This is a genomic window from Actinocatenispora thailandica (assembly GCF_016865425.1).
GTDB classification, from domain to species: Bacteria; Actinomycetota; Actinomycetes; order Mycobacteriales; family Micromonosporaceae; genus Actinocatenispora; species Actinocatenispora thailandica.
Genome location: NZ_AP023355.1, coordinates 2,646,780 through 2,877,465, shown reverse-complemented (window position 1 = coordinate 2,877,465; position 230,686 = coordinate 2,646,780). Strand labels below are relative to the sequence as shown.

The 230,686-nt window shown below is 73.0% G+C and carries 171 protein-coding genes, 1 tRNA gene and 17 pseudogenes (1 of these 189 running past the window's edge); 64 read left to right on the top strand and 125 right to left on the bottom strand.

The genetic code is table 11. The features are described 5' to 3' along the window. Positions 1 to 347 precede the first annotated feature (347 nt). Together Athai_RS12765 and Athai_RS12760 are read right to left on the bottom strand one after the other, a co-directional pair. Complete coding sequence (locus Athai_RS12765) at positions 348 to 653, bottom strand: hypothetical protein (RefSeq protein ID WP_239156896.1); 306 nt, start codon at positions 651 to 653, stop codon at positions 348 to 350. A 186-nt stretch (positions 654 to 839) separates the two neighbouring features. Then, on the bottom strand, positions 840 to 1,799 hold the full coding sequence (locus Athai_RS12760; protein ID WP_203961692.1) for a heme o synthase: 960 nt from the start codon (positions 1,797 to 1,799) through the stop codon (positions 840 to 842). A 441-nt stretch (positions 1,800 to 2,240) separates the two neighbouring features. Here Athai_RS12760 and tkt point away from each other — a divergent pair, with 441 nt between their 5' ends. From tkt to pgl, 5 genes and pseudogenes are all read left to right on the top strand, one after another. Beyond that, positions 2,241 to 4,334 carry a transketolase gene (gene tkt, locus Athai_RS12755; RefSeq protein ID WP_203961691.1) on the top strand — a complete coding sequence of 698 codons (2,094 nt, stop codon included), beginning with the start codon at positions 2,241 to 2,243 and terminating at the stop codon, positions 4,332 to 4,334. A 112-nt stretch (positions 4,335 to 4,446) separates the two neighbouring features. After that, complete coding sequence (gene tal, locus Athai_RS12750) at positions 4,447 to 5,553, top strand: transaldolase (protein ID WP_203961690.1); 1,107 nt, start codon at positions 4,447 to 4,449, stop codon at positions 5,551 to 5,553. Positions 5,554 to 5,624: 71 nt separating this feature from the next. Then, positions 5,625 to 7,175 (top strand): glucose-6-phosphate dehydrogenase, encoded by a 1,551-nt coding sequence (zwf, locus tag Athai_RS12745; protein WP_203961689.1) that lies wholly within the window; start codon positions 5,625 to 5,627, stop codon positions 7,173 to 7,175. Beyond that, complete coding sequence (locus Athai_RS12740; RefSeq protein ID WP_203961688.1) at positions 7,172 to 8,212, top strand: glucose-6-phosphate dehydrogenase assembly protein OpcA; 1,041 nt, start codon at positions 7,172 to 7,174, stop codon at positions 8,210 to 8,212. Before zwf ends, Athai_RS12740 begins: the two co-directional genes overlap by 4 nt. Positions 8,213 to 8,330: 118 nt before the next feature. Then, positions 8,331 to 9,112 (top strand): annotated as a pseudogene (gene pgl / locus Athai_RS12735) (6-phosphogluconolactonase). Positions 9,113 to 9,230: 118 nt separating this feature from the next. Here the strand turns inward: pgl and Athai_RS35475 are convergent. From Athai_RS35475 to Athai_RS12720, 3 genes are all read right to left on the bottom strand, one after another. After that, positions 9,231 to 9,440, bottom strand: a complete 210-nt coding sequence (locus tag Athai_RS35475) for an RNA polymerase-binding protein RbpA (protein WP_275422643.1) — start codon at positions 9,438 to 9,440, stop codon at positions 9,231 to 9,233. A gap of 296 nt (positions 9,441 to 9,736) precedes the next feature. Then, entirely contained in the window at positions 9,737 to 9,991 is a 255-nt protein-coding gene (gene secG, locus Athai_RS12725) for a preprotein translocase subunit SecG (protein ID WP_203961687.1), read from the bottom strand. Between the two features lie 193 nt (positions 9,992 to 10,184). After that, positions 10,185 to 11,864: an ABC transporter substrate-binding protein gene (locus Athai_RS12720; RefSeq protein ID WP_203961686.1), complete on the bottom strand. Its 1,680-nt coding sequence runs from the start codon at positions 11,862 to 11,864 to the stop codon at positions 10,185 to 10,187. A 125-nt stretch (positions 11,865 to 11,989) separates the two neighbouring features. Here Athai_RS12720 and Athai_RS12715 point away from each other — a divergent pair, with 125 nt between their 5' ends. After that, the gene (locus Athai_RS12715) at positions 11,990 to 12,805 is read left to right on the top strand and encodes a DUF6082 family protein (RefSeq protein ID WP_203961685.1); all 816 of its coding nucleotides are present in this window, start codon (positions 11,990 to 11,992) and stop codon (positions 12,803 to 12,805) included. Between the two features lie 20 nt (positions 12,806 to 12,825). On the opposite strand, the gene tpiA is transcribed toward Athai_RS12715, so the two are convergent. The 7 genes from tpiA to uvrC all read right to left on the bottom strand — a co-directional run bounded on the left by tpiA (position 12,826) and on the right by uvrC (position 21,349). Continuing rightward, positions 12,826 to 13,629, bottom strand: coding sequence for a triose-phosphate isomerase (gene tpiA, locus Athai_RS12710; RefSeq protein WP_203961684.1), 804 nt, complete (start codon positions 13,627 to 13,629; stop codon positions 12,826 to 12,828). A 4-nt stretch (positions 13,630 to 13,633) separates the two neighbouring features. After that, complete coding sequence (locus tag Athai_RS12705; protein ID WP_203961683.1) at positions 13,634 to 14,830, bottom strand: phosphoglycerate kinase; 1,197 nt, start codon at positions 14,828 to 14,830, stop codon at positions 13,634 to 13,636. A 7-nt stretch (positions 14,831 to 14,837) separates the two neighbouring features. After that, positions 14,838 to 15,848, bottom strand: a complete 1,011-nt coding sequence (gene gap, locus Athai_RS12700; RefSeq protein WP_203961682.1) for a type I glyceraldehyde-3-phosphate dehydrogenase — start codon at positions 15,846 to 15,848, stop codon at positions 14,838 to 14,840. Positions 15,849 to 16,132: 284 nt separating this feature from the next. Further along, positions 16,133 to 17,119 carry a DNA-binding protein WhiA gene (whiA, locus tag Athai_RS12695; RefSeq protein ID WP_030447543.1) on the bottom strand — a complete coding sequence of 329 codons (987 nt, stop codon included), beginning with the start codon at positions 17,117 to 17,119 and terminating at the stop codon, positions 16,133 to 16,135. A gap of 8 nt (positions 17,120 to 17,127) precedes the next feature. After that, a complete protein-coding gene (locus Athai_RS12690; protein ID WP_239156895.1) occupies positions 17,128 to 18,126 on the bottom strand; it encodes a gluconeogenesis factor YvcK family protein in 999 nt (332 codons plus the stop codon). A gap of 23 nt (positions 18,127 to 18,149) precedes the next feature. Continuing rightward, a complete protein-coding gene (gene rapZ, locus Athai_RS12685) occupies positions 18,150 to 19,004 on the bottom strand; it encodes an RNase adapter RapZ (RefSeq protein ID WP_203965599.1) in 855 nt (284 codons plus the stop codon). A gap of 80 nt (positions 19,005 to 19,084) precedes the next feature. Next, on the bottom strand, positions 19,085 to 21,349 hold the full coding sequence (gene uvrC / locus Athai_RS12680; RefSeq protein ID WP_203961680.1) for an excinuclease ABC subunit UvrC: 2,265 nt from the start codon (positions 21,347 to 21,349) through the stop codon (positions 19,085 to 19,087). 147 nt (positions 21,350 to 21,496) lie between these two features. Between uvrC and Athai_RS12675 the strand changes: the two genes are divergently transcribed. Next, complete coding sequence (locus Athai_RS12675) at positions 21,497 to 22,420, top strand: hypothetical protein (protein ID WP_203961679.1); 924 nt, start codon at positions 21,497 to 21,499, stop codon at positions 22,418 to 22,420. 280 nt (positions 22,421 to 22,700) lie between these two features. Here Athai_RS12675 and uvrA read toward each other — a convergent pair. Together uvrA and rsgA are read right to left on the bottom strand one after the other, a co-directional pair. Further along, positions 22,701 to 25,598, bottom strand: a pseudogene (uvrA, locus tag Athai_RS12670) (excinuclease ABC subunit UvrA); the annotation flags it as partial. Positions 25,599 to 26,051: 453 nt separating this feature from the next. Further along, positions 26,052 to 27,155, bottom strand: coding sequence for a ribosome small subunit-dependent GTPase A (rsgA, locus tag Athai_RS12665; RefSeq protein ID WP_203961677.1), 1,104 nt, complete (start codon positions 27,153 to 27,155; stop codon positions 26,052 to 26,054). A 242-nt stretch (positions 27,156 to 27,397) separates the two neighbouring features. Here rsgA and Athai_RS12660 point away from each other — a divergent pair, with 242 nt between their 5' ends. The 5 genes from Athai_RS12660 (at position 27,398) to Athai_RS12635 (ending at position 33,949) form a co-directional block, all read left to right on the top strand. Continuing rightward, on the top strand, positions 27,398 to 28,048 hold the full coding sequence (locus tag Athai_RS12660) for an MBL fold metallo-hydrolase (RefSeq protein ID WP_203961676.1): 651 nt from the start codon (positions 27,398 to 27,400) through the stop codon (positions 28,046 to 28,048). 258 nt (positions 28,049 to 28,306) lie between these two features. Then, complete coding sequence (locus Athai_RS12655) at positions 28,307 to 29,929, top strand: hypothetical protein (protein WP_203961675.1); 1,623 nt, start codon at positions 28,307 to 28,309, stop codon at positions 29,927 to 29,929. Positions 29,930 to 29,972: 43 nt separating this feature from the next. Continuing rightward, positions 29,973 to 30,887, top strand: coding sequence for a GNAT family N-acetyltransferase (locus tag Athai_RS34100; RefSeq protein ID WP_239156894.1), 915 nt, complete (start codon positions 29,973 to 29,975; stop codon positions 30,885 to 30,887). A gap of 72 nt (positions 30,888 to 30,959) precedes the next feature. Next, positions 30,960 to 32,882, top strand: a complete 1,923-nt coding sequence (gene typA / locus Athai_RS12640) for a translational GTPase TypA (RefSeq protein WP_203961674.1) — start codon at positions 30,960 to 30,962, stop codon at positions 32,880 to 32,882. Between the two features lie 230 nt (positions 32,883 to 33,112). Continuing rightward, positions 33,113 to 33,949, top strand: a complete 837-nt coding sequence (locus Athai_RS12635) for a serine hydrolase (RefSeq protein WP_203961673.1) — start codon at positions 33,113 to 33,115, stop codon at positions 33,947 to 33,949. Positions 33,950 to 33,980: 31 nt separating this feature from the next. On the opposite strand, the gene Athai_RS12630 is transcribed toward Athai_RS12635, so the two are convergent. Beyond that, complete coding sequence (locus Athai_RS12630) at positions 33,981 to 34,691, bottom strand: YqeB family protein (RefSeq protein ID WP_203961672.1); 711 nt, start codon at positions 34,689 to 34,691, stop codon at positions 33,981 to 33,983. Beyond that, a complete protein-coding gene (locus tag Athai_RS12625; protein WP_203961671.1) occupies positions 34,688 to 35,359 on the bottom strand; it encodes a TetR/AcrR family transcriptional regulator in 672 nt (223 codons plus the stop codon). Before Athai_RS12625 ends, Athai_RS12630 begins: the two co-directional genes overlap by 4 nt. Before the next feature lie 175 nt (positions 35,360 to 35,534). Between Athai_RS12625 and Athai_RS12620 the strand changes: the two genes are divergently transcribed. Continuing rightward, a complete protein-coding gene (locus Athai_RS12620) occupies positions 35,535 to 36,632 on the top strand; it encodes a mandelate racemase/muconate lactonizing enzyme family protein (protein WP_203961670.1) in 1,098 nt (365 codons plus the stop codon). 274 nt (positions 36,633 to 36,906) lie between these two features. Continuing rightward, entirely contained in the window at positions 36,907 to 37,773 is an 867-nt protein-coding gene (locus tag Athai_RS12615; protein ID WP_239156893.1) for a C40 family peptidase, read from the top strand. Between the two features lie 82 nt (positions 37,774 to 37,855). Here Athai_RS12615 and Athai_RS12610 read toward each other — a convergent pair whose 3' ends face one another. Continuing rightward, positions 37,856 to 38,848: a TerC family protein gene (locus Athai_RS12610; protein ID WP_420829777.1), complete on the bottom strand. Its 993-nt coding sequence runs from the start codon at positions 38,846 to 38,848 to the stop codon at positions 37,856 to 37,858. A 281-nt stretch (positions 38,849 to 39,129) separates the two neighbouring features. Between Athai_RS12610 and Athai_RS12605 the strand changes: the two genes are divergently transcribed. Continuing rightward, entirely contained in the window at positions 39,130 to 39,420 is a 291-nt protein-coding gene (locus Athai_RS12605) for an antibiotic biosynthesis monooxygenase family protein (protein WP_203961668.1), read from the top strand. A gap of 52 nt (positions 39,421 to 39,472) precedes the next feature. On the opposite strand, the gene Athai_RS12600 is transcribed toward Athai_RS12605, so the two are convergent. The 9 genes from Athai_RS12600 to Athai_RS12560 form a co-directional block, all read right to left on the bottom strand. Beyond that, positions 39,473 to 39,844 carry a hypothetical protein gene (locus Athai_RS12600; protein WP_203961667.1) on the bottom strand — a complete coding sequence of 124 codons (372 nt, stop codon included), beginning with the start codon at positions 39,842 to 39,844 and terminating at the stop codon, positions 39,473 to 39,475. A 12-nt stretch (positions 39,845 to 39,856) separates the two neighbouring features. Beyond that, entirely contained in the window at positions 39,857 to 41,968 is a 2,112-nt protein-coding gene (gene uvrB / locus Athai_RS12595) for an excinuclease ABC subunit UvrB (RefSeq protein ID WP_203961666.1), read from the bottom strand. Between the two features lie 407 nt (positions 41,969 to 42,375). Beyond that, positions 42,376 to 42,981 (bottom strand): response regulator transcription factor, encoded by a 606-nt coding sequence (locus Athai_RS12590; RefSeq protein ID WP_203961665.1) that lies wholly within the window; start codon positions 42,979 to 42,981, stop codon positions 42,376 to 42,378. Further along, on the bottom strand, positions 42,978 to 44,135 hold the full coding sequence (locus Athai_RS12585; protein ID WP_203961664.1) for a sensor histidine kinase: 1,158 nt from the start codon (positions 44,133 to 44,135) through the stop codon (positions 42,978 to 42,980). Before Athai_RS12585 ends, Athai_RS12590 begins: the two co-directional genes overlap by 4 nt. Before the next feature lie 101 nt (positions 44,136 to 44,236). Beyond that, on the bottom strand, positions 44,237 to 44,953 hold the full coding sequence (locus Athai_RS12580) for an ABC transporter permease (RefSeq protein ID WP_203961663.1): 717 nt from the start codon (positions 44,951 to 44,953) through the stop codon (positions 44,237 to 44,239). Then, complete coding sequence (locus Athai_RS12575; RefSeq protein ID WP_239156891.1) at positions 44,953 to 45,870, bottom strand: ABC transporter ATP-binding protein; 918 nt, start codon at positions 45,868 to 45,870, stop codon at positions 44,953 to 44,955. The genes Athai_RS12580 and Athai_RS12575 overlap by 1 nt, the downstream gene beginning before the upstream one ends. Before the next feature lie 108 nt (positions 45,871 to 45,978). Beyond that, positions 45,979 to 47,178: a dephospho-CoA kinase gene (gene coaE, locus Athai_RS12570; protein ID WP_203961661.1), complete on the bottom strand. Its 1,200-nt coding sequence runs from the start codon at positions 47,176 to 47,178 to the stop codon at positions 45,979 to 45,981. 108 nt (positions 47,179 to 47,286) lie between these two features. Beyond that, positions 47,287 to 48,816, bottom strand: a complete 1,530-nt coding sequence (gene rpsA, locus Athai_RS12565; protein WP_203961660.1) for a 30S ribosomal protein S1 — start codon at positions 48,814 to 48,816, stop codon at positions 47,287 to 47,289. Between the two features lie 308 nt (positions 48,817 to 49,124). Beyond that, the gene (locus Athai_RS12560) at positions 49,125 to 50,360 is read right to left on the bottom strand and encodes an SGNH/GDSL hydrolase family protein (RefSeq protein WP_203961659.1); all 1,236 of its coding nucleotides are present in this window, start codon (positions 50,358 to 50,360) and stop codon (positions 49,125 to 49,127) included. Between the two features lie 93 nt (positions 50,361 to 50,453). On the opposite strand from Athai_RS12560, the gene Athai_RS12555 reads away from it, so the two are divergent. The 4 genes from Athai_RS12555 (at position 50,454) to Athai_RS12545 (ending at position 54,331) form a co-directional block, all read left to right on the top strand. Then, positions 50,454 to 51,248: a class I SAM-dependent methyltransferase gene (locus Athai_RS12555; RefSeq protein WP_203961658.1), complete on the top strand. Its 795-nt coding sequence runs from the start codon at positions 50,454 to 50,456 to the stop codon at positions 51,246 to 51,248. A gap of 96 nt (positions 51,249 to 51,344) precedes the next feature. Further along, on the top strand, positions 51,345 to 52,067 hold the full coding sequence (locus Athai_RS34770; RefSeq protein WP_275422427.1) for an MFS transporter: 723 nt from the start codon (positions 51,345 to 51,347) through the stop codon (positions 52,065 to 52,067). After that, complete coding sequence (locus Athai_RS12550) at positions 51,983 to 53,344, top strand: MFS transporter (RefSeq protein WP_275422426.1); 1,362 nt, start codon at positions 51,983 to 51,985, stop codon at positions 53,342 to 53,344. The genes Athai_RS34770 and Athai_RS12550 overlap by 85 nt, the downstream gene beginning before the upstream one ends. A 159-nt stretch (positions 53,345 to 53,503) precedes the next feature. Further along, positions 53,504 to 54,331 (top strand): M55 family metallopeptidase, encoded by an 828-nt coding sequence (locus Athai_RS12545; RefSeq protein ID WP_203961657.1) that lies wholly within the window; start codon positions 53,504 to 53,506, stop codon positions 54,329 to 54,331. 106 nt (positions 54,332 to 54,437) lie between these two features. Here the strand turns inward: Athai_RS12545 and Athai_RS12540 are convergent, their stop codons facing one another. From Athai_RS12540 to Athai_RS12485, 11 genes and pseudogenes are all read right to left on the bottom strand, one after another. After that, positions 54,438 to 56,027, bottom strand: a complete 1,590-nt coding sequence (locus Athai_RS12540) for an APC family permease (protein ID WP_203961656.1) — start codon at positions 56,025 to 56,027, stop codon at positions 54,438 to 54,440. Positions 56,028 to 56,562: 535 nt separating this feature from the next. Beyond that, positions 56,563 to 59,327, bottom strand: a pseudogene (gene polA / locus Athai_RS35250) (DNA polymerase I). Positions 59,328 to 59,543: 216 nt separating this feature from the next. After that, a pseudogene (locus Athai_RS12525) lies at positions 59,544 to 60,295 on the bottom strand (amino acid ABC transporter ATP-binding protein). 59 nt (positions 60,296 to 60,354) lie between these two features. After that, positions 60,355 to 61,326: an amino acid ABC transporter permease gene (locus tag Athai_RS12520; RefSeq protein WP_203961655.1), complete on the bottom strand. Its 972-nt coding sequence runs from the start codon at positions 61,324 to 61,326 to the stop codon at positions 60,355 to 60,357. A gap of 6 nt (positions 61,327 to 61,332) precedes the next feature. Beyond that, positions 61,333 to 62,259 carry an ABC transporter substrate-binding protein gene (locus tag Athai_RS12515; RefSeq protein ID WP_203961654.1) on the bottom strand — a complete coding sequence of 309 codons (927 nt, stop codon included), beginning with the start codon at positions 62,257 to 62,259 and terminating at the stop codon, positions 61,333 to 61,335. Positions 62,260 to 62,305: 46 nt separating this feature from the next. After that, positions 62,306 to 63,016, bottom strand: a complete 711-nt coding sequence (locus Athai_RS12510) for an ABC transporter ATP-binding protein (protein ID WP_203961653.1) — start codon at positions 63,014 to 63,016, stop codon at positions 62,306 to 62,308. After that, positions 63,006 to 63,746 carry an ABC transporter ATP-binding protein gene (locus Athai_RS12505; RefSeq protein WP_239157390.1) on the bottom strand — a complete coding sequence of 247 codons (741 nt, stop codon included), beginning with the start codon at positions 63,744 to 63,746 and terminating at the stop codon, positions 63,006 to 63,008. Before Athai_RS12505 ends, Athai_RS12510 begins: the two co-directional genes overlap by 11 nt. A 109-nt stretch (positions 63,747 to 63,855) precedes the next feature. Beyond that, on the bottom strand, positions 63,856 to 64,902 hold the full coding sequence (locus Athai_RS12500; RefSeq protein WP_420829828.1) for a branched-chain amino acid ABC transporter permease: 1,047 nt from the start codon (positions 64,900 to 64,902) through the stop codon (positions 63,856 to 63,858). Between the two features lie 98 nt (positions 64,903 to 65,000). Beyond that, positions 65,001 to 65,951, bottom strand: coding sequence for a branched-chain amino acid ABC transporter permease (locus Athai_RS12495; RefSeq protein WP_203961651.1), 951 nt, complete (start codon positions 65,949 to 65,951; stop codon positions 65,001 to 65,003). A gap of 142 nt (positions 65,952 to 66,093) precedes the next feature. Beyond that, the gene (locus Athai_RS12490) at positions 66,094 to 67,251 is read right to left on the bottom strand and encodes a branched-chain amino acid ABC transporter substrate-binding protein (RefSeq protein WP_239156890.1); all 1,158 of its coding nucleotides are present in this window, start codon (positions 67,249 to 67,251) and stop codon (positions 66,094 to 66,096) included. Positions 67,252 to 67,822: 571 nt separating this feature from the next. Further along, positions 67,823 to 68,446 (bottom strand): ANTAR domain-containing response regulator, encoded by a 624-nt coding sequence (locus tag Athai_RS12485; protein WP_239156889.1) that lies wholly within the window; start codon positions 68,444 to 68,446, stop codon positions 67,823 to 67,825. A 153-nt stretch (positions 68,447 to 68,599) separates the two neighbouring features. Here Athai_RS12485 and Athai_RS12480 point away from each other — a divergent pair. The 4 genes from Athai_RS12480 (at position 68,600) to Athai_RS12465 (ending at position 71,411) form a co-directional block, all read left to right on the top strand. Continuing rightward, positions 68,600 to 68,682 (top strand) — tRNA-Leu (locus Athai_RS12480). Positions 68,683 to 68,734: 52 nt separating this feature from the next. After that, positions 68,735 to 69,499: a sigma factor-like helix-turn-helix DNA-binding protein gene (locus Athai_RS12475; protein WP_203961650.1), complete on the top strand. Its 765-nt coding sequence runs from the start codon at positions 68,735 to 68,737 to the stop codon at positions 69,497 to 69,499. 140 nt (positions 69,500 to 69,639) lie between these two features. Beyond that, positions 69,640 to 70,614 carry an ATP-binding cassette domain-containing protein gene (locus Athai_RS12470; RefSeq protein ID WP_203961649.1) on the top strand — a complete coding sequence of 325 codons (975 nt, stop codon included), beginning with the start codon at positions 69,640 to 69,642 and terminating at the stop codon, positions 70,612 to 70,614. After that, positions 70,614 to 71,411, top strand: coding sequence for an ABC transporter permease (locus Athai_RS12465; protein WP_203961648.1), 798 nt, complete (start codon positions 70,614 to 70,616; stop codon positions 71,409 to 71,411). The genes Athai_RS12470 and Athai_RS12465 overlap by 1 nt, the downstream gene beginning before the upstream one ends. A gap of 30 nt (positions 71,412 to 71,441) precedes the next feature. Here the strand turns inward: Athai_RS12465 and Athai_RS12460 are convergent. Then, a pseudogene (locus Athai_RS12460) lies at positions 71,442 to 74,731 on the bottom strand (ATP-binding protein); the annotation flags it as partial. Positions 74,732 to 75,042: 311 nt separating this feature from the next. On the opposite strand from Athai_RS12460, the gene Athai_RS12450 reads away from it, so the two are divergent. Further along, on the top strand, positions 75,043 to 77,007 hold the full coding sequence (locus Athai_RS12450) for a glycoside hydrolase family 84 protein (protein ID WP_203961646.1): 1,965 nt from the start codon (positions 75,043 to 75,045) through the stop codon (positions 77,005 to 77,007). Between the two features lie 233 nt (positions 77,008 to 77,240). Here Athai_RS12450 and Athai_RS12445 read toward each other — a convergent pair whose 3' ends face one another. Next, the gene (locus Athai_RS12445; protein ID WP_203961645.1) at positions 77,241 to 78,152 is read right to left on the bottom strand and encodes an acyl-CoA thioesterase; all 912 of its coding nucleotides are present in this window, start codon (positions 78,150 to 78,152) and stop codon (positions 77,241 to 77,243) included. A gap of 8 nt (positions 78,153 to 78,160) precedes the next feature. Then, positions 78,161 to 79,585, bottom strand: coding sequence for a pyruvate kinase (pyk, locus tag Athai_RS12440; RefSeq protein WP_203961644.1), 1,425 nt, complete (start codon positions 79,583 to 79,585; stop codon positions 78,161 to 78,163). A gap of 264 nt (positions 79,586 to 79,849) precedes the next feature. On the opposite strand from pyk, the gene Athai_RS12435 reads away from it, so the two are divergent. After that, positions 79,850 to 80,128 carry a CD225/dispanin family protein gene (locus Athai_RS12435; RefSeq protein ID WP_203961643.1) on the top strand — a complete coding sequence of 93 codons (279 nt, stop codon included), beginning with the start codon at positions 79,850 to 79,852 and terminating at the stop codon, positions 80,126 to 80,128. 16 nt (positions 80,129 to 80,144) lie between these two features. On the opposite strand, the gene Athai_RS12430 is transcribed toward Athai_RS12435, so the two are convergent. Further along, on the bottom strand, positions 80,145 to 80,792 hold the full coding sequence (locus Athai_RS12430; RefSeq protein WP_203961642.1) for a hypothetical protein: 648 nt from the start codon (positions 80,790 to 80,792) through the stop codon (positions 80,145 to 80,147). Positions 80,793 to 80,946: 154 nt separating this feature from the next. Between Athai_RS12430 and Athai_RS12425 the strand changes: the two genes are divergently transcribed. The 7 genes from Athai_RS12425 (at position 80,947) to Athai_RS12395 (ending at position 89,527) form a co-directional block, all read left to right on the top strand. Further along, positions 80,947 to 81,834 (top strand): helix-turn-helix domain-containing protein, encoded by an 888-nt coding sequence (locus Athai_RS12425; protein ID WP_203961641.1) that lies wholly within the window; start codon positions 80,947 to 80,949, stop codon positions 81,832 to 81,834. Beyond that, positions 81,831 to 82,097 (top strand): DUF397 domain-containing protein, encoded by a 267-nt coding sequence (locus Athai_RS12420; protein ID WP_203961640.1) that lies wholly within the window; start codon positions 81,831 to 81,833, stop codon positions 82,095 to 82,097. Before Athai_RS12425 ends, Athai_RS12420 begins: the two co-directional genes overlap by 4 nt. An 84-nt stretch (positions 82,098 to 82,181) precedes the next feature. Further along, complete coding sequence (locus Athai_RS12415; RefSeq protein ID WP_203961639.1) at positions 82,182 to 82,658, top strand: hypothetical protein; 477 nt, start codon at positions 82,182 to 82,184, stop codon at positions 82,656 to 82,658. Between the two features lie 9 nt (positions 82,659 to 82,667). Further along, on the top strand, positions 82,668 to 84,011 hold the full coding sequence (locus Athai_RS12410) for a hypothetical protein (RefSeq protein ID WP_203961638.1): 1,344 nt from the start codon (positions 82,668 to 82,670) through the stop codon (positions 84,009 to 84,011). Positions 84,012 to 84,074: 63 nt separating this feature from the next. Further along, complete coding sequence (gene mycP / locus Athai_RS12405; protein ID WP_203961637.1) at positions 84,075 to 85,238, top strand: type VII secretion-associated serine protease mycosin; 1,164 nt, start codon at positions 84,075 to 84,077, stop codon at positions 85,236 to 85,238. A 118-nt stretch (positions 85,239 to 85,356) separates the two neighbouring features. Next, positions 85,357 to 88,605 carry a WXG100-like domain-containing protein gene (locus Athai_RS12400; protein ID WP_203961636.1) on the top strand — a complete coding sequence of 1,083 codons (3,249 nt, stop codon included), beginning with the start codon at positions 85,357 to 85,359 and terminating at the stop codon, positions 88,603 to 88,605. Then, entirely contained in the window at positions 88,550 to 89,527 is a 978-nt protein-coding gene (locus tag Athai_RS12395; RefSeq protein WP_203961635.1) for a hypothetical protein, read from the top strand. Before Athai_RS12400 ends, Athai_RS12395 begins: the two co-directional genes overlap by 56 nt. 353 nt (positions 89,528 to 89,880) lie before the next feature. On the opposite strand, the gene Athai_RS12390 is transcribed toward Athai_RS12395, so the two are convergent. From Athai_RS12390 to gltB, 6 genes and pseudogenes are all read right to left on the bottom strand, one after another. Continuing rightward, positions 89,881 to 90,249 (bottom strand): hypothetical protein, encoded by a 369-nt coding sequence (locus Athai_RS12390; protein WP_203961634.1) that lies wholly within the window; start codon positions 90,247 to 90,249, stop codon positions 89,881 to 89,883. Between the two features lie 2 nt (positions 90,250 to 90,251). Next, complete coding sequence (locus Athai_RS12385; RefSeq protein ID WP_203961633.1) at positions 90,252 to 91,331, bottom strand: hypothetical protein; 1,080 nt, start codon at positions 91,329 to 91,331, stop codon at positions 90,252 to 90,254. Between the two features lie 10 nt (positions 91,332 to 91,341). Further along, complete coding sequence (locus tag Athai_RS12380) at positions 91,342 to 91,641, bottom strand: type VII secretion target (protein ID WP_203961632.1); 300 nt, start codon at positions 91,639 to 91,641, stop codon at positions 91,342 to 91,344. Further along, positions 91,638 to 92,033, bottom strand: coding sequence for a YbaB/EbfC family nucleoid-associated protein (locus tag Athai_RS12375; RefSeq protein WP_203961631.1), 396 nt, complete (start codon positions 92,031 to 92,033; stop codon positions 91,638 to 91,640). Before Athai_RS12375 ends, Athai_RS12380 begins: the two co-directional genes overlap by 4 nt. Positions 92,034 to 92,233: 200 nt before the next feature. Then, a pseudogene (locus Athai_RS12370) lies at positions 92,234 to 93,705 on the bottom strand (glutamate synthase subunit beta). Next, a complete protein-coding gene (gene gltB / locus Athai_RS12365; RefSeq protein ID WP_203961630.1) occupies positions 93,698 to 98,347 on the bottom strand; it encodes a glutamate synthase large subunit in 4,650 nt (1,549 codons plus the stop codon). Before gltB ends, Athai_RS12370 begins: the two are co-directional and overlap by 8 nt. A gap of 894 nt (positions 98,348 to 99,241) precedes the next feature. On the opposite strand from gltB, the gene Athai_RS35070 reads away from it, so the two are divergent. Together Athai_RS35070 and Athai_RS12355 are read left to right on the top strand one after the other, a co-directional pair. Next, positions 99,242 to 99,484 carry a GNAT family N-acetyltransferase gene (locus Athai_RS35070; protein WP_338028132.1) on the top strand — a complete coding sequence of 81 codons (243 nt, stop codon included), beginning with the start codon at positions 99,242 to 99,244 and terminating at the stop codon, positions 99,482 to 99,484. Positions 99,485 to 99,632: 148 nt separating this feature from the next. Next, on the top strand, positions 99,633 to 100,790 hold the full coding sequence (locus Athai_RS12355) for a phospholipase D-like domain-containing protein (RefSeq protein ID WP_203961629.1): 1,158 nt from the start codon (positions 99,633 to 99,635) through the stop codon (positions 100,788 to 100,790). Between the two features lie 54 nt (positions 100,791 to 100,844). Here the strand turns inward: Athai_RS12355 and Athai_RS12350 are convergent, their stop codons facing one another. Continuing rightward, positions 100,845 to 101,732 carry an LLM class flavin-dependent oxidoreductase gene (locus Athai_RS12350; protein ID WP_203961628.1) on the bottom strand — a complete coding sequence of 296 codons (888 nt, stop codon included), beginning with the start codon at positions 101,730 to 101,732 and terminating at the stop codon, positions 100,845 to 100,847. A 138-nt stretch (positions 101,733 to 101,870) separates the two neighbouring features. Here Athai_RS12350 and Athai_RS12345 point away from each other — a divergent pair, with 138 nt between their 5' ends. Further along, positions 101,871 to 102,653: an SCO4651 family lipoprotein gene (locus tag Athai_RS12345; RefSeq protein ID WP_203961627.1), complete on the top strand. Its 783-nt coding sequence runs from the start codon at positions 101,871 to 101,873 to the stop codon at positions 102,651 to 102,653. Between the two features lie 4 nt (positions 102,654 to 102,657). Here the strand turns inward: Athai_RS12345 and lgt are convergent, their stop codons facing one another. Beyond that, a complete protein-coding gene (gene lgt, locus Athai_RS12340) occupies positions 102,658 to 103,929 on the bottom strand; it encodes a prolipoprotein diacylglyceryl transferase (protein ID WP_203961626.1) in 1,272 nt (423 codons plus the stop codon). Between the two features lie 114 nt (positions 103,930 to 104,043). Between lgt and Athai_RS12335 the strand changes: the two genes are divergently transcribed. Then, entirely contained in the window at positions 104,044 to 104,520 is a 477-nt protein-coding gene (locus Athai_RS12335) for an NUDIX hydrolase (protein WP_203961625.1), read from the top strand. 117 nt (positions 104,521 to 104,637) lie between these two features. On the opposite strand, the gene trpA is transcribed toward Athai_RS12335, so the two are convergent. The 7 genes and pseudogenes from trpA to Athai_RS12300 form a co-directional block, all read right to left on the bottom strand. Next, the gene (gene trpA / locus Athai_RS12330) at positions 104,638 to 105,468 is read right to left on the bottom strand and encodes a tryptophan synthase subunit alpha (protein WP_239156888.1); all 831 of its coding nucleotides are present in this window, start codon (positions 105,466 to 105,468) and stop codon (positions 104,638 to 104,640) included. Next, positions 105,465 to 106,630 (bottom strand): annotated as a pseudogene (gene trpB / locus Athai_RS12325) (tryptophan synthase subunit beta). Before trpB ends, trpA begins: the two are co-directional and overlap by 4 nt. A gap of 170 nt (positions 106,631 to 106,800) precedes the next feature. Next, a complete protein-coding gene (gene trpC, locus Athai_RS12320) occupies positions 106,801 to 107,604 on the bottom strand; it encodes an indole-3-glycerol phosphate synthase TrpC (RefSeq protein WP_203965584.1) in 804 nt (267 codons plus the stop codon). 265 nt (positions 107,605 to 107,869) lie between these two features. Further along, positions 107,870 to 109,042, bottom strand: coding sequence for a Trp biosynthesis-associated membrane protein (locus Athai_RS12315; protein WP_203961624.1), 1,173 nt, complete (start codon positions 109,040 to 109,042; stop codon positions 107,870 to 107,872). After that, positions 109,042 to 110,583 (bottom strand): anthranilate synthase component I, encoded by a 1,542-nt coding sequence (locus tag Athai_RS12310; RefSeq protein ID WP_203961623.1) that lies wholly within the window; start codon positions 110,581 to 110,583, stop codon positions 109,042 to 109,044. Before Athai_RS12310 ends, Athai_RS12315 begins: the two co-directional genes overlap by 1 nt. Before the next feature lie 176 nt (positions 110,584 to 110,759). After that, positions 110,760 to 111,167 (bottom strand): annotated as a pseudogene (hisI, locus tag Athai_RS12305) (phosphoribosyl-AMP cyclohydrolase); the annotation flags it as partial. After that, positions 111,122 to 111,985, bottom strand: coding sequence for a DNA translocase FtsK 4TM domain-containing protein (locus Athai_RS12300; protein ID WP_203961622.1), 864 nt, complete (start codon positions 111,983 to 111,985; stop codon positions 111,122 to 111,124). The gene Athai_RS12300 and the pseudogene hisI, both read right to left, overlap by 46 nt. Before the next feature lie 90 nt (positions 111,986 to 112,075). Here Athai_RS12300 and Athai_RS12295 point away from each other — a divergent pair, with 90 nt between their 5' ends. Continuing rightward, positions 112,076 to 112,705: a TIGR03085 family metal-binding protein gene (locus Athai_RS12295; protein WP_239156887.1), complete on the top strand. Its 630-nt coding sequence runs from the start codon at positions 112,076 to 112,078 to the stop codon at positions 112,703 to 112,705. Positions 112,706 to 112,827: 122 nt separating this feature from the next. Here the strand turns inward: Athai_RS12295 and Athai_RS12290 are convergent, their stop codons facing one another. The 3 genes from Athai_RS12290 to yczR all read right to left on the bottom strand — a co-directional run bounded on the left by Athai_RS12290 (position 112,828) and on the right by yczR (position 118,047). Further along, entirely contained in the window at positions 112,828 to 114,657 is a 1,830-nt protein-coding gene (locus Athai_RS12290; RefSeq protein ID WP_203961621.1) for an ABC transporter ATP-binding protein, read from the bottom strand. Beyond that, complete coding sequence (locus Athai_RS12285; protein WP_203965581.1) at positions 114,654 to 116,345, bottom strand: ABC transporter ATP-binding protein; 1,692 nt, start codon at positions 116,343 to 116,345, stop codon at positions 114,654 to 114,656. The genes Athai_RS12290 and Athai_RS12285 overlap by 4 nt, the downstream gene beginning before the upstream one ends. A gap of 259 nt (positions 116,346 to 116,604) precedes the next feature. Beyond that, positions 116,605 to 118,047: a MocR-like transcription factor YczR gene (gene yczR / locus Athai_RS12280; protein WP_203961620.1), complete on the bottom strand. Its 1,443-nt coding sequence runs from the start codon at positions 118,045 to 118,047 to the stop codon at positions 116,605 to 116,607. A 137-nt stretch (positions 118,048 to 118,184) separates the two neighbouring features. On the opposite strand from yczR, the gene yczE reads away from it, so the two are divergent. Next, on the top strand, positions 118,185 to 118,841 hold the full coding sequence (gene yczE, locus Athai_RS12275; RefSeq protein ID WP_203965580.1) for a membrane protein YczE: 657 nt from the start codon (positions 118,185 to 118,187) through the stop codon (positions 118,839 to 118,841). Here the strand turns inward: yczE and hisF are convergent. The 7 genes and pseudogenes from hisF to hisD all read right to left on the bottom strand — a co-directional run bounded on the left by hisF (position 118,826) and on the right by hisD (position 124,599). Continuing rightward, complete coding sequence (hisF, locus tag Athai_RS12270; protein WP_203961619.1) at positions 118,826 to 119,587, bottom strand: imidazole glycerol phosphate synthase subunit HisF; 762 nt, start codon at positions 119,585 to 119,587, stop codon at positions 118,826 to 118,828. The two genes, yczE and hisF, sit on opposite strands and share 16 nt — an antisense overlap. A 51-nt stretch (positions 119,588 to 119,638) precedes the next feature. Next, positions 119,639 to 120,370, bottom strand: coding sequence for a bifunctional 1-(5-phosphoribosyl)-5-((5-phosphoribosylamino)methylideneamino)imidazole-4-carboxamide isomerase/phosphoribosylanthranilate isomerase PriA (priA, locus tag Athai_RS12265; RefSeq protein WP_203965579.1), 732 nt, complete (start codon positions 120,368 to 120,370; stop codon positions 119,639 to 119,641). A 40-nt stretch (positions 120,371 to 120,410) separates the two neighbouring features. Then, positions 120,411 to 121,034 (bottom strand): imidazole glycerol phosphate synthase subunit HisH, encoded by a 624-nt coding sequence (gene hisH / locus Athai_RS12260; RefSeq protein WP_203961618.1) that lies wholly within the window; start codon positions 121,032 to 121,034, stop codon positions 120,411 to 120,413. 32 nt (positions 121,035 to 121,066) lie between these two features. Further along, positions 121,067 to 121,240 (bottom strand): hypothetical protein, encoded by a 174-nt coding sequence (locus tag Athai_RS12255; RefSeq protein WP_203961617.1) that lies wholly within the window; start codon positions 121,238 to 121,240, stop codon positions 121,067 to 121,069. A gap of 197 nt (positions 121,241 to 121,437) precedes the next feature. Further along, a pseudogene (gene hisB / locus Athai_RS12250) lies at positions 121,438 to 122,048 on the bottom strand (imidazoleglycerol-phosphate dehydratase HisB). Between the two features lie 53 nt (positions 122,049 to 122,101). Beyond that, on the bottom strand, positions 122,102 to 123,217 hold the full coding sequence (locus Athai_RS12245) for a histidinol-phosphate transaminase (RefSeq protein WP_203965578.1): 1,116 nt from the start codon (positions 123,215 to 123,217) through the stop codon (positions 122,102 to 122,104). A 5-nt stretch (positions 123,218 to 123,222) separates the two neighbouring features. Then, the gene (gene hisD, locus Athai_RS12240; protein WP_203961616.1) at positions 123,223 to 124,599 is read right to left on the bottom strand and encodes a histidinol dehydrogenase; all 1,377 of its coding nucleotides are present in this window, start codon (positions 124,597 to 124,599) and stop codon (positions 123,223 to 123,225) included. Positions 124,600 to 124,794: 195 nt separating this feature from the next. On the opposite strand from hisD, the gene Athai_RS12235 reads away from it, so the two are divergent. Next, entirely contained in the window at positions 124,795 to 125,496 is a 702-nt protein-coding gene (locus tag Athai_RS12235; RefSeq protein WP_203961615.1) for an LON peptidase substrate-binding domain-containing protein, read from the top strand. A 30-nt stretch (positions 125,497 to 125,526) separates the two neighbouring features. Here Athai_RS12235 and Athai_RS12230 read toward each other — a convergent pair whose 3' ends face one another. The 25 genes and pseudogenes from Athai_RS12230 to mraZ all read right to left on the bottom strand — a co-directional run bounded on the left by Athai_RS12230 (position 125,527) and on the right by mraZ (position 156,011). Beyond that, a complete protein-coding gene (locus Athai_RS12230) occupies positions 125,527 to 126,795 on the bottom strand; it encodes a DUF2567 domain-containing protein (protein ID WP_203961614.1) in 1,269 nt (422 codons plus the stop codon). 54 nt (positions 126,796 to 126,849) lie between these two features. Beyond that, entirely contained in the window at positions 126,850 to 130,392 is a 3,543-nt protein-coding gene (gene dnaE / locus Athai_RS12225) for a DNA polymerase III subunit alpha (RefSeq protein WP_203961613.1), read from the bottom strand. Between the two features lie 226 nt (positions 130,393 to 130,618). Next, a pseudogene (locus tag Athai_RS12220) lies at positions 130,619 to 131,599 on the bottom strand (MinD/ParA family ATP-binding protein); the annotation flags it as partial. Between the two features lie 226 nt (positions 131,600 to 131,825). After that, positions 131,826 to 132,797 carry an RluA family pseudouridine synthase gene (locus tag Athai_RS12215; protein ID WP_203961612.1) on the bottom strand — a complete coding sequence of 324 codons (972 nt, stop codon included), beginning with the start codon at positions 132,795 to 132,797 and terminating at the stop codon, positions 131,826 to 131,828. Between the two features lie 224 nt (positions 132,798 to 133,021). Further along, positions 133,022 to 133,648: pseudogene (gene lspA, locus Athai_RS12210) on the bottom strand (signal peptidase II); the annotation flags it as partial. Beyond that, positions 133,621 to 134,049, bottom strand: a pseudogene (locus tag Athai_RS34090) (TraR/DksA family transcriptional regulator); the annotation flags it as partial. The pseudogenes lspA and Athai_RS34090, both read right to left, overlap by 28 nt. Before the next feature lie 659 nt (positions 134,050 to 134,708). Beyond that, positions 134,709 to 135,392 (bottom strand): hypothetical protein, encoded by a 684-nt coding sequence (locus tag Athai_RS12200; protein ID WP_203961610.1) that lies wholly within the window; start codon positions 135,390 to 135,392, stop codon positions 134,709 to 134,711. A 46-nt stretch (positions 135,393 to 135,438) separates the two neighbouring features. Then, complete coding sequence (locus Athai_RS12195) at positions 135,439 to 136,317, bottom strand: DivIVA domain-containing protein (RefSeq protein WP_203961609.1); 879 nt, start codon at positions 136,315 to 136,317, stop codon at positions 135,439 to 135,441. Positions 136,318 to 136,447: 130 nt separating this feature from the next. Continuing rightward, positions 136,448 to 136,744 (bottom strand): YggT family protein, encoded by a 297-nt coding sequence (locus tag Athai_RS12190; protein ID WP_275422424.1) that lies wholly within the window; start codon positions 136,742 to 136,744, stop codon positions 136,448 to 136,450. Between the two features lie 18 nt (positions 136,745 to 136,762). After that, positions 136,763 to 137,455 (bottom strand): cell division protein SepF, encoded by a 693-nt coding sequence (locus Athai_RS12185; protein ID WP_203961608.1) that lies wholly within the window; start codon positions 137,453 to 137,455, stop codon positions 136,763 to 136,765. 140 nt (positions 137,456 to 137,595) lie between these two features. Continuing rightward, positions 137,596 to 138,321 (bottom strand): YggS family pyridoxal phosphate-dependent enzyme, encoded by a 726-nt coding sequence (locus Athai_RS12180; protein WP_203961607.1) that lies wholly within the window; start codon positions 138,319 to 138,321, stop codon positions 137,596 to 137,598. Then, a pseudogene (gene ftsZ, locus Athai_RS12170) lies at positions 138,318 to 139,474 on the bottom strand (cell division protein FtsZ). Before ftsZ ends, Athai_RS12180 begins: the two are co-directional and overlap by 4 nt. Before the next feature lie 220 nt (positions 139,475 to 139,694). Beyond that, positions 139,695 to 140,198, bottom strand: coding sequence for a DinB family protein (locus Athai_RS12165; protein ID WP_203961605.1), 504 nt, complete (start codon positions 140,196 to 140,198; stop codon positions 139,695 to 139,697). A gap of 74 nt (positions 140,199 to 140,272) precedes the next feature. Further along, positions 140,273 to 141,055 carry a cell division protein FtsQ/DivIB gene (locus Athai_RS12160; RefSeq protein ID WP_203961604.1) on the bottom strand — a complete coding sequence of 261 codons (783 nt, stop codon included), beginning with the start codon at positions 141,053 to 141,055 and terminating at the stop codon, positions 140,273 to 140,275. Then, positions 141,055 to 142,473 (bottom strand): UDP-N-acetylmuramate--L-alanine ligase, encoded by a 1,419-nt coding sequence (murC, locus tag Athai_RS12155; RefSeq protein WP_239157388.1) that lies wholly within the window; start codon positions 142,471 to 142,473, stop codon positions 141,055 to 141,057. The genes Athai_RS12160 and murC overlap by 1 nt, the downstream gene beginning before the upstream one ends. A gap of 98 nt (positions 142,474 to 142,571) precedes the next feature. Continuing rightward, positions 142,572 to 143,690: an undecaprenyldiphospho-muramoylpentapeptide beta-N-acetylglucosaminyltransferase gene (gene murG, locus Athai_RS12150; protein ID WP_203961603.1), complete on the bottom strand. Its 1,119-nt coding sequence runs from the start codon at positions 143,688 to 143,690 to the stop codon at positions 142,572 to 142,574. Next, positions 143,687 to 145,099, bottom strand: a complete 1,413-nt coding sequence (gene ftsW / locus Athai_RS12145; protein WP_239157387.1) for a putative lipid II flippase FtsW — start codon at positions 145,097 to 145,099, stop codon at positions 143,687 to 143,689. Before ftsW ends, murG begins: the two co-directional genes overlap by 4 nt. 102 nt (positions 145,100 to 145,201) lie before the next feature. Next, positions 145,202 to 146,611: a UDP-N-acetylmuramoyl-L-alanine--D-glutamate ligase gene (gene murD, locus Athai_RS12140; protein WP_203961602.1), complete on the bottom strand. Its 1,410-nt coding sequence runs from the start codon at positions 146,609 to 146,611 to the stop codon at positions 145,202 to 145,204. Further along, positions 146,608 to 147,729: a phospho-N-acetylmuramoyl-pentapeptide-transferase gene (gene mraY / locus Athai_RS12135; RefSeq protein ID WP_203961601.1), complete on the bottom strand. Its 1,122-nt coding sequence runs from the start codon at positions 147,727 to 147,729 to the stop codon at positions 146,608 to 146,610. Before mraY ends, murD begins: the two co-directional genes overlap by 4 nt. Continuing rightward, on the bottom strand, positions 147,726 to 149,147 hold the full coding sequence (locus Athai_RS12130; protein ID WP_203961600.1) for a UDP-N-acetylmuramoyl-tripeptide--D-alanyl-D-alanine ligase: 1,422 nt from the start codon (positions 149,145 to 149,147) through the stop codon (positions 147,726 to 147,728). The genes mraY and Athai_RS12130 overlap by 4 nt, the downstream gene beginning before the upstream one ends. Continuing rightward, positions 149,144 to 150,688, bottom strand: a complete 1,545-nt coding sequence (locus Athai_RS12125; RefSeq protein WP_239156885.1) for a UDP-N-acetylmuramoyl-L-alanyl-D-glutamate--2,6-diaminopimelate ligase — start codon at positions 150,686 to 150,688, stop codon at positions 149,144 to 149,146. Before Athai_RS12125 ends, Athai_RS12130 begins: the two co-directional genes overlap by 4 nt. 194 nt (positions 150,689 to 150,882) lie before the next feature. Then, on the bottom strand, positions 150,883 to 153,387 hold the full coding sequence (locus Athai_RS12120) for a peptidoglycan D,D-transpeptidase FtsI family protein (RefSeq protein WP_203961599.1): 2,505 nt from the start codon (positions 153,385 to 153,387) through the stop codon (positions 150,883 to 150,885). Positions 153,388 to 153,440: 53 nt separating this feature from the next. Further along, entirely contained in the window at positions 153,441 to 154,277 is an 837-nt protein-coding gene (gene ftsL / locus Athai_RS12115; RefSeq protein WP_203961598.1) for a cell division protein FtsL, read from the bottom strand. Next, positions 154,274 to 155,320, bottom strand: a complete 1,047-nt coding sequence (gene rsmH, locus Athai_RS12110; RefSeq protein WP_203961597.1) for a 16S rRNA (cytosine(1402)-N(4))-methyltransferase RsmH — start codon at positions 155,318 to 155,320, stop codon at positions 154,274 to 154,276. Before rsmH ends, ftsL begins: the two co-directional genes overlap by 4 nt. A gap of 262 nt (positions 155,321 to 155,582) precedes the next feature. Further along, on the bottom strand, positions 155,583 to 156,011 hold the full coding sequence (mraZ, locus tag Athai_RS12105; RefSeq protein ID WP_203961596.1) for a division/cell wall cluster transcriptional repressor MraZ: 429 nt from the start codon (positions 156,009 to 156,011) through the stop codon (positions 155,583 to 155,585). Positions 156,012 to 156,630: 619 nt separating this feature from the next. On the opposite strand from mraZ, the gene Athai_RS12100 reads away from it, so the two are divergent. Further along, positions 156,631 to 157,845: a MurT ligase domain-containing protein gene (locus tag Athai_RS12100; protein ID WP_239157386.1), complete on the top strand. Its 1,215-nt coding sequence runs from the start codon at positions 156,631 to 156,633 to the stop codon at positions 157,843 to 157,845. Further along, positions 157,835 to 158,605 (top strand): type 1 glutamine amidotransferase, encoded by a 771-nt coding sequence (locus Athai_RS12095; RefSeq protein ID WP_420829776.1) that lies wholly within the window; start codon positions 157,835 to 157,837, stop codon positions 158,603 to 158,605. The genes Athai_RS12100 and Athai_RS12095 overlap by 11 nt, the downstream gene beginning before the upstream one ends. Positions 158,606 to 158,628: 23 nt before the next feature. Here Athai_RS12095 and Athai_RS12090 read toward each other — a convergent pair whose 3' ends face one another. After that, positions 158,629 to 159,465, bottom strand: a complete 837-nt coding sequence (locus Athai_RS12090) for a trypsin-like serine peptidase (RefSeq protein WP_203961594.1) — start codon at positions 159,463 to 159,465, stop codon at positions 158,629 to 158,631. 131 nt (positions 159,466 to 159,596) lie between these two features. After that, positions 159,597 to 162,500 carry a leucine--tRNA ligase gene (gene leuS, locus Athai_RS12085; protein WP_203961593.1) on the bottom strand — a complete coding sequence of 968 codons (2,904 nt, stop codon included), beginning with the start codon at positions 162,498 to 162,500 and terminating at the stop codon, positions 159,597 to 159,599. A gap of 543 nt (positions 162,501 to 163,043) precedes the next feature. Here leuS and Athai_RS12080 point away from each other — a divergent pair. From Athai_RS12080 to Athai_RS12070, 3 genes and pseudogenes are all read left to right on the top strand, one after another. Continuing rightward, positions 163,044 to 164,020, top strand: a pseudogene (locus tag Athai_RS12080) (AAA family ATPase). A 15-nt stretch (positions 164,021 to 164,035) separates the two neighbouring features. Then, positions 164,036 to 165,343, top strand: coding sequence for a DUF58 domain-containing protein (locus tag Athai_RS12075; RefSeq protein ID WP_203961592.1), 1,308 nt, complete (start codon positions 164,036 to 164,038; stop codon positions 165,341 to 165,343). A gap of 104 nt (positions 165,344 to 165,447) precedes the next feature. Then, positions 165,448 to 167,919 (top strand): transglutaminase TgpA family protein, encoded by a 2,472-nt coding sequence (locus tag Athai_RS12070; RefSeq protein ID WP_203961591.1) that lies wholly within the window; start codon positions 165,448 to 165,450, stop codon positions 167,917 to 167,919. Between the two features lie 289 nt (positions 167,920 to 168,208). On the opposite strand, the gene Athai_RS12065 is transcribed toward Athai_RS12070, so the two are convergent. The 4 genes and pseudogenes from Athai_RS12065 to Athai_RS12050 form a co-directional block, all read right to left on the bottom strand. After that, the gene (locus tag Athai_RS12065) at positions 168,209 to 168,613 is read right to left on the bottom strand and encodes a DUF3040 domain-containing protein (RefSeq protein WP_203961590.1); all 405 of its coding nucleotides are present in this window, start codon (positions 168,611 to 168,613) and stop codon (positions 168,209 to 168,211) included. A 243-nt stretch (positions 168,614 to 168,856) separates the two neighbouring features. After that, a pseudogene (locus tag Athai_RS12060) lies at positions 168,857 to 170,196 on the bottom strand (DNA polymerase IV). Between the two features lie 98 nt (positions 170,197 to 170,294). Continuing rightward, positions 170,295 to 171,491 (bottom strand): alkaline phosphatase family protein, encoded by a 1,197-nt coding sequence (locus tag Athai_RS12055; RefSeq protein ID WP_203961589.1) that lies wholly within the window; start codon positions 171,489 to 171,491, stop codon positions 170,295 to 170,297. Then, a complete protein-coding gene (locus Athai_RS12050) occupies positions 171,475 to 172,242 on the bottom strand; it encodes a methyltransferase domain-containing protein (protein WP_420829775.1) in 768 nt (255 codons plus the stop codon). Before Athai_RS12050 ends, Athai_RS12055 begins: the two co-directional genes overlap by 17 nt. 212 nt (positions 172,243 to 172,454) lie before the next feature. Here Athai_RS12050 and Athai_RS12045 point away from each other — a divergent pair. Then, positions 172,455 to 174,694 (top strand): annotated as a pseudogene (locus Athai_RS12045) (alpha-N-acetylglucosaminidase). Between the two features lie 78 nt (positions 174,695 to 174,772). Here the strand turns inward: Athai_RS12045 and Athai_RS12040 are convergent. Further along, positions 174,773 to 175,843 carry an NAD(P)-binding domain-containing protein gene (locus Athai_RS12040; RefSeq protein ID WP_203961587.1) on the bottom strand — a complete coding sequence of 357 codons (1,071 nt, stop codon included), beginning with the start codon at positions 175,841 to 175,843 and terminating at the stop codon, positions 174,773 to 174,775. Between the two features lie 289 nt (positions 175,844 to 176,132). On the opposite strand from Athai_RS12040, the gene Athai_RS12035 reads away from it, so the two are divergent. Then, positions 176,133 to 177,437: a cytochrome P450 gene (locus Athai_RS12035; protein ID WP_203961586.1), complete on the top strand. Its 1,305-nt coding sequence runs from the start codon at positions 176,133 to 176,135 to the stop codon at positions 177,435 to 177,437. 30 nt (positions 177,438 to 177,467) lie between these two features. Here Athai_RS12035 and Athai_RS12030 read toward each other — a convergent pair. The 4 genes and pseudogenes from Athai_RS12030 to Athai_RS12015 form a co-directional block, all read right to left on the bottom strand. Beyond that, a pseudogene (locus Athai_RS12030) lies at positions 177,468 to 180,901 on the bottom strand (error-prone DNA polymerase). A 321-nt stretch (positions 180,902 to 181,222) separates the two neighbouring features. Continuing rightward, positions 181,223 to 182,761, bottom strand: a complete 1,539-nt coding sequence (locus tag Athai_RS12025; RefSeq protein WP_203961585.1) for a DNA polymerase Y family protein — start codon at positions 182,759 to 182,761, stop codon at positions 181,223 to 181,225. 1 nt (position 182,762) lies between these two features. After that, positions 182,763 to 183,719 carry a hypothetical protein gene (locus Athai_RS12020; protein ID WP_203961584.1) on the bottom strand — a complete coding sequence of 319 codons (957 nt, stop codon included), beginning with the start codon at positions 183,717 to 183,719 and terminating at the stop codon, positions 182,763 to 182,765. Between the two features lie 320 nt (positions 183,720 to 184,039). Continuing rightward, the gene (locus tag Athai_RS12015; protein ID WP_420829774.1) at positions 184,040 to 184,531 is read right to left on the bottom strand and encodes an SAV_6107 family HEPN domain-containing protein; all 492 of its coding nucleotides are present in this window, start codon (positions 184,529 to 184,531) and stop codon (positions 184,040 to 184,042) included. A gap of 505 nt (positions 184,532 to 185,036) precedes the next feature. Between Athai_RS12015 and Athai_RS12010 the strand changes: the two genes are divergently transcribed. Continuing rightward, positions 185,037 to 186,365 carry a cytochrome P450 gene (locus tag Athai_RS12010; protein WP_203961583.1) on the top strand — a complete coding sequence of 443 codons (1,329 nt, stop codon included), beginning with the start codon at positions 185,037 to 185,039 and terminating at the stop codon, positions 186,363 to 186,365. Between the two features lie 148 nt (positions 186,366 to 186,513). On the opposite strand, the gene Athai_RS12005 is transcribed toward Athai_RS12010, so the two are convergent. Continuing rightward, on the bottom strand, positions 186,514 to 188,457 hold the full coding sequence (locus tag Athai_RS12005; RefSeq protein ID WP_203961582.1) for a M3 family metallopeptidase: 1,944 nt from the start codon (positions 188,455 to 188,457) through the stop codon (positions 186,514 to 186,516). Positions 188,458 to 188,582: 125 nt separating this feature from the next. Here Athai_RS12005 and Athai_RS12000 point away from each other — a divergent pair, with 125 nt between their 5' ends. The 3 genes from Athai_RS12000 to Athai_RS11990 all read left to right on the top strand — a co-directional run bounded on the left by Athai_RS12000 (position 188,583) and on the right by Athai_RS11990 (position 190,592). Beyond that, positions 188,583 to 188,978 carry a GntR family transcriptional regulator gene (locus Athai_RS12000; RefSeq protein WP_203961581.1) on the top strand — a complete coding sequence of 132 codons (396 nt, stop codon included), beginning with the start codon at positions 188,583 to 188,585 and terminating at the stop codon, positions 188,976 to 188,978. A 111-nt stretch (positions 188,979 to 189,089) separates the two neighbouring features. Further along, positions 189,090 to 189,638 carry a GNAT family N-acetyltransferase gene (locus Athai_RS11995; protein ID WP_203961580.1) on the top strand — a complete coding sequence of 183 codons (549 nt, stop codon included), beginning with the start codon at positions 189,090 to 189,092 and terminating at the stop codon, positions 189,636 to 189,638. Positions 189,639 to 189,740: 102 nt separating this feature from the next. Beyond that, the gene (locus Athai_RS11990; protein WP_203961579.1) at positions 189,741 to 190,592 is read left to right on the top strand and encodes a hypothetical protein; all 852 of its coding nucleotides are present in this window, start codon (positions 189,741 to 189,743) and stop codon (positions 190,590 to 190,592) included. Positions 190,593 to 190,634: 42 nt separating this feature from the next. On the opposite strand, the gene Athai_RS11985 is transcribed toward Athai_RS11990, so the two are convergent. Continuing rightward, the gene (locus Athai_RS11985; RefSeq protein WP_203961578.1) at positions 190,635 to 191,324 is read right to left on the bottom strand and encodes a CDP-alcohol phosphatidyltransferase family protein; all 690 of its coding nucleotides are present in this window, start codon (positions 191,322 to 191,324) and stop codon (positions 190,635 to 190,637) included. Between the two features lie 20 nt (positions 191,325 to 191,344). Next, the gene (gene metF / locus Athai_RS11980) at positions 191,345 to 192,274 is read right to left on the bottom strand and encodes a methylenetetrahydrofolate reductase [NAD(P)H] (protein ID WP_203961577.1); all 930 of its coding nucleotides are present in this window, start codon (positions 192,272 to 192,274) and stop codon (positions 191,345 to 191,347) included. Positions 192,275 to 192,506: 232 nt separating this feature from the next. On the opposite strand from metF, the gene Athai_RS11975 reads away from it, so the two are divergent. Next, a complete protein-coding gene (locus tag Athai_RS11975; protein ID WP_239157384.1) occupies positions 192,507 to 193,580 on the top strand; it encodes a polyprenyl synthetase family protein in 1,074 nt (357 codons plus the stop codon). Positions 193,581 to 193,659: 79 nt separating this feature from the next. Here the strand turns inward: Athai_RS11975 and miaB are convergent, their stop codons facing one another. Beyond that, entirely contained in the window at positions 193,660 to 195,123 is a 1,464-nt protein-coding gene (gene miaB, locus Athai_RS11970) for a tRNA (N6-isopentenyl adenosine(37)-C2)-methylthiotransferase MiaB (protein ID WP_203961575.1), read from the bottom strand. 362 nt (positions 195,124 to 195,485) lie between these two features. On the opposite strand from miaB, the gene Athai_RS11965 reads away from it, so the two are divergent. The 4 genes from Athai_RS11965 (at position 195,486) to Athai_RS11950 (ending at position 199,103) form a co-directional block, all read left to right on the top strand. Further along, on the top strand, positions 195,486 to 196,214 hold the full coding sequence (locus Athai_RS11965; RefSeq protein ID WP_203965560.1) for an amino acid ABC transporter ATP-binding protein: 729 nt from the start codon (positions 195,486 to 195,488) through the stop codon (positions 196,212 to 196,214). 102 nt (positions 196,215 to 196,316) lie between these two features. Continuing rightward, entirely contained in the window at positions 196,317 to 197,234 is a 918-nt protein-coding gene (locus Athai_RS11960) for a glutamate ABC transporter substrate-binding protein (protein ID WP_203961574.1), read from the top strand. 221 nt (positions 197,235 to 197,455) lie between these two features. Then, positions 197,456 to 198,109, top strand: coding sequence for an amino acid ABC transporter permease (locus Athai_RS11955; protein ID WP_239156883.1), 654 nt, complete (start codon positions 197,456 to 197,458; stop codon positions 198,107 to 198,109). Between the two features lie 55 nt (positions 198,110 to 198,164). Then, positions 198,165 to 199,103 carry an amino acid ABC transporter permease gene (locus Athai_RS11950; RefSeq protein WP_203961573.1) on the top strand — a complete coding sequence of 313 codons (939 nt, stop codon included), beginning with the start codon at positions 198,165 to 198,167 and terminating at the stop codon, positions 199,101 to 199,103. A 196-nt stretch (positions 199,104 to 199,299) separates the two neighbouring features. Here the strand turns inward: Athai_RS11950 and Athai_RS11945 are convergent, their stop codons facing one another. From Athai_RS11945 to Athai_RS11910, 8 genes are all read right to left on the bottom strand, one after another. Next, complete coding sequence (locus Athai_RS11945; RefSeq protein ID WP_203961572.1) at positions 199,300 to 201,354, bottom strand: glycosyltransferase; 2,055 nt, start codon at positions 201,352 to 201,354, stop codon at positions 199,300 to 199,302. 32 nt (positions 201,355 to 201,386) lie between these two features. After that, complete coding sequence (locus tag Athai_RS11940) at positions 201,387 to 201,545, bottom strand: hypothetical protein (protein ID WP_203961571.1); 159 nt, start codon at positions 201,543 to 201,545, stop codon at positions 201,387 to 201,389. Continuing rightward, positions 201,542 to 202,234 carry a DUF998 domain-containing protein gene (locus Athai_RS11935; protein WP_203961570.1) on the bottom strand — a complete coding sequence of 231 codons (693 nt, stop codon included), beginning with the start codon at positions 202,232 to 202,234 and terminating at the stop codon, positions 201,542 to 201,544. Before Athai_RS11935 ends, Athai_RS11940 begins: the two co-directional genes overlap by 4 nt. Before the next feature lie 577 nt (positions 202,235 to 202,811). After that, entirely contained in the window at positions 202,812 to 204,551 is a 1,740-nt protein-coding gene (gene rny / locus Athai_RS11930) for a ribonuclease Y (protein ID WP_203961569.1), read from the bottom strand. 554 nt (positions 204,552 to 205,105) lie between these two features. After that, positions 205,106 to 205,795, bottom strand: a complete 690-nt coding sequence (locus Athai_RS11925; RefSeq protein WP_203961568.1) for a regulatory protein RecX — start codon at positions 205,793 to 205,795, stop codon at positions 205,106 to 205,108. Between the two features lie 4 nt (positions 205,796 to 205,799). Beyond that, entirely contained in the window at positions 205,800 to 206,858 is a 1,059-nt protein-coding gene (recA, locus tag Athai_RS11920) for a recombinase RecA (RefSeq protein WP_203961567.1), read from the bottom strand. Positions 206,859 to 207,028: 170 nt separating this feature from the next. After that, the gene (locus Athai_RS11915) at positions 207,029 to 207,229 is read right to left on the bottom strand and encodes a DUF3046 domain-containing protein (protein WP_203961566.1); all 201 of its coding nucleotides are present in this window, start codon (positions 207,227 to 207,229) and stop codon (positions 207,029 to 207,031) included. Between the two features lie 252 nt (positions 207,230 to 207,481). Then, a complete protein-coding gene (locus tag Athai_RS11910) occupies positions 207,482 to 208,828 on the bottom strand; it encodes an aminotransferase class I/II-fold pyridoxal phosphate-dependent enzyme (protein WP_203961565.1) in 1,347 nt (448 codons plus the stop codon). A gap of 101 nt (positions 208,829 to 208,929) precedes the next feature. On the opposite strand from Athai_RS11910, the gene Athai_RS11905 reads away from it, so the two are divergent. From Athai_RS11905 to Athai_RS11895, 3 genes are all read left to right on the top strand, one after another. Beyond that, positions 208,930 to 210,126 carry a bifunctional pyridoxamine 5'-phosphate oxidase family protein/GNAT family N-acetyltransferase gene (locus Athai_RS11905; RefSeq protein ID WP_203961564.1) on the top strand — a complete coding sequence of 399 codons (1,197 nt, stop codon included), beginning with the start codon at positions 208,930 to 208,932 and terminating at the stop codon, positions 210,124 to 210,126. A gap of 137 nt (positions 210,127 to 210,263) precedes the next feature. Next, complete coding sequence (locus Athai_RS11900) at positions 210,264 to 214,886, top strand: ATP-dependent helicase (RefSeq protein ID WP_203961563.1); 4,623 nt, start codon at positions 210,264 to 210,266, stop codon at positions 214,884 to 214,886. Positions 214,887 to 215,057: 171 nt separating this feature from the next. After that, positions 215,058 to 215,426, top strand: a complete 369-nt coding sequence (locus Athai_RS11895; protein ID WP_203961562.1) for a VOC family protein — start codon at positions 215,058 to 215,060, stop codon at positions 215,424 to 215,426. Between the two features lie 169 nt (positions 215,427 to 215,595). Here the strand turns inward: Athai_RS11895 and Athai_RS11890 are convergent, their stop codons facing one another. Beyond that, positions 215,596 to 216,534 (bottom strand): LLM class F420-dependent oxidoreductase, encoded by a 939-nt coding sequence (locus tag Athai_RS11890; RefSeq protein WP_203961561.1) that lies wholly within the window; start codon positions 216,532 to 216,534, stop codon positions 215,596 to 215,598. Between the two features lie 270 nt (positions 216,535 to 216,804). Here Athai_RS11890 and Athai_RS11885 point away from each other — a divergent pair, with 270 nt between their 5' ends. Both Athai_RS11885 and Athai_RS11880 read left to right on the top strand, forming a co-directional pair. After that, positions 216,805 to 217,320 (top strand): GNAT family N-acetyltransferase, encoded by a 516-nt coding sequence (locus Athai_RS11885; protein WP_203961560.1) that lies wholly within the window; start codon positions 216,805 to 216,807, stop codon positions 217,318 to 217,320. 10 nt (positions 217,321 to 217,330) lie between these two features. Continuing rightward, positions 217,331 to 218,143, top strand: a complete 813-nt coding sequence (locus Athai_RS11880) for an SAM hydrolase/SAM-dependent halogenase family protein (RefSeq protein WP_203961559.1) — start codon at positions 217,331 to 217,333, stop codon at positions 218,141 to 218,143. Here Athai_RS11880 and Athai_RS11875 read toward each other — a convergent pair. The 7 genes from Athai_RS11875 to rimO all read right to left on the bottom strand — a co-directional run bounded on the left by Athai_RS11875 (position 218,038) and on the right by rimO (position 224,417). Next, positions 218,038 to 218,898, bottom strand: a complete 861-nt coding sequence (locus Athai_RS11875; RefSeq protein WP_203961558.1) for a rhomboid-like protein — start codon at positions 218,896 to 218,898, stop codon at positions 218,038 to 218,040. The genes Athai_RS11880 and Athai_RS11875 overlap by 106 nt on opposite strands. Before the next feature lie 306 nt (positions 218,899 to 219,204). Beyond that, positions 219,205 to 219,966 (bottom strand): phage shock envelope stress response protein PspM, encoded by a 762-nt coding sequence (pspM, locus tag Athai_RS11870; protein ID WP_203961557.1) that lies wholly within the window; start codon positions 219,964 to 219,966, stop codon positions 219,205 to 219,207. 92 nt (positions 219,967 to 220,058) lie between these two features. After that, complete coding sequence (locus Athai_RS11865; protein WP_203961556.1) at positions 220,059 to 220,928, bottom strand: PspA/IM30 family protein; 870 nt, start codon at positions 220,926 to 220,928, stop codon at positions 220,059 to 220,061. Positions 220,929 to 221,244: 316 nt separating this feature from the next. Further along, positions 221,245 to 221,712 (bottom strand): helix-turn-helix domain-containing protein, encoded by a 468-nt coding sequence (locus Athai_RS11860; RefSeq protein WP_203961555.1) that lies wholly within the window; start codon positions 221,710 to 221,712, stop codon positions 221,245 to 221,247. Between the two features lie 179 nt (positions 221,713 to 221,891). Further along, entirely contained in the window at positions 221,892 to 222,362 is a 471-nt protein-coding gene (locus Athai_RS11855; protein ID WP_203961554.1) for a CinA family protein, read from the bottom strand. Beyond that, a complete protein-coding gene (gene pgsA, locus Athai_RS11850) occupies positions 222,359 to 222,910 on the bottom strand; it encodes a CDP-diacylglycerol--glycerol-3-phosphate 3-phosphatidyltransferase (protein ID WP_203965559.1) in 552 nt (183 codons plus the stop codon). Before pgsA ends, Athai_RS11855 begins: the two co-directional genes overlap by 4 nt. 70 nt (positions 222,911 to 222,980) lie before the next feature. Then, positions 222,981 to 224,417, bottom strand: coding sequence for a 30S ribosomal protein S12 methylthiotransferase RimO (gene rimO, locus Athai_RS11845; RefSeq protein ID WP_203961553.1), 1,437 nt, complete (start codon positions 224,415 to 224,417; stop codon positions 222,981 to 222,983). 229 nt (positions 224,418 to 224,646) lie between these two features. On the opposite strand from rimO, the gene Athai_RS11840 reads away from it, so the two are divergent. Then, complete coding sequence (locus Athai_RS11840; protein WP_203961552.1) at positions 224,647 to 224,934, top strand: CBU_0592 family membrane protein; 288 nt, start codon at positions 224,647 to 224,649, stop codon at positions 224,932 to 224,934. A gap of 75 nt (positions 224,935 to 225,009) precedes the next feature. On the opposite strand, the gene Athai_RS11835 is transcribed toward Athai_RS11840, so the two are convergent. Together Athai_RS11835 and Athai_RS11830 are read right to left on the bottom strand one after the other, a co-directional pair. Next, positions 225,010 to 227,466 carry a DNA translocase FtsK gene (locus Athai_RS11835; RefSeq protein ID WP_203961551.1) on the bottom strand — a complete coding sequence of 819 codons (2,457 nt, stop codon included), beginning with the start codon at positions 227,464 to 227,466 and terminating at the stop codon, positions 225,010 to 225,012. Positions 227,467 to 227,553: 87 nt separating this feature from the next. Further along, positions 227,554 to 227,937: a DUF2784 domain-containing protein gene (locus Athai_RS11830; protein WP_203961550.1), complete on the bottom strand. Its 384-nt coding sequence runs from the start codon at positions 227,935 to 227,937 to the stop codon at positions 227,554 to 227,556. Positions 227,938 to 228,012: 75 nt separating this feature from the next. Here Athai_RS11830 and Athai_RS11825 point away from each other — a divergent pair, with 75 nt between their 5' ends. The 3 genes from Athai_RS11825 (at position 228,013) to Athai_RS11815 (ending at position 230,193) form a co-directional block, all read left to right on the top strand. After that, positions 228,013 to 229,035, top strand: coding sequence for an aspartate-semialdehyde dehydrogenase (locus Athai_RS11825; protein ID WP_203961549.1), 1,023 nt, complete (start codon positions 228,013 to 228,015; stop codon positions 229,033 to 229,035). A 140-nt stretch (positions 229,036 to 229,175) separates the two neighbouring features. Further along, positions 229,176 to 229,439, top strand: a complete 264-nt coding sequence (locus Athai_RS11820; RefSeq protein WP_203961548.1) for a hypothetical protein — start codon at positions 229,176 to 229,178, stop codon at positions 229,437 to 229,439. Positions 229,440 to 229,521: 82 nt separating this feature from the next. Continuing rightward, positions 229,522 to 230,193, top strand: coding sequence for a TetR/AcrR family transcriptional regulator C-terminal domain-containing protein (locus Athai_RS11815; RefSeq protein WP_203961547.1), 672 nt, complete (start codon positions 229,522 to 229,524; stop codon positions 230,191 to 230,193). Positions 230,194 to 230,361: 168 nt separating this feature from the next. Here Athai_RS11815 and Athai_RS11810 read toward each other — a convergent pair whose 3' ends face one another. After that, positions 230,362 to 230,686: the end of a DUF1275 family protein gene (locus Athai_RS11810; protein WP_203961546.1), read on the bottom strand. Its footprint extends 368 nt past the window's final position; only the last 325 of its 693 coding nucleotides appear in the window; its start codon lies off the right edge, out of view; it ends in the stop codon at positions 230,362 to 230,364.

Genomic DNA, 230,686 nt, shown 5'->3' with positions numbered 1-230,686 from the left:
GATGGCGGGTACGACATGACCGGGTTCCCGGCTGCCGATGACGATGCGCACCAGCCGCGACGAGCGGGAGGGGACGTTCGACTTCGTCCTGGACGTGACCAGTGGCGGCCGGCACCGAGCCCGACGGGTGCCTCGCAGCCGGCCGGCAGCTGAACCGAGGGCGCCAGCTGTCAGGTCGGCGACGTGGCCGGCCATGCCGGCCTGCGGTACCGGTGCGGCAGGCACACCACCGCGTTCGCCGGCGGGAGCCGCCGCCGGTGCCCGCCGTGGGAGCGGAGCGCCGGTACGGTCCCGTCGGCGCGAGGCCGCCGGGACCGCCTGGTCCTGCGGTCGGTCAGGTCCGCGGCTCAGCGAGCCAACGCGGTGCGGCCCATCGAGCGCCACAGCGAGGGGCCGCCGTGCATGTTCTCGGTCAGTTCGCGCTCCCAGCCGTTCTCGATCGGCACGCCGGCCTCGCGGCAGGCGGCCCGGGCGACGTCGGTGGCGGGGGCGAGCTGGTCGCCCCAGGCGCCGTCCTCGCCGACCAGCACGATGCGCGCACCGCGCCGGCCGACGTACTCGATCACTGCGGTCGCACCATCGTGCGCACTGGTGAACGCCTTGAGTCCCGCCACGATCCCGGAGGGGACCTGTTCGGACTCCGTTGAAGCCATGGGGGTTTCTGGCATGACAGTGAGGCTAGGCAGTCGATGCGCGCCGCACGGCGGAACTTGTCAAAAGCTGTGATGCGACTTACGGTTCACCGGCCCGTTACCGCCGGTTTCGTCCGGTCCGCGAGCGCGTCGGGGACCACCCGACGCGACGGCATGACATCACTCACCTGGTGGATGCCCGCACCGCTACAGGAAGGCGTCGACCGCCAGCGCGATGAACAGCAGCGTCAGGTAGGTGATCGACCAGTGGAACAGGTACATCGGCTTGATCTTCTGGCCGCGCTTCTCGCGGTGCAGCAGCCGGTGCACCTCGAACAGGAACAGCGCGCCGAGCACCACCGCGACCGCGCCGTAGACCCAGGTGGTCGCGAGCGGCCACAGCGCGATCGAGCAGGCGACCATCAACCACGAGTAGATCGCCGACTCGACCAGCACCCGGCGCAGCGAAGCCACCACCGGCAGCATCGGCACCCCGGCCGCCGCGTAGTCCTTCTTGAACTTGATCGCGAGCGCCCAGAAGTGCGGCGGCTGCCAGAAGAACACCACCGCGAACACCAGCCACGGCGTGATGCCCAGGCCGCCGGTGACCGCCGCCCAGCCGATCAGTACCGGTGCGCTGCCGCAGGCGCCGCCCCAGAACGTGTTCGCCGCGGTGCGCCGCTTCAGCAGCAGCGTGTAGACCACGTCGTAGTAGAGGATCGCGGCGAGGGTCAGGCCGCCGGCGAGCCAGTTGGTGGTCAGCCCGATCAGCAGCACCGAGACGACCCCGATGACCAGCCCGAACACCAGCGCCGAGCGTGGCGAGACGGTGTGCCGCACCAGCGGGCGGGTGGAGGTGCGCCGCATCACCTGGTCGATGTCGCGGTCGATGTAGCAGTTGAGCGCGTTGGCGCTGCCCGCGGCGAGCGCGCCGCCCAGCACCACGACCACCATCGTCACGATGCTCGGCAGCCCGTGCGCGGCGAGCAGCATCGCCGGCACCGTGGTGATCAGCAGCAGCTCGATGATGCGCGGCTTGGTCAGCGCGAGGTAGGCCGCGAACACGGCCTTCGCGTGCGCGGCGCGCGTCGGCGTCGGGGCGAGCGCCGGGGAGGCCTCCGTGGGCTGCTGCGCGCCGGAGGCTTCGCGGTCGGCGACCGTACTCACGCGGATCCAGCCACCTTCCGGCGTCGGGACGAGGAGTGCTCCTGCGAACTGCACCGGAGCCGTACTACGGGTCGTAGAACAGACTAGTGCGGCACGGTGCGCCGGCTGCGGCAGGGTGCCGGATTCGGTGCACCGGGCCGCCACCCGGCGGCGGTGCCGGGCCGATCACCCGCCGTGTCGACCGACCCCCCGCCCCACGCCGGGAAGTCATCATGGGAAACGATGGACAAACGATTGCCGAACAACGGCATCGGATGCCGGCAGGGTGCGTTTCCCCTGACTACAGGTTGGCACAGGGGTCCAGCAGGTGGCACGCCAGGGATCCAACCACGCTGCGTGCGCGGCGTGGGTAGGGTCGACCTGGTGGGTTTCTGGCGGGCACGAGCACGCACGCCGCACACCACCGGTTCGAAGCAACGTTGAGGACAGGAGAGCCATCCCGTGACGGACACCCCATTCGAATGGTCTGAGCTCGACCGGCGCACGGTGGACACGGTCCGGGTCCTCGCCGCGGACGCGGTCGAGCAGGCGGGCAGCGGTCACCCCGGTACCGCGATGAGCCTCGCGCCGGCCGCGTACCTGCTGTTCCAGCGGGTCATGCGGCACGACCCGGCCAACCCGAACTGGGCCGGCCGGGATCGGTTCGTGCTGTCCGCCGGGCACTCCAGCCTCACCCTGTACATCCAGCTCTACCTGGCCGGATACGGCCTGGAGCTGGAGGACCTCAAGCAGCTTCGGCAGTGGCAGTCGCGCACCCCGGGGCATCCGGAGCACGGGCACACCGCCGGCGTCGAGACCACCACCGGCCCGCTCGGCCAGGGGCTCGGCAACGCGGTCGGGATGGCGATGGCGGCCCGCCGCGAACGCGGCCTGTTCGACCCGGACGCGGCGCCCGGGCGCAGCCCGTTCGACCACTTCGTGTACGCGATCTGCTCCGACGGCGACATCGAAGAGGGCATCACGCACGAGGTCAGCGCGCTGGCCGGGCACCAGCAGCTGGGCAACCTGGTCGTGCTCTACGACGACAACTACATCTCGATCGAGGACGACACCAACGTCGCCAAGTCCGAGGACGTGCTGGCCCGCTACGAGGCCTACGGCTGGCACGTGCAGAAAGTGGACTGGACCACAGGTGGCGATTATCACGAGGACCCGGAGGCGCTGTACCGGGCGATCGAGGCGGCCAAGGCGGTGACCGACAAGCCGTCGTTCATCGCGCTGCGCACCATCATCGGCTGGCCGGCGCCGAACAAGCAGAACACCGGCAAGATCCACGGCTCGGCGCTGGGCGCGGACGAGCTCGCCGCCACCAAGAAGGTGCTCGGATTCGACCCGGAAGAGCACTTCGTGGTCGCCGACGACGTGCTCGCGTACGCGCGCCGGGCGCTGACCCGCGGTGCGGCCGCGCAGGCCGAGTGGGCCACCGGCTTCGACGCCTGGACCAAGGCCAACCCGGAGCGACACGCGCTGTACGAGCGGCTGTCCCGGCGGGCACTGCCGGACGGCTGGCACACCGCGCTGCCGGAGTTCCCGGCCGATCCGAAGGGCATGGCCAGCCGGAAGGCGTCCAGCAAGGTGATCAACTCGATCGCCGAGGTGCTGCCGGAGTTGTGGGGCGGCTCGGCCGACCTGGCCGAGAGCAACAACACCACCATCGAGGGCGCCGAGTCGTTCCTGCCCACCCAGCACGCGACGAAGATGTTCCCGGGCGACCCGTACGGCCGGGTGCTGCACTTCGGCATCCGCGAGCACGGCATGGGATCGATCCTCAACGGCATCGTGCTGCACGGCGGTACCCGCCCGTTCGGCGGCACGTTCCTGGTGTTCAGCGACTACATGCGGCCGGCGGTACGGCTCGCGGCGCTGATGCAACTGCCGGTGATCTACGTGTGGACGCACGACTCGATCGGGCTGGGTGGCGACGGCCCGACCCACCAGCCGATCGAGCACCTGACCGCGCTGCGCGCCATTCCCGGCCTCGACGTGGTCCGGCCGGCCGACGCGAACGAGACGGCGTGGGCGTGGCGGGGTGCCCTGGAGCACACCGACCGGCCGACCGCGCTGGTGCTGTCCCGGCAGAACCTGCCGACCGTCGACCGGTCCACCCACGGCGCCGCCGAGGGCACCGCGAAGGGCGGCTACGTGCTGGCCGAGGCCGAGGGCGGGGCGCCCGAGGTGATCCTGGTGGCCACCGGCAGCGAGGTGCAGCTCGCGCTGCGCTCGCGCGACTCCCTGCAGGCCGAGGGCGTACCGACTCGGGTCGTGTCGATGCCGTGCACCGAGTGGTTCGAGGCGCAGCCCCAGTCGTACCGCGACGAGGTGCTGCCGCCGTCGGTGAAGGCGCGCGTCTCGGTCGAGGCCGGCATCGCGCTGTACTGGCGGGGCATCGTCGGCGATCTGGGCGAATCCGTGAGCATCGAGCACTACGGCGCCAGCGCACCGGACACCGTTCTGTTCGAGGAGTTCGGCTTCACCGTGGACAAGGTCGTCGCGGCGGCGCACCGGACCCGCGAGCGGGTGGCCGCCATCGGCTGACCGGGAACGTTTGACGGCGGATTTCCCGTTGAACCCATAGAGGGACCAGACACGAACGCAGCCGCGCGCCCGGCCGGCGGGCATGGCGAGCGGCAGGAGGTGGAAGCTCATCATGACCGACCGACTCGCCGAACTGTCCGCCGCCGGAGTGGCGGTGTGGCTCGACGACATCTCCCGGCAGCGGCTCGTCTCGGGCAACCTGGACGAGCTGCGCCGGGACAAGCACGTCGTCGGCGTCACCAGCAACCCGACGATCTTCGCCAAGGCGCTGGCGGGTGCCGACGCGTACGCGGACCAGGTCGCCGACCTGAGCCGGCGTGGCGTCTCGCTGGACGAGGCCACCCGGATGATCACCACGTACGACGTGCGCTGGGCCTGCGACGTGCTGCGCCCGGTGTACGACGAGACCGACGGGGTGGACGGCCGGGTCTCGCTGGAGGTCGACCCGCGGCTCGCGCACGAGACCGACAAGACCATCGCCGAGGCCGCCGCGCTGTGGTGGCTGGTGGACCGGCCGAACCTGTTCATCAAGATCCCGGCGACCCGCGAGGGGCTGCCGGCGATCACCGCCGCACTTGCCGAGGGCATCAGCGTGAACGTGACGCTGATCTTCAGCCTGCAGCGGTACGACGAGGTGATCGACGCCTTCTTCGCCGGGCTGGAGCAGGCCAAGGCGAACGGGCACGACCTGTCCCGGCTGGCCAGCGTCGCGTCGTTCTTCGTCTCCCGGGTCGACACCGAGACGGACAAGCGCCTCGACGCGATCGGCGGCCCGGACGCCGACAAGCTGCGCGGCACCGCAGCGATCGCCAACGCCCGACTGGCCTACCAGCTGTACGAGCAGAGGTTCGGCTCCGAGCGGTGGCAGGCACTGGCCGCGGCCGGTGCGCACCCGCAGCGGCCGCTGTGGGCCTCCACCAGCACCAAGGACCCGAACCTGCGGGACACCCTGTACGTCGAGGAGCTGGTGGCCCCGGGCGTGGTGAACACCGCGCCGGAGAAGACCATCTTCGCCTACGCCGACCACGGGGAGACCCGCGGTGACACCATCACCGGCAACTACGCCGACGCGCAGCAGGTGATGGAGGCGCTCAAGGCGGTCGGCGTCGACTTCGACGACGTGACCGAGGTGCTCGAACGCGAGGGCGTGGAGAAGTTCGAGAAGAGCTGGTTGGAGCTGCTGGACACGGTGTCCGACCAGCTCGGCCAGGCGAAGTGACCGCATCCGCGGACGAACCCGCGGCCGCCGGGCCGGGACGCCCGGCGGCCACCGATGCAGGGAGGACACCAGTGAGGCGGTCCGCCGCCACCGAGCCGGTCAAGGCTCGCAACCCGCTCCGCGATCCGCAGGACCGCCGGCTGCCGCGGGTACCGGAGCCGTGTGCCTTGGTGATCTTCGGGGTCACCGGCGACCTGGCTCGCAAGAAGCTGATTCCGGCCGTCTACGACCTCGCGAACCGGGGGCTGCTGCCGCCCGGGTTCGTCATGCTGGGCTTCGCCCGGCGTGACTGGGGGCACGGCGACTTCGAGTCCATCGCCCGGGACGCCGCCCAGCAGCACGCGCGTACCCCGTGGCGGGAGCAGGTGTGGGCCCGGCTGTCGGGCAGCATCAAGTTCGTGCCGGGCTCGTTCGACGACGACGAGGCGTTCGACACGCTCGCCGCCACCCTGGACAAGCTGCGCGAGACGCACGGCATCCCGGGCAACGCGGCGTTCTACCTGTCCATCCCGCCGCCGGCGTTCCCGACCGTGCTCAAGCAGCTGGAGCGCACCGGGATGGCCGACAACCAGCGTTCCGGCGGCTGGCGGCGGGTGGTGGTGGAGAAGCCGTTCGGGCACGACCTCGACTCGGCGCGGGAGCTCAACAGCCTGGTGGACAACGTGTTCACCCCGCACGACGTGTTCCGCATCGACCACTACCTCGGCAAGGAGACGGTGCAGAACATCCTGGCACTGCGCTTCGCGAACACGCTGTTCGAGCCGGTCTGGAACTCGCACTACGTCGACTCGGTGCAGATCACGATGGCCGAGGACGTCGGCATCGGTACCCGCGCCGGCTTCTACGACGCGGCCGGTGCGGCCCGCGACGTGCTGCAGAACCACCTGCTGCAGCTGTTGACGATGGTGGCGCTGGAGGAGCCGGTCAGCTTCGACTCCGAGTCGCTGCGGGTGGAGAAGCTGAAGGTGCTGCGGGCGATCACGCTGCCCGACGACCGCAAGCGTTACGCCATCCGCGGCCAGTACAGCCAGGGTTGGGTCGCCGGCGAGCGGGCCATCGGCTACCACCAGGAGAAGGACGTCCCGGAGGACTCGACCACCGAGACCTACGTGGCGGTCCGGCTCGGCGTGCAGAACCGCCGGTGGGCCGGGGTGCCGTTCTACATCCGGGCCGGCAAGCGGCTGCCGCGGCGGGTCACCGAGATCGCGGTGTCGTTCAAGACCGCGCCACACCTGCCGTTCGCCAAGACCGACACCGAGGAGCTGGGCCACAACCAGCTGGTGATCCGGGTGCAGCCGGACGAGGGCGTCACGCTCAAGTTCGGTTCCAAGGTGCCCGGCAGCGCCATGGAGGTCCGCGACATCGCGATGGACTTCCTGTACGGCGAGGCGTTCACCGAGTCCAGCCCGGAGGCGTACGAGCGGCTCATCCTGGACGTGCTGATCGGCGACAAGACGCTGTTCCCGAACTCCCAGGAGGTCGAGGAAAGCTGGAAGATCGTCGATCCCCTGGAGGACTACTGGGCGGGCACCACGCCCTACCACTACCGGGCCGGTGAGTGGGGCCCGCGCGAGGCAGACGAGATGCTGGCCCGCGATGGTCGGACCTGGAGGCGACCGTGATCGCACTGTGGGACACCACCGGTCAAGAGGTGGTCAAGGCGCTGGCCGCGGAGCGGCGCAGCGCGGGCGGCGTGACCAGCGGCCTGGCGTTGACGCTGATCGCGGTGGTCGACGAGCGGCACGTCCGGGACACCGAGCAGGCGGCGATGATCGCCGCCCAGCAGCACCCGTGCCGGCTGATCATCGTGGTCCGGCGCAACGTGCTCGACCAGGACTCCCGGCTGGACGCCGAGATCATGGTCGGCGGCCGGCTCGGCCCGTGCGAGGCGGTCATCATGCGGATGCACGGCCGGCTGGCGTTGCACGCCGAGTCGGTGGCGCTGCCGTTGCTGGCTCCGGACGTCCCGGTGGTCACCTGGTGGCACGGCGACCCGCCGGAGAAGATCGCGTACGACCCGCTGGGGGTGGTCGCCGACCGCCGGATCACCGACGCGGCGCAGGCCGCCGACCCGGAGGTCGCGTTGAAGTGGCGGGCCGAGGACTACGCGCCCGGTGACACCGACCTGGCCTGGACCCGGCTCACACCGTGGCGCACCACGCTGGCGGGAGCGTACGACACCGCCGACGGGGTGGCCGCCGACAAGGTGACGGTCAAGGGTGATCGGCACGACCCGAGCGCCCGGCTGCTGGCCGGCTGGTTGCAGGCCCGGCTGGGGGTCAAGCCGACGTTCGCCGCCGCGGGCGGCAACGCGATCGCCGCGGTCGAGGTCGCCATGGCCACCGGCGGAACGCTGAGCGTCACCGCCGACGACGGGATGGCCGTGCTCAGCCGTACCGGCTTCCCGGACCGGACGATGCCGCTGCTGCGCCAGCCACTCGGCGAGGAACTGGCCGAGGAGCTGCGCCGGCTCGACCCGGACGAGCCGTACGCGGCGGCCCTGTCCGCGACGACCGGGATCAAGGGCCTCAACGACCGGGACAGCAAGCGGGTGCACATCTGGCACGACCCGGCGCTGGCGGAGAAGCCGGAGCCGGACGACCCGGAAACGCCGGCACCGGCGGCGCGGAAGCGGCCGGCGAAGTCCGCCGGCAAGTGAGCTCAGGACCCGGGGTGCGCCGGCACGCGCCCCGGGTCCTCGCGCGGCGCCGGACCGGGACCTGTCGGGACGACGCCGCACCGGGCGGCGACATCCAGCGACAGGAACGGAGACATCGGTGAGTTCAAGGGTGATCGTGCATGCCGACGCCGAGTTGCTGGCGGAAGCGGTCGCGGCCCGGCTGACCACCCGGCTGATCGACGCGCAGGCGGCCCGCGGGGTGGCCAGCGTGGTGCTGACCGGCGGGCGGATCGCGGATGCGGTGCACCGGGCGGTGGCCGCCTCCCGCGCCCGGGACGCGGTCGACTGGTCCCGGGTCGACGTGTGGTGGGGCGACGAGCGGTTCCTGCCGGCCGGCGACCCGCAGCGCAACGAGACCCAGGCGCGCGACGCGCTGCTGTCGGCGGTACCGCTGGACCCGGCGCGGGTGCACCCGATGCCGGCGAGCGACGGCCCGGACGGCGACGACGCCCAGGCCGCCGCGGAGCGGTACGCGCGGGCCCTCGCCTCGGCGTCCGGCCCCGGTCACCAGACCATCCCGTACCTCGACGTGCTGATGCTCGGTGTCGGCGAGGACGGGCACGTGGCGTCGTTGTTCCCGGAGCACCCGGCGGCGCACCCGGACTCGTACGGCGAGGCGACGGTGATCCCGGTGTACAACGCGCCGAAGCCGCCGCCGACCCGGCTGAGCCTGACTCCCCGGTGATCGACTCCGCCGAGGAGGTGTGGCTGGTGGCTTCCGGCGCCGGCAAGGCCCGGGCGGTCGAGCTGGCGCTGGCCGGGCCGGGACCGGTGCAGCTGCCGGCCGGCGGGGTGCGCGGCACCCAGGACACCGTGTGGCTGCTCGACCAGGCCGCCGCCGCGGGCGTACCGGCCCGGTTCCGCTCCCCGCTTCGGTAGTCGCGGTTTCGCCGCGCGGGTGCCGGCAGGCCGGCCTAGGCCGCATGTCGCACCAGCTCTCGGCGACCACGCGGCGTCGGCCGGCGCCCCGCCCGGGGTGCCGGCCGACGCGTGTCAGCTAGCCGCGCTCGTTGCGCAGGCGCGCGAGCGCCTCGGCGAGGATCGCCTCACCGTCGCTGTCGCTGCGACGCTCCTTCACGTACGCGAGGTGGGTCTTGTACGGCTCGGTGCGCGGTCGCTCGGGCGGGTTGTCCCGGTCGCGGCCGGCCGGCAGGCCGCACCGCGGGCAGTCCCAGCTGTCGGGCGCCGCAGCACCCGCCGAGAACAGCGGCCGGGCCTCATGTCCGTTCGCACACCAGTAGCTGACGTGCTGCCGGGGGCCGGCTCGGCATGGTCGGCCCAGCGAGCCGGGCCGGCGCCGACTCGTGTTCCGCGAATGGCGCTGTTGCCAGTGGCCACGGTTCCTCGCTCCTGTCTTCGCGCTGGGGGTGCAGAACGCAAGACACCGCGCGAGTCCGTCGCGACGGGCCGGGACGGACTCAGCGCGCGGCCGCAGTTGCGGGCCGCGCGCTGAGTTTATGACGAATCCCCTGTTCAGGCACCTGCCCGAGGGCGATTTTCACATTACGACTTAGCTTGGAGCACTTTCAGCAACAATCCGAGGCCGACAATGCAGGCGAACCACAGCACGCCGCAGATGACGGTGAACCGGTCCAGGTTCTTCTCCGCGACCGACGAACCGGACAGGCTCGACGACACACCGCCCCCGAACATGCTGGACAGCCCGCCACCCTTGCCGCGGTGCAGCAGGATCAGCAGCACCATCACGCCGCTGGTGGCGAACAGCAGGCCGGTCAGGACGTACACCAACCAGTTCATGCGGGGCGAATCCTCTCGGGTGCATCGGGCGGTCCGGTCGGCGCCGGGTCGACACGCCGTGGGGGTCTCGCTCGCGAGGGCAAGACGCCGCACACCGTGACCGGTGTCCCAGCATAACCGGCCATCGACGTACGACCACGGGCAGACCCGTACCGAAGATCAGCCGACCGGCGGGCTCGACGGTACCCGCCGGTCACGTTCGGCGCAGGCCCAGGCCGAGCACGTCCGGCTCGCCGTACACCGGCTGCATCACGGCACCGCCGATGGCGCCGCCGTACATGGCGAGGCCCCGCTCGTAGAGGATCGGCACCACGGCGCCGCGGGCCCGCACCGCGGCGTCCACGGCCGCCCAGTCGACGTCCTGCCGGTGGCGGCTGGTCGCCGCCTCGGCGACGTCGATCATGCCGTCCACGGCGGGATCGGCCAGCTGGGACAGGTTGTAGTTGCCGCCGGTCGCGTTCTGCCGCAACAGCCGGCCGTCGAACAGGGTCGGCAGGTACGAGGATCCGTTCGGCCAGTCGGGCACCCACGCCGCCAGGACCAGGTCGTGCTCGGCCCGTGGATCGCCGACCACGTCGTAGAACCGGGACTTCGGGATCGGGTTGGTGTGCACCTGGACGCCGATGCGCTGCAGCGAGTCGACGATCGTCTGCGCCGCCCACCGGAAGCTCGACACGTCCTGGTAATCGAGGGTCAGCTGGTCCGGGCACCGGCCGGTACGACCGATCTGCGACACCGCCGCGGACAGGTCACCGGCCGGGTCGGCCACCGCGCGATGGTCGACGGTCGGCGCGATGTCCGGCGGCAGCATGGTGCTCGCGTAGTCGCCGGCCACGAACCCGCCGACCGCCATCCGGTACGACTGCTTGTCCAGCACGTTCCCGATCGCCCGCCGGCAGCGCAGATCGGTCACCCGCCGGGTGTTCACGGCGAGGTAGCGGATCGCGCCGGTCGGCCCGGACACGGTGCGGGCATTCTGCTCCGGATCGTTGATGACCTGCTGGACGAAGTTCGCCGGCACGTTGTAGTCGAGCTGGATGGAGGCCCGTGCGGCGCCACGGTCGGTGACCAGCGCGTCGGTGGACCAGCCCGGGTCGGCACCGAACCGCACCACGAACCGGTCCGGGTACGCCGGCCGGATCGGATCGCTCGCCGCCCGCCAGTACCGGTTGCGGGTCAGCACCAGCTCGCGGTCGGTGCGCCGGGCGATCCGGTACGGGCCGTCGGAGGCCGGCCGGAGGTCGTAGCCGCCGCGGGCATCCAGGTCCGGGCGCACCGGCGCGAACACCGGCAGCGCCACCACGTCACCGAAGTCGCCGCACGGCCGCCGCAGCCGGAACGTGATCGTCCGTCCGTCGCAGCGCACCGACGACAGGCCCGGCGAGGAGGCGTCGCCCGGCGCCGGTCCGTGGTAGCCGGCGGTGTCGGCGAGCAGCTGCCGCGGGTAGCTCGGGCCGCCGGCCGCGGCCGGCGCGAAGCTGCGCTGCACACCGTACTTGACCGCCGCGCAGGTGACCGGCTCGCCGTCGGCCCAGCGGACGCCGGTACGCAGGGTGAATCGCCAGGTGCGGTTGCCGTCGGACGCCCGGCCCAGGTCGGTGGCGAGGTCCGGGTGCAGGGTCACGCCGGTGCCGTTCGGGTTGGTACGAAACGCGGTCAGCGTGCGGTAGATCAGCCGGCTGACGTTGAGCGCCGCCGTGGTGAAGGTGCGCTGCGGGTCCAGGTGCGCGAAACCGTTGGACTCGGCGAGCAGGTAGACGGTGCCGCCGCGGCGCAACCCGCCGGGTGGTTCGGCGTGGCCGGCCGGGCCGGAACAGCCGGCGACGACGGTCAGCAGCGCCGTCCCGGCGGCAACGACCCTCGCTATCTGCACCCTACGTAGCCATACGCGTACACCTCGCACATTGAGAAGATAGCCTCGGCCGGCCCGCAACCACCGGGCAGGGCACGCCTCGCGCGACCGGTACGACGTGGCGCAGAACCGGAAAGGACGGCACCGTGGCGATCGGCGCGACCGGCACCGCCCGCACCGTGCTGCGAACCGTGCTGGCCATCGCACTCGGCGTGGCCACAATCGCCCTCGTCGTGCTCTCCCCGCTGCTGATGCGGCCGATGCTGCACGGCGGCACCGACTGGCAGCGACTGGGCTGGGTCGGCGACACGTACGGCGGGGTCGCCGCGATCGCCTCCGGGATCGCGCTGGTCGGCGTGGCCGGATCGCTCGTCCTGCAACGCCGGCAGAGCCGGGTCGAGCGCGAGTACGCGTTCCGCGAGTACCACCGCGAGATGCTGCGGATGTCGATGGACGACCCGGCGCTCGCCGCCTGCTGGGGGCCGCGGCGCGACACCGGCCTCGCCACCGACGTCGACCTCTACGTGACCCTGATGATCGGCTACTGGCACGCCGGCTGGCAGGTCGGTGCGTTCAACGAGCAGCGGTTGCGGCTGAGCCTGCGGAGGTTCTTCGCCGGTGAGGTCGGCCGGCGCTGCTGGCGGGAACAGGACGAGGAGCGGATGATCGGCCGCTCCCGGCGCAGCCGCCGCTTCTTCCGGATGGTCGAGGCCGACTACCGCGCGGCGGTGACCGCCGGACCCGCCGGCACCGTTCGCCGCGACGGCCCGCAGCCGCGCACCACGCCGAGCGGCCCCGGCGTCGCCGCACGGGCGAGTACCGGTGGTGTCGCCGCGGCGGCGATGCCACGCCGCGGCCCGGCCGGCCGGCGCCTCGCCGGCACCGTCGGTGCGCTCGCGATCGGCGTCGCGATCGGATGGTGGGTACGCGAAAGGGGCGGGCGCCGCAGCACCCGCCCCTGAACCGCCTCGCCCGGCCAGCCTCAGCCGAACAGGTCCCGGTACCGGCAGATCAGCACGAACTCCTCGACGTCCAGGCTGGCACCGCCCACCAGGGCGCCGTCGATGTCCGACTGGGCCATGATGCCGGCGATGTTCTTCGACTTCACCGAGCCGCCGTAGAGAATCCGGGTCTGCTCGGCGAGCTCCACGGAGTACAGCTCGGCCAGCTTCGCCCGCAGCGCGCCGATGACCTCCTGCGCGTCCTCCGGCGTCGCCGTCTTGCCGGTGCCGATCGCCCAGACCGGCTCGTACGCCAGCACCAGCGACGCGGCCTGCTCGGCCTTGACGCCCTTCAGCGCCGCGACCAGCTGCGCCGTGCAGTGCGCGACGTGCTCGCCGTCCTCGCGGACCGCCAGCCCCTCACCGACGCACAGCAGCGGCGCGATCTCGTGCTTGATCGCCGCCTTCAGCTTGGCGTTGACGACCGCGTCGTCCTCGCCGTGCTGCTCCCGTCGCTCCGAATGCCCGACCAGCACGTACGAGCAGCCGAGCTTGGCGAGCATCGCGCCGGAGATGTCCCCGGTGTGCGCGCCGGAGTCGTACGGCGAGAGGTCCTGGGCGCCGTAGCCCAGCAACAGCTTGTCGCCGGCGACCAGGGTCTGCACGCTGCGGATGTCGGTGAACGGCGGCAGCACCACCGTCTCCACCTCCGACAGCTGCCTCTCGTTCAGCGAGAACGCGAGCTTCTGGGTCAGCGCGATGGCCTCGAGGTGGTTGAGGTTCATCTTCCAGTTGCCCGCCATCAGCGGCCGGCGCCCCGGCGCCGAACCGGACTTCTTCGCCATCGGTTCAGGCCTCCAACGCCGCGACACCGGGCAGGGTCTTGCCCTCCAGGTACTCCAGCGAGGCGCCACCGCCGGTGGAGATGTGCGAGAAGCTCGCCTCGTCGACGTCGAGGGCCCGGACCGCGGCGGCCGAGTCGCCACCACCGACCACGCTGAAGCCCGCGCCGGCGACCGCCTCGGCGACCGCCTTCGTGCCGGCCGCGAACGGCTCGTACTCGAAGACGCCCATCGGGCCGTTCCAGAACACCGTGGCCGCGTCGGCCAACCTCGCGGCGAACGCGCGCGCCGTCTGCGGGCCGATGTCGAGCCCCTTGTCGCCGGCGTCGATCGCGTCGACCCCGACCACCCGGGTGGCCGCGGTGGCCGACAGCTCGGCCGCCACCACCACGTCGGTGGGCAGCACGATCTTGTCGCCCGCCTCCGCCAGCAGCTGCTTGCAGGTGTCGATCTGGTCGGCCTCCAGCAGCGAGTCGCCGACCCCGTACCCCTGCGCGGCCAGCAGCGTGAAGCACATCCCGCCGCCGATCAGCAGCGCGTCGACCTTGGGCAGCAGGTTGTTGATCACGCCGAGCTTGTCGGAGACCTTCGCGCCGCCGAGGACCACCACGTACGGCCGCTTCGGGTCGCTGGTCAACGCCGACAGCGTGTCCAGCTCCCGCACCACCAGGCCGCCGGCGAAATGCGGCAGCAGCTTCGGCACGTCGTACACGCTGGCGTGCTTGCGGTGCACCGCGCCGAACGCGTCGTCCACGTACGCCTCGCCGTACCCGGCGAGCTTGGCCGCGAACGCGGCACGCTCGGCGTCGTCCTTGCTGGTCTCACCGGCGTTGAAGCGCAGGTTCTCCAGCAGCGCGACCTCGCCGGCGGCCAGCGAGCCGGTGACCGTGTCGGCCGACTCCCCCACCGTGTCGGTCGCGAACGCCACCGGAGCGCCCAACAGCTCGGAGAACCGGGCCGCGACCGGAGCCAGCGAGTACTTCGGCTCCGGCGCGCCCTTCGGGCGGCCCAGGTGCGAGCAGACCACCACGTGCGCACCGGCCTCGGCCAGCGCCCGGATGGTCGGCAGCACCGCCCGGATCCGGCCGTCGTCGGTCACCGTGACCGACTCCTCGGTGTGCCGCAGCGGGACGTTCAGGTCGGCGCGCACCAGCACCCGCCGGCCCGAGACGCCCTCCGCGAGCAGATCGTCCAGGGTTCGCATGATGTCCTTACAGGTCGGCGCCGACGAGCTTGACCAGGTCCACCAGCCGGTTGGAGTAGCCCCACTCGTTGTCGTACCAGCCGATGACCTTGACCTGGTTGCCGATCACCTGGGTCAGCGGCGCGTCGTAGATGCACGACGCCGGGTCGGTGACGATGTCGCTGGACACGATCGGATCGTCGTTGTACCGCAGGTAACCGGACAGCGGGCCGGACTCGGCGGCCGCCTTGTACGCCGCGTTCACCGCCTCCACCGACGGCGCCTCGCGCAGCAGCACGGTCAGGTCGGTCGCCGAACCGGTCGGCACCGGCACCCGCAGCGCGGCGCCGGTGAGCTTGCCGTTCAGCTCCGGCAGCACCAGACCGATCGCCTTGGCCGCCCCCGAGGTGGCCGGCACCACGTTGATCGCCGCCGCGCGGGCCCGGCGCAGGTCCTTGTGCGGCCCGTCCTGCAGGTTCTGGTCCTGCGTGTAGGCGTGGATCGTGGTCATCAGACCACTCTCGATGCCGAACGCGTCGTTCAGCACCTTCGCCAGCGGGGCCAGGCAGTTCGTGGTGCACGACGCGTTCGAGATGACGTGGTGCTTGGCCGCGTCGTACTGGTCGTCGTTGACGCCCAGCACCACGGTCAGGTCCTCGCCCTTGGCCGGGGCGGAGATCACGACCTTCTTCGCGCCCGCGTCCAGGTGGCCGCGCGCGTCCTCGGCCTTGGTGAACCGGCCGGTGGACTCGACGACCACGTCGGCGCCCAGGTCCTTCCACGGCAGGCCGGCCGGGGCGACCTTCTCCGCCAGCGCCACGATGCGCTTGCCGTTCACCGTGATCGACTTGTCGTCGTGGCTGATCTCCGCGGGCAGCCGGCCCAGCACCGAGTCGTACTTGAGCAACTGCGCAATCGTGGCGGTGTCGCCCAGATCGTTGTAGCCCACGACCTCCACGTCGGCGCCCTGTTCGAGCGCGGCACGGAAGAAGTTGCGGCCGATCCGGCCGAAGCCGTTGATGCCAACCCGGATGGTCACGCGACCCATCTCCTCACCAGAATGTCCGCCGGCCGAAGCCGGCCCGTCGTTGTCACAGGTGTGGGGCCGCCTCGCCGCCGGTCGACGGGCCCCCGACACGCCGCCACCGTCGGCAGCGACGCTCGGACGCCACCACCGGGGCGGGGAGCGAGCCGTCGGCCTCGTCGCCGAACACACCCGACCCTATCGTTGCGATCCGCGCCGGCCGTGAGGGGCCGGTACCACGGCCAGCTCACACCGAACCGGACCATCGTGCGGCCCGAACCCCGAACCGGTGACGCTGCTCATGCCTCGCTGGCGAGCATCTCGGCGGTCACCGCCGACTCGGTGTCCGGAATCGACCGGTCGTGCGCCTGCTTGTCCGCCAACGCCAGCAGCCGCCGGATCCGTCCCGCTATCGCATCCTTGGTCAGCGGCGGGTTGGCCAACGCGCCCAGCTCCTCCAGCGACGCCTGCCGGTGCTCCAGCCGCAGCCGGCCGGCGACCACCAGATGATCCGGCGCCTCGGCACCGAGGATCTCCAGCGCCCGGGTGACCCGGGCCGCCGCCGCCACCGCGGCCCGCGCCGACCGGCGCAGGTTCGCGTCGTCGAAGTTGGCCAACCGGTTCGCGGTCGCCCGCACCTCCCGGCGCACCCGCCGCTCCTCCCACGCCAGCACGCTGGCATGGGCGCCGAGCCGCGTCAGCATCGCGCCGATCGCGTCACCGTCCTTGACCACCACCCGGTCGATGCCGCGCACCTCCCGGGCCTTGGCCATGATCCCGATCCGGCGCGCCGCGCCCACCAACGCCAGCGCCGCCTCCGGCCCCGGACAGCTGACCTCCAGCGAGCACGAGCGCCCCGGCTCGGTGAGCGACCCGTGGGCCAGGAAGGCACCCCGCCAGGCCGCGACCGCGCAGCACACGCTCGCCGAGACCACGTGCGGCGGCAGCCCGCGCGCCGGGCGGCCGCGCAGGTCGAGCAGGCCGGTCTGGCGCGCCAGCGCCTCACCGTCGCGCACCACCCGGACGATGTAGTGGCTCGCCTTGCGCAGCCCACCGGAGGCGAGCACGTGGATCTCACTCGGGTAGCCGTACACCTCGGCGATCTCGCGGCGCAGCCGGCGGGCGGCGGCGCCGGTGTCCAGCTCCGCCTCGACCACCACGTGGCCGCCCATGATGTGCAGGCCGTCGGCGAAGCGCAGCATCGCCGCCATCTCCGCCTTGCGGCAGCACGGCTTGGTGACATCCACCCGGCTCAGCTCGTCCTTCACGGCCCCCGTCATGGCCATCGTGTTGCTCACCTCACGTCCACTCGGTCCACCTGGGAACCGAGGATCGGCTTGTTCGAACCGAGAATGCCCTCGAGTGCCACGGCCAGCGCCGCCGGATCGTGCCGCGGCGCCGAATCGGCGGCGGCCACCCGTGCCGTGACCAACCGGGCACCCAGTGATTCTGCCGCAACCCGTAGCGGCGCCTGCTCGCCCATCACCCGTTCGTCCGCGAGGACCACGTCCGCGCGCAGCCGCGGCAGGTAACGGGTCAGCTCGGCCAGGTGGTCGGCGGCCGACAGCCCGCTCGTCTCCGACTCGGTGGCCAGGTTGAGGGTGACCAGCCGCCGGGCCGGGCTCGCCACGATCGCGGCCCGCAGCTCGGGCACCAGCAGATGCGGAATCACGCTGGTGTACCAGGAGCCTGGCCCGAGCAGCAGCCAGTCGGCGGCGCCGATCGCGGCCACCGCCTCGGCGCAGGCATCGGGCGAGCCCGGCACCAGCCGTACCTCGCGGACCTCGCCGGTGCTCACCGCCAGCTCGTGCTGCCCACGCACCACGACGGTGTCGTTCGGGCGGGTCGGGTCGGCGCCGCGCACGCTCGCCTCGATCGACAGCGGCGTGCGGGACATCGGCAGCACCCGGCCGGTGGCCCGGACCAGCTCCGCGGCGTGGTCCAGCGCCGCCACCGGATCGTCGAACACCTCGAACAACCCGAGCAGCAGCAGGTTTCCCACCGCGTGACCGGCCAGCTCGTCGGTACCGGCGAAGCGGTGCTGCATCAGCCGGGCATTGGTCGCGCTGGTGTCGTCGTCGGCGGCCAGCGCGGCCAGCGCCTGGCGCAGATCGCCCGGCGGCAGGATCGGCCGGGAGCGACGCAGCCGGCCACTCGACCCGCCGTTGTCGGCGACGGTCACCACCGCCGTCGGCGCGCAACCCAGCCGGCGCAGTGCCCGCAACGTCGCGGACAGGCCGTGCCCACCGCCGAAGGCGACCACGTTGCCGATCGACGGGTACCGCTCCCCCATCGGGACGGGACGATCCGCCGCCGTCATTCGCGCCCCAGGTCGCGATGTTGCGCATGGGCGGCGAGGCCGGCGTCCCGGAGCCGGCCGGCCAGCGCCTCCCCGATCGCCACGCTGCGGTGCTTGCCGCCGGTGCACCCCACCGCCACCGTCAGGTAGCGCTTGCCCTCCCGTTCGAAGCCGGCCGCGGACGCCCCGATCAGCTCGGCGTAGCCGGACACGAAGGTCTGGGCGCCGGGCTGGCCCAGCACGTAGGCGCTGACGTCGGGTTGCAGCCCGGTGTGGTCCCGCAGCTCCGGCACCCAGAACGGGTTCGGCAAGAAGCGCGCGTCGACCACGAAGTCGGCGTCCGGCGGCAGGCCGTACTTGAAGCCGAACGACAGCACGGTGATCCGCAGGGTGCGCACGTCCGGCGTGCCGAACAGCTCCTCCACCCGGGCCCGCAACTGGTTGACGTTGAGCTGGCTGGTGTCGATGAGCACGTCGGACTCCGCGCGGGCCCCCGCGAGCAGCGACCGCTCGGCCGCGATGCCGTCCGCGAGCCGGCCCTCGCCCTGCAGCGGATGCGAGCGCCGGACCGACTCGAACCGGCGGATCAGCACCTCGTCGTCGGCGTCCACGAACACCACGTGTGGCCGGAACCCGCGCTCACGCAGGGCGCGCACCGCGCCGGCCAGGTCGGTGGAGAACGCGCGACTGCGCACGTCCAGCACCATCGCGGTGCGCCGGGTCGCGCCGCCCGAGCGGTAAGCCAGCTCGGCCATGGTGACCATCAGCGCCTGCGGCAGGTTGTCCACGACGTAGTAGCCGACGTTCTCCAGCGCGCGGGCGACGGTGGACCGGCCGCCTCCGGAGACGCCGGTGACGACCACCAGCTCCATCTCGGCATGCCGCGGTCCGTCCCGTTCGCCGTCCCCGGTCGCGCCGTCGGCGCGGTCGGCCGTGACGGCCTGCTGGTTGTTCACTCGCCCCCCTCGCGACCGGCACGCCGGTCACCGGTCTCCTCCGCGCCGGCCGCTGCGGTCCCCCCGGCCGCCGGCGCGGCTGCCACACCGGAGGCTACGTCGCCGGTGGCCGGATCGGGGCCGGTGTCGCCGGTCAGTCCGGCGGCCGTGTCACCCGCGCCCGTCGCGAGCCGCCGCGGCGCCGGGCCGGCCGGAGCCGCGCGATCGTCCCGGGACACCGCATTGCCCGGGTCCGCCGCGTCCGTCGGTGCCGCCGCACCGCCGCCAGCGGTCCCGGCGTCCGGGTGCAGGGCGGCGAACACCAGCGCGGCGGTGCGCGGGCCGATGCCGGACACCTCCGCGATCTCCTCCACCCGCGCCGAGCGCAACCGTTTCACCGAACCGAACTGGCGCAGCAGCGCCTTGCGCCGCACCTCACCCAGCCCGGGTACCTCGTCCAACGCCGAGGTCGTCATCCGCTTCGAACGACGCTGCCGGTGGTAGGTGATGGCGAACCGGTGCGCCTCGTCCCGCACCCGCTGCAGCAGGTAGAGCCCCTCGCTGGTGCGCGGCAGGATCACCGGGTACTCGTCGACGGTGCTCGGCAGCCAGACCTCCTCCAGGCGCTTGGCGAGCCCGCACACCGCCACGTCGTCGATGCCCAGCTCGGCCAGCACCCCGGCCGCCGCGTCCGCCTGCGGCTGCGCGCCGTCGACCACCACCAGCTGGGGCGGATAGGCGAACCGGCGGGGCCGCCCGGTCGTCGGGTCGATGCCCGGCAGCGGCCCCGCGGTGGCATCCCCGGTCGCGGCGTCCGCCGCCTCGTCGCCGACGTCGTCGCCGCCGATCGGGTCACCGGACTCGGCCCGCGCCTCCAGGTAGCGGGAAAACCGGCGGCGCAGCACCTCGGCCATCGCGGACACGTCGTCGGTACCGGTGCCGTCCGGGTTGCCGCGCACCGCGAAGCGGCGGTACTCGCTCTTGCGGGCCAGCCCGTCCTCGAACACCACCATGCTCGCCACCACGTCGGTGCCCTGGATGTGCGAGATGTCGTAGCACTCGATCCGCAGCGGCGCGGTGTCCATGCCCAGCGCATCGGCGATCTCCTGCAGCGCCTTGCTGCGGGCGGTCAGGTCGCTGGAGCGGCGCAGCTTGTGCTGGGTCAGCGACTGCGCCGCGTTGCGCTCGACGGTCTCGAACAGGGCGCGCTTGTCGCCACGCTGCGGCACCCGCAGCCGCACCCGCGACCCGCGCCGCCCGGACAGCCACTCGGCGAGCGTCTCGGCGTCCGCGGGCAGCTCCGGTACCAGCACCTCGCGCGGGATGTTGGCCGACTCCGGCGAGTCGGTCGCGCCGTACACCTGGGTGCAGAACTGCTCGACCAGGTCGGCGGTGGTCAGGTCCTCGACCTTCTCCACCACCCAGCCGCGCTGGCCGCGCACCCGCCCGCCGCGCACGTGGAACACCTGGACCGCGGCCTCCAGCGGGTCCTGCGCGAACGCCACCACGTCGGCGTCCGTCCCGTCCGGGAGCACCACGGCCTGCTTCTCCACCGCGCGCCGCAGTGCGGCCAGGTCGTCCCGGATCCGCGCCGCCCGCTCGAACTCCAGTTGCTCGGAGGCCTCGGCCATCTCGCGCTGCAGCCGGCGGTCCATCTTGTCGGTGTGGCCGGCCATGAAGTCGCAGAAGTCGTCGACGATCGCGCGGTGCTCCTCGGCGCTGACCCGGCCGACGCACGGCGCCGAGCACTTGCCGATGTAGCCGAGCAGGCACGGTCGGCCGATCTGCCCGGACCGCTTGAACACCCCGGCCGAGCAGGTGCGGGCCGGGAACACCCGCAGCAGCAGGTCGAGGGTCTCCCGGATGGCCCAGGCGTGCGAGTACGGCCCGAAGTAGCGCACGCCCTTGCGCTTGGCGCCGCGCATCACCTGCAGCCGCGGGTACTCCTCGTTGAGGGTGACGGCGAGGTAGGGATAGCTCTTGTCGTCGCGGTACTTGACGTTGAACCGCGGGTCGAACTCCTTGATCCAGTTGTACTCCAGCTGGAGCGCCTCGACCTCGCTGGACACCACCGTCCAGTCGACCCGGGCCGCGGTGGTGACCATCTGGAACGTGCGCGGGTGCAGCCCGGCCGGATCCGCGAAGTACGAGTTGAGGCGGTTGCGCAGGCTCTTCGCCTTCCCGACGTAGATCACCCGGCCGCTCGGGTCACGAAACCGGTACACCCCGGGCGCATCGGGAATCGTGCCCGGTGCTGGGCGGTAGCTCGACGGATCCGGCACCTGACAAGCCTATCCACCGGGACCGACAGCTCCACAGCTGCACGCCGGCCGCCGCGGCTCGCCCGCGCGTTGCCGACCCTCGTTAGGGTCGTGACTCGAAGCGTTCGACGATCGCGGCCGCCGAGCGGACCCGGGTGAGGAGGAGCCGTGAGCGTGCCACCGGCCGGGCCGACACCGCCCGGGTACGACCCGACCGGCGCGGCGCCGCCGTCGTCGAGGCCCGACCCGGCGGGGCGCGACCTGGCGAGGCGCGACTCGGCGGGGCGCGACTCGGCACCCTCGGATCCGGTCGAGCCGTGGCAGCCGACCCCACCCACCGGCGAGCCCGGGGCCGGCCCGGACCGCCCCGCGGTGGACCGACCGGCGCCGGACGACCACGGGGCGGCACCGGCCTGGAACCCGTACGCGTCGCGTAGCCAATGGGCCGACGGCCGGGTCGCCGAGGGTGACGCTCCGCCGCCGAGCTGGCAGCCGGCGCCCCGTGCCCCGCGGCGGGGCTGGCCGGTCCTGCTCGGCGTCGGCGCGACCTGCATGCTGTTCGTGCTGGCCGGCCTGGTGATCGCCGGGCTGCTCGTCACCCGGGCCGGCAGGAAGCCGGGCGCCACCGGTCACGACGTCGACCACGGGCCGCTACGGCAGTCGAACTACCACGACTGGCACTTCCGGCTCGACCAGGTGAAGCTCGACGCCACCAAGACCGGCGGTCGCAACCTCGACAGCTGCGCACCGGTCGAGCACGACCGGGCGCTCAGCGCACAGGGCTGCCGGTCGGGCATCGAGCTGGACTACCGCACGGCCGGCGACCGGGTCCGAATGGAGCAGCTGGTGCTGATGTTCGACACCGCCGCGCACGCCAAGCGGGCCGGCCGGGGCCTGGCCGGCAGCCAGCTCGCGCTGCGGCGCTCGAAGTTGCATCCGCACGTGGAAGGCGCCATGGTGCAGCAGGTCACCGATCAGTACCTGGTGATCACCGTCGGCACCGCCGCGAAGGCCACGGACGACGATCGTCGGGACACCTTCGTCCACTACGCCAACGCCGACATGGCCGCCGCGATGCTCTGGCGCGACTGACCAGTCCCGCTCAGCGGCTCCGGGCGGCCGACGTCGCCCGGCCGGTGCGGCCCGCGCCGGCGGACGGCTTCACCGCACCGGTCTTCGCCGCAGACTTCGCACCGGTCTTCGCCGCCGACTTCGCATTGGTGGACTTCGCTCCGTTCGACGACGCCGACTTCGACGACGCCGACTTCGCCGGCGCGGACTTCGACGGCGCGGACTTCGCGCCGGTCGAGCCGGCGCCACCGGACTTCGCGCGGGCGGACTTCGCTGCGGTGGCACGGGCAGTCGCGCCAGCGGCGCCCCGCGTCGAGCTGGCCGCGACGGTGCGCTTGGCCGCACCCGACCCGCCCGCGCCCGCCAGGATCGGCTGCAGGAATCGCCCGGTATGGCTCTGCTCGTCCGCCGCGACCTGTTCCGGAGTCCCGGTGACGACGACCGTACCGCCCTTGTTGCCGCCCTCCGGCCCCATGTCGATCAGCCAGTCGGACGTCTTGATGATGTCCAGGTTGTGCTCGATCACCACCACCGTGTTGCCCTTGTCGACGAGGCTCTGCAGCACGTGCAGCAGCTTGCGGATGTCCTCGAAGTGCAGCCCGGTGGTCGGCTCGTCCAACACGTACACGGTGCGCCCGGTGGAACGCTTCTGCAGCTCGCTGGCGAGCTTGACCCGCTGTGCCTCGCCGCCGGACAGGGTCGGCGCCGGCTGGCCGAGCCGCACGTACCCGAGCCCGACCTCGACGAGCGTCTTGAGGTGCCGGTGGATCGAGGTGATCGGCTCGAAGAATCCGGCCGCCTCCTCGATCGGCATGTCCAGCACCTCGGCGATGGTCTTGCCCTTGTAGTGCACCTCCAGCGTCTCCCGGTTGTACCGGGCGCCGTGGCACACCTCGCAGGGCACGTACACGTCGGGCAGGAACTGCATCTCGATCCGGATGGTGCCGTCGCCGGCGCACGCCTCACAGCGCCCGCCCTTGACGTTGAACGAGAACCGCCCCGGCGTGTATCCACGCACCTTCGCCTCGGTGGTCTCGGCGAACAGCTTGCGAATGTTGTCGAACACCCCGGTGTACGTCGCCGGGTTGGAGCGCGGGGTGCGCCCGATCGGCGACTGGTCGACGCCGACCACCTTGTCGACCTTGTCGATGCCGGTGATGCGGGTGTGCCGGCCGGGCACCAGCCGCGCGCCGTTGACCTGGTTGGCGAGCACCGCGTAGAAGATGTCGTTGATCAGCGTCGACTTGCCGGAGCCGGACACCCCGGTCACCGTCACCAGGCAACCGAGCGGGATGGTGACGTCGATGTTGCGCAGGTTGTGTTCGCGGGCACCCTTGATGACCAGCTCGTGGCCCTTGGCCGGGGGCCGGCGCAGCGCCGGCAGCTCGATCGCGGTGCGCCCGGACAGGTAGGCACCGGTCAGCGAGTCGGCGTTGGTCAGCAGCCCCGACACCGAGCCGGAGTGCACGATGTGGCCGCCCCGCTCGCCGGCGCCGGGCCCGATGTCGACCACCCAGTCGGCGGACCGGATGGTGTCCTCGTCGTGCTCCACCACGATCAGCGTGTTGCCCAGGTCCCGCAACCGGGTGAGCGTCTCGATCAGCCGGTTGTTGTCCCGCTGGTGCAGCCCGATCGAGGGCTCGTCGAGCACGTAGAGCACACCGACCAGGCCGGAGCCGATCTGGGTCGCCAGCCGGATCCGCTGCGCCTCACCGCCGGACAGGGTCGCCGACGGCCGGTCCAGCGACAGGTAGTCGAGGCCGACGTCGAGCAGGAACCGCAGCCGCGCCTGGATCTCCTTCAGCACCGCCTCGGCGATCAGCTTCTGCCGCTTGGTCAGGCTCAGCTCGCCGATCAGCGCCGCGCACTCGTCGATCGGCAGCGCGCACACCTCGGCGATGTTGTGGCCGGAGATCGTGACCGCCAGGATCTCGGGCTTGAGCCGGGTGCCGCCGCAGGCCGGGCAGGGGATGTCGCGCATGTATCCCTCGTACCGGTCGCGGCTCCACTCGCTCTCGGTCTCCGCGCGACGCCGCTCCAGGAACGGGATCACGCCCTCGAACGCCGCGTAGTAGGACCGCTGTCGCCCGTACCGGTTGCGGTACTTGACGTGCACCTGCGCGTCGGAGCCGTGCAGGACCGCCTTCTGCGCCCGGGCCGGCAGCTTGCGCCACGGTGCGTCCAGGTCGAAGCCGAGCTGGTCGGCCAGCCCCTGCAGCAGGCGCTGGAAGTACTCCATGTTGTGGCCGGTCGACCAGGGCTGGATGGCACCCTCGGCCAGCGACTTCTCCTGGTCCGGCACCACCAGCTCGGGGTCGACCTCCTTGCGGGTGCCGATGCCGGTGCAGGTCGGGCAGGCGCCGTACGGCGCGTTGAAGGAGAACGACCGCGGCTCCAGCTCCTCGATGCTGAGCGGGTGGTCGTTCGGGCAGGCGAAGTGCTCGGAGAAGCGACGCTCCCGGCCCTCGTCGTCGGCCGGCAGGTCGACGAAGTCGAACACCACCCGGCCGTCGGCGAGCCCCAGCGCCGTCTCCACCGAGTCGGTCAGCCGCTGCTTGCTGGCCGGTTTGACGGCCAGCCGGTCCACCACGACCTCGATGCTGTGCTTCTCCTGCTTCTTCAGCGTCGGCGGATCGGTGAGCTGGTGCACCGATCCGTCCACCCGGGCCCGCGCGTAGCCCTTGGACTGCAGCTCGGCGAACAGGTCGACGTACTCGCCCTTGCGGCCCCGCACCACCGGCGCGAGCACCTGGAACCGGGTGCCGGCCGGGTAGCCGAGGATCCGGTCGACGATCTGCTGCGGGGTCTGCCGGCTGATCGCCTCACCGCAGATCGGGCAGTGCGGGGCGCCGATGCGAGCGAACAGCAGCCGCAGGTAGTCGTAGATCTCGGTGATGGTCCCGACGGTCGACCGCGGGTTGCGGGAGGTGGACTTCTGGTCGATCGAGACCGCCGGGGACAGCCCCTCGATGAAGTCGACGTCCGGCTTGTCCATCTGACCGAGGAACTGCCGCGCATACGCCGACAGGCTCTCCACGTAACGCCGCTGCCCCTCGGCGAAGATCGTGTCGAACGCCAGGCTCGACTTGCCCGAACCGGACAGCCCGGTGAACACCACCAGGGCGTCCCGGGGCAGGTCGAGGCTGACGTCTCGCAGGTTGTGCTCGCGCGCACCGCTGATGATCAGGCGATCGGCCACTGTCTCCCGCTTCCGCTCTGTCGGGCCTGCTGCACGGCCCACCCCCACGACATCCGCGCCTCGACCAACGAGACACCGGCGAGAACGGTGTCTCGCCGCGAGTCGGTGTCGGAGCCGCCGCCGGGCGGTCGCCCACCCGGGCCCGCCGGCCACGCCCGAGCCCGCCGACCACGCCGGCGCCGGCCCTGCCGCCGACGACCGGCCACCGGCGCCAGACGCACACGGCAACTCTAACCGCGGCCTCCGACATTCCCGGCGCGACGACGGTCACGCCGACCCATCGCCGATCGCGCACCCGGCGCCACCGACTCCACCCGCTCGACCGACCCCGACACGCCGCCACCAATCGGTGTCGATGGGACGACCGCGGGCCGGGTCACGGCGCAAATTCAAACACATGTACGACGGCATTGCCAGTGTCGGTCCCCACCGTCCGGGTGGCGACCGCCGTCGTCAGGACGGCTCGTGCCGGCCGCGACGCCGGTCGGTGGCGCGGGCCCGGCGCGCGGCGGCCCGCCGGGCGGCCGCGACCCGGGCACCCCGCCGTTCGTCCTGCCAGGCCAGTTCGGCGGCGAGCTTGCGCCAGCTGGCCAGCCGCCGGGCCGGCAGGCTGCCGTCCTCCACCGCGGCGAGCACCGCACAGCCCGGCTCGTCCTGGTGCCGGCAGTCCCGGAACCGGCACTCCGCGGCGAGCATGGCCACGTCGGCGAACGCGGCACGCAGGCCGTCCTCGGTGTCGTCCAGGCCGACCGACCGGACGCCCGGGGTGTCGAGCACGGCGCCACCGCCGGGCAGCGGCACCAGGGCGCGGAAGGTGGTCGTGTGCCGGCCGCGGCCGTCGGCGCGCAACGCCCGGGTGACCAGTACGCTCGTCCCGACCAGGGCATTGACCAGGCTGGACTTGCCCACGCCGGAGGCGCCGAACAGGCCCAGGGTCCGACCGTGCCCGACCCGTCGGGCCAGGTCGGCCACCCCGGCCGGGTCCCGCGAGCTGATCGGCAGCACCTCGATGCCCGGCGCCGAGCGCGCCAGCTGCGCCACCAGGCCCGCCGGGTCGGGCACCCGGTCGGCCTTGGTGAGCAGCACCAGCGGCGCCGCGCCGGACTGCAGGACCAGGGCGACCAGCCGCTCGATCCGGCCCGCGTCGGGATCCGGGTCGAGCGCCTCGACCACGGCGGCCACATCGACGTTGGCCGCAAGGATCTGGCCGAGCGAGTCACGCCCGGCGCTGTTGCGCACCACCGAACTGCGCCGCGGCAGTACCGTCTCCACGGTGGTGTGGCCGTCCGGCCAGTCGCGCAGCGCGACCCAGTCGCCGGCCACCGGAAGGGTGGACAGGTCGGCCGCCGCGGCGGCGAGCAGCCGCCCGGCCGCGGTGGTTCGCACCGCGCCCTCGGCGGTGAGCACCGCATAGACGCCACGGTCGACGCGGCTGACCCGGGCCGGCCGGCAGCCGGAACGGGCGTAGGAGGTGAAGGAACGGGCCCGCTCGGCGTCCCAGCCCAGCGACGCGAGGTCGACCGGAGCGGGATGCGCGGCAGCGAGGTTGCTCGGCATGAACGACGACACCCTTGGCTCGAAGCGGGCGCCGCGCGGTCAACCGCGGACGGACACCCGGGACACGACGGTCGGACGGCGAGCCCGACCCCAGTGACTGCTGCGCACCGTCACCTCCCCGAGATTCCGTCGAACCGCATCTGATCTGGCCCCGACCGTACGGCCCGGCGAGACGCACCCGCCACCCAATATCCCGACCGCCACGGCCCGATGCCGGCACGGCGGGCAGTAACCTGCCCGGCATGACCTACACCGGACATGTCCGGCCGGGCGGCCCGGCCGCCACCCGTTCGCTGGACCGGCTGTCGATCACCAAGGTCTCCGTCGGGCCGATGGACAACAACGCGTACCTGCTGCGCTGCCGGGCGACCGGAACGCAGGCGCTGATCGACGCCGCGGCCGACCCGGACGTGCTGCTCGACCTGGTCGACGACCACGGCCTGGGCACCGTGGTCACCACGCACCGGCACGCCGACCACTGGCAGGCGTTGGCCGCCGTGGTGTCCGCGACCGGCGCCCGTTCGGTGGCCGGGGCGCGCGACGCCGCCGCCCTGCCGGTACCCACCGACGGCCTCGCCGAGGGCACCTCGGTACCGGTGGGCGACTGCGTCCTGGAGGTGATCTCGCTGGTCGGCCACACCCCCGGGGCGATCGCGTTGCTCTACCGGGACCCGACCGGTCACCCGCACCTGTTCACCGGTGACTCGCTGTTCCCGGGCGGGCCCGGAAAGACCACCAACCCGACCGACTTCACCAGCCTGATGGACGATCTGGAGGCGAAGGTCTTCGGGCGGCTGCCGGACGACACCTGGGTCTACCCGGGCCACGGCGACGACACCACGCTCGGCGCGGAGCGCCCGCACCTGGCCGAGTGGCGCCGCCGCGGCTGGTAGCGGGCACCCCGGGGCGCGGGAATCGTCTGCTCGGCCGCCCGGCTGACCGGCTCCCACACCGACCACCCCGCCAGGCGCTGCTGCGACACCTGGACGGCCAGGTCGTACACGATGCTGCCGAGCAGCGGTCGTAACGGTGGATCGTCGCCGCCGACCAGCGTCGACAGCGCCTCCACCGCCGGTCCACCGCAGCCGGATCGGATGCCCCGGACACCGATGCCCGGAAACGTCCCGGTCGGCACCGGTTACTGTGCCCGGGTGGCTTTGGTCTCCACCCCCCTCGGCGGTTCCGGCCCCCTCGGCGGCTCCGGCGCCCCGGACGGCTCCGACCCTCCGGCAGGCCCGGGCCGGGCGCCGGTCGCGACCTACGCGGCGCTCGCCGCCGCGCTGCTGACGTTGCTGGCAGTCACCTCGACGCACGGCGAGTGGGTTTCCGACTCCTGGATCCACGCCGGGACCCTCGTGGAGGTCGCCAGGCATCCGCTGCATCCGGTCGAGCCGCTGACCGGCGAGCACGTGCCGTTCGCCTACTTCTCGCCGTGGGCGATGACGCTGGGGTGGTCGATGCACCTGACCGGCTGGTCGGTCTGGGTGGTGCTGACCATCGGTGGGCTGGCCGGCACGGCGCTGCTGCTGCTCTGCTGGTACCGGCTGGTGCGGGCGCTGACGCCGGCCCGGTGGGCGCCGGTGCTGGCGCTGCCGCTGATGCTGCTGCTGTGGGGCGCCGGGGTGTGGTTCTGGTCCGGCTTCCCGGCGCTGGGGGCGTTGAGTGTCGGGTTCGCCTGGCCGAGCGTGTTCGCGGCGGCGTGCTGGTTCGAGACCTGGCGGACCGCAGTGCGCGTGGACCGGGTCGGCCGGCTGCACCTGCTCGCCGTCTTTCTCGTACTGCCCGGGCTGATGCTGCTGGTCCACCCGTTCACCGCGCTGGTCGCCGGCATCTCGGTGCTGATCACGCTCGCCGGGCAGGTCCGGCGGCGTTCGGTGGCGGTACCGATCGCGACGGCCTCCTCGGTCGGGTCCGGGCTGCTGGCACTCGCCTGGCCATGGATCAGCCTGCCGGCGATGTTCGGCGACCAGGCACAGTTCGACGACATCCACCACGCGCTCTACCAGCAACCGGTGATCAAGTGGGCGTTGCTGCCGTTGGTCGTGCCGGCGCTGGCCGTCCGGGTGGTCCGGGACCGGCGCGATCCGCTGTTCTGGACGGCCGTGGTGTGCGGGGCCGGCTGCGCCGTCGGGGGCCTCACCGGCGCCTGGTCGCTGGGCCGGCTCGGCCCAGGGGTCGCGCTGCCCGGTCAGGCCGCCCTCGCCATCGTGCTCGCGGAGGGGTGGCGGCATCGTGCCGCGCTGCACCGGTGGCGACGCACCGGCCTCGCGGTACTCGCCGCGGCCAGCTGTGTGGCGCTCGTGGTCGGCGGGTACGCCAACGCCTGGGCGCTGGCCCGCGCGGTGCCGGGCGAGCCGCGCCGGGCCCGAGCCGAGGCGGCGACCGGCGCGCAGGCACCGTACCCGCGGTTGGGGTGGATCGCCGGCCACGTGCGGGCCGGCGACACCGCGGTGGCGAACTTCTGGTACTCGCGGCGAGAACTGCCGGCCTACGGACTGCGGTCGGTGCGGACCCAGTGGCCGTCGCCGGCGGTACCGGACGAGGCGCGCCGCGCCGCCGACGAGGACCGCATCCTCGGCTGGCGACCGGCGACCCCCGCACAGCGCAGGGCGCTGCTCGCCCGGTACCGGGTGCGCTGGATCGTGTGGCGGCCGAGCGGGCACACCCCGGTGTGGCCCTACCCCGGTGCCCGACTGGTGGGCTGCGGCCCGGACGGCACGGCACTGTTGCGCGTCGACCCGCACCAGCGGGCCCGACCGCACGGCTGCCGATGAGCCGGCCCGCGGCACGTCCGGCCACGGCTCGTATGGTGGCCCGGTGCGGATCGACGCGCCGACACCGGCGGACCTCGGACGGATCCTCGCCGACCACGACCGGTACTGGCCTGGGCGGGACCTGCGGTCGCTGCACCACCCGATGTACTGCCGGCAGTTCGCCGACACCAGCCTGGTCGCTCGGGCAGACGGCATCGCGGGCTACCTGTTCGGGTTCGTCGCGCCCACCGGCGAGGGCTACGTGCACCTGGTCGCGGTGCGCGACGACGCCCGCGGTTCCGGCCTCGGCCGCACCCTGTACCAGCGGTTCGGTGACCTCGCCGCCGGGCGCGGCGCCGACCGGCTGACCGCGATCACCGCGCCGGGAAACGCCGGCTCGATCGCGTTCCACCGCGCGCTCGGATTCGTCGCCGAGACGGTCGCCGACTACTCCGGCCCCGGCGCCGACCGGGTCGTCCTGCGGGCCCCGCTGCTTCACGGCCGGCCGGCCGGCAGTGCGGTCCGGATCGAGCCGGCGACGGCGGCGGACGCCGGCGAGGTGCTCACCGTGCAGCGGGCGGCGTTCGTCACCGAGGCGCTCGCGTACGGGGCGGCGATCCCGCCGGTGCGGGAGACGGTCGCCGACCTCGACTCGGCGATCGCCGCGGGCCGGGTGCTGGTGGCCCGGGACGGTGGCCGGGTGGTCGGCGCGGTGCGGGTCACCGTGCTGGGCGCGGAGGCCGAGGTCGGGCGGTTGGCGGTGGCACCGGACCGGCAGGGTGAGGGGCTGGGCGGCCGGCTGTTGGCCGCGGCGGAGGAGCACGCCGGGCCGGTCGAGCGGTACGTGCTGTTCGCCGGGCACCGCAGCGAGCGCAACCTGGCGCTGTACCGGCGGCGCGGTTACCGCGAGACGCACCGCACCGTGGACCCGGTCGGCGTGCCGGTGGTGCATCTGGCCAAATCCCGCCATACCGGCTGATTGCACCGAGCCCGCCGCCCGGTTGTCCTCCCCGCCGCACCGGGGCCGGGCGGGGCACGGGAGGATGGTGGCATGGCAGTCCGCACCGACCTCCGCAATGTCGCGATCATCGCGCACGTCGACCATGGCAAGACGACCCTCGTGGACGCGATGCTCAGGCAGTCCGGCGCGTTCGGCGCGCACCTGTCCGCGCACGAAGCCGAGGACCGGGTCATGGACTCGATGGACCTCGAACGCGAAAAGGGCATCACGATCCTCGCCAAGAACACGGCCGTGCACTACAACCCGCCGGCCGGTGGCTCTCCGGATCCCGACTCGCCGGCCCGGCCCGCCGGCGACGACTCGCGGCCCGGACCCGTGACGATCAACATCGTCGACACCCCGGGCCACGCCGACTTCGGCGGCGAGGTGGAACGCGGGCTGTCCATGGTGGACGGTGTGGTGCTGCTGGTGGACGCCAGCGAGGGCCCGCTGCCGCAGACCCGGTTCGTGCTGCGCAAGGCGCTCACGGCCAAGCTGCCGGTGGTGCTGGTGATCAACAAGGTGGACCGCTCGGACGCCCGGATCGCGGAGGTCGTCGACGCCACGTACGAGCTGTTCTTCGACCTGGACGCGACCGACGAGCAGATCGACTTCCCGATCGTGTACGCGTCGGCCAAGGCCGGCAAGGCGTCCCTGGAGCGCCCGGCCGACGGCGGCCTGCCCGACTCCCCCGACCTGGAACCGCTGTTTCGCACCATCCTCGGGACGGTCCCGGCCCCCGAGTACACCGAGGGCGCGCCGCTGCAGGCGCACGTGACGAACCTGGACGCCTCGCCGTTCCTCGGCCGCATCGCGCTGTGCCGGGTGCACCAGGGCACGATCCGCAAGGGCCAGTCGGCGGCGTGGTGCCGGCACGACGGCACGATCGAGCGGGTGCGCATCTCGGAACTGCTGATGACCGAGGCGCTGGAGCGCAAGCCGGCCGAGCAGGCCGGACCGGGCGACATCATCGCGATCGCCGGCATCTCCGAGATCATGATCGGCGACACCCTGGCCGACCCGGAGGATCCGAAGCCGCTGCCGCTGATCACCGTGGACGAGCCGGCGATCTCGATGGTCATCGGCACCAACACCTCGCCGCTGGTGGGCCGGGTCAAGGGTGCCAAGGTGACCGCCCGACTGGTCAAGGACCGGCTGGACCGCGAGCTGGTCGGTAACGTGTCGCTGCGGGTACTGCCGACCGAGCGGCCGGACGCCTGGGAGGTGCAGGGCCGCGGTGAGCTGGCCCTGGCCGTCCTGGTCGAGATGATGCGCCGGGAGGGCTACGAGCTGACCGTGGGCAAGCCGCAGGTCGTCACCCACACCATCGACGGCAAGTTGCACGAGCCGACCGAGCGGCTCACCGTCGACTGCCCGGAGGAGTACCTGGGCGCCGTCAGCCAGCTGCTCAACATCCGCAAGGGCCGGATGGAGAACCTGGTCAACCACGGCACCGGCTGGATCCGGATGGAGTGGATCGTGCCGTCCCGGGCGCTGATCGGGTTCCGCACCGAGTTCCTCACCGAGACGCACGGCACCGGCATCGCGCACCACGTGTTCGAGGGGTACGAGCCGTGGTTCGGCGAGTTGCGCACCCGCCCGACCGGCTCGCTGGTGGCCGACCGGGCCGGGGTGGCCGTCGCGTACGCGATGTTCAACCTGCAGGAGCGCGGCACCCTGTTCGTCGAGCCGACCACCGAGGTGTACGAGGGCATGATCGTCGGCGAGAACTCGCGCGCCGACGACATGGACGTGAACATCACCAAGGAGAAGAAGCTCACCAACATGCGCTCCTCCACCGGTGACGAGCTGGAGCGGCTGGTGCCGCCGCGCAAGCTGTCGCTGGAGCAGGCGCTGGAGTTCTGCCGCGGCGACGAGTGCGTCGAGGTCACACCGGAGACGGTTCGGATCCGCAAGGTGGTGCTCTCGGCCGCCGAGCGGGGTCGCGCCCGCGGTCGCGCCAACCGCGGCTGACCGCGCCGCCCGGGCGCCCACCGCGGCCCACGCGCCGGTGCCCGGGCGACGTCGAGCCCGGCGGTACCCGGAGGCGCGCCGGCGCGATGCCTCCCGGAGGCGCAGCAGCGCGATGCCTCCCGGAGGCGCAGCAGCGCGATGGCGCCCGGAGGCGCAGCGGCGCGATGGCGCCCCGCGGCGCGGCGGTGCCCGGGCGGCGCGGTGATCTCGGTGCCGTTAACCTCGGCGGTATGACCGCCTCGCACCTGCCCGCGCTGACCGACACACTCGACGCGGCGGGCGGCACCGTCTCGGTGTACGTCGGGCCGCTGGCCGGCCCGCCGGTGTTCACCCGGCTGCCGGACGAGCGACACTACGCCGCCAGCACGATGAAGGCGGCGGTGCTCGCCACCGCGTACCGGCTGGTCGAGGCCGACGCCGTCGACCTCGACGAGGACCTCGCGGTGCACGACGAGTTCACCTCGGCGGCGCCCGACGGCGGCCGGTTCGCGATGCGCCACTCGTACGACAACGACGACGAGGTGTGGGCGAGGCTCGGTGCGACCGCGCCGCTGCGCTGGCTGCTGCGGCGCATGATCGTCCGCTCCTCGAACCTCGCCACGAACCTGGTGCTGGAACGCATCGGCACCCAGGCGATCGCGCACACCCTGCGCGACGCCGGCGCGACCCGGATGGTGGTGTGCCGCGGAATCGAGGACGCCGCCGCGGCCGCCGCCGGGCTGGACAACCTGGTCACCGCCGGCGACCTGGCCCGGCTGCTCGCCGCGATCGCGGACCACCGGATCGCGGCCCCGGCGTACTGCGACGAGATGCTGGCGATCCTGCTCGACCAGGAGTGCACCGAAGATCTGGCCGCCGGCCTGCCGGCGGGTACCCGGATCGCGCACAAGAACGGCTGGGTGGAGCGGATCCGGCACGGCGTCGGCGTGGTGCTGCCGGACGACGCCCCGCCGTACGCGATCGCGGTGTGCACCACCACCGACCTGCCCGACGCCGAGGCGTGCGCCCTGCTGGCCCGGGTCTCGGCCGCGGCATGGGCCGACCGGCACGACATCGGCCGGGGCTGAGTCCTGCCCGGGCGGCGCTCTTTCGGTCGGGTCAGTCCGGTACCGGGGAGCGGCGCGGCGGGCTCAGCCGGTAGTGCTGCCGCCCGTCCCGGTCGCTGACCACCACGCCGAGCGCGGCCAGTTCGGTCCGCAGTTCGGCGGCGTCGTCCGCGTCCTTGCCCACGACGCCCGCTCGGGCCGTCAGCAGTGCGTCGGCCGCGGCCGGCAGCTCGGGCAGCCCGGGCACCCAACGCCGGTACTGCTCGCTGTGCGGGTCGCCGTCGGGGTGCCACGGGTAGCCGTGCCGGACGAACGCCGCGCCCAGCTTCCCGGCGTCCAGATCCACGCTCTGCCGGGCCAGCTCCTCGGTGCCGGCGCCGAGCAGCACCAGATCGCCGTCGGCCACGAAGACCGCGCCGATTTCGGCCCGCCGCACCGTGCGTACCGCCTTGTCCCGGGTGATCGTGACCGCCGCGTCGCTGACTCGTACCGCGACCTCCTCGGCGGCGGCGACCAGCGCCAGCAGCAGCCCCACCAGCACGCCCAGCAGCACCGCGCCGATCGTCGTGTACGGCTCGGGAAGCCGCGCGACCAGTCGGAACGGGCCTTGCAGTGGCGCCCACGGCAGGCCGGCGACGGCCGGCGCGAGCAGGTTGACCGCCTCGGCCACCGCGGCGGCGAGCACCGGCAGCCCGACCGCGAGCAGCAGCCGTTCGCCGGTGGAGCGGGCCACCAGGGTGCCGTCGTGGGGGTCGGTGGTCATCGGGAGGTCTCCTTCGCTCGCGCGTCGTGGCAACGGCCGCCGGCCCGACCCGCCGCAGCGGTACGCCCGGGCGCGGGGGCGGCGATGCCGGTCAGCCAGCCGACGATGGTGTGCAGTTCGGCGGTCTGCAGGGTGGCGTCGAAGCCGTCCTCACCCGCGGACAGGTAGCTCGCGTCGATCACCATCTGGATCCAGCCGGCGGCGCGCTCCGGTTCGAACGCGAGCCGATGGCCGGCGCCGGCCAGCCGGGTCAGCAGCGTGGTCAGGGCGGCGCGGGTCGCGGCGTCGTCGGCGCCGATCATCGCGGCGAACTCGGGATCCTCGTTGACCTGCAGCACCAGCACCGCGGCGAGCCCGGGGGCGAGCGGGTCGGCCAGCTCCGCGATCAGGTGTGTCACCAGTCGGTGCAGGCCCGCCGCCGGGTCCGGGTCGGCGAGTGCGGCGACCCGCGTCTCCTGGTTGCCGGGCAGGTCGGCGGCGAACAGCGCGTGCACCAGCTCCCGCTTGGTCGCGAAGTAGTGAAACAGCGTGCCGGAGCCGATGCCGGCCCGGCGACAGATGCTCGCGGTGGAGCTGCCGGCGACGCCGTGCTCGGCGAACTCGGCCGCCGCCGCGGCGAGGATCTGCGCGCGCCGCCGGGCGTGCTGCTCGGGGTCGACGGTGCGCATGGCGGCAGTCTAGCGCATTGTTGGAGTACGCGCTCCACTAAACGGCCCGGCGTTCCCGGTCGGCCCGGGCCGACACGACCGACCCGGCCCCGCCACCGCGACCACCCGGGGCCACCCGCTGGTGCCCGGTGGCGAGGTGGTTGGCGGTACCGCCGCGCCGGGTAGGGTGCGGGTCGTGCCGATCATCGACGTGACCACCCAGGTGGTCTCCGCTCCCCTGCACACCCCGTTCGTGACCGCGCTGCGGCGCACCACCACCACCGACACGGTGGTGGTGACGGTCACCGACACCGACGGGCACCGCGGGTACGGCGAGGCGCCGCAGGTGTGGAAGGTGACCGGCGAGTCACTGGCCGGCGCCCGCGCCTGCATCGACGGCCCGCTGCGCGCGGCGGTGCTCGGCCGCGACCCGGACGACCTGCAGGCACTGCTCCGCGCGGTGCGCGGGGCCGCGGTGGCCAACCACGGCGCCAAGGGTGCCGTGGACGTGGCGCTGCACGACCTCGCCGCCCGCCGCGCCGGGCTGCCGCTGGCCCGCTACCTGGGCGGCGCGGCCGACACGGTGCGCACCGACGTGACGCTGTCGGTGGACGAGCCGGAGCGGCTGGCCACCGCGGCGCGAGCCCGGGTCGCCGACGGGTTCGACGTCCTCAAGATCAAGGTCGGTACCGACCCGGTCGGCGACGTCGCCCGGATCACGGCGATCCGCGCGGCGGTCGGCCCGGACGTGCAGATCCGGCTGGACGCCAACCAGGGCTGGACCCCCCGCCAGGCGGTCCGCGCGATCCGGGCCATGGAGGACTCCGGCGCCGGCATCGAGCTGGTCGAGCAACCGGTCGCCGGTCACGACATCGCCGGCCTCGCACACGTCACCGCGCACGTCGACACCCCGACCCTCGCCGACGAGGCGGTGTACGGGGTGCGTGACCTGCTCGCCGTCATCCAGCAGCGCGCCGCGGACATGGTCAACGTGAAGCTGGCCAAGAGCGCCGGGCTCGGCCCGGCCCGTACCCTGCTGGAACTCGCCGCCGCCGCCGGCGTCGGAACCATGGTCGGTTCGATGATGGAGACGCACGTCGGGCTCGGCGCGGCGGCCAGCCTGGTCGCCGCGTACGGCACCACCGCGGTCAGCGACCTGGACGCCGCCTGGTGGATCTCCGACACCCCGGTGGTCGGCGGTATCCGGTACGACGGGGCGACCGTGCTGCTGCCCGATGCGCCCGGTCTTGGCATAGAAGGCGTGGTCGATCCGCCGATGCACACCGAACCGTGACGGTCACGCAACCGGCCCGGTGCGGTACGAACCGGGCCGGTTCCGTATCCTCGTAGCCCACAGGTACCGCGGGGTGGACGCCGGTGGGGTCCACGGGGGAGGTGCACCGCGGGCCGTCTCGCGCGTCGTCAGCCGCACGGCCCCAACGCCACCTGTCCATGCACACCGGCGCATCGGTAAGGGGGCTGAAAGACTCGTGAGCGGCAGGATCTTCGCACAGCGGACCGCGCCGACGGCCGGACGGACAGCGACCGTCGCGGTGTCGGTGGCGACAGTGTGGACCAGACCGGAGGCGGCCCGCGCGATCGACGCGCCGGCCGTCGCCGACGTCCCGGACGTCCGCCGCTGGGTCGCCTCGATGAGCAAGCAGCAGCTGCTCGATCTCGACGGCCGTACCCTCACCCAGCTGCTGCTCGGCGAGCAGGTGCTGGTCGAGGAGGTGGCCGGCGACTGGACCCGGGTGATCGCCACGGCGCAGCCGGCCGGCAAGCTCGACGCCCGCGGCTACCCCGGCGTGGTGCGCACCGCGCACCTGACCGGTGGCGAGCCGCCGCAGGGCGTACGGGAGGTCGTGGTCGATGCGACCGCCACCGCGCTGTGCGACGAACCCAACGGCGACGTGCTGCTGCCCGGCGTCGTGATCGGTACCCGCCTCGCGGTGGCCGGTGACCGGGAACGCGGCTGGTTGCCGGTGCTGGTGCCGGCCGCCGCCGGGCCGCTGTGGGTGCGGGAGGCCGACGTCGCCGCCGCCCCGACCGGTACCCCGTCGGCGAAGGACCTACTCGCGGTCGCCGAGCGGCTGCGCGACGTGCCGTACGTGTGGGGCGGCCTGTCCGCCTACGGCATCGACTGCTCCGGGCTGGTGCACCTCGCGCACCGGCGGCTGGGCGTCACGGTGCCGCGCGACGCGGACGACCAGTCGGCCGTCGGCGAGCAGATCGAGCTCGGCCACGAGCAGCCCGGCGACCTGTACTTCTTCGCTCGCGACGGCAAGTCGCCGCACCATGTCGGGCTGGCCGCCGGGCCGGACCGCCAGATGCTGCACGCCTCGGGTCAGGAGGCGGCCGGCAAGGTCGTCAACGAGCCGATGACCGAGGACCGCAGCGCCACCCTGGTCGCCGCCCGCCGCACGCTGAGCTGACCGGCCGGCAGACCGGGAGGCTCCCGGCCCACCGCCGCGCCGGCCGGATCAACGGCCGGCGTGCCGGGGTGCGCCGGCCCGGTCAACGGTCGGCGTGCGCGGTGCGCCGCGCCTCCACCCGGGTCCTGAGCAGGCTGGCCACGGTGGTGACCGCAAGCGCGCCGACCACCACCGTCAACGACAGCCAGGTCGGTACCTCCGGTACCGACTCGAACGGCGCGCCACCGTGCACGAACGGCACGTCGTTCTGGTGCACCGCCTCCAGGATCAGCTTCACGCCGATGAAGCCGAGGATGATGCCGAGCCCGTAGTTGAGGTAGACCAACCGCTCCATCAGCCCGCCGAGCAGGAAGTACAGCTGGCGCAGGCCCATCAGTGCGAACACGTTCGCGGCGAACACCAGGTAGGCCTGCTTGGTGATGCCGAAGATCGCCGGGATCGAGTCGAGCGCGAACAGCAGGTCGGTGGTGCCGATGGTCAGAATGACGATCAGCATCGGCGTGAACAGCCGCCGGCCCTGCTTGACCACCGTCATGCTGCCGTCGTGAAAGTCCTTCGACAGCGGCAGGGCCCGGCTCGCCCAGCGCACCAGCGCGTTCTCCTTGAAGTCCTCCGGGTCCTCCTCGTGCGTGGCCGTCTTCACCGCGGTGTAGATCAGGAACGCGCCGAAGATGTAGAAAACCCAGGAAAACCGGTCGATCACGGCGGCGCCGGCAGCGATGAACGCACCCCGCATGACCAACGCGATCACGATCCCGATCAGCAGCACCTTCTGCTGCAACCGACGGGGCACCGCGAACCGGGACATGATGATCATGAAGATGAACAGGTTGTCCACCGAGAGGCTGTACTCGGTGATCCACCCGGTGAAGAACTCGGTCGCCGGATCGGCACCGGCGAGCAGAAACAGCCCGAGACCGAACAGGCCGGCCAACCCGACGTAGAACACGACCCACAGGGCGCATTCACGCAACGAAGGCACATGCGGGCGCCGGCCGACGATTGCCAGATCCGCCACCAGGATCGCAAGCAGCCCCACGATCGTTGCTGCCCAGACCCAGTCATGCACCACCACGGTGTGGCCCCTCCGGTAGAAACGACGATCTACCGGAGGTCTCTTCCACCGTGGCGCGTCGTGCGGCCACAGCCACCGGTCCCGGGGCGCCACGGCCGCAGCCGCAGCGCGCCGTGTTGACGGAACCGGCGCGTCGGGAGTACTCCCCTCCTTACGTCCATTCTCACCCCGGCACCCCGCCGCCGCGAGCCGGGGTGACCCAGTTCGCAACACCTTTTTTGCCCGGACGGCCCGCCGACCCCGAGGCATCCACGGCGCCCCCGCTCGGCATACTGGCCGGCATGGTGCTGGAGGTAGGGCTGATCGACGTCACCACGGGCAGCGAGGACGACTTCGCCACCGCGTACCGCACGGCGCGCGAGCTGTTGACCGACACGCCCGGCTGCCGGTCGGTGCGGATGACCCGCGGAGTGGAGAGCCCGTCCCGGTTCGTGCTGCTCGTCGAGTGGGACTCGGTCGAGGCGCACGAGAAGAACTTCCGCGCCAGCGACCGGTTCGCCCGGTGGCGCGGCCTGATCGGGCCCTACTTCGCACAGCCGCCCCGAGTGGAGCACTTCACCGACCTGGCCTGACCGGCCCCGGGCAGCCACCGCCGGATCGGTCCGCGCGCCGGCGGGCGCACGATCAGGTCGGGCTCATCCGGAACATCGAGCCGACGTCGAACAGGGTGTCGATCCGCTCGCTGAGGCCGGCACGCTCGTCGCCCCAGACCCGCATCAGCACGTCGCCGTCGGAGGCCCGCGCCATCACCACGACCAGCCGAGCCACACCACCCAGGATCGGATGCGTGTACCACGAGCCGGTGGCGTCGTCGGTGTCCTGCAACGCCTGCTCGGCCGCCGACCACTCGGCCGGGTCGAAGCCGCTGCCCGCGTACATGGTGAGCAGCTCCAGCAACGGCCGGACGTTACCGGCCGGTAGCCGGCCGCCGCCGAGCAGCATCATGTCCTCGGCGTCCGGGGGCACTGGCGAACCGGTGTGGCGCCCGACGGTCATCAGCGGTCCACCTCACTTCACGCCGGCGGCGTCCATACCGCGCAGCTCCTTCTTCAACTCCGCTATCTCATCACGGATTCGCGCCGCGAGCTCGAACTGCAACTCCCGGGCCGCCGCGAGCATCTGGTCGTTGAGCTGCTGGATCAGGTCGGCCAGCTCGGCGCGGGCCATCCCGGCGCCGGTCGGCTCGGCCGAACCGGCCCGGGACCGGTTGCGGCTGCGCGCCTCCGGCACCGGCGCCTTGCCCCGCGACTGCTGCCGGCCACCGCCGCCGACCAACGACTCGGCGTCGTCGGCGGCGCGGTAGATGTCGTCGAGGATGTCGCCGATCTTCTTCCGCAGCGGCTGCGGGTCGATGCCGTGCTCGGCGTTGTACGCGACCTGCTTCTCCCGCCGCCGGTCGGTCTCCTCCAGCGCGTGCCGCATCGACGGGGTGATCGCGTCCGCGTACATGATGACCTGGCCGGAGACGTTCCGGGCGGCACGGCCGATGGTCTGGATCAGGCTGGTGCCCGAGCGCAGGAACCCCTCCTTGTCCGCGTCCAGGATCGCCACCAGCGACACCTCCGGCAGGTCGAGCCCCTCCCGCAGCAGGTTGATGCCGACCAGCACGTCGTACTCGCCCTGGCGCAGCTCGCGCAGCAGCTCCACCCGGCGCAGGGTGTCCACCTCCGAATGCAGGTAGCGCACCCGGATGTTGTGCTCCAGCAGGTAGTCGGTGAGGTCCTCGGCCATCTTCTTGGTCAGCGTGGTGACCAGCACCCGCTCGTCTCGCTCGGTGCGCTCGTTGATCTGCGCCATCAGGTCGTCGATCTGCCCCTTGGTGGGCAGCACCACCACCTGCGGGTCGACCAGGCCGGTCGGGCGGATCACCTGCTCGACGAACTCGCCGCCGGAACGCTCCAGCTCCCACGGGCCCGGGGTGGCCGACATGTACACCGTCTGGCCGACCCGTTCGGAGAACTCGTCGAACCGCAGCGGCCGGTTGTCGGCGGCCGACGGCAGCCGGAACCCGTGCTCGATCAGGGTGCGCTTGCGCGACGCGTCGCCCTCGTACATCCCACCGATCTGCGGAACGGTGTTGTGCGACTCGTCGATGATGGTCAGGAAGTCGTCCGGGAAGTAGTCGAGCAGGGTGTGCGGCGGGGTGCCCGGGGCCCGGCCGTCGAAGTGCATCGAGTAGTTCTCGATGCCGGAGCAGAAGCCCACCTGGCGCATCATCTCGATGTCGTACTGGGTGCGCATCCGCAGCCGCTGCGACTCCAGCAGCTTGCCCTGCCGGTCCAACTCGGCCAGCCGCTCACCCAACTCCGTCTCGATGTCGCGGATGGCCCGCTCCATCCGCTCCGGACCGGCCACGTAGTGGCTGGCCGGGAAGATCATCAGATCGTCCGCCTCCCGGATGACCTCACCGGTCAGCGGATGCAGGTAGTACATCTTCTCGACCTCGTCGCCGAAGAACTCGATCCGCACCGCGAGCTCCTCGTACGCCGGGATGATCTCCAGGGTGTCCCCGCGGACCCGGAACGTGCCGCGGGCGAACGCCACGTCGTTGCGGGTGTACTGGTCGTCGACCAGGCGGCGCAGCAGCGCGTCCCGGTCGTACTCGGTGCCGACGGTCAACCGCACCGCCCGCTCGATGTACTCCTGCGGGGTGCCCAGGCCGTAGATCGCCGAGACCGTCGCGACCACCACGGTGTCCGAACGGGTCAGCAGGTTCATCGTCGCGGCGTGCCGCAGCCGGTCGACCTCCTCGTTGATCGAGGAATCCTTCTCGATGTAGGTGTCGGTCTGCGGGATGTACGCCTCGGGCTGGTAGTAGTCGTAGTAGCTGACGAAGTAACCGACCGCGTTGTTCGGCAGCAGCTCGCCCAGCTCCTTCGCCAGCTGCGCGCAGAGCGTCTTGTTCGGCGCGAGCACCAGGGTCGGCCGCTGCAGCCGCTCGATCAGCCAGGCGGCCGTGGCGCTCTTGCCGGTGCCGGTGGCGCCGAGCAGCACCGTGTGCCGCTCCCCCGACTTGATCCGCCGCTCCAGGCCGTCGATCGCGGCGGGCTGGTCGCCAGCGGGCTGGTAGTCGCTGATCACCTGGAAGGCGCCCTCGCGACGGGGGATCTCACGCGTCATGGGTCCCAGGCTACGACGGGCCACCGACAGTTCGCGGCGCCCGACGCGAGCCGGCCGACCGGCCTGGTCGGCTGGGCCGAAACCGGCACGAATCTCGCCGTTCGGCCACTCGGCCGGAACGGGTTGTGTGGTCCACCCCACCGGTCTACCGTTCGTGGCAGCAGGCCGCTTGCGGCACCGACCGGAGAAGACGAGCGAGGCCGATCCACTCACGGTCTCGTACCGCATCTCCGGCGCGGGGGTTGCAGCCCCGGCCACGGCCGGTGAGGCGCGCCCGAGGCAGGTCGGGGGTTGAGTCCGACCGCCCACCGCAAGCGACCTGCCCGGCGAGGCTCCGGTCGCGAGGCCGGGGCCTCGCCGCGCGAGCACCCCCCGGCGCCCACCGCGAACGCGCCGTCCGGCCCGAGTCAGAGCCAGCCGTTGTCGCGGGCGATCCGGGCCGCCTCGGTCCGGTTGCGGGCACCGGTCTTGCCGATCGCGCTGGACAGGTAGTTGCGCACGGTGCCGCCGGACAGCGCCAGCACCGTGGCGATCTCGGCCACCGAGGCGCCGTCGGCACCGGCGGCGAGCACGTCGCGTTCGCGTTCGGTCAGCGGGCTCGGCCCGGCACCGAGAGAGGCGACCGCGAGCGCCGGGTCCAGCACCACCTCGCCGGCGGCGACCCGGCGGATCGCGGCGGCCAGCTCGGCCGGTGGGGAGTCCTTGACCACGAACCCGCGGGCCCCGGCGTCCATCGCCCGGCGCAGGTAGCCGGGCCGGCCGAAGGTGGTCAGGATCAGCGCCCGTACCTCCGGTACCGCGGCGCGCAGCTGCTCGGTCGCCTCGATCCCGGACAGGCCCGGCATCTCGATGTCCAGCAGCGCCACGTCGGGCCGGTGCTCGCGGGCCGCGGCGACCGCGGCCTCGCCGTCGGCCGCCTCGGCCACCACCGTCAGGTCCGGTTCCAGGCCCAGCAGGGCCGACAGCGCGCCGCGTACCAGGTGCTGATCCTCGGCCAGCAGGATCCGGATCATGCGGCTCCGGCGGCGGCCGGGACCCGGTCACCCGGCGCCGCGGCGGGCAGCTCGGCGCGCAGCCGGTACCAGCCGTCGACCCGTTCGGTGCGCACCACGCCGCCGAGCGCGGTGACCCGCTCGCGCAGCCCGGTCAGCCCGTTGCCGTACGGGGAGGTGGCGTCACCGCGCCCGTCGTCGGCGACCTCGACCACGACCGGGTCGGCGGAGCGGACCACGATCCGGACGGTACCGGCGCGGGAGTGCCGGACCACGTTCGTCACACCCTCCCGGACCACCCAGCCCGCCACGTCGGCGAGCCGGCCGGGCACCTCGGCGGCCTCCGGAGCCGACAGCACGCAGCCGATGCCGGCCGCCGCGAGCAGTGCCTGCGCGGTGGACAGCTCCCCGGTCAGCGAGGTGTCCCGGAAGCCCGACACGGTCGCCCGGACCTCCTCCAGCGCCTCCCGGGCGAGCCGGCCGGCCTCCGCGCTCTGCTGCCTGGCCCGCTCCGGATCGGACCCGGCCAGCCGGCCGGCCAGGTCGGACAGCAGCGCCACCGCCGCCAGCCGCTGACCGAGCACGTCGTGCAGGTCCCGGGCGATGCGCAGCCGTTCCTCGCTGACCGCCAGCCGGGCCATCTCGGCGCGGGCCCGGCGCAGCTGCACCATGGTGCGCAGCAACCAGAAGAACATCGAGGTGAACAGCGCCACCGCGGCGACCGACGCGAGGTAACCGATCAGCCCGCTGCCGCGGTCGCCGTACCCGATGGCCACCACCGTGGTCACCACCAGCGTGCCGACCTGGCTGGGGATCCACCATCGCGGCGGCAGTTGCCCGGGCAGGATGGCGACCAGGTAGTACGGGAACGCGTAGCGCCATTGCGACCCGATCGGGATCATCAGCAGCGCGCCGACCGCGACGAGTCCGACCAGTGCGTACGGCGCGGCGAGCCGGAACGGACGGCACATCCCGACGTGGATCAACCGGACGAACAGCACCACGTACGCCGCCAGTCCGACCGCGGCGAACAGCACCATCGACCGGCTCGGCCGCTCGGCGGCGACCGCGACGCAGACCGGGATCAGGTAGCCGAGCCAGCCACAGGTCAGCAGGGTCGCCACCCGGCGGCGGCGCGGCGTCCAGTCGAAGTCGTCCTGCGTCACATCTGACATGGTGCCTCACTCCCTCACCCGCCCGCGGCGCCGGACGCTGCGGACCGGTCGCCGGGCCACGGTCGCCCGGCCAGCACCGCCCGGCGAAGCAACCGGCCCGGTCAGGACGCCTTCCGGAACCGCCAGCCGGCCAGCCCGAGCAGCGCCACCAGCCAGGCCGCGAACCACAGCGCTCCGCCGCCGAACGGCTGATGCCCGTCGAGCACCCGCCAGCTCAGCTCACCGGCCCGGTACGACGGGAGCACCCGGGCGATGTCGGCCAGCCAGTGCGGGAAGACCTGGACCGGCATCCACAGCCCACCGCCGATGGACAGCACGAACAGCAGCGCCACCGACACCCCGCTCGCGACCTCGTCGCGCAGGCTGTACCCGATCGCCACGCCCAGCGCGATGAACGGGACCGTGGCGAGCCACAGCAGCGGTACCAGGGCCAGCCAGGTACCGACCGGCAGCCGTACCCCGTTGACCACGAAGCCGCACGCCATCACCAGCAGGATCACCGGCAGCGTCAGCAGGATGGAGGCACCGAGCTTGATGCCCAGGTAGCCGATCGGCCGCAGCGGGGTCAGCGCGAGCGTCCGGGTCCACCCGCGGGTCCGCTCGGTCGCGATCCGGGCGCTGACCCCCGTCAGCCCGGCGCCCATCGCCCCGTACAGCGCCATCGACACCATGTACTGCGCGGACCAGTCCTGGCCGGCGTCGCCGCGGAAGACCTGGGTGAACAGCAGGTAGAAGCCGACCGGGAAACAGATCGTGTAGGCGAGGAACGGCACGTTGCGCAGCGTCCGCCGGATCTCCATGACCAGGTAACGCCCCATCACGCCACCTCCGCCGGTGCCTCGGGTCGGGTCAGGGCGAGGAACGCGTCGGTCAGCGCGGCCGCCGCGACCTCGAAGTCGCGTGCCTGCGGGTAGCCGGTCACCAGTGCGCGCAGCGTCGCGTCCGAGTCGGTGGTACGCACCAGGACCGCCTCCCCGTGCACCTCGACACCGGCCGCGCCGGGCAGGTCGGACAGCGCCGCCGGGTCGGCGCCGGGCAGCGTGCACCGTACGTTGCGGGCCGCCGCCATCGCCCGGATCCCGGTCGTCGGGCCGTCGGCGACCACCCGGCCGCGATCGATCAGGACGATCCGGTCCGCGGTCTCGTCCGCCTCCTCCAGATAGTGCGTGCTGAACAGCACGGTGCGGCCGGCCGCCGCGATGCCCCGCACCGCGGTCCAGAAGTCGCGCCGGGACCCCACGTCCAACCCCGCGGTCGGCTCGTCCAGTACCAGCAGGCTCGGGTCGCCGAGCAGCGCCAGCGCGAACCGGACCCGCTGGGCCTGCCCGCCGGACAGCCGGTCGGTGCGACGCTTCATCAGGTCCGCGACCCCGGCGGTCTCGGCGACCTGTCCGATCGGCAGCGGATGCGGCTGCAGCGCCGCGATCGCGGTGAGCAGCTCGCCGACCCGGGCACCCGGGATCAGTTCACCGGTCTGCAGCACGGCACCGACCGAACCGGCATCGAGCGCCGCCCGCGGGCTGGCGCCGAACAGTTCGGCCCGGCCGGCGTCCGGCGACCGCAGTCCCAGCATGATGTCGACGGTGGTGGACTTGCCCGCCCCGTTGGGGCCGAGCAGCGCCACCACCTCGCCGGCGCCGATGGTCAGGTCGATGCCGGCCACGGCGGTCACGTCGCCGTACCGCTTGCGGATGCCGCGCAGCGACACGGCATCGGGATTCTTCGCCTCGGTCACCAGTACAGGGTCCCGAGGACCGGAACGCGCCGGTAGTGCCGTTCGAGCAGCGTTCCGCCATGACATTCGTCAGCACCGGGTGCGGCACGTCACCGCATGCAATGCTACCTAGGTAGCTGGGCTCTTGGCGGGACGCCAGTCGGTGTCGCTCACCCAGCGGTCCAGCCGCGGCAGCGCCGCGTCGAACCACGGACCCTTCAGCTCCGCGTACGCGGACGTCGTCGGATCCGAGGCGGACAGCCGACGCTTCAACGCCGCGTAGTCCTCCCGCATCGCCGGCACCGCCCGCAGCCAGTCCCGGAAGGCCAGCGCGTACCGCCAGGCCGGACTCGCCACCGTCCGCACGTGCAGCTGCACCAGCCGACCCGGGTCCGCCGACCCATGGAACCGCTTCACCAGGACGGACTCCGGCGCACCAGCCGGCGGCGGGTCGTCCCACCAGTCCCCGCCGTACCGGGGCAGGCCGATACCGGCCAGCGGCTCCGCCAGCGCGTCCGCCGCGGCCAGATCCGGCACCACCAGCTGCAGATCCAGGATGTCCTTGGCCGGCAGGCCCGGCACCGAGGTCGATCCGACGTGGTCCAGCCGCAGGAACCGGTCGCCCAGCGCGTGCCGGATCCGCCCCGCGATCCGCGCGTACTGCGCCGGCCAGCTCGGGTCCGGAGCGGCGATGTGCAGTTCCTCCGGCCGCCGGACCGGCCGCCGCTGCCGCACGTTGCGTTCGTAGCCCAGCAGTCGCCCGGACCACAGCTCGTCGACCGCGGCGGCGAGCTCCGAGCGGGTACCGGAGTTGTGCACGACCACGTCGGCGGCGGCGCGGCGGCGCTCGTCGCTGGCCTGCGCGGCAACCCTGGCCTGCGCGTCGGCCTCGCTCATCCCCCGCGCGACCAGCCGCTCCCGCCGCAGTGCCGGGTCCGCCTCGACCACCACGACCAGGTGGAAGGTCGGGGTCAGCCCCACTTCCACCAACAGCGGCACGTCGTCGACCACCACCGCGTCGTCCGGCGCGGCGGCCACCAGTTCGTCGGAGCGGGCCCGCACCAGCGGATGCACGATCGCCTCCAGCCGGCCCCGGGCCGCCGGGTCGGCGAACACGATCCGGGCCATCCGAGCCCGGTCCAGCCCCTGCGCGCCGACGATGTCCGGGCCGAACGCGGCCTCCACCGCGGCGAGCCCCGCCGTCCCGGGGGCGACCACCTCGCGGGCCAGCACGTCCGAGTCGACCAGCACCGCGCCGCGCGCCACCAGCAGGCTGGCCACCTCGCTCTTGCCGGCACCGATTCCGCCGGTCAATCCCACTCGAAGCACGGCGCAAGTCTGCCAGCCAGCGCCGTCGTGGCCGGAGCGGGTACGACGACGCCCCGCCGGGCGAACCCGGCGGGGCGTCGTGGTGCTATCCGATCTGGCGGAGTCCGGTCAGGAACCGCCGGCCAGCTTCTCCCGCAGTGCGGCCAGCGCCTCGTCGGTGGCCAGCGTGCCGGCCGGCTCCTGCCCGCCGCCGCTGGCGGCCGGCGCCGACTGGGTCTGCCCGCCGCCGGAGCTGACCGGTGCGCCACCGGCCGGTGCCTCGGCAGCCGCGGCGGCCTCGGCCTCGCGCGACTCGGTGATCTGCTTCATGTGCTGCTCGAACCGGGTGTGCGCCTCGGCGTACTCCCGCTCCCAGGCCTCGCGCTGGCTGTCGTAGCCCTCCAGCCACTCGCCGGTCTCCGGGTCGAAGCCCTCGGGGTACTTGTAGTTGCCCTCGGCGTCGTACTCGGCGGCCATGCCGTACAGCGTGGGGTCGAAGTGCTCCTCGCCGGTGTCGGCGAAGCCCTCGTTGGCCTGCTTGAGCGACAGCGAGATCCGGCGGCGCTCCAGGTCGATGTCGATGACCTTGACCATGACCTCCTTGCCCACGGTCACGACCTGCTCGGGCACCTCGACGTGCCGCTCGGCCAGCTCGGAGATGTGCACCAGGCCCTCGATGCCGTCGTCGACGCGCACGAACGCACCGAACGGAACCAGCTTCGTGACCTTGCCCGGCACGATCTGGCCGATCTGGTGGGTCCGGGCGAACTGACGCCACGGGTCCTCCTGGGTCGCCTTGAGCGACAGCGACACGCGCTCGCGCTCCAGGTCGACGTCCAGCACCTCGACCTCGACCTCCTGGCCGACCTCGACGACCTCGGACGGGTGGTCGATGTGCTTCCAGGACAGCTCGGAGACGTGCACCAGGCCGTCCACGCCGCCCAGGTCGACGAACGCGCCGAAGTTGACGATCGAGGACACGACGCCCTTGCGGACCTGCCCCTTCGCCAGCTTGTTGAGGAACTCGGTGCGCACCTCGGACTGGGTCTGCTCCAGCCAGGCACGGCGGGACAGGACCACGTTGTTGCGGTTCTTGTCCAGCTCGATGATCTTCGCCTCGAGCTCGCGCCCCACGTACGGCTGGAGGTCGCGCACCCGGCGCATCTCCACCAGCGAGGCCGGCAGGAAGCCGCGCAGCCCGATGTCGAGGATCAGGCCGCCCTTGACCACCTCGATGACGGTGCCGCGCACGACGCCGTCCTCGTCCTTGATCTTCTCGATCGTGCCCCAGGCCCGCTCGTACTGAGCGCGCTTCTTGGACAGGATCAGGCGGCCTTCCTTGTCCTCCTTCTGGAGAACCAGGGCCTCGATGTGGTCACCGACGGACACGACCTCGTGTGGATCGACGTCGTGCTTGATCGACAGCTCGCGCGAGGGGATGACGCCCTCGGTCTTGTAGCCGATGTCGAGCAGGACCTCGTCCCGGTCGACCTTGACGACGGTACCTTCGACGATGTCGCCGTCATTGAAATACTTGATCGTCTCGTCGATGGCCGCGAGGAAAGCTTCCTCGGAGCCGAGGTCGTCAACGGCGATCTGGTTGCCGGCGGCCTTGCTGGCCGCGGCGATGTTCGAGGTGGCCTCGACACTGCTCGTCATGTGGGAGAGTGCTCCGTCGGTGGATGATCTTCTCGGTCTGCGCGCGGCGGGATCAGCTCACCCGGGCGGTGGCAGCAGCCGTGGAGAAGATCATGATGACGAGGATCCCCTGTTGTGACCACCGGACCGGCTCCGGATGATGGCGGGTCTGCTCCCTGCTGAGACACGCAGACCCCGAGCGCACCGGCAAGCCTACCGTGCGCCATACCATAAGGTCCAACCCTCCCCCAAACCACGGCGGTACGCCGCGCGTCGGCGCCCGATACCTACCGGTTGGCGGTTTTTGCCGGCTGGGCGCGCCGTCCGGGCTACAGGACGGTGAGGTCCACGGTGGCGGCGAGAGCCGCGTAGCCGGCGTCGCCGGGGTGCAGGTGGTCACCCGAGTCGTACTCGGTGGTGAGCCGGCTCGGATCGGCCGGGTCGCGCAGCGCCGCGTCGGCATCCAGCACCGCGTCGAACACCCCGCTGGTGCGGATCCAGGAGTTGACCGCGACCCGGACCGCGTCACCGGCCGGCGTCCAGGCCCGGGCACCGGCGTAGGGCAGCAGGGTGCTGCCGACCACCCGCACGCCGCGGGCGTGCAGCGTGGCCACCATCGTGCGGTAGCCGGCGATCAGCGCGGCCGCGGTGACCCCGCGGTCGAACTGGATGTCGTTGATGCCCTCCAGCACGATCACCGTGCGCACCCCGAGGCCGGCCGGGACGTCCGTGCCGAGTCGGGTCAGCGCCGACACGCCGGAGTCGGGTGGGCCGTCGCGCACCAGCCGGTTGCCGGCGATACCGGCGTCGAGCACCGCGTGCCGGCGGCCGGGCGGCCGGCCGGCCAGCCGGTCGGCGAGCAGGTCCGGCCAGCGCCGGTTGGCGTCGGTGCTGGAGCCGGTCCCGTCGGTGATCGAGTCACCCCACGCGACCACGGTGCCGGTCGCGTCGGCGGTGCGCACGTCGACCCCGTCCAGCAGGTACCAGTGGGTGGTGGTGTGCCGGAATGGAGCGGCACCGGCGGTGCTGGCGTCCCCACCGGCGAGGTAGTTGGTCTGATGGGCCGACGGGTGGTAGCTGACCGCCACCCGGGCACGGCGCGGCAGGTAGAGGCTGACCAGCAGGTCGCGACCGCCGGTCACGGTCAGCGGCACCGGGTCGGAGGCGACCGCCGCGCCGGCCGGCACCCGTACCGTCCGGACACCGGCGAAGGTGACCTCGCGCAGCAGGGCCGGTGCGGCGGTCGCGCCGGGCTGCGCCGGCAACGCCACGGTGACATGCCCGATCGTCACGGCCCGCTTCCCGTACGTGTTGGCCAGCCGGATGCGCACCGCGGTGCCACCGACGCTGAGGTGCACCACGTTGCGCAGCGTGCAGTGCCCGCACGGCAGCCGGTCCGCGGTCGCCTGCGCGGTACCCCAGCCGCCCAGCCAGTGCCCGGTCCGGGCCGGCGTCGACCGCCGGTGCTCCAGCCCGGCCCGCCGGACGAGCACCGCCGGGGTCACCACCAGCGCCGTCAGTACGACGGCGAGCAGGGCGGCGGGCAGCAGCCGACGCGAACCCATCCGGGGTCCTCCAGCGGTGAAACGAGGGGTGTCGCATCCAGGCTAAGCCGGGTCCGCACCGGATCCACACCGCCGTGGCTCTACCGTGATGAGATGCCGCATGATCGGGTCGCCCGTCGCTCGCTGGACAGCGCCGCCACCCGCCGGGCCGCGCGGCACTGGTGGGACTCCGACGCCGACGCCTACCAACGCGAGCATGGTGGGTTCCTGGGCGACGCGGACTTCGTCTGGTGCCCGGAGGGGCTGCGGGAGGCCGATGCCGGGCTGCTCGGCGACGTGTCCGGCCGGCGCGTCCTCGAACTGGGTTGCGGCGCCGCCTCCTGCTCGCGGTGGCTGGCCCGGCAGGGTGCGCGGCCGGTCGCGTTCGACCTGTCCGCGCGGATGCTCGCGCAGGCCCGCGCGGGCGCGCGTCGGTGCGGTACCAGCGTGCCGTTGGTGCAGGCCGACGCGCTGGCCCTGCCGTTCGCCGACGGCGCGTTCGACCTCGCGGTGACCGCGTTCGGGGCGATCCCGTTCGTGGCCGACTCGGCCCGGCTGATGCGGGAGGCGCACCGGGTGCTGGTACCCGGCGGCCGGTTCGTGTTCGCGGTGACCCATCCGATGCGGTGGATCTTCCTGGACGACCCGGGCGAACGCGGCCTGGTGGCGGTGCACTCGTACTTCGACCGCACCCCGTACGTGGAGTACGACGAGCACGGTGTGCCCAGCTATGCCGAGCAACACCGCACCCTCGGCGACCGGATCCGGGAACTGGTCGGCGCCGGCTTCGTGCTCGACGACCTGATCGAGCCGGAGTGGCCGGACGGCCACGAACAGCTCTGGGGCCAGTGGAGCCCGCTGCGCGGCCGTCTGTTCCCGGGTACCGCGATCTACCTCGCGCACCGCTGAGCCCGCCGCACGGGCCTCACCCGGCGGCGGGCGAGGACCGGCGGAGGTTCGGCCGATTCCGCCCGGTACGACCGGCCCCGTCGTTACCGTGAGCGCGTGACTGCCGAGAGTGCGACAGCAGCAGACGCCGGGCCGGTCGAGGTGACCGGCAGCCGCCGCTGGCTGATCATCAGCGGGCTGCTGGCCTGCATGCTGCTCGCCGCGCTGGACCAGACCATCGTGGCCACCGCGCTACCCACGATCGTCTCCGACCTCGGCGGCGTGGCGCACCTGTCCTGGGTGGTCACCGCGTACCTGCTGGCGGTCACCGCGACCACCCCGCTGTGGGGCAAGCTCGGCGACCTGTTCGGCCGCAAGCGGCTACTGCAGATCGCCGTCACGGTCTTCCTCATCGGCTCCGCCCTCGCCGGTACCAGCCAGGACATGCTGATGCTGATCGCGTTCCGGGCCATTCAGGGGCTCGGCGGCGGCGGGCTGATGGTGCTGTCCCAAGCCACCGTGGCCGACGTGGTACCGCCCCGCGAGCGGGGCCGGTACCAGGGTGTGTTCGGGGCGGTGTTCGGCGCCTCCAGCGTGATCGGGCCGCTGCTGGGCGGCTTCTTCGTCGACAACCTGTCCTGGCGCTGGGTGTTCTACGTCAACCTGCCGATCGGCGCGGCGGCGCTGGTGATCACCGCCCTGGTGCTGCCCGCCGCGTTGCCCGGGCGAAACCGTCGATCGACTACCTGGGCATCGTGCTGGTCGCCGCCGCGGCGGTGGCGCTGGTGCTGTTCACCAGCTGGGGCGGTACCACCTATCCGTGGCTGTCCTGGCAGGTGATCGGCCTCGCCGTGCTCGGGCTGGCGCTGATCGTCGCGTTCGTCGCCGCGGAGCGTCGCGCCGCGGAGCCGGTGATGCCGCTGCGGCTGTTCGCCACCCGGGTGTTCTCCGTCGCCTCGGTGGTCGGCTTCGTGGTCGGCTTCGGCATGTTCGGCGCCATCACCTACCTGCCGATCTACCTGCAGGTGGTGACCGGTGTCGGGCCGACCGAGTCGGGGCTGCGGATGCTGCCGATGATGCTCGGGGTGCTCGTCACCTCGATCGGCAGCGGGCAGCTGATCACTCGCACCGGGCGCTACAAGATCTTCCCGGTCGTCGGCACCGCGGTGATGACGGTCGGGCTGTACCTGCTGTCCCGGATGGACCAGCACACCGGCTTCTGGGCCGCGTCCGGCGCCATGCTGGTGCTCGGCGCCGGCCTCGGCATGGTGATGCAGGTGCTGGTGCTCGCGGTGCAGAACGGCGCCGAGTACCGGGACCTCGGCGCGGCGACCTCCGGCGCCACCTTCTTCCGCTCCATCGGCGGGTCGTTCGGGGTGGCGGTGTTCGGCGCGATCTTCGCCAGCCAGCTGACCACCAACCTGGCCCGCTACCTGCCGCCCGGCGCGCTGCCCGGCAACGCCACGGTGGCCGCCGGCCCGTCCCGCGAGTCGCTGGGCAGGCTGCCCCCGACCATCCTCGACGACGTGGTGCACGCGTACGCGCGGAGCATCCACACCGTGTTCCTGTGGGCGGTGCCCGTCGCGGCGCTGGCGTTCCTGTTGACCTTCCTGCTCCCGGCGGTGCCGCTGCGCAGCACCAGCCGGGCCACCGAGACGGGTACCCCGCCGAGCGGCCGGGACTCCTGGGCCGAACTGGAACGCGCGCTGACCCTGCTGGTGCACCGGCAGGACGCAGTGAAGGTGTACGGCTGGCTGGCCGAGCGCGCCGGCGTACCGGTCGGCCCCGGCGCCTGCTGGCTGCTCGCCTGGCTCGGCCGCAACCCGCCGCCGGCACCGGCCGAGCTGCCGCGCCGGGAGGGCATCGGCGCCGGGCTGGTCACCCAGTGGCTCGGCGAGCTGCGCGACGCCGGGCTGGCCCGCATCGGTACCGCCGTGACGTTGACCCCGGACGGCAGCGACGCGCTGGACCGGCTCGCCCAGGCCCGCTGCGAGGGACTGGAGCGGCTGCTCGACGGGTGGCAGCCCGACCTGCATCCGGACCTGCACGAACGGCTGGTCAAGCTGGCCCGCGAGTTGCTGGGCACCGAACCGGGCCGGGAGGTGCGGTCCGGCTGACGCCGGGCGGCTCGGACACCGGACCGCCCGCGGCCCGGCTGCGGCGCGCGAGGTCGGGTCCGCTGGCGGCTGGTCCTCGGTCGGCCGGCGCCGGCACGTCCGGCACCCTGGCCGGTCGCAGCCCGGCCGGGGCGGCAGACTGGCTGCTCGGAGGTGGTCATGAAGGTATACGTGTCGGTGGACCTGGAGGGTGTCTCGGGCATCGTCGACTGGGCGCAGTGCACCCGCGGCGGCGAGGACTACGAGCTGGGCCGACGGCTCGCGCTGGCCGAGGTGAACGCCGCGATCGAAGGGGCGCAGGCGGCCGGCGCCACCGAGATCCTCGTCAACGACGCGCACTCGGTGATGCGCAACCTCGCCCCGGACCAGCTCGCCGGGCATGCGAGCTACCTGTCCGGCCGGTTCAAGCCGGGCTACATGATGCAGGGCCTCGACGGCAGTTTCGACGCCGTGCTCTACCTCGGCTACCACGCGGCGATGCCGACGGCGGGAATCCTGTCCCACACGTACAATCCGGGCGCGATCCTGGACGTGCGGATCAACGGCACGATGGCCGGCGAGTCCGGGGTGAACGCGCTGGTGGCCCAGCACCACGGCGTGCCGGTCGCGGTGGTCACCGGCGACCAGTACGTCGGGCCGGAGGCGGCACCGTTCTGCCCGGGCATCCGGGCCGCGGTGGTGAAGCAGTCGGTGAGCCGGTCGGCGGCGACCAACCTGCACCCGGAGCGGGCCCGGGCCCTCATCGCCGAGCAGGTCACCGCGGCGTTGCGGGAGCTGGCGGCGCTGACCGCACCGCGCATCGAGCTGCCCGTCACCGTCGAGGTGGACCTGGCCACGCCGGACATGGCCGAGCAGGCGTCCTGGATCCGGTCGGTGCGGCGTACCGGTGGGAACACGGTGCGGTTCACCGACGACGACCCGCTGCGTGCCTTCCGGACGTTCATGACCGTGGTGTTTCTGACCCGCTCGCTGGTCGAGTCGCGCTGAGCGCGCCCCGGTGGCGGAACCGGACGGGCCCCGCCGCCCGGTGGCGGACACGGACGGGCCCGGGTGCGTCGCGCGCCCGGGCCCGTCCTTACCGTCGCCGAGCCGGTCAGGCGGTGGTCTCCTCGACCTCCACCTCGTCGTGCGGGGTCTGCTGGATCATCTCGTCGATGCGCTGCCGCGACATGCGGGTGGCCCACCCGAGCGCGTAGATGCCCGCAGTCAGCACCGCGCAGGCCACGAAGCCCCAGATCAGCCAGCTGTTACCGGCACCCTTGTTGATCATGTTGCCGATGAAGCTGACGATGGCGAGACCGGCCAGCCAGACGATCGTCCAGTACCCGTGCTTGAAGTCCAGTCCGCCGACCGACTTGATCTGCCCGGTCGCCTGGAACACCGCCAGCAGGATCAGGCCGACGATGATCGCGACGAAGAACTTCCAGTTGGTGTCCCAACCGGCCCAGAACACGATCAGGTTCGACGAGTAGAACGCCAGCACCGGGATGATGTGCCCGCCGGGCAGCCGGAACGGCCGCCTGCGGTCCGGCAGCTCCTTGCGCATGACGGCCCACACCAGCGGCCCGGAACCGAACGAGAGCACCGTGGCCGAGGTGACCAGGCCGACCAGCTGCTGCCAGCTCGGGAACGGCAGCAGGAAGATCACGCCCAGCACGAACGTGATGATCGTCGACACCCACGGCACCCCGGACCGGGTCAGCTTCGCGATGCCGGCCGGCGCGTTGCCGTTGCGGGCGGTCACGTAACCCAGCCGGGAGGTGACGGCGGTGTAGATCAGGCCGGTGTCACCGGGCGAGACGATCGCGTCGATGTAGAGCACGACCGCGAGCCAGGTCAGGCCGATCGCCTCGGCGATCGCGGCCAGCGGGCCGAAGTCGTTCTTGAACGCGAGGTCGGTCCAGCCGTGCGAGGTGGCCAGGTCGTGCGGGTTGACCGCGGCGATGAACGCGATCTGCAGCAGGATGTAGATGACCATGGTCAGCACGACCGACCCGACGACCGCGATCGGCACGTTGCGCTTCGGGTTGTTGGTCTCACCGGCCAGCTCGATGCCCTGCCGGAAGCCGAGGAACGAGAACGTGATGCCGGCGGTCGCGATCGCGGTGAAGATGCCGGAGGGGCCGGCCGGCGCGAAGCCGTGGCTGGTGAAGTTGGCCCCGTGGAACGCGGTGATCAGGAACATCACGATCACCAGCAGGATCACGACGAGCTTCCACCACACCAGCACGTTGTTGATCTGGGCGAAGTAGCGCACGCCCAGCACGTTGATGATGCAGAAGATCGCCAGCAGCGCGATCGCCACCACGATGCCGACCGGCTGCAGGGTGAACACGCCGCCGGCGTGTGCGGTGGTGAAGCCGGAGTAGTACTTCGTGGCGTACTGCAGGACCCCGGTGACCTCGATCGGCGCGACCACCGCCGCGGCGAGCCAGGTGATCCAGCCGAGCGTGTAGCTCGCGAACGTGCCGAACGCGTACTGCGGGAACCGGATCACGCCGCCGGTCACCGGGAACATGGTGCCGAGTTCGGCGAACGTCAGTCCGATCAGAATGATCATGACACCGCCGATCAGCCACGAGAAGATCGCGGCCGGACCGGCCTGCTGCGAGGCGCGCAGCGCGCCGAACAGCCAGCCGGATCCGATGATCGAGCCCACGCCGGTGAACAGCAGGCCGATCATCCCGATGTCGCGCCTGAGGTGGCGCCTGTCTGCCGAGCCGGGGCCCGGCGTCTGTCCTGTCGCGGCGCTCAATCCACGACCTCCTTGTCCGTCACCGACCGGGGCGCGCGGACGCCCACCGATCCGTACCTGCCGCAGTCGGGACCGGCGTCCCAGGCCGCTGCCATGCGTGATACCCGAGAAGACATGCGGATGATCAACAGGCACATTACTTCCGCTTAAGACAACTGAGAGTTATACGACTCCGCGTGTCTGCTCGCGACCGTGGATCTTGCCCCAGTTGACGCCGATATCTGTACGCTCCGGAACCAAATTGCGATGTTTATAGGAGTCTAATCGTATAATTCGGGCGCCACTGGCACGCGGGGTGACCACATGTACGATCTACAACGAGTAGGTAACGCGGCCGTTATCCGACCGGCAACGGAGCACAAGAAGCGCACGCCTCCACACCCAGGGTGGCGATTCGGGGGCCGACCGCGGCCCCGCCGGGCGCGGGCCGCGGCGCCCCTGCCGGTCACTGACCGCCGCGGCGTCAGTGGCCGGCGGTCGACCAGTCCGGCCCGACGCCGACCGACACCGACAACGGCACCGACAGGCTCTGCGCCTGCCCCATCTCGGCGCGCACCAGCTCCTCCAGCGCGGCCCGCTCCCCCGGCGCCACCTCGAACACCAACTCGTCGTGCACCTGCAGCAGCATCCGCGAGGCGAGCCCCTGCTGGCGCAGCGCGCCGTCCACCCGCAGCATCGCCAGCTTGATGATGTCGGCCGCCGACCCCTGGATCGGCGCGTTCAGCGCCATCCGCTCGGCCATCTCGCGGCGCTGCCGGTTGTCGCTGGTCAGGTCGGGCAGGTAGCGGCGGCGACCCAGCATCGTCTCGGTGTACCCGTCCCGCCGCGCCGCCTCCACCAGGCCGCGCAGGTAGTCGCGCACCCCGCCGAAGCGCTGGAAGTACTCCTCCATCAGCCCGCGGGCCTCGTCGGCGGTGATGCCGAGCTGACCGGACAGCCCGTACGCGGAGAGGCCGTAGGCCAGGCCGTAGTTCATCGCCTTGATCCGGCTGCGCTGCTCGGCGTCGACCGCCTCGGCCTCGACCCCGAACACCCGGGCCGCAGTCGCCGCGTGGAAGTCGGCACCGGACACGAACGCCTCGATCAACGCCTCGTCGCCCGACAGGTGCGCCATGATGCGCATCTCGATCTGGCTGTAGTCGGCGGTCAGCAGCTGCTCGAACCCGTCACCCACGACGAACGCGCGGCGCAGCCGCCGGCCCTCCTCGCTGCGGATCGGGATGTTCTGCAGGTTGGGATCGGTCGACGACAGTCGACCGGTCGCCGCCACCGTCTGCTTGAACGTGGTGTGGATGCGGCCGTCGTCGCTGACCGACTTGAGCAGCCCCTCCACCATCGACCGCAGCTTGGACACGTCCGCGTAGCGCAGCAGGTGCGGCAACACCGGGTGCTCGCTGGCCGCGTACAGCGACTGCAGCGCGTCGGCGTCGGTGGTGTAGCCGGTCTTGGTGCGCTTGGTCTTCGGCAGCCCCAGCTCCTCGAACAGCAGCTGCTGGCGCTGCTTGGGCGAGCCGAGGTTGAACTCCCGACCGACCACGTCGTACGCCGCCTGCGCGGTCGCCTTCACCTCGCCGGCGAAGTGCGCCTCCAGCTCCGACAGGTAGTCGGTGTCGGCCCCGATGCCGGTGCGTTCCATCCCGGCCAGCACCCGGCTCAGCGGCTGCTCCAGGCCCACCAGCAACTGCACGCTGCGACCGTCGGCAGCATCGCTCACCGCCGCGACCGGATCCGGCCCGGCCGGCTGTGCCGGCCCCACCACCTCCGCCAGTGCTGCCGCCGCGTCACCGCGGGCGGCCAGCTCGGCGAGCAGCGCCGGCGCGAGGTCCAGCGTCGCCCGCGCACGCAGCATCAGCTGCTGCTCGGCGGCCCGCTCCCCAACGCGTCGGCGAGGCCGTCGAGGGTGAGCTGACCGTTGTCCGGCTCGTCCGCCCGCAACTCGCGGTGCAGGTAGCGCACCGACAGATCCTCGAGGTCGTAGCTGCGCTGGTCCGGCCGGGCCAGGTAGGCGGCGAGCGCGGTGTCGGTGGCCAGGCCGGCCAACTGCCACCCGTGCGCCTGCAACGCCAGCAGCACCGGCTTCGCGTCGTGCACGATCTTCGGCCGGTCGGCGTCGGCGAGGAAGGCGGCCAGTGCCGCGTCGTCGGCCGCGTCCAGCTTCGTCGGATCGAGATGGCAGGCCGCGGCGCCGTCGTCGACCGCCAGCGACAGCGCGGTGAGGCTGCCCGTACCGCGGCCGAACGAGCCGGCCACCGCGACGCCCACCGGCACCCCGGGCCCGGCGTGCGCGGCGAGCCAGTCGGCCAGCCCGCCGGTCGCCAGCACCGTACCGGAGACGTCGAAGCCGGCCTCGGCCTCCGGCTCGGGCGCGGCCAGGTAGCTGTAGAGCCGGTCGCGCAGCACCCGGAACTGCAGCGTGTCGAACACCTGCGCGACCTGCTCGCGGTCCCAGCCGTGCCAGGCCAGATCGTCCGGCGCCACCGGCAGCGGCAGGTCGGCGACCAGCTCGTTCAGCTCGTGGTTGCGGATCACGTCGGCCAGGTGCGCGCGCAGCGACTCGCCCGCCTTGCCCTTGACCTGGTCGGCGGCGGCCACGATGCCTTCGATCGAGGAGTACTGCCCGATCCACTTCGCGGCGGTCTTCGGGCCGACGCCCGGCACCCCGGGCAGGTTGTCGGAGGTCTCGCCGACCAGCGCGGCGAGATCGCGGTAGCGCTGCGGCGGCACGCCGTACTTGTCCTCGACCGCGTCCGGGGTCATCCGGGCCAGCTCGGAGACGCCCTTCTTCGGGTAGAGCACCGTGACGGCGTCGCCGATCAGCTGGAACGAATCGCGGTCGCCGGAACAGATCAGCACCTCGAAACCGGCGCCGGCGGCCTCGGTGGCCAGCGTCGCGATCACGTCGTCGGCCTCGAAGCCCTCCTTGCTGACCTGCACGATGCGCAGCGCCGCGAGCACCTCGCCGATCAGGCTGACCTGGCCGTGGAAGTCGGCCGGCGTCTCGGCCCGACCCGCCTTGTACTCCGCGTAGCGCTCGGTACGGAACGATCGCCGGGACACGTCGAAGGCCACCGCGATGTGCGTCGGCTGCTCGTCGCGCAGCACGTTGATCAGCATCGAGGTGAACCCGTACACCGCGTTGGTGGGCTGGCCGGTGCTGGTGGAGAAGTTTTCCACCGGCAACGCGAAGAACGCCCGGTATGCGACCGAATGGCCGTCGATCAACAGCAGGCGTGGCCGGCCCGAACCGGCCGATCCGGTCGCAGGAACGGGGCCCGGCGCGGAACTCTTCGTGCTCGCAGTCACCTGAGTGACTGTAGCGTCGGCCACCGACAAAACCGACGGCGCCCGCGCCGGTCCGGTCCACCCCACGGCGAACGCGATCCGGCGCGGGCGCGGCACCCCGCCGCCGCCCGGCAGCGGGCACGCCGCGGGCGCCCGACCGGCCTACAGCACCTTGGACAGGAACGTCTTGGTCCGCTCCTGCCGCGGGTTCTCCAGCACCGCCGAGGGCGGCCCGGACTCGACCACCACCCCGCCGTCCAGGAAGACCACCGTGTCCGCGACCTCGCGGGCGAACCCGATCTCGTGCGTGACCACGACCATCGTCATCCCCGACGCGGCCAGATCGCGCATCACCTGCAACACCTCACCGACCAGCTCCGGGTCCAGCGCGCTGGTCGGCTCGTCGAACAGCATCAGCTCCGGCTCCATGGCCAACGCACGGGCGATCGCCACCCGCTGCTGCTGGCCGCCGGACAGCTCCGCCGGGTACGCGTCGCCGCGATCGCCCAGGCCGACCCGGGCCAGCAGCTCACCCGCGCGGGACCGGGCGTCGGCCCGGCGGATCCGGCGCACCCGGCACGGCGCCTCGATCACGTTCTGCTCCGCGGTCAGGTGCGGGAACAGGTTGAACCGCTGGAAGACCATGCCGATCCGGCTGCGCTGCGCGGCGACCTCCTTCTCCCGCATCTCGTGCAGCCGGCCGCCGACCTCGCGGTACCCGACGAGTTCGCCGCCGACCCAGATCCGCCCGGCGTCGATCTTCTCCAGGTGGTTGATGCAGCGCAGAAACGTGGACTTGCCGCCGCCGGACGGCCCCGTACGCAGGTGACCTCGCCGGCCCCGACCGTCAGGTCGATACCGCGCAGCACCTCGCTGCGGCCGAACGCCTTGTGCACGTTGTCCGCGACGACCATGTAACGGCCCGGATCGGCGTAGGTCCCCGACTCGGGCACGCCGGCGGCGTCCGCCTCGCTCATTCGTCCACCTCCTGACCGATCGCCCCGCCGGCACCGGCCGACCGCGCCCCCCGCAGCCGGACCGCCCGCGGCCCGTGCCCGCGGGAGAACCGCTTCTCCAGGAAGTGTTGCCCCACCATCAGCACCGAGGTCATCGCCAGGTACCAGATGCAGGCGGCCACCAGCATCGGGAAGATCGCGTAGGTCCGGGCACCGATGTGCTGCAGTTGGAAGAACAGCTCGGTGGTCGGCACGTACGCCACCAGCGAGGTGTCCTTGAGCATCGCGATCGTCTCGTTGCCGGTCGGCGGCACGATCACCCGCATCGCCTGCGGCAGCACGATCCGCCGCAGCAGCAGCGGCCGGCGCATCCCGAGCGCCTGGGCCGCCTCGGCCTGACCGGGATCGACCGACTGGATGCCGCCGCGCACCACCTCGGCCATGTACGCACCCTCGGACATCGCCAGCGCGAGCAGGCCGGCGGTGAAGCCGCTGAGCAACGTCACCGCATCCACACCGAACACCCGCGCGTGCAGGTTGTCGATGCCGAACAGCGCGCCGATCTGGTGGTCGAACGGCAGCCCGAACTCCAGCCGGCTGTACAGGATGCCCAGGTTGCCGTACAGCACGCACAGCACCAGCCGCGGCACCCCGCGGAAGAACCAGACGTACACCCAGGCGGCGCCGGCCAGGATCGGGTTCGGCGACAGCCGCATCACCGCCAGCAGCACGCCCAGCACGATCCCGATGACCATCGCGAGGACGGTCAGCTCGATCGAGGTCACCGCGCCGCGCACCACCGGCGCGGAGAGGATGTTGTCGAACAGCAGACCCCACTGGAACGCCTTGTTCGTCAGCAGCATGTGGACGAACATCACGGCCAGCACGGCGAGTACCACGACCGCCACCCAGCGGCCGGGGTGGCGCACCGGCACCGCCCGGATCGGCTCCGGCCGGGACCGGCCGGAGCTCGTCACCTCCGTCGACATCGTCGGCTACTGCGACACCGACGGGTTCACCGTCGGATTGTCGATCTTGCCGACCTGCACGCCCCAGTTGTCCAGCACCTTCGCGTACGTGCCGTCCGCCATGAGCGCCTTCAGGGCGCCCTGGATGGCCTGCGCGAACGCCAGCTGGTCCTTCTTGATCACGTACCCGTACGGCGCCGCCTCGTAGATCTTGCCCAGCGACTCCAGCTGCCCCTTCGACTGCTTCAACGCGTACGCCACGATCGGCGAGTCGGCGAGCATCGCGTCGTCCTTGCCCGACGCCACCGACGCGGTCGCCTGGTCCTGGCCCTCGTACTGGTCGATCTTGATCGCCGGCTTGCCGGCCTGGGTGCACTTCTTCGACCGGGCCTGGATGTCGTCGACCTCCACGGTGTCGGTCTGCACCGCGATCTTCTTGCCGCACGCGGCGTCCGGCGACACCTTCTGCGGGTTGCCCTTCTTCGTCGCCCACCAGATGCCGGCGGAGAAGTACGTGACCATGTTGGCCTGCTTCATCCGGTCCGCGTTGACGGTGAACGACGACACGCCCGCGTCGTACTTGCCCGATTCGACACCGGCGATGATGGTGCCGAACTTCGCCGACTCGTACTTGGCCTTCAGTCCCAGCTTCGCCAGTACCGCGTTGAACAGGTCGACATCGAAGCCCTCGACCGTTTTGCCGTCCGCCGCGAGGAACTCGTTCGGCGCGTACGACGAGTCGGTACCGATCGTGATCGTGCCCTTGCTCTTGATCGCGGCCGGTACCTTCGCCGCCAGCGCCTTGTCCACCGACACCTTCGGCGTCGGCGACGCCTTGCCCGTCCCCGAACCCGAGTTGCCGCCACTGCCGCCGCCGCAGGCGGCCAGCGTCACCGCCAGCACGGCCGCGACCGCGCCGACGCCCGCCCAGCGGACGCCCGACCTGCCAACCATCCTCATGACACCCTCCACATTTGCCGTCCTGGTCCGCCCCGGGCTGTTACGCGACGCCCAGGTAAGCCTCCTGGACCGTCGGGTCGGCGAGCAGCTCCGCGCCCGTGCCGGTGCGTACGATACTTCCGGTCTCCAGGACGTACGCGCGGTGCGCCAGGGAAAGCGCCTGTTGCGCATTCTGCTCCACCAGCAGGATCGTCGTACCCTGCGTGTTGATCTCCGCGATGATCGCGAAGATCTGCTGGATCAACATCGGCGCCAGCCCCATCGACGGCTCGTCGAGCAGCAGCACCTTCGGTCGCGCCATCAACGCGCGGCCGATCGTGAGCATCTGCTGCTCGCCACCAGACATCGTCCCGCCGAGTTGCTTGCGCCGCTCCGCCAACCGCGGAAACAGGTCGAACACCCGCTGCCGGTCCTCGGCGATGCCCGCCGCGTCCTTGCGCGTGTAGCAGCCCAGGTCCAGGTTCTCCTCGACCGTCATGCCCGGGAAGATGCCCCGACCCTCCGGCGCCTGCGAAATACCCGACACCACGCGCTGATCCGCCCGCATCCGGGTGATATCACGCCCCTGCAGCCGGATCCGCCCCTGCTGCGCCGCCCGCAGCCCGGAGATCGCGCGCATCGTGGTCGTCTTGCCGGCGCCGTTCGCGCCGATCAACGCCACGATCTCGCCCTCCTCGATGCCCAGGCTGATGCCGTGCAGGGCCTCGATCCGGCCGTAGGCCACGACCAGGTCTTCCAACTCAAGCAGCATCGTCCGGCACCCCCAGATACGCAGCGACCACCTTCGGATCCGACCGCACCGCCGCCGGCACCGCGTCGGCGATCTTGCGACCGAACTCCAACACCACGATCCGGTCGGTCACCCCCATCACCAGCCGCATGTCGTGCTCGATCAGCAGCACCGTCTGACCCCGGTCCCGGATCCGCCGGATCAGCTCCAGCAGCTCCTCCTTCTCCGCCGGGTTGAACCCGGCGGCCGGCTCGTCCAGGCACAGCAACGCCGGCTCGGTCGCCAGCGCCCGGGCGATCTCCAGCCGCCGCTGGTCGCCGTACGGCAGGTTGCGCGCCACCTGGTTCGCCGTCGACCCGATGCCCATCAGCTCCAGCAGCTCACGAGCCTTCGCCCGGCCCGCCTTCTCCTCCCGGCGATGCCGCGGCAGCCGCAGCAACGCGCCGGGCACGCTGGTCCGGTGCCGGGCGTCCGCGCCGACCAGCACGTTCTCCAGCGCGGTCATCTCCGGAAACAGCCGGATGTTCTGGAACGTACGGGCGATGCCCAACCGGGTGATCTGATGCCGGCTGCGGCTCACCAACGGCCGGCCGTTGAGCCGCACCTGACCGGTCGTCGGCTTGAACACCCCGGTCATGACGTTGAAGCAGGTCGTCTTGCCCGCACCGTTCGGGCCGATCAGGCCCAGGATCTCGCCCTCGTTGACCGCGAAACTGACATGGTCGAGCGCGGTGACGCCACCGAAGCGCATCACCACGTCGTCGACCTCCAGCAGCGCCCGCGTCTGCCGGGCCGCGCCGGTACCGGCCGCGGCCGGCGCACCGACGGAACCCTCGGCCGGCTCGCCGGTCGTGTCCACCTCAGACATTCGCGGTCGCCTCCTCCGCCGCCTCGTGTTTGCGGTCGGCCAACTCCACCGCGCGCCGTCTACTCGGAATCAGCCCCTGCGGCCGGAAGATCATGATCACGATCAGCGCGATACCGAACACCAGGAACCGCTTGTCGGCGAACCCGCGGAACCGCTCCGGCAGGTACGAGATGAGCACCGCGCCGAGGGTCACCCCGGCCAGGTTGCCCGACCCGCCCAACACCACCGCCGCGACGAACAGCATCGAGGTCAGCACGTCGAACGAGTTGGAGTTGATGAACCCCTGCCGGCTGGCGAACAACGCCCCGGACAGGCCACCCAGGCCGGCACCGATCGCGAACGCCCACAGCTTGAACTTGAACGACGGGACACCCATCAGCTCCGCGGCGTCCTCGTCCTCCCGGATCGCCAGCCAGGACCGGCCGACCCGGCTGGACTCCAGCAGCTTGACGCCGAACATGCAGATCAGTACCACCGTCAACGCCAGCCAGTAGAACGGCCGGGTGTCGATGATGCCGAAGACCGGATCGCCGTTGCCCCAGTGCCCCGGCGGCGCCGGCACGCTCGGGATACCGATCTGGCCCTTGGTGATCGACCAGTTGACCGCGATCAGCCGGACGATCTCACCGAAGCCCAGCGTCACGATCGCCAGGTAGTCGCCGCGCAACCGCAGCGTCGGACCACCCAGGATCACCCCGGACACCATCGACAGTGCGATCGCGATCGGGATCAGCATCAGCCACGGGTACTTCGTGGCGAGCGGCGAGGCGGGCGAGCCGAAGATCGCCACCGAGTACGCGCCGACCGCGAAGAACCCGATGTAGCCCAGGTCCAGCAGACCGGCCAGCCCGATCACCACGTTCAGCCCGACCCCGACCAGCACGTACACCGCGACGGTGAACAGCACCGAGGAGAAGTTCGTGTCCGGCGTCGGAATCAACGGAATCGCCAGGTTCGGCAGCAGGTAGAAGAACACCGCCACCGCCAGCCCGAACAGGATCCGCACCGGGCGGGGAATCGCCCGCCACCGCGACCGCATCGCGGAAAGGCCCGCCAACCGCCGGTCGTCGGCCGACCGCAACGCCGACATCACCGGGTTGTCCTGCCGCGCCTTGCCCCCACCGGGGCCCGAGCTCGTCATGCGCGCGCCTTTCCGAGCGACTCACCCAACAGGCCGGTCGGCCGGAACATCAGGATGACCACCAGCACGACGAACGCCACCACGTCCCGCCAGGACGTACCGAACAGCGCCGAACCGTAGTTCTCCACCAGTCCCAACGCGAGACCACCCAGCAGCGCGCCCCGCAGGTTGCCGATCCCGCCCAGTACCGCGGCGGTGAACGCCTTGATACCCAGCAGGAAGCCGATGTCGGCGCGAGTCACGCCGATCTTCAGGTTGTACAGCAGGGCGGCCGCACCGGCCATCACCCCGCCCAACGCGAACGTCAGCACGATCACGCGGTTCTTGTTGATGCCCATCAGCGCGGCCGTGTCCGGGTCCTGCGCCACCGCGCGGATGCCGCGGCCCAGCCGTGTCCGGTTGATGAACTGGTCCAGCACCACCATCATCACCACCGCGGCCACCACCACACCGAGGTCGACGTTGGTGATGTGCACGTTGCCGATCGTGATCAGGTTGGTGGTCTTGAACAGGTCCGGCATGCCGTACTGGTTGCGGCTGGTGATCACCCCGACCGCCTCGCTGATCGCCACCGAGGCACCGATCGCGGTGATCAGGAAGACCAGCCGCGGCGCGTTGCGCCGCCGCAGCGGCCGGTACGCCACGAACTCGACGGTCAACGCCGTCACGCCCGACCACACCATCGCACCGACCAGACCCACCAGCAGGTACACCACCATCATCGGCAGCGACGGGGTCGGGTCGTTCTCGTGCAGGCCCACCAGGTTCCAGGCCACCAACGCGCCGAAGGTGCCCATCATGAACACTTCGGAGTGCGCGAAGTTGATCAGCTTCAGCAGGCCGTACACCAGCGTGTAGCCCAGGGCGATCAACGCGTAGATCGCACCCTGGGACAGACCGGTGACCGTCAGGTCACCGATGTTCGAGAACAGGAAATGGAAATTCAACGACGCTCCACGGCGACAAGGCACCCACGGCGACCCGGCCACCGGCCAGCGCCATCAGGCACCGGCCGGCGACCCGGTACGGGCCACGAGCACGAAGGGCTGCCGCGGGGCCGGCGAACCACGCCACCGGCCCCGGCGGCGGTCAACTGGTGGCCTTGATCTCCTGGTCCTTGACGATCTCGCCGCCGGAGACCTTGTACGACCAGATCACGATCTCCGACTTCGCGATCTCGCCGGTACTGTCGAACTTGATGTGCTTGGTCACGCCGTCCTTGTCGTAGGCGTTGACGAACGCCAGCATGTCCTTGCGCGACGTCTTGCCGGCCGCGATCCCGTCCAGGAACACGTTCGCCGAGTCGAACGCCTCCGGGCCGTAGGTACCCGGCTCCTTGCCGAACGCCTTCTTGTAGTCGGCGAAGAACGTGCCCTTCGCCTCGTCACCCGGGATGCACGGGCAGGTCACCACGGAACCCTCCGCGGCCGCGTTGCCGGCACCCTTGATGAAGCCCTCGTCCTTCACGCCGTCGTCGGACACGAACGCCGCCTTCACGTTCGCCCCGCGCAGCTGCTTGACCAGCGGACCGGCCTCGGCGTAGTAGCCGCCGTAGAAGATCGCGTCCGCCTTCGAGCTCTTCACCTTCGCCACGGTCGCCTGGAAGTCGGTCTGCTTCGGCTGCACCGTGTCGGTGCTGACCACCTGCGAGCCCAGGCTCTTCTTGACCACGTCGGCCAGGCCCTTGCCGTACGCGGTGGTGTCGTCGATGACGAACACCTTCTTCGCCTTGACCGTGTCCTTGATGTAGGTCGCCGCCGCCGGGCCCTGGGCGTTGTCGTTGCCCAGCATCCGGTGGAAGACCTTCCAGCCCTTCTGGGACAGCGACGGGTTCGTCGCCGACGCCGAGATCAGCGGCAGCCCACCCTGGTCGAAGATGCCGTCCGCCGCCTCCGACTCACCGGAGAACGCCGGGCCCACCACGCCGACCACCTTCTGGTCCTGCACCAGCTGCTGGGCCAGACCGGGCGCCTGCTTCTCGTCGCCCTGCGAGTCCTTCGACTCCAGGGTCACCTTGCAGTCCTTGTGCTTCGCGTTGTACTGGTCGACCGCCAGCTTCACGCCGTTGTAGATGTTGATGCCCAGGTTCGCGTTCGGGCCGGTGCGCGCGCCGAAGAAGGCGATCTTCGAGTCGCACTTGCCTGCCGCGGACGCGCCGTTGTTCTGCTCGGCGCAGGCGCTCATCGCCACCACCGCCGACAACGCGACCGGAACCACCAGCCACGCTCGTCTCACCCTGACGTTCACGTTCTGCTCCGCCTCCCTCAAGGCACGCGCCCACTGGTTCCGCGGTGCCGGGACACGACGTACCTGGCAGGGCGCGAGCCTGCCTGTGTGGCGCGGAACGTATCCGAGGTGGCGACCCCACGGGAAGGTGAGCAGGCGATCGGACGTACCAAACCGTTATCTGCGGGACGCTCAGCGTCGACGCCGTCACCAGCAGAAACCGTCATTCAGCGGGACCAAACGGAGCGGATCGCGCCCCGCTCGACGACCCGCATCACGAAGATGTCACGACCACCTCGACGCCGCCCGGCGGTGGCCCCGCAGCACCGCCTGCGGCCGTCGGCGACGCCGTCGCGAGGGCCTGGCGGGACCGCGACACGGCCGTCGGCGAGGCCGTCCCGCGGGCACGGCGGGAACCGCCACGCGCCCCTCGGACAACCCCGTCGGCGGCCACGGCGACGCAGCCCTCGGGCGACGCCGTTCGGCAGGCACGATGGAAAGCCGCCCCGCGGCCGTCGGGCGACGCCGGTCGGCGGGCACGCCGCAACAGCCCGGCGGGCCGCACGCACCGCGGGCCGGACGACGGCGTGACTCAGGCCTCGGCGCCCTCGGGACTCCCGGTACCGCCCTCGGCGACGATGCGGTCCGCCACCTGGCGCATGGTCAACCGGTGATCCATCGCGGCGCGCTGGATCCAGCGGAACGCGTCCGGTTCGCTCATCCCGTACCGCGTCATCAGCTGGCCCTTGGCGCGGTCGATCGCCTTGCGCGAGTCGAGCCGCTCGCCCAGGCTCGCCACCTCGGCCTCCAGCGCCGCCAGCTCGGCGAACCGGGACAGCGCGATCTCGATCGCCGGCACCAGGTCGCTCTTCTGGAACGGCTTCACCAGGTAGGCCATCGCACCCGCGGCCTGCGCCCGCTCCACCAGGTCGCGCTGGCTGAACGCGGTCAGGATGACCACCGGCGCCAGCCGGTCACCGGCGATCTGCTCGGCCGCCGCGATGCCGTCCATGATCGGCATCTTCACGTCCAGGATCACCAGGTCGGGCTTGTGCTCGCGGGTGAGCCGGACCGCGGTCTCCCCGTCCCCGGCCTCGCCGACGACCTCGTAGCCCTCCTCGGCCAGCATCTCGGCAAGGTCGAGCCGGATCAGCGCCTCGTCCTCCGCGATCAGCACCCGCCGGCGGGCCGTCTCGCCCGTCTGTTCCGCACTCACGACTCGGCCTACCTCCGCCTCCCGGTCAAGTCTCCGACGGTGTCACGCACCCAACCCCGTCGACCACGCCACAGCCTAGCCGGTACGCTTTGCACGTCTGGATCTGAGGAGTCTTCCGCTACCGCCGGTGGATGTCCGTTTTTCCCGACAAATGCCGAGATGGTGGAATGGCAGACACGGAAGCCTCAAAAGCTTCTGCCCTTCGGGGCGTGCGGGTTCGAGTCCCGCTCTCGGCACCCTGGTCGTCACGCCGCGCCAACTGTCACACCGCGCGGGCAGGGTGCCATCATGCATCCGCCGGAGACCTATGAGCAGGCCGTGCAACTGCGCGAGTCAGGTCTGTCTCTCACCCAGATCGCACGTGCGCTCGGCCTCTCCCCCGGCACGGTCGCGCACTGGATCTACGGTTCGCGTGCCCGGCAGGCAGCGCGGCTGCACGCCGAGCGCCGGTTGCGCACCTGCGCCGGATGCACCCAGGATCCCAGCGACCTCGACGATCCCGACGCGTATGCCTATCTGCTCGGGCAGTACCTCGGCGACGGCCATCTCGTTACCAGTGCCAGGGTTCCCGTGCTCCGGGTCTCCTGTGCGAACGCCTACCCGGACATCATCGACGAGTGCCGGCAGGCCATGCTCAAGGTCCGCGCCAGGAGCGTCAGCATCGTGCCGAAGACCGGTTGCGTTTCGGTGCAGAGCTATTCGACGCATTGGCCACACCTGTTTCCGCAGCACGGCCCGGGACCAAAACACCGCCGCCGGATCCTCCTCGTCGAATGGCAGCAGGCTGTGGTGTGCCAGCAGCCTCGCGCTCTGCTCCGTGGTCTGATCCACTCCGATGGCTGCCGGTCGATCAACCGGGTGACCGTCCGCGGCAAGCAGTACGCCTACCCGCGGTATCTGTTCGGGAACGAGTCGGCGGACATCCTGGGCATCTGTGCGGCGGCCCTGGACCGGATCGGGGCGCGCTGGCGGTTCAACCGGCGCAACAGCATCTCGGTGGCCACCCGGGACGATGTCGCGCTGCTGGACGAGTTCATCGGGCCGAAGACCTGAGCCCCGGCCGGCGGTGCGGCGTCTCAGCGGGATGTGCGGGCGCTGTCAGCGGTCCGGGGCACGGTGGTCCGGTCGAGAGCTGCGGAGGGAACGGTGACGATGGGATACGCGGATGCGCGCCCGCCGGGCGGGTGGTTCCGGTGAGGTACGCGATCGAGGCCGAGGGGCTGGTGAAGCGGTTCGGCGCGACGACCGCGCTGGCCGGGGTGGATCTGGCGGCGCCGGCCGGCCGGGTGCTGGGGCTGTTGGGCCCCAACGGGGCGGGTAAGACGACCGCGGTGCGGGTGCTGGCCACGTTGATCCGGCCGGACGGCGGGCTGGCGCGGGTGTCCGGGTTCGACGTGGTGCACCAGGCGCATCGGGTGCGCCAGCTGGTGGCTCTGACGGGCCAGTACGCGGCGTTGGACGAGGGGCTGACCGGGGTGCAGAACCTGATCCTGGTGGGTCGGCTGCTCGGGTTGTCCCGGCGCGACGCGAGGGCCCGGGCGGCGGCGCTGCTGGCGCGGTTCGGGTTGTCGGATGCCGGTGGCCGGCGCGCCAAGACGTACTCGGGCGGGATGCGCCGCCGGCTGGATCTCGCGGTGAGCCTGGTGGGCCGGCCGAGCGTGCTCTACCTGGACGAGCCGACGACGGGGCTGGATCCGCACTCGCGCAACGAGTTGTGGTCGATCGTGCGCGGGCTGGTGGCGGACGGCGCCACGGTGCTGCTGACCACGCAGTACATGGACGAGGCGGATCAGCTGGCGGACGACATCGTGGTGGTGGATCGGGGCACGGTGATCGCGACGGGGACACCGGACGAGTTGAAGACCCGGACCGGCGGCCAGACGTTGGAGATCCGGCCGACGGATCCGAGTCGGGTGGACGAGGCGGCGGGGATCGTGGCGGCGTTGACGGGGGTACCGCCGGTGGCGGAGGGCGGTCGGCTGTCGGCGCCGGTGTCGGATCCGGCGCTGCCGGCGGCGGTGTTGCGCCGGCTGGACGATGCGGCGATCACGGTGACGGAGCTGGCGTTGCGGCTGCCGAGCCTGGACGACGTGTTCCTGTCGCTGACCGGCCATCGTGCCGAGGCGCCGGGCGGGTCGGTGGCCGAGACCGTGTCGGGGAGGGTGTGATGGCGAGCGTGGCGGTGCCGGCGGCGCACCGGTTGGGTCCGTGGACCGCGGTGCAGCACTGTTTCACCCTGGCCTGGCGCAACCTGGTGCAGTTGAAGTCGAATCCGGGTGAGCTGGCGGGTTTCATCATCCAGCCGTTGGTGTTCATCGTGCTGTTCGTGTACGTGTTCGGTGGTGCGATCGCGGGGACCTCGGGGTCGTACCTGCAGTACGTGCTGCCGGGGTTGATCGCCCAGTCGGGCGTGTTCTCGATCATGGCGACGGGTGCGGGGCTCAACCAGGACATCACGAACGGCGTGTTCGACCGGTTGCGGAGCCTGCCGATCGCGCGGTCGGCGCCGCTGGTGGGGCGCACGATGGGTGAGCTGGTGCGGTTCGCGGCGTCGCTGGTGATCCTGTTGGCGTTCGGGATGCTGATCGGGTTCCGGGTGCACACGAACCCGCTGGAGGTGGCGGCGGGGCTGCTGCTGGTGCTGGCGTTCGGGGTGGGCCTGGCCTGGGTGTCGATGTTGATCGGGTTGTTGGCGAAGTCGGCGACGACGGTGCAGCTGTTCTCCGGGGTGTTGATGTTCCCGATCACGTTCGGTTCGAACGTGATGGTGCCGACGAGCACGATGCCGGGGTGGTTGCAGGCGTGGGCGGACGTCAATCCGGTGTCGCACCTGTCGACGGCGGTGCGGGGGTTGTTGACCGGTACCCCGCTGGGTTCGTCGGTGTGGTGGTCGCTGGGCTGGTCGGTGTTGTTGACGGCGGTGTTCGCGCCGCTGGCGATCGCGGCGTACCGGCGCAAGGTGTGAGCTGGTGGGCCGCCGAGCCGGCGGCCCGCCCTACCGGTGGACGAGCGGGATCTGCAGGTGGCGGTAGATGCCGTCGAGGTCGAGTTCGGCGCCGTCGGCTCGGGCGCGGGCGTAGTCGTCGGCGCCGAGCCGGTCTCGGATCTCGTCGAGGGCGCGGCCGAGTTCGGCGTTGGGGCGGGTGCGGCCGGACCAGATGGCCTCCAGCGCGCCGGCGAGGGTGGCGGCTCGCCGCGGGTCGCGCTCGCGGTCGATCAGGATCAGCGTTTCGGTCAGCAGCGAGACGAGTGGCATGTCCAGGTGGGCGGCGCCGGCGAGCCGGCGCAGCCCGTCGCGGGCGAGTGTGGTGGCCTCGTCGGGCCGGCCGGCGTCGAGCGCGACCCGGGCCAGCCCGTTGTATGCCATGGCGGCGAGCTGCGGCGGCCGGTGCCGGGTGGCGGGGTCGTCGGCCCAGTCCAGGACTCTCCGGTAGCAGGCCCGCGCCTCGGCGTAGCGACCGCGGGCGCGGTGTACCTCGGCGCTGACGGTCTCGCGCTGGAACCACCATTCGTGCTCGCGGGTCCCGTCGGCGCGGTGGGTGCGCTCGCGCAGCGCGATCGCTTGGGCGAGTTCGGCTTCGGCGGTGTCGACGTCGCCGGCCCGGATACGGATGTTGGCGAGCCGGAGCAGGAAGCCGGGCTGTTCGCGGTCGGGGATGAAGCGGCGGGCGATGTCCCAGGCTTCGGTGAGGACCTCGGCGGCGCGTTCGGCGTCGCCGGCGACGACCAGGTGTTCGCCGTAGCCGACGAGCGCGGCGGACAGTCCCCAGCGTTCACCGAGGGCGCGGAACGCGCCGACGGCCGCGGCGAAGTCGTCGCCGGACTCGCCGATCGACCGGTACGCGTCCTGGACGAGGTTGGCGTGCAGTAGCCGGGCGGCGGCCGCGGTCCAGGGTTCGGCGTGGTCGATGAGGTCGCCGAGCCGGCGCCGGACGGCGTCGTGGTCGCCGGACAGCATGCCGGGTACGGCACTGCCGAGGGCGAGCAACGGCGGCAGCGGGCCCTCGGCGCGGGCGGCGTCGACGAGCTGTTCGAACCGGTCGACGACCGGGCGCAGCCGTTCGGGTTGGTGGCCGTGTTCGGCGAGCAGTTCGAGGTTGGCCCCGCCGTAGCAGACGGCGTACGCGGCGGCGAGGCCGTCGGGTGGTTCGGTGGGGGCGATCCGGTTGACCTCGCGCAGCCAGCGCATCGCGTCGTCGGCGTGGCCGAACAGGAACCAGTACCAGACGAGCGCCGCGCCGAGTCGCAGCGCGCTGCGCGGCTGGCGTGCGTCGATGGCGTACCGCAGGGCGGCGAGCAGGTTGTCGTAGTCGGCGGTGAGCCGGGCCAGGGCGGTTTCCTGTTCGGCGGTGCGCAGGATCGGTTCCTGCGTTTCGGCGAGTTGCCGGTAGTGGTGCAGGTGGGCGGCGCGGATGGCGCCGGTCTCGCCGGCTTCGGCGAGCCGGTCGGCCCCGTAGGCGCGCAGCGTGTCGAGCATCCGGTATCGGTTGTCGTCGCCGGCCTCGACGATGGACTGGTCGACCAGGCCGGTGAGCGCGTCGAGCAGCGCGGCGGCGGGCAGTACCGGGTCGGTGGCGTGGGGTGGGTCGGCGCAGACGGCGTCGAGCGCGTCGAGGCTGGCGCCGCCGGCGAACACGGACAGCCGGCGGGCCAGGGCGCGTTGCGGTTCGTCGAGCAGCTCCCAGCTCCAGGACACGACGGCCTGCAGGGTCTGGTGCCGGGGCAGTGCGGTGCGCTGGCCGCCGGTGAGTAGCCGGAACCGGTCGTCGAGGCGGTCGGCGACCTGGTCGGCGGTGAGGCTGCGCAGCCGGGCGGCGGCGAGTTCCAGCGCGAGCGGCGCGCCGTCCAGCCGGCGGCAGATGGCGCCGATGGCGGCGGCGTTGCCGGGGGTGACGGTGAACCCGGGCCGGACCGCGGCGGCCCGGTCGACCAGCAGCCGTACCGCGGGGCTGGCCTGGGTGGTGGCCAGGTCGACGCCTTCGGCGGGGGTGTCCAGCGGCGGTACCGGGTAGAGCTGTTCGCCGGTGATGCCGAGCGGGGCGCGGCTGGTGGCGAGCACGGAGACCTGCCGGCAGTGGGTGAGGATCGCCTCGGCGAGGTGGGCGGCGGCGTCGACGAGGTGCTCGCAGTTGTCCAGGATCAGCAGCAGCTGCCGGTCGCCGAGCAGGTCACCCAGCTGTACGGCGCGGTCGCGCAGGCTCGGGGGGCTGCCGGTGAGGGTGGGGGTACTCGCGCCGAGAGCGGCGAACACCGCGTGCGGCACGTTGACCGGGTCGCTGACGCCGGCGAGTTCGACCAGCCACACGCCGTCCGGGTAGGTGTCGAGCAGCGCGCCGGCGGCCTCGGTGGCGAGCCGGGTCTTGCCGGTACCGCCGGGCCCGGTGAGGGTGACGAGCCGGTTGTCGGACAGCAGTTTGCGCAGTTCGCCGACCTGCCGGTCGCGGCCGACGAAGCTGGACAGCGCGGCGCGCAGGTTGCTGCGCGGCGCGACCGGTCCGCCGGTCGTCGCTGTCGGCGCGGCGGTGGCGGTGTGCGGCGGCGCGGTGGCGGCGTCCGGCGCCGCGGTCTGGGCTGCCGCGAGGTCACCGCGGCGCGGCGGGTCAGCCGTGCGGGGAGCGTCGGCCGGGGTGGGCGGGGCCGTCTCGCCGCGCAGGACGGCGAGGTGGGCGGCGGTGAGGGCGGGGCCGGGGTCGACGCCGAACTCGTCGGCGAGCGCGACGCGGGTGCGCTGGTAGGCGGCGAGCGCGTCGGCCTGCCGCCCGGCGGCGGCGAGGGCGCGGACGGCGAGGGCGCAGAGCTGTTCGTCGAGCGGGTGTTCGCCGGCCGGGCCGGCGATCGTGGCCGCGGCCCGCTGCGGTGCGCCGGCGGCGAGCTGTGCCTCGGCGAGGTCGCCGAGCGCGGTGCGCCGGTCGGTGTCGAGCGCTTCGGCGGTGGCCGCCGCGTACGGGCGGTGACGTCGGCGAGGGCCGGCCCGCGCCACAGCCGCAGCGCCTGTTGCAGTCGTTGCGCGGCGCCGGTGGGGTCGCGGTGCCGCAGAAGGTACCGGCCGTCGCTGGCCAGGGTGGCGAACCGGCGGACGTCGACGGCGTCGGCGGCCACGTCGAGCTGGTAGCCGGCCGGTACCGACCGGATCGGGGTGTCGGCGGGTAGCGCCCGGCGCAGCCGGGAGACCAGGGACTGGAGTGCGTTGCCGGCGCCGGCGGGCGGTTCGTCGCCCCACAGCGCGGCGATCAGCCGGTCGGTGCCGACGGGCCGGCCGGCGTCGAGGGCGAGCCGAGCCAGCAGCGCGCGCAGCCGGGCGCCGGCGATGACGACGGCGCGGCCGGCGTGCTCGATGCGCACCGGCCCGAGCAGGCTGATCTGCACGGCAGCTCCTTCCGGTGGTCGATTGTCCCCCGCGGGGGCGTTCGGCTGCCGTGCCGGGGCGGGTTCGCGGTGCCGGTCGAGCACGAGAACGCTCGAGGCACCGTCATATCGAACAGATCTTGACAAGTCGGGCAGCGCGTGAGCTGATGGGACCGACCCGGCGTCGATGCCGCGCGCACGTCACGTCGCATCGCCCCCTCCCGCTGGGCGCCGCTGTCGCAGGAGGTCCCATGCGTGTGTTCCGCGCCCTACCCACTGCCGCCGCGATCCTGTTCGCCTCGGCAACCCTGTCGGCTTCGGCGGCCTCGGCCACCCCGTCGGCTTCGCTGGTCGGCGCTGCCACGCCGTCGGCGGCGGTCGGCTCGACCGCCACCGCGCGGGCACTGGTCCCCCGGCTCGCGCCGACCCCGCAGCAGGTGTCGCCCGGCCGCGGCACGCTTCCGGTGCCGTCGACGGTGACCGTGGTCGTCGGCTCCGGCGCCGACCCGGCAGCGCGTACCGCGTTGACCGCGACGCTGCGGGCGGCCGGGGCGCGGCAGGTGCGTACCGTGTCGCCGGCGCGGGCCGCGCCGGCTGGTGCGCTGACCGTGTACCTGGGTGGGCCGACGGAGAACGCCGCGACCGCCGGCGCGCTGGCCGGCCTGCACGCCGGCGGCCCGGCGGGGCTCGCGGCGCAGGGGTACGTGCTGGCCAGCGGTCGGGAGCACGGGCACGGCGTGCTGGCACTGTCCGGTGTGGATGGTGCCGGCACGTTCTACGCGGTGCAGACGTTGCGGCAGCTGATCAGCCACCACACGCTGCCGGCGGTGACGGTGCGGGACTGGCCGGCGATGCCGATCCGCGGGACGATCGAGGGCTTCTACGGCACGCCGTGGTCGCACGCCGACCGGCTCGACCAGCTCGACTTCTACGGCGCGCACAAGCTGAACACCTACGAGTACTCCCCCAAGGACGACCCGTACCTGCGGTCGCAGTGGCGCGACGAGTACCCGGACGCCCAGCTCGCCCAGCTGTCCGAGCTGGTGCAGCGGGCCGAGGCGAACCACGTGCGGTTCACCTACGCGCTGTCGCCGGGCCTGTCGGTCTGCTATTCGTCGGCCGACGACCTGGCGAAGCTGGTGGCGAAGTTCGAGCAGGTGTACGCGATCGGGGTGCGCTCGTTCAACATCCCGCTGGACGACATCAGCTACACGAAGTGGAACTGCGACGCCGACGCGCAGAAGTTCGGGACCGGTGCGGCCGCCGCGGGTGCCGCCCAGGCGTACCTGCTGAACGCGGTGAACGCGGCGTTCGTGGCCCGGCACGACGACGTCGCGCCGCTGCAGACGGTCGCCACCGAGTACTACGACGTGACCGAGTCGCCGTACAAGAAGGCGCTGCGCGATCGGCTGGACCCCGACGTGGTGGTGATGTGGACCGGCATCGGGGTGATCGCCCACCAGGTGACCGTCGAGCAGGCGCGGCAGGCGAAGCAGGTGTTCGGGCACGACATCCTGCTGTGGGACAACTACCCGGTCAACGACTACCTGCGCGGCCGGCTGGAGATGGCGCCGTACCTGCACCGGCAGGCCGGGCTGGCCGGCGTGCTGGCCGGCGACACCGCGAACCCGATGAACCAGGCCGCGGCGAGCAAGATCGCCCTGTACACGGTGGCCGACTTCTGCTGGAACGACCGCGCCTACGACCCGCAGCGTTCCTGGTCGGCGGGTATCGACGAGTACGCCGGTGGCAACCACCGGTTCGCCGCCGCGCTGCGCGCGTTCGCCGACGTGGAGTACCAGGTCCCGAAGATCACCGGGGAGCAGGCGCCGGAGCTGTCCGCGGCGATCAAGGACTTCTGGACCGCGTGGGCGGCGCACGACGCGCACGGCATCGCGACGTTCGAGCACCGGGTGGCCGCGTTCGCGGCGGCACCGGGGGTGATCCGGCAGCGTGCGGAGCCGTCGTTCGTCACCGAGACCGACCCGTGGCTGACCTCGATGGCCGCCTGGGGCCAGGCGATGACCACCGCGCTGGACCTGCTGCACGCCCGGCGCGCCGGCGACACCGACCGGGCCGCCGCCGACCGCGCCGCGATCGCCGACCAGGTGGCCGCCGCGACCAGGCCGGTCGACCCGATCGACGGTAAGACGCCGGTCAAGGTCGGTGACGGTGTCGTCGACCAGTTCGTCACCGACGCCCTCGGTGGCACCTGAGCTGGCATGGGGTCGCGCCGGCGCGACCCCACCGTCGGGCCCGTAGCTCGGGTTCGTAGCTCGGGTTCGTAGCTCGGGTTCGTAGCTCGGGTTCGTAGCTCGGGTTCGTAGCTCGGGTTCGTAGCTCGGGTTCGTAGCTCGAGTCCTTTGCTCTGGACACCCAGGTGCAACACGGGCGGTGCGTATGAGTGCGCAGAGCAAAGGGTGGCGCGAGCACACCGGTGGCGTTCCCGTCAGTCGCCGACGCGGCGCAGCAGACCCTCCTGGACGACGGTCGCGACGTGGTGGCCGTCGATGGTGAAGATGCGGCCGGTGGCGAGGCCCCGGCCGCCGGACGCCGACGGGCTGGAGCAGTCGTACAGGAACCACTCGTCGGCCCGGAACGGCCGGTGCAGCCACAGCGCGTGGTCGAGGCTGGCGCCGGCGAACCCGTCCGGCCCCCACACCTCGCCGTGCCAGGACAGTACGGAGTCGAGCAGGGTCAGGTCGGAGGCGTAGGTCAGCGCGCAGGCGTGCAGCAGCGGGGTGTCCGGCAGCCGGCCGGCGACCCGGAGCCAGGCCCGCTGGTGTACCTCGGCCGGCCGGTCACCGCTCTTCACCCAGCCGGGCTCGCCGAGGTAGCGCACGTCGACCGACTGCGGCACCCGGGACCAGATGCCGAGCCGCTCGGGATAGCGGGACATCCGTTCGGCCAGCGTCGGCACCGACTCCGGCGGCGGCACGTCGGCCGGCATCTCGGCCTGATGGTCCAGCCCGGCCTCGGCGCGGTGGAACGAGGCCGACATGAAGAAGATCGGTCGTCCGTGCTGGATGGCGGTGACCCGGCGCACCGAGAACGACCGGCCGTCCCGGATGACCTCCACCGAGTAGACGATCGGGATCGACGAGTCACCGGCGCGCACGAAGTAGCCGTGCAGCGAGTGCACGGTGCGGTCCGGGTCGACCGTCCGGCCGGCGCCGACCAGCGCCTGCGCCGCCACCTGGCCGCCGAACACCCGCTGCGGGGCCACCGCGGGGCTGCGCCCCCGGTACAGGTTGACCTCGATGGTCTCCAGGTCGAGCACGTCGAGCAGGTCGTCCACCGCGGCCTGCCCGGTCAGCTGCCCGGCACCGGGCCGGTGGCCCGGGTCGGGTGGGCTGGACACGCGCGCGCTCAGCTGTTGTCGGCCAGCGACCCGAGCCGGTGCACCCGCACCGTGTTGGTCGAGCCGGGGGTGCCGGGCGGGCTGCCGGCCACGATCACCACCGAGTCACCGGACTGGCCCCGGCCGACCTCCTGCAGCGCCTGGTCGACCTGCCGGAACATGTCGTCGGTGTGGTGCACGAACGGCACCAGGAACGTCTCCACACCCCAGGTCAGCGCCAGCTGCCGGCGCACCTTGTCGTCCGGGGTGAAGGCGAGCAGCGGCAGCGACGAGTGCAGCCGGGACAGCCGGCGCACCGTGTCCCCGGTCTGGCTGAACGCCACCAGCGCCTTCGCGCCGATCACCTCGGCGGTGTGCGCCGCCGCGGCGGTGATGGCGCCACCCTGGGTACGCGGGTCGTGCTGCAGCCCGGGGCAGCAGAACTCGCCGGACTCGGCGTACTCCACGATGCGGGCCATGGTGCGCACGGTCAGCACCGGGTAGCGGCCGACGGAGGTCTCGGCCGACAGCATCACCGCGTCGGCGCCGTCGAGCACCGCGTTGGCCACGTCGGAGGTCTCCGCGCGGGTGGGGCGGGAGTTCTCGATCATCGAGTCGAGCATCTGGGTCGCCACGATGACCGGCTTGGCGTTCTCCCGGCACAGCTGCACGGCGTGCTTCTGCACCATCGGCACCCGCTCCAGCGGCAGCTCGACGCCGAGGTCGCCGCGGGCCACCATCAGGCCGTCGAACGCGTCCACGATCGCGTCGAGCCGGTCCACCGCTTCCGGCTTCTCGATCTTGGCGATGACCGGAACCCGGCCGCCCAGCTCGTCCATGATCTCGTGGGCTGGCTTGATGTCGTCGGCGGAACGGACGAACGACAGCGCCACCAGGTCGACCCCGAGCCCCAGCGCGAACCGCAGGTCCTCGGCGTCCTTGGAGGACAGTGCCGGGACGCTGATCGCCACGTTCGGCAGCGACAGCCCCTTGTGGTCGGACACCGGACCGCCCTCGACCACCAGGCAGCGGATGTCGTGGCCGTCGACGTCGGTGACCTCCAGCGCGATCTTGCCGTCGTCGACCAGCAGCCGGTCACCGAAGTGCACCTCGGCGGGCAGCTTCTTGTACGACACGGAGACGCGCTCGGCGGTGCCCTCGACGTCGTCGGCGGTGATCACCACCGAGTCACCGGTGTTCCACTCCACCTTGCCGTCGGCGAAGGTACCGAGCCGGATCTTCGGCCCCTGGAAGTCCGCCAGGATGCCCACCGCCCGGCCCGCATCGTCGGCGGCCTGCCGGACCATGTGGTAGACGGCCTCGTGGTCGGCATGGGTGCCGTGGCTGAAGTTCAGCCGGGCCACGTCCATGCCGGCCTCGACCAGGCCACGCATCCGGTCGGGCGTCGCCGTCGCGGGCCCGATGGTACAAACGATCTTCGCTCGACGTGTCACGGCAGCCAGGCTATACCCGACGCCGGATCGACTGTGGCGCCCGTCCCACCCTGTCCGATCAGCGGAAAGAGGTATCCGCCGGGCTCCGCGGGGGACACCGGAAATCGTTTGGCCACAGCGGCGAAACACCGAAGATCCCACAGTCGTACCCCGGTTCACCACGACGGATCACGGGCAGGTTACGCGGCGTCCCGGGCTTGTCCGGCATCGTTACCGTTGCCGGGTCCGGTACCAAGATCCCCGTCGATCCCCGGGACGGTGCGCATGCCCAGCGAGTACGACTACGTGAGGGAGCCGAGCGGCTCGACCCCCGGCACCTGGCTCGGACTGTCGATCGCCTCGACGGTGTGCTGCTGCACCCCGTTCGGCATCGTCGGCATCGTGTTCTCCGCGATGGCGATGAGCGCCCGGGACCGCAACGACATGGACGAGATGGAACGGCAGCTCTCCCGCGCCCGCGGCTGGACCATCGCCGCCATCGTCTGCGGCGTCGTCGGCGGGATCGTTCTCTTCGCACTCCGCGCCAGCTCGGACTTCAGTTGAGCCGCCGTCGGGCCGGTCACGCTTCGGCGGGGACGGGCCGGGCGGCCACCCGGGCGGCCGAGCCCAGCCGGGCGAGGTCGGCGGCGACGGTCGCGGTGTCCCCGGGCCACAGGCCACCGGGATAGAGCAGGTCGCCCCACCACTGCGGGGTGAACGCGCCACCGTCGCGGGCGGCGGCGAACTCGCCGCCGAACCACGGCAGCGCACCACGCGTCACGCTTCTCGCCAGCGCCTCGGCTGCCGCCGGGGCCCCACCGAACCCGTAGGTCAGCAGCGCCGCCCGGAGTCGACCGCTCACCTCGTCCGCCTCGCTGAGCAGCCGCCGGCACCGGGTGCCCTCGGTACGCGGCACGCAGTCCAGTGCGAGCCACTCGTCGTCCGGCGACCGGCGCAGGAACCGGGTCACCAGCTCGGTGTCGTAGGAGTAGAGCAGCGGCTCCACGATCGGGACGCCGCCCGCCGGCAGGTGCCGGACACCGGCCAGATGGTCCCGGAACTCCGGCCCGAACACCTGCACCGCCGGCACCGCGACCAGGAACGCGTCCTCGTCGGCCGCCTCCGCCGCCAGCCGCGCGACCGTACCGATCCGGGAGTCGTACACGCACTGCACCGCGTAGTCCAACTCCACCTGCGTCCCCAGGTCACCCCAGTGCCGAGCCCCCATGACCCCTCCTCACGATGTCGGAACGTGTCGTGCGCACACAGTGACATCCAGTCTGGTTCTGTGCAAATCTGTCTGTCGTATAACTGACATTTCCTGATCTGGACCACGCGGCTACGCTTTGCGTCGCGGACACGTCTGAGCGAGGAGCGACCCGATGGCCAAGCGCAGGGTTTCGGTGCAGCGCGATGAATCCGGCAAGCCGAAGCCGACCATGCGGGCCCAGTGGCTCGGCACGGGCCTGCGCCGGCTCCGCGAGTCGCAGAAGATCACCCTCGAAGAAGCCGGCGACTACCTGCAGCGCGACGGCTCCACCCTCAGCCGCATGGAGAAGGGCGTCTACCCGGCGCGCACCCCCGACGTCCTCGCGCTGCTCGACCTGTACGGCGTACACGACGCGACCCAGCGCGACTTCCTGCTCAAGCTCAGCCGCGACGTCGTCGAACCCGGCTGGTGGGACCAGTACCAGGCAGACGCCGACACCACTCTGATCGACCTCGCCTGGCTCGAAGCCCGCGCCCGGACGATCGGTTCGTACCACCAGATGGTTCTTCCTGGGCTACTTCAGACCGCCGAGTACGCGAGGGCGACCATCCTCGCGGCCGACTGGACAGCGACCGAGACCCAACTGTCGCGCTGGCTGGAGCTTCGCCTTGCTCGGCAGCAGGTACTCACCCGCGAGAGTCCATTGGACTACGTCACGATCCTCGATGAGGCTGCCATCCGTCGCGTCGTAGGCGGTCGCGGCATCATGGCCGAACAGCTCCAGCACTTGATCGCCCTTGCCCGAGAGTCCACTGTGGACATTCGAGTCGTCCCGTTCGAGGCGGGCGAACACGCGAGCCCGGACGGGTCCTTCTACATCTGCGATATGGCTGATCCCTTCCCGGCTGTCGGATACCTCGACACGCTCGCTGGCGCGCTCTACGTCGAGGCCGATACCGTGGACCGGTTCAAGAGCGTCTTTGACCGGCTCCTCGTCACCGCCCTCGATGCGCGCGAGTCGATCGCGCTCATCGAGACGGCGGCGAAGGATCTGGAGTGACTGGCAACCACCCCGAAGTCGGTTCCCTGGCCTGGCGAGTGAGCACCCGCAGCAGCAGCGGAGGAGGCAACTGCGTCGAGGTTGGCGCAACGCGCTGGCACACCGGCATTCCCAGCACCGGCAGCAACTGGGGCGAGGTCGGCAATGGGCCTGGCAGTATTGCGGTGCGGGACAGCAAGGATCGGGACGGCGGGATGCTCGTCGTCGGTACGGCGCCGTGGACGGCATTCCTCGACGTGGTGCGCGCCGGCCGGCTCGGCTGACTGCGAGCTGTCCAACCACCGACAGCCGTGTTTGCGCCGTTGCGCTACGTTTCTCCCCGTAGTTGATCTCGGGGAGGAACGTCGATGGGCGACCACGCCACCAAGGTCGATCCGCACGACCTGCATGCCGCGGCGCGCGCTATCAGCAGGCAGGCCGATTCGTTCCAGGACCATGTGGTCGGCGCGTTCAAGAAGAGCATGCAGCCCTACTCGGCCGAGCGGCTGGACGAGATCGCCGACGAACGCTCGCGGCGAATCCGCGGCAAGGACTACGACAAGTCCACCGCCGAGGACAAGACCGTGGCCAGCGGTGCGACCTCCGACTGGCTCAACCCGTTCGGCCGGTTCCACGACGCCGATCGCCTGATGGGGCGCGTCGACGACGCCCGCGCCGCGGCGATCCAGGACGCCACCGAGGTGCTGCACGAGTTGAAGCGGATGGCCGGCGCGCTGGAGCGGGCGGCCAGGTTCTACGAACAGAACGAGGACACCAACACCGATCTGACCAAGAAGATCATGGAGACCTATCTCGCCACCGGCGCCTCGTCGGACCAAGCGTAGGGGGCCGCGATGGGCATGACAGCCAATGACGGCAGCGGCGACAGTGGCGGCGGCGCGACCTGGGAACGGCCAGTTCGCCAGATCTCGCTGGCGGCCCGCAACGACGTGCTCGCCGACATGGCCAAGCACTGGAAGTCCTACGTGGACGGCATCGGCGAGCACGTGAAGCCCGTCGGCGACGTGTGGGACGATCATCTGTCTGATTGGCACGGCCCCGCCGCGAAGGCATGCCAGGCACAGTTACAGAAGATCGCCCATAACCTGAACGCGATCGCCGTCAACTACCAGGAGATGCCACGCCTCCTGCAGAACTGCTCGACATCGGTGCGCGATGCGGTCGGTGCAATCCCGATACCGCTCTTCGGCGGTGGGGGCGCGGAGTTGCCGGCCGGAAACAGCCAAACCGACGGCCAAGGGCTGTACGACGACTACGACCAAGATCGCTCCGCATACGCCGACTACGCGTTCCAGAGACGCGCGTACGACCAGATGATCGCCGGTGCCCGCGTCCGCGGTGCCGGCGCGAAGTCGTACCACAACACCGCCGTCGAGTCCGACACCGTGACCCGCGACTATCACGCCGATCCGAACGGCAAGTATCTCGAAGAGGTCGCGCACTGGTACACCAGCCATCAACAGACCGCTGTACATGCTGAGGAACACCTGCACAACGTGTACGCCACGGCCCACGAAAACGTCCCCGAGAGAGCAAAGATCAAGTACGACCCGTCGGGCGACAGCTCCGCGGATTCCCACACCACGCCGCCTCCGCCGCCCCCTCCGCCGCCCGGCGGAGGCGGTGGTTTGGACACGGCAGGGCCGGCATTGGGTGCTCTGCCGCCACCGGTCGGCGGCAAGCTGCCGTCGATGCAGAGTGCTATGTTGCACTCCCTGCCGCCGCACGAGTTGCTTGGCCAACCAACCGCCAGAGACCCGAGTACAGCGGAGGACCCACAGGGCACCAGCCTGGCTGGCGCCGTTCCCGGCGCCGATGTCGGTGCGGGACGCGGGGTGGGGCCCGCTGGCGGGATCGGAGCCGGCAGCCTGCCGGGAGTCGGCTCCGCGGGTAGCGGTTCGGTCGGCGGTATGCCGGCGACCGCGTCAGGGGCCGGCTGGTGGACCGGGCCGCCGGTGGGCGCGCCGGTCGGGCCACGGGTGGCCAGTCCCCGGTTAGGTGCCGCCGGCGCCCACGGCGCTGGCGCGGCACGCGTCGGCGGTGTCGGGATGATGCCGCACAGCGGAGCCGGGACCGGACGCAAGGAACCGGAGGAACGCCAGACCTGGTTGACCGAGGACGACAAGGACGTCTGGGGTCCACGCTGGGAAGACCAGTTCAGCGGGCTGGTCGAATGAGTCGAATAGGGTGACGCAGTGATCCGACCCACCACCCCCGCCCGGCGCCGACTGTTTCGCCCGATGGCATACCTCGTCGCCATCCTGGCCACATTGCTCGCCGCCACCACACCCGCCAGCGCGGCCAGCATTCGATCCCAGCAGTGGTATCTCGATGCCCTGCACATTCCACAGGCCCAGGAGATCAGCACTGGCAGAGGCGTCACGGTCGCAGTCATCGACTCCGGCGTCGACGGCGGCCACCCCGACCTCAAGGGCCAGATCACTGGTGGGAAGTGTCTCCAAGGTTTCGATGATGTGCAGAAACCTACCGAAGATCTGGACGGTCACGGCACTGCAATGGCTGGGATCATCGCCGCCAAGGGCAACGGCCAGGATCACGCGCTTGGCGTCGCTCCCGACGCGAAGATCATGCCGATCTGCATGCTCACTGATGACTCCGCGCCCGGACCGGCGATCCGCGCGATCGGTGAGGGCATCCGTTGGGCAACCGATCACGGCGCCACAGTCGTGAGCATCTCCCTCGGCTCAGATCACTCTGTGATGTCCAGCGACATGGAAGCGATCAAGAGCGCCGTCGCCTATGCACAGGGCCACAACGTCGTCATCGTTGCTGCGACAGGAAACCTACCGGACGCCAAGCACGTCATCACTCCAGCTGCCCTCCCCGGAGTCGTCGCGGTCGCAGGCACCACCAAGTCAGGGGCGGCATGGAAGGGCGCCACCACCGGGAAACAGGTTGCGTTGTCCGCGCCGGCAACCGGAATCGTCTCGACCGACACCTTGGGCCGCGCACACGATCTGCACCCCACCGGGTACCGCACTGGCACCGGGACCAGCGACGCGACGGCGATCGTGTCGGGGGTGGCGGCGCTGGTGCGGGCGAAGTATCCGAAGCTGGATGCGGCGAACGTGATCAACCGGCTGATCAGGACCGCCGACCACAAGGGCGCCGCCGGCCGGAACGACCAGTACGGCTACGGCATCGTCGATCCGGTCAAGGCGCTGACCGCCGACGTGCCGACGGTGCACGGCAATCCGTTGGGGCAGCTCGCGGCGGCGTCCGCCAGCCCGTCCGCATCGTCGGCGGGTGGGCACGGTGCGGCGGCACCGAGTACCGGTGGTGGCAGCGCACTCCCCTGGATCATCGCCGTGGTCGTGGCGATCGTGCTGGCCGCGGTCGTCGTCATCGTCGTCGCCACCCAGCGTCGTCGCCGTAGCTTCTGACGATCCGCCCGTCTCGGCCACGGCGGGCCGAGCGCCGGCCAGGAAGGTGAGGACATGTCTGCCACTCGTACCGCGGGGGATCGACGCTGGCCTGGCGCGAGGCGGGGTGGGTGCGGGCGTGAGCCTGGAGTTTCCGAGTTGGCTGGAGTGGCTCGGTTGGGTGATCGGGGCGGACTGGCCGGACGGCGACGAGGACGCGATGCGCCGGCTGGCCGATGCGTGGACCGCGATGGGTACCGCGCTCGGCGACGCCTCCGACAACGGCGACCAGGCGGCCGACCTGGTCATGACGGCGCTGGACGCCGCCGACGGGCGCGCGTTCGACAGGACCTGGTCGGCCTACTCGGGCGACGACGAGGCGTACCTGTCGAAGCTGAAGGTCGCGTGCGACGGCCTGGCCGGGCTGTGCGAGGGCTGCGCCGAGGACATCGAGTACGCCAAGTACACGTTCTACGTCATGCTGATCCTGCTGGCGATCGACATCGCCATCATGGTCGCCGCGGCGGCCGCCACGTTCGGTGGTTCGCTCGCCGAGATCGCCATCGAGGAGGGGCTGACCCAGCTCGCCGCCCGCCGCGTCGCCGCCACGGTGGTCCGGCAAATCGCCGAACGCACCGCCGAGAAGGCCGCCGAGTTCTCGGTCAAGGAGCTGGTCAAGGAGGGCATCAAGGGCACCCTCAAGGGTGAGCTACCGGACGCCGTCGCGCAGACGTTCATGTACGCGCGGGGCGACGAGAAGGGTGGCTGGAACTTCGCCCGTACCGGCAACAGCGTGCTCAGCGCCGGGGCCGGCGCCGTGCTGGGTGCCGGCGCGGACACCGTCGGCAACAAGACCGGGCTCGGCCGCGCCGTCTTCGGCGACAACCCGTTGGGGCAGGCCGTCAAGGGCGCGCTGGTAGGCGGCGCGACGCCGCTCGCGGTCGGCGCGCTGCCCGGCCAGGACGCACCCTCGTTGCACGACGTCGTGGAAGGCGCGAGCGGCGGCGCGGCCGGCGGCGCGCTCGGCTTCGCCAAGGGCAAGGCGCTGGAGTGGTACAAGTCCTCACCCGACGGCAGCCACGTTGCCATCCCGGACGCCGACCCGTCCGCGACGCTGCTTGCCTCCTCCTCCAGCCCGGCCACCGATACGTCCACAGTGGACAGTTCCGTGCCGTCCGACGCGGCGCGGTCGGCTGGCACCGCCGATGCGGGTGGCGCGTCGCCGGCCGGGGCCGCCACCCACGGCGGTGCCACGACCCACGTGGACTCCGGCACGCCCGCCGGCACGGTGCGGACCGAGTCGGCACGGCCCGCGGCACACGCGGCACGGACCGAGCCGGCACGGCCCGCGGCACGGACCGAGCCGGCAGGGCCCGCGGCGCACGCGGCGCGGGCCGAGCCGGCAGGGCCCGCGGCGCACGCGGCGCGGGCCGAGCCGGCACGGTCACCGGCGCACCCGGAACCGGACCCCACCCGCACCGTCGAGTCGGCCCGGCATCCCCTCGGCGACTCCCGCACGGTCGAGCGCCCGCCCGGTGCCGACCAGCGCGCCACCACGCCGACTCACGACGAGTCGCACGGCAGTACCGCATCGCACGACACCCGCGGCGAGCACGGTGCCGTCGGCGGCTCCGCCGACCGCGCCCGGCCCGGTGGGCCCGAGCAGCTCGGCACCCGGCACGGCGGCGACGAACAATCTGGCGCGAGGCACGGCACCGATAGCGGTGCCACGGCGGATCGTCCCCGGCAGGCGGGCCCGGACGCGGGCGAGTCCGACCGCTCCGCCTCCCGTACGGCCGACACCGCGGGAGCGGGCGAGGACCGGGCCAGCGGCACGCCGGCACGCGGCACCGACGCGGCGCACGCCGCCGACGAGGGTCGCGCCGGCGAACGGCCGGGCGGTGCCGACGACGCCCGGCACACCGGGGAGCGGGCCCGTGCCACGCCCGAAACGCCGGCACCGCGGGAGGAGGCGAACGACCGGTCCGGACGCGGTTCGGGCACGTCCGTCAACCGCATCGACGCCGTGCTCAACCCGCCGGCCCGGCCGGCCCGCGCCACCAGCAGCGATACCGCCACCGAGGCCGAGCCGGCCGGCACGTCGGCGCGCCGTACCAGCGATCCGGCGCCCGGCCGCGACACCACCGCCGGGGTGACCGGCCGGGATCCAGCCCAGGGCCGTTCGCACCCAGCGGATCCGGCGAACACCGACCGACACAGCAGGGCGGACGAGGATCCGACCGCACGACCCCGCACCGACGGCAGCGCCGACCGGTCCCACTCGCGTACGGCCGAAGTTCCGGCGGCGCCGCCGGATCGGGCGGCAACGACCGCCGAGCGGCCGACGACGTCCCCGGAGACCATCGGCGAGCTCGGCTACGACCCACTCGATCCCGGCTTCCCCGACCCCGGCGACGGGATCGACACCGTCTACCACGAGGGCCGTGAGTGGGTACGGCTCGCCGACGACGCCGGTTGGCACCGGGTCGAGTTCCGCACCACCGACGCGCGCTACGCCGGCAAGGGGTTCGCCGCCCGCCTCAGAACCTTCGTCGACAGGTACTTCCCGCCCCACGACGGTCGCACCGCCGAAGACCTCTTCAACGAGGCCCGCGGCAAGATCGACACCATTCCGCCCGACGGGAGAAGAGCGGAGTTCCAGAGAATCAGCGACGACGAGGCGAAACGGCTTGCCGGCATCCGGACGGAGTCGCAGACGATCGTTCCGGGCGACACAGAAGGAACTCACCGGATCATTCAGAAGGTCGTCCCGGCCAAGGACATTGCGTTCTACGAGAACGGAAGATTCGGCGGGATCACCGGGTTCGTCGCGAAGCTCGTCGATGTCGTCCAATTGAAGACACCAGAGTCCCTCTTCCGAGCACTGCGGCTGGACTACAACGGTACGGAGTTTCGATCGGATCAAAAAGAGATACACGCGGTCCGGATGAAACTCACCGAACATCAGGCCGAACACGAACTCGTCATACCGAGTAGCGAGCGAATGATGGAGTTCACACCGACCGGCCCCGGCCTCCCCGAGCGTTCAAGGACGAGAATGCGCCCTTCTCCGGGACCGGGTTCGGCGCCGATTCGGAAGATGGTGTGCCGGAGATATTGGCGGCCAATCAGGACGCTGCCCGTGGCGCGATCACGCTGCAGGACGGCGCGGAGATGTGGCGCGTCAGAAACGACGGTAGCGAGGAGATCCATGCCGTCTATCATTCAGGGCGCTGGCATCGGACAGCCATTTCCGAATCGGGATAAGGCAGTCACCGGGCCGGTACGAGATCAACGAAGGAAATCTGTGCCGTGTTGGGAAAGAAGCCACGATGACGTACAAGATGTTGCCGTTCTATTCTGGCGCGCCAGCTCCCTACCGCTTTGACTCGAACGACCTCCGACTGTTGGCGGATGCCGAGATCAAAGACCATCTACTGGCCTACCTGAACAATGGTTCTGCTGTCCTGCAGTGGGCCGGGAACTACGACCGCGACCTGTTGAGCCCGGACCATTCACGAACGGTGCCGCTGCAAGTACGTACCGATGGGACGTGGATTTGGTCGGACGCCAGCGCGCACTATCTTGCCGAACACGATCTCGCGCCACATGACGACTTCACCCGCTGGGCGATGGAACGCACCCCGCAAGACGCCCGCACGACGAGCGAGCAGGTCGATGACGCCCGCCGCTGGCTCGGCTCGGCACCCGACATCGCACTGCCGCGCGACGCATTCGACAGCCAGCTCACCTGGCGGCGGACGGCGCAGTACCAAGGCGTGCTGTTCTCAGCCGAGCAGACAGAAACCATCTCTGACGACGCTCGCGGCGTGCGGCTACGCGAACACAACCGAGCCTCCATCGATGGTGCCCTGGTGGCATTCGGCTTCAGCCCGACAACACCCGAGGGCGGTGCAGCCGAGGACGGGCATCCGGAAATGTCGAAGTTCGTGCTTCTCAGCGACCTCGACCATCTCTGGGAGACGACACCGTACAGCATCGACATCGACGACCAGGGAGACCGTCACCGAGCGTTTTTTGATCGACGATTCCTCGTGGCACTGGTGGCCCGCAACGCGAGAATGGGCTACGTGCCGACCGAAGCCAACGGCGTACCTTGGGAGACTATCGACCATCTGGAGGTAGAGACAGTGGAACTTCCGCTACGGCCCGGCGAAGAGGAAAAGGTTGTCTGGCGCCGCCGCATCGATCCCACTGTCTGGGGCCTACGCTCACGAGAGCCATTCGGATCATATCGGGAACTTTGGTACGGCCTTTCGGGACGATTGTACCCGAGCGGCGGCGACTAATCGGGCGAGCCTGGTCGTCGGCACAGGCTCAGCCGACCTACTGATGATCGGAGTGGCAGCCGAGCGTTTCGAGGAACGTCAGCACACGGTCGGACCGAAACAAACACATCATTCTGATTGGGGAAAAGATCTCGCAGCGAGGTTCGGCGGAACCCGGTGGCTATCGGCCATCATTCGGGGTACGAATTCTATCGCTACCGCGCCTACCTGCGAAGCACCGGCATCCGAGACGGGTACAGCGATACGAAAGTTGGGAGCGACGGACGGGCCTCGCCGCCAAGAGTCGTCTCCACCCCGTCAGTCCGCCGCAACCGCAGTTCGACCATGACCACCGACGCCGAGCTCGTTGGTCATCAGCCGAGCGCGATCTCGTGGAGGTCGGTGAGGTCGGCGCGGGCGGCCCAGGTCTGGTAGACGCCCTTGTCGACCCGGTCCATGCCGAGGGACTCGGCGATCGGGGCGTGGCCGCCGGTGTACTCGATGCGGACCCGGTCGCCGTCGTCGTACAACGCCTTGACCGGGACGCCGCGCCAGGTGCCGACGGTGGAGATGTACGCGCCGGCGACGTCGTCCTCGTCGGTGACGTCCCGCTCGTAGCGGCCGGGTCCGGTCTCGCGGAAGCCGTCGATCGGCCGGTCGGCGTAGATGAAGACCCGATAGCCGTCGGTGTTCGCCGGGTACGGCTCGTCGTGCCAGATGAGGTAGAGCCCTTCGCGGATCATGGTCACCCTCCCGCCAGCCGGTTCCAGCGTGCGTTGGACGAGCTGTACACGGCGACGAGGTCCTGCCGGCCAGTCCGGTCGATGCGGTACAGCTCGGCGCCGGAGGTGATCCGGGTGCTGTCCACCTTCCATTCCGGGATCGGCGTCGACGGATCGACGGCGAAGCCGTTGCCGGCGAACGGCGGATGCTCGACCACCCACCCCCGATCGCCCCAGGCTCCGAGCGCCGCGGCATCCGTGCCGCCCCACGGCACCCGGAACACGCTGGTGACCACCGGCCGCCAGCGGATCACCCACACGTACTCGTCGTCGCGGCTGAACGGAGATCCCGCGTAGTCGAGGCCGAGCCCGCCGACGATGTCGGACACGGTGCGCAGCGGTTCGACGTCGGCGAGCTCGTACACGTAGCCGGCGACCAGGTCGTACCCGTCGTCGAGGTAGCGGCCGACCTGGTCGGGCGGCACGACCTTCTGCATGACGCTCGGCGCCCCGCCGCCCTCCGCCGCAGACGACGAGGCACTTCCCTCGGCAGACCCCGACGAGGACGAGGCGCCGCTTCGCCCGGAAGCCGGGTCGGTCGACACGGGAACCCCGGACGGGCCCGGTCCGGCGGTCGCGGCGGCAGGCGGCGGGGTGCCGATCGACGGAACGGTCGTCGATGCCGGTGCACCCGGAGGTGCCCCGGCCGATGGGGACGCAGCAGGCGGTGGTGCGGCGATTCCGAGTGCCGCACGCAGTTGGGTCAGGTCGAAGATCGCGCCGATCGACAGGCCGACGTCGACACCGAGGCGCCAGCGCTCGTTCGGCCAGTTGGCGACCAGGTCGGCGAGCGACTGCTTACGAAACAAGGTGAACTTGCCGTCGGTCCCGGCGGTCATCGCCGAGCCGGAGGTGAACGACGCGATCGCCTGCGTGTCACCGGAAGCGAAGGTGATCCAGCGGTTGTCGCGGATCACGTCGTCCTCCAGTGGCAGCAGCAGCTCGCCGCCGATCAACACGTCGAGGTAGCCGGCCAGATCACGCGCCTCGACGGTGGCGGCGAGGGCGCGCTCGAAATCGGTACCGGGGACCCAGTCAGTCATGTGCGTCCTGTCAGGTGGTGAAGGTGTTGGCGTCCTCGGTCTGGTCGTAGTTGTCGGCCGCGGTGACCAGGTTCCGGCGCATCTGCTTGATGCCGTGCACGACCTGCCCGACGCTGTGCGGGGTGGACTTCGCCGGCTTGCCGTAGTTCTCGAGGAACGCCTGCCCGTACTTGTCGTCGCCCCACGCGCCGTCGTCGGCGTCGAGCGCCTCCTGCAGGGTGGACAGGGCATCGGCCAGGTCGCTCGCGACGTCGCCGAGACCCGGCGCGTACCGCCGGACGGCGCGGGTGTCGATCTGCATCCTGCTCATCGCCGGCGCTCCTGGTACGGGTCGGGGAACATCCGGGCGAGGTCGAGGCGGCCGTGCTCGTCGCGGACCGCGTCGAGCCGGTCCCGCACCTCGTCCGGCACGGCCGGGGTGAGCAGCTCGGCGCGCTGCGCGTCGATCTTGGCGGCGGCGGCGCGGCTGGCGGCGACGATCAGCGCGCCCAGCTCCGCGGCCGGGAGCCCGGCCGCCCCGGACTCCAGCTCGACGGCGGTGAGCCGGCCCTGATGGTCCACGGTGACGCTGAGCCGGCCGTCGGCGTCGCGGGCGGTGGCGGTCAGCTCGGTGGCCCGGCGCTGCGCGTCGAGCAGCCCGCTGCGGGCCTGCGCGAACTGCTCGGTCAGTTCCGCGATGTGCTCCCGCCACTCGGGTCGCACCGTCGCTCACCCCCTGCGCACCGCCCGATCGCCACCAGCACGCAAGCCTACCGGCGCCGCGCCAACCCCCGCGGCGTGCGACCGGTGGCGGGGCGCGCCCGTGCCGTCGTCGCTGGCCGGGGCCGACCAGTGCGCCCGGGCACGGCCACTGGCTCCGGCGAGCCGGCCGGCCGCTGCCGCCGACCGGCCGGGCGGCGGAGTCAGCGCGGCACGGCGAGGGGTTGGGCGGCGGCGTCCACCGGTGCGGGCAGGTCGCCGGGGACGCCGAGGTAGCGGTGGATCGCCGCGGCGGCGGCCCGGCCCTCCGCGATCGCCCAGACGATCAGCGCGGCACCGCGGTGCGCGTCGCCGGCGGTGAACACACCCTCGGCGCCGGTCTGCCAGTCGGCACCGCAGTCCAGCGTGCCGCGCGCGGAACGGGCCAGCCCCAGGTCGGACAGCAGCGGGGACGGTTCGGTCCCGGCGAAGCCGATCGCCAGCAGCACCAGGTCGGCCGGCAGCTCGCGTTCGGTGCCCGGTACCGGCGTGACGACCCGCCGCCCGTCCTCGCGCCGGACGTCGACCTGCTGGATGCGGATGGCCCGGACCGCGCCGGTACCGTCGTCGACGAACTCGTGCGCCGCGGCGGCGAACTCTCGCGCGCCGCCCTCCTCGTGCGCCGGGTACATCCGCAGGATCGTCGGCCAGGTCGGCCACGGGTCCTGCTCGCCGTTGCGGGTGGCCGGCGGCTGCGGGTACAGGTCGAGCTGGGTGACGCTCGCCGCGCCCTGCCGGTGCGCGACCCCCAGGCAGTCCGCCGCGGTGTCGCCGCCGCCGATGATCACCACGTGCTTACCCTGCGCGGACAGCGTCGGGGACTGTCCACTGTGCACGGCCCGGTTGGAGGCGACCAGGTGCTCCATCGCGAGGTGCACGCCCCGCAGCTCGCGCCCCGGGGTGTCCACGTCGCGGCCGGCGAGCGCACCGGTGGCGAGCAGCACCGCGTCGTACTGCTCGCGCAGCTCGGCGGCGCTGATGTCGACACCGACCTCGCAGCCGGTGACGAACCGGACGCCCTCGGCGGTCAGCTGGTCGAGCCGCCGGTCGATGTGCTTCTTCTCCAGCTTGAAGTCCGGGATGCCGAAGCGCAGCAGGCCACCGATGCGCTCGTCCCGCTCGTACACCACGACCTCGTGTCCGGCGCGGGCCAGCTGCTGCGCGGCGGCGAGGCCGGCCGGGCCGGAACCGACGACAGCCACCCGCTTACCGGACGGCTCGGGGCCGGCTGCGGCGTGACCAGCCCCGAGTCGTACGCGCGGTCGATGATCTGGACCTCGATCTGCTTGATGGTGACCGGCTGGTCGGCGATGCCGAGCACGCAGGCGGCCTCGCACGGCGCGGGGCACAACCGACCGGTGAACTCGGGGAAGTTGTTCGTCGCGTGCAGCTGCTCGATCGCGGTGTCGTCGGCGCCGGTGCGGGTCGCCTCGTTCCACTCCGGGATGCGGTTGCCCAGCGGGCACCCGTTGTGGCAGAACGGAACGCCGCAGTCCATGCAGCGGGCCGCCTGGTCGCGCAGCGCGCCGGCGTCGTGGTTGGTGTACACCTCGTGCCAGTCGGCGATGCGCACCGGCACCGGCCGCTTCGCCGGCAACGACCGGCCGTGCGCCAGGAATCCCCTCGGGTCAGGCATCGGACCTCCCTCCAGCGGTGGCCGCAGGGACCGGGCCGGCCGGCTTGCCGGCGACCGCCATCACCGCGGCGTCCACGTCGGCGCCGGAGCGCTGCGCCTCGGCCATGATCGAACGCACCCGCGCGTACTCGCGGGGCAGTACCGTGGTGAACTGTTCGACCGCGGCCGACCAGTCCGCGAGCAGCGCCGCGGCCCGCGCCGAACCGGTGTGCGCGTGGTGTGCCTCGACGAGGCGGCGCAGCCGCTGCCGCTCCTCCGCCGACAGCGGGCCGAGGTCGACCAGCTCCCGGTTGACCAGCCCGGGGTCCAACCGGTACACGAAGGCGGTGCCGCCGGACATGCCGGCCGCGAAGTTGCGCCCGGTGGCGCCGAGCACCGCGACCGTGCCGCCGGTCATGTACTCGCAGCCGTGGTCGCCGCAGCCGTCGACCACGGCGACCGCGCCGGAGTTGCGGACCGCGAACCGCTCCCCCACGATTCCGTCGGCGTACAGCTCGCCGCCGGTCGCCCCGTACAGCACGGTGTTGCCGGCGATGATGTTGTCGGCGGCGGCGAACGGCGCCTGCTCGTCCGGCCGGATCACCAGCCGCCCGCCGGACAGGCCCTTGCCGACGTAGTCGTTCGCGTCGCCGTACAGCCGAAGCGTGATGCCCCGCGGCAGGAACGCGCCGAACGACTGCCCGGCGGTACCGGTGAAGGTGAAGCGGATGGAGTCGTCGGCGAGGCCGTCCCGGTGCCGCCGGGTCAGCTCGGAGCCGAGCATGGTGCCCACCGCGCGGTCGGTGTTGCGGATCGGCAGCGACTCGGCCACCGGCTCGCCGGTGTCCATCGTGGAGCGGGCCAGCTCGATCAGCTTGACGTCGAGTACCGACTCCAGGCCGTGCTCCTGGTCGCGGACCGCCCGGCGGGCGCCGGTGTCCGGGCCGGGTGCGGTCAGGATCGGCGACAGGTCCAGCCCGGCCGCCTTCCAGTGCTCCACCGCGGGCGCGACGTCGAGCAGTTCGACCTGCCCGATCGCCTCGTCGAGGGTGCGGAAGCCCAGCTGGGCCAGGAGTTCGCGGACCTGCTCGGCGAGGAACCGGAAGAACGTTTCGACGAACTCCGGCTTGCCGGTGTAGCGGGCCCGCAGGGTCGGGTTCTGGGTGGCGATGCCGACCGGGCAGGTGTCCAGGTGGCAGACCCGCATCATCACGCAGCCCTGCACGATCAGCGGAGCGGTCGCGAAGCCGAACTCCTCGGCGCCCAGAAGCGCCGCGATCAGCACGTCCCGGCCGGTCTTGAGCTGCCCGTCGACCTGCACCCGGACCCGGTCGCGCAATCCGTTGGCGAGCAGCGTCTGCTGCGCCTCCGCCAGGCCCAGCTCCCAGGGCGCGCCGGCGTGCTTGAGCGAGTTGAGCGGCGAGGCGCCCGTCCCGCCGTCGTGGCCGGAGATCAGCACCACGTCGGCGTGTGCCTTGGCCACCCCGGCGGCGACGGTACCGACGCCGACCTCGCTGACCAGCTTGACGTGGATGCGCGCGGCCGGGTTGGCGTTCTTCAGGTCGAAGATCAGCTGCGCCAGGTCCTCGATGGAGTAGATGTCGTGGTGCGGCGGCGGCGAGATCAGCCCGACGCCGGGCGTGGAGTGCCGGGTGCGCGCGACCCACGGGTACACCTTGTTGCCGGGCAGCTGGCCGCCCTCACCGGGCTTGGCGCCCTGCGCCATCTTGATCTGGATGTCGTCGGCGTTGACCAGGTACTCGCTGGTGACGCCGAACCGGCCGGACGCCACCTGCTTGACCGCGCTGCGCCGTTCGGCGTCGTACAGCCGGTCGACGTCCTCGCCGCCCTCACCGGTGTTGGACCGGCCGCCGAGCCGGTTCATCGCGACGGCGAGGTCGGTGTGCGACTCCGCCGAGATCGACCCGTAGCTCATCGCGCCGGTGGCGAACCGCTTGACGATCTCCTCGACCGGCTCCACCTCGGACAGCGGCACCGGAGTGCGGTCCTCGGTCCGCAACCGGAACAGGCCGCGCAGGGTGCCCGACTCGGCACTCAGGGCGTCCACGGTGGAGGTGTACCGGCCGAAGATGTCGTACTGCCGCGACCGGGTCGAGTGCTGCAGCAGGAACACCGTCTCCGGGTTGAACAGGTGCACCTCGCCCTCGCGCCGCCACTGGTACTCGCCGCCCACGTCCAGCACCCGGTGCGTCGCCTCGGCCGGGTTCTTCGGGTACGCGCGGGCGTGCCGGGCGGCGACCTCGGCGGCGATCTCGGCCAGGCCGATCCCGCCGATCCGCGAGGTGGTACCGGTGAAGTAGCGGGCGACCAGCTCGTCGGACAGCCCGATCGCCTCGAAGACCTGGGCGCCGGTGTACGAGGCGACGGTGGAGATGCCCATCTTCGACATGATCTTCAGGACGCCCTTGCCGAGCGCCTTCGCGTACCGGCCGACCGCCGCGCGCGGCGCGAGGTCGGCGATGGTACCGGCGGCGATCAGGTCCTCGATCGACTCGAACGCCAGGTACGGGTTGACCGCCGCCGCGCCGTAGCCCAGCAGCAGCGCCACGTGGTGCACCTCGCGGCAGTCACCCGACTCCACGATCAGCGACACCTGGGTCCGGGTCTGCTCGCGCACCAGGTGCTGGTGCACCGCGGCGGTCAGCAGCAGGGACGGGATCGGCGCCAGGTCCGCGGTGGTGTCCCGGTCGGACAGCACCAGGATGCGCACGCCGTCCTCGATCGCCTCCGACACGTGCCGGCAGATCTCGGTGATCCGGGCCCGGATGCCGGCGCCACCGTCGGCCACCCGGTACAGCCCGGAGACCCGGACCGCCTTGAAGCCCGGCATGTCGCCGTCCTCGTCGACCGACAGGATCTTCGCCAGCTCGTCGTTGTCGAGTACCGGATGGGGCAGCACGATCTGCCGGCAACTGGCCGGCGAGGCGTCCAGCAGGTTGTGCTCCGGCCCGATCGTGGTGGCGACGCTGGTGACCAGCTCCTCCCGGATCGCGTCCAGCGGCGGGTTCGTCACCTGCGCGAACAGTTGGGTGAAGTAGTCGTACAGCAGCCGGGAGCGCTTGGACAGCACCGCGATCGGAGTGTCGGTGCCCATCGAGCCGAGCGGCTCGGCGCCGGCGGTGGCCATCGGCCCGAGCAGGATCTTCAGCTCCTCCTGGGTGTACCCGAAGGTCTGCTGCCGGCGCGCCACGCTGTCGTGGGTGTAGACGATGTGCTCGCGGGCCGGCAGGTCGGCGAGCTGGATCAGCCCGGCGGCCAGCCACTCGTCGTACGGAGCCGCGGCGGCCAACTCGTCCTTGATCTCGTCGTCGTCGACGATCCGGCCGGCCTGCGTGTCGACCAGGAACATCCGGCCCGGCTTCAACCGGCCCTTGGCCACCACGCTCGCCGGGTCCAGGTCCACCACGCCGGCCTCGGAGGCGAACACGACCGTACCGTCGTCGATGCGCCACCACCGGGCCGGCCGCAGCCCGTTGCGGTCCAGTACCGCGCCGATCCGGGTACCGTCGGTGAACGCCACGCACGCCGGGCCGTCCCACGGCTCCATCAGGCAGGCGTGGAACTGGTAGAAGGCCCGGTGCGCCGGGTCCATCCGCGGGTCGTTCTCCCACGCCTCCGGGATCATCATCAGCACCGAGTGCGGCAGGCTGCGGCCGGTCAGCGCGAGCAGTTCCAGCACCTCGTCGAAACTCGCCGAGTCCGAAGCGCCCGGCGTGCAGACCGGGAACAGCCGCCTGATCCGGCCGGGCAGCGCCGTCGAGGACAGCAGCGCCTCGCGGGCGGCCATCCAGTTCCGGTTGCCGCGGATGGTGTTGATCTCGCCGTTGTGCGCCACCAGCCGGAACGGCTGGGCCAGCGGCCAGGACGGGAACGTGTTGGTGGAGAACCGGCTGTGCACCAGCGCGATCGCCGACACCATCCGCGGGTCGGACAGGTCGGGATAGAACTGGCCCAGCTGCCGCGGCGTCAGCATGCCCTTGTAGACCAGGGTCCGCGACGACAGGGACGGGAAGTACGCGGCGATGCCCCGCTCCCGGGTCTCGCGTTCGGTCTGCCGGCGCACGCAGTACGCGACGCGCTCCAGGGCCAGGCCGGCCAGCGGCGCGGCGTCGGCGACGTCGGCCGCGGCGAGGAACACCTGCCGGATGCGAGGCATCGCGGCCCGCGCCGTCGCGCCCAGCCCGGCCGGGTCGGTGGGTACGTCCCGCCAGCCGAGCACCTCGGCCCCCTCGGCCAGCGCGTACTTGGCGAGGATCCGCTCGGCCTGCGCCGCGGCGGCCGGCTCGGCCGGCAGGAACACCAGCCCGGTGGCGTAGCGGGGGCTGCCGTCCGGCGCCGGGGCCGGCAGGTCGACCGGCGCGACCGCCCGGCAGAACTCGTCCGGTACGCCGATCAGCAGCCCGGCGCCGTCACCGGTGTTCGGCTCCGCCCCGGCCGCGCCGCGATGCTCCATCCGGATCAGCGCGGACAGGCCACGCTCGATGGTGCGATGCGAACGCCGCCCGTACGCGTCGACGACGAAGGCGACACCGCAGGCGTCGTGCTCGTACGCCGGGTCGTACAGCCCGGTGGGTACCGGACCGGTACGGTCCGGACCGTACGGCGAGCCGATCGCGGGGACACCGGTGGCGGGCAGCGTCATCGGGCCTCCATGCTGGTGAGGACGCCGGCGCGCGCGGTGCCGCCCGGCGGAATGTGCATTAGGGGCGGGACTCCATCGGCCCGATGCTGACATTGGAGTGTACGAGACCCACCGGCGTTTGGCCCGGGTCACCTCGTCGTGAACGACCTCACCACTCCGTCGATTCCGACGGTATCAACCCGGCCGGTGGGACGAACGGTCGGCGGGCATATTTCACACCGGTTCCGGGCGCTCGGCGAATCGGCTGGCGAGCCCCGTGTTTCCGCCCGTAGTGTCGGCAGCCGTGACCGATTCCGACACCCTGTTGGGCGAGCTGGAGACGTTCTACGACGCGGTACCGCGGGACCGCTGCAGAGTAGAGCATATCGCCGGATTCGACCTGTTCGTCCGGAAGGACACCCCGGGCCATCCGTTCTACGCGCGTCCCGCGCTCGGCGCGCCCGCCGGCACCGCCGAGGACGTCGCCGCGGTGCGCGCCCGGCAGCGGGAGCTCGGCGTCCCGGAGGCGTTCGAATGGGTGGACGAGACCACCCCCGGGCTGATCGAACCGGCCCGGGCCGCCGGCCTGGCCGTGCAACTGGCGCCGCTGATGGTGCTGACCGCCGACGACCCGGCACCGGCGCGGACGCCGGCCGGCGCACAGCTGCGACTGCTCGACCCGGACTCGGAGGGGTTCGCGGTTGACCTGGCCGCGAGCGCCGCCGTCGCCGACCTGGCGTTCGCCGACGGGGGACGGCGGTCGGTGCCGCCGGCCCGGCCGAGCGGGACGAGCGGTCCGAGGCGCTGGGCGACGCCCAGGTCGCCGCCGAAGCCGAACTCATCCGTACCGGCCGGCACATCCGGGCGCTCGCCGAAAGCCCGCAGGGGCTGGAGGGCGCCGAGGCGCTGCGCGGTGTGGTCGCGGCGGGCAGCGCGCAGCGGGTCGGCCCGGTCGCCGAGGTCGTCGGCGTTGCCACGCTGCCGGTCGCGCGCCGCCGCGGGCTCGGCCTGGCCCTCACCGGCACCGTGGTGCGCGCCACCCGCGCCGCCGGTGTCCGGGTGGTGTTCCTGTCCGCCGACAACGAGGACGTCGCCGCGCTCTACGCCCGGCTCGGCTTCACCCGGATCGGCACCTCCTGCATCGCCGAACCGGCCTGAACCCGGCTCCGGTCACGCGGCGCCGCGTGACCGGTGCGGTGTCGCGCATCGCGCAACACGCTTCCCGCCGCCGGCCCACCCGGACAGGCTGTGTGGCCGCAGCAGGCTGGGCCGCCACGGGCGTGGCGGCCGGGAAGGAGAGGCCCAGATGCGACCACGGCTGAGATCCCTGTTCACGGTGCCCCTGCTCGCGGCGACGCTGCTGGTGGGCACGGCGGCACCGGCCACCGGGCAGCCGGCGGCCACCGGGTTCGTGCCCACCACGGGCGCGGTGTTCAACGATCCGCTGGGCACCGCGGCGCAGCAGAACGCCATCAAGGACCGCATCATCGCCACCATCGACGCCACCCGACCCGGCGCCACGATCCGCTCGTCGATGTACGCGCTGACCGACCAGGACTACACCGACGCGCTGGTGACGGCGCACGACCGGGGCGTCACGGTCCGGGTGGTACTGGATGCCAAGTACGCCGGCTCGGCGGCCAGCCAGAACCTGATCGCCGCGCTCGGCAGCTACCCGTCCGCCGGGTCCTGGGTACGGGTCTGCATGGCCGGCGGCGCCTGCATCGCGCACGGCGGCGTCAACCCGATCAACCACAACAAGTTCTTCACCTTCTCGTCGGTCGGCCGGGTCCGCTACGTGGTGATCCAGGCGTCGGCGAACCAGACCGCGCTCAACGTGCAGAAGTACTTCAACAACGCCTACACGGTCGTGCACAACCGGCCGCTGTACGACGCGTACGACCGGTACTTCGCCGATCTGGCCGCGATGGTGCCGGACAACGACTACTTCACCACCGGCCGGACCGGGGCGGAGCGCTACTGGTTCCTGCCGGAGGAGACCGGCGATGTCGCCGTCGACATCCTGGACCGGGTGCGCTGCACCGGAAACCATCGACGCGGTACCCCCGGCGACCACCGGTCGATCGTCCGGGTCTCGGCGTTCGCCCTGCACCGGGCCGCGGTGGCCGACGCGCTGACCGGGCTGGCCGACGCCGGCTGCCGGGTCGAGGTCGTCTACACCAACAGCAACCAGGTGGACAACCTGTCCGGGCACCCCAACCTGGCGCTGCGCCGGCTCAAGGACGCCGACGGCTACCTGGTGCACTCCAAGTACTTCCTGATCGAGGGCAACTACGCCGGGCGGCCGGACCGGACGCTCACCTTCGCCGGGTCGGCGAACCTGGACTTCTCCTCGCTGCGGGAGAACGACGAGACGATCCTGGAGATCGACGGTGCCGCCGCGCACGACGCGTACCGGGGCAACTTCGACCGGCTGTGGCAGGTGGCGACGCCGGCCGGCTGACCCGGCCGGATGCGCCGCCGGCGGGCCCGCACCGCCACCCGGGGCGCCTCGCGCTCAGCCGAGCTGGCCGGGCAGCTCGGTGAGGATCCGGTCGAACAGCCTCTCGTCCATGGCGAACGGCGAGTCCGGCACCGGCCAGTGCACGACGACCTCGTCGATGCCCAACTGCCCGGCGGTACCGGCCAGCTCGACCGCCTGGTCGAAGGAGCGCAACGGCTCGCCCGGCAGGAACCCGGTCAGCAGCACCCGGTGCAGCGTCGCCGGGTCCCGGCCGGCGTCGGTGCAGGCGTGGGCCAGCCGGCGCAGCTGGTCACCGACCGCGCCCAGCGCGGCGGTCAGGTTCTCGGCCGGCCGGCCGGCAGGGCCGGTGGTGATCCAGCCATCGCCGAGTTCGGCGGCGAGCCGCAGCCCGCGCGGTCCGGTGCCGGCGAGGTAGCAGGGCAGCCGCGGCCGCTGCACGCAGCCCGGGATCGTCTTCGCCGCGTCCGCCGAGTAGTACCGCCCGGTGGCGGTGGTGTCCGGGTTGCGCAGCAGGGTGTCGAGCAGCCGGACGAACTCCGCGTACCGATCGGCCCGCTCGCCCGCCGGCCAGGCCGGGCCACCCAGCACGGTGGCGTCGAAGCCGGTCGCCGAACCGGCGCCGATGCCGGCGGTGACCCGGCCGGCGGACAGTTCGTCCAGGGTCATCAGGTCCTTGGCCAGCGGGACCGGATGGCGGAAGTTCGGTGAGGTGACCATCGTGCCGAGCCGCAGCCGGTCGGTCACCAGCGCCGCGGCGGACAGCATCGGCACCGTCCCGTACCACGGGCCGCCGGCGAACGAACGCCAGGACAGGTGGTCGTAGCTGTAGCCGGCGTGCGCGCCGAGCTGCTCGGCGCGCCGCCAGACCGTGCGCGCCTCGGGCCAGCGGTAGATCGGCAGGATCACGGTGCTCAGCAACATGCCCGTACCGTACGCGGCGGCACCGACGGCCCGGCCCGGTTGCCGGCACGGTCGGTATCCGCCGCGAAACGATGCGCAGGCGCCATGGCGGCCGGACCGTACCCTGCACCGAGGGCATCGACATCAAGGAGAAACCAGATGCGCACCAGGTACGTTGCCGTGTCCGCCGTCGCCGTCGCCGTGCTGGGCCTCGCCGCCGGCTGCAACCCGGGCGGGTCGTCCGCCTCCGGCGGCGGTGGCGAGCACCCCGCCGCGTCCGGCTCACCCGGCGCCGCCAGCTCCACCGGCACCGGCCCGGACCTGCAGATCGCCCTGCAACGGGCGTACGGCAAGACCACCGACGCGAAGACCGCGAAGATCTCGGCCACCATCAAGATCACCGGCGGATCGGCGGCCGGGACCACCACGATGTCCGGCGCGGTGCAGTTCGACCCGCCGGCCGAGCAGGTCACCGTGCGCACCGCCGGCCAGCAGGTCGAGGCGATCATGGTGGACGGATACGAGTACATCAAGACCGGCTCGTCCTGGCGGAAGATCGACATCTCGTCGCTGACCGGCGGGGCGCCGATGGACCCGACCCAGGCCCTCGCCTACCTGCAGGGCGTGTCGTCCTCGGTGACCAAGCTCGGCACCAGCACCGTCCACGGCGTCCGGGCCACCGGTTACCGGGCGACCGTCGAGGTGCAGAAGGCGGCGGCCAAGCAGGGCGCGAAGGCGCAGGACGCATTGAAGAATCTGTCCGAGCACGGCGTCCACAGCATCCCGGTCGAGGTGTGGCTCGACGCCGACGGGCGGGTGGTGCGCGAGCACAGCACCCTCACCATGACCGGCGTCGGCAGTGGGTCGATGACCGTGGACAGCACCACCGACCTGACCGGCTACGGCACGCCGGTGCACATCAGCGCACCGGCCGGCGCCTGAGCGGCTAGGTACCGGAGTCCGACTTCTGCACGCCCCGGGCCGCGGGGTCCGACTTCCGGGCCTCCGCGGCCCCATCGTCCGGTGTCCCCGGCTCGACCGCGTCCGCGTCCGGGGCGTCGGCGCCGGGGGCGTCGGGCTCCGGGGCGTCGGGCTCCGGGGCGTCGGGCTCCGGGGCGTCGGCGTCCGGGGCGTCGGCGTCCGGGGTGTCGGCGTCCGGGGTGTCGGCGTCCGGGGTGTCGGCGTCCGGGGTGTCGGCGTCCGGGGTGTCGGCGTCCGGGGTGTCGGCGTCCGGGTGGTCCGGGTCCGGCTTCTTCGCGCCGGACCCGCCGTCACCCGGGTCGGAATCCGCCTCGGGTTCGGACGCCCCGGTGTCCGCCAGTGCCTCGGCGTCGGCCTTGTCCACCACGGTCTCGGCGCTCGCGGCGGTCGCGCCACCCTCCGGCACCACGGTGAGCCGGCCGGAGGCGTCGGCGACGACGTTCAACCGCGGACCGCGCATCAGCAGCACGTACAGCACGGCGGCGATGAACACCACGATGCTGACCCAGTCGTTGAGCCGCAGCCCGAAGAACGTGTTGGCGTGGTCGATGCGCAGCGACTCCACCCAGAAGCGTCCGAACACGTACAGCGCGACGTACAGCGCGAACGCCCGGCCCCGGCCGAACCGGAACCTGCGGTCGAGCAGCCACACCGCGAGCGCGACGAGCAGGTCCCAGACGCACTCGTACAGGAAGGTCGGCTGGTAGGTGGCGTACTGCTCGTAGCCGATGATGCGGTGTGCCGGGTCGATGTGCACCGCCCACGGCAGGTTGGTGGGCTTGCCGTACAGCTCCTGGTTGAACCAGTTGCCCCAGCGGCCGATCGCCTGCGCCACCGGCAGGCCCGGCGCGAGCGCGTCGGCCACGACCGACAGCGGCAGGCCACGCCGCCGGCAGGCGATCCAGGCGCCGAGCGCGCCACCGGCGACCGCACCCCAGATGCCGAGTCCGCCGTCCCAGATCTTGAACGCGCCGACCCAGTCCCGCCCGGCCGTGAAGTACAGCTCCGGGTCGGTGATCACGTGGTAGAGCCGGGCGCCGACGATACCGAACGGCACCGCCCACACCGCGATGTCCAGCACGGTCCACGGCGGGGCACCCCGCGCCCGCAGCCGGCGCTCGGTGATCACGCAGGCCAACACGATGCCCGCGACGATGCACAGGGCGTAGGCCCGGATCGGCAACGGACCGAGATGCACCACCGACTGGGTCGGGCTCGGAATGGAGGCAAGGTTCACAGTTGGCCAACGTACCGGGCGCGCACCCGCTCGTCAGCACAGCCCTCCGCGCGGGCGATCACGTACCGGAATCGACCGGTGACTGTACATCGAAACTGGCCTACGATCGGCGAAATGGACTCCCTTACCTACGCGGTCGCGGCGGTCGTCACCGACCCGAACGGCCGGGTGCTGCTCTGCCAGCAGAGCCAGGGGCACCGGCTCTGGAGCCTGCCCAACGGACGCATCGACCACTGTGAACACCCGGCGCACGCGGCGGTCCGCGACATCCGCACCCAGACCGGGCTGGAGATCAGCGTCGACGAGCTGATCGGGCTGTACCGCCTGACCGGGCCGGCCGACGGCGCCGAACCGCTGCCCGACCTGCTGGTACACGCCTTCCGGGCGCACGCCGTGGGCGGTGAACCGTGCGTCAACGCGCCGGCGATGATCTCCCGGATCGGCTGGTACGCGCCGGACGAGGTACCGACACCGCACACCGCGACCGTCACCGCGGTACTGGCCGACCTCGCCACCGGTCGCCGAGGCGTCGTCGCCGACGTACACCGCAGCGCGGCGGCCGCCGAAACCCCGGTGGCACAGCCCGCCTGACCCGCGGGGCCGATCACGCCGCCGTTGGGCCGCGGTCGGCCATTCGAACCCCTCCGCACCGCACGGCCGGACGCCGATCCGCCCGCCGCAGTCGGTGCCGGCACGCCCTCGGCGAGTTCAGCGCCGGCGCACGCCCTCGGCGAGTTCGGTGGCGAGCGCGGCGAGCCGGCGGCGCGCCGCGGCCGGGTTCGTCTCGTCCAGCAGGCAGCGCACCAGCGCGCTGCCGACGATCACGCCGTCCGCGTATCCGGCGACCTCGGCCGCCTGGGCACCCGTACCGACACCGAGACCGACGCCGACCGGCACCGTGGTGGCCCGCCGGACCCGCTCCACCAGCGCGGGCGCCGCCTGCCCGGTCTGCTCCCGCGCCCCGGTCACGCCCATCACGCTGGCCGCGTAGACGAAACCCCGGCACATGGCGGTGGTCGTCGCGATCCGCCGCTGGGTCGAACTCGGCGCCACCAGGAAGACCCGGTCGAGGTCGTGCTTCTCGGCCGCGGCGACCCAGTCGCCGGCCTCCTCCGGGATCAGGTCCGGGGTGATCAGCCCGGCGCCGCCGGCGGCGGCCAGATCCCGGGCGAACGCCGGCACCCCGTACCGTTCGATCGGGTTCCAGTAGGTCATCACCAGCGCCGGCACCCCGGCAGCGGCGACCGCCTCGACGGTACGGAACACGTCCGCGACCCGGAACCCACCGGCGAGTGCCCGCTCCGCGGCCCGCTGGATGACCGGGCCGTCCATCACCGGGTCGGAGTACGGCAGGCCGATCTCGATCACGTCGACACCGGAGTCGGCCAGCACCCGGCATCCCTCGATCGCCTCGGCCACCGTCGGGAACCCGGCCGGCAGGTACCCCACCAGTACCGCCCGGCCCTGCTCGCGGGCGGTGTCGAAGGCGGAACCCGCACGCCGCCCGGTCACCGGGTCGGCCACTCGCGGCTCGCTCACGACCGGACCTCCGCCTCGTCGAGCAGGCCGAACCAGTTGCCGGCCGTCTCCATGTCCTTGTCACCGCGGCCGGACAGATTCACCACGATCGTCGGCTCCCGGCCCAGTTCCTCGGTGAGCCGCGGTGCCAGCCGCAGCGCACCGGCCAGCGCGTGCGCGCTCTCGATCGCCGGAATGATCCCCTCGGTGCGGCACAGCAACGCGAAGGCGTCCATCGCCTCGGCGTCGGTGACCGGCTGGTAGCTCGCCCGGCCGGTCTCGGCCAGCCACGCGTGTTCCGGGCCGACGGCGGGTAGTCCAGGCCGGCCGAGATCGAATGCGACTCCACCGTCTGCCCGTCGGCGTCCTGCAGCAGGAAGGTACGGGCGCCGTGCAGCACGCCGATCGCGCCGCCGGTGATCGACGCGGCGTGCCGGCCGGTCTCGACGCCGTCGCCGCCGGCCTCGAACCCGTACAGCCGGACCTCGGCGTCGGGCACGAACGCGTGGAAGACGCCGATCGCGTTCGAGCCGCCGCCGACGCAGGCGGCCACCGCGTCGGGTAGTGCGCCGGTCATCGCCAGGGTCTGCTCCCGCGCCTCGTCGCCGATGCCCCGGACGAACTCGCGGACCATCCGCGGGAACGGGTGCGGCCCGGCCGCGGTGCCGAGCAGGTAGTGGGTGGTGTCGACGTTGGTCACCCAGTCCCGCAGCGCCTCGTTGATCGCGTCCTTGAGGGTGCGACTGCCGGTCTCGACCGGGATGACCTCGGCGCCGAGCATCCGCATCCGGGCCACGTTCAGCGCCTGCCGGCGGGTGTCCTCGGCGCCCATGTAGACCACGCAGTCGAGGTCGAGGTAGGCGCAGGCGGTGGCGGTCGCGACACCGTGCTGGCCGGCCCCGGTCTCGGCGATGACCCGCCGCTTACCCATCCGCTTGACCAGCAGCGCCTGGCCCAGCACGTTGCGGATCTTGTGCGCGCCGGTGTGGTTGAGATCCTCCCGCTTGAGCAGGATCCGGGCGCCGGCCCGCGCGGACAGGCGCTGGGCGAGATACAGCGGGCTGGGCAGGTTCGCGTACTCGCGCAGCATCCGGTCGAACTCGGCGACGAAGGCCGGATCACCGATCGCCTTGTCGAACTCGGTGGTCAGCTCGTCCAGCGCGGCGGTCAGCGCCTCCGGGATGAACCTGCCGCCGAACCGGCCGAAGTGTCCCGAGGCGTCCGGCCCGGCGGCCGAGCCTGGTGTGCCCCGACCGTCGGCGTGCGGTGGGTTCGGGTGGTGACCGGGTCCGCCCGGTCCGTCCTGCGGTGCCATGGTCGCCACCGTCTCCTTTGCGATGCGCCGTACCGAGCTCAGCGCGCCGGGCGCGGCGTCGCCGGATGGGAGCCGGCGGTGACCAGCTCGGCGACCGCGTCCCGCGGACTCTTCTGGGTGACCAGACCCTCGCCGACCAGCACGGCGTCGGCCCCGGCCGAGGCGTACCGGATCAGGTCGTGGGTGCCGCGCACTCCCGACTCGGCCACCTTGACCACCCTGGACGGCAGACCGGGCGCGATCCGCTCGAACACGGACGGATCCACCTCCAGGGTGCGCAGGTCGCGGGCGTTGACGCCGATCACCTTCGCGCCGGCCTCCAGGGCCCGGTCGGCCTCCGCCTCGTTGTGCACCTCGACCAGCGCGGTCATGCCCAGCGACTCGGTCCGCTCCAGCAGCCCGACCAGCGCGTTCTGCTCCAGCGCGGCGACGATCAGCAGGATCAGGTCGGCACCGTGCGCCCGCGCCTCGTGCACCTGGTAGCTGGAGACCACGAAGTCCTTGCGCAGGATCGGCACCTGGATCGCGGCGCGCACCGCGATCAGGTCGTCGATGCTGCCGCCGAAGAACCGCTTCTCGGTCAGCACGCTGACGCACCGGGCGCCACCCGCCGCGTACTCCCCTGCCAGTTCGGCCGGATCGGGGATCTCGGCGAGCTGCCCGCGAGACGGCGAGGACCGCTTCACCTCGGCGATCACTCCGACGCCGGGGGCCCGGAGCGAGGCGAACGCGTCCAGCGCCGGCGGCGCGGCGGCGGCCGCGGCCTTCACCTGCTCCAGCGGAGTCGCCTGCACGCGCTCGGCGACGTCGGCGCGGACCGCGGCGAGGATGTCGCTGAGCACGTCGCCGGAGGGCGACGCGCCCGATGTCTGCGGCCGGCTCGCGTCTGCGTTCACCGCGGACTCCCCTCGTCGGCTGTACCACGGCAACCGCCGTGACCTGTCGCATCCAGCGGGACGGCGGGCATACCCGGCGGATCCTCGGCCGATGTTATGCGCCGCCATCGATGCTGGCCCAGCCGGGGTGTCAGCGGGTTCACACAGCGGTACGACCAGCCCGCGCCCCGGCGCACGACCGACTCAGCGCACCGTCGAGTCCACGACCGACTCAGCGCACCGTCGGGTCGTGGCCGTCGTCGATCGCGTCCCAGATCTTCGCGGCGTCGTCGTCCGCGCCGACCCGGGCCGCCCGGTCGGCGGGCCGCTCGTACCGCGAGCCCATCGTGGGCCAGGTGCGGCCCCGCCGCACCGTGCCGCCGCCGACGACGGCCACCAACACGCCGCCGACCAGCGCGGTGATCGCCCAACCCGGGGTCACACTGCCCGGGTCGTGCGCAGCGACCGACAGCCCGTACCCGGCCCCGACGGCCATCCCCAGCCCCGCCAGAACCAGCAGCACGCCCACCAGCAGCCGGCCGATACGTCGGGTGGCGACCAGCGCGCCGGCACCGGCCAGCGAGATCAGCGCGAGGGTCGGCACGATCGGGGTGATCTCGGTGCCGGTCCGGCCGGTCTGCTGCAGGTGCAGCGGCCCGAGCGGCTGCCCGGGTTGCACCGACCAGTTCTTCGACGCCGCGTACAGCGCGATGCCCGCGCCGAGCGTGCACGCCACCACGGCGAGGACCAGCTGCCCCCGGGTCGACGGTCGCCGCGCCGCCGGCCGGGCCCGTCCCGGCGCCGCCCGATCGGGCCCGGTGCCCGCCCCGGTGCCCGGCCCGGTGCCCGGTCCGGTGTCCGAGGCTGCTCCGGACGCCGCTCCGCCGAGCACCGGGCCGGTCACTTCCGTGCCGTCCCGGGTGTCCGGGGTCGGCGGCTCGGCCCCGGACGACGCCGGGGTCGGTGGCTTCACCCCGGACGACGCCGGGGTCGGCGGCTCGGCCTCGGACCGATCGGTGCCCGCGCAGTCGGTACCGGCACCATCCGGGCCGGCATCTTCCAAGCCGGCACCATCCGGGTCGGTGCGATCCAACGCGGCGCGGTCGGCGCCGGCGCCATCCGGGCCGGCGCCATCTGGGTCGGCGCGATCTGGGTCGGCGCGATCCAAGGCGGCGCGGTCGGCGCCGGCGCCATCCGGGTCGGCGCGATCTGGGTCGGCGCGATCCAAGGCGGCGCGGTCCGGGCCGGCGCCGGCCGGGTCGGCCTGAGCCTGGCTGGCCGCGATGCCGTCGGAGCCGGCGGTACCGGCCGGATCGGTACCGGCCGGATCGGTGCTGGAGCGGGGGGTGCCGCCCGCGTCGGTGGCGGGGCGGTCGGGGTCCGGGTCTGGGTGGCGGTCGGACATCAGCGGGCCTGCCGCAACGTCTCGGCGGAGGCGATCGCGGCCAGCACCGCGGCGGACTTGTTGCGGGTCTCGGTGTCCTCGGCGTCCGGATCGGAGTCGGCCACGATGCCGCCGCCGGCCTGCACGTACGCCCGGCCGTCCCGGATCAGCGCGGTCCGGATCGCGATCGCCATGTCCAGGTCACCGGCGAAGTCGAGATAACCGACCGTCCCGCCGTACAGGCCACGCCGCACCGGCTCCAGCTCCTCGATGATCTCCATCGCACGTACCTTCGGCGCCCCCGACAGGGTGCCCGCCGGGAAGGTCGCCCGCAGCGCGTCGAACGCGGTACGCCCCTCGGCCAGCTCACCGACCACGGTGGACACGATGTGCATCACGTGGCTGTAGCGCTCGATGGTGAAGAACTCGGGCACCTCCACGGTGCCCGGCACGCACACCCGGCCCAGATCGTTGCGGGCCAGGTCGACCAGCATCACGTGCTCGGCGCGTTCCTTCGGGTCGGTGAGCAGGTCCTCGGCCAGCCGGCGCTCCTCCTGGGGGGTGGCGCCGCGCGGCCTGGTCCCGGCGATCGGGTGCATCAGCGCCCGCCGCCCGGTGACCTTCACGTGCACCTCCGGGCTGGACCCGACGATGTCGAAGGCCCCGTGCCCGCCTGCGCCGTCCACCCCACCGAACCGCAGGAGATACATGTACGGCGAGGGATTCGTCGCCCGCAGCACCCGGTAGACGTCGAGCGGGTCGGCAGCGGTGTCGGCTTCGAACCGCTGCGACGGAACGATCTGGAAGCACTCCCCGGCCCGGATCGCCTCCTTGGCCGCCTCCACCGCCTTCTGGTACCCGCCGGCCGGGGTGCGGCCGGCCAGGTGCACCGGCGGTACCTTCTCGACCGTCGAGACCATCGGCGGCGTCGGGCGGCTCAGCGCAGTGGTCATCGCGTCCAGCCGGCCCACCGCCTGGTGGTAGTGCGCGGTCAGTTCGGCCGGGCCGGCGTCCGGCGGCAGCACCGCGTTCGCGATCAGCAGCACCGAGCCGTCCACGTGGTCGAGCACGGCGAGATCGGTGGCGAGCAGGAACCCGAGGTCGGGGAAGCCCAGCTCGTCGGCGGCCAGCTCGGGCAGCTTCTCGAACCGCCGCACCACGTCGTAGCCGAAGAACCCGACCAGCCCGCCGGTCAGCGGCGGCAGCGCCGGCTCGGCGCCCACCGGCGCCGAGGACAGCGCCGTCACGGTGGCGGTCAGCGCCTCGATCGGGTCACCGTCGGTCGGCACTCCCGCGGGCGGTTCGCCGAGCCAGTGCGCCTGGCCGTCCCGCACGGTCAGCGTCGCGGCGCTGCGCACCCCGACGAACGAGTAGCGCGACCAGGTCCCGGCCGCCTCCGCCGATTCCAGCAGGAACGTGCCGGGGCCGCCGGCCAGCTTGCGGTACACCCCGATCGGCGTCTCGCAGTCGGCCAGCAGCCGGCGGGTCACCGGGACCACCCGGCGCTGCGCGGCCAACTCGGCGAACGTGGTCTCGTCCGGGCTCACGGCTCCGGTCGTCACCGGATGCTCCCTTCGACGGGATCGGTGTCGGTCCCGGCCCCGGTGGCCGGCACGGAATCGGACGGTACGGCAGCGGACGGCGCGGCACCGTCCCCCTCGGCACCGGACGGCGCGGCGCCGTCCCCCTCGGCACCGGACGGCGCCGTTCCGGGCGGCGTGCCGTGCTCGCCAGCGGGGCCCGGTGTCCCGGTGACGGCCACCGGCAGCTCGCGGCCGTCGAAGCAGGTACGGCTGCCGGTGTGGCAGGCGGCGCCGACCTGGTCGACCCGTACCAGCAGGGTGTCGCCGTCGCAGTCCAAGGCGACCGACCGGACGTGCTGGACATGCCCGGACGTGTCGCCCTTGACCCAGTATTCGCCGCGGCTGCGCGACCAGTACGTGGCCCGGCCGGTGGTCAGGGTGCGGTGCAGCGCCTCGTCGTCCATCCAGGCGAGCATCAGCACCTCACCGGTGTCGTACTGCTGGGCGACGGCCGGCACCAGGCCGTCCGGGCCGCGCTTGAGCCGGGCCGCGATCGCGGGGTCGAGACTGCTCACAGTCACCGATTGTCGCGCGCCGGGCCACGGTACCGGCGGGCACCCCAGCGGGCCCGGTACGGCCGTACTCCGCTGGCCGGCCGCCACCCCGGCCGGCCCAGCAGGTCCCGGCTCGCCCGGCGCAGCGTCTCGGCGGCGCCGCGGCCGGCCAGCCCCGGCGCGCAGCGCAGCTCGAACCGGGTGTCGCCGGCGTCCACCCGCAGCCACCGGGCCCGCCCGTACGGGTCGGCGAACACCGTGACCGAGCGGATCTCGGCCAGCGGCGCCCGACGCACCCGCCAACGCCCGTCCACGTCCAGGAAGTGCAGCTGCACCTCGTCGTCGGACAGCCGCAGCGTCACGTCCCGCATCCAGCGGGCGCGCAGCATCCCGGCCGGGACCAGGACCACCACCACCGCCGCGACCAGCGCCACCAGCGGAGCGCCGAGGAACTCGCGGCGCAGCACCACGAACGCCACCAGCACCAGCAGTCCCAGCAGGCCGCCAGCGGCACCGAGGCCGGCCGCGAGTCCGGCCACCGAGGCGCCGGGCAGCAGCACCGTACGCAGCCGGTACTCCCGGGCCGCGGCCGGAGCGTTGCGGGCCAGCCCGGTACCGCGCAGCCCGCGCCGGCGGATCAGGTCGAACAGCCAGCCGGCGGTGTGCGCGACCAGGTAGCCGAGCACCGCACCGGCGACCATCGGCAGCGGCTGCGGTCCGTACCGCAGTGCGTACCCGGCGGTACCCCCGGCGAGCAGCAACGCGACCGTGGCCACCAGCCGAATCGGCGCGCTCGCCGCCGGCCGGCCCCGCACGGCGAGCAGCAGCCACCCGGCCAGGCACACCACCGCGATCCCGACCGCAATCCCGACGCTTGCTGCTGGCATGGTCCGGGATGGTACGGGCACCCACCGGCACCGCGTATCCCGCCCGCGGGTCGAACCCGTCGCCACCCGGCCGTCACTAGAGTGAACGGGGTGACGACGGCATATGCGCATGGTGAGCGGTTGCAACTGGTGTCGCTGCTGCGGCAGGTCGGGCCGGACGCGCCGACCCTGTGCGAGGGGTGGACCACCCGCGATCTCGCCGCGCACCTGCTGGCCCGCGAGCGGCGCCCCGACTCCGGCATCGGCCTGCTGGTCCGGCCGCTCGCCGGCTGGTCAGAACGGGTCCGCCGCGGCTACGCCGAGCAGGACTGGGACGTGCTGCTGGACCAGATCGCCGCGCCGCCATGGTGGAGTCCGCTGTCCAACCCGCTCACCGACGAGCTGGCCAACACGATGGAGATGTTCCTGCACCACGAGGACGTGCGCCGGGCCCGGCCGCAGTGGCAGCCGCGCGACCTGCCGGTCGAGCTGAACGAGATCCTCTGGCGCCGGCTGTCGATGCTCACCACCGTGTCGATGCGCCGGCTGCCGGTCCGGGTCACCCTGGCCGCGCCGGAGTACGGCGAGCGCACCGTCGGCGACGGCCCGCACGTGCGGCTCACCGGTCCACCCGGCGAACTGCTGGTGTTCGTCTCCGGCCGGCAGGACGCGGCCCGGCTGGACACCGAGGGCCCCACCGAGTCGGTGCGGGCGCTGCGGGAGGCCCGCTTCGCCATGTGACCCGCGGCCGGGCGGCACGCGGCGCCGGCCAGCCCGGGGCGCAGCGGGTCCCGGACGCCGGATGGTCCGGGAGCTGGTCGGCGCGGAGCCGGGCACCGGGCGGCGGGCGGTCCGGGAGCCGGTCAGCGCGTCTGTTCCAGCCAGGACGCGTGCAGCCGCCCGTACACCGAGTCGGGGGCGGCAACCAGTTGCTCGTGCCGGCCACGCTGCACGATCCGGCCGGCGTCGAACACCAGCACCTCGTCCGCGGCCTCGGCGGTGGACAGCCGGTGCGCGACGGTCACCGTGGTCCGCCCCCGGGTCACCGCGTCCAGTGCACGCTGCAGCCGTACCTCGGTCGCCGGATCCACCGCGCTCGTCGCCTCGTCGAGGATCAGCAGATCCGGATCGGCCACGTACGCCCGGACCAGCGCCACCAGCTGGCGCTCACCCACCGACAGGTACTCGCCGCGCTCCCCCACCGGGGTGTCCAGCCCGGCCGGCAGACCGGCCAGCCAGTCCGCCAACCCCAGCTCGGTGAAGGCGGCCGTGAGGTCGGCGTCCGGCAGGTCGGGCCGGACGAACGCCGCGTTGCGGCCGACCGTGGTGTCGAACAGGAACCCGTCCTGCGGCACCATCACCACCCGGCGCCGCAGCTCGGCGAACCCGACCCGGTCCAGCGGCACCCCGGACAGCAGCACCTGACCGCGGGTCGGGTCCATCAGCCGGGTCAGCAGCTTGGCGAACGTCGTCTTGCCGCTGCCGGTCTCGCCGACCACCGCGATCGCGGTGCCCGGCGCGATCGTGACGTCCGCGTCCGCCAGGGCCTCCGGGCCGCCGCCCGGGTAGGCGTAGCCGACGTCGGCGAACCGCACCGCCAGCGGGCCGGGCGGCACCGGTCGGGCCCGCTCGCCGGGATCGACCACCTCCGGCTCGGCGTCCAGGATGTCGAGCACCCGGCGCCAGCCGGCGACGGCGTTCTGCGCCTCGGTCAGCGTCTCGGTGAACATCTGGATCGGCTGCACGAACAGGCCGGCGAGGAAGACGAACGCGGTCAGCTCACCGACGCTGAAGCCGGCGCCCAGCTCGTGCGCCAGGCCCGCGCCGAGCACCACGCCGCCGATCACGACCAGCGTGTTCGTCAGACCGGAGGCACCCTCGCTCAGCGTCGACATGACCACGCTGCGCCGTTGCGCGCCGTACTGCGCGGCCCGGTACCGCTCGATCGCGTCGGACAACCGGCCCGCGGTGCGCCCGGACACCCCGTAGGCGCGGATGACCGGTGCGCCGACGACGCTCTCCGCGACCGCCGCGTACAGCACACCGACCCGCTCCCGGACCGCCCGGTACGCCGCCTGCTGCCAGCGCTGCAACCGTGGCATGAGCAGCGCCAGCGGCACGAACACCGCGAGCACCGCGATCGTCAGCGGCCACGAGTACACCAGCATCACGACGGTCGCGACCACCACCTGTCCGGCGTTGACCACCAGGCTCACGCCGCTGAACTGCAGGAACCGGGAGATCTGGTCGATGTCGGCGGTGACCCGGCTGACCAGCGCGCCGCGCCGCTCGTCCTGCTGGTGCAGCACCGACAGCGCGTGCACGTGCCCGAAGGTACGGATCCGCAGCCCGGACAGCGCGGTCTCGGTGGTGCGGTACAGCCGGTAGTTCATCAGGTAGGCCGAGCCGACCGCGAGCACCAGCAGCAGCACCGTCAGCGCGCCGACGACCGCGACGTAGCCGAGATCCGGGCCGCCGGCGGCCCGGACGCCGTGGTCCAGGCCCTGCTGTACCGCGATCGGCACCGCGACCTTGCCCAGCGTCGAGGCCAGCGCCAGGGCCAGCGTGCCGGGCAGGCCGGCGCGCAGCTCCGGCGACAGCGACAGGCCACGGCGCAGCGTGGCGAGGGTGCCGACCGGTTCCGCCGGCGCGGTCCGGCGTGGCGCCGGCTCGACCCGTACGTCGGTGCTCATCCGGCGACCTCCTGCGCCACCTCGTCGTCGGCTGCGTCCTCGTAGGCGGTGACCAGCTCCGCGTAGCCGGGGACGGTGGCGAGCAGTTCCCGGTGCGTGCCCCGGGCGGCGACCCGGCCGTCGGCGAGGTACACCACCTCGTCGGCCAGCGCGATCGTGGCCCGCCGGTACGCGACGACCAGCACCGTGGTGTCGCTGCCGGCGGTGCGCAGGCCGGCGAGGATCGCCTGTTCGACCCGGGGGTCGACGGCGCTGGTGGCGTCGTCCAGGATCAGCAGCCGGGGCCGGCCGGCCAGCCCGCGGGCCAGCGTCAGGCGCTGCCGCTGGCCGCCGGACAGGCTGGCGCCGCGCTCTCCGACGGCGGTGTCCGCACCGTCGGGCAGGGCGGCGACGAACCGGTCGGCCTGGGCCAGCCGCAGCGCCGCCTCGGCCGCACCGGCACCGACACCCGGCCGGTCCAGCGCGACGTTGCCCCGGACGGTGTCGTCGAACACGAACGGCACCTGCGGCACCAGCGCCACCGCCGAGGCCAGCCCGGCGGCGGACAGCTCGCGCACGTCCCGGCCGGCGAGGCGGACCGTGCCGGCGGCCGGGTCGACCAGCCGGGCGGCCAGCTGGGTCAGGGTGGACTTGCCGACACCGGTGGCGCCGACCAGCGCGACGGTACGCCCGGCCGGCACGGTGAAACTCACGTCGGTCAGCACGTCGGCGCCGTCGCCGTAGCCGAACCGGACCCGATCGAACTCCAGCTCGACGGCACCGGTCCCGGGCAGCTCCGCCGCGCCGTGCGCCATCTCGCCCTCGGCGGTCAACACCCCGTCGACGCGGTCGGCGCCGGCCACCGCACGGGGCAGATCACCGAGCACCCAGCCGATCGCCCGGACCGGGAAGGCCAGCACGCTGAACAGGAACGCCGCCGACACCAGCTGCGGCACCGCGATGTCGCCGGCGGCGAGCCGCGCCGAGCCGACCACCAGCACGGCGAGCGTGCCCACGTTGGGCAGCGCGTCCATCAGCGGATCGAACAGCCCGCGGACCCGCCCGGCAGCGATGGACGCGTCCCGCAGGCGATCGGAGACCACCGCGAACCGGGCGGTCTCGGCCGCTTCCCGACCGGCCGTCTTGACCACCAGCGCACCGTCGAAGCTCTCGTGCGCGACCGCCGCCACCTCTCCGCGCAGCCGCTGGGCGGCGGCCTGCAGCGGCGCGGACCGGCGCGAGTACACCACGTTGATCACGAAGACCGCGGGGAACACCGCCACCCCGACCAGCGCCAGCACCCAGTCGGTGACCAGCAGCGCGACGATCGCGGTGATCAGCATGGTGACCGTACCGACGGCGAACGGGAACGGCGCGATCGGCATGAACGCGCTCTCCACGTCGTTGTTGGCGTTGGACAGCAGTGCCCCGGTGGGATGCCGCTGGTGCCAGGACATCGGCAGGTCGAGGTAGCGCTGCGTCACGGCGCGCCGGTAGCGGGCCTGCAGCCGGTACTGCATGGCGCCGGCGCCGAGCCGCCGCCCCAGGATGCCGACGATCTTGAGCACGCTGACGCCGAGGATCGCCGCACCACCGGCCGCCAGCGCGCCGAGGGGGACCCGCCCCTGCTCGATCGCCGGCACCGCCACGTCGCCGACCACCGCACCGATCACGTACGCACTGGCGACGGTCATCACCGCGAACAGCATGCTGCCGACCGCCCCGACCGCGAACGTCGCCGGCTCGTCCCGAATGGATCGGCCGAGCAGCTTCAACCCGCGCAGCACGACCCCGCGGTCGTACCCGGCGCTGTATCCGGACACTGCCTCACCTGCCCCTTACCTACTCCGGTACGACGATGCCGCATGGTGCCGACATTTCGGGGTCCGGGGCGATCTAGCTCACGTCCGGATCGGCGCCGGGTCGAGCCGGCCCCACCGGCGAACCGGCCGTACCGGGCGGACCTGGTCAGGCGACCACCGCGGGGGTGGCGGGGCGGCCCGGCCGCAGCGCGTCCAGGTCAGCGCGAGCGGCCGCGATCCGGCGTACCGCCTCGACCAGTTCGTTCGCCGGCCGCGCGAACGGCAGCCGCAGGTAGCGCTCGAAGGTGCCCTCGGCGCCGAACCGCGGGCCCGGTGCGAGCCGCACCCCGTACGCCTCGGCGGCGGTGGCCAGCGCGCTCGCCACCGGCTCGGCCAACTCCACCCACAGGCACAGGCCGCCGGCCGGGACCCGGAACCGGGCACCGGGCAGGTGCTCGCGCACCGCACCGACCAGCGCGTCGAGCTGGGCGCGCAGCATCTCCCGGCGTGCCGGCAGGATCGTCCCGGCGCGCGCCAGCAGGGCGCGGGCGGCCAGCTGGTCGAGCACCGCGCCGCCCATGTCGACCCCGGCGCGGACCGCGGCGAGCCGCTGGATCAGCGCCGGGGTGGCCCGGATCCACCCGACCCGCAGGCCACCCCAGTGCGACTTGGACATCCCGCCGACCGTGATCACCCGGCGGTGCCGGTCCAGCGCCGCCATCGGCGGCGGCATCGGCCGGCCGGTCAGCGCCAGCTCGGCGAACGTCTCGTCGGCCACCAGCAACCCACCGCCCCGGTACGCGGCGGCGATCAGCGCGGCGCGCTGCGGCTCGGGCAGTACCGCCCCGGTCGGGTTGTGGAAGTCCGGAATCAGGTACGCCACCCGGTACCGGCCCGCGGTGAGCGCCGGCAGGACCGGCTCCAGGTCCCAGCCGTCGTCGGTCACCGGGATCGGGTCGGCCCGCAGCCGGGCCGCCGCCAGCGCGGTCAGCGCGTTCGGGTAGCTCGGCGACTCGACGAGGATCCGCTCCCCCGGCGCGGTCAGCAGCCGCAACACCAGGTCGAGGCCCTGCTGGGCGCCGCTGGTGACGAGGATCTCGGCGGGCCCGGTGGGCACCCCGCGCTCGGTGAACCGGTCGGCGATCGCGGAGCGCAGCTCGGGCAGCCCGGCCGGGTAGTAGCCGTGGCTGGACGCATAGCCGGCCAGCTCCTCGGCCGCCTGCCGGGCCGCCGCGGCAAGTTCGACCGGCGGCGGCGGCGCGGCGCAGCCGAGGTCGATCAGCGCCTCGTCGTCCGGCGCCCACAGCCCGCTGGTGGACAGCCGCTGCCCCTCGGGCAGCGCGGTGTCGCTGCCCGAGCCGCGCCGGGAGCGCAGGTATCCCTGGTCGCGCAGCAGCCGGTACGCCGCGGTCACGGTGGTGCGGCTGACCGCGAGTTCGGCCGCGAGCAGCCGCTCGGCGGGCAGCCGCACACCGAGCGCGAGCCGGCCGTCCCGGATCAGCCCGCGGATCGCCACGGCGAGCGCCACGTAGTCGCTGCCGCCCGTCCGGCGCCAGTCCCCGAGCCGGCGGGCCAGCGCCGACGCACCCGTCCGAACCACCGCGTCCATGCCACTACCTCAACACGAGCAGACCAGTTCCGCAAGATTGGCTCTACTCGGGATCCGAACTGGCCTGCAGGGTGGACATCGTGCCCACCTCCGCCACCCGCCCGGCCGCGACCGCACCGGCCACACCCACCCGCCGGATCGCCGCCCGGCTCACCGGCGTCCGGCTGCCCCGCCGGCTCGTCCAGCTGTACGTGGGGCTGCTCTGCTACGGCGCCAGCTCGGCGCTGATGGTGCGCGCCCGGCTCGGCCTGGACCCGTGGGACGTGTTCCACCAGGGCCTCGCCCGCCGGATCGGGCTGCCGATCGGCTGGATCGTGATCGGCGTCGGTGTGCTGGTGCTGCTGCTGTGGATCCCGCTGCGGCAGAAGCCCGGCCTCGGCACGGTGAGCAACGCGGTCCTGATCGGCCTCGCGCTGGACGCCACCCTGCGCCTGGTACCGGCGCCCGACCCGCTCTGGCTGCGCTGGGTGCTGCTGCTGTCCGGCGTCGCGCTCAACGGTGTGGCGACCGGGATGTACATCGGTGCCCGGTTCGGCCCGGGCCCGCGCGACGGGCTGATGACCGGGCTCGCCGCCCGCGGCCACTCGGTCCGAGTGGTGCGGACCGGCATCGAGCTGGCCGTGCTCGCCGCCGGGTTCCTGCTCGGCGGCCAGGTCGGCCTCGGCACCCTGATCTACGCGGTGTCGATCGGCCCGCTCGCGCACCTGATGATCCCGCTGTGGACGGTGCCCGCCCCGGCCGCCGCCGACCCGGCCGACCCGACCGGCGGGTCGGCCGGTCAGCGCACCGGCTGACCGGCCGCCGCCAACGCCTGCTTGACCTGCGCGATGCTGACCTCGCCGAAGTGGAAGATGCTCGCCGCGAGCACCGCGTCCGCGCCCGCGGCGACCGCCGGCGGGAAGTGCTCGGCAGCGCCGGCACCACCGCTCGCGACCACCGGCACGTCGACCACCGCCCGTACCGCGGTGATCATCTCCAGGTCGAACCCGGTCTTGGTGCCGTCCGCGTCCATCGAGTTGAGCAGAATCTCCCCGGCGCCCAGATCGGCGGCCCGCACCGCCCAGTCCACCGCGTCCATCCCGGTGCCGCGGCGGCCGCCGTGCGTGGTCACCTCGTACCCGCTGGGGGTGAGCCGGCTGCGCCGGGCGTCCACCGACAGCACCAGCACCTGCCGGCCGAACTGCTCGGTCACCTCACCGATCAGCTCCGGCCGGGACACCGCGGCGGTGTTCACCCCGACCTTGTCGGCGCCGGCGCGCAGCAGCGCGTCCACGTCCGCCACGGTGCGCACCCCGCCCCCGACGGTCAGCGGGATGAACACGCTCTCGGCGGTGCGCCGGACCACGTCGAACATCGTCGAGCGATCCTCGACCGAGGCGGTCACGTCGAGGAACGTCACCTCGTCGGCGCCGGCCGCGTCGTAGGCGGCCGCGAGCTCCACCGGGTCGCCGGCATCACGCAGGTTCGCGAAGTTGACCCCCTTCACCACCCGGCCGTCCGCGACGTCCAGGCAGGGAATTACCCGTACCGCGATCGTCACCTCAGCTCCCCTCCGCCAGCCGGGACCGTTCCGCGCCACTGGCCGGGGCGCTCATCGCGCCTCCGCACGCAGCACCGCGAGCGCCTCGGTCACCGTGAACGCCCCGGTGTAGAGCGCGGTACCGGCGATGGCACCCTCCACGCCGAGCGGCTCCAGCGCGGTCAGCGCGCGCAGGTCGTCGAGCGTCGACACCCCGCCGGAGGCGATCACCGGCGCGGTGGCGTGCGCGCACACGTCGCGCAGCAGGTCCAGGTTCGGGCCACGCAACATGCCGTCGGAGTTGACGTCGGTCACCACGTAGCGGGCGCAACCGGCCGCCTCCAGCCGGGCGAGCACCTCGTACAGCTCGCCACCGTCCCGGGTCCAGCCGCGGGCAGCGAGCCGGGTTCCCCGCACGTCGAGGCCGATCGCGACCCGGTCGCCGTACTCGCCGACGACCTTGTCGCACCAGTCGGGATCCTCCAGCGCGGCGGTACCGATGTTGACCCGCCGGGCGCCGGTCGACAGCGCCCGGTGCAGCGACTCGTCGTCCCGGATCCCACCGGACAGTTCCACCTGCACATCCAGCGAGCCGATCACCTCGGCCAGCAGTTCGGCGTTGGAGCCGCGACCGAACGCGGCATCCAGGTCGACCAGGTGGATCCAGCTCGCGCCCTGCTGCTGCCAGCGCAGCGCCGCCGCTCGCGGCTCGCCGAACACCCGCTCCGAACCCGCCTTGCCCTGGACCAGCTGGACGGCCCGGCCATCGGCCACGTCCACCGCGGGCAGCAGCGTCAACATGATGCAGCGTTCCCCTCGTCAGTCCCGTCCACAGTGGACGGATTTACAGCCCGGACACCCAGTTCGCCAGCAGGGTCGCACCGACGTCGCCGGACTTCTCCGGATGGAACTGGGTCGCCGACAGCGCGCCGAGCGAGACCGCCGCGACGAACACCTCGCCGTGCACGCTGGTCGCGACCCGGGCCCCGGCGGCCCGCAGCGCACGAGACGGCCGCGCCGCGTACGAGTGCACGAAATAGCATCGTGCGCCCGCGTCGAGGCCGGTGAACAGCGGGTCACCCGGCTGCCAGCTCACGGTGTTCCAGCCCATGTGCGGCACCCGCGGGGCGAGCAGCCGGGTCACCTCGCCGGGCAGCAGGCCCAACCCCTTGGTGAGGATGCCGTGCTCCCGGCCGGCGTCGAACAGGATCTGCAGCCCGACACAGATGCCGAGCACCGGCCGGCCGGCGGCGACCCGGTCGGCCACCACCGCGCGGCCACCGATGGCGTCCAGCTGGCTCACGCAGTGCGTGTACGCCCCGACGCCCGGCACCACCAGACCGTCGGCGTCGACCCCCTCGGTCGGATCGGTCGCGACCGTCACGTCGGCACCGACCCGCTGCAGCGCCCGATGCACCGAGTGGATGTTGCCCGAGCCGTAGTCGAGGACCACCACTCGACGCGCCATTGCCTACCTCTCTCCCGACCGGCCCGGCCGCCTCAGAACGTGCCCTTGGGCAACAGCCAGGCGATGCCGCCCAGCACCGCGACCACGGCCAGCACCACGAAGCCCACGATCAGCGCCCTGGACCCGCTCTGCTGCTTGATCGACCACGCGCCGCCGAGCAGAACCCCGCCCAGTGCGAACAGCGCGATGGGCAGAATGCTCTGCACTGCTGTCCCTCCCGCCCGCCTCCCGCGGGCACCTCGGCCTTCCGCCACCCGCCGGACGGCTCCCACCGCCGGCCGGGCGACCGTCCCGCCTGTATAGCAGGCCATGCATGTCGCCGGTGGTCCGGCCGCGAGCGCCGGGCGCACGGTGTGGCGGGCACCACGTACGCCCGAGCCGACCGGCACCCGGCCCGCGCCGGCTAGAGCAGCCCCTTGGTACTCGGCACCCCGCCGCCGCGCGGATCCACGGTGACCGCCTGCCGCAGCGCCCTCGCCACCGCCTTGAACTGCGCCTCCACCACGTGGTGCGCGTCCGCCCGCTGCCCCGGCCGGGCCCGCGCAGTACGTTGACGTGCAGCGTCAACTTCGCGTTGTTACCGAACGACTCCCAGATGTGCCGGGTCATGCTCGTCGGGTACTGCGGGCCGATCATCGGCGCCAGGTCGACCGGTTCGTCGTGCACCACGTACGCCCGGCCGGACAGGTCCACGACCGCCTGCACCAGCGCCTCGTCCAGCGGTACCACCGCATCGCCGAACCGCTGGATGCCGGCCTTGTCGCCCAGGGCCGCCGCGAACGCCTGCCCCAGCGCGATCGCAGTGTCCTCCAGCGTGTGGTGCGCGTCGATGTCCAGGTCGCCGACGGTGTGCACGACCAGGCCGAAGCCGCCGTGCTTGGCCAGCTGGTTGAGCATGTGGTCGAAGAACCCGACGCCGGTGGCGACGTCGGCGCCACCGGTGCCGTCCAGATCGATCTCGACCAGCACCTTGGTCTCGCCGGTGGTGCGTTCCACCCGGGCGGTCCTCGTCATGCGCAGCTCCGCGGGTTCGCGTTGGGTTCTCGGATCGGGGTCGACGGGCCGGCTCAGCCGCTCGGCGCGCCGGCACCCGCCGGATGCACCGAACGTAACGCAGTGAGGAAGGCGTCGGTTTCGACGGGGGTGCCGGCGCTGACCCGCAGCCAGCCCGGCAGGCCGACGTCGCGTACCAGCACCCCGTCGTCCAGCAGCGCCTGCCAGACCCGCTTCTGGTCGTTGCCGGCGAAGCCACCGAACAGGACGAAGTTCGCGTCGCTCGCGGCGACGCGCAGGCCCATCGCGGTCAGCTCGGTGACGATCCGGTCCCGTTCGGTCTTCAGCGCGTCCACCGTGGCCAGCAACGCGTCGGAGTGTGCCAGGGCGGCGCGGGCGACCGCCTGGGTCAGCGCCGACAGGTGGTACGGCAGCCGGACCAGCTGCAGCGCGTCCACCACCGCGGGCGCCGCGGCGAGGTAGCCCACCCGGGCACCGGCCAGCGCGAACGCCTTGCTCATGGTGCGCGTCACCACCAACCGGGGGTACCTGTCCAGCAGCTCCAGCGCCGTCGGCGTGCCGGGCCGGGCGAACTCCGCGTACGCCTCGTCCACGACGACCATGCCCGGTGCCGCGGCGGCGATCGCGTCGAGCGTCTCCAGCGACACCGCGGTACCGGTCGGGTTGTTCGGCGAGCAGACGAACACCACCTCCGGCCGGCGTTGCTCGATCAACGCGACGGCGGCGTCGGTGTCGATGCCGAAGTCGGCCGCCCGCGGCCCGTCCAGCCATCCGGTGCCGGTGGCGAGCGCGATCAGCGGGTGCATCGAGTACGCCGGGGTGAACCCCAGCGCGGTCCGCCCGGCGCCGCCGAACGCCTGCAACAGCTGCTGCAGCACCTCGTTGGAACCGTTCGCCGCCCACACCTGTGCCGCGGCGAGGTGCCGGCCGTGCCGGGCGCTCAGGTACCGGGCCAGGTCGGCGCGCAGCGCGACCGCGTCCCGGTCCGGGTAGCGATTGAGGTCACGCAGCTGCGCGCCGAGCGCGTCGGCCATCGCGGCGGTCACCTCGTCCGGCACCGGGTACGAGTTCTCGTTGGTGTTGAGCCGGATCGGCACGTTCAGCTGCGGCGCCCCGTACGGCGTGCGGCCACGCAGGTCGTCACGCAGCGGCAGGTCGGCCAGCGCGATGTCGGTCACACCGCACCGCCGAACCGGGCCGTGACCGCCTGCCCGTGCGCCGGCAGATCCTCGGCCGCCGACAGCGCCACCACGTGCGGAGCCACCTCGCGCAGCGCCTGCTGCGAGTAGTCGACGACGTGGATGCCGCGCAGGAACGTCTGCACCGACAGGCCGGACGAGTGCCGCGCGCAGCCGCCGGTGGGCAGCACGTGGTTGGACCCCGCCGCGTAGTCACCGAGCGACACCGGCGAGTACGCCCCGACGAAGATCGCGCCGGCGTTGCGCACCCGGGACGCCACCCGCGCCGCGTCCGCGGTCTGGATCTCCAGGTGCTCGGCCGCGTAGGCGTCCACCACCCGCAGGCCGTGGTCGAGATCGTCCACCAGCACCACCCCGGACTGCTTGCCGGACAGCGCGGTGGCCACCCGCTCGTGGTGCCGGGTCGCCGGCACCTGCACGGCGAGCTGCGCCTCCACCGCCGCGAGCAGCGACTCGCTCGGGGTGACCAGCACGCTCGCCGCGGCCGGGTCGTGCTCGGCCTGGCTGATCAGGTCGGCGGCCACGTGCACCGGGTCGGCAGTGTCGTCGGCGAGCACGGCGATCTCGGTGGTCCCGGCCTCCGAGTCGATCCCGACCACGCCGCGCAGCATCCGCTTCGCCGCGGTGACGAAGATGTTGCCCGGCCCGGTGACCAGGTCGACCGGCTCCAGCAACCAGCCGCCGACCGGATCGCCGGCCAGCTCCGGATCGGCGACCGGCTCGTCGGCCGACTCCGCGGCGGCGGCCGACTCGGCGCGCAGCCCATAGGCGAACGCGGCGATCGCCTGCGCGCCGCCGATCGCGTACACCTCGTCGACGCCGAGTAGGGCGCAGGCGGCGAGGACGCCCGGGTGCGGCAGGCCGGTGTCGCGCTGCGGCGGCGAGGCCAGCGCGATCGAGGACACGCCGGCCAGCTGCGCCGGCACCACGTTCATCACCACGCTGGACAGCAGCGGCGCGAGGCCGCCCGGCACGTACAGCCCGACCCGGGACACCGGCACCCAGCGCTCGGTGACGGTGCCGCCCGGGACGACCTGGGTGGTCACATCGGTGCGGCGTTGGTCGGCGTGCACCGCGCGGGCCCGGTCGATCGAGGTCTGCAGCCCGACGCGGACCGCGTCGTCGAGCGTGCCAGCCGCCGCCGCGATCGCCTCGGCCGGCACCCGCAGCCGGCGCGGCCGGACCCGGTCGAACCGCTCCGTGGCGGCCAGCACCGCGGGCACGCCATGCTGATGCACCGCCTCGACGGTCGGCCGGATCTGTTCGATCGCGGCCGCCACGTCGAGCTGGGCACGGGGCAGCACGTCGCGCGGGTCCGTGGTGGTACCGCGCAGGTCGACACGAGTCAGCACGCGTCAAGTCTAGGCGTCCCGACCTGCGGGAACCGGTGGCGTAGGGCACCACGACCGACATCGATCGCCGACGAGGGCGGCGAGCCGGACCGGATCGGCGTTCCGGCATGGACAGGCGTGCCGAGGGCGGAAACGGCCAGGAAGGCGGTCCGTCGGGAGTCGGCCCGGCAGCGGGCAACCCGTAGGCTCGGTACTGTGACCGACGCCATTCCGCTGTTCCCGCTGGGGACCGTGCTGTTCCCCGGGGTCGTGCTGCCGCTGCACATCTTCGAGCCGCGTTACCGCGCGCTGGTGAAGCACCTCACGCAGCAGCCCGCCGAGCGCGACCGCGAGTTCGGTGTGGTGGCGATCCGTCGCGGCACCGAGACCGGCGACCACGACGGCACCACCCTCTACGAGGTCGGCTGCAGCGCCGAGTTGCGGCAGGTCACCAGCCACCCCGACGGGCGCTACGACGTGGTCGCGGTCGGCCGCCGCCGGTTCGCCGTGGTGGCCGTCGACACCGACTCCGCACCGTACCTGCGCGCCTCGGTCGACTGGCTGCCGGAACGGTCCGACCCGGCCGAGCTGCGCCAGGCCGAGACGCTGGTGCCGAGCGTGCTCGCCGCGTTCCGCCGGTACCTGCGCGAGCTCGCCCACGTGGCCGGCCCGGACGCGGTGTCCCCCGAGGCGGCGCAGGACCAGCTGCCGGACGATCCGGCGGTGCTGTCGCATCTGGTCGCCGCGAGCGCCTCGCTGAGCGTGGCGGACCGGCAGCGGCTGCTCGCCGAGCCGGACGCCGCGCACCGGCTGCGCGGCGAGCTCGGCCTGCTTCGTCGGGAGACGAGCCTGGTCGCGGCGCTGTCCGCGGTACCGGCGGCCCTCACCGACTTCCAGGTACCGGCCGGGGTCAACTGACCGGCCGCCGGGATGCCGGGCGACCTCGGCTCAGGACCGGCGTGGCGCGTCCGGCCAGTCCACCGGGTCCATCGGCGCCGGTGGCGGTGTCTGGGCAGGTGCGGCCGGGAAGCCGTCGGGCGCGAACGGGTCGACCGGCGAGCCGGCCCCCCACGATGCGTCCGGTCCCTGCCGCCCGTCCGGTGCGGCGGGGTGCGGCGCCGGGCCAGCCGCCTGCGCCGGCCCCGCGGCCGGTGGGCCGGACGGCCCCGGACCCGACTGCCCCGCAGCGGACGGCCCCGCAGCGGACGACCCGGGACCGGACGGCCCTTGACCGGCCAGCCCGGGAGCGGATGGCCCCGGATCCGAACGCCGCGGAGCGGACGGCCCCGGACCGGACGGCGAAGCGGCTGCGTCCGGCGCGGCGCCGGGAGCGCCGAACGCCGGCGGTGGCGGACCACCTACCGGCGGGCCGGGTGGCGGAGCCGGCCAGGCGATGCCGGGGACCGCGTCGTCGGGCCGGGGTGCCGGCCCGGCCACCACCCCGCCGGTCGCCACCGCCCCGGGTGCGGCGGCGCTGTCCGCGTCGGGCCCGACGCGGGACGACGATCCGGCCGACGTCGGCGCATCGGCCGGGTCGTCCGCCGGGCCGGCGCCCGCCGGTCCCGGCTGGTGGTCCGGCCCGGCGGCCGGCGTGCCGGAATCCGGCTCCGTCGACCCGGCGCTGTTCCGGGCCGGGATCAGCGGCAGTCGCACCGGGTCGACCAGCTCTGGCTCGGCGGGCCCCGCGGTCCGCCGGGCCCGTAACGCGGGATACCGGGAGAAACCGGCCAACACGGTGTAGGTGAGCACCGCGAACAGCGGCGCCAGCACGATCGCGCCGCGCGCACCGAGCCGCAGCGGGTAGGGGAACCGCCAGCCCGGCTGGGCGGCGCCGAGCAGTGCGTCGAAGTCGGCGAGCCCGACCCGGCCACCGACCCAGGCGGTGAGCAGCGCGCAGCCCGCGCCACCCAGCGCGAGCACGACGAGCAGCAGCGGCCCCCGGTAGCGGCGCAGCACCACCCAGCAGACGATCGCGGCGACCAGGCCGGTCGCCGCGGTCAGCACCGCGAGCCGCCCGTCCGCCGCGGCGAACGTCTCGGTCTCCAGGTCGTACATCCCGCCCTGATCGGTCATGATGACCTCGGCGCGGGGGGACAGCGCCGACCAGAGCAGGCCGAGCGGCGCGCCGACCGCCGCGACACACACCGCCGCGACGACCAGCACGAGTGCCTCCGCCCACCGCGGCACGCCGGGTCGGCGCGGCATCGTCGTCTTCATCGCGGCGATTCTCCCAACCTCAGGCAAGTCGGCGGATCCGGGCCCCGCGGCCAGCTATTCGAGGCAACCGGCGCCGAGCAGGCTCTTCAGTTCGGAGGTGAGGCCGGGGCCGGGCGTGACCCGCAGCGTGTCGTCGAGGGCCAGCAGGTGGTTGCGTTCCCGGCCGACCAGCTTGACCCGCACCGCGGTCTCTCCTCGGTTGTTCAGCAACGTGCGTTTGAACTCGCCCACCAGGTCCGGGTCGACCCGCTCGGCCTGGATGGCGATGGTCACGGCCGGCTCCGCGGCCAGGTCGGCGTCGGTGATCTCCAGCGTACGCAGGTCCATCGCGACCACGCTGATCTCCTGGTCGCGCCGGTTGACCCGGCCCTTCACCGCGATCGTCAGGTCCGGCGCGAGGTACTGCCCGACCAACTCGTAGGTCTTCGGGAAGAACAGCACCTCGATGCCGGCGTCGAGATCCTCCACCGTCGCCTTCGCCCACGCGTTGCCCTGCTTGGTGACCCGGCGCTCCAGCGCGGAGATGATGCCGGCGATGGTCACCGACGTGCCGTCCGCGACGTCGCCGGAGACCAGGTCGGCGATGCGCTGCTCGCTGTTCTTGCGCAGCACCCGCTCGGCGCCGTCCAGGGGGTGCCCCGACACGTACAGTCCGAGCATCTCGCGCTCGAACTCCAGCGCGGTCTTGCGCGGCCAGTCGTCGCCGGTCAGGTCGACCTCCATGCCCACCACGGTGTCCGAGGCGGTGTCGGTCATCCCACCGAACAGGTCGAACTGGCCCTCCGCCTCGCGCCGCTTCACCCCGGTCATGGCCTCGACCATGGTCTCGTGCTGTTCCAGCATCGGCCGCCGCGGATGCCCCAGCGAGTCGAACGCTCCCGCCTTGATCAGCGACTCGATCACCCTCTTGTTGCACACCGGCAGCTCGATCTTCTGCATGAAGTCGGTGAACGAGGTGTACGGCTGCTTCTGCTTGCGGGTGTTGATGATGCTGGTGACCACGTTGGCGCCGACGTTGCGCACCGCACCCAGGCCGAACCGGATGTCGGCACCGACGGCGGTGAAGTAGTTGTCGGAGTCGTTGACATCCGGCGGCAGCACCTTGATGCCCATCTTGCGGCACTCGGCGAGATAGACCGCCATCTTGTCCTTCGAGTCGCCGACCGAGGTCAGCAGCGCCGCCATGTACTCGGCGGGAAAGTTGGCCTTCAGGTAGGCGGTCCAGTAGGACACCACCGCGTAGCCGGCGGCGTGCGACTTGTTGAACGCGTACCCGGCGAACGGCAGGACCGTGTCCCACAGCGTCTGGATGGCGTCGTCGGAGTATTTGTTCTCCCGCATTCCCTTCTGGAACGCGGCGAACTGCTCCTCCAGCACCTCCTTCTTCTTCTTGCCCATCGCCTTGCGCAGGATGTCGGCCTGGCCCATCGTGAAGCCGGCGACCTTCTGCGCGATGAGCATGATCTGCTCCTGGTAGACGATCAGGCCGTACGTCTCGGCCAGGATGTCGCGCAGCGGCTCCTCCAGCTCGGGGTGGATCGGCACGATCTGCTGCCGGCCGTTCTTGCGGTCGGCGTAGTTGAGGTGGGCGTTGACGGCCATCGGCCCCGGGCGGTACAGCGCGATCACGGCGGTGGCGTCGGAGAAGCCGGTCGGCCCCATCCGTTGCAGCAGCGCCCGCATCGCGGTGCCGTCCAGCTGGAACACGCCGAGCGTCTCGCCGCGCGCCATCAGCTCGTACGTGGCCTTGTCGTCGAGCTCCAGGGTCTCCAGGTCGATCTCGACGCCGCGGTTGGCCCGGATGTTGTTGATCGCGTCCCCGATGACCGTCAGGTTGCGCAGGCCGAGGAAGTCCATCTTCAACAGACCCATCGACTCGCACGACGGGTAGTCGAAGCCGGTGATCATCGCGCCGTCCTGCGGCCGGGCCCACACCGGCACCGAGTCGATCACCGGCTCGGACGACATGATCACCGCGCAGGCGTGCACTCCGGCCTGCCGGATCAGCCCCTCCAGCCCGCGGGCGGTCTCGAAGATCTTGCCGACCTGCGGGTCGGTCTCGATCAGGGTGCGGACCTCGGTCGCCTCCGCGTACCGCTCGTGCTTCGGGTCGACGATCCCGGACAGCGGGATGTCCTTGGCCGCCACCGGCGGTGGCAGCGCCTTGGAGATCTTGTCCGCGATGGAGAAGCCCGGCTGGCCGAAGTGGATCCGCGCCGCGTCCTTGAGTGCCGCCTTCGTCTTGATCGTGCCGAACGTGATGACCTGGGCGATCTTGTCCGCGCCGTACTTCGCGACCGCGTAGTCGATCATCTCGCCGCGGCGGCGGTCGTCGAAGTCCAGGTCGATGTCGGGCATCGAGATGCGTTCGGGATTGAGGAACCGCTCGAACAGCAGGCCCAGCGGAATCGGGTCCAGCGCGGTGATGCCCAGCGCGTACGCCACGAGGGCGCCCACCGCCGACCCGCGGCCCGGCCCGGCGTAGATCCCGGACTCCTTGGCGTGTCGCACCAGGTCGGCCACGACCAGGAAGTACGCCGGGAAGCCCATCCGGTTGATGACGCTCAGCTCGTAGTTGGCGCGCTCCCGGTGGCCGTCCGGGATGCCGCCCGGGAACCGCTTCGCGAGGCCCTCCATCACCTCGTGTTCCAACCAGGTCTCCGCGTTGTACCCGTCCGGCACGTCGAAGAGCGGCATCCGGTCGTGGTGCGCGAAGACCTCCTCGTACGACCCGACGCGCTCGGCGATCAGCAGCGTGTTGTCGCAGGCCCCGGGAAGCTGGGAGTCCCACAGCTCGCGCATCTGCGCCGGCGACTTGATGTAGTAGCCGCCGCCGTCGAGCTTGAACCGGTTCGGGTCGTCCAGGGTGCTGCCGGACTGCACGCACAGCAGCGCCTCGTGCGCCTTGGCGTCCTCGGCGGCCACGTAGTGCGAGTCGTTGGTGATCACCGGGCGCAGGTCGAACCGCTTGCCGATGTCGAGCAGCCCGGTGCGGACCCGCTTCTCGATGTCGAGCCCGTGGTCCATCAGCTCCAGGAAGAAGTTGTCCCGGCCGAAGATCTCCAGGTAGCGCTCGGCCGCCGCGTACGCCTCCTCCTCCTGACCGAGCCGCAGCCGGGTCTGGATCTCCCCGGACGGGCAGCCGGTGGTGGCGATGATGCCCTCGGTGTGCCCCGAGATCAGCTCGGTGTCCATCCGGGGCTTGTAGTAGTAGCCCTCGATCGACGCCCGGCTGGACAGCGTGAACAGGTTGCGCAGGCCGGTGGCGTTCTCCGCCCACATGGTCATGTGCGTGTACGCACCGCCACCGGAGACGTCGTCGCTGCGCTGGTCCGGACGACCCCACCGAACCGGCTGCTTGTACGACCGGTCGCCGGGCGCCAGGTAGGCCTCGATGCCGAGGATCGGCTTCACGCCGGTCTTCGTCGCCTCCTGGTAGAACGCGTACGCCCCGTACATGTTGCCGTGGTCGGTCATCGCGATCGAGTCCATGCCCTGCCGCTGGACCTCGGCCAACAGCGGCTTCAGGCGGGCCGCGCCATCCAACATCGAGTATTCGGTGTGCACGTGCAGATGTGCGAACCCGGACGCCGACATGGCGCGCCTCGCCCCCCTCGTATTCACCTGGACAACCCCGCGTGCGGCCGGCGCCAGGCGGCGACCGCGGCCGTGCCGGGAGGTGTATGGCCGCACTCCCGGCGACCCCACCACGTTAGGAGCGGGGTCCGACAGAAAACCTATCGCCCCGAACGCCGCCGCTGCCGGCCGGCACGCCCGGGGGCCCGCGGACGTGGCAACCGCCACCCGCGACCGGCCGCCGCGGTCACCGGCCGGGTTCGAAGCCCTCGCTGATCGCGACCCCGGCGTACAGCCAGGCCATCCGGGTGGCGGGAGCCAGCTGCGAGTACTCGATGGTCGAACCGGGCTCCAGCGACACGTCGTAGGGCACCACGATCGAGGTCCGGGTACGCGAGCCGAAGTGCTTGAGCAGATCGGCGGTGAGCGGCAGCGGGTTCGGTGTCGGGCAGCTGATCACGGTGGTCGCCCCGGCCACCAGCTCACCCATCCCCTGCTCTTCCAGCAGGTCCAGCATCCAGTCGGCGGTGAACGCCGCGTCCTCCCGCGGCACGGTGGTCACGACCAGCTGGTCGGCCGCCCGCAGCACCGTCTGCCAGTTCGGCGACTCGACGTTGTTGCCGGTGTCGACGCAGATCACGTCGTGGGTGCCGGCGAGCAGGGTGAGCACCCGGCGCACCGTGGCCGGGTCGAGCCGGCGGGCGATGCGCGGATCCTCGTCACCGGCCAGCACGTCGAACGAGCCGTCCTTGGTGTGTCGCAGATAGTCGTCCAACACCTCGGACAGGATCCCCGGGCCGGTCTCGATCCGGTCCAGATCGTCGACCAGGTGCCGGATGGTCCGGGCGTGCCGGGCGGTACCGGCGCGCAGCCCCAGCGTGCCGCGCAGCTCGTTGTCGTCCCAGGCGAGCACGCCGCCGCTGCGGGCACTGCCGAGCGTGGCCGCGGTCAGCACCGTCGCGGTGGTCTTGTGCACGCCGCCCTTCGGGTTGACGAACGCCACCACCCGGGACCGGCCGAAGTCGCGGCGCAGCGCCGCGAGCAGTCCGTCCACCGAACCCGTCGCGTACGCCTCCGGGCGGTGCCCGCCGACCTGGACCGGGACCGGCGCACCGCGGCGGCCGGCCCGCGTCTCGGGGGCCGGAGAGGGTCGAGGCACCAGCGGCGGGGCACCCACCCGGGCCCGCCCGACCCCGGCCTGACCGCGGCCGGGCTGGGCCGGCGCGGCGTCCACGCCGCCCTCACCGTCCCGCGGCCTGCCGCGACCCAGCAGGTTCCGCCACCGCGACCCCGAGTCACCGGAGCGGTACGCTCCGGCTCCGGACTGATCCACGCTCGCCTCCCGCCCGACGCCTCACCCACCAACAGGCTACGGAGCCGCCCGAACTTTGCCAGCCCCGCGACCGGCATCGATCTGTTCAACGAGCGAGCGGGCCCATCGCGGACCCGGGGTGTCACCCTTCGCCGCGCAGTACCGCCAGAGCGTGAGCGAGATCCTCCGGGTACTCGCTGACGAACCGCACCCGGTCGCCCGACCCCGGATGATCGAACGCCAGCTCACGGGCGTGCAGCCACTGCCGGGACAGACCGAGCCGCTTGGCCAGGGTCGGATCCGCGCCATAGGTCAGATCACCGGCGCACGGGTGCCGCAGCGCCGAGAAGTGCACCCGGATCTGATGCGTACGGCCGGTCTCCAGCCGGACGTCGACCAGGCTCGCCGCCGGGAACGCCTCCAGCGTGTCGTAGTGCGTGACGCTGGGTTTGCCGCCCGACACCACCGCGAACTTGTAGTCGTGCTGCGGGTGCCGATCGATCGGCGCGTCCACCGTGCCGCGCAGCGGGTCGAGCTGGCCCTGCACCACCGCGTGATAGCGCTTTTCCACCGTGCGCACCTTGAACGCGCGCTTCAGGATCCGGTACGCCCGCTCGCTCTTGGCCACCACCATCAGCCCGGAGGTGCCCACGTCGAGCCGGTGCACGATGCCCTGCCGCTCGGCCGCGCCGCTGGTCGCGACGGTCTGCCCCATCGCGGCGAGACCACCGAGCACGGTGGGGCCGGACCAGCCCGGGCTGCCGTGCGCCGCCACCCCGACCGGCTTGTCCACCACCACGATGTCGTCATCGGAGTGCACGATGCGCAATCCGTCGACCGGGCGCGCCACGATGGTCGGCGCGCCCTCCGGCGGCGGCAGCGTCACCTCCAGGTACGCCCCGGCATCGACCCGATCCGACTTCGCCGGCGTGGTCCCGTCGAGGGCCACCTCGCCGGCCGCGACCAGGTCCGCGGCCGCGGTGCGGGACAGCCCGAACAGCCGCGCCAGCGCCTGGTCGACCCGCATCCCGGCCAGCCCGTCCGGCACCGGCAGGGCACGATGCTCACCGACCGGCGCCGCCGGGGCGGCGCCGTCAAAACGCGCACCGGTCATGACGATCGGTCCGTCCGGCCGGTGGCGGGCCCGCCACTCGCGGCACGATCACCGCCGTCGGACCCGGCGTCCCGGCTCGTCTCACCCGGCGTCTCGGCGCCCGTGCCGGCATCGGTCGGGTCCGGCCGGCCCCCGGCCGCCGGGCCGGCATCGGCAGCCGTTGCCGCCGTCGTCGCGGCATCGGTGCGCTCGGCGCCGCCGGCCCGCCCCGCGGCGACCGGCTCCGGCTCGTCGGCCGCCTTCGCGTCGTCGGCGCTGCGCCCCGCCCGGGTGCCGTCGATCCGGCGCCCGGTCAGTTCGAGCAGCACCGCGATGATCACGCCCACCACGAGGCACGAGTCGGCCGCGTTGAAGATCGGCCAGGGGTGGCCGTCCGGGCTGAACACGCTGATGAAATCGACCACGCCACCGCGCAGCGGTCCCGGCGCCCGGAACAGCCGGTCGGTCAGGTTGCCGGCCGCGCCGCCGAGCACCAGACCGAGCGCCACCGCCCACGGCCAGGACCGCAACCGCCGGGCGAACCGGATGATCACGATGATCACCACCACCGCGACCGCGGCAAGGATCGCCGTGTAACCGGTCCCGCCGATGTTGAAGGCGGCGCCCTGGTTGCGGGTCAGCGACAGGTAGACCGCGCCGCCGAGCAACCGGACCGGATCGCCGGGGTGCAGGTTCGCCACGGCGACGACCTTGGTGATGATGTCGACCACCAGCGCCACCACCGCGATGCCGGCCAGCAACCCGACGACACGTCGGGAGGCGGGACCGCGACTCGGCTGCGCGTGATCATCGCCGGACGGGATCCGGTCGGTGCTGTCCTCGCTCAGCGCCGTTCCTCCAACTGCTTGCACGCCACGCAGAGCGTCGCCGACGGGAACGCGGCGAGTCGCCCGGCGGGAATCGGGTTCCCGCACCGCTCACAGTATCCGTAGTGGCCGTCGTCGAGCCGCTCCAGGGCACGCTCGACCTGCGTCACCCGGTCCCTGATGCCGTTGGCCAGGGAAATCTCCTGCTCACGCTCGAACGTCTTGGTCCCGGTGTCCGCCTGGTCGTCGCCCGCCGAGTCGGTCAGCCGGTCGCGCTGCAGGTCGGTCAGCTGCGCCATGGTCTTCTCGTACTCGGTGTGCAACTCGATGAGGCGCTCGTGCAACGCCACCCGAATCGTCTCGGTCTCCGCCGCGCTGCGGGTCTTGCGGGTGGCCCGCTTGGCCGCGGGCTTGCTGGCGGACTTGGTGGCGTCGGCGGCGGACGCGGAGGAGCGCCGGGGCGCCGGCTTCTTGGCGGCCGACCGCGGCGCCTCGCTCTGGGCGGCACTGCCGGCGCGGCCGGTGCCCTCGGCGGCTCGACCGCCGCCGCTGCGACCGTCGTTCGCGCGCTTCGAGTCGGCAGCGGAGGATGCTGTCGTCCGGCGTGCCGCGCCCGTGCTCTTGGTACCCGATTTGGTGGTCATCGTCGCCCCCTTGGCCGCGCTCCCGCGGCGGTCGTGGTGGATGTCATCGACCTCGCCGACGTATTGGGGTCGGGCGTCGAGACGGATGACTCGACCGGCCGGTGGCCGATCTCGGTATGGCCCACTGCCAAGGAGACCGCCGTCGGGATCGTGTGGTGCTTCCGCACCGCCCGATTGCCCCACGTGACCAGCACGCAGCCACCTCGGTCACCGACCGAAACACGGCGTTGTCTGGCCATTTCGGCTCCCACATGCAAAACGGGCGCGACACGTCGAGCCCTCGGCCCGACGCGACGCGCGTGGAACCACCAAGGATACGGAGTAGTTGGGCGTCCGACAAACATCCGCGAATATCCGACTGTCAGCGCCCGATCGCCCTCAGTGAGGGATATGCTGACCGGTTCCCCGGCCCCGAGCCACCAACGCCCACCAGGCGACGACGCCCCGGGCGGGCGATCAGGTCAGGCCAGGTCGGGGGTGCCACCCAGCAGCACGGTGTCCGGCTGGCACCAGCCGCACGGCCCGAACCCCAGTTCGACGGCCTCCGCGACGGGCAGCGGTTCCGCCTCCTTGTCGAGCAGGTGCGGACAGCCGGTGACGTGGTAGCGCGGCCTGCCGTCGACGACGAGCACCTCGGCCGGCAGCCGGGCGATCAGTTCCGCGTCGGAACGTGGTGTTCGCTGCACCGGCGGCTCGTCCAGCGGGTCGTCCGACGGATCATCCGGCTCGTCCACCCGGTCGGTCGACCACGCCTCGTCGGGCGCCGCTGCGGCACGGGCCGGCGTGTCGCGCCCGGGTTCGTCGTCCGCCGGGGCGGTGGCCCGGTCGAGTGGCCACGGCGGCCGCTCGTCGTCGGCCGACGCCGGGACCCGGCGCGGTGGCAGGTTCGACCCGTCACGCGGCGCGGCACCCGAGTGGGCGACCACCGACGGGGGGTCGATGGCCGGCTGGCGCTCGTCCTCCGGGTCCGCCGAGGTGTCGTCGGTGTGGTCCGCGTGCGATCGACGGGCGCCCAGGTAGAGCGCCACCGCCGCGAGCAGACTGACCGCGATCGACACCACGAGCAACAGGTCCACGCCACGCAGCAACCCGAGCACCAGCAGCACCGCCGCGATCAGGATCAGCAGCAAGCTGGCAATGATCAAGAGTCACCTCGGCGGCGTGCGGATCCGGTTCGGGAGGAACTGGATCCTACCGGCTGTTGCCGTCGCCGTTGGGCAGACCCAGCCCGTTGCGGCCCGAGTTGTACGAACCACCCAGGCTCGCCGCGGCCAGCCCGGAACCGTTGGCGGAGACCTGGCGGTTGCTTCCGCTGCCACCGGCGACCTCGCCGGTGCGGCTCAGCTCGTCCTCGATGCCTTGGCCCCGCGCACCGAGATCACGCAGCTGGCTCTCCAGGTATGCCTTGAGCCGGGTGCGGTACTGCCGCTCGAACGCCTTCAGCTCCTCGATGTGCTTCTGCAGCGCCGCCCGCTTGACCTCCAGGCCGCCCATGGCCTCCTGGTGCCGCTGCCGCGCGTCGCGCTCCAGCGACTCGGCCTTGCCGCGCGCCTTCTGGGTGACGTCCTCGGCCTTGGCCCGGGCGTCGGACAGCAGCTTGTCGGCCTCCCGGCGCGCGTCGGACACGTGGTCGTCGGCGGTGCGCTGGGCCATCATCAGCACTCGCAGCGCCTGCTGCTCGCCGCCGTCGCCACCGGCCGCGGCGGCCGCCACCGCCGGCACCCCGCCGGCCTGCGCGTGCATCGCCTCCAGCTCGGCCTGCGCGTTGCGGACCGCCTGCTCGGCGTTCGCCTTCTCGGCCTCCAGCTGCTCCAGCTGGCCCTTGAGATCGGCGTTCTCCGCAACGAGATGCTCGGGAGCGCCCCCGCCAGCCACCGGTGCCACCGGGGCGGCACCGTGCTGCAGCCGCTCGACCTGGGCACGGAGCTCGTTGTTGTCCTCCACGAGGCGGACGAGTTCACGCTCGACCTCGTCGAGGAAGGCATCCACCTCGTCCTCGTCGTACCCCCGCTTGCCGATGGGGGGCTTTTTGAACGCGACGTTGTGCACGTCGGCCGGGGTCAGCGGCATCGAAACTCCTCGGTTCAGCTTGCGACCGCGTGGCTCGCTGTCGATAGGACCGGGACCGGGCAATCTCGATCCGACCGATCGCTCCACCGTGCCAGGTGCCACCCGACCGCGGAATGATCAGCCCGACGGGCTAAGCACGGAGCAACCACGGCAGCACGACTCTCAACAGCACGTACACGATAACCAGCAGTATCAGGAAAGCCAGGTCCAGGCTCACGGTACCAATCCGGAGCGGCGGAATGACCCTCCTTAGGGCTTTCAAGGGAGGATCAGTGACGCTCCACACGACCTCCATCGCGGCGGCCGCGCTCCTCCGAGGTTGCCATCTACGCGCAAACTGCATCACGAAGCTGAGCACGAGCCGCGCCATCAGAAACAGCAGGAAAAAGTAAACGACCAGGTAGAGGACCTGGAACAGGACCGACACGAGCGATGGACTCCCGGTTCAGCTCTGGTTGAAGAACCCGCCCTCGGCGATCTTGGCCTTGTCCTCGGCGGTGACCGTGACGTTGGCCGGTGAGAGCAGGAACACGCGATTGGTCACCCGTTCGATCGTACCGCGCAACCCGAAGATCAATCCGGCGGCGAAATCGACGAGGCGCATGGCATCCGCTTCGTCCATTTCCGACAGATTCATGATCACCGGAGTGTTGTCCCGGAAATGCTCACCGATAGTGCGTGCCTCACTGTAGGTAGTGGGATGCACGGTGGTGATGCGGTAGCTGTCGGCGCTGTCGTCGGACACCACGGCACGCTCCCGCAGTTGTACCTGTGGCGCCAGCGCCAGATTGTCCTGCGTGAGCGGGGTCACCGAACCACGGCCGATGGAGCGCACCCCGGCCCGCTCGGCCAGCCGGTCCGAACCCGTGGGCGCCAGCCGCGGCCGAGCCGGCTCCGGCTCGAACTCGTCCTCGCCGAAGTCGGCATCGTCGAAGTCGCGCTCGTCCACCTCGCGGCCGGTGTCGCGGGGCGCTCGCCGGCTCTCGTACCGCCCGGTGTCGTAGCGCGCGGCGCTCTCCTGGCGGCCGGCCGGCTGGTAACCGTCCGAGCCGTCGTAGCGGTCGTCGTCGGGTTCGTAGCTGTCGTCGTCGTCCTCGACCAGGCCGAGCCAGACGCCGGCCTTGCGCAACCTACCCATCGGGCACCTCCTCCCGTGACACCGTCCTGCCACGTCGCGCGCCCCGCCCATCGGGACGTTCCCCCGCGATGCGCCGCCTGCGAAACGGACGAGATCGGTGAGCGTGAATAACAGCGATGTAGTTCTGCTCCGACGTCAGGCTAACCCAGCTTGGCGCGCCGGCCGAGCAATCCGCTGCCGACACGCACGTGTGTCGCACCGTGCCGAATTGCCGCCTCCAGGTCGCCGGTCATCCCGGCGGACAGCATCGACGCGTCCGGTTCGCGCTCACGCAGCCACGTCGCGTATCCGGACAGTCGACCGAACGCGACGTCCGGATCACCGCCCAGTGGCGCGACCGCCATCAGCCCGCGCAGCCGCAGCCGCGGGCCGGCCGCGGCCACCGCGTCCACCAGCGCCGGCAGCTCTGCCGGCGAGACACCGCCGCGCCCCGGCGCGTCGTCCAGCGACACCTGGATCAGCACGTCCAGCGGCCGGTCCCGATGCGCCGCGACGGCCGAGGCAAGCGCGGTCACCAGCGCAGGGCGGTCCACCGACTGGACCATGTCGGCGTACCGCACCACCGACCGGGCCTTGTTGCGCTGCAACTGGCCGACGAAGTGCCAGCGCACCTCGACGCCGGCGGCGGCGAGTTCGGCGGCCTTCGCCGCGGCCTCGCCGTCGCGGTTCTCGGCCACCGCGCGCTGGCCGAGTTCGGCCAGCAGCCGGACGTCGGAGGCCGGGAACGTCTTGGTGACCGCGATCAGCGACACCTCGCGCGGCGACCGGCCCGCCGCCAGGCAGGCGTCCGCGATGCGCCGACGCACCGAGGCGAGGTTCGCGACCAGCTCGGTGCGTCGGTCGATCGGCTCCGACGCGAGGTTCACGCGCCGTTCTTGAGGAAGTCCGGCACGTCGACGTCGTCGAACAGCACCTTGCGCGGTGGCCGCTCGGCCGGGGTCGGCTGCTGCGGCGGCCGGGTGCTGGTGCTCCCGCCGGTGGTGACCGGCGGGTTCGGCGGCACCGTCGTGGTCGGGGCGCCTCGGTCGTGGGCGGCTTGCGACCGACCTCGGCCTGCGGCTTGTAGGCCGGGGACCCGCCGTCGAAGCCCGCCGCGATCACCGTGATGCGCACCTCGTCACCCAGCGCGTCGTCGATGACCGCACCGAAGATGATGTTCGCGTCCGGATGCGCCGCGTCGGTGACCAGCTGGGCCGCGTCGTTGATCTCGAACAGACCCAGATCGGAACCGCCGGCGATGGACAGCAGCACGCCGCGGGCCCCGTCCATGCTCTGCTCCAGCAGCGGGCTGGAGATCGCGCCCTGCGCCGCCTCGACCGCCCGGTCGTCGCCGCGCGCACTGCCGATGCCCATCAACGCCGAGCCGGCGTTGGACATCACGCTCTTGACGTCGGCGAAGTCGAGGTTGATCAGCCCTGGCGTGGTGATCAGGTCGGTGATGCCCTGGACACCGGACAGCAGCACCTGGTCGGCCTGGCGGAACGCGTCCATCATGCTCATCGTCCGGTCGCCGAGCTGCAGCAGCCGGTCGTTCGGGATGACGATGAGGGTGTCGCACTCGTTGCGCAACTCGTCGATGCCGGTCTCGGCCTGCACCTGGCGCCGCTTGCCCTCGAACGAGAACGGTCGGGTGACCACGCCAATGGTCAGCGCGCCCAGCTTGCGGGCGATGTTCGCGACCACCGGCGAGGCCCCGGTGCCCGTACCGCCGCCCTCACCACAGGTCACGAACACCATGTCGGCGCCCTTGAGGACCTCTTCGATCTCGTCCCGGTGGTCTTCGGCGGCCTTGCGGCCCACGTCGGGGTTGGCACCGGCGCCCAGGCCACGGGTCAGTTCCCGACCCACGTCGAGCTTGACGTCCGCGTCGGACATCAGCAGCGCCTGCGCGTCGGTGTTGATCGCGATGAACTCGACGCCCTTGAGCCCGACCTCGATCATTCGGTTGACGGCATTGACGCCGCCGCCACCGCAGCCGACGACCTTGATGACCGCCAGGTAGTTGTGCGGAGGTGTCATCGGTCCGCCTTCCCTTCGCTGTGCTGCTCCCCGCCATGGGCCGGGCCAACTCTCACCCTCAACTAGAGGGTTATACTTATGTCAACCTCGACCCTGTTCCGGAACGTACGGGCCGGTTGCACGATCTCCAAGCATCCAACGCGGCGTGTCGGCCACGTTTGCCGGTCGGACGACGCCCGTACCCCTCCCCCGACCGCGAACCGGAAGTCCATAGTGGACCTCAGGCCCCGGTACGGCCGTCCAGCAACTCGCGCACCACGTCCAGGTGCCCGTTGTGCCGGGCGGTCTCCTCGATCTGATGCAGGTAGATCCAGCGCAGCGTCATCGGCCGGACACCGGGCTCGACCTGCCGCCGGGCCACGAACGACAGGTCCAGCCCGGCCGCCAGCTCGCGCGAACGATCGCACTGCGCGTCGTACCGGTCGAGCAGCGCGGCGAGCGACATGCCTTCCGGGGCCACCCAGTCGGCGTCCGGATCGTCGTCGTCGGCGGCCATCCGCGGCCCGTCGTGCAGGACCGCCTCGAACCAGTACTGCTCGTTGTCGGTGAGGTGGGCGACCAGCCCGGCCGGCGACAACAGCGGCGAGGTGCGCACCGGCGCCTGCCGGGCGAACATCTCGTCCAGACCGGCGCACTTGAGCCGCACGGTGGCCCGGTGGTAGTCGAGCCACTGTTCCAGCGCCGCGCGGTCACCCGCATCGGTCAGCGGATCTGCTCGCTCCATTGTGGACACCTCCGGAACAGCGACGCTACCAGCCGGGGCCGGCGCCGCCCAGCGAGATACCGGAGTAGCGCCGGTCAACGCACCACCACCAGGTCCGGCGCGCTGACATCGATCACATCGCCGGTCTTGCCCAGCAGCGCGGTCGCCGCGGCCGCCTTCCGGGCGCCACTGGACGAGTCGCCCCACACGACCGTACGGCCGTGCGCCAGGACCAGTCGGATCCGGGTCGGCCGCGGCACCTCCACCCGGACCAACCGGGCGCGCAACCGCGGGGTCAGCTGGCCCAGAACCTGCAGCCCGGCCAGGGTCGACACGTCGTGCGGTCCGGGATGGGCCACCACCAGCGTGGGCAGCCGGCGCGGCGCCGCCGGCACGGTCCGGAACACCACACCGGACCGGTCGACCAGCCGCACCGAGGAGCCGTCCGGTACCGCGGCGGCCGGAGTACGTTCGGTGACCGTGACCACGACGGTGTGCGGCCAGGCGCGGGTCACGTCCGCCTTCGCCACCGGCGCGAGCCGGCGCACCCGGGCGGCGACCGCGGCGAGATCGACGCCGGCCAGCGGGATGCCGGACGGCACCGCCGCGGTCCGCGCCACCGTCCGCGCCGACACCGTGCGCGCCCCGCGCACCGTGACACCCCGGACCGCGAACGCACCGGTGTGGTAGACCACCACGTACCCGGCCACCAGGACAGCGACCGTCACAGCGGTCACCGACAGCGTCAGCGCGGTCCGGCGGCGGTTGCGCCGTGCCCGGGCGACCAGCCGACGCAGCAACGCCGACAGTGCCTGCCGGCGCGCCTGCACCAGCCGCCACCGGCGCGGTGGCCGGGTGTCGCGCGCCGCGCCCGCCATCAGCCCGCGGTGTCCGCCGTGCCGGCCCGCTCCGCCAACGCCGCGAGCAGTTCGTCACCCATCATCGAGATCGGCGGCGCGCCCATCGTCACGACCAGGTCACCGGGCGCCGACCGGCGCAGTACCTCGGCCGCGACGTCCGACCAGGACGGCACGAACACCTTGTGCGCACCGGCAAGCGGCACCGCTTCGGTCAGCGGCCGGCCGCCCTCGCCCGGTCCGCGGCTCTCCCCCGGCCCGAACACCTCCAGCACGATCGCCTCGTCGGCGATCGCCAGCGCCTCCGCGATCTCGGCCTGCAGCTCGCGGGTGCGGTACAGCCGCAGCGGCTGGAACACCACGACCAGCCGGCCGTCGCCGGTGACCTCGCGCAGCGTGGACAGCGCGGCGGTCATCGACACCGGGTGGTAGGCGTACTCGTCGTAGACCCGCACCCCGTCCGCGGTGCCCTTGTGCTCGAACCGGCGGCGCACCCCCGGGAACGCCGCCAGCGCCTCGGCGACCGGTGCGAACTCGACGCCGAGCTTCAGCGCGGTCAGCAGCGCCGCCGCACTGTTGAGTCCGAGGTGCCGGCCCGGCGTCGGCAGGGTGACCTCGCCGAGCGTGGCGCCGTCCAGTACCGCGGTGTAGCGCACGCCGCCGATCGCGGAGGTCAGGTCCGCCAGCCGCAGGTCGGCGTCGGCGGACTCGCCGTAGGTGTAGACCGTGCGCCCCTCGCCGCGCATCCGGTCGGCCAGCTGCCGGCTGCCCTCGTCGTCCGCGCAGGCGACCAGGAACCCGTCCGGGGTGATGCCGCGGCAGAACTCGGCGAACCCGTCCTGCAGTCCGGCCAGGTCGCCGTAGGTGTTCAGGTGATCGCCGCGCACGTTGGTGACGATCGCCGCGTGCGGCCGGTAGCGCAGGAAGGAGCGGTCCGACTCGTCGGCCTCGATGACGAAGAACCCGCCGGAGCCGTGGTGCGCGTTCGAACCGGCCTCGGAGATCTCGCCGCCGATCACGAAGGACGGATCCAGCCCGCAGTGCTGCAACACCAGAGTGATCATCGAGGTGGTCGTCGTCTTGCCCTGGGTACCGGCGACCGCGATGCCCTGGCGACCCACCATCGCCGCGGCCAGCGCCTCGGACCGGTGCAGTACCCGCAGGCCACGGCGGCGCGCCTCGGCCAGCTCCACGTGGTCGGCCGGGATGGCGGTCGAGTAGACGACGGTGTCGACACCGTCCAGGTTCTCGGCCCGGTGCGTGTCGTGGATGACGCCGCCCAGCGCGCGCAACCCGGCGAGGGTCGGCCACTCGCGCAGCTCGCTGCCCGAGGTGGGGATGCCGCGCGACAGCAGCAGCCGGGCCAGCCCGCTCATGCCGACCCCGCCGATCCCGATCAGGTGCACCCGGCCGAGGTCCTCGGCGCTCGGCGGCACCACCGCGGTCCCGACCGCCTCCGGCGGCTCTGCCGCCTCAACCGCCTCCGGCGGCTCTGCCGCCCCGACCGCCTCCGGCGGTGTGGTGGTCTGCTCGGTGCTCACTGGCCCGCCCCCTTCGCTACCGCCTCCAGCGTGAACGCCCGGAGCGCCTCGTCGCCGTCGCGCCGGCCGTAGCCCGCGGCGGCGGTGCTCATCGCCGCGATCCGGGCCGGGTCGCGCAGCAGCGGCAACAGGTTCGTCTCGATCCACTGCGCGGTCAGGTCGGCGTTGTCGACGATCATGCCGCCACCGGCCTCGACCACCGGCAGCGCGTTGCGCCGCTGCTCGCCGTTGCCGTACGGCAGGGGTACGTAGATCGCCGGCACCCCGAGCGCGGTCGCCTCGGCGACGGTCATCGCACCACCGCGGGACAGCAGCAGGTCGGCCGCGGCGTACCCGAGTTCCATTTCGGACAGGAACGGCAGCGTCACGTACGGCGCGGGCAGGTCGGAGGGGATCTCCACCGGCTCGTTGCGGGCGCCGATGATGTGCAGCACCTGGCAGCCCGCGGCGGTGATCGCCTTCGCCGCGCCGGCCATCGCCAGGTTGATCGCGCGGGCGCCCTGGGAGCCGCCGTACACGAACAGCGTGGGGCGCTGCGGGTCGAGACCGAAGTGGGCGCAGGCCTCGGCCCGGCACGCGGCGCGGTCCAGCGCGGTCAGCGAGCGGCGCAGCGGGACGCCGACGACCCGGGCGTCGGCCAGCGACGGGACCAGCTGCGGCTGATGCTCGAAGCCGACCGCGACGTGGTCGGTGAACCGCATGCCGAGCTTGTTGGCCACCCCGGGCGGCACGTTCACCTCGTGGATGACGATCGGGGTCTTGCGCCGCCAGGCGGCGAGATATCCCGGAACCGCCACGTACCCGCCGAAGCCGACCACCGCGTCGGCGGCGACCTCGTCCAGGATCTGCCGGCAGGCCCGCATCGACCGGATCATCCGGGGGCCGGTCTTGACCAGGTCGACGTTGACCGACCGGGGCAGCTGGTAGGCCGGCACCTGGCGCAGGTCGTAGCCGGCGGCCGGGATGATCTCGTTCTCCAGGCCCTTGGCACTGCCCAGGCAGGTGATCCGGACGTTCGGATCGTGCCGGCGCAGGCAGTCGGCGAACGCGAGCAACGGGTAGATGTGGCCACCGGTGCCGCCACCGGCGAGAACCACGGAGCGCAGGTCGGTCAACGTCTTTCCTTGCCGGTCGTGGTGCGGGAACCGGCCCGGGGGCCGGGCCGCTGCCGTCGTGTCTCGGTCCTGGACGATCCTGCCGTACGCCCGCGGGTGGTGCGCACGCCGGGTTTGCCCCCCGCCGGGCGAGACCGCGCCGACGGGCTCGTCGGCCGGGTGGAACCCGGCAGCGGCGGCAGCGGCACCCACAGTAGCCGGACCAGCCGGCTCGGCGCCCGGGCATGCAGCGCCCGCGCCGCGTCCGGTTCGGTCCGGGCGAACGAGGCCAGCATGCCGACCGCGGTCAGCGTCACGACCAGCGCGGTACCGCCGGCCGAGATGAACGGCAGCGGCACCCCGGTGATCGGCAGCAGGCCGACCACCGCGCCGATGTTGATCACCGCCTGACCCGCGAGCCACAGCGTGCAGGCGGCGGCGACGGTACGCCGGAACGGGTCGTCCACCCGCCGCGCGATCCGCAGCCCGGCGTACGCCAACACCGCGAACAGCGCCAGCACCACGACGCAGCCGACCACGCCCAGCTCCTCGCCGATGATGGCGAAGATGAAGTCGTTGTGCGCCTCCGGCAGCCAGTCCCACTTCTGCCGGCCCTGGCCGAGCCCGAGGCCGAACCAGCCGCCGTCGGCCAACGCGTACATGCCCTGGGTGGACTGCCAGCACGGGCCCTGGATGCTGTCTGCCGAGGTGCACCCGGTGGCCTTCGCCGCGTGGGTGAACGACAGGATGCGCTCCAGCCGGTAGCTCTGCTCGGCGATCAGCACCACCACGCCGGCCAGCGCCACCCCGAACAACCCGGCGAACACCCGGAACCGCACGCCGGTGACCCACAGCAGCCCCAGGAACACCAGCAGCATGCACAGCATGGTGCCCAGGTCGTTCATCCCGACCAGCAGGAACAGCAGCGCGGTGACCGGGAACAGCGGCATCGCCAACCGCTTCCACTTCGTCACCGACGCGCCGCGGCGCACCAGCAGGTCGGCCCCCCACCAGACCAACGCCAGCTTGCCCAGCTCCGCCGGCTGGAACTGGACCGAGCCGACCGTGATCCAGTTCAGGTTGGTGCCGATCGGACCGATCTGCCCGGCCGGAAACAACACCAGGACCAGCGCGAACAGCAGGCAGGCGACCAGCAGCGGCAGCCCGAGGAACCGGTAGGTGCGGGTCGGCAACCGCTGCGCCACCCAGAACGCGAGCACCCCGACGACCGCCCACAGCCCCTGCTGCTGCACCCCCGCGTAGGCGCTCTGCGACGAGTCGAACGACGGCACGCTGGTCGCCGAGAAGACCATCACCAGGCCGATCACCAGCAGCAGTCCGGCGCTCGCGACGAGCAGATAGTACGAGGCGAGTGGCCGGCCGAGCAGCCCGCGCAGCGCCGCGAACGGTTCACCGAGCCGACCGAGCACCGACGCCGCGGGCGGCGGTCCCGCGTCCCGGCGCGTCGGTGGCGCCTCGGTCACCGAACCGGTCACTGCCACTCCCGTCTGCCGCGCCGCCGGCGCTCCGGCTCAGGCCACCGGCAGAGCGGCCACCGCCGCGGCGAACCGGTCCCCGCGCTGCGCGTAGTTGTCGAACATGTCGTACGAGGCGGCCGCCGGCGCCAGCAGCACCGTGTCACCGGGACCGGCCAGCCGGGCCGCCGCGGCGACCACGTCCGCCATCGCCCCATCATCGGACCTGGACACCTCGATCACCGGGATTGCCGGCGCGTGTCGGCGCAACGCGGCAGTGATCTGCGCCCGATCGGCGCCCAGCAGCACCGCGCCGGCCAGCCGGTCGGCGATCCGGGAGACCAGCTCGTCCGGATCGACACCCTTGAGCTGACCGCCGGCGATCCACACCAGCCGCGGGTAGGACAGCAGCGAGGCGAGCGCCGCGTGCGGGTTGGTCGCCTTGGAGTCGTCCACGTAGCTGACTCCGGCGACCTCGGCGACCCGCTGGTTGCGGTGCGGCTGCGGGACGTACCCGGCCAGGCCGGCGGCGACCGCCTCCGGACCCACCCCGTACGCCCGGGCGAGCGCGGCGGCGGCCAGCGCGTTCGCCACGTTGTGCGCCCCGGCGGGGCGCACCGCCTCGGCCGCCACCAGCGGCACCGGTTCGGTACCGAGGGCGGCACCGGCGCCCGTCCCGCCGGTGAAGGCGCGGTCGACCAGCGTCCCGTCGACGACACCGAGCTGGCCCGGCGCCGGCGCGGCCAGGGTGAACGACACCTGCCGGCCCGGCACCGCCGACAGCAAGGCGGCCACCGCCGGGTCGTCGGCGTTGCCGATCGCGGTGCCACCGATCGCCGCGCCGCGCCACACCGCGGTCTTCGCGGTCGCGTACGCGTCCCGGCTGCCGTGCCAGTCGAGGTGGTCGTCGGCCAGGTTCAGGTACGCCCCGGCCAGCGGCGCCAGCCGCTGCGACCAGTGCAGCTGGTAGCTGGACAGCTCCACCGCGAGCACCTGGCAGTCGTTCGCCCGGACCGCGTCGATCAGCGGATCACCGATGTTGCCGACGGCGCGCGCGGTCAGGCCGGCGGCGGTCAGGATCGCGGCCAGCATCGTCACCGTCGTCGTCTTGCCGTTGGTGCCCGTCAGCGCCAGCCAGTCGGCGGCGCCGGCCGGGCGCAGCCGCCAGGCCAGCTCCGGCTCGCAGTACACCTGGAGGCCGGCGGCGAGCGCGGCGACCACCAGCGGGTGGTGCGGGGCGAACACCGGCGACACGACCAGCTCGCTCGACTCGGCCAGCAGCGCGGCCGGCGGCTCGGCCGCCACCACGGTGTCGATGCCGGCGGCGGCCAGCTCGGCCAGCCCGGCACTCGCCGCGCGGTCCAGCACCGTCACCACGGCGCCGGCCGCTACCAGGGCGTGCGCGCACGCCTTGCCGCTGACGCCGGCGCCGGCGACCAGCACCCGGCGTCCCTCGTACCCGGTCACACGTTGCTGCCTATCGCCGAGGCGGTGAAGTCCGCGTAGAAGATCGCCAACCCGGCGGTGATGCCGATGCCGGAGATGATCCAGAACCGGACGGTGATGTTGACCTCGCTCCACCCGGCCAGCTCGAAGTGGTGGTGGATCGGTGTCATCCGGAACACCCGTCTACCGGTACTGCGGAACGACACGACCTGGATGATCAGCGAGACGGTCTCGATGACGAACAGCGCGCCCAGGATGATCAGCAACAGGATCGTCTTGGTGGAGATCGCCAGGCCACCGATCAGCCCGCCGAGCCCCAGCGCGCCCGAGTCGCCCATGAAGATCCGGGCCGGCGAGGCGTTCCACCACAGGAACCCGAACAGCGCCCCGGCCGCGGCCCCGGCTATCAGCGCCGCATCGAGCGGATCTCGCACGTTGTAACAGAAGTTCGTCAGCTGGTGTGGATCCGAACACCAGTGCCGGTACTGCCAGAACGAGATCACCGTGTACGCCAGCAGCACCATCACCGAGGTCCCGGTGGCGAGGCCGTCCAACCCGTCGGTCAGGTTGACCCCGTTGGAGGCCGCCAGTACCACGAAGATGAACAGCACCACCGCGCCGACCCGGGTGATGTCCAGCCAGTGGATCTCGTGCACGAACGAGACGAACTGGCTGCCGACCGTCGGGTTCTTGATGCCGTTCGGTGAGATCGCGTCGGGGTTGAAGTACATCGCGATGATGCCGAAGATCGCGCCGACCACCGCCTGCCCGAGCAGCTTGCCCTTGGCCGACAACCCGGCGCTGTTCTTCTTGCGTACCTTCAGGAAGTCGTCGATGAAGCCGACCGCACCCATGCACACGAACAGGCCGAGCAGCACGATCGCGGTGACCGTCGGCTTGTGCGGCCGGCCCGGCAGGGTCAGCAACGTCAGGTGACCCACCAGATAGGCCACCACGGTGGCCAGGATGAAGACCACGCCGCCCATCGTCGGCGTGCCCTTCTTCGCGAAGTGGGTCTGCGGGCCGATCTCGCGGATCGGCTGGTCGGCCTTGAGCCGGCTGAAGTAGCGGATCGCCAGTGGCGTACCGAACAGCGTGAGTACGAACGCCACGAGGGGTGCGACGATGACCGATCTCATGCCGGCGCCTCCCGGTCGCCGATCGCGCCGTCGGCGGTCTCCCGCAGCGCGTCGGCGACGTGCCAGGTTCGGTAGCGCGAGCCCTTGATCAGCACCACGTCACCTGGCCGAACCTCGTCGGCCAACAGCGCGATCGCTGCCTGTTGGTCAGGCACCTGCACCGACTGTCCCTCCCACCCGGAGTCTGCGGCGCGCGCTCGCGCGCCCTGATCGATGCCGGCCGCCTCCGGTTCCACGGCGACCACGCGGTCCACCCCGAGCTCGGCGGCCAACCGACCGACCTGCTCGTGCTGGGTCTGTTCGAACCGGCCCAGCTCCGCCATGTAGCCCAGTACCGCCCAGGTGCGGCGGCCGGCCCCGATCGCGGCCAGCGCCCGCAACGCGGCGGTCATCGAACCGAGGTTCGCGTTGTACGAGTCGTCGATAACCGTCACGCCGTCGGAGCGGGTGAACACGTCCATCCGCCGTGGCGAGGCCGGCCGCAACAGGCCCAGCGCGTACCCGACCTCCGGCAGCGGCATCCCGCAGACCAGCGCCACCGCGGCGGCGGCGAGGGCGTTCGACACCTGGTGCGCGCCGAACAGGCCGAGCCGTACCGGCACCGACTCGCCGCCGGCGTGCAGCCGGAACGACGGCCGGCCGGCCCCGTCGAGCGCGACGTCGGTGGCGCGGACGTCCGCGTCCGGCGCCGTGCCGAACAGCACGACCCGCCCCTGGGTGCGCTGCGCCATCGCCCGAACCCGCTTGTCGTCGGCGTTGAGGATCGCGGTCCCCTGCGCCGGCAGCGCCTCGACCAGCTCGCCCTTCGCGGTCGCGATCGCCTCCACCGAACCGAACTCGCCCAGGTGCGCGCTGCCGACGTTGAGCACCACGCTGATCTGCGGCGGCGCGATCTCGCACAGGTACGCGACGTGGCCGATGCCGCGGGCGCTGCACTCCAACACCAGGTAACGGCTGGAGCGGTCGGCCTGCAGCACCGTGTACGGATGGCCCAGCTCGTTGTTGAGCGTGCCGACCGGAGCCACGGTGTGCCCCAGCCGGGCGGTCAGCGCCGCGATCATGTCCTTGGTGGAGGTCTTGCCGGACGACCCGGTCACCCCGATCACGGTGGTAGCCGGCAGCCGGTCCACCACCGCCCGCGCGATCCGGCCCAGCGCCGCCAGCGAGTCGCTCACCAGCACCGTCGGCACGCCGGTACGTTCCTCGGCGACCACCGCGACGGCGCCGGCGCCGATCGCGGCGGTCGCGAACCGGTGTCCGTCGTCGCTTTCCCCGCGCAACGCCACGAACAACCCGCCGGCGGTCACCGCACGCGAGTCGTACTCGACCCCGGCGGTGACGGTCGCCGTCGGCTCCGCGCCGTCGACCAGCGCTCCGCCGGTGGCCGCGGCCACGTCGGCGAGCGTGAGCTCGATCATGCGTCCTCCTCGAACCGGGCGCGCAGCGCGGCCGCGAGCACCACCCGGTCGTCGAACGGGTGCACCTCGCCGGCCACCTCTTGTCCCTGTTCGTGCCCCTTGCCGAGCACCGCGACGATATCGCCGGGCCGGGCGATCGCCACCGCGGCGGCGATCGCCGCCATCCGGTCACCGCCGTCGGTCCAGTGCGCGCCGGGCACGGCGTCCGCGCCGGCGGCCACCTGCGCCCGGATCGCTGCCGGGTCCTCGCTGCGCGGGTTGTCGTCGGTGACGATGAGCTCGTCCGCGCCGCGCGCGGCCGCCTCGCCCATCATCGGACGCTTCCCGGCATCCCGGTCACCGCCCGCACCCACCACGCAGATCACCCGGGCGCCGGTCGGCGCGGCGGCCTCGCGCAGCGCGCCCAGCGCCGCGGCCACCGCGTTCGGGGTGTGCGCGAAGTCGACCACGCCCACCACCGGGCCCGGCGCCGACACCCGCTCCATCCGGCCCGGCACCCCACCGCAGGCGGCCACCCCGGCCACCGCGGTGGCCGGATCGACCCCGACCGCAACCGCCACCGCGATCGCCAACAGCGCGTTCGCCACGTTGTACCGGCCCGGCAGCAGCACGCTCGCCGACCGCCGCACCCGGTCCGGCCCGGTCACCTCGAACCGCTGCCCGTACCCGTCGCGTACCAGCGAGTCGGCCTGCCAGTCGGCCGCCGGGCGGCCCTGCGCCGACACCGAGACGGTGCGGCCGGGATGTGCGAGCTTCGCCACCGCCGGGTCGTCGACGTTGAGCACCTCCACCCCGGCCCGGCCGTCGAACAGGCTCGCCTTCGCCGCGAAGTAGTCCTCCACGGTGCCGTGGAAGTCGAGATGGTCGATGCCGAAGTTGGTGAACGCACCGACCGCGAACCGGGTCCCGGTCACCCGGCCCAGCGCCAGCGCGTGGCTGGACACCTCCATCACCATCGTGTCCAGGCCGCGTTCCAGCGCCACCGCGAACAGCGCCTGCAGATCGGTCGCCTCCGGGGTGGTCCGGGTACTCGCCAGCCGCTCGTCACCGAGCCGGGTCTCGACCGTACCGATCAGCCCGGTCCGCCGGCCCGCCGCGGTCAGCGCCGACTCGACCAGGTACGCCGTCGAGGACTTGCCGTTGGTGCCGGTGATGCCGAGCACCGCGAGCCGCTCGCTGGGCCGGCCGTACACCTCGGCGGCGACCTCACCCAGCCGGGCCCGCGGATCGTCCACCACCAGCGCGGGCACCCCGGCGGTGGCCGCGGCGGGCGCGCCGGCGGCGTCGGTGAACACCGCGACCGCACCGGCCGTCACCGCCTCGGCGACGAACTCCGCACCGTGCCGGCGGGAACCGGGCAGCGCCGCGTACAGGTCGCCGGGGAGCACCTCGCCGCTGGCGTGCGTGACACCGGTGACCGACGGATCGCCGACACCCTCCACCGCTGGGGCGCCCCCGACCGCCGACCCGGCGCCGAGCCGCGCGGCGAGCATCGCGAGCCGGGTCGCGGGAACGGTCCGTGGTCGCGGAAAGCCTGGCACGAGGCATGACCCTACCCGGACACGGCGCCGCGCATGGCGTGGGTACAGCCCCGTCGGCGAGCCGGCGGGGCCTGATGTGTCGGGATCCTGCCCCGCGCGACATGTCTGGCACACAACGGATCCCGACGGTTGCACTGCGCGGTTGATCCCGTGCGCTGCGCCCGCACCCCGTCGCGCTCCGCTCATCCGGGCGGCTACTTGTGGTACAGCGTGAACGAGGGGGTCTTCGCGTCGGTCGGCGGCACCTTCTGGTGGCCGAGCGTGAACCGCATCAGATCCTGGAACACCGGACCCATGTTCGCGCCCTCACCGGTACCGCTGGTGTGCGCGACCACCGCCACCACGTAGCGCGGGTGGTCGGCCGGCGCCATGCCGATGAACGACTCGATGTTGCCCTTCTGGTACGAGCCGTTCACCACCCGCTGGCCGGTGCCGGTCTTCGCCGCGATCTGGTACCCGTCGACCGCACCGGACAGGCCGGTCGCGCCCGGCGCGGTGGTCACCGCGACCATCGCCTTGCGTTCGGCGGCGGCGATCGACGGGGAGAGCACCCGGTGCTTCGACACGCTCGGTACCGACTTGGTGCCGTCCGGCGACACGGTGTCGGCGATCAGGTGCGGCTGCACGTACTCGCCGTCGTTGGCGATCGCCCCGTACGCGGCGGCGAGCTGGATCGGGGTGACCGCGATGCCCAGGCCGATCGGGATCGAGCCGTGGTCGGCGCCCTGCCAGTCCTTCGCCGGCCGCACGATGCCGGCCGCCTCCCCGGGCACCCCCTCGCCGGTCGCGCTGCCCAACCCGAACTTGCGCTGGTACTCGTACAACCGTTGGGCGCCGAGCTTGTTCGCGACCTTGATGGTCCCCACGTTCGACGAGTACGCGAAGATGCCCGGCAGCGTGATGTCCACGTCGTTTAGCGGGGTGGTGTCGGAGTAGGTGGTGTCGGCCACCCGGATCGTCGGCCCGACGTGCACGGTCGACGACGGCTTGATCACCCGGCACTGCAGCGCCGCACCCAGGGTGATCGCCTTCTCCACCGAACCCGGCTCGACCACCGCCTGGCTGGCGTAGTCGGTGCGCTGTGCCTTCGTCGAGCCGGCGAAGTTCGCCGCGTCGTAGGTCGGGTAGCTCGCCTGCGCCAGCACCGCTCCGGTCTTGACGTCGAGCACCACCGCGGCACCCATGTCGGAGTTGAGCGGATGCAGCTTGCGGTACAGCGCACGCTGCGCCTCGAACTGGATGTCGCGGTCCAGCGTCAACCGCACCGACCCGCCCGGCTTCGGTGCCACCTCGCGATGGAAGCCGTCCGGGATCTCCTCGCCGGTGCGGCTCGCCTCGTACTGCCGCTTGCCGTCGACGCCGCGCAACAGCTTCTCGTACTCGGACTCCAGGCCGGTCAGGCCGGACAGGTCCCAGCCGGTGACGCCGATGATGTTCGCCGCCAGGTCGTGCCCGGGAACGTCGCGGCGCTCGTCGGCGCGCACTCCGATGCCGGGAATGTCCATCGCCTCGACCTGGTCCCCGATGCCGATGTCGACGCCGCGGGCGAGGTAGACGAACCGGTTCGTCGAGCCGTTCGGCAGCTTCGTCTTGCGCATCGCCTTTTCGAGCTTCGACCGCGGCACCCCGAGCACCCCGGACAGCCGGTCGGCGGTCTTCGCCGCGTCCTTGATCATCGTCGGGTCGGCGAACACGTACCGCGCCTCCACCGAATGCGCGAGTACCTGCCCGTTGCGGTCCACGATCGAGCCGCGCGCGGCGGGCAGCGGGACGGTGTGCAGCCGCTGCTGCAGCGCGCGTTCCGCCAGCTTCGGCGCGTCGGTGAGCTGCAACTGCACCAGGCGGCCGCCGATCACCGTGAACAGCACCAGCACCACCACGGTGCCGAAGCGCAACCGCCGGCCCGGGCTGCCCAGCCGCACCGCCCGACCGAGCGGTCGCCGTGCCGGGCGGGGCCGGGTCGGCCGGCCCTTGCGGCGCGTCGACTCCGCACCCCACGAACCGGCTCGACCACCGCCACGCCGCCCGCCGGTCCGCCCGGCCTTGCCCCGGCCGGCGCCGCCCCGGGTACCGGCATCGCCCCGGGTACCGGCATCGCCCCGGGCACCGGCATCGCCGCGCCCGGTCCGGCCGCCGCTACGGCCGCCGCGGTTCCGGGCACCGGCGGCGCCACCGGACCGGCCGCCGGCGCCGCCGGACTTGCCGGCGCTCGCACCTGACCTGGCCGCCCCGGCTCGGGTGCCGGACCGCGCCGCGGGCGGCTCGCCGCCGTCGCGATCTCCACGACCGCGCCGGGTCCGGGCCGTCGCACCGGCCCGACCGGACCCGGTGCCGGCCCGCTTCGCCGCGTCGGGGCCGGCCTGCCTGGCCGCGTCGGGGCGGCCGGAGCCGGCCCCGCGTTCGGCACCGGAGCCCCGCCCGGACGCCGCGGCCCGGCCGGCGCCGGCACCCGATCCGCTGCCGGGCGACTCGCGTCGCGCGCGCGCCTGCCGCTCCTGGGATCGTCGCGCCTGGTCGGCCCGGCGGCTCGCATCGGCCGGGTCGGCCGACTCGCGCACCGTGCGGCCGCGCGGCCGGTACCGCCGGGCGTCGCCGAGCCCGCCGGTGTCCCGGCGCAGCGGCACCACCACGTCGTCCGCATCGTCCTCGGTCCGGCCGCCCCGGTGCGGGTCCGGCCCGGGTACGCGTCGCGTCGCCATCATGTCCTCTCGGCGCAGTGTCCTCTCGGGCAGCGAATCGGCCGGCGGTGGCGCTACTGCCCGCCGCCGTGCGCGGACACCGGTTGCGGCACGCCGATCACCTTGCCGTCCGGCAGCCGGATGAAGGCGGTCTGTCCGGCCGGAACCAGCCCCATCCGGGTCGCCGCCGCCTGCAGGTTGCCCGGCGACTCCAGGTCGGCCAGCTGCTGGTTCAGCTGCTGCTCCTGGTCGTCCAGGGCGGACTGCTGGGTACGCAGCTGTTGCACCCGCAGCGAACTGGTGTTGATCGCGGTGTTGAGCACCAGCAGACCCACGATGCCCGCCGCCACCAGTCCGAGCACCAGCAGTACGAACGGCGTGCGGGGCAGCGCCACGGCGGCCGGCGGGGCACTGCGGCGACCCGACACGGACGAGCCGGCGGCGCGGGCGGCCGTCGCCGCGGCGGCCCGCCGGGTGGCCGCGGAACCCGCCGTGCCACGCCGGGACGCGTCGCCGCGCCGCCGATCCGGCGCCTCGGCCGGCCGGCTCGGCGCGTCGACCTTCCGGTTCGGGGCGCCTGCGCGGCGCCGGTCCGGCCGCACCGCGGTCCCGGCGCGGCGGACCGCGTCCCGGCCTGGGCGCGGCGCGCCGCGACCCCGGGGCGACTCGCCGCGGGTCCGGGCCGGCTCGGGCCGGTGGCGATCCTCGCGCCCGGCAGCGTCCTGTCGGGCGGCGCTGCTGCGGCGCGGGGCCGGCTCGAGCCGGCCGCCGCCGGTACCGGCCCGGCCGGCCCGGGCGGGCCGACCGGACCGGCTCCGGGTTGGGCGACCACCGATCCGGCCGCGCGCCGGATCGTCGTAGCCGGGCTGGTCGTAGTGCCGGTCGTCGTCGCGCACCGGTTCGGCGGTCATGTTCCCTCCCTCGTCGCCGAGTCACCGGGGCGGCCGCCCCGGATCCGTTCCGCGGCACGTAATCGTGCCGATGTCGCCCGCGGGTTGGCCGCGATCTCCGTCTCGTCCGGCTCCACCGCGCCCCGGGTGAGCAACCGGAACCGTGGTTGCAGCGCCTCCGGTACCACCGGCAGGTCCGGCGGCGCGCTGCTCCGCGACCAGCCGGCAAGCTCGCGCTTGACGATCCGGTCCTCCAACGAGTGGTACGACAGGACCACCAACCGGCCGCCGACCCGCAGCGCGGACAGCGCCGCCGGCAGCGCGGCCCGCAACGCGTCCAGCTCGCCGTTGACCGCGATCCGCAGCGCCTGGAAGGTGCGCTTGGCCGGGTTCCCCCCGGTGCGCCGGGCCGGCGCCGGGATCGAGTCGCGGACCAGCTCGGCCAAGGTGACGCTGTCCTCGATCGGCTCGTCCGCACGCCGGCGCACGATCGCCGCGGCGATGCGCGCGGCGAACCGCTCGTCGCCGTAGTCGCGCAGGATGCGGGTCAGCTCGCCGGCGCTCGCGGTGTTGACCAGTTCGGCCGCGGTGTCGCCGGTGGTCTGGTCCATCCGCATGTCCAGCGGCGCAGGACGGGAGTAGGAGAAGCCCCGCTCGTCGGCGTCCAGCTGCAGCGAGGACACCCCGAGGTCGAACAGCACCCCGTCCACCGTGGCGATGCCCTGGGCGGCGAGCGCGGCCGGGATCTCGTCGTACACCGCGTGCACCAGGCGGATCCGGTCGGCGAACCGGGAGAGCCGCTGCTCGCTGCGCCGCAGCGCCTCGGTGTCGCGGTCCAGCCCGACCAGCGTCAGCGCGGGAAACGTCTCCAGGAACAGCTCGGCGTGCCCGCCCAGCCCCAGGGTGGCATCCACCAGCACCGGCGCGGATCCGGACAGCGCCGGCGCCAGCAACTCCAGGCTGCGCTGCGCGAAGACGGGGACGTGGGTACCGGCTGGCACCGGCACACCCGGCGTCGCCGGCCTGCGCCGCCCAGGTGTGGAGCGGCGTCGCTCGTCCCCCATGACGACCCCCTCGTGAGCGACAGAATCGGTGGATTCACCACAACACCCGGCCGGTCGGCCCTGGCGCGCCGATCGCACCGACCCCCGAGCCGACCGAGCCGCACCCCCGCGGCGAACTCCACTGCCCGTGCCCTCAGGTCCCCATCCGCTCGATGCACCTGGCACCGGGGAAGTAGCGCCAGGTACGGCTGAGCGGCTGGAGACCTCACGGCACGACAACCGTCCACTCACCGCGCGCTGCGACGGACGCCGCGCGCACCGGTCAGAAACCGGGCAGCACCCCCTCCTCGATGTCGGCGAAGGACTCCTCGCTCTCGGCCAGGTAGCCCTGCCACGCCTCGCTGTCCCACACCTCGACCCGGCTGGACGCGCCGATCACCGCCAGTTCCCGGCGCAGGCCTGCGTAGTCCCGCAGCGCCGGCGGAATGGTGATCCGACCCTGCTTGTCCGGCACCTGGTCGAACGCGCTGGCGAAGAACACCCGGCTGTACGCCCGGGCCGCCTTGTGCGTGACCGGCGCCTGCTGCAACTGCTCGGCGAGCCGACGGAACTCGGCCATCGGGAACACGTACAGGCAGCGCTCCTGCCCTTTCGTGATCACCAGGCCCTCCGCAAGCTCGTCGCGAAACTTCGCCGGAAGGATCAGCCGACCCTTGTCGTCCAGGCGCGGGGTATGGGTGCCAAGAAACATGGCCGCCCCTTCCCCCCGGAACTGGCGCTCGGCCCGGCGGATCCGCCGAGACCGCAGCGGTGTCGCGAACGACACCGAGACGACTCAACCGGCTCCCCCAACGCGCTCCACTGTACTCCACTTCCCCCCACCGTCAATCGACAACCGGCCGATACCGGTCCGGCCGAGTTGGTAAAGGCGCTGGTCAGCACCAGATGGACCGGGTGGAACGCCGCTCCGGCCCGAGCGGCCGGGCGATCCGGTCAACAGGCCGGAAACCACCCAAACTCTCGACCCGGACCGGCCGGCCACCGACCAGAGCGCCCGGTGGTGGAGCGAAGTGGAGTACCACCCGACCGGCCCGCGGTCAACCTGTCGTCGGCGACAGCGTCACGCCGGCGGCGCGGTTCGGGGCGGCGCGCGAGACGCGCCGCCGGCTGTGCCAAACTTCCAAGGGCGATCCGACGCGCGCCGGTGCCAGGCGACCGCCGATCGCCGGTCGGCGATGCGCGTGGGGCCAGCCGACCCCTGGTCAGCACCGGTGCGCCGATGCGCCGGTCCCGACACACCCCGAGGAGCTTCCGTGGTGCGCGCCCAGCTCGCGACGGCCCTGGTACGAACCGCGGCCCGGTTGTCCCGGATGACCGGGCGCGGCGACGGCTCGGTGATCGGCGGACGGATCGGCCTCGCGGTCGAGCCGCGACTGCTCACCGTGCTCGCCCGCGGACGCGAGGTGGCACTGGTCTCCGGCACCAACGGGAAGACCACCACCACCCGGTTGCTGACCGCGGCGCTCGGCACGCTCGGCCCGGTCGCCTCCAACAGCTACGGGGCGAACATGCCGACCGGGCACACCACCGCGCTCGCCCAGTCCCGCAACGCCCGGCACGCCGTGCTGGAGGTCGACGAGCACTACCTGCGTACGGTGCTGGCCGAGACCCGGCCGCGGGTGGTGGCGCTGCTCAACCTCAGCCGCGACCAGCTCGACCGCGCGATGGAGGTCGGCATGCTCGCCGACCGGTGGCGCGAGGTGCTCGGCGCGCTGCGCGAGCAGGCCGACACCCCCGGTGCCGAGCCGACCCGGGTCGTGGCGAACTGCGACGACCCGTTGGTCACCTGGGCCGCCAGCGCCGCACCGCAGGTCACCTGGGTCGCTGCCGGCCAGCGCTGGCAGGAGGACTCCTGGGTCTGCCCGCAGTGCGGGGCGCACCTCAAGCGCGAGGGCGTCGACTGGGCCTGCCCCGGGTGCGACCTGCGCCGCCCGCAGCCGTCCTGGTGGCTCGCCGACGACGACACCGTGGCCGGCCCGGACGGCATCCGACAGCCGGTCACGCTACAGCTGCCCGGTCGGGTCAACCGGGCCAACGCGGTCACCGCCCTCGCCGCCGCGGCACTGTTCGGGGTGCGACCGGCCGACGCGGCGCCGCGGTTGGCCGAGGTCGCCTCCATCGCCGGCCGGTACGCCACGGTCGAGCGCGACGGCCGCAGCATCCGGTTGCTGCTGGCCAAGAACCCGGCCGGCTGGCTCGAGGCGTTCGACATGGTCGACCGGATCTCCACGGCCGGCGCCGCACCCCCGCCGGTGCTGCTGTCGATCAACGCCCGGGTGGTGGACGGTCTCGACACCTCCTGGCTGTACGACGTGGACTACGCGTCGCTGCGCGGGCACCGGGTGCTCGTCACCGGCGACCGGCGGTACGACCTGGCCGTCCGGCTGGAGGTCAACGAGGTGCCGTTCGAGGTGGTGGACACGTTCGGCGAGGTGCTCGCGGCGATACCGCCGGGCCGGCTGGAAGTGATCGCCAACTACACCGCATTCCAGGACATCCGAGCGGAGCTGGGCCGTGCCAACTGACCCCGCAGCAAGCGGACTGCCGACCGATCCCGCCGCCGCGCGCAGCGACAGCCACCTGCGGATCGTGTGGGTCTACCCGGACCTGCTGTCCACCTACGGCGACCGGGGCAACCTGCTGATCCTGGCCCGCCGGGCACAGGCTCGGGGCATCGACGTGGAGACCATCCCGATCGCCTACGACGAGCCGATCCCGCGCAGCGGCGACATCTACCTGGTCGGCGGCGGCGAGGACCGGCCGCAGACCCTCGCGGCGCAGCGGATGCGCGCCGACGGCGGGCTGCGGGCGGCGGTCTCGGCCGGGGCCGCGGTGCTCGCGGTGTGCGCCGGCATCCAGCTGATCGGCGAGTACTTCCACATCGACGGCAACCGGATCGCCGGCGCCGAGCTGCTCGACCTGCGCAGCGACCGCGGCGAGTCGCGGGCGGTCGGCGAACTGGTCGGCGAGGTCGACCCGCGGCTGGGCCTGCCGCTGCTGACCGGCTTCGAGAACCACGGTGGCCGCTGCCATCTCGGCCCGGCCGCGAACCCGTTGGCCAAGGTGCTCGTCGGTACCGGCAACGACGGCAAGACCGAGGGGGCCTGGGCCGGCCGGGTGATCGGGACCTACCTGCACGGGCCGGCGCTGTCGCGCAACCCCGCGCTGGCCGACCTGGTGCTGGCCTGGGCGCTGGACGTGCCGCTGATGGCGCTGCCCCCGATCGACGACAGCTGGCCGGAGAAGCTGCGCGCCGAACGGCTCGCCGCCGTCCTGCCGCGCTGACACCGGTACCGCCGGGTCGGTGGTCAGCGCTCGTCGCGGACCGCGGTGCGGTACAGGTCGAGGACGCCGGCGCCGAAGTACGGGCTGTAGGACACGTCCGGGGTGGCGCCGCCCGCCTGGTAGCCGCCGATCACCCCGATCACGGTGCCGGTGTGCGTCTCGCGGTTCAGGTCGGTGACCCAGGGGCTGCCGCTGGTGCCGCCGGGGAAGCCGGTGCACGCGATGCGTAGCTGCCCGGCGGAGAACCTGGTGGTGTCGTTGCCGCAGGTGATGGGCTGTTCGGTGGCGTCCGGATAGCCGGTGATCTGCACCGGGAGCCGGTACCCGCGGTCGTAGCCGAGGTGGTTGCCGCCGAACACGTCGCCGACGTGGCGGCCGTGCACGGTGGCCACGTCGGCGAACGCGACGTCGTAGTCCGGGTCGGAGTCCCGCGCCCAGCGCCGGTCGACGACGACGTGCCTGATCGGCCACTGCCCGTACGGCGCTTCCCCGTCCCGGTAGCCGGGCACGAACACCAGGTCGGTGCTCTCGTGGCCGCCCTTCCCGCCGTGCACGCAGTGCGCCGCGGTGAGAATGACCGAATCGCCCGGGCTGTCCACGATGCTCGCGGTGCAGAAGTGGCCACCGGAGCCGTTGTGCGAGAACACCGCACCGACTCGCGCGGCGCCGACGGTGGGGCGGGCGGTGCGCCGGACCCCGGGCGTACCGAACGGGCTCGCCGAGCGCATCCGCGATCTCGACCACGGGCCGCTCGGCGCGGCCGACCGGCCTTGCGTGCCGTGGCCGGCGCAGCCGGTGGCGACGACCCCGATCAACACTGCCAGTACGGTGATGACCACGCCACGTCGTCGAACCAGCACCACGCCAGCCTACGGCCGCGCCGCCCAGCCGAACGGAAGAAGCAGGTCAGCGGACGGCGAACGGCCCGGGGCGGCGCCCCGGCACCGGCACGCCCGGCGCATCGGAGCACCACGCCGACCGACCCGGCGGATCAGAGCACCACGCTGACCATCCGCCCCGGTACCACGATGACCTTGCGCGGGGTGCGGCCGGCCAGGAACGCGGCGACCTTCTCGTCGGCCAGCGCCGCCGCCTCGACCGCGTCGGCCGCGGCGTCCGGCGCCACCTCCACCCGACCGCGTACCTTGCCGTTGACCTGGACCGGGTACACCACCGACGGGGCGGTCAGCCACTGCGGGTCGGCGACCGGGAACGGCTGGTACGCCAGCGACTCGTCGTGCCCCAGCAGCTGCCACAGCTGCTCGGCGACATGCGGCGCGAACGGCGCGACCATCAGCACCAGCGGCTCGGCGATCTCGCGCGGCGCGCCGTCGGCGGAGATCTGCACCAGCTTGTTGGTCAGTTCGATCAGCTTCGCGATCGCCGTGTTGAACCGCAGCTCGGAGGTCTCCGTGGTGACCCCGTCGATGGTGCGGTGCAGCAGCCGCCGGGTGTCGTCGTCGATCGCGATGTCGGCGACCCGCGGCTGCCCGGTGTGCTCGTCGACCAGCGAACGCCAGACCCGCTGCAGGAACCGGAACGAGCCGACCACGGCGCGGGTCTCCCACGGCCGGGACGCCTCCAGCGGGCCCATCGACATCTCGTACACCCGGAAGGTGTCGGCGCCGTAGACGTCGCACATCTCGTCCGGGGTGACCACGTTCTTCAGCGACTTGCCCATCTTGCCGTACTCGCGGTCGACCGGCCGGCCCTCGAACGAGTAGCCGTCGTCGGTGGCCACCACCTGCTCGGCGGGCACGTAGAAGCCGCGCTCGTCGGTGTACGCGTAGGCCTGCACGTACCCCTGGTTGATCAGCCGGCGGAACGGCTCGGCGCTGTCCACGTGGCCCAGGTCGTGCAGCACCTTGTGCCAGAACCGGGCGTACAGCAGGTGCAGTACGGCGTGCTCGACCCCGCCGACGTACAGGTCGACGCCGCCCGGGTCGGTCGCGTCCCGCGGACCCATCCAGTACTTCTCGTTCGCCGGGTCGACCGGCGCCGCGGCGTTGTCCGGGTCCAGGTAGCGCAGCTCGTACCAGCAGGAACCGGCCCAGTTGGGCATCGTGTTGGTCTCCCGGCGGTACCGCTTCGGCCCGTCGCCCAGGTCCAGCGTGACGTGCACCCAGTCGCTCGCCTTGGCCAGCGGCGGCGCCGGCGACGACTCCGCGTCGTCCGCGTCGAAGGTGACCGGGGAGAAGTCGTCCACCTCGGGCAGCTCGACCGGCAGCATCTCGGCCGGCAGCGGGTGAGCCAGCCCCTGCTCGTCGTAGACCACCGGGAACGGCTCGCCCCAGTACCGCTGCCGGCTGAACAGCCAGTCACGCAGCTTGTAGGTGGTGGTCGCCTCGCCGTGGCCGTGCGCGGCCAGCCAGTCGGCGATGCGCTTCTTCGCCGCCGGCACCGCCAGCCCGTCCAGGCTCACCCCGTCGCCGGTCGAGTTGACCACCGCCGCGGTGCCGGAGACGAACGCGTCGTCCCAGCCGGCCGGGTCGTCGCCCCGGCCGTCGTCGGGGGCGACCACGCAGCGCATCGGCAGTCCGTACGCCCGGGCGAAGGCGAAGTCGCGGTGGTCGTGCGCCGGCACCGCCATGATCGCCCCGGTGCCGTAGCCGGCCAGCACGTAGTCGGCGATGAAGATCGGGATCTGCGCGCCGTTGACCGGGTTGATCGCGTACGCGCCGGTGAACACCCCGGTCTTGTCCTTGTTCTCCTGGCGCTCCAGCTCCGACTTGGCCGCGGCGGCCCGCCGGTAGTCGGCCACCGCGGTGGCCGGGTCGGGTGCGCCGCCGGTCCAGGCCGCCGGCGTGTCGGCCGGCCAGCTCGCCGGGACGATCGCGGTGACCAGGTCGTGTTCCGGCGCCAGCACCATGTAGGTGGCGCCGAACAGGGTGTCCGGCCGGGTGGTGAACACGGTGATCGACTCGGCGTGTTCGGCCACGTCGAAGCTGACCCGGGCGCCGTGCGAGCGGCCGATCCAGTTGCGCTGCATCAGCTTGACCGGCTCCGGCCACTCCAGCGTGTCCAGGTCGTCCAGCAGCCGGTCGGCGTAGGCGGTGATGCGCATCATCCACTGCGCCAGGTCGCGCCGGAACACCGGGAAGTTGCCCCGCTCGGACCGGCCGTCCGGGGTGACCTCCTCGTTGGCCAGCACGGTACCCAGCCCCGGGCACCAGTTCACTGGTGCCTCGGACCGGTAGGCCAGCCGGTACCCGTCCAGCACGCCGGCCCGCTCGGTCGCGGACAGCTGCGCCCACGGCCGGCCGTCCGGCGTCGGCCGGGCGCCGGCCGCGAACTGCTCGACCAGCTCGTCGATCGGGCGCGCCCGGCGCTGCTCGCTGTCGTACCAGGAGTTGTAGATCTGCAGGAAGATCCACTGGGTCCAGCGGTAGAACTCCGGATCGGTGGTGGCGAACGTGCGCCGGTCGTCGTAGGCCAGCCCCAGCCGGCGCATCTGCGCCCGGTACCGGTCGATGTTCTCCTCGGTGGTCTTGCGTGGATGCTGGCCGGTCTGCACCGCGTACTGCTCGGCCGGCAGCCCGAACGCGTCGAAGCCCATGGCGTGCAGCACGTTGAACCCGGCCATCCGCTGGAACCGGGTCAGGCAGTCGGTGGCGATGTAGCCCAGCGGGTGACCGACGTGCAGCCCGGCGCCCGACGGGTACGGGAACATGTCGATCACGTACTTCTTGGGGCGGTCCAGCCGTGCTGCCTCGGCGCTGCCCGGGGCCGGTGCCAGCGGGCCGACCGGGTTCGGCGCCCGGAACGTCCCCTGCTCCTCCCACCGGTCCTGCCAGCGGCGCTCGATGTCGGCGGCCAGCGCCGCGGTGTAGCGGTACGGCGGGGCGTCCGCGCCGGAGCCCGCGGCACCGCCGGTCTGTTGCGCACTGTCGGTCATCGCAATCCACCACCGCTATCTGTCGTCACGCCTGGAATGTCGCGGAGCCTGCGCACCGGCGGTCCAGCTCGGTGCACGAAAAAACCCCTCACGCAGGAGGGGTTTGCCGTGCTGCGTCGCCGGCGCGCCGGCGCCGGCGGCCGATCAGCACGGCTCGGTAAGAAGCAGGCCAGCCGCCATCATGTCGGGCAGTCTACCTCCCCGGCTCCACGCGCCGGCACCTGCGTTACGGCGACGGGGAGTCACCGCCACATCTCGGACGTTCGGCCGTACCGGGATCGGGACGCCGGGGGCCACGATGGCGAACGGTGACGGAAGCGTTGTCGAAAGATGATCAGCCGGGCCACCGGCGGTACCCGTATAGCCTGAGAGGATGCACTCGGGCAGCCCGCCGTCACCGGGCTGCGACACCGACGCGCGGACCGTCGCCGGACGGCACGTGTCGGTGACAGCGCCCGGACGCGTGCGCTCGACCCACGCGTGCGGCGGACAAGGAGGAGGCCGGTGACCGCCCAACACACTCTCGACGAGCTCGGCGCACCGATGCCCGCGGAGCAGCTCCGGGAGACCGCCGAAGCCATCGTGGGCAACATCGAGCGGGTCATCGAGGGCAAACCCGCGATCGTCCGGTTGGCCCTCGCGGTGCTGCTGGCCGAGGGGCATCTGCTCATCGAGGACGTGCCCGGCGTCGGCAAGACCAAGCTGGCCAAGGCGCTCGCCCGGTCGATCGACTGCTCGGTGCGACGCATCCAGTTCACCCCGGACCTGCTGCCGTCGGACGTCACCGGCGTCAGCGTGTACAACCAGGAGACCCGCGACTTCGAGTTCAAGCCCGGTGCGGTGTTCGCCAACCTGGTGGTCGGCGACGAGATCAACCGGGCGTCCCCAAGACCCAGTCCGCGCTGCTGGAGTGCATGGAGGAGCGCCAGGTCACGGTGGACGGGACCACGTTTCGGCTGCAGACGCCGTTCATGGTGATCGCCACCCAGAACCCGATCGAGATGGAGGGCACCTACCCGCTGCCGGAGGCGCAACGGGACAGGTTCACCGCCCGGATCGCGATGGGGTACCCGAGCCCGGACGCCGAGCTGACCATGCTCGACCTGCACGGCGCCGGCGACCCGCTGGACGCGCTGGCCCCGGTGTCGGACGCCGACACGATCCGCCGGCTGATCGCCACGGTGCGCCAGGTGCACGTCTCCGAGCCGCTCAAGCAGTACGCGGTGGACATCGTCGCCACCACCCGGCAGTCGCCCGACCTGCGGCTCGGCGCCAGCCCGCGAGCCGGGCTGCAGTTGCTGCGCACCGCACGTGCGGTCGCCGCGCTGGAGGGCCGCGACTATGTCACGCCGGACGATCTGCAGGCGCTGGTGGTGCCGGTGCTCGCGCACCGGGTGATCCCCACCCCGGAGGCGCAGCTGGCCCGGCGGACCACCGACTCGATCGTCGCCGACCTGGTGCGCCGCATTCCGGTACCCGGCGCCCGCACCGGCGACCGTCGCGGCGACTGGCAGGGCTAACCGGGGAGGCGGCCGGTGAGATCGGCATTGCGCGGACTGACCACCAGGGGGCGGTGCTTCCTGGCTGCCGCGGTGGCCGCGGCGCTGTCGGCGCTGCTGCTGGGTGAGTCGGACCTGCTGCGGGTCGCGGTGCTGCTCGCGGCGGTGCCGGTGCTGTCCGCCGCGGCCGTCGCCCGGACCCGCTACCAGCTGCGCTGCTCGCGGGTGCTGCAGCCGCAACGGGTCTCCGTCGGCGGCACCGCCCGGGTGGTGTTGCGGCTGGTCAACACGTCCCGGCTGCCGACCGGCACGCTGCTTCTGGAAGACCGCCTGCCCTACGCGCTGGGCAGCCGGCCGCGGCTGGTGCTGGAGCGGCTCGCCGGGCACAAGGCCAGCTCGGTGGCCTACACGGTGCGCGCCGACGTGCGCGGCAAGTACGAGGTGGGGCCGCTGGTGGTGCGGCTGACCGACCCGTTCGGGCTGTGCGAGCTGACCCGCGCGTTCCCGAACGTGGACACCCTGCGGGTCGCGCCCCGGGTGGTGCCGCTGTCCCCGGTACGGCTGACCGGCGAGTACTCCGGCGCCGGCGAGAGCCATGCCCGGTCGGTGGCGGTGCACGGCGAGGACGACGCGGCGACCCGGGAGTACCGGTACGGCGACGACCTGCGCCGGGTGCACTGGCGCTCCACCGCCAAGGCCGGCGAGCTGATGGTGCGGCGCGAGGAACAGCCCTGGGAGAGCCGCGCCACCGTGCTGCTGGACACCCGGCTGCGGGCGCACCGCGGCGAGGGCCCCACCGCGAGCTTCGAGTGGGCGGTGTCGGCGGCGGCGAGCATCGCGGTGCACCTGCGGCACTGCGGGTACCGGATGCGGCTGGTCACCGAGACCGGCACCGACCTGGACTCCGGTACCGGCGAGTCCGGCGGCAGCATCGGGCTGCTGCTCGACCACTTGGCCGAGGTGAAGCTGTCCCAGCGCGGCGACCTGACGCAGGTGGTGCGCCAGGTGCACGCCCGGGAGGACGGCGGGCTGATCGTGGCGGTGCTCGGCATGATGCGGCCGGAGGAGGCCGAGGCGGTCGCCGCCCTGCGCACCTCCGGCACCACCTGTGTCGGGTTCCTGCTGGACGCGGCCGGCTGGCTGCGGCTGCCGGCCGAGCAGCGCGCCGCGCAGGACCGGGCGTACCAGACGAGTGCGCTGACGCTGCTGCGGGCCGGCTGGCGGGTGATCGGGGTGCCGCACGGCAGCTCGTTCGCCGCGCTGTGGCCGCAGGCCGGGCACGGTGCCCGCGGTGTCGCGGTGCGGGCGAGCCTCGCCGACACGATCACCGGGACCGTGCGATGACCCCGCGACCGGGAGGAAGCGACATGACGCCGCCGCGACCGGGGGCCGCGAGATGACGCCGCGACCGGAGGGCGCGAGATGACGCCGCGACCGGAGGGAGCGAGATGACGCAGCGGCGCGCGGTGGCGCTGGTGGCCGGCGCGGCGACGCTGCTGTCCACCACGGTGCTGTCCACCATCTTCGAGCTGTACAGCTGGGCGCTGTACTCGTTCCTGTCGATCGCGGTCGTGGTGATCGTCTCGATCTGCGCGCGGGCGGTGCGGGTCCCGGTCTGGGGGCAGGGGCTCGCCGCTCTCGCGGGGCTGCTGCTGCTGGTCACCTGGACCTTCCCGTCCGGCCACGAGCTGTTCCGGGTGCTCCCCAGCGCGAGTACGTTCCGGCACTTCGACGCCCTGCTGACGCAGGCCGGGCAGGACGTGCAGCGGCTGGCCGTGCCGGTGCCCGAACGGGTCTCACTGGACTTCCTGGTCGCGGTCGGCGTCGGTCTCGTCGCGATCGCCGTCGACGTGCTCGCGGTCGGGATGCGCCACCCCGCGCTCGCCGGGCTGCCGTTGCTCGCGCTGTACTCGGTGCCGGTGGCGGTGCACCCGGACAGCGTGTCCTGGCTCCCGTTCGTGCTGAGCGCCGCCGGCTACCTCTGGCTGCTGATGACCGACCACATCGACCGGGTACGCCGGTGGGGCCGGCGGTTCACCGGCGACGGCCGCGACATCGACGCCTGGGAGCCGTCCCCGCTGGCGGCCGCCGGCCGGCGGGTCGGGTTCGCCGCACTGGTGCTCGCGGTGGTGGTGCCGCTGCTGGTACCGGGGCTGTCGACCGGGGTGCTGGACCGCATCGCCGCCTACAACTCGGGTACCGGTACCGGGCCCGGCGGCGCGAGCCAGCTCGGAACCAGCATCAACCCGATCTCGACGCTGCGCGGCAGCCTGCGGCTGGGTACCCCGATCAACCTGTTCGAGCTGCGCACCAGCGACCCGGACCCCGGCTACCTGCGCACCGCGGTGGCCGACCAGATCACCGACAACGGGTTCAAGCCGCGCCAGCCCCGGCAGGCGCAGCCGCTGGCACGCGGGCTGGTGGAGCCGACCAGCGGCAAGCCGTCCTCGTTGAAGTACCAGCGCTACCGGGCCGAGCTGACCGGGCAGCGGCTGGACGACCGGTACCTGCCGCTGTTCGCCAACCCGACGACCGTGCAGGCACCCGGCGGCGCCAACTGGCGCTACGACGCGGACACCGGCGTGGTGGCCGCGGATCGCCCGGCGACCGCGGGCCGGAGCTGGAGCACCAACTACGACAGTTTCGACTACAAGGCGAAGGACCTGCGCGGCGCGCCGGCGCTGTCCAGCGGCGACCCGGCGGTCAAGGCCGACACCGAGGTGACGCACATCCCGCAGATCACCGACCAGGTCGACCGGCTGGTCCGGGGCAAGCCCACCGAGTACGACCGGGTTCGCGCGATCCTCGACTTCTTCTCGCCGAAGAACCACTTCAAGTACACCCTGCAGACCAAGGCGGGCACCAGCGGCAGCGCGATCGTCGACTTCCTCAAGGGTCGCCAGGGCTACTGCGAGCAGTACGCCGCGGCGATGACCTGGATGACCCGCGAGGCCGGGATCCCGTCCCGCGTCGTCGTCGGGTACACCCACGGCACCCGGCTGGGCAACGGCGACACCTGGCAGATCACCAGCCACGAGGCGCACGCCTGGGTGGAGGTCTGGTTCCCCACCTTCGGCTGGGTGCCGTTCGACCCGACGCCGTCCACCGAGGTGTCCGGCTCCGCGGTCTTCGGCTGGGCCCCGAACCCGAGCGAACCGGACCCGGCGAGCAGCGGCGGCAGCAGCGCCGACCAGCCGGGGCGCAAGTCGACCGGTTCGCCGGCCGACGCCGGCCAGCACGGCGGGCCGGGCCTCAACCGCGCCGACGGCAACTCCGGCGGCAGCCCGACCGGCTGGCTGTACTGGGTGCTCGGCGCCGCGGTCCTCGTCGCGCTGCTCGCCATCCCGGCGGCCCGGCGCGGGGTGCTGCGCGGTCGCCGGTCCCGGGCCGAGGACCGGGTGCTCAGCGTGTCGACGGCGACCGACGGTGACCCGCCGGACCTACGGGTCGGCGGCGGTGACGACGCCCGTACCGCGGCCGGCCGGCGGGCCGCCCACGCCGCCTGGGACGAACTGGTCGACACGATGGTCGACCTGCGCTACGACGTGCTGCCGGCGGAGACGCCGCGGGCGATGGCGGCGCGACTGGTCCGCGACGAGTCGCTGCCGGCCGGCCCGGCCGAGGCGGTGCAGCGGCTCGCGCTGGCCGAGGAGCGGGCCCGGTACGCGCGCACCCCGGCCGCCGCGGCCGGGCTGCGCGACGCGTCCCGACAGGCCCGCGCCGGGCTCGTCGAACGGGTACCGAGGCTGCGCCGGTTCGGTGCGCTGGTGCTGCCGCGGTCGGTGCTGCACCGTTGGCGACACGCCATCGTGGACACCGTCGGCGCGATCGCCGCCCGGATCACCGACTGGCAGCAGGCCGCGCACCGGCTGGTACCGCGCCCGATGCGGGCCCGCCGCGGTGCCAGCCGTACCGGCTGACCGGGCGGTCGGCGGGCGCCGGGGCCGCCGGGGGCGGCACCGCGCCGGGCCGCCCGGGAGGTGATCATCGCCTTCGAGACGCCGGCCGGGCGGACGAGCCCTGGCCGGCCGGGCAGGGTTCGAGCCGTGCCGCGGGCCGCACGCCGCGGTCGTCAGGTGCCGAGTCGGTCGAGGATGCCGGGTTCGTCGAGCGTGCCGCGCGCCGCCGAGGCGTACCGGAACGTCCACGGTGCGGTGCCGGGCTCAGCAGGGCTCGTCGTCGGTGCGGTGCTGGCTGGCCGGTTCGGGGTCAGCGGCGCCCCTCCGGGCGGTTGCGCCAGCGGTCTTCGAGCCGGTCCAGCCACGAACCGCCGCGCCGCATCGACCGGCCCGACCGGCGCGGTCGACGGCTGGCACCACCGACGACGCGCAGGTGGCCGCGGCGGCTGCTGGTGCGGCGGCGCGACTGGAGCGCGAACGCCGGGCCGGCGAGCATGATCACGAAACCGATCACGCCGAGCAGCGTGTTGTGCAGCATCGCACCGGCGATCAGCACCCCCAGCCCCGCGACGAGGATGATCCCGGCGATCACCAGGCGACGCCGGGCATGATGGCGCGGATCGTTCGCGCGCACGGCCGACGCGAACTTGGGGTCGTCAGCCAGCGACCGCTCGATCTCCTCGAACAGTCGCTGCTCGTGCTCCGAGAGCGGCACGGCACTCCTCCCGGGTCGACGCGGCCGGCGAAGCCGGCTGACCGAGCAGCCGGGTGATGGCTGCCTACCGGCCAGTCTACGAGCGGGTCACCCCTGCGGGAAGCGGGAGTCGACCCACGTTCAGCGGATGTCCCCATGCTCTCACCGGTGCCGCTCGCGCGCCCACTTTCCCGACTCAACTGGGTGATTCATCCCGTATCGTCGTGCTCGTCGCGTGCTCCGGGCACCAGCGCCTCCGCCGTGCTAGCCGGACGCGCCGCTGCCGCCGCCGTCACCCCGGGCGGGCGTGTCACCCCGGGCGGGCGTGTTGCGCTGGGCCGGCGTGTCGCGCTGGGCCGGCGTGTCGCGCTGGGCGGGTGACAGCAGCGACGCCGGGCGCACCGCGGCCGCACCGAACCGGGCGGTCGCCGCGTCCACCGCCCGCTCCGCGTCACGCCAGCCGTGCTCGCGCTCCCCCAGCACCAGCTGCCGGGGCGCCGCCTCGTCCTGCAGGCCCTCCAGCCGGAGCCCGACCAGTCGCACCCGCTCGCTGGTGCCCAGCGCGGTGAACAGCGACCATCCGGTCTCGAACATCTCCCGCGCCACGTCGGTCGGATCGGGCAGGGTGCGGGAGCGGGTGATCGTACGAAAGTCCGCGAACCGCACCTTGATGCTGACGGTGCGGCCGGCGACCCCGGCGCGGCGGGCCCGAGTGGCGCACCGGCCGGCCAGCTCCAGCAGCACCCGCCGGATCTCCGCCGGATCGGCGATGTCGGTCTCGAACGTGGTCTCGGCGCCCACCGACTTCTCCGGGGTGTGTGGCGTGACCGCCCGCGGGTCCCGCCCCAGGACAGCTCGTAGAGATGGCCGCCCACCGCGGGGCCGAGCGCGGCCACCAGCGTCTCCGGCCGGCTGTGCGCGATGTCGGCCACCGTGGTCACGCCGAGCCGCCGCAGCGCCTGCTCGGTGCGCTCCCCCACCCCCCACAGCGCGCCCACCGGAAGCCGGTGCAGGTAGGCCACGACCCGGCCGGCCGGCACCACCAACAGCCCGTCCGGCTTGGCCCGGGACGACGCCAGCTTCGCCACGAACTTGGTCGGCGCGACCCCCACCGAGCAGGTCAGGCCCAACTCCTCGACGACCCGGGCGCGGATCCGCCGGGCCACCTGCGCCGGGCTGCCCAGCAGCCGGCGGGCGCCGGACACGTCGAGGAACGCCTCGTCCAGCGACAGCGGCTCGACCAGCGGGGTGGTCTGCGCGAAGATGCGCATCACCGCGTCGGACGCCTCGCGGTAGGCGGTGAAGTCCGGCGGCAGGAAGACGGCCGCCGGGCACAGCCGGCGCGCCCGCGCGGTCGGCATCGCCGAATGCACGCCGAACCGGCGCGCCTCGTAGCTCGCCGAACTGACCACGCCACGGCCAGCCACCCCACCGACCACCACCGGCCGGCCGCGCAGCTCGGGACGGCGACGCACCTCGACGGACGCGAAGAACGCGTCCATGTCCACGTGCAGGATCGGGCAGCCGGTGTCGTCGGCGTCCGGGCCGAACCCGTCCGCCCCGCCGGGCCCCTCCCCCGCTGCAACTGGCTGCGTCCCATCGATGCTCCCCCGTACCCGCTCCGGACCCGCCTTGCCGCACCGCCGGCCGGCGCCGCCCCGACGGTAGCGGCCGGGTCCGACAGGACCGCGCCGGCGGCCGCTCAGCCGGCAGGCCGGACGAGCAGCAGCGGAACCGTCATCTCGACCGCGGTCAGCGAGCCGTGGTAGCCCAGGAAGCGCGACTCGGTCGGCTCCTCGACGGTCCGGACCAGGACCGACCGGCCGCGGCAGGCGGCGACCACGTCACCGATGCGCTCGGCGGCGGCCGGGCTGGTCGGGCCGTACCAGCCGGCCGCGATCGCCTCCTGGCGGGAGACCACCTCGGCCCGGTCGGTGAGCAGCTCGCGCCAGGTGGCCAGCACGTCGCCGGCGGCGCCCGGCTCGGCGTGCACGTACCGGGCCCGGCCCTCGCCGGCGATCACCCGGGTACCGGCGAGCAGCGCCGGCTGCCCGTCCAGGTCGATCCGGTCCGCGTCGCCGACCCGGACCATCCCGTGATCGGCGGTCACCAGCAACGCCGCGTCCGCGGGCAGCACCGCGGCGATCCCGGCGACCACCTCGTCGACGGCCGCGACCGCGGCGAGCCACGGCGCCGAGCCGGGGCCGGACAGGTGCCCGGCACGATCGATCTCCGGCCGGTACACGTAGACCACGCCGCGGTCGGCCGCCGCCAGCGCGCCGGCCACCTGGGACACGATCTGGCCGGTGCCGCGCGCCCCGAGATAGCCGGCGCCGCGGTACGCCGCGTCGGTCAGCCCGCTGCCGGCGAACGAGGCGGGTCCGACCACCCACCCCGGTACGCCGGCGGCCCGGCCCCGATCGAAGCAGCTGTCCAGCGGCTGCCAGGCGCGCGGGTCGACGTCGGCATCCCACCGGATGTGGGTGAACAGCCGGTCGGTGCCGGGCAGCCGCACGGTGAAGCCGACGACCCCGTGCCGGCCGGGCGGCGCGCCGACCCCCAGCGACACCAGGCTGGTCGGCGTCGTGGAAGGGAACCCGCAGGTCAGTGGCGGTAGCGCGACCGCCGCTGCGAGGGCGGGCGCGGCCGGCGCGGCGAGCGGCAACAGCCCGGCGCCGAGCCCGTCGGCGAGCAGCAGCACGACCCGGCGCACCCCGGGGAGCCGGTCGGCCAGGCCGAGCGGGTCGGCACCGCCCGCACCGAGCACCGCGTACACCGAGCCGAGCAGGTCGGCGAGGCTGCGCTCGCCGTACCGGGGAGCGACGAACGGGTCGACCACCCGGGGCGCGACGCCGCCGGGTGGCACGACGAACGGGTCGGGCTCAGCCGGTGTCGGCATGACCGGCCGGCCGCCGGGCGAGCAGGTGCAGCTGGGTGGCGATCTCCCGGTACGGCGGCTGCCCGGCGACGGCCAGCTCGAACGCGGCGAGCGCGTCGGTGGCGCCCGGCTCCGCGTCCAGCAACGCACCCGGCACCAGGTCGGCGACCACCCGCACGCCGTGCACCCGCTCCACCACCAGGCCGGCGGTCGACAGCAGCGCCGTCGCCGACGCGGTGTCGAACCGGCGCTGCAGGGTGTCCCGCACTCCCGTGCTGCCGTCCGGGTCGCGCAGCAGCGCGGCGGCCGCGGCGAGGTGCCCGCCGACCGCGCGGGAGAGCACCGCGGCGGCCCGGTTCGCGACCAGCACGCTGACCGATCCGCCCGGCCGGAGCACCCCGGCGAGGGCGGCGGCGACCCACTCGGGTGCGTCCACCACCTCCAGCAGGCTGTGACACAGCACCAGGTCGACGCTGCCGGCCGGGACCAGCGAGGGCAGGTCGCCGGCGTCGCCCTGCAGCCCGGTGATCCGGTCCGCGACGCCGGCGTCGGCGGCCCGGCGGCTGAGCGCGGCGAGCGCGTCGGGGCTGGCGTCGACGACGGTGACGTGGTGGCCGGCCGCCGCCAGCGGCACCGCGAACCCGCCGGTACCGCCGCCGACGTCGACCACCGACAGCAGCTCGCCGTCCCGGGCGGCCAGCTCGGCCCGCAGCACCTGCCACACCACCGCGGTACGTGGCGTCGACTGCACCCGGCTGCGTTCCACGGTCACTGGGCCCCTCCTGGTCGTGTCGGGGCGGTCGCCGCAAGCAGCGAGGTGCGCGACGTCGACCCCTGGTGGTCGAGCCTACCGGTGCGCCGGACCGGCGCCGGAGCGACACGGCCGGCCCGCGAGACCGGCCGTGCCGGCCCGTACCGCGCGGACCGGACGAACCAGGGCAGCGTGACACGAGACGATGGTCATCGATACGTTGTTCGCATTCGATGCGCGCCGCGGTGGCGGCCGGAGTCTCGGAGGACGCGATGGTGCGACGCAGGAGCGTGCTCGCCGCAACGATCGGAGCCGGCGTCGCCACCGGGTTCGCGGCGCCGCCCGTGACGGCGGACGCGGCACCGTCGCTGGCGGCGGCCGGCGCCGCGCTGCGCCGGCTGCTCGGCCGGCACGCCGACCAGATCGAGCTGCGCCGGCTGGCCGGCCGCACCGACCGGTACCGGGTGGACGGGCGGGACGGGCGTCTGGTGGTCGCGGCGACCAGCGGGGCCACCGCCCTCGCCGGCGTGCAGCGCTACCTCGGCACGCTGTCGGCCGGCATCTGGTGGACCGCCGACAACCTGGCGTTGCCGCGGCGGCTGCCGGCGCCGGTGGGTGCCATCGAGGCCACCGCGGTGGTGCCGCACCGGTTCGCCGGCAACGACACCTACGAGGGGTACACCGATCCGAACGCCGGGTTCGAGGCGTGGCGGCGTGACCTCGACGTGCTCGCCGCGCACGGTTTCAACGAGGTACTGATCGGGCTCGGCACCGATGCGGTCTACCTGGACACGCTGCGTTCGTTCGGCTACTCCGCCGCCGAGCTGCTGGACTGGATCCCCGGCCCGGCACACCAGCCGTGGTGGCTGCTGCAGAACATGTCCGGCTTCGGCGGGCCGATGTCGGCGGGCCTGGTGCACCGGCGCGCCGCGCTCGCCGCCCGGGTGATCGACCATGTCCGGTCGCTGGGCATGACACCGGTCCTGCCCGGCTACTTCGGTACCGTGCCGCCCGACTTCGCCGCCCGCAACCCGGCCGCCCGGGTGGTACCGCAGGGCCGGTGGTGCGGCTTCGACCGGCCCGGCTGGCTGGACCCGCGGGGCAGCGTCTTCGCCGACGTGGCGGCGGCCTTCTACGCCAACCAGGCCCACCGGTTCGGCCCGGCCACGATGTACAAGATGGATCTGCTGCACGAGGGCGGCAGCGCCGGCGACGTCCCGGTGGGCGAGGCGTCCCGGGCGGTCGAGCGGGCGCTGCGGCGGGCCCGCCCCGGCGCCACCTGGGTGATCCTGGGCTGGCAGCGCAACCCGCTACCGGCCACGATCGCGGCGGTGGACCGGTCGAAGATGCTGATCGTGGACGGGCTCGCGGAGCGCTCCGGCGCCGTCGACCGGGAGCGCGACTGGTCGAACACGCCGTACGCGTTCGGCACGATCTACAACTACGGCGGCAAGTCGACGCTCGGCGGGGCCGCGGCGACCTGGGTGGACAAGTACCACCGTTGGCGCGGCAAGCCGAACGGCGCGCTGGCCGGCATCGCGCTGATGCCGGAGGCCAACCGCACCTCGGACGCGAACCTCGACCTGTTCGGCGCGCTGGGCTGGCGCACCGACCGGATCGACCTGCCGGCGTACTACGCCGACTACGCGCGGCGCCGCTACGGTGCCGCCGACCGGCACGCCGAGGCGGCCTGGGCGGCGCTGCGCGGCACCGCGTACGCGATCCCCGGGGACAGCGCCGAACCGCAGGACGGCCTGTTCGGCGCGCAGCCGAGCCTGACCGCCACCTCCGGTGCCGCCTGGTCGCCGAGCACCGTCCAGTACGACCCGAGCGCGTTCGACGCCGCCCTGCCGGCGCTGCTCGCGGTCGCCCCGCGACTGCGGACCGGGGCGGCGTACCGGTCGGACCTGGTCGACGTGGCCCGGCAGACCATCGACAACCGTGGCCGGCTCCTGCTGCCGCAGCTGTACCAGGCGTACACGGACGCCGACCTGGTGGTGTTCGACCAGCTGGCCGCCGCCTGGCTGGCGCTGTTGGACCTGCTCGCCGACCTGGTGGCGACCCGGCCGGAACTGCTGCTCGGGCCACGGCTGGCGACCGCCCGGGCGGCGGGCGGCGACGAGGACGAGGCGGACCGGCTGGAGTTCGACCAGCGCAGCCTGCTGACCGTGTGGGGCGGCCGGACCGCGTCGGTCGACGGCGGCCTGCGCGACTACGCCAACCGGGAGTGGACGGGCTGGTGCGTGACGTGTACCGGCCGCGCTGGGCGCGCTACCTGGCCGCGGTGCGCACCGCCATCGTCACCGGCACCCCGATCGCCGGGCACGACTGGTTCGCCGACGCGGACCGCTGGGCCCGCCGGCACGACCGGTACCGGCAGGCCCCGGCCGGCGACGAGTACCGGGCCGCGCTGCGCACCCACCGCGCGCTCACCGGCCCCCGCCAGGTCCACGTCCAGCTCAGCGCCGGCTGACGCGCACCGGAGCGATCGAGGTGCGTCGGACCGGCGTCCCGGGCCTCCGGCGGCTTCCAGCCGGCGGTCAGGCGGCGGTCAGGCGGCCGCGGTCGCCGCGGGCGGCAGCAGCGCGCGGACGCCGCGGGCGGCCACCCGGCCGGCGCGGTTCGCGCCGATGGTCGACGCGGACGGGCCGTAGCCGACGAGGAACAACCGCGGCTCGGCGATCACCCGGGTGTCCTCGACCCGGATGCCACCACCCGCCTCGCGCAACCGCAACGGGGCGAGATGGCGCAGCGCCGGGCGGAAGCCGGTGCACCAGAGGATGACGTCGGCGGCACGCTCGCGGCGGCCCTCGACCGGCTCGTCCCAGGCGATGCCGGTCGGGGTGATCCGGTCGAACATCGGTAGCCGGCGCAGCGCGCCGCGCCGGATCGCGGCCCGTACCTGCTCGGTGGGTACCAGACCGGTCGCCGAGACGACGCTGCCCGGCAGCAGCCCGGCCCGTACCCGGCGGTCCACCTCGGCGACCGCGGCGCGGCCGAGCTCCTCGGTGAACGGCTCGTCGCGAAAGACCGGCGGCCGGCGCGTCACCCAGGTCGTGCTGGTCACCGCGGAGATCTCGGCGAGTAGCTGGGTGGCCGACGCACCACCGCCGACCACCACCACGTGCCGGCCGGCGAACTCGCCCGCGCTGCGGTAGTCGGCGGTGTGCAGTTGCCGGCCCCCGAAGCTCTCCCGGCCCGGGTAGGCCGGCCAGTACGGCCGTTCCCAGGTACCGGTCGCGTTCACCACGGTGCGCGCCGCCCAGCCGCCCGCGGAGGTGTCGACCAGCAGCCGGTCGGCGCCGCGGCGCACCGCGCGTACGTCGACCGGCCGGCGCACCGGCAGCTCGAAGCGGCGTTCGTAGGCGCCGAAGTAGTCGGCGACGACCCGGGAGGCGGGGGTGTCCGGATCCGCGGCCGGCAGCGGCATCCCGGGCAGGTCGTGAATGCGGTGGGTGCGGCCGAGCAGCAGCGAATCCCACCGGTACCGCCAGGCACCGCCCGGACCGCCGGCATGGTCGAGCAGCACGAACCCGACCCCGTCGCGGCGCAGGTGGTAGGCGGTCGACAGGCCGGCCTGGCCGGCACCGATCACCACCGCATCGATCTCCCGGTAGCTCACACCGGCAGCAACGCACGGCGCTCCGGCACCCTTCCGTACCGGCGGGTCTGGTCCGACACAGCCGGGGGATCGTGCCAGTCCGCACGGCCGCGGGCAACCGGGTATCGCGTTGCGAGCGACACAGTGTGTGACGGATTGACTGTGGCCAGAGATCTCGGTACGAAGAGGACGCGCGTGATGAGGATCATGGGTGGTTGCGGACCGGGCGGCGCGGGTCCGCGGGACGCCCGGTCGTGCGCAGGGGCGGTGCGTGCCGGTCGACCGGCACGCAGAGGGCGAAGGAGTGGCCGTGGCGACGACACGAGCCCTGCCGGGGCCGAGGGGCAGCGCACTTGCCGGCAACGAACGCGCCTACCAGCACGACCGGATCGGTTTCCTGCAACGCTGCCAGCAGCAGTACGGCGACGTCTTCCGGCTCGACGCCGGCACCGTGGTGGTGTGCGACCCGGACCGGGCACGGCGGATCCTGGCCGACTCGCAGCACCAGTTCCGGGCCGAGGGGATGCTGCTGTCCGGCGCCAGACCCGGCGGCCGGGCGCCGCTCGCGGACTGGCCGGCGGCCCGGGACGCGGCCGCCCGGGAGCTGACCACCCCGATGCTCGCCGCGCACGCCGGCCGGCTGATCGAGACGTTCCCGCACGCGCTGGCCACGCTGGCCGAGCGCACCCTGCCCGGGGTGTCGGCGCTGCAGCGGCTGTCCGCGATCGCGATCGCCGACTTCTGCCTGGGCCGGCCCGGCTGGCCGGACGCCGAGCTGTCCGGCGCGATCGCCGAGTCGGCGCTGGCGCTGGTCGCGGTGCTCGACTCCGGTCTGCAACTGCCGCGCTGGATACCGGACCCGCGGCGGCGCCGGCTGCGCGCCGCGGACCGGGCGCTGTCCGCGGCGCTGACCCGCGCGGTCACCGAACGGCTCGACCAGCCACCGCCCGAGTCGCCCGGTGACCTGCTCGACCAGGTACGCGCCGAGGACACCGGACGCACCGCCACCAGCCGGGCGCTGCTGACCACGCTGGCCGGCATGCATGCGGTGCCCGGGGCCGCGCTGTGCTGGCTGGTCGCCACGCTCGCCGAGCATCCGGAGACCTGCCGGCGGATCCGGCACGAGGCGACCGACGGGCTGGCCGAGGTGGCCGGCTCGGCCCAGCCGGACCGGCTCGCCTACACCGCCGCGACGGTCCGCGAGGTGCTGCGGCTGCACCCGCCGACCTGGCTGGTGTCGCGGCAGGTGGCCGAGCCGGTGGCGGTGGCCGGCTGGCGGCTGGAGCCGGGCGAGCAGGTACTGATCAGCCCGTACCTGATCCACCGCGACCCGCGCCGCTGGGACGAGCCGGACCGGTTCTGCCCGGAACGTTTCCTCGCGCCCGGCGCGCACGGGCACGCGTACCTGCCGTTCGGTGCCGGGCCGGGCAGCCGGCTCAGCGCCCGGCTGGGCATGCTGCAGCTGACCCTGCTCACCGCGCTGATCGCCCGCGACTACACCCCGGCGGTACGGCCACTGCCGGTGGCGCCGCGGTTCGCCACCCTGCTGATCCCCACCGAGCTGCGCTTCCGCCTGCTGCCACCGGCTGCCGACGAGCCCGCCGCGGACAGCTGAGACGCGGGCGTCAGCGGGCGTCAGCAGGCGTCAGCGGAAGTCACGGGAGGCGGTCCGTACCGACAGCGACAGCGGCGCGATCCGCTCGGCGACCAGGTTCGTCACCCCGTCGGCGCGCTCCAGCCGGCCCCGGATCAGCATCGCCGGCGCCGTGTGCGCGGTCCGCCGATGTGCCCGCCACACCCCCGGCGAGCAGATCACGTTGAGCATGCCGGTCTCGTCCTCCAGGTTGACGAACGTGACCCCACCAGCGGTCGACGGCCGCTGGCGGTGCGTGACCACCCCGCCGACGGTGACCCGGTCGCCGTCGGCGACACCGGCCAGTTCACCGATCCGGCGGGCCCCGGCGGCGTCCAGCCGGTCCCGGGCGAACTCGGCCGGATGGCTGTCGGTGGACAGCCCGATCGCCCACACGTCCGCCGCGATCCGCTCCACCGCGTCCATCCCGGGCAGTGTCGGCGCGGCGGCGCCGCTGCCGGTACCGGGCAGGGTGTCGGGGCGCTCGGTGGCGGCGGCGCCGGCAGCCCACAGCGCCTGCCGCCGGGTCAGCCCGATCCCGCCGAACGCGCCGGCGGTGGCCAGCGCCTCCAGCGCCGGCGTCCCCAGCCCGGTGCGCCGGGCCAGCTCGGCCAGATCCCGGTACCGGCCGTGCGCCTGCCGCTCGGCCACGATGCTCTCGGCCAGGTCGGCGGAGATGCCGCGCACCGACGACAATCCCAGCCGTACCGCCGGGCCGGCCACGCCCCACTGCCGCGGCGGCGCGTCCTTCGGCGCCGGGTCGGCGCACTGCCGCCCGACGGCCGGGTCGGCGCGGCCGACGGCCGGGTCGGCGCGGCCGGCGACCGGGTCGGCGCGCTGCCGGCCGGACAGCGTCGCGCCGGCGCCGGAAGAGTTGATGTCCGGGCGCAGGATCGCGACGCCGTGCCGGCGCGCGTCGGCGACCAGCGTCTGCGGCGAGTAGAACCCCATCGGTTGAGCGTTGAGCAGCGCGGCGCAGAACGCGGCCGGGTAGTACCGCTTCAGGTAGGCGCTGGCGTACACCAGGAACGCGAAGCTGATCGCGTGGCTCTCCGGGAACCCGAAGTTGGCGAACGCGGACAGCCTGGTGAAGATCTCGTCGGCCAGCTCGCCGGTGATGCCGTTGCCGGCCATCCCCTCGTACAGCCGGGCCCGCAGCTGCTGCATCCGCGCGTCGGAGCGCTTCGAACCCATCGCCCGGCGCAGCTGGTCGGCCTCGGCCGGCCCGAAGTCGGCCACGTCCATCGCCAGTTGCATCAGCTGCTCCTGGAACAGCGGTACGCCCAGGGTCTTGCCCAGGGCCCGTTGCATCAGCGGATGCGGGACCGTCGCCGGTTGCCGGCCGTTCTTGCGGTCCAGGTAGGGATGCACCGAGCCACCCTGGATCGGGCCGGGGCGGATCAGCGCCACCTCCACCACCAGGTCGTAGAAGCAGTCCGGCTTCAGCCGGGGCAGGGTGGCCATCTGCGCCCGCGACTCGACCTGGAACACCCCGACCGAGTCGGCCTCGCACAGCATCCGGTAGACGCCCTCGTCCTCGATCGGCAGCTCGTGCAGCGTGTACCGCCGGCCGTGGTGCTCACCGACCAGCCGCAGCGCCTCGCCCAGCGCGGTGAGCATGCCGAGCCCCAGCAGGTCGAACTTGACCAGGTTGATCGACGCGCAGCCCTCCTTGTCCCACTGCAACACGGTGCGGCCGGGCATCCGGGCGTGCTCGACCGGGCACACCTCGCCGACCGGACGGTCGCAGATCACCATCCCGCCGGAGTGGATGCCCAGGTGCCGCGGGAAGCCGATCAGCCGGCCGGCCAGCTCGGTCACCTGTGCCGGTATCCCCTCACCATCCACAGTGGACGCTGCGTCGACCTGGCCGGCTCGGCCGGCGTCACCGTCCAGGTTCCTGCTCCAGGCGTCCTGCTGGCCGGTCGAGTAGCCGAGCGCCTTCGCCGCGTCCCGTACCGCCATCCGCGGCCGGTAGCTGATCACGTTCGCCACCTGCGCGGCGTGCCGGCGACCGTGCTTGGCGTACACGTACTGGATGACCTCCTCGCGGCGGTCCGAGGCGATGTCGATGTCGATGTCCGGCGGCCCGTCCCGCTCCGGCGCGAGGAACCGTTCGAACAGCAGGTCGTAGGCGATCGGGTCGGCGGCGGTGATGCCCAGCGCGTAGCAGACCGCGGAGTTGGCCGCCGAGCCCCGGCCCTGGCACAGGATGCCGTTGGTGGTGCAGAACCGCACGATGTCCCACACCACCAGGAAGTAGCCGGGAAGCCGAGCTCGTCGATGATGGCCAGCTCGTGTTCGATCTGCCGGTACGCGGCCGGATGCCGTGCCGGCTCCCCGTACCGGCCCTTCGCGCCCTGGTAGGTGAGCTCACGCAGGTAGGCCATCTCCGAGTCGACGCCGGCCGGCAGGTCGAAGTCGGGCAGCCGGGGCGCCACCAGCCGCAGGTCGAACGCGCAGTCCGCGGCGATGTCCACCGTGGACTCGACCGCACCGGGCCAGGCGCCGAACCGGGCCGCCATCTCCGCACCGCTGCGCAGGAACGCCGAGGGGGCCGGGGGCAGCCACCCGGCCAGCTCGTCCAGCGAGCAGCGGGCCCGCACCGCGGCCAGCGCCGCCGCCAGCCGGCCGTCCGCCGGCCGGGCGTAGTGCACGTTGCCCGTCGCCACCATCGGCAGCCGCCGCCGGGTCGCCAGCTCCGCCAGGATCTCGTTGCGGTCGTCGTCGTCCGGCCGGCCGTGGTCGGTCAGCTCCACCGCCACCCGGTCGGCGCCGAACAGGTCGACCAGCTCACGCAGCCGCCGCTCCGCCGCGTCGCGCCCGTCCGTCATGGCCTCGCCGGCGCCGGCCGCGGCGAGCGCCGCCGGTACCGCGCCCTTGCGGCAGCCGGTCAGCACCCACCAGTGCCCCCGCCCGAGCTCCGACAGCTGGGCCGGGTCGTACACCGGGCGGCCCTTCCGGCCGCCGCGCAGGTGCGCCTCGCTGATCGCGGTGGACAGCCGCCGGTAGCCCTCCGCGCCCCGGGCCAGCACCAGCAGGTGCTCGCCGGCCGGGTCCTGGTTCGGCCCGGACTCCACCGGCGCCGCGGACAGGGTCAACTCCGCACCGAACACCGTGGCGAGCCCGTGGTCCCGGGCCGACTCGGCGAACTCGACCACACCGTAGAACCCGTCGTGGTCGGTGACCGCGAGACCGGCGAGGCCCAGCCGGGCCGCCTGCCCGGCCAGTTGCTCCGGCGGGCTCGCCCCGTCCAGGAAGCTGTAGTTGGTGTGGCAGTGCAACTCCGCGTACGGCACCGGCCGGGCCCGGCCGGCCCGCCGGAACGCCCCCGGCGGCGCGGCAGCCGGTGCGCCCGCTCCGCCGGGCTGGCCAGCGCCGGACCGCTCGGGGCCGGGCAGGCCGGGGCCGCCGGCGCCGGAACGGCCGGTACCGGGACCGGGCAGCGCCCGGAGCCGGCGACCGCGCCGGGTGCGGTCACCGCTCGCCGGCGCGGGGGCGTCCTGCCCTCCCCCGCCCGCCGAGGAGCCCGCGGCCTGCCCCGGCCGGCCGTCACCCGACAGCCGGCCGCCGGCCGAAGCAGGGTGGTCGGTCGAAGCAGGGCCGCCGGTCGAAGCAGGGCCGTCGGCCGGGGAGCGGGGATCGTCCGGGGACGGGCGGCCGACCAGCCGTCGGTGGTACTCCGCCCACGAGATCGGTGGATTGTGCCACCCCATCACCGCACCCCGCTCTCACCGGCGCCCACGTTGTCCACAGTGGACGGTTGTTCAGTCATAGCTCGCCTCCACCCGCCACTGCCCGCCCGCCAGCGCCAGCAGCAGGGCGCGGCCGTCGGCCAGCGACACCTGGATGCGGGCCAGCCGGCGCGCCTCGCCGGGCAGCCACCAGCGTTCCTCCGCCGGCCACGGCCCGGCCCAGGACAGCACCGCCGCCGGCGCACCGGTACCGACCGTCACCGTGGCCGGCGACGCGGTGATCTGGTGCCGGCCGGTCACCCCGATCGGCACCCCGTCGGCAGCCAGTACGGTGGCGCCGGCCGCCGCGACATCCGCCGGCGCCGGCGTCGGCAGCCGCCCCGGCCACGGCGCCGGCGGCAACGCCGGTACCCGCTCGTCGCCGAACGGGACCTGCCGCGGCAGCTCGGTCGGCGACCGGCCGCCGCCGAGCACCGGGGCCAACACCCCGGCCGGCCCCAACAGGCCCTGCACGTGCGTGACCGACCGGCGCGCGTCCGCGCCCTCGTCGCCCGGCTCACCCCACAGCCGGCGCTGGAAACCGGCGTGCTCGACCAGCCCGTCCGGGGCCAGGCACAGCATCGTGACCCCCGCTGTCGGCCGGCCCGGCCGGGTCAGCCACCCCTCCAGCTGCCAGCGGACCCGGTCGGCGATCTCCGCCGGCCCGAGCAGCCCGTCGGAGCGCCAGGTGCGTTCCCACCGCTCGCCGTTGCCGGTACCGGCGGTGATGGTCAACCGGGTGGCGCCCAGGCCGTGCGCGGCCAGCCGCTCGTGCAGCCGCTCGGCCAGCGACCGGGCCAGGAACGCGGCGGTGTCCACCCGCGCCACCGGGTCGTCGAACTCCTCGCGTACCGACAGCTCCGGCGGCACCGACCGGGGGGCGAGCAGCCGCTGCTCCCGGCCGGCGGCCAGCCGGTGCGCGACCGCCGCGTCGAACCCGAACCGGGCCAGCACGTCGCCCGCCGGCAGCGCGGCGAACGCGCCGAGAGTACGGATGCCGAGCCGGCGCAGCAGCCCCACCAGCTCCGGCCGGGCCAGTACCCGCACGTCCAGCCCGGCCAGGAACGCCGGCGTGTCGCCCGGCTCGACCAGCACGCCGGCCCGGGCGGCCAGGGTCGCCGCGAACACCCCGTCCGCGATGCCGACCTGGGCATCCACCTCGCAGGTCGTGGCGACGTGATCGACCAGCCGCTCCGCCGCGGCCGCCGCACCGCCGAAGTACCCGGCCGGGCCCCGGGCGGCGAGCGCGACCACGCCCGGCCGTACCACCTCGACACCGGCAGCGAGCTCCGCGACCGCGTCGGCGACCGGCTCGAACACCCGCACGTCGCGCACCGGGTCGTGCGGCACCACGATGAGCTCCGGGCAGCAGGCCTGGGCGTCTCGACGACGCTGGCCGCGCCGCACCCCCTCGGCGCGGGCCAGTTGCGAGCAGGCGATCACGGTACCGGCGTCGACCACCGCCACCGGCCGGTGTTCGGCCAGCTCGACCCCGGCGTCGCGGTGGTCGGTGAAGGCCGCGGCGACCGGCCAGTCCGGGCACCAGAGCACGAGCGTACGGATCGGGTCCACCTCAGCCCACCGCCTCGGCACCAGCCTCGCCGGACGGCCCGGTACCGACGTCCGCCGGTGATCGGCGCCCGGCACGGGCCGCTCCGGTACCGGCAGCCGTACCGACGCCGGCCGTCGCCCCGGCCCCGGACGCCGTTCCGACACCGGCCACCGGCCCGGCACCGACCGTGGCACCGGTACCGGTCGGCACACCGGGGTCCGTGGCAGCGGCCCCGGCACCGATCGACACCCTCGTCCCGACCGGCGAACCGGCGTCTGCGGCGAAGGCCGCCGCCGCCACCGACGCCGCACCGAGCCGGCCCGCCGGCAGCAGCAGCCGGGCCGAACGGGGTCGGGCCGCGGCGCCCCGGCCGGTGGCCAGCACCGTCAGGGCACGCCGCCGGAGCCGGCCGCGCCCGTCGGACAACCCCTCCCAGACCGGATCGGCGCAGCGCAGCGACACGTCGGCGCCGGGCCAGTCACCGTGCACCAGCAGGACGGCACCGCGCTGCCGGGCCCGCGCCGCGAGCCGACGTGCCTGCGCCGCCGCCACCGTCCCGGCCGGATGCGCCACCACCAGCCCGAACCCGTCCAGCAACGCGCCGACCACCGGCCACCAGTGGGGTCCGGGATGCGGCACCAGGGCGAGCCGTTCGGGTGCCACCCCGAACTCGGCGGCGCTGACCACGCCGATGTCCGGCAGCCCCACCATGGCGCACCACTCGCCCTGCTGCGACGCCGCGCCCAGCAGCGCGAACAGCAACGAGGTACCGCCGATCTCGGTGGCCACCGACAGCACGCTGCCCCGGCGCAACCCGCCGTCTGGCAGCAGCGGGCGCAACGGCGGATACACCGGTAGGACCCGGTCTATCCGGTGGTGGATCGTGGCCCCCGAGCGGATGGCGCCGGAGCGCAGCAACTGCGCCGGCGCGGGTCCGCGCACCGCACCGCCGGCGGGCCGGACGGCCTCGCCCTTCATCTCGTTCCCCCGTTGTGTACTGCCCCGCACGGCCCTACCGCCGTGCGCACTGGCGACCCGCTGTTCCCGCCGTACCGGTCCACCCGGAACCGTCGCGGTCCGGGCACGGTCGATGCGCCATGCGCACCGGCGCGGCCGGACATGGTGACCGAACAGCTACGGATGAGACCGGCGGCACGACACGACCCGAGCCCCCACCCGGGACCGGCCGACGGTTCGCCACCGGCGCCGCGCTGCCCGCCAGGCGGGGCCGCGACGGTGCCCCGTCCCGGGTGGAGCGGCGCCGGTCAGCGGCCGGCAGAAGGCCGTGCCGCCGGCGGTCAGCTCGCCCTGGTGGTGATCAGCGGCTGGTGCGGCAGGCCGAGCGACAGCTCGACCACCGCGACGAACCGCTCGGCGTCGGCGCGCAGATCATCGGCCTCGACCTTGCTGACCACCCGCAGGATCCCCGCCTCGGCGGCGGATCTCTTGGCGGCGCCGGCGGCGAACCGGTCTGCCCACTGCGCCAGCTCCGGCGCCACGGTCGCGAGCAACGCCCACACGTTGGTGGGCCGGCCACGGCGGGCCGGGGCGGGTCTGGCCCGAGACACCAGCACGGCCGCGGCGGCGCGCAGCGCGGCGAGGTGGGCGGTGGCGTATCGCTGGCCGTCGGAACGGGTCTCCGCCGCCTCGATCAGCCCACGCCGAGCCAGCGCCAGCAACTCGTGGGCGGACCGGTGCGGCATCACGTGGGCGGGGATCGTCGGCAACTCCGCCGCGGCGCGCTCCGCACCGACCAGTGCCGCGGAACGAGGCTTGTGCATTCTTGCCATGTCGGTTGTTCCCCTTCGCTCGCGATCGGTCCGGCACCAAAGCCGGCACGACGACGCAGCCGGCAGAACCGGCCGCGCCGGCACAGCCGGCAGGACCAGCCGGGCCGGCAGAACCGGCCACGACAGCGCTGCTGCCGCGATGGCGGACCACCGGCCCGTGCCGCAGGGGAAGTGCGGCGCCGGGCACCGGCCGGGCGGGCGGGATGCTTCCCCTCACCTCGCCCGGCCGACCGGCCGGCCACGGGCCCCGCCCACCCACCTGGGGGTCTGGTCGGCAGGCAGGACGGAGACCGCGCCTCTCGGGTCGGTGCCGCGATTCACCTCACCGAGAGCGTTCGAACACCTGTTCGAACACCGCTCCAGTAAAGCGCGTTTGCCGACGGAGTGCAACAACCGGGTCCAGCCTCGCGGCGCAGCGGGCACCATCGACCGAAATATCCAGTTCCAGCCGGCGGATAAGGTTACCCTTATTCGGATCTGTCGCCCGTCGAAGGAGGTATCACCCATGGCAGCGCCCCGGCCCGCCCAGACCGGTACCCACGGCACCGGCGAACCGGCCCACGGCACCGTCGGTGAACCGACCGAAGGCACCGTCGGTGAACCGACCGAAGGCACCGTCGGTGAACCGACCGAAGGCACCGTCGACAGGGACGGGGCGGCGAGTTGCCCGTCCGTACCGCAGATCCCGTTCTCCGGCAGCTTCCGGTTCGATCCCGATCCGGTCTGGGCCCGGCTGCGTGAGCAGCGACCGATCACCCGGGTACGCACCATCGCCGGCTCGGTGGTCTGGCTGGTCACGCGGTACGACGACGTGCGCACGGTGCTGACCGATCCGCGTTTCTCCCGGGCCGGCACGGTGGCGCCGGGCGCGCCGCGGGTGGCGGTGTCGTCGCCGCTGCCCGGCACCCTGCCCACCACCGACCCGCCTGAGCACACCCGGCTGCGCGGTCTGGTGTCGGGGGTCTTCTCCCGGCGGCGGATCGAGCGGCGGCGGGAGTGGATCGCCGGTCTCGCCGGGCAGCTGGTGGACCGGATGGTCGCCGGCGGCCCGCCGGGTGACCTGCGGGCGGCGCTCGCGCTGCCGCTGCCGATCCAGGTGATCTGCGAGCTGCTGGGCGTGCCGTACGGCGACCGGGACCGGTTCCGGGAGTGGACGGAGCTGGCGTACAGCCTGGTGCCGGCGCAGGCCGAACGGGTGCACGCGGCCATGGCCGCGCTGACCGGTTACCTCGCCGACCTGGTGGCGGGCAACCCGGGTGTCGGCGACGACATCCTGACCGAGCTGGCCGCCGACGGCGCGCTCGGCCCCGACGAGCTGGTGGCGTTCGGGATGAACCTGCTGGTCGCCGGGCACGAGACGACCGCGAACCAGATCGCGAGCTTCGTCGCCACGCTGCTGCGCGAGCCGGCGCACTGGGACCGGTTGGTCGCCGAACCGGACCTGATCCCCACCGCGGTGGAGGAGCTGCTGCGGCACACCCGGCTCAGCGAGGTCGGCCAGCTGCGGGTGGCCACCACCGACGTACCGCTGGCCGGTGTCACGGTCCGCGCCGGTGAGGGTGTGCTGGCCGCGATCGCCGCCGCCAACCGGGACCCGCGCGTGTTCGACCGGCCGGACGAGGTGGTGCTGGACCGCGAACCAGGCCGCCACCTCGCCTTCGGCACCGGCCCGCACTTCTGTCTGGGCGCCCATCTGGCCCGGGTCGAGCTGCAGGAGGCGCTGCGCGCGTCGACGACGCGCTGCCCGCGGCTGCGGCTGGCCGTACCGGCGGCGCACCTGCGCTGGCGGCACGTCCTGGTCAGCGGTGTCGAGGAGCTCCCGGTGACCTGGTGAGCCGGCCGGCCGGCGGCGAACCGGGCAGGCCGGGTGGCCGGCGGCACCGCGCAGACCGGGTGGCCGGCGGCACCGCGCAGACCGGGTGGCCGGCGGCGAACCGGGCAGGCCGGGGTGGCCGGCGGCGGAACCCGCCGGCCACCACGGCTCAGCGGGCCAGCCAGGCGCTGAACGCGTCCACCGTGTACGGCCGGCCGAGGAACCGTTCGACCAGCACCGCGGCGTCGTCGCTACCGCCGGCGGCGAGGACCAGGTCGCGGTAGCGGCCAGCCACCTCCGGGTCGAACAGGTTGCCCGTCTCGAACGCGGAGAACATGTCCTTCGCGATCACCAAAGACCACATGTACGTGTAGTACGCGGAGGTGTAACCGACGAGGTGGCCGAACCCGGCATGGAAGTGGGTGCCGTCGATCGGGTCGAACGCGTCGACGCGTCGCTGCAACTGCCGGCTGAACGCGGTGACGTCGTCGACCTTCTCGTGGTGCAGCAGGTACGACAGCGAGGCGTAGAACATCTGGGTGCGCGCGAGGTAGCCCTTGCCGAAGTCGTTGGCCTGCCGCATCCGCGTCACCAGCTCGGTCGGGATCGGCTCGCCGGTCTCGTCCCGGGCGAAGCTGCGCAACACCTCCGGGTCCCAGGCCCACTCCTCCAGCATCTGCGACGGCGCCTCGACGAAGTCCCACTCGGTGGCCACGCCGGAGAACCGGACCCAGTCGTGCCGGCCGGCGAGCACGTGGTGCACCAGATGGCCGAACTCGTGGAACAGCGTCACCACCTGGGAGTGCTCCATCAGCCCGCGCGGGAAGTTGCACAGCAGCACGCCTTCCGGCAGCTGCCGGCCGGCGATGCCCGACACCAGCGGGAACATCGCCGCGTGGGAGAACTTGCCGGGCCGCGGGTGCAGGTCGAGGTGGATCCGGCCGAGCAGCTGGTCACCGGTGTACACGTCGTAGCTGGTCACGTCGGCGTGCCAGCTGCCCGCGCCGGGCACCTCCCGGTACTCCAGGCCGAACAGCCGGCCGGTGACCGCGAGCAGGCCGGCCCGTACCGCCGGGAAGTCGAAGTAGCGGCGGACCTTCGTGGCGTCCACGTCGAACCGCTCGCGCCGCACCACCTCGGCGTAGTAGACGTTGTCGCTCGCGTCGATGCCGGTCGCCGTCGGGTCGTCGGCCCGCAACCGGTCCAGGAGTACCTGCCGGTCCCGGTCGGCCGGCTGCTGCGCCTCGGCGACGACCCGGTCGATGAACCCGGCGATCGCGGAGCCGGAGCCGACCATCTTGACCTCGGCGTCGTAGTCGGCCCAGTCGGCGTAGCCGAGCAGCCGGGCCTGTTCGGCGCGCACCGCGAGCAGTTCGGCGAGGACCTCGTCGTTGGCCGGCCAGGCCCGGTTGAGGAACTCCACGGTCAGCGCCCGGCGCGCGGCGGCGTCGGTCGCGAACGTCTTGAACGGCTGGTAGTCCGGGTATTCGGTGGTGATGGTGACCTGGCCGTCGGCGTCGGCCGGGTGCGCCGCCCGGTAGTCCTCGGGCAGCCCGTCCAGCCGCTCGGGCGCGATCCGGATCGACCGCACGTCGTCCCGGATGTTCTTGTCGAACCGCTGTCCCAGCCGCACCTGCGCCTCGGCGAGCGCGCGCAGCCGGTCGCGTACCTCGTCGGGCTGGTCCACGCCGGCCCGGCGGAAGTCGCGCAGGCTGCGTTCGAGCACCCGCCGGCCGGCGGCGTCCAGCGCGTCGGCGTCCACGGCCGCGAGCACCCGGTACAGCCGGGGATCCAGGCCGATCTCGGTGGCGAGCCGGTCGGCGTCCTGCTGGCAGGTCTCGGCGACGGTGCGGACCGCCTCGTCCGGATGTGTCTGCGCCAGCAGCTCGCCGAGCTGGGCCACGTTGTCGATGGCGATCGCGATGTCGTTCCACCGCGCCAGCACCTCGGCCGGGTCGCGGTCGGTGGCCGGGCCGGGCGCTCCGCCGGCCAGCTGCTCGACGCCGGCGCGCGCCGCGGCCAGGTTGTCGGCGGCCCGGCGCCGCACGAACGCGGCCCAGTCGGCGTCGGCCGCCGGCAGTGGCAACGGGTCTGGTGTCGTCGTGGTCTGCATCCGAGCACCGTAGCGTGCCGACCCCGGGGGAACCGGATCCAGCTCGTACCGCGTTTCGGGACGGACACCGCGCGCCGCGGCTGCCAGAATGGGCCGGTACTGCCGCGACGAGGGCAGGTGACGCGATGCGGCTGAAGGTGGAGCCCGGTTCGGCACTGCCGCCGTACGAGCAGCTGCGCCGGCAGCTCGCGCAGCTGGCCGGCAGCGGTGAGCTGCCCGCCGGGACGAGGCTGCCGACGGTGCGTGCGCTCGCCGGCGAGCTGGGCCTGGCCGCGAACACGGTGGCCCGCGCCTACCGGGAGCTGGAGACCTCCGGCATCGTCGAGACCCGTGGCCGGGGCGGCACCTACGTCGCCGCCGGCGGCAACCGCACCGCGCAGCGGGCGCGGGAACTCGCCGACTCCTACGCGGTGCAGACCAGCCGGCTCGGGCTGACCGCCGAGCAGTCCCTGCGGTACGTGCGGGCCGCGCTCGGGCTGATCGACGTGATCGACGTGCCGGCCGACCGGCACTCCGGGTGAGGTGTCCGGCTGCGGTCCGTGGTTGAACGCGTCAGGGTACCGTCACAGCACAGCCGCCCCGTCGACCGCGCCGGCTGCACCTCGACCCACCGGAAGGAACGGCCTGCCGCCATGACCCTCGTGCACTGGGCGCCGGAGGACCTGCTCGCCCGCATCGACGACGTCCTCACGGTGTACGCCGAGGCCATGGACTATCCGCCGGATCTGGTCGCGGCCCGGCGCGGCTTCGTCGCCGCGCACACGCACTACCGCGGCTTCCGGGCGGTGGCCAGCCTGGACAACGACGACCGGCTGCTCGGGTTCGGCTACGGCTACCGGTCCGGCGCCGGGCAGTGGTGGCACGAGCAGGTCGCGTCGGGGCTGCCGGCCGACGCCGCCCGGTTCTGGCTGTCGGACTGCTTCGAGCTGGTCGAGCTGCACGTCCGGCCGGACGCGCAGGGCCACGGCCGGGGGTACACGCAGCTGACCGCGCTGCTCGACGGCGCCACCGAGGCGACGGTGCTGCTGTCCACGCCCGAGGTGCCGCACGAGTCGTCCCGGGCGTGGCGGCTCTACCGACGCACCGGGTTCGTCGACGTGCTGCGGCACTTCCGCTTCCCCGGCGACGAACGGCCGTTCGCGGTACTGGGCCGGCGGCTGCCGCTGGAGGGGTCAATCTGACCGTTCGACCCGACCGGGCGGGCGGGCGGCGGTAAGAACAGCCCCATGGCAGGTACGTGCGGCGGTGGACGGCGATCACCCGGGCCGGGTCGGTGAACCGGGATGGGGCACTGGTTCCACGACTCGATCGTTGCGACCGGCCGGTTGCCGCTGTTCTGCTTCTTCTGCGGTTTCGTGGTCGGGTTCCTGTTCATCCGGTTCAGCGTGCGGATGATCCGGGCCCAGGTGCGGTGGTGGCCGGGCAACGTGAAGCCGGGCGGTACGCACATCCACCACGTCGTGTTCGGGGTGGTGTTCATGCTGCTGGGCGGCGTGATCGGGCTGGCGCTACCGGACAACCTGATCGGCTGGCGGGCGGGCTTCGCGGCGCTGTTCGGGGTCGGCGCGGCGCTGGTGCTCGACGAGTTCGCGCTGATCCTGCACCTGGACGACGTGTACTGGGCGAAGGCCGGCCGGACCTCCATCGACGCGGTGTTCGCGGCGATCGCGGTGACCGGCCTGATCCTGCTGCGGGTCACCCCGATCGGGGTCGGCGACGTCAACGACGCCCGCGCGCTGTACCCGGGCCTCGGCGGCTGGCTGATCGGCGCCGGCTACACCCTGTTCAACCTGGCGCTGGTGGTGATCACCCTGCTCAAGGGCAAGATCTGGACCGGCCTGGTGGGCATCTTCATCCCGCTGCTGACCGTCATCGGGGCGATCCGGCTCAGCCGGCCGGACGCGCCGTGGGCCCGCTGGCGGTACGCCCGGCGCCCGCGCAAGCTGCGGCGCGCCCGGCGCCGCGAGGAACGCATCCGCAAGCCGTTGATCCGGGCCAAGATCGCGGTCCAGGAGTTCGTCAGCGGCAAGCCGGACGCCGAGCCTCCCGAGGCCGCACCCACCGGCGAGCCGACCGCCGACGCCACGTCCGCGAAGCCGCGAAGCGCCGAGGCCGACGAGCCACGGGAGCGTTGACCCGACCACCGGCGTCAGCCCAGGTGGCCCAGCCGCCGGCGGTCAGCCCAGGTCCCGGCCGACCGCGGCGAACAGCTGGACGAACCCCACCACGCCCAGCAGCAGCCAGATGGAGACCGCGACGGTACCGGCGCCGGCCGCGAGGCTGTCCGACAACCCACCGGACACCCCGACCAGCGTCAGCCCCAGCGCGCTGATCAACACCCGCACCGGCCGCTCGGCCAGGCTGGTCACCGCGTGCACGGACAGGCCGGCGGCGGTGGCCCGGGCCCGCAGGTACTCGTGCAGCAGGGCCAGGCAGGCGGTCAGCGCGACCAGCCAGCCGGGCACCCCGACCAGCCAGAACGCCACCAACCAGGCGGTCTCGCCGAGCCGGTCGAGGACCGCGTCGTACACGTAGCCGAACCGGGTGACGCGGCGGGCCACCACCGCGACCGCACCGTCCAGGCCGTCCAGTACGCCGGCGAGCGCCACCAGGCCGCCGGCCACCACCGGCCACCGGCCGTGCTGGGCCGCCACCGCCGGCACGAACAGGCAGCAGACGAGGCCGACCACGGTCACCGTGGCCGGGCTGACGCCGATCCGGGCGAGCCCGCGAGCCGACCGGTAGGTCAGGTAGAACCAGCCGCGCACCGGGAACGCGCCGGCCTGCGGGTCGTAGCCGCCGTGCAGCGCCTTCCACCGGGTCGCGTAGCCGACCCAGTCGGTCTGGACTCCCCCGCCGGCCACCATGGCGGCCGCTACCGGCCCACCTAGCCGCCGGCCGCGGCGGCGGTCGGCAGCGCCAGGTTGTGCCACACCTCGCGGGTCGCGGTGGACCTGTTCAGCGTGTAGAAGTGGATGCCGGGCGCGCCGCCGGCGAGCAGCCGCTCGCACAGCCGGCTGGCCTGCTCGACGCCCAGTTGCCGAACCGCCTCCGGGTCGTCTGCCACCCGCTCGAACTCGGCCGCGAGCGCCGCCGGGAACGGCGCACCGGACATCTGCTCGGAGCGCTCCACGGTGCTCATCCGGGTCACCGGCATGATGCCGGCGAGGATCGGCACATCACAGCCGGCCGCGGCGACCCGGTCGCGCAGCCGGAAGTAGTCGTCGGCGTCGAAGAACATCTGGGTGATCGCGAAGTCGGCGCCGGCCCGGCACTTGCGGATGAAGTGGCGGGTGTCGCTGGCCACGTCCGGCGATCGCGGGTGCCGGTACGGGAAGGCCGCCACGCCGACGCAGAAGTCGCCGGCCTCGCGGATCAGCCGGACCAGGTCGGCGGCGTAGTCGACCCCCTCCGGGTGCCGGACCCACTCCCCCATCGGATCGCCCGGCGGGTCACCGCGCAGCGCGAGCAGGTTGCGCACCCCGGCCTCGGCCAGCCGGCCGACCAGGTTGCGCAGCTCGGCGACGGAGTGGTTGACGACGGTCAGGTGCGCCATCGGGGTCAGCGTCGTCTCGGTCGCGATCCGCTCGGTGATCTCCACGGTGCGCCCACGGGTCGACCCGCCGGCGCCGTAGGTGACCGACACGAACGACGGGTGCAACGGTTCCAGCTCCCGGATCGCCTGCCAGAGCAGTTCGTTGCCGCGTTCGGTCTTGGGCGGGAAGAACTCGAACGAGAACGTCGGTGCCGCCACACGCACCAACCGCCCGATGGCGGGATCGCCACCGGGCATCACCGAAGGGGTACCGAGTGCCACCTGGTCACTGTACCGGCCGGGCCAGGTGTCGCGCGGCCGTTGCCGGTCGGACATGTCGCCGATGCCGTGGGGTACGGGTGGCGGACGGCGGATCGGCCGGCCGCCCGGTGGCCGGCGGTCGTGCCGCAACACGGTGGGGATACCGTGCTGCGAGGCGGCCCCGCCGGTTGCGGCCGCCGTACCAGCAGCCGGCGGGTCGAGCCGCCGATCGGGGGAAGCCCAGGTGCCCACGGTGCCCGCCACCAGCTCGGCCGCGCTGCGCGCGCGCATCGAGACGGCGCTGCGCGAGTTCCTCGCCGGGCAACGCGCGCGGCTCACCGCGATCGACGCCCAGCTCGGCGACATCTGCGCCGCGGTGGACGCGTTCGTGCTGGGTGGCGGCAAGCGGCTGCGCCCCACCTTCGCCTACTGGGGGTACCGGGGCGCGGGCGGGGCCGACGACGACGCCGCCGTCACCGCCTTCGCCTCGCTGGAGCTGCTGCAGGCCTGCGCGTTGATGCACGACGACGTGATGGACTCGTCCGACACCCGGCGCGGCGAGCCGGCCGTGCACCGCCGGTTCGCCGCGCTGCACGCCGAGCGGCAGTGGTCCGGCGAACCGGCCGGCTTCGGTACCGCGGCGGCGATCCTGCTCGGCGACCTGTGCCTGGGTTGGTCCGCCGAGATGTACGACGGCTCCGGGGTGCCGGCGCCCCGGCTGGAAGCCGGCCGCGAGACGTACCACCTGATGCGTACCGAGGTGATGGCCGGGCAGTACCTCGACGTGCTGGCGCAGGCCGACGTGGCGCACTCCTCCCGGGACCGCGCCGAGCGGGTCGCGCGGTACAAGTCGGCGAAGTACACGGTGGAGCGGCCGTTGCTGCTGGGTGGCCGGCTGGCCGGCGCCGACGCCGACGCCGCCACGCTCGCCGCGTACTCGGCGTACGGGCTGCCGCTGGGTGAGGCGTTCCAACTGCGCGACGACGTGCTCGGGGTGTTCGGCGATCCCGCCGAGACGGGCAAGCCGGCCGGCGACGACCTGCGCGAGGGCAAGCGCACCTATCTGGTGGCCGCCGCGTACGAGGCGACCACGCCGGCCGGCCGCGCGGTCCTCGACGCCCGCCTCGGCGCCGCCGGCCTGGACGCCGACGGGGTGGCGCAGCTGCGCGAGCTGATCGTCGACACCGGCGCGCTGGCCGACACCGAACGCCGCATCGGGCAACTCACCGCCGACTGCCTGGCGGCTCTCGCCGGCGCCCCGATCGCACCGCGGCCGGCCGAGGTGCTGACCGCTCTCGCCACCGCGGCCACCACCCGCACCTCCTGAGCCGCCGTAGCGCGGGGCAACCGGCACCGGGTGGAACGCTGGCCCGCGCGCCGGGCCGGGCTACGCCGCCGGCACCGGGTCAGCCGGCGGCGGGTGCACCGACGGTGGGCATGCCCAGCAGCACGCCCGGGGTGCTCGGGGTGCGGCCCGCCTCGGCCGCGTCGCCGGCGGCGGTGCGCCGGTGCGAGCCGACCGGGCCATCGGCGACCAGGTGGTGCGGCGCGCCGTAGCTGATCGTGGTGGTGACGACGTCGCCGGGACGGATGCCCTCGGCGCCGGTGAAGTGCACCAGCCGGCCGTCCCGGGCCCGCCCGGACAGCCGCCCGGTCGCCTGGTCCTTGCGGCCCTCACCGACCGCGACCAGCACCTCCACCTCGCGGCCCTCCAGCTTGCGGTTCTCCTGCCAGGAGATCTCGTCCTGCAGCGCGACGAGCCGCTCGTACCGCTCCTGGACGACCGGCTTCGGCACCTGGTCGGCCATCGTCGCGGCCGGGGTACCGGGCCGGATCGAGTACTGGAAGGTGAACGCCGAGGCGAACCGGGCCTCGGCGACCACGTCCAGGGTGGCCTGGAAGTCCTCCTCGGTCTCGCCGGGGAACCCGACGATGATGTCGGTGGTGATCGCCGCGTCCGGCATCGCCTCGCGCACCTTGCGCAGGATGTCGAGGTAGCGGCCGGACCGGTAGGAGCGGCGCATCGCCTTGAGCACCGCGTCCGAACCGGACTGCAGCGGCATGTGCAGCTGGTGGCACACGTTGGGCGTCTCGGCCATCGCGGTGATCACGTCGTCGGTGAAGTCGCGCGGATGCGGGCTGGTGAACCGCACCCGCTCCAGCCCGTCGATGTCGCCGCAGGCCCGCAGCAGCTTGCCGAACGCCTGCCGGTCACCGAACTCCACGCCGTAGGAGTTCACGTTCTGACCGAGCAGGGTCACCTCCAGCACACCCTGCTCGACCAGCGCGCGCACCTCGGCGAGCACGTCGCCGGGCCGGCGGTCGGTCTCCTTGCCGCGCAGCGACGGCACGATGCAGAAGGTGCAGGTGTTGTTGCAGCCGACCGAGATCGACACCCAGCCGGCGTAGGCGGACTCGCGCCTGGCCGGCAGCGTGGACGGGAACACCTCCAGCGATTCGAGGATCTCCACCTCGGCCGCCTCGTTGTGCCGGGCCCGCTCCAGCAACGCGGGCAGCGATCCCACGTTGTGGGTGCCGAACACCACGTCGACCCACGGCGCGCGTTGCACGATCTCGCCCCGGTCCTTCTGCGCCAGGCAGCCGCCGACGGCGATCTGCATGCCCGGGTGCGCGTCCTTGGTGGGACGCAGGTGACCGAGGTTGCCGTACAGCCGGTTGTCGGCGTTCTCCCGCACCGCGCAGGTGTTGAACACGACCAGATCCGGGGTGGCCTCGTCCGGCGCCTGGACGTAGCCGGCGGATTCCAGCAGGCCGGCGATCCGCTCGGAGTCGTGCACGTTCATCTGGCAGCCGTAGGTACGGACCTGGTACGTGCGGCCGGCGGCTGGGGTGTCCACGGGAGTACTCATCTCAATCGACCAGGGTAGCCGTGCGCGCGACCACGGAGCCCGGCACGTCGGCCGCGGCCGGCCGGGCGCCCGAGCCGCGACCCCGCAGGGCACTGATCGACCTCGATTCGTCACTGATGGTGACGACGGCCGGCTCGATGCCCTATTTGCCCGGTCATCTCGACACAAACGGCGCCCGTTACCGCGCCGTGACACCAGTCACCGCGTGCCATGTCGGCCGGTACCGTTACAGTGGCCGCCACGGCGCAAGGCAAACAGACGGAAAAACGCCGAACCCCACGCACGATTGAGGACGAAGCAGTGGACACCCAGACCGAGGCCACCACCCCGAGCCGACCGAGCCGCCGCACACCGGCGAGCCGCTGGTCGTGCTGGACGGCGTCAACAAGTGGTTCGGCCCCCTGCACGTGCTCCAGGACATCAACCTGACGGTGCACACCGGCGAGGTGGTCGTGGTGATCGGCCCGTCCGGTTCGGGCAAGTCGACGCTGTGCCGCGCGATCAACCGGCTGGAGCCGATCGACTCCGGCACCATCACCGTGGACGGCTCGGTGCTGCCGGAGGAGGGCAAGGCACTCGCCCGGCTGCGCAGTGAGGTCGGCATGGTGTTCCAGTCGTTCAACCTGTTCGCGCACAAGACGATCCTGGAGAACGTCACGCTCGGCCCGGTGAAGGTGCGCCGGGAGAAGTCCGACATCGTGCGCGAGCGCGCGATGGGGCTGCTGGAGCGGGTCGGCGTCGCCAACCAGGCGGAGAAATACCCGGCCCAGCTGTCCGGCGGCCAGCAGCAGCGGGTGGCGATCGCCCGGGCGCTCGCCATGCAGCCGAAGGTGATGCTGTTCGACGAGCCGACCAGCGCGCTCGACCCGGAGATGATCAACGAGGTGCTGGACGTGATGACCTCGCTGGCACGCGAGGGCATGACGATGATCGTGGTCACCCACGAGATGGGCTTCGCCCGCCGGGCCGCGAACCGGGTCGTGTTCATGGCCGACGGCCAGATCGTCGAGCAGGCCACCCCGGACGAGTTCTTCACCAACCCGCGGTCCGAGCGGGCCCGAGACTTCCTGTCGAAGATCCTGACGCACTGACGGCGTCCTGACCGGCCGGCGCGACCGCGCCCGGCCGGTACTTCCGTGACCGCACGCGACGGCCCGGCCGTCGCGTGCACCCCCATCCCAGGAGAGGCACTGATGAAACTGAAGCGACTCCTCGCGGTCGCCGTCATCGGCTCGCTCGCGCTCGGCGCCGCCGCCGGGTGCGGTGGCAGCAAGCTGGACGACAAGACCAAGAAGGACAAGGCCGCTTCCGGGTCGTACACCATCGTCAAGAACCCGAAGTTCGCCGCGGGCTCCACGATGGACAAGATCCACAAGGCCAAGCACATCAAGATCGGCGTCAAGTTCGACCAGCCCGGCATCGGGTACAAGAACCCGACCACCGGCGAGGTCGAGGGCTACGACATCGAGATCGGCAAGATGATCGCCGGTCAGCTCGGCCTGAACTACAAGGACAAGAACCAGGTCGAGTTCGTCGAGACGGTGTCCAAGAACCGCGAGACGTTCCTGGAGAACGGCACCGTCGACCTGGTGATCGCCTCGTACTCGATCACCGACGAGCGCAAGCAGCTGGTCGGCTTCGCCGGTCCGTACTACGAGACCGGTCAGGACATGCTGATCCGCAAGGAAGACAAGGACAAGATCAAGACGCCGGACGACCTGGCCGGCAAGAAGGTCTGCTCGGTGACCGGCTCCACCCCGCTGGCCAACATCGAGAAGAACTACCCGAAGGCCAAGCCGGTCGCGCTGGCGCAGTACTCCGACTGCGTCACCCAGCTGCAGAACTCCACCGTCGACGTGCTGACCACCGACGGCGCGATCCTGCTCGGCTACGCCGCCCAGGACCCGGACCACCTGATGGTCGTCGGCAAGCCGTTCTCCACCGAGAAGTACGGCATCGGGATGAACAAGGACCGCACCGACCTGCGGAAGTGGGTCGACGACCGGCTGGACGCCTCCTTCACCGACGGCAGCTGGAAGAAGGCCTACGACCTGACCCTCGGCAAGTCCGGCTCCGACGCGCCGAACCCGCCGACCCTGGACCGCTACTGACCGGTCGCGGATCGGGCCGGCGACACCTCGCCGGTCCCGATCCGCGCCACCGTCGGCAACCCGCCCGGCAGCAGTCGGGCGCCTGACCGACGGTCGGCTACCGGGCCGCCCGAGCGATCGGGCCGGCCCGGCCCGGCACCGACCGCGGCGTTCGCCGCCGCATCGATCCCGGCCGACCGCAGCCACCAGACGGCTCGCGGTCGGCATCCTGTGGAGGACACGTGGTTCTCGCCGAAACCGCCGGTGCGTCCGCCGGCGGCCTGGAATTCCTGTGGCAGCAACGCGGGCCGTTCTTCAGCGGCCTGCTCGGCACCGTCGAACTGTCCGTCGTCGCCGGCATCCTCGCCACCATCATCGGGCTGATCGTCGCCGCCATGCGGGTGTCGCCCATTCCCGCCCTGCGGGTCGCCGGGACCGCCTGGTCCGGCTTCTTCCGCAACACCCCGCTGACGTTGGTCTTCCTCGCCACCTCGGTGGTGCTGCCGCTGGTCGGCATCCGGTTCGCCTGGGCCGACGCGATCGGTGTCGACACGTTCTTCATCTTCGCCGTGATCGCGCTGTCGACCTACACCTCGTGCTTCGTCGCCGACGCGATCCGCTCCGGCTTCAACGCGGTACCGGTCGGGCAGGCCGAGGCGGCCCGCGCGGTGGGCATGACGTTCGGCCAGACGCTGCGGCTGGTGGTCATGCCGCAGGCGCTGCGCTCGGTGCTGCCGCCGCTGGCCAGCATGTACATCGCGATGATCAAGAACTCCGCGATCGCCGAGTTCTTCAACGTCGGTGAGCTGACCAAGTTCTTCGACGACCAGGTCCGGGACCACCCGAGCACCTGTACGCCGAGTTCATCGCGGTGGCGGTCGGCTACATCGTGCTGACCCTGCTGGTGTCCGGCGCGTTCAACCTGGCCGAGCGGCGACTGGCGGTGTCTCGATGACGAGCGTGCTGTACGACAACCCCGGGCCGGCCGCGCGCCGGCGGGTCCGGTTCTGGACCGCGGTGAGCATCGTGGCGCTGGCCGCGATCGTCGCGTTCGTGACCTGGCAGGTGGCCCGCAAGGGGCAACTGTCCGCCGCGATGTGGAGCCCGTTCGCCGACCCCGGGCTGTGGCGACAGCTGTTCGACTCGCTGTTCGCCACGATCAAGGCAGCGCTGCTGTCGATCGTGCTCGCCCTGGTGCTGGGGGCGGTCCTCGCCGCCGGACGGCTGTCCGACCGGGCCTGGCTGCGCTGGCCGGCGTTCGTGGTCATCGAGTTCTTCCGTGCCGTTCCGCTGCTGCTGCTGATCCTGTTCGGCCTGTTCACCTGGGGCCCGGCGCTGTCGTTCATCGGTACCGCGATCGGCGCCACCCCGCCCGACGCGTTCGCCGCGCTGGTGGTCGGCCTGACCCTGTACAACGGCTCGGTGCTCGCCGAGGTGTTCCGGGCCGGCATCAACGCGGTGCCGCGCGGCCAGGGCGAGGCGGCGTACGCGCTCGGCATGCGCAAGACCGCGGTGATGCGGATGATCCTTGCGCCGCAGGCGATCCGGATGATGCTGCCGGCCATCGTCGCGCAGTGCGTGGTGGCGCTGAAGGACTCCGCGCTCGGCTTCATCGTGGGCTACCAGGAACTGCTGAGCTTCGGCAAGCGGATCTACCAGGGTGGCGCCGACATCTGGGAGCTGCCGCAGCCACCGGTGGTCACCACCCTGATCGTGGTCGTCGCCATCTACATCGTGATCAACCTGCTGCTGTCCTGGCTGGCGTCCTGGCTGGAACGCCGGATGTCGCGGTCCCGCAAGCTCGCCGCCGCGCCGCTGACCGCCATGCAGACCGGCGAGGAGCCGGTCGCCGCCGGCCCGCTCGGCGGCGAGCCGCCCGCACCGAAGTAACGCCCCGGTACTCGGCGCCCCGGTACTCGGCGCCCCGGTACTCGGCGCCCCGGTCACGGCCAGGGCGCCGAGTACCGTCCGCCGGGCGGTTCGTCGGCCCCGGCGGCCGGCAGCGCTGGTTCGGCGTCGGGCCGCCAGCACCCCTCGGCGTCGGGCCGCCAGCGCTCGACGTCGGGCCGCCAGCACCCGATCGGCGTCAGGCGGCCAGCACCGGCTCGGCGGCCGGCTCGCCGAGCACCTGGGCGTAGAGCTGCTCGTACCGCGCCAGGGTCGCCGGCACGGAGTGCTCCTCCACCCGGCGCCGACCGGCCGCCCCCATCCGCACCCGCAGCTGCGGGTCGGCGGCGAGCATCCCGAGCCGGGACGCCAGCCCGGCCACGTCGCCCGGCTGGTAGAGCCAGCCGTTGTCGCCGTTGTGCACCAGGTGCGGCAGTGCCATCGCGTCCGCGGCGACCACCGGGCGGCCGGCGGCCATCGCCTCCATCGTCACCAGGCTCTGCAACTCCGCGATGCCGGGGATGCAGAAGATGTCGGCCCGCTCGTACGCGGCCGGCAACTCCTCGTCCGGCACGAACCCGCTGAACCGGACCCGGTCGCCGACGCCCAGGTCGGCGGCGAGCCGCTGCCACTCGTCCCGGCGCGACCCGGTACCGACCAGCTCCACGTTCAACGGCAACGCCGCCGGCAACAGCGCGAGCGCCCGGATCAGTTCGTCGACCCGCTTCTCGGCGTCCAGCCGGCCGACGAACAGCACCGTGGGTACCGCCGCGTCCGGCAGCCGGCGGGCCGCGAAGCGGTCCAGGTCGATCCCGCAGGACACCGCCTCGGCCTGCTCGATCCCGTTCTCCTGCAACAGATCCACCGCGCGCTGGGTCGGTGCGGTGACCGCGACCGCGCGGTGGAACACCCGCGCCGCGTCCCGCCATGCCGCGGACCGGGCCGCGGTGTGCAGCGCGGTCGGCAACCGCAGGTAGCCGAACAGGTTCTCCGGCATGAAGTGGTTGGTCGCCACCAGCGGCACCTGGTGCCGGTTCGCCGCCACCGACAGCGCCCGGCCGATCAGCATGTGCGACTGGATGTGCACCACGTCCGGCGCCAGCTCCGCCAGCAGGTCGTCGGCCGCCGCGGCCGCCTGCCACGGCGGGCAGAACCGGAACGTCGGATGGAACGGCGTGCGCCGGGCCCGTACCCGGTGCACCACCACACCGTCCATCATGGACACTCCCGCGGCCCCGTCCGGGGACGGTGCCAGCACGTGCACCTCGTGTCCCCGCGCCGCCAGCCCCGTCGCCAGCCGGTACGAGAACCGCGCCGCCCCGTTGACGTCCGGGACGAACGTGTCCGCACCCACCACGATCCGCCGAACCGCGCCATCGCCACCGTTCACCGTCTGCTCCCTCATCCGCGACGGCGTCCTCACCGTCGTCCCCGATCCGTCCCGCACGTCGGCTTCCGGCAACCGCGCCGGCATCCTGTGTTCGGTCTTGCCCTGCTGACTCGCCACGCCCCCGCGGCGCCCGGCCAGCTTCCGGTCGCCGGCCAGCACCGGTTCCTCCGACCCGCCCGGCGACGCCGCCGGGTCCCCGCCGTCGCGCACCGCCCGCGGCGCCGCGTCCGGGTGGAACCGGGCCAGCAGCACCACACCGCCCGCCGCCACCAGGGCCAGCACGACCTGACCGGCCACCGTCGCCGGCGACATCGCGGTGCCCTCGCCGAGCAGCAGCGCACCGACCAGTACCGCGAAGAACGGGTCGGCCATCGTCAGGCACGCCACCACCACCGTCGGCGGCCCCGACGCGTACCCGAGCTGGATCAGCGCACCGCCGACCAACAACGCCGCCACCAACCCGGCCACCACCAGCAGCGGCACCGCGCCGATACCGCCGACCAGCAGCCGCTGGACCACGACCCGCGTCGACACCGACACGAAGCCGTACGCGAGGCCACCTGCCGTGGCAAGCGCCAGGCACCGGCCCCGGCCCCGCACCAGCAGCGCCAAGGCACCCAGTACCGCCACGCCGGCCGCCGCGAGCATCGCGGTACGGCCGATCGCCACGTCCGAGATCACCGTGTCCCGCGCCTGGCCCGAGGTGAGCACCACGAACCCGCCCACCGCCGCGGTCGTCGCACCGATCGCGGTCAACGTCACGGCCCCCGGCCAGCGCCGCGCCGAGAACGCCGACAGCGCCGCGACCAGTACCACCGCGAGCACCCCCAGCGGCTGCACGACGCTCAGCGGCGCCAGCCCCAACGCCGCCGAGTGCAGCCCGGCGCCGACGCCGATCAGCAGCAGCCCCCGAACCAGCGACGCTGCCGGACCAGCCGGGCGATCCGGCCGCGCCCCGGCGCGCAGGCGGTCCGTACCGCGGCGTGCTGCACGTGCGCGGCCAACGCGTACGCCACCGCACCCGCGAGTGCCAGCACGATCGCCACCGTGGTCATCGCCCCACCTCCGCCCGCGCCGCACCGACCGCATCCGCCACCACCGGTACCGGCGTGGCCGCTGCCGCGGGTCGCGCCAACCGCGCCGCGACGACGACCACCAGTGCCAGCTCCGGCGCCAGTACCAGCCGCTCGAGCAGCCCCTGCATCCCCACCAGCGCACCGCCTCCCGGGAACGGCATCCCGAACAGCGGCAGATAGCTGGTCAAGAAGCCGGCGAACAGCACGATCGAGATCCCCGCCAGCCACCGCAGCGGCCGGCCCACCGCCCGCCACCGGTCCCGCCGGGAACCGGCCACCAGGGTCAGCGCCGCGACGGGCACCGCACCGAACAGCAGGCCACCGGCGAGCTTGTGCACCAGGCCGGTCGTGGTGACCGGCGCGCCGGTGACGTCGGCGGGAAACAGCCCGATCAGCGCCGACCCCAGCGCCGCGACCGCCACCAGCGCCCCGGTCCACCGGCCGGCGGCACCCGCGGCGACCAGCGCCCGCCGCAACGCCATCAGCCCGGCCGCGAGCACCAGCACGGCGACCGGCAGCAGTATCGAACCGATCGGCGTGAACACGTAGTCGCTGACCATGCCGCGCACCGGGTCGATCCCGGTCGCACCGTGCAGGTAGCCGATCAGCATCACGGCGAGACCGACCAGCGACAGGGACAGCACCGCGGCACCAGGTACCGATCGCACCGTCTCACCTCCGGCCGGCCTTGCCGCGGCGCCGGCCGATCCGGCACCGCCGCTTACACGGTCACATCCGGAATCGGCCGGCACACTGCCGCAAGCACCTGAATCGGGCCTGACGGCAGCCGTAGCCGCAGGGTGGGGCTGGCCACAGGTCGCGGCGTCGGCCCGGCGCGAGGGTGCGGCACCGGCACCGGCACCGGCACCGCGCGACGATGCGGCATCGGCCCAGCGCGACGGTGCGGCACCGGCACCGCGCGACGATGCGGCATCGGTCCGGCGCGAGGATGCGGCGCCAGGACGGCGCGACGCGAGGAGATCGTCTGGCATACCTACGACCCTCGCGGGCGGCGCGCAGCGGCACATCCGGGGCGAAGCCCCGGTTACCCCCGGTGCCCTACCCCGGGGACACGATCGGGGTCATCCCCGATGCCGGCGCCGGCCGCCCGCGGCGGTCGCCGTGCCCGGTCGCCGAGCGGGAGGCGGCGGCCGGGCGAGACGGATCGGCCGCCGGCACCGCCAACGGGCCGTCCCGGCGCTCGACCGAACGGCCAACGGGCGGTCTCCGCCGCCCCGCGGGCGATCAGCGGGCGATCTCGGTCGCTCGCGACTCGCGCACCACCGTGACCCGGATCTGACCCGGATAGGTCAGCTCCTCCTCGATCTGCTTCGCCACGTCGCGCGCGAGCACCGCCGAGCCGATCTCGTCCACCTCGTCCGGGCGCACCATCACCCGGATCTCCCGACCCGCCTGCATGGCGAAGACCTTCTCCACGCCCGCCTTGCCGCCGGCGATCTCCTCGATGCGCTCCAGCCGCTTCACGTACGCCTCGAGGCTCTCCCGCCGGGCGCCCGGCCTGCCGCCCGAGCACGCGTCCGCGGCCTGGGTCAGGACCGCCTCGATGGTCTGCGGCGCCACCTCGTTGTGGTGCGCCTCGATCGCGTGCACCACCACGTCGTCCTCGCCGTACTTGCGGGCCAGGTCGGCGCCGATCAGGGCGTGGCTGCCCTCCACCTCGTGGGTGAGCGCCTTGCCGATGTCGTGCAGGAAGGCGCAGCGCTTGATCACGGTCGGATCCAGGCGCAGCTCGGCGGCCATGATGCCGGCGATGTGCGCGGTCTCCACCAGATGTTTCAACACGTTCTGTCCGTAGCTGGTGCGGTAGCGCAACCGGCCCAGGTGCGCCACCAGCTCCGGATGCAACTCGGTGATCCCCACCTCGACCAGCGCGTCCTCGGCCGCCCGCAGGCACAGCCGCTCGACCTCCTGGCGCGCCGCGTCGTGCACCTCCTCGATGCGGTGCGGATGGATCCGGCCGTCCAGCACCAGCTTCTCCAGCGTCAGCCGGCCGATCTCCCGGCGCACCGGGTCGAAGCAGGACAGCAGCACCGCCTCGGGCGTGTCGTCGATGATCAGGTTCACCCCGGTCACCGACTCGAACGCCCGGATGTTGCGACCCTCCCGGCCGATGATGCGGCCCTTCATCTCGTCCGACGGCAGGTGCAGCACGCTGACCACGCTCTCCGCGGTCTGCTCGCTCGCCACCCGCTGGATCGCGTCCACCACCAGCGCGCGGGCCCGCGTCTCCGCCGTCGCGCGGGCGTCCGCCTCGATGTCGCGAACCAGGATGGCCGCCTCCCGCTTGGCGGCGGTCTCGATCGACTCGACCAGCTCGCCCTTCGCCGCGTCCGCGGTCAGCCCGGCCACCCGTTCGAGTTCGCGACGGCGTTCCTGGTCGACCTCGGCCACCGCGGCGGACCGCTCCGCGAGCTCCGCCTCGCCGGCGGACAGCCGGCGGTCCCGCTCGGCGAGCCGTTCGACCTCCTCGTCCAGCCGACGTTCCCGCTCGTCGAGCCGCTGCTCCCGCCGCTCCAGCTCGGCCAGCCGCTCCTTCGCCTCGCTCAGCACCCGCTGCTGCTCCTGCGCGCCGGTGCGGCGGGCCTGAACGAGTGCCTGCTCGGCGTCCTGGTCTGCCTGCCGGCGGGCCCGCTGGCGCAGCTCCTCGGCATCCTCGCGGGCGGCGACCCGCAGCCGCTCGGCCTCGGCCCGCGCGGCGGTCACCTCGGCCTGCGCCGCCACGGTCTGCGACCGGGTGCGTTCCAACTCGGCGGTCGCCTCGTCCACCGACACCCGGGCGGTGCGCAGCGCCGCCTCGTGCCGTTCGCGCTCGGCGACGACCGCGGGGTCCTCCTCCGGCAGGACCGCCGGCGGCTGCGGCGCGGCCTGGATCCGTCGCACCAGAACCACGGCCACCACGACCACGACCACCGCCACCACGACGAGCACCAGCGCCACCAGCACCAGCAGGTCGCTCGCGGTCATGGCCGCCTCCCTCCTTCGCGGCCGTGCGAACGCACGGCACTCGGAAAGGAGAGCCCGGCGGCGAGCATGCACGAACGCCAGCGGCACATCGCTGTGCCTGCTGGACCCCAGTCGTGACCGGCAGCGCCGGTCACCTGCGTTGCTCCTCGCTCTCGCGACGGTATGGCGCCGTCGCCGCCCGCACGGCTTGGCGCTGTCACTCTCGCGACGATATGGCGTTGTGTCGTGCACGCTATGTGCGGGCCCATTGCCCGCATGGTTCGGACTGCTCCTTTGGTACGGCTGAGGCTAAGTCGCGCCGCCACCCCGGTCAAGGATCCCCACCCACGCGCTCGACGGGGCGGCGGGCGAGGCGGCCGGGGCGCCGCTGTCGGCCCGAACCGAACCGCAGGTCCCACCGAGAATCGATCACCACGACGGCGCGACGGCCACCGGCACATCGGCCGCCCACGACACGCCGATGTCACCCGATCGAGACCGCCGCTCGGCGGGGTCATCACCCAGTAACACCTTGGTCACGCCGGGCGCCCGACCGGGCGGCCCGGCCCGGGCGATCACCGGCCGCGGGTGCCTCCGTCCGGACCGTCGGCACCGACGCTGCCGGCCGACGCGTCTCCGCCGACACTGTCGGCCAAGGCGTCCCCGCCGACACTGTCGGCCAAGGCGTCCATGTCCACGTCGTCGACGAAGCCGTCGTCGCCGGGGCGGGCGGCCAGGGCGTCGCGCACGGTGCGCACGGCCAGACCGGACGAGTAACCCTTGCGTGCGAGCATGCCGACCAGCCGCCGGAACGCGACCTCGGCGGGCACCCCGGCCATGGACCGCAGCCGGCGGTCGACCAGCGCCCGCGCCATCGTCGCCTCGGTGTCACCGTCCAGCTCGGTCAGCGCCGAGCCGATCGCCGACGAGTCGACGCCGCGCTGGCGAAGCTCCCGGGCCAGCGCACCGCGTGCCAACCCGCGACCGGCATGGCGAGAGGTCACCCACGCCTTCGCGAACGCCTCGTCGTCGATCATGCCGACCTCGCCGTACCGCTCCAGCACCGCGGTGGCGTCCTCGTCCGGGATGCCGCGTCGGCGCAGGGCGGTGGCGAGCTCGGCTCGAGTGCGGGGACGCACCGACAGCAACCGGAGGCAGATGTCTCGCGCCTGCTGTCGCGGATCGGCCGGCGGGGTGGTGGCCGCAGCGCCACGCTCCCCTGCCGTCCGCCGTCGGCGGCCCCGCCCGGGCTGCCGTTCGGTCATCGGCTCAGAAGTCCGCCGCGTCGTCGACGACGGTCTCGGCCGCGTCGGCGCCCGGCACCGCTCCGATGTTCAGCTTCTCCTTGATGCGCTTCTCGACCTCGTTGGCCACGTCCGGGTTGTCCCGCATGAACTGTCGGGCGTTCTCCTTGCCCTGGCCGAGCTGGTCGCCCTCGTAGGTGTACCAGGCGCCGGACTTGCGGATGATGCCCTGCTCGACGCCCACGTCGATCAGCGAGCCCTCGCGGCTGATGCCCTTGCCGTACATGATGTCGAACTCGGCCTGCTTGAACGGCGCGGCGACCTTGTTCTTGACGACCTTGACCCGGGTGCGGTTGCCGACCACGTCACCGGCGTCCTTCAGGCTCTCGATGCGGCGCACGTCCAGCCGGACCGACGCGTAGAACTTCAGCGCCTTGCCGCCGGTGGTGGTCTCCGGCGAGCCGAACATCACGCCGATCTTCTCCCGGAGCTGGTTGATGAAGATCGCGGTGGTGCCGGAGCTGTTGAGCGCACCGGTCACCTTGCGCAGCGCCTGGCTCATCAGCCGGGCCTGCAGGCCGACGTGGCTGTCGCCCATCTCGCCCTCGATCTCGGCGCGCGGCACCAGCGCTGCCACCGAGTCGATCACGACGATGTCGATCGCGCCGGAGCGGATCAGCATGTCCATGATCTCCAGCGCCTGCTCCCCGGTGTCCGGCTGAGACACCAGCAGGGCGTCGGTGTCGACACCGAGCGCCTTCGCGTACTCCGGGTCGAGCGCGTGCTCGGCGTCGATGAACGCCGCGATGCCGCCGGCCGCCTGCGCGTTGGCCACCACGTGCAGCGCCACCGTCGTCTTCCCCGACGACTCCGGGCCGTAGACCTCGATGATGCGGCCCCGGGGCAGGCCGCCGATGCCGAGCGCGACATCCAGCGCGATGGACCCGGTGGGTATCGCGGAGACCGGCTGCGCGGTCCGGTCGCCGAGCCGCATCACCGAGCCCTTGCCGAACTGCTTGTCGATCTGGGCGAGCGCCATGTCCAGCGCTTTCGTCCGATCGGAGCTTGCTCCCCCAGCTGCCATGCCTGCCACCCCTACTGCCGCCTTAGCGTTCGATCGCTTGGTCACGGCTGACACGCTAGGCGCCCGGTCTGACAGAAACGACCCGGCGCACCGCGTCTGTGGACAACGACTACCCCTGTGGACACTACCCGAACGCCTGTTCGAACGCCGGGCGACACGCGCGGGCCTGGTCAGCGCAGCGTGCCGGGCACCCGATCGGTGTACGCCTGGCAGATCGCGCGCCACACCACGACCGTTTCCTCGCCGCCGGCGAACGCCTGCTCGACGGTGCGCCCGCCGAGTTGTGGGAGCACCTGGTCGGCGGCCACGCTGCGGGCGTAGGCCGAGCCGAAAACGTGTTCCATTCGGCGCCAGAAGTCGGTTCGCCGCACCGTGTCCTCCGCAAACGGGTCGTGCCGGGTGTGCTCTCGACCGTATCCCGCCGGCCCTCGGGCTCCCACTCCGCGTTCGCCGTCGGCGTCCGCCGGGAGACGCCCGCCACTCCGTCACCACCCCGGCAGCCGTCTCCCGCGCGCTCGGTGGGGGCGACCTCGACGACTGCCTCCAGGGCGAGACGTGGCGCGCCCGCCCGCGCACCCAATGGCACCGCCCACCCGGGTGCGTCCCCGGCGGCGGCACCCGCGTCAGGCGCCGTAGCCGGCGGTACGGACGGCCACCGCGGCCGCGACCGAGTCGGCGAGCCGGGCCAGCTCCGCGACCTCGACGCCGCTGATCGTGATCCGCAGACCGGGCGCGCTGGCCAGCCGGAACGCGGCTCCGGGTGCGACCACCCAGCCGGCGTCCCGCAGCCGGGTCAGCGGGACCGTCTCGTCGGCCACCGGTACCCACACGTTGATGCCGCTGCGGCCGTGTGCGGTGACGCCGCGGTCGGCCAGCGCGGCGACCAGACCGTCGCGGCGGCGCCGGTACTCGGTGCGGGCCGCGGCGACCTGCGCGCCGGCCTGCGGGTCGCGCCACAGTTCGAGCACCAGCTGTTGCAGCACGGTGGACACCCAACCGGCGCCGACCCGCTGCCGGCCACGCACCCGCCCGACCGTACGGGCGTCACCGGCCAGCACCGCCAGGCGCAGGTCCGGCCCGTACGGCTTGGAGACCGAGCGCAGGAAGGCCCAGCTGTCGGTGCTCCCGGTCAGCGTGGCGAGCGCCGTCTCGGACAGTTCGGCCGCGTGGTCGTCCTCGATGACGAGCACCTCGGGCCGTTCGGCGAGCAGCGCCCGCAGCCGGCCGGCGCGGGCCGCGGTGAGGGTGGCGCCGGTGGGGTTCTGTGCCCGGTTGGTGACCAGCACCGCACGCGCCCCCAGGGCGAGCGCGCCGCGCAGGCCCGCCTCGGTGGGCCCGTCGTCGTCGACCGGCATCGGGACCGGATCCAGCCGCAACGCGGCGAGCAGGTCGAGCAGGTTGGCCCAGCCGGGGTCCTCCACGGCGACCCGGTCGCCGGGGGCGAGTTGGGCGGTCAGGGTGCGTTCGATGCCGTCGAGCGCGCCGCCGGTGACGGCCAGCGCGTCCGCGGGCACCCCGTCGGCGGTCAGCCGGGCGGCGGCGTGGTCGAGCAGGTCGGGCAGCGGCCCGGCGGTGTCGTACCCGTGGCCGGTGCGCCAGGCGGGCTGCTCGGCGAGGCGGGCCAGCGGGGCGGCGAGGGCGGGCAGCAGCCGCCGGTCCGGCCCGCCGCCGGACAGGTCGCGGGCACCGGCCGGCAGATCGAGCCGGTACGCCATCCGGCCGGGGCGGGGCGCGCCGACCGCGGGGCGGGCCCGGACCCGGGTGCCGGCCCGGCCGGCGGTCTCGATCACGGCGCGCTGTCGCAGCTCCCGGTACGCGGCGGCGACGGTGGCCGGGCTGACCCGCAGCTCGGCGGCCAGTGCGCGCACGGTGGGCAGCGCGTCGCCGGGGGCCAGCTCGCCGGCGGTGACGGAGCTCTCGATGCTCGCGGCGATGTCTGCCGAGGTACGCCCGTGATACTGTGCTGTCACAATCAATAGATTGTACTAGAACAAAATCGGAACCGCATCGAGGGGCGCGTCATGACCTACCCCGCCAACCCGGCCACCACCCCCGCCGGCATCCGGAGCGGATGCATCGCGACCACCGGACCATCCACGAGATCCTCGACGAGGCGCTGTACTGCCACCTCGGCTACGTGGTCGACGGGTTGCCGCGGGTGATACCGACCGTGCACGTGCGCATCGGGGAGACCGTCTACCTGCACGCCTCGACCGGGGCGAGCAGCTCGCTCGCGGCCCGCGACGGCGGGCTACCGGTGACGGTCGCCGCGACGATCCTGGACGGGCTGGTGTTCGCCCGCGCGCAGGCACATCACTCGGCACCGTCGAGATCGGTGATCGCGCACGGGCTGGCCCGCCCGGTGACCGACGAGCCGACCAAGCTCGCCGTGGCCGCCGCGCTGGTCGACAAGCTCGCCGCCGGCCGTTCCACGGACTCCCGGCCACCCAACCGCAGGGAGCTGGCCCAGGTCAGCATCCTGGCGCTGCCGTTGACCGAGGTCGCGGCCAAGATCCGGCCAGCCACCGTGGGCGACGACGAGGCGGACCTCGACCTGCCGTACTGGGCGGGGGTGCTGCCGCTGCGCACCGTCGCCGGGCCACCGCGGTCGGACAACGGCGTCGCCCTGCCGCCGTACCTGGTCGGCTGGCAGCGCGGCGCCGAGCCGCCCCGGTCGGCGTGGCTGACCGCCGAGCCGCTCACCGGCGAGCGGGTACGGCTGGAGCCGCTGTCGCTCGACCACGTCGACGACCTGTTCGAGGCCGGCCGGGATCCGCGGGTGTGGCGCTGGCTGTCCGGACCGCAGCCGGCCACCCGGGGCGAGATGGCGCACGAGATCACCGCCGCGCTGACCGCCGCGGCCGCCGGTGACCGGGTGCCGTGGGCGCAGATCGACCGCGGTACCGGCCGGGCGGTCGGCGTGACCAGCTACTACGAGGTGGTACCGGCGCATCGGCGGCTGGAGATCGGCTACACCTGGCTCGGCTCGGCGCACTGGCGTACCGGGCACAACACCGAGGCCAAGCTGCTGCTGCTGACCCGGGCCTTCGAGACACTCGGCGCGCGTCGGGTCTCCTGGCGCACCGACATCGGCAACGAACGGTCGCAGCGGGCCATCGAGCGGCTCGGCGCCACCCGCGAAGGGGTCTTCCGGGCGCACATGCAGCGGGTCGACGGAAGCCTGCGGGACACCGTCTACTACGCGATGACCGCGGACGAGTGGCCGGCGATCCGGGACCGCCTGCGCGCCCGGCTGCACGCCGGCTGAACCGGCCAGAACGCCGCGCGCGGCGCATTCGCCCCAACCTGGGCCGAGCCTCGCGAGCGGTCCGGGTCCAGCTGTGGCGTCGGTGCCGGACCGGCGGGGCGGCCGGGAGCGTCACACCCGCGCGGCAGGATGAAGGGATGGCAGACGAGGAGGCGCTGGCCGGCTTCGGCACGGCCACCCGGCAGTGGTTCGACGCCGCGTTCGCGGCGCCGACCGCCGCGCAGGCCGGCGCGTGGTCGTCGATCCGGTCCGGATCCAACACGCTGGTGGTCGCGCCGACCGGGTCCGGCAAGACGCTCGCCGCCTTCCTCTGGTCGCTGGACCGGCTGGCCGCCGCGCCCGCGCCGGAGCCGACCCGGCGCTGCCGGGTGCTCTACGTCAGCCCACTGAAAGCGCTCGCGGTCGACATCGAACGCAACCTGCGCGCCCCGCTCGCCGGCATCGGCCAGGCCGCGCAACGGCTCGGCCTGGCCCGGCCCGACATCACCGTCGGGATGCGCACCGGCGACACTCCGGCCGCCGAGCGGCGCAGCTTCGCGCGTACCCCGCCGGACATCCTGATCACCACGCCCGAGTCGCTGTTCCTGCTGCTCACCTCGGCGGCGCGGGAGGCACTGCGCGGCGTCGACACGGTGATCGTCGACGAGGTGCACGCGGTGTGCGCCACCAAGCGGGGCGCGCACCTGGCGCTGTCGCTGGAGCGGCTGGACGCGCTGCTGCCCGCCCCCGCCCAGCGCATCGGGCTGTCCGCCACGGTCCGGCCGATCGACGAGACCGCCCGGTTCCTGGCCGGCAGCCGGCCGGTCGAGGTGGTCGCGCCGGCGTCCGGCAAGACCGTCGAGCTGTCCGTGCAGGTACCGGTGGCCGACATGACGGCGCTCGACGAGGTGCCGGCCGACGACCCCGATCCGTACGATCCGGGGTCGCCACCACCGCGCCGCCCGTCGATCTGGCCGGCGGTGGAGAGCCGGGTGCTGGACCTGATCCTCGCGCACCGCTCCACCATCGTGTTCGCGAACTCCCGCCGGCTCGCCGAGCGGCTCTGCGCCCGGCTCAACGAGCTGCACGCCGAACGGCTCACCGGCGCCGAGCCGCCGGACGAGCTGGCGCCGGCCCCGGTCGGTACGGCAGGGTTCCCGGCCGAGGCGGTCGGCGAGTCCGGGGTGGCGGCCGGCGCCGCCGCGGTCATCGCGCGGGCCCACCACGGGTCGGTCTCCCGCGAGGAACGCAAGCTGATCGAGGAGCAGCTCAAGTCCGGGTCGCTGCCGGCCGTGGTGGCCACCTCCAGCCTGGAGCTGGGCATCGACATGGGCGCGGTCGACCTGGTGGTGCAGGTGGAGGCGCCGCCGAGCGTCGCGTCCGGCTTGCAGCGGGTCGGCCGGGCCGGCCACCAGGTCGGCGCGCCGAGCCGCGGCGTGGTCTTCCCGAAGCACCGTGGCGATCTCGCACCGTGCGCGGTGGTCGCGACCCGGATGCGCGGCGGCGAGATCGAGGAGCTGCACTACCCGCGCAACCCGCTGGACGTGCTGGCGCAGCAGATCGTGGCGATGGTGGCGCTGGACGACTGGTCGGTGCCGGACCTCGCCGGGCTGGTCCGCCGCGCGGCCCCGTTCGCCGAGCTGCCCGACTCGGCCCTGCACGCGGTGCTGGACATGCTGTCCGGGCGGTACCCGTCGACCGCGTTCGCCGAGCTGCGGCCCCGGCTGGTGTGGGACCGCAGTACCGAACGGCTCTCCGGCCGGCCCGGCGCGCAACGGCTGGCGGTGATCTCCGGTGGCACCATCCCCGACCGTGGCCTGTTCGGCGTCTACCTGGCCGGCGCCGAGAAGGCGGCCCGGGTCGGTGAGCTGGACGAGGAGATGGTGTACGAGTCGCGGGTCGGCGATGTCTTCCTGCTCGGCTCGACCAGCTGGCGGATCGAGGACATCACGCCGGACCGGGTGCTGGTCTCCCCGGCGCCGGGTGCGCCGGCCCGGATGCCGTTCTGGAAGGGCGACACGGTCGGCCGCCCCGCCGAGCTGGGCCGCGCGATCGGCGCACTGCAACGCGAGGTGGCCGGCGCCGACCCGGCCGCCGCGACCGAGGCGCTGCGCGCCGCCGGGATGGACGACTGGGCGGCCGGCAACCTGGTGCGCTACGTCGGCGAGCAACAGGAGACCGCCGGGCACGTGCCGGACGACCGGACGATCCTGGTGGAGCGGTTCCGCGACGAGCTGGGCGACTGGCGGCTGGTCGTGCACTCGGTGTTCGGCGAGCGGGTGAACGCGCCGTGGGCGCTCGCGATCGCCGCCCGGCTGCGCGAGCGGTACGGGCTGGAGGCGCAGGCGCAGCCGGCCGACGACGGCATCGTGGTGCGGCTGCCGGACACCGCGGACGAGCCGCCCGGCGCCGATCTCGTGGCGTTCGACGCCGACGAGCTGACCCAGATCGTCCGCGACGTGGTCGGTACCTCGGCGCTGTTCGCGTCCCGGTTCCGGGAGTGCGCGGCGCGGGCGCTGCTGCTGCCGCGCCGCGATCCGCGCCGCCGCCGGCCGCTGTGGCAGCAGCGGCAGCGGGCCGCGCAACTGCTCGACGTGGCCCGGGAGTACGACGACTTCCCGATCACGCTGGAGGCGGCCCGGGAGTGCCTGCGCGACGTGTTCGACCTGCCGGCGCTGGGCGAGCTGGCGACGGCGATCGCGGCCCGCTCGGTGCGGCTGGTCGAGGTCGAGACGCAACGGCCCTCGCCGTTCGCCCGGTCGCTGCTGTTCGGCTACGTCGGCGCCTTCCTGTACGAGGGCGACGCCCCGCTGGCGGAGCGGCGGGCGGCGGCCCTGGAGCTGGATCCGGTGCTGCTGGCGGAGTTGCTGGGCGCGGCCGAGCTGCGCGAGCTGCTCGATCCGGAGGTGGTCGCGGAGACCGAGCGCCGGCTGCAGTGGCGCACCCCGGACCGGCGCGCCCGCGATGTCGAGGACGCGGCGGAGATCCTTCGCCTGATCGGCGATCTGTCCACCGCGGAGGGCGCGGAACGCGGCATCGAGCCGGCGCACTTCGATGAGCTGATCGCCACCCGCCGGGCGATCGTGGTGCGCATCGCCGGGGTCGACCGGGTCGTCGCGATCGAGGACGCCGGCCGGGTCCGGGACGCGCTCGGGGTCGCGTTGCCGGTCGGCGTGCCGGAGGCGTTCACCGAGCCGGTCGCCGATCCGCTCGGCGACCTGGTCTCCCGGTACGCGCGAAGCCACGGGCCGTTCCACGCGGCGAGCTGCGCGGCCCGGTTCGGGCTGGGTGTCGCGGTGGTGGAGCAGGCGTTGCGCCGGCTGGCGGCGACCGGCCGGGTGGTGTCCGGCGAGTTCACTCCGGGCGGCTCCGGCGTCGAGTGGTGCGACGCGGAGGTGCTGCGGATCCTGCGGCGCCGGTCGCTCGCCGCGCTGCGCCGGGAGATCGAGCCGTCCCCGCCGCGGGCGCTCGCCGCGTTCCTGCCCCAGTGGCAGCAGGTCGGCAGCGGTGGGCGCGGCGTCGAGGCGGTCGCCGCCGCGATCGAGCAGCTGGGCGGGGTGGCGATCCCGGCGAGCGCGCTGGAGCGGCTGGTGCTGCCGGCCCGGGTGGCCGACTACACACCGGCCTATCTCGACCAGCTGTGCTCCTCCGGCGAGGTGGTGTGGGCCGGCGCCGGGTCGCTGCCGTCGTCGGACGGCTACCTGGTGCTCGCGTTCGCCGACACCGCCGAGCTGCTGCTGCCCCCGCCGGTGCCGGACCTCGCGGTCGGTGAACTGCACGCCGCGCTGCTGGACGCGCTCGACGGCGGGCAGGCGCTGTTCTTCCGTGACCTGGCCGACCGGGTCGGCGCCGCGCTCGGCGCACCGCCGGCCGACGAGGAGCTGACCGCGGCGCTGTGGGACCTGGTCTGGGCCGGCTACCTGTCCAACGACACGACGGCGCCGCTGCGCGCGCTGTTGAGCGGTGGCGGCGCGCACAAGTCCCGTCCCGCGCCGGTCCGCTCCCGGTACCGGCGGGGCGGCCGCTCCGGCATGGCGCTGCGGCGGGGTGGGCTGCCGTCCCGGGGTGGGCCGCCGAGCACCGCCGGCCGGTGGTACCGGCTGCCCGAGATCGACGCCGATCCCACTCGCCGCGGCGCGGCGCGGGCCGAGGCGCTGCTGGAGCGGCACGGGGTGCTGACCCGCGGCGCGGTCGCCGCCGAGCAGCTGCCGGGCGGTTTCGCCGCGGTGTACCCGGTGCTCGCCGCGCTGGAGGAGCGCGGCGCCGCCCGCCGCGGTTACTTCGTCGAGTCGCTGGGCGCGGCGCAGTTCGCGGTCCCCGGTGCGGTGGACCGGTTGCGCGCGCTCGCCGATCGCTCGTCCGATGTGGACGGTGCCGGCTGGGCCCGCCGGCCGGGGCCGCCGACGGCGCCGCTGGTGCTGGCCGCGACCGATCCCGCCAATCCGTACGGCGCTGCGCTGGGTTGGCCGACCCGGCCGGTCACCGAGTCCACCACCGGCCATCGGCCGGGACGCAAGGCGGGTGCCGTGGTGGTGCTCGTCGACGGGGACCTCGCGCTGTACGTGGAGCGCGGCGGCCGGACCATCCTGTCCTACGTGGACGCACCGGAGACGCTGCTGGTGGCGGCGCGGGCGCTGGCCGATGCGGTGCGCTCCGGCGCACTCGGTGCGCTCGCGGTGCAGCGCGCCGACGGTGAGCCGGTCACCGCCACGCCGCTGTCCGCCGCGCTGACCGAGGTCGGTTTCCGGCTCACCCCGCGCGGCCTGCGCCTGCGCGCCTGAACGCCTCCCGCGCGTAACCGGTGAATTGGTTATGCCGGTTGCGGCGCGGCAGCCACAACCGGCATACTGCGTTCACTGGTTACCGCTGGTACCGGCGTTCACTGGTTACCGCTGGTACCAGCCGAGTCCTCGTGACGCACCACGGCCCGACGCCCCAAGGAGGCACCTGCCATGACCGGCATCGCCCGGCTCACCACGATCGTCCTGGACTGCCCGGATCCGCGGTCGCTCGCCGCCTTCTACGCCGAGCTCACCGGCTGGCCGGTCACCGAGACCGACGAGCAGTGGGTCGATCTGGCCGACGACGGCGCCGGGGTGCGGCTCGCGTTCCAGCGGGTCGACGACTACCAGCCGCCGCGCTGGCCCGGCCAGGACCGGCCCCAGCAGTTCCACCTCGACCTCGACATCGAGCCGGGCGAGGTGCAGGCCGCGCAGGACAAGGTGCTCGGCCTCGGCGCGACGCTGGCCGAGACGCAGCCCGGCACCACGTTCCGGGTCTTCCTCGACCCGGCCGGGCACCCGTTCTGCCTCTGCTGGTGACACCGGGCCAGGCGGCACCGGGCCAGGCGACACCGGTCGGATGACGCCGGGTTCCACCGGCCGGGTGACGCGGGGTCTCACCCGGCCGGGTCTCGCCGGCCTCCTGGCTGGCCAGACCCGAACGGCGCCGAGTCTCGCCGTTTCGACGCCGTCACCGGCCGGGTGCCGGTTACAGCGACGCGACCTGCGGCAGGACCTCGCTGGCGACCAGATCCAGATGATCGAGGTCGGACAGGTCGAGCGTCTGCAGATACATCCGACCGGCACCGGCCCGCGCGAACGTGCCGATCTTGTCCACCAGTTCGGCCGGCGTGCCGGCGAGACCGTTCGCGCGCAGCTCGGACAGCTCCCGGCCGATCGCGGCGGCCCGATCGCGCAGCTGCGCCTCGGTCCGGCCGCAGCACAGCACCTGGGCTGCCGAGTACCGGACGGACTCCGGGTCGCGGCCGGCCTGCTCGCATGCCGCCCGTACCCCGGCGAACAACCGGGCGGTGTCGTCCACCCCGGCGAAGGGCACGTTGAACTCGTCGGCATAGCGCGCCGCGAGCCGCGGGGTGCGCTTGGCGCCGGAGCCGCCGATCAGGATCGGCGGGTGCGGCGACTGGGCCGGACGCACCAGCGGCGGCGCCTCGGTGAGCTGGTAGTACTCCCCGTCGTAGGAGAACGTGTCGCCCTCGCCGGTGGCCCACAGCCCGGTGATGATCGCGAGCTGCTCGGCGTACCGGTCGAAGCGCTCCCGCAGCGACCCGAACCCGATGCCGTACGCGGCGTGCTCCTGCTCGTACCAGCCGCTGCCCAGGCCCAGCTCGATCCGCCCGCCGGACATCTGGTCCACCTGCGCCACCGCGATCGCGAGCGGCCCGGGCAGCCGGAACGTGGCGGCCGACATCAGCGTGCCGAGCCGGATCGTGCTCGTCTCCCGGGCCAGCCCGGCCAGCGTGATCCAGGCGTCGGTGGGGCCCGGCTCACCGGACACGTCACCCATCTTCAGGAAGTGGTCCGATCTGAAGAACGCGTCGTAGCCGCACTCCTCGGCCCGCTGCGCCACCCGCAACAGATCGTCGTAGCTGGCACCCTGCTGGGGCTCGGTGAACACCCGAAGCTGCATGACCCACCCGTCCGTACGGCATCGCAGACCAGCACGACGCTACCGTGCGCACCCGCCCCGGTGGAGCGGCCCGTGTCCCGGCGACCCGTACACCAGCGACCCGACGGACCGCGCTCGGCCGGCCGGGCAGTCCCACCTCGACGGCGGCCCACCACGGGGAGCAACGGTCCGGGCCGGGGTACGGTCGGGCGCCGGGCCGCACCGGCGACCGGTCGAGGCCTCGACCAGCGGTCCGGGGCGCGCGCATCGCCGAGGCGGGAGGGTGGGGTCATGGCCCAGTGGCGGGTACGTGCGGCCACACCGGCCGACGCCGGCCGGATCGCGACCGCCGGGCTGGCCTGGAGCACACCCGGCGACTCCCTGGTCGTGGTGCACGACACCAGCTACGACACGACGGCGCTGCCGGCGCTGATCGCCGAGCGCGCCGACGGCACCGTGGTCGGGATGCTCAGCTACACCGCGCACCCGGACGCGCTGGAGGTGGTCAGCCTCGCGGCCGAGCCGCGCCGCGGCGGGATCGGCACCGCACTGCTGGCCGCCGCGTACCGGCGGGCCGGTGAGCTCGGGCTGTCCCGGGTGTGGCTGGTGACCACCAACGACAACCTGGACGCGCTGCGCTTCTACCAGCGGCGCGGGATGCGCATCACCGGCGTCGATCCCGGCGCGGTCGACCGGGCCCGCCGGCGCAAGCCGAGCATCCCGCTGCGCGGTGACCACGGCATCGGGCTGCACGACGAGATCCGGCTGGAAGGCCAGGTCAGCGCGGCGGTCGCCCCGGGTCGGTAGGCTGGCCATCGTGACCGACACGGGCGGATACCGGTGGCTGAGTCTCACCACCGACTACGGCACTGTCGACGGGTTCGTCGCGGCCTGCAAGGGCGTGGTGGCGACGATCGCTCCGGCCGTCTCGATACTGGACGTCACCCATCACGTACCGCCGGGCGATGTGCGCCGCGGCGCCGTCGTACTGGCCCAGACGCTGCCGTTCCTGCCGCCCGCGGTGCACGTCGGCGTGGTCGATCCCGGCGTCGGGACCGCCCGGCACGCGGTCGCGATCCGCGCCGGCGGCAGCATCCTGGTCGGCCCGGACAACGGCCTGCTGCCCTGGGCAGCGGCCGAACTCGGCGGCGCCGAACGGGCGGTCGTGCTGGACCGATCCGACTGGCACCTGACCGCGGTGCGCTCCACCTTCCACGGCCGGGACATCTTCGCGCCGGTCGCCGCGCACCTTGCCGCCGGCCGCCCGTTCGAGCAGGCCGGTACCCCGATCGACCCGGCAGAGCTGATCACGCTCACCGACCCGCTGCTGCGCGCCGGCCACGGGTACGTCGAGGTCGAGGTGCTGACCGTCGACCGGTTCGGCAACGTGCAGCTCGCCGCCGGCCCGGAGGTGCTGGCCGAGCTGGGCCAGAAGGTGGCGGTGGCCGTCGCGGCCGGTGCGGCCGCGTTCCAGGTGCGCACCGGCGACACGTTCGGATCGGTACCACCCGGGGTGCTGCTGCTCTACCTCGACTCGGCCGACCACGTGACGCTGGCGGTCAACGGCGGATCCGCGGTGGAGCGACTCGCGCTCGCGCCGGGCGACGTGCTTCGGCTGTCCCCGGCCTGACCCGCCACACGACGCCTCCCGGCCGGAGCCGCCGGGCGCGGACCGGGCCGGCCCGTCCTCGCTACCGCCGCACCGGCGCGGCGCACCGGCATCGCCCGGCGGGCGGCCCGGCGTCCGGCCACCGGCAGCCAGGCCAGCCGGCCCGGCCACACCGTGCCGACCAGGCCACGGCGGGCCAGCGCCGGCCAGAACGCGACGCCCACGAACAGGCAGAGCAGGTGACCCAGCGAGGTGAGGTCCGCGGTCACCGCGAGAGCGCCGGCCGCCCCGGCGGCGGCGAGCCCCAGCAGCGGCCAGCGCAGCGCCCGCGGCAGCAGGCCGAGTACCGCGCCGAGCCCGGTCAGCAGCAGGTAGCTCGCACCGACATCCAGGCGGCTCAACGCGGCCGGCGGCATCGCCCCGACGTGCACCGCGACGGCCACTCCGGCCTCGGTCGCCAAGCTGACCCCGACATGGCCGGTAGCCACCAGCGCCAGTGCACGCAGCCCACCGAGGCGGCGCTCCAGCGGGGCCAGCGTCACCGCGAACCCCACCGCGTACGGCAGCCAGACGCCGTCCGGCAGCCACACCGCGGAGCCGACGAGCGCCCGGACGGGATGGCTGGTGAGCTCCACCACGTTGGTACTGGAGGCGGCGAGCACCCGGGCCCCGTCGTCGGCGCTGAGCACCCGAAGCAGGACGGCGCCGGCAAGCAGCGCCAGCAGGTAGCAGAAGGTGACCGGGGTCTCGCGCGGTCCGGGGAGGGCGCGCCGCACGGACCGGCCGACGCGGATCCGGAGTGGGGGTCCTGCGGCACTGGCACCTCCCGGCGCGGTGCGCCTCGGCTGCGACGCACCGACCTGGCAGACGCGGGGCCCGGGGTGCGGCGGCCGGTGCCCGGCCACCGCACCGACTGTCGCCGAGCGGCGGCCCCGTCGCCAAGTCACGACCCGGACAACGCGGGATGCAGTGCGCGTGAGTCCGGCCACGCCGGCCGAGCCGTCCCCGGCCGCACCGGGCCCCGATCGTGGCCCACGCGCCGTCGGACCGGCCGCTGCGACGACGCCGGCACTACCGCCGGGTCAGCTGGCCGGTTCGCGCAGCTCGGCCAGCCCGGCGGCGAACGCGGCCATCCGATCCGCCGCCTCGGTCAGCCGGTGCTGGGCGCCGGTCTCGACGCCGACACCGCTGGCCGCCGCCGCGGCCGTCGCGGCGGCCAGCCGCTCGTAGGTCGCCACCCCGTCGGCGAGCTGGCCGGACAGCGTCTGCCGGGCCGAGGCGAGGGTCGGTGCCTCGGCCGGTCCGGCGAACCGGGACGCCTTCTCCACCGTGAGCAGCCGGTGCGCCAGGTCACGCAGCGCCCGTTCCCCGTCGGCCGCCTCGGCCAGCGCCTCGTCGATGAACTGGGTACGCGTACCGGCCCGGACGTCGTCGAGGGTGTGCATCGCGGTGGTCAGCCGGGCCATCGGCGCCGCCGCGGCAGTGTCGCCGTACTTGCGCCGCTCGGCCCGTCGGCTCACCTCGTCCACGGCGGCGCGGGCCAGCGGATTCGCCGCGAGTGCGGAGCGCATCGCCTGCCGCACCGCCTCGCCGGCACCCACCTGCGGCCGCTCCGGCGGCAACGGCACGGCGGCGAGGGCGCGGTAGTCGCGCCACCGGAAGACCGCGAGCGCCACCGAGACACCCGCGCCGGCCGCCCAAGCCGCGTCCGGCAGCCCCACCCCCGCGTACGGAGTGAGCACCGCCGCGGCGCCGGTCAGCCCGGCGCCGAGGACCACCCAGCGCCGGAAGGCGCGGCGCAGTCTGCCCAACCGGCGCAGCCGCTGCTCTCGCGTCTCGGCCATCCGGTGCCCTCCCCCGAGCGGCAGGCCCGGCGAAGCGATCACCCACCCGGCGCCCGTACGGAATCACCCGCCCGGGCGCCCGGGCGGGTCGATCAGCCCGCCGAGGCGTCCTGGCTGCCGTTCTTGTTCATGTTGGCGCGCAGCTGCTCCAACCGGGCAACCCCGGCGCTCTGCTCGGCGTCGGCGGCCTCGGCCGAACCGGACTCGACCGCCTTCTGCGCCGGTGCACTGGTCAGCTGCTCACCGGCCATGCTGGCCCGGATCTGCTCCAGCCGGGCGTTGCCGGCCATGTCCAGGCTCGACTTCTGCACCTCGAGCATCCGGCCCTCGACCGAGTTCTGCGCCAGCTCGGCGCGACCCATCGCGTTGGCGTAGCGACGCTCGATCTTGTCCCGGACCTCGTCCAGCGACGGCGTGTTGCCCGGCGCGGCCAGGTCGGACATGCTCTGCAACGAGCTGGCCACCTGCTCCTGCATCTTGGCCTGCTCGAGCTGGCTGAGCAGCTTGGTGCGCTCGGCGAGCTTCTGCTTGAGCATCATCGCGTTGTCGTCGACCGCCTTGCGGGCCTGCTGGGCGGCCGCGATCGACTGGTCGTGCAGCGTCTTGAGGTCTTCCATCGACTGCTCGGCGGAGACCAGCTGGGTGGCGAGCACCTGCGCGGTCTGCTCGAACTGCTGCGCCTTGGTCTCGTCGCCGTCGGCCCGCGCCTTGTCGGCCATCACCAGCGCCTGCTTGGCCTGCCCCTGGAACTGCTCCACCTGCGACATCTGCCGGGAGAGCTTCATCTCCAGCTGTCGCTGGTTACCGATGACCGCGGCAGCCTGCTGCGTGAGCGCCTGATGCTGGTGCTGCGCGTCTTCGATCGCCTGCTGGATCTGCACCTTCGGATCGGCGTATTCGTCGATCTTGGCACCGAACAGCGCCATCAGGTATCGCCAGCCCTTGACGAACGGGTTCGCCATTGTTCGCGGTCCTCTCTGCGGCTCTAGCTAGCGCCGGCCTCGACGCGTTCGTCCCATCGTGTCAGGCGAGTGCGACCGTCGTCACGCCGCCCCCGGCGGGCGATCGGGGCACCATCGGTACAAAATCGACCGAAACACCACGATGCCACCGGCACCGAGCGCCCGGACCTCGCTTGCCCTGCGGCACGCCGCCCTGACTCCACGCCAATCCGCGCACCAGATCAAGTGTGCCTGAACTCGGCGGCAAGTGAGAGTCCCGTCGCCGCTTTATCCGCAATGCCCGGGACACTTCAGGGACGCCCCTGAGAACCGCGGCTCAGGCCGCGCAGACCACTTCGCGTGTCGACCGACGCGCAGCCGGGCCGACCGAGCGCGCCAGGGTCGGCCGCCCCCGCATCGCCACCGAGCTGGTGACTGCGCCCTGCTGCACCGCGGCTGCCGACACCGCACCACCGGCCAGCGCGTTCGCCCCAGCGGGGACCGGCTCGGCGGCCGGTTCGGGCGCCTCGGACCCGTCGGCCCCGACCGGAGCGAGCACCCCCGCCATCTCCTCGGCCAGCGCGACCGTGTCGCTCACCTCGCGCAGCACGTCGGACAGGTGCACGCCGAGCGCCTCGCAGATCGAGGCCAGCAGCTCGCTGGAGGCCTCCTTCTGCCCGCGCTCCAGCTCGGACAGGTAACCCAGGCTCACCTTGGCCTCGGTCGACACGTCCCGAAGCGTGCGGCGCTGGTCCAGCCGCCGTTCACGCAGCGTGTCACCCAGGACCCTGCGCAGCAGGACCATCGCACACCTCCTCCGGCGACCGACACCACTCGGCCCGACCGTGGCCCGAGAGCGTCGCACCCGGACCGGGATGTTCGCCACGGTACCGCGCCGAGCCGACACCGACACCGTGCCCCACGACGTGATGCAACACAGTACCGCGGGATGATCTTCCCGAACGAGCTACACGACCGGGCGACTCAGGCCGCCGGCAGCGACCGCAGCAGCAGCTCCAGCGCGGCCGCGACGGTACCGGCGCGTACCGCGGCGCGGTCCCCCGGCAGCGTGAGCCGCTCGGCGCGCAGCACCCCGGGCCCGGCCAGCCCGACGTAGACGGTGCCCGCCGGCTGACCGCCGTGCGGTTCCGGACCGGCCACCCCGGTGGTGGCCAAACCCCAGGTCGCGCCGCAGCGCTCGCGGGCGCCCGCGGCGAGCTGCCGGGCCACCTCGGGGTGCACCGGGCCGTGCTCGGCGAGCAGGCGCTCGCTGACGCCGGCGAGCGAGGCCTTCAGATCGACCGCGTACACGATCAGGCCGCCGCGCAGCACCGCGCTCGCCCCCGGCACGTCGGCGACCGTGCCGGCCAGCTGCCCGGCGGTCAGCGACTCGGCCGTGGCGAGCGTCTCACCGCGCCGGGCCAGCTCCGCGACCACCTCGACCGGCGCGGTCACGACTGGTCGGCGGCGGTGCGGCGCAGGGCGAGCGCGCGGAACACGTAGTCGATGCCGGTGCCCACGGTGACCAGCAGCGCCGCCAGCATGATCCAGAACCCGACGGCGGACACCGGATCCGGCCAGGGGGCGAGGTACCACGCGATGCCGAGTATCTGCAGCACCGTCTTGATCTTGCCGCCGCGGCTGGCCGCGATCACTCCGTGCCGCAGCACCCAGAACCGCAGCACCGTCACGCCCGCCTCGCGGACCAGGATCAGCACCGTCATCCACCACGGCAGCCCCGCGTACACCGACAGCACGAGCAGCGCGGTACCGGTGAGCGCCTTGTCCGCGATCGGGTCGGCGACCTTGCCGAACGGGGTGACGAGGTTGCGGGCCCGGGCCAGCCACCCGTCCGCGAAGTCGGTCACCGACGCGACACAGAACACCACACAGGCGACGATTCGCCAGTCGGCGGCGACCAGGCCGGAGGCAACCGAGATCCAGACGAACACCGGCACCAGCACCAGCCGCAGCGCGGTCAGCGCGTTCGCCGGGTTCACCAGGGGCGCGGTGGGTGGCGGCGGCTCCCGCCGGGCTGGCGGTACGGCCCGGTGGGGGGCGCTCGATGCGGCCTCAGTCACGGCCACCACTCTGCCCTCCGCCGGCCGCCGGGTCGAGTACCTGTTCCACGACCGCGGTCAGGTCCACCCCCACGGTGCCGATGACTCGCGCCCGGACCAGGTCGCCGGGACGCAACGACGCGGGGTCGACCGCGCCGCCGGCCTCGAGCGTCGTCGTACCGTCCACCTCGGGCGCCTGGTGCGCGGCACGGCCCTCGACCTCGCCGTCGACGACCCGGTCGACCAGCACCTCGACCGCGCTGTCCAGCCGGTCCTCGGCGCGCTGCGCGACCAGCTCGTCGACCAGCGCGGAGAGCCGGTTGACGCGCGCCGCCACCTCGTCGGCGGGCACCTTGTCGGGCATCCCGACGGCCTCGGTGCCCTCCTCGTCGCTGTAGCCGAACACGCCGACCGCGTCGAGCTCCGCGCCGGTCAGGAACCGCTCCAGCTCGGCCACGTCGGCCTCGGTCTCGCCCGGGAAACCCACGATCACGTTGGTCCGGGCGCCGAGCTCCGGCGCGATCTTGCGGGCCGAGGCGAGCAGGTCCCAGAACCGCTCGGTGGAACCGAACCGGCGCATCCGGCGCAGCAGTGGCTCGCTCGCGTGCTGGAACGACAGGTCGAAGTACGCGGCGACGCCCGGGGTCCCGGCGATCACCTCGACCAGGCCGGGGCGCATCTCCGCCGGTTGCAGGTAGCTGACCCGCACCCGGACGATGCCGGGGACCGCGGCGAGCTGCGGCAGCAGCTTCTCCAGGGCCCGCGGATCGCCCAGATCCTTGCCGTACGACGAGGAGTTCTCGCTGACCAGCACCAGTTCGCGGACGCCCTGCCCGGCCAGCCACTCGGCCTCGGCGACGATCTCGTCCGGGGTACGCGACAGGTAGGCGCCACGGAACGACGGGATGGCGCAGAACGCGCACCGCCGGTCGCAGCCGGAGGCGAGCTTCAACGACGCGACCGGGCCGTCGTCGAGCCGGAACCGCAGCACCTTCAGGTGCGCCGGCGCGTGGTCGTCGCCGCCACCGTGGCCGGGCACCGGCGCCGGGTGCGCGTGCCGCTCGACCGGGGTGATCGGCAGCAGCGTGCGGCGGTCCGTCGGCTCGTGCGCGGTCAGCGACCCGCCGGCGAGAACTGTCCGCAGCCGGTCCGAGATGTCCGGATAGTCGTCGAAGCCGAGCACCGCATCGGCCTCCGGCAGGCTGTCCGCGAGCTGCCGCCCGTACCGCTCGGCCATGCAGCCGGCGGCGACGACCTTGGCGCCGTTCTCCCCCGCGTCCAGCAGGGTCTCGATCGAGTCCTGCTTGGCCTGTTCGATGAAACCGCAGGTGTTGACGAGGACCACGTCGGCATCGGCACTGTCGCCGGTGACCTGCCAGCCGTCGGCGGCGAGGCGGGCGGCCAACTCCTCGGAGTCGACCTCGTTACGGGCGCACCCGAGGGTGAGCATGGCGACACGGCGGGGGATTCGGCGGCGGACACGCACCGAGCGTACCGACCCAACCTGGGTACGGCCGCAGACACTCACCCGCACCGGCCGCAGCCCGGTGAGGTTTGCCACCGTTGATCGTCGTCTCGACCGACCGCGGCTAGCCTGGGCGGCGAACGGTGGGTCTGCCACCGGTCCCGGACGAGCAGCGCGACGTACCCGGTGGAGCAAAGACGCCGCGCAGCTCACCATGACCGACATCCTGCAGATCGTGGGCGCCGTGCTGGTGCTCGCCGGTTTCTTCGCCAGCCAGCTCGGCGCCGTGGACGGCCGTTCGCTGGCCTATCTGATCGTCAACACGCTCGGGTCCGGAGTGCTCGCGGTGCTCGCGTTGCTCGGCCGCGAATGGGGCTTCCTGCTGTTGGAGGGCGCCTGGTGCCTGGTCGCACTCGTCTCGCTGGTCCGGGTGCTCGGCCAGGCGCGGCGGCAGCGCCCGCACCTGCTGCGAGCCGACCGCCGGACCTCGTCGACCGGCTGACCGCGCACCGGGAGTCGGCAACCCTCGCGGGGGTCGCCTTCCGGCACAGCCCCGGACAGCGACGCCGGCGTTCGGTCAGCCGTTCTCGCCGCGGATGCTGGCCAGCATGTCCTCCAACTCGTCCGGTTTGATCAGCACGTCGCGGGCCTTGGACCCCTCGGACGGGCCGACCACGCCGCGGGTCTCCATCAGGTCCATCAGCCGGCCCGCCTTGGCGAAACCGACCCGCAGCTTGCGTTGCAGCATCGAGGTGGAGCCGAACTGCGAGGTCACCACCAGTTCGGCCGCCTGCAGCAGCAGATCCAGGTCGTCGCCGATGTCCTCGTCGATCTTCTTCTTGCTCTCCTGCGCGACGGTCAACACGTCGTCGCGGAACTCCGGCTGCCGCTGGTCGATGCAGTACTTGACGAGGTCGTGAATCTCCGGCTCGGTGACCCAGGCGCCCTGCAACCGGATCGGCTTGCTCGCGCCCATCGGCAGGAACAGCCCGTCGCCACGGCCGATCAGCTTCTCCGCGCCCGGCTGGTCCAGGATGACCCGGGAGTCGCCGAGCGAGGAGGTGGAGAACGCCAGCCGGGACGGCACGTTCGCCTTGATCAGGCCGGTGACCACGTCGACGCTGGGCCGCTGGGTGGCGAGCACCAGATGGATGCCGGCGGCGCGGGCGAGCTGGGTGATGCGCACGATCGCGTCCTCCACGTCGCGCGGCGCCACCATCATCAGGTCGGCCAGCTCGTCCACGATCACCAGCAGGTACGGGTAGGGCCGGTACTCGCGCTCGCTGCCGGGCGGCGCGGTGATCTCGCCCTTGAGCACCTTGCGGTTGAAGTCGTCGACGTGTCGCACCCCGGCGGCGGCCAGGTCGTCGTAGCGCATGTCCATCTCGCGCACCACCCAGGCGAGCGCGTCGGCCGCCTTCTTCGGGTTGGTCACGATCGGCGTCACCAGGTGCGGGATGCCCTCGTAGCTGGTCAGCTCCACCCGCTTCGGGTCGACCAGCAGCAGCCGCACCTGGTCCGGCGTGGCCCGGGCCAGGATCGACACCAGCAGCGAGTTGATGCACGACGACTTGCCGCTGCCGGTGGCGCCGGCGACCAGGATGTGCGGCATCTTGGTCAGGTTGGCCACCACGTTGCGGCCCTCGATGTCCTTGCCCAGCGCCACCACCATCGGGTGCGGGTCCGCGGTCGCCTCGGCGCTGCGCAGCACGTCGCCGAGGATCACGTCCTCCCGGTCGGTGTTCGGGATCTCCACACCGACCGCGGACTTGCCCGGGATCGGGCTGATGATCCGCACGTCCGGGCTCTTCACCGCGTAGGCGATGTTGCGCGACAGCTGGGTGATCCGCTCGACCTTCACCCCCGAACCGAGCTCGATCTCGTACCGGGTGACGGTCGGACCGCGGGTGAACCCGGTGACCGCCGCATCGACGTTGAACTGCTCGAAGACGCCCTGCAGCGCGGCGATCGCGTCGTCGTTGGCGCGGCTGCGGGTCTTGCCCGGGCCGCCCTTGCGGAGCAGTTCGGGCGACGGCAGCCGGTAGTCGCCGGCCGCTGCGCTCAGCACCGGCTGTTCCACCTTCGGCGGCGGCAGCGGCCCGTGCTCCGGCGGGGTGAGCTTCTTGCGCGGCTTGCGCTGGGCCGGCAGTTCCGGCTCGTCGAGCGCGTCCTCGGCGGGCGCCGGGGAGACCGGGGCCGGGTCCTCGGCGCGGCTGGCCTGCCGGCGCCGGGACGGGCGACGCAGCCGCACCGGCGGACCGGAGACCTCGCCCGGCTCGTCCACGCCGTCCGCGGCGGCCGGCGCCGCCGCCCGCCCCATGGCGAGATCGCGCAGCCGGCGGAACCGCTCCGGGATCCGGTTCAGCGGCGTCGCGGTCACCACCAGCAGGCCGAACAGCAGCAGCAGGATCAGCAGCGGAACCGCGACCCACGAGGTCACCGCGCGGGCGAGCAGGCCGCCGACCAGGTCGCCGACGATGCCGCCGGCGTGGCCGCGGCCGTCCGCGGTACCCGGGCTGCCGCGAAACAGGTGCAGCAGGCCCAGCGCGGCGAGCGACAGGGCGCTCCAGCCGACCAGGTGCCGGCCGCGGTGGGCCGGGTCGGGCGCCTGGCGCAGCACCCGGACCGCGGCGAACGCCAGCAACACCGGCAGCGCCGCGGCCGCCGCGCCGAGCACCCAGCGCACCGCGTACCCCACCCAGGCACCGACCGGGCCGGCGGCGTGGAACCAGACCGCGACTGCCAGCACGATGCCGAACGCGAGCAGCGCCAGGCCGAGGCCGTCGCGGCGGTGCGCCGGATCGAGTTCCCGCGCGGTGGCGGCCTGCCGGCCGACCGCCCGGGCGAGGAAACCGACGCCGCGGGCCAGGCCGCCGAACGCGCCGCTCGCGGCCCGCGCCGACGCCGACCGCTGCGGCTTGCGCCGGGCCGGGCGCCGGGCCGGGGCGCGGCGGGTGGTGGCACGGCTAGCCGTACCCGTCTTCTTCTTCGCCGAGGTGCGGGTACGGCTCGTGGCAGACGTCCGGCCAGCCATGACCGCCACCGTAGCCGGAACCGAACGGAAACCCCCGGTCCGACACGGCCGGTGACAGAAATCCCTGGTCGCACCGCGACCCGCGGGTCAACTGCGGCGGCCCGACCAACACTCGCGCCACGGGCGCCGCCAGCGCAGCACCACCAGTGCCCAGGACGCCAGTACCGCCGAGCCGAGCACCAGCTGGGCGAGCGTCCCCGCACCGCGCGGGTAGAACACGCCGCGCACGTAGCTGTCCAGGAACCCGCCGGTCAGCGGCGGCAGGCCGGCGGCGTGCCGGGCCGCGTCCTGCGCCGCGGTCAGCGGGCAGGGCAGGTGGCCCGCAACGACCGCGACCGCCCAGCCGGCGGCGGCCAGGTGCACCGGCAGCGTCCACCGCCAACGGAGCGCGACGAAGCCGCCGAGCAGCAGGTACGCCAGGTAGCCGAAGTGCACGGCGACGAGCGCCCAGGCGAGCCACCGATAGCCCATGACCGCAGCGTATGCCCGTTTTCACTGGGCGGGACGTCTCGGCGGGCCGGCGGCCGGCCAGGTAGCCTGCGGCACATGCGTATCGGGATTGTCGGAGCAACTGGCCAGGTCGGCGGCGTGATGCGCCGCATCCTCGCGGAGCGCGAGTTCCCGGCGGACGAGCTGCGGCTGTTCGCCTCGGCGCGGTCGGCGGGGCGCACACTGCCCTGGCGGGACGGCGAGGTGACGGTCGAGGACGCCGCCACCGCGGACTTCCGCGGGTTGGACATCGTGTTGTTCTCCGCCGGCAAGGGCACGTCCAAGACGCTCGCGCCGAAGGTCGCGGCGACCGGCGCCGTCGTGGTGGACAACTCGTCGGCATGGCGGATGGACCCGGACGTACCGCTGGTGGTGGCCGAGGTCAACCCGCAGTCGCTGGCGAACCGGCCACGCGGCATCGTGGCCAACCCGAACTGCACCACGATGGCCGCGATGCCGGTGCTGCGCCCGCTGCACGACGCGGCCGGGCTGGTGAGCATGGTGGTGGCCACCTACCAGGCGGTGTCCGGTTCCGGGCTGGCGGGCGTGGCGGAGCTGGACGAGCAGGTCCGGAAGGTGGCCGACGGGGCCGCCGGGCTCACCTTCGACGGCGCGGCGGTGCAGTTCCCGCAGCCGGCGAAGTTCGTCCGGCCGATCGCCTTCAACGTGTTGCCGTACGCGGGATCGCTGGTCGACGACGGCCTCGGTGAGACCGACGAGGAACACAAGCTGCGCAACGAGAGCCGCAAGATCCTGTCCATCCCGGACCTGAAGGTCTCCGGTACCTGCGTACGGGTGCCGGTGTTCACCGGGCACTCGCTGCAGATCAACGCCCGGTTCGCCGCGCCGCTGAGCGTCGAGCGGGCACACGAGCTGCTGGCCGCGGCGCCCGGTGTCGCGCTGTCGGAGGTCCCGACGCCGCTGCAGGCGGCCGGGCAGGACCCGAGCTACGTGGGCCGGATCCGGCCGGACGAGACGGTGGACAACGGGCTCGCGCTGTTCGTGTCCAACGACAACCTGCGCAAGGGCGCGGCGCTCAACGCCGTCCAGATCGCCGAACTGCTCTGCGCCGAGCGGTGAGCGCCGGCGCGCTGGTTGCCGCGGGCCGAGGGCCCGCCGCGTCACACTGACGGTACGAAACGGGCCCCGGCCAGTCGGTCGGGGCCCGTTTCGCGCCACTGTTCGGGCTGATCGGCTCGGACGACGAGATTGCCGCGGCGGTGCCGGACGACCCGGACGCCGGGCGGTACCTGGTGGTCGACGCCATCGTGCTGGCCGACGGGGCCGACCCCGACCGGGCGGTCGAGCAGCTGCGGCAGGAGCAGACCGGCCCGTCCGGCGCCCGTGTGTACACCGCCCGGCGCGTCGACGACCCGCGCCGGCTGGTCCGGTACGCGCAGCTGGCCGGCTCGCGCGAGCAGGTGCTGGCCCGCGTCGGCGCCCGCCCCGCCTACCAGGTGGTCGCCGTGGACGACCGACCCTGAGAGACTGTGCGGGAACCACGATCGGCGGCGCTGGAGTCCGAGCCAGGGCCCCGATCGTCCCGGAGCGAGCGAGGAGCGTGGCGTGGCCGGTGGTGCGTCCCGTCGGCGCGCCGGGCTCAGCCGCGACCGGGTGTTCGAGGCCGCGCTGCGCATCGCCGACACCGAGGGCGTCGAGGCGCTGTCGATGCGCCGGCTCGGCCGCGAACTCGGTGTCGAGGCGATGTCGCTGTACCACCACGTGCCGGACAAGGCGGCCATCGTCGCCGGGCTCGCCGACCGGGTGTTCGCGGAGGTCACCGTGCCGGCCACCGATCCGGCGGCGGACTGGCGGACGGTGCTGCGCGGCCTGCTGTGGACACTGCGCGGCACGCTGCTGCGGCACCCCGGCGCACTGCCGGCGGTGGCCACCCACGAGGTGACCGCCGGGCCGGGGCTCGAACTGTACGAAGCGGCGATGCGGCTGCTGCACGACGCCGGGTTCGACCTGGTCGAGGCGAACTACGCGCTGAACAACCTGGTCACCTACACGATCGGGCACTGCCTGGCGATGGCCGGCCGGCCCCCGCTCGGGGTCGCCGAACCGACCACCTCCCAGCGGCGCGAGACCGCCGCGGCACTCGACCGGAACCGGTACCCGACCGTCGCCGCCTGGCTCGGGCAACTCGGCGACGCGGGCTACGACGCGGACGCGCTGTACCAGCAGGGCCTGACCGCGCTGCTCGACGGCCTCGCCGAGCCAGCCGGCGCACCCTGACGCCGCGCCGGCGCCCCCTGCCGCGTGCGCGTCCCGTACCAGCGGCGCTGCCGCAGGCCGCACGGGTCACTGCCGGCGCGACCGGCTCCGCGGCCACTGCCGGCGCGACCGGCTCCGCGGCCACTGCCGGTGGCGCCACGGTCGCTGTCGGGGTGACTGGCCCCGCGGTCAGTGCCGGTGGCGGTGCCGCAGGTCGAGCACCGTCGCGGCCAGCACGGTGCCACCGGTGAGCGCGAACGGCAGTACCCCGGCCGCGAGCCGGGCGGTCTCCACCAGCATCGCGGACACGGCCGCACCGGCCAGCATCGCGGCCACCAGCAGCACCAGCCGGGGCAGCCCCCGGCCGGGCGCGCCGCCGGTGATCCGGCTCACCACCGTGGTCAGGGTGCTGGTCAGGTAGGTCGTGGAACCGGCCGGTAGGGCCAGCGCCTGCACCGCACGGGCCTGGAAGCCCATCGCCACCGCGGACACCGCGACCAGCACGCCGGTACCG

Bases quoted from the DNA above. Each gene is read 5' to 3' on its own strand.
- Athai_RS12765 (WP_239156896.1), bottom strand. From the start codon at position 653: ATGGCTTCAACGGAGTCCGAACAGGTCCCCTCCGGGATCGTGGCGGGA.
- tal (WP_203961690.1), top strand. From the start codon at position 4,447: ATGACCGACCGACTCGCCGAACTGTCCGCCGCCGGAGTGGCGGTGTGG.
- secG (WP_203961687.1), bottom strand. From the start codon at position 9,991: ATGAACTGGTTGGTGTACGTCCTGACCGGCCTGCTGTTCGCCACCAGC.
- tpiA (WP_203961684.1), bottom strand. From the start codon at position 13,629: ATGGCGAAGAAGTCCGGTTCGGCGCCGGGGCGCCGGCCGCTGATGGCG.
- Athai_RS12705 (WP_203961683.1), bottom strand. From the start codon at position 14,830: ATGCGAACCCTGGACGATCTGCTCGCGGAGGGCGTCTCGGGCCGGCGG.
- whiA (WP_030447543.1), bottom strand. From the start codon at position 17,119: ATGGCCATGACGGGGGCCGTGAAGGACGAGCTGAGCCGGGTGGATGTC.
- Athai_RS12690 (WP_239156895.1), bottom strand. From the start codon at position 18,126: ATGGGGGAGCGGTACCCGTCGATCGGCAACGTGGTCGCCTTCGGCGGT.
- rapZ (WP_203965599.1), bottom strand. From the start codon at position 19,004: ATGGAGCTGGTGGTCGTCACCGGCGTCTCCGGAGGCGGCCGGTCCACC.
- rsgA (WP_203961677.1), bottom strand. From the start codon at position 27,155: ATGCCGAGCAACCTCGCTGCCGCGCATCCCGCTCCGGTCGACCTCGCG.
- Athai_RS12660 (WP_203961676.1), top strand. From the start codon at position 27,398: ATGACCTACACCGGACATGTCCGGCCGGGCGGCCCGGCCGCCACCCGT.
- typA (WP_203961674.1), top strand. From the start codon at position 30,960: ATGGCAGTCCGCACCGACCTCCGCAATGTCGCGATCATCGCGCACGTC.
- Athai_RS12635 (WP_203961673.1), top strand. From the start codon at position 33,113: ATGACCGCCTCGCACCTGCCCGCGCTGACCGACACACTCGACGCGGCG.
- Athai_RS12630 (WP_203961672.1), bottom strand. From the start codon at position 34,691: ATGACCACCGACCCCCACGACGGCACCCTGGTGGCCCGCTCCACCGGC.
- Athai_RS12625 (WP_203961671.1), bottom strand. From the start codon at position 35,359: ATGCGCACCGTCGACCCCGAGCAGCACGCCCGGCGGCGCGCGCAGATC.
- Athai_RS12605 (WP_203961668.1), top strand. From the start codon at position 39,130: ATGGTGCTGGAGGTAGGGCTGATCGACGTCACCACGGGCAGCGAGGAC.
- Athai_RS12600 (WP_203961667.1), bottom strand. From the start codon at position 39,844: ATGACCGTCGGGCGCCACACCGGTTCGCCAGTGCCCCCGGACGCCGAG.
- uvrB (WP_203961666.1), bottom strand. From the start codon at position 41,968: ATGACGCGTGAGATCCCCCGTCGCGAGGGCGCCTTCCAGGTGATCAGC.
- Athai_RS12590 (WP_203961665.1), bottom strand. From the start codon at position 42,981: ATGATCCGGATCCTGCTGGCCGAGGATCAGCACCTGGTACGCGGCGCG.
- Athai_RS12585 (WP_203961664.1), bottom strand. From the start codon at position 44,135: ATGTCAGATGTGACGCAGGACGACTTCGACTGGACGCCGCGCCGCCGC.
- Athai_RS12580 (WP_203961663.1), bottom strand. From the start codon at position 44,953: ATGGGGCGTTACCTGGTCATGGAGATCCGGCGGACGCTGCGCAACGTG.
- rpsA (WP_203961660.1), bottom strand. From the start codon at position 48,816: ATGACGAGCAGTGTCGAGGCCACCTCGAACATCGCCGCGGCCAGCAAG.
- Athai_RS12560 (WP_203961659.1), bottom strand. From the start codon at position 50,360: ATGGGTTCGCGTCGGCTGCTGCCCGCCGCCCTGCTCGCCGTCGTACTG.
- Athai_RS12555 (WP_203961658.1), top strand. From the start codon at position 50,454: ATGCCGCATGATCGGGTCGCCCGTCGCTCGCTGGACAGCGCCGCCACC.
- Athai_RS12545 (WP_203961657.1), top strand. From the start codon at position 53,504: ATGAAGGTATACGTGTCGGTGGACCTGGAGGGTGTCTCGGGCATCGTC.
- Athai_RS12540 (WP_203961656.1), bottom strand. From the start codon at position 56,027: ATGATCGGCCTGCTGTTCACCGGCGTGGGCTCGATCATCGGATCCGGC.
- Athai_RS12520 (WP_203961655.1), bottom strand. From the start codon at position 61,326: ATGTCGACGGAGGTGACGAGCTCCGGCCGGTCCCGGCCGGAGCCGATC.
- Athai_RS12515 (WP_203961654.1), bottom strand. From the start codon at position 62,259: ATGGTTGGCAGGTCGGGCGTCCGCTGGGCGGGCGTCGGCGCGGTCGCG.
- Athai_RS12510 (WP_203961653.1), bottom strand. From the start codon at position 63,016: ATGCTGCTTGAGTTGGAAGACCTGGTCGTGGCCTACGGCCGGATCGAG.
- Athai_RS12505 (WP_239157390.1), bottom strand. From the start codon at position 63,746: ATGCGCTTCGGTGGCGTCACCGCGCTCGACCATGTCAGTTTCGCGGTC.
- Athai_RS12500 (WP_420829828.1), bottom strand. From the start codon at position 64,902: ATGCGGTCGCGGTGGCGGGCGATTCCCCGCCCGGTGCGGATCCTGTTC.
- Athai_RS12475 (WP_203961650.1), top strand. From the start codon at position 68,735: ATGCATCCGCCGGAGACCTATGAGCAGGCCGTGCAACTGCGCGAGTCA.
- Athai_RS12465 (WP_203961648.1), top strand. From the start codon at position 70,614: ATGGCGAGCGTGGCGGTGCCGGCGGCGCACCGGTTGGGTCCGTGGACC.
- Athai_RS12450 (WP_203961646.1), top strand. From the start codon at position 75,043: ATGCGTGTGTTCCGCGCCCTACCCACTGCCGCCGCGATCCTGTTCGCC.
- Athai_RS12435 (WP_203961643.1), top strand. From the start codon at position 79,850: ATGCCCAGCGAGTACGACTACGTGAGGGAGCCGAGCGGCTCGACCCCC.
- Athai_RS12430 (WP_203961642.1), bottom strand. From the start codon at position 80,792: ATGGGGGCTCGGCACTGGGGTGACCTGGGGACGCAGGTGGAGTTGGAC.
- Athai_RS12425 (WP_203961641.1), top strand. From the start codon at position 80,947: ATGGCCAAGCGCAGGGTTTCGGTGCAGCGCGATGAATCCGGCAAGCCG.
- Athai_RS12415 (WP_203961639.1), top strand. From the start codon at position 82,182: ATGGGCGACCACGCCACCAAGGTCGATCCGCACGACCTGCATGCCGCG.
- Athai_RS12410 (WP_203961638.1), top strand. From the start codon at position 82,668: ATGGGCATGACAGCCAATGACGGCAGCGGCGACAGTGGCGGCGGCGCG.
- mycP (WP_203961637.1), top strand. From the start codon at position 84,075: ATGGCATACCTCGTCGCCATCCTGGCCACATTGCTCGCCGCCACCACA.
- Athai_RS12395 (WP_203961635.1), top strand. From the start codon at position 88,550: ATGACGTACAAGATGTTGCCGTTCTATTCTGGCGCGCCAGCTCCCTAC.
- Athai_RS12390 (WP_203961634.1), bottom strand. From the start codon at position 90,249: ATGATCCGCGAAGGGCTCTACCTCATCTGGCACGACGAGCCGTACCCG.
- Athai_RS12385 (WP_203961633.1), bottom strand. From the start codon at position 91,331: ATGACTGACTGGGTCCCCGGTACCGATTTCGAGCGCGCCCTCGCCGCC.
- Athai_RS12380 (WP_203961632.1), bottom strand. From the start codon at position 91,641: ATGAGCAGGATGCAGATCGACACCCGCGCCGTCCGGCGGTACGCGCCG.
- gltB (WP_203961630.1), bottom strand. From the start codon at position 98,347: ATGACGCTGCCCGCCACCGGTGTCCCCGCGATCGGCTCGCCGTACGGT.
- Athai_RS12355 (WP_203961629.1), top strand. From the start codon at position 99,633: ATGCGACCACGGCTGAGATCCCTGTTCACGGTGCCCCTGCTCGCGGCG.
- Athai_RS12350 (WP_203961628.1), bottom strand. From the start codon at position 101,732: ATGTTGCTGAGCACCGTGATCCTGCCGATCTACCGCTGGCCCGAGGCG.
- Athai_RS12345 (WP_203961627.1), top strand. From the start codon at position 101,871: ATGCGCACCAGGTACGTTGCCGTGTCCGCCGTCGCCGTCGCCGTGCTG.
- Athai_RS12335 (WP_203961625.1), top strand. From the start codon at position 104,044: ATGGACTCCCTTACCTACGCGGTCGCGGCGGTCGTCACCGACCCGAAC.
- Athai_RS12315 (WP_203961624.1), bottom strand. From the start codon at position 109,042: ATGTCCGACCGCCACCCAGACCCGGACCCCGACCGCCCCGCCACCGAC.
- Athai_RS12300 (WP_203961622.1), bottom strand. From the start codon at position 111,985: ATGCCAGCAGCAAGCGTCGGGATTGCGGTCGGGATCGCGGTGGTGTGC.
- Athai_RS12290 (WP_203961621.1), bottom strand. From the start codon at position 114,657: ATGAGCACCGACGTACGGGTCGAGCCGGCGCCACGCCGGACCGCGCCG.
- Athai_RS12285 (WP_203965581.1), bottom strand. From the start codon at position 116,345: ATGCTGTTCGCGGTGATGACCGTCGCCAGTGCGTACGTGATCGGTGCG.
- yczR (WP_203961620.1), bottom strand. From the start codon at position 118,047: ATGGACGCGGTGGTTCGGACGGGTGCGTCGGCGCTGGCCCGCCGGCTC.
- hisH (WP_203961618.1), bottom strand. From the start codon at position 121,034: ATGGCGCGTCGAGTGGTGGTCCTCGACTACGGCTCGGGCAACATCCAC.
- Athai_RS12230 (WP_203961614.1), bottom strand. From the start codon at position 126,795: ATGAAGACGACGATGCCGCGCCGACCCGGCGTGCCGCGGTGGGCGGAG.
- dnaE (WP_203961613.1), bottom strand. From the start codon at position 130,392: ATGTCGGCGTCCGGGTTCGCACATCTGCACGTGCACACCGAATACTCG.
- Athai_RS12215 (WP_203961612.1), bottom strand. From the start codon at position 132,797: ATGACCGGTGCGCGTTTTGACGGCGCCGCCCCGGCGGCGCCGGTCGGT.
- Athai_RS12195 (WP_203961609.1), bottom strand. From the start codon at position 136,317: ATGCCGCTGACCCCGGCCGACGTGCACAACGTCGCGTTCAAAAAGCCC.
- Athai_RS12185 (WP_203961608.1), bottom strand. From the start codon at position 137,455: ATGGGTAGGTTGCGCAAGGCCGGCGTCTGGCTCGGCCTGGTCGAGGAC.
- Athai_RS12165 (WP_203961605.1), bottom strand. From the start codon at position 140,198: ATGGAGCGAGCAGATCCGCTGACCGATGCGGGTGACCGCGCGGCGCTG.
- Athai_RS12160 (WP_203961604.1), bottom strand. From the start codon at position 141,055: ATGGCGGGCGCGGCGCGCGACACCCGGCCACCGCGCCGGTGGCGGCTG.
- mraY (WP_203961601.1), bottom strand. From the start codon at position 147,729: ATGAGATCGGTCATCGTCGCACCCCTCGTGGCGTTCGTACTCACGCTG.
- Athai_RS12130 (WP_203961600.1), bottom strand. From the start codon at position 149,147: ATGATCGAGCTCACGCTCGCCGACGTGGCCGCGGCCACCGGCGGAGCG.
- Athai_RS12120 (WP_203961599.1), bottom strand. From the start codon at position 153,387: ATGGCGACGCGACGCGTACCCGGGCCGGACCCGCACCGGGGCGGCCGG.
- ftsL (WP_203961598.1), bottom strand. From the start codon at position 154,277: ATGACCGCCGAACCGGTGCGCGACGACGACCGGCACTACGACCAGCCC.
- rsmH (WP_203961597.1), bottom strand. From the start codon at position 155,320: ATGGGGGACGAGCGACGCCGCTCCACACCTGGGCGGCGCAGGCCGGCG.
- mraZ (WP_203961596.1), bottom strand. From the start codon at position 156,011: ATGTTTCTTGGCACCCATACCCCGCGCCTGGACGACAAGGGTCGGCTG.
- Athai_RS12100 (WP_239157386.1), top strand. From the start codon at position 156,631: ATGACCGGGCGCGGCGACGGCTCGGTGATCGGCGGACGGATCGGCCTC.
- leuS (WP_203961593.1), bottom strand. From the start codon at position 162,500: ATGACCGACAGTGCGCAACAGACCGGCGGTGCCGCGGGCTCCGGCGCG.
- Athai_RS12070 (WP_203961591.1), top strand. From the start codon at position 165,448: ATGACGCAGCGGCGCGCGGTGGCGCTGGTGGCCGGCGCGGCGACGCTG.
- Athai_RS12055 (WP_203961589.1), bottom strand. From the start codon at position 171,491: ATGCCGACACCGGCTGAGCCCGACCCGTTCGTCGTGCCACCCGGCGGC.
- Athai_RS12020 (WP_203961584.1), bottom strand. From the start codon at position 183,719: ATGAAGGGCGAGGCCGTCCGGCCCGCCGGCGGTGCGGTGCGCGGACCC.
- Athai_RS12015 (WP_420829774.1), bottom strand. From the start codon at position 184,531: ATGGCAAGAATGCACAAGCCTCGTTCCGCGGCACTGGTCGGTGCGGAG.
- Athai_RS12010 (WP_203961583.1), top strand. From the start codon at position 185,037: ATGGCAGCGCCCCGGCCCGCCCAGACCGGTACCCACGGCACCGGCGAA.
- Athai_RS12005 (WP_203961582.1), bottom strand. From the start codon at position 188,457: ATGCAGACCACGACGACACCAGACCCGTTGCCACTGCCGGCGGCCGAC.
- Athai_RS12000 (WP_203961581.1), top strand. From the start codon at position 188,583: ATGCGGCTGAAGGTGGAGCCCGGTTCGGCACTGCCGCCGTACGAGCAG.
- Athai_RS11995 (WP_203961580.1), top strand. From the start codon at position 189,090: ATGACCCTCGTGCACTGGGCGCCGGAGGACCTGCTCGCCCGCATCGAC.
- Athai_RS11990 (WP_203961579.1), top strand. From the start codon at position 189,741: ATGGGGCACTGGTTCCACGACTCGATCGTTGCGACCGGCCGGTTGCCG.
- Athai_RS11985 (WP_203961578.1), bottom strand. From the start codon at position 191,324: ATGGTGGCCGGCGGGGGAGTCCAGACCGACTGGGTCGGCTACGCGACC.
- miaB (WP_203961575.1), bottom strand. From the start codon at position 195,123: ATGAGTACTCCCGTGGACACCCCAGCCGCCGGCCGCACGTACCAGGTC.
- Athai_RS11960 (WP_203961574.1), top strand. From the start codon at position 196,317: ATGAAACTGAAGCGACTCCTCGCGGTCGCCGTCATCGGCTCGCTCGCG.
- Athai_RS11950 (WP_203961573.1), top strand. From the start codon at position 198,165: ATGACGAGCGTGCTGTACGACAACCCCGGGCCGGCCGCGCGCCGGCGG.
- Athai_RS11940 (WP_203961571.1), bottom strand. From the start codon at position 201,545: ATGACCACGGTGGCGATCGTGCTGGCACTCGCGGGTGCGGTGGCGTAC.
- rny (WP_203961569.1), bottom strand. From the start codon at position 204,551: ATGACCGCGAGCGACCTGCTGGTGCTGGTGGCGCTGGTGCTCGTCGTG.
- Athai_RS11925 (WP_203961568.1), bottom strand. From the start codon at position 205,795: ATGACCGAACGGCAGCCCGGGCGGGGCCGCCGACGGCGGACGGCAGGG.
- recA (WP_203961567.1), bottom strand. From the start codon at position 206,858: ATGGCAGCTGGGGGAGCAAGCTCCGATCGGACGAAAGCGCTGGACATG.
- Athai_RS11905 (WP_203961564.1), top strand. From the start codon at position 208,930: ATGCATCGCGACCACCGGACCATCCACGAGATCCTCGACGAGGCGCTG.
- Athai_RS11900 (WP_203961563.1), top strand. From the start codon at position 210,264: ATGGCAGACGAGGAGGCGCTGGCCGGCTTCGGCACGGCCACCCGGCAG.
- Athai_RS11895 (WP_203961562.1), top strand. From the start codon at position 215,058: ATGACCGGCATCGCCCGGCTCACCACGATCGTCCTGGACTGCCCGGAT.
- Athai_RS11890 (WP_203961561.1), bottom strand. From the start codon at position 216,534: ATGCAGCTTCGGGTGTTCACCGAGCCCCAGCAGGGTGCCAGCTACGAC.
- Athai_RS11885 (WP_203961560.1), top strand. From the start codon at position 216,805: ATGGCCCAGTGGCGGGTACGTGCGGCCACACCGGCCGACGCCGGCCGG.
- pspM (WP_203961557.1), bottom strand. From the start codon at position 219,966: ATGGCCGAGACGCGAGAGCAGCGGCTGCGCCGGTTGGGCAGACTGCGC.
- Athai_RS11865 (WP_203961556.1), bottom strand. From the start codon at position 220,928: ATGGCGAACCCGTTCGTCAAGGGCTGGCGATACCTGATGGCGCTGTTC.
- Athai_RS11860 (WP_203961555.1), bottom strand. From the start codon at position 221,712: ATGGTCCTGCTGCGCAGGGTCCTGGGTGACACGCTGCGTGAACGGCGG.
- rimO (WP_203961553.1), bottom strand. From the start codon at position 224,417: ATGCTCACCCTCGGGTGCGCCCGTAACGAGGTCGACTCCGAGGAGTTG.
- Athai_RS11840 (WP_203961552.1), top strand. From the start codon at position 224,647: ATGACCGACATCCTGCAGATCGTGGGCGCCGTGCTGGTGCTCGCCGGT.
- Athai_RS11835 (WP_203961551.1), bottom strand. From the start codon at position 227,466: ATGGCTGGCCGGACGTCTGCCACGAGCCGTACCCGCACCTCGGCGAAG.
- Athai_RS11830 (WP_203961550.1), bottom strand. From the start codon at position 227,937: ATGGGCTATCGGTGGCTCGCCTGGGCGCTCGTCGCCGTGCACTTCGGC.
- Athai_RS11825 (WP_203961549.1), top strand. From the start codon at position 228,013: ATGCGTATCGGGATTGTCGGAGCAACTGGCCAGGTCGGCGGCGTGATG.